At 70.1% G+C, this 229,252-nt stretch carries 187 protein-coding genes, 12 tRNA genes and 3 pseudogenes (2 of these 202 cut by a window edge); 103 read left to right on the top strand and 99 right to left on the bottom strand.

The window, feature by feature from the left end:
- The 6 genes from OV427_RS17340 to OV427_RS17365 form a co-directional block, all read right to left on the bottom strand.
- Positions 1-888, bottom strand: partial view of a sensor histidine kinase gene (locus OV427_RS17340; protein ID WP_267857234.1) — the 5' portion only. It extends 540 nt beyond the left edge of the window; 888 of the gene's 1,428 nt are visible here — the first part of the coding sequence; its start codon is at positions 886-888; the stop codon falls past the left edge of the window.
- Between the two features lie 283 nt (positions 889-1,171).
- A complete protein-coding gene (locus OV427_RS17345; protein ID WP_267857235.1) occupies positions 1,172-1,609 on the bottom strand; it encodes a response regulator in 438 nt (145 codons plus the stop codon).
- A 184-nt stretch (positions 1,610-1,793) separates the two neighbouring features.
- The gene (locus OV427_RS17350; protein ID WP_163997632.1) at positions 1,794-2,132 is read right to left on the bottom strand and encodes an HPF/RaiA family ribosome-associated protein; all 339 of its coding nucleotides are present in this window, start codon (positions 2,130-2,132) and stop codon (positions 1,794-1,796) included.
- Between the two features lie 188 nt (positions 2,133-2,320).
- On the bottom strand, positions 2,321-2,947 hold the full coding sequence (locus OV427_RS17355) for a DUF1360 domain-containing protein (protein ID WP_267857236.1): 627 nt from the start codon (positions 2,945-2,947) through the stop codon (positions 2,321-2,323).
- Positions 2,948-3,056: 109 nt separating this feature from the next.
- On the bottom strand, positions 3,057-4,064 hold the full coding sequence (locus OV427_RS17360) for a zinc-dependent alcohol dehydrogenase family protein (protein WP_267857237.1): 1,008 nt from the start codon (positions 4,062-4,064) through the stop codon (positions 3,057-3,059).
- A gap of 210 nt (positions 4,065-4,274) precedes the next feature.
- The gene (locus OV427_RS17365; protein WP_267857238.1) at positions 4,275-5,756 is read right to left on the bottom strand and encodes a hypothetical protein; all 1,482 of its coding nucleotides are present in this window, start codon (positions 5,754-5,756) and stop codon (positions 4,275-4,277) included.
- A gap of 249 nt (positions 5,757-6,005) precedes the next feature.
- Between OV427_RS17365 and OV427_RS17370 the strand changes: the two genes are divergently transcribed.
- Positions 6,006-7,001: an aldo/keto reductase gene (locus tag OV427_RS17370; protein WP_267857239.1), complete on the top strand. Its 996-nt coding sequence runs from the start codon at positions 6,006-6,008 to the stop codon at positions 6,999-7,001.
- Positions 7,002-7,024: 23 nt separating this feature from the next.
- Here the strand turns inward: OV427_RS17370 and OV427_RS17375 are convergent, their stop codons facing one another.
- Complete coding sequence (locus OV427_RS17375; RefSeq protein ID WP_267857240.1) at positions 7,025-7,519, bottom strand: hypothetical protein; 495 nt, start codon at positions 7,517-7,519, stop codon at positions 7,025-7,027.
- A gap of 157 nt (positions 7,520-7,676) precedes the next feature.
- Between OV427_RS17375 and OV427_RS17380 the strand changes: the two genes are divergently transcribed.
- The 6 genes from OV427_RS17380 (at position 7,677) to OV427_RS17405 (ending at position 13,726) form a co-directional block, all read left to right on the top strand.
- Positions 7,677-8,201, top strand: a complete 525-nt coding sequence (locus OV427_RS17380) for a pyridoxamine 5'-phosphate oxidase family protein (protein WP_267857241.1) — start codon at positions 7,677-7,679, stop codon at positions 8,199-8,201.
- A 486-nt stretch (positions 8,202-8,687) separates the two neighbouring features.
- On the top strand, positions 8,688-10,022 hold the full coding sequence (locus OV427_RS17385; protein ID WP_267857242.1) for an inositol-3-phosphate synthase: 1,335 nt from the start codon (positions 8,688-8,690) through the stop codon (positions 10,020-10,022).
- Entirely contained in the window at positions 10,000-10,929 is a 930-nt protein-coding gene (locus tag OV427_RS17390; protein WP_267857243.1) for a phosphatase PAP2 family protein, read from the top strand. The genes OV427_RS17385 and OV427_RS17390 overlap by 23 nt, the downstream gene beginning before the upstream one ends.
- Positions 10,922-12,166 (top strand): GtrA family protein, encoded by a 1,245-nt coding sequence (locus tag OV427_RS17395; RefSeq protein ID WP_267857244.1) that lies wholly within the window; start codon positions 10,922-10,924, stop codon positions 12,164-12,166. Before OV427_RS17390 ends, OV427_RS17395 begins: the two co-directional genes overlap by 8 nt.
- Positions 12,156-13,148, top strand: a complete 993-nt coding sequence (locus OV427_RS17400) for a hypothetical protein (RefSeq protein WP_267857245.1) — start codon at positions 12,156-12,158, stop codon at positions 13,146-13,148. Before OV427_RS17395 ends, OV427_RS17400 begins: the two co-directional genes overlap by 11 nt.
- On the top strand, positions 13,145-13,726 hold the full coding sequence (locus tag OV427_RS17405; protein ID WP_267857246.1) for a protein-tyrosine phosphatase family protein: 582 nt from the start codon (positions 13,145-13,147) through the stop codon (positions 13,724-13,726). Before OV427_RS17400 ends, OV427_RS17405 begins: the two co-directional genes overlap by 4 nt.
- 97 nt (positions 13,727-13,823) lie before the next feature.
- On the opposite strand, the gene OV427_RS17410 is transcribed toward OV427_RS17405, so the two are convergent.
- Together OV427_RS17410 and OV427_RS17415 are read right to left on the bottom strand one after the other, a co-directional pair.
- Positions 13,824-14,708 (bottom strand): AraC family transcriptional regulator, encoded by an 885-nt coding sequence (locus OV427_RS17410; RefSeq protein ID WP_267857247.1) that lies wholly within the window; start codon positions 14,706-14,708, stop codon positions 13,824-13,826.
- A gap of 40 nt (positions 14,709-14,748) precedes the next feature.
- On the bottom strand, positions 14,749-15,669 hold the full coding sequence (locus tag OV427_RS17415) for an NAD(P)/FAD-dependent oxidoreductase (protein ID WP_267857248.1): 921 nt from the start codon (positions 15,667-15,669) through the stop codon (positions 14,749-14,751).
- 152 nt (positions 15,670-15,821) lie between these two features.
- Between OV427_RS17415 and OV427_RS17420 the strand changes: the two genes are divergently transcribed.
- Both OV427_RS17420 and OV427_RS17425 read left to right on the top strand, forming a co-directional pair.
- Entirely contained in the window at positions 15,822-16,658 is an 837-nt protein-coding gene (locus OV427_RS17420) for a hypothetical protein (RefSeq protein ID WP_267857249.1), read from the top strand.
- A 111-nt stretch (positions 16,659-16,769) separates the two neighbouring features.
- Complete coding sequence (locus tag OV427_RS17425) at positions 16,770-17,813, top strand: LLM class flavin-dependent oxidoreductase (RefSeq protein WP_267857250.1); 1,044 nt, start codon at positions 16,770-16,772, stop codon at positions 17,811-17,813.
- 7 nt (positions 17,814-17,820) lie between these two features.
- On the opposite strand, the gene OV427_RS17430 is transcribed toward OV427_RS17425, so the two are convergent.
- Together OV427_RS17430 and OV427_RS17435 are read right to left on the bottom strand one after the other, a co-directional pair.
- Positions 17,821-18,090 (bottom strand): hypothetical protein, encoded by a 270-nt coding sequence (locus tag OV427_RS17430; protein WP_267857251.1) that lies wholly within the window; start codon positions 18,088-18,090, stop codon positions 17,821-17,823.
- A 92-nt stretch (positions 18,091-18,182) separates the two neighbouring features.
- The gene (locus OV427_RS17435) at positions 18,183-20,657 is read right to left on the bottom strand and encodes an efflux RND transporter permease subunit (protein WP_267857252.1); all 2,475 of its coding nucleotides are present in this window, start codon (positions 20,655-20,657) and stop codon (positions 18,183-18,185) included.
- A gap of 444 nt (positions 20,658-21,101) precedes the next feature.
- Here OV427_RS17435 and OV427_RS17440 point away from each other — a divergent pair, with 444 nt between their 5' ends.
- From OV427_RS17440 to OV427_RS17460, 5 genes are all read left to right on the top strand, one after another.
- Entirely contained in the window at positions 21,102-23,588 is a 2,487-nt protein-coding gene (locus OV427_RS17440; RefSeq protein ID WP_267857253.1) for an efflux RND transporter permease subunit, read from the top strand.
- 37 nt (positions 23,589-23,625) lie between these two features.
- Positions 23,626-24,045: an Erp protein gene (locus OV427_RS17445; RefSeq protein ID WP_267857254.1), complete on the top strand. Its 420-nt coding sequence runs from the start codon at positions 23,626-23,628 to the stop codon at positions 24,043-24,045.
- Between the two features lie 128 nt (positions 24,046-24,173).
- Entirely contained in the window at positions 24,174-24,872 is a 699-nt protein-coding gene (locus OV427_RS17450) for an MOSC domain-containing protein (RefSeq protein ID WP_267857255.1), read from the top strand.
- 157 nt (positions 24,873-25,029) lie between these two features.
- Positions 25,030-25,590 (top strand): hypothetical protein, encoded by a 561-nt coding sequence (locus OV427_RS17455; RefSeq protein WP_267857256.1) that lies wholly within the window; start codon positions 25,030-25,032, stop codon positions 25,588-25,590.
- A gap of 125 nt (positions 25,591-25,715) precedes the next feature.
- Positions 25,716-27,425, top strand: a complete 1,710-nt coding sequence (locus OV427_RS17460) for an NAD-dependent malic enzyme (RefSeq protein ID WP_267857257.1) — start codon at positions 25,716-25,718, stop codon at positions 27,423-27,425.
- Between the two features lie 86 nt (positions 27,426-27,511).
- Here the strand turns inward: OV427_RS17460 and OV427_RS17465 are convergent, their stop codons facing one another.
- Positions 27,512-27,724, bottom strand: coding sequence for a hypothetical protein (locus OV427_RS17465; RefSeq protein ID WP_267857258.1), 213 nt, complete (start codon positions 27,722-27,724; stop codon positions 27,512-27,514).
- Positions 27,725-27,826: 102 nt separating this feature from the next.
- Here OV427_RS17465 and OV427_RS17470 point away from each other — a divergent pair, with 102 nt between their 5' ends.
- From OV427_RS17470 to OV427_RS17490, 5 genes are all read left to right on the top strand, one after another.
- Positions 27,827-28,828 carry a hypothetical protein gene (locus OV427_RS17470; RefSeq protein ID WP_267857259.1) on the top strand — a complete coding sequence of 334 codons (1,002 nt, stop codon included), beginning with the start codon at positions 27,827-27,829 and terminating at the stop codon, positions 28,826-28,828.
- Positions 28,829-29,050: 222 nt separating this feature from the next.
- Entirely contained in the window at positions 29,051-30,322 is a 1,272-nt protein-coding gene (locus OV427_RS17475; RefSeq protein WP_267857260.1) for a hypothetical protein, read from the top strand.
- Positions 30,323-30,391: 69 nt separating this feature from the next.
- The gene (gene glgX / locus OV427_RS17480; RefSeq protein WP_267857261.1) at positions 30,392-32,515 is read left to right on the top strand and encodes a glycogen debranching protein GlgX; all 2,124 of its coding nucleotides are present in this window, start codon (positions 30,392-30,394) and stop codon (positions 32,513-32,515) included.
- Between the two features lie 88 nt (positions 32,516-32,603).
- Positions 32,604-33,242 carry a zinc ribbon domain-containing protein gene (locus tag OV427_RS17485; protein WP_267857262.1) on the top strand — a complete coding sequence of 213 codons (639 nt, stop codon included), beginning with the start codon at positions 32,604-32,606 and terminating at the stop codon, positions 33,240-33,242.
- Between the two features lie 66 nt (positions 33,243-33,308).
- Positions 33,309-33,959 (top strand): class I SAM-dependent methyltransferase, encoded by a 651-nt coding sequence (locus tag OV427_RS17490; protein WP_267863438.1) that lies wholly within the window; start codon positions 33,309-33,311, stop codon positions 33,957-33,959.
- 25 nt (positions 33,960-33,984) lie between these two features.
- Here OV427_RS17490 and OV427_RS17495 read toward each other — a convergent pair whose 3' ends face one another.
- Positions 33,985-35,172, bottom strand: coding sequence for a hypothetical protein (locus OV427_RS17495; RefSeq protein ID WP_267857263.1), 1,188 nt, complete (start codon positions 35,170-35,172; stop codon positions 33,985-33,987).
- Between the two features lie 696 nt (positions 35,173-35,868).
- On the opposite strand from OV427_RS17495, the gene OV427_RS17500 reads away from it, so the two are divergent.
- The 6 genes from OV427_RS17500 (at position 35,869) to OV427_RS17525 (ending at position 43,690) form a co-directional block, all read left to right on the top strand.
- Positions 35,869-38,058: a mucoidy inhibitor MuiA family protein gene (locus tag OV427_RS17500; protein ID WP_267857264.1), complete on the top strand. Its 2,190-nt coding sequence runs from the start codon at positions 35,869-35,871 to the stop codon at positions 38,056-38,058.
- Positions 38,059-38,068: 10 nt separating this feature from the next.
- Positions 38,069-39,634 (top strand): mucoidy inhibitor MuiA family protein, encoded by a 1,566-nt coding sequence (locus OV427_RS17505; protein ID WP_267857265.1) that lies wholly within the window; start codon positions 38,069-38,071, stop codon positions 39,632-39,634.
- 204 nt (positions 39,635-39,838) lie between these two features.
- On the top strand, positions 39,839-40,600 hold the full coding sequence (bla, locus tag OV427_RS17510) for a subclass B1 metallo-beta-lactamase (RefSeq protein WP_267857266.1): 762 nt from the start codon (positions 39,839-39,841) through the stop codon (positions 40,598-40,600).
- Positions 40,601-40,852: 252 nt separating this feature from the next.
- Positions 40,853-41,851, top strand: a complete 999-nt coding sequence (locus OV427_RS17515; RefSeq protein ID WP_267857267.1) for a hypothetical protein — start codon at positions 40,853-40,855, stop codon at positions 41,849-41,851.
- A gap of 301 nt (positions 41,852-42,152) precedes the next feature.
- Positions 42,153-42,226 (top strand) — tRNA-Ser (locus tag OV427_RS17520).
- Positions 42,227-42,565: 339 nt separating this feature from the next.
- On the top strand, positions 42,566-43,690 hold the full coding sequence (locus OV427_RS17525) for a slipin family protein (RefSeq protein ID WP_267857268.1): 1,125 nt from the start codon (positions 42,566-42,568) through the stop codon (positions 43,688-43,690).
- 89 nt (positions 43,691-43,779) lie between these two features.
- Here the strand turns inward: OV427_RS17525 and OV427_RS17530 are convergent, their stop codons facing one another.
- Entirely contained in the window at positions 43,780-44,394 is a 615-nt protein-coding gene (locus OV427_RS17530; protein ID WP_267857269.1) for a hypothetical protein, read from the bottom strand.
- A gap of 170 nt (positions 44,395-44,564) precedes the next feature.
- On the opposite strand from OV427_RS17530, the gene OV427_RS17535 reads away from it, so the two are divergent.
- The 9 genes from OV427_RS17535 (at position 44,565) to OV427_RS17575 (ending at position 57,640) form a co-directional block, all read left to right on the top strand.
- Positions 44,565-46,379: an acyl-CoA dehydrogenase gene (locus OV427_RS17535; RefSeq protein WP_267857270.1), complete on the top strand. Its 1,815-nt coding sequence runs from the start codon at positions 44,565-44,567 to the stop codon at positions 46,377-46,379.
- Positions 46,380-46,881: 502 nt separating this feature from the next.
- Positions 46,882-47,457 (top strand): hypothetical protein, encoded by a 576-nt coding sequence (locus OV427_RS17540; protein ID WP_267857271.1) that lies wholly within the window; start codon positions 46,882-46,884, stop codon positions 47,455-47,457.
- Between the two features lie 210 nt (positions 47,458-47,667).
- A complete protein-coding gene (locus OV427_RS17545) occupies positions 47,668-48,846 on the top strand; it encodes a sensor histidine kinase (protein ID WP_267857272.1) in 1,179 nt (392 codons plus the stop codon).
- Complete coding sequence (locus OV427_RS17550) at positions 48,843-49,658, top strand: LytR/AlgR family response regulator transcription factor (RefSeq protein WP_267857273.1); 816 nt, start codon at positions 48,843-48,845, stop codon at positions 49,656-49,658. Before OV427_RS17545 ends, OV427_RS17550 begins: the two co-directional genes overlap by 4 nt.
- A gap of 126 nt (positions 49,659-49,784) precedes the next feature.
- Positions 49,785-50,537 (top strand): hypothetical protein, encoded by a 753-nt coding sequence (locus tag OV427_RS17555; protein WP_267857274.1) that lies wholly within the window; start codon positions 49,785-49,787, stop codon positions 50,535-50,537.
- 104 nt (positions 50,538-50,641) lie between these two features.
- A complete protein-coding gene (locus OV427_RS17560; protein WP_267857275.1) occupies positions 50,642-52,015 on the top strand; it encodes a TolC family protein in 1,374 nt (457 codons plus the stop codon).
- An 88-nt stretch (positions 52,016-52,103) separates the two neighbouring features.
- The gene (locus tag OV427_RS17565; RefSeq protein WP_267863439.1) at positions 52,104-53,216 is read left to right on the top strand and encodes an efflux RND transporter periplasmic adaptor subunit; all 1,113 of its coding nucleotides are present in this window, start codon (positions 52,104-52,106) and stop codon (positions 53,214-53,216) included.
- Between the two features lie 18 nt (positions 53,217-53,234).
- Positions 53,235-56,375, top strand: a complete 3,141-nt coding sequence (locus OV427_RS17570; RefSeq protein WP_267857276.1) for an efflux RND transporter permease subunit — start codon at positions 53,235-53,237, stop codon at positions 56,373-56,375.
- Positions 56,376-56,455: 80 nt separating this feature from the next.
- Entirely contained in the window at positions 56,456-57,640 is a 1,185-nt protein-coding gene (locus OV427_RS17575; protein ID WP_267857277.1) for a hypothetical protein, read from the top strand.
- Between the two features lie 21 nt (positions 57,641-57,661).
- Here OV427_RS17575 and OV427_RS17580 read toward each other — a convergent pair whose 3' ends face one another.
- A complete protein-coding gene (locus OV427_RS17580) occupies positions 57,662-58,765 on the bottom strand; it encodes a hypothetical protein (protein WP_267857278.1) in 1,104 nt (367 codons plus the stop codon).
- A gap of 93 nt (positions 58,766-58,858) precedes the next feature.
- Between OV427_RS17580 and OV427_RS17585 the strand changes: the two genes are divergently transcribed.
- On the top strand, positions 58,859-60,799 hold the full coding sequence (locus OV427_RS17585) for a PAS domain-containing sensor histidine kinase (protein WP_267857279.1): 1,941 nt from the start codon (positions 58,859-58,861) through the stop codon (positions 60,797-60,799).
- A 1-nt stretch (position 60,800) separates the two neighbouring features.
- On the opposite strand, the gene OV427_RS17590 is transcribed toward OV427_RS17585, so the two are convergent.
- A complete protein-coding gene (locus tag OV427_RS17590) occupies positions 60,801-61,361 on the bottom strand; it encodes a protein-tyrosine phosphatase family protein (protein ID WP_267857280.1) in 561 nt (186 codons plus the stop codon).
- Positions 61,362-61,541: 180 nt separating this feature from the next.
- On the opposite strand from OV427_RS17590, the gene OV427_RS17595 reads away from it, so the two are divergent.
- Positions 61,542-62,249, top strand: coding sequence for a LysM peptidoglycan-binding domain-containing protein (locus tag OV427_RS17595; RefSeq protein ID WP_267857281.1), 708 nt, complete (start codon positions 61,542-61,544; stop codon positions 62,247-62,249).
- 92 nt (positions 62,250-62,341) lie between these two features.
- On the opposite strand, the gene OV427_RS17600 is transcribed toward OV427_RS17595, so the two are convergent.
- Positions 62,342-63,217, bottom strand: coding sequence for a LysR family transcriptional regulator (locus OV427_RS17600; protein ID WP_267857282.1), 876 nt, complete (start codon positions 63,215-63,217; stop codon positions 62,342-62,344).
- A gap of 108 nt (positions 63,218-63,325) precedes the next feature.
- Here OV427_RS17600 and OV427_RS17605 point away from each other — a divergent pair, with 108 nt between their 5' ends.
- Positions 63,326-63,625, top strand: a complete 300-nt coding sequence (locus tag OV427_RS17605) for a YiaA/YiaB family inner membrane protein (protein WP_164000974.1) — start codon at positions 63,326-63,328, stop codon at positions 63,623-63,625.
- A 15-nt stretch (positions 63,626-63,640) separates the two neighbouring features.
- On the opposite strand, the gene OV427_RS17610 is transcribed toward OV427_RS17605, so the two are convergent.
- Positions 63,641-63,910, bottom strand: a complete 270-nt coding sequence (locus OV427_RS17610; protein ID WP_267857283.1) for a hypothetical protein — start codon at positions 63,908-63,910, stop codon at positions 63,641-63,643.
- 76 nt (positions 63,911-63,986) lie between these two features.
- Here OV427_RS17610 and OV427_RS17615 point away from each other — a divergent pair, with 76 nt between their 5' ends.
- Entirely contained in the window at positions 63,987-64,691 is a 705-nt protein-coding gene (locus tag OV427_RS17615; RefSeq protein WP_267857284.1) for an ATP-grasp domain-containing protein, read from the top strand.
- Positions 64,692-64,694: 3 nt separating this feature from the next.
- On the opposite strand, the gene OV427_RS17620 is transcribed toward OV427_RS17615, so the two are convergent.
- The 4 genes from OV427_RS17620 to OV427_RS17635 form a co-directional block, all read right to left on the bottom strand.
- Positions 64,695-65,465, bottom strand: a complete 771-nt coding sequence (locus tag OV427_RS17620) for an eCIS core domain-containing protein (RefSeq protein ID WP_267857285.1) — start codon at positions 65,463-65,465, stop codon at positions 64,695-64,697.
- 63 nt (positions 65,466-65,528) lie between these two features.
- Complete coding sequence (locus OV427_RS17625) at positions 65,529-65,912, bottom strand: hypothetical protein (RefSeq protein WP_267857286.1); 384 nt, start codon at positions 65,910-65,912, stop codon at positions 65,529-65,531.
- 350 nt (positions 65,913-66,262) lie between these two features.
- On the bottom strand, positions 66,263-67,321 hold the full coding sequence (locus OV427_RS17630) for a type IV pilus twitching motility protein PilT (RefSeq protein ID WP_267857287.1): 1,059 nt from the start codon (positions 67,319-67,321) through the stop codon (positions 66,263-66,265).
- Between the two features lie 214 nt (positions 67,322-67,535).
- Positions 67,536-68,687, bottom strand: coding sequence for a metallophosphoesterase (locus OV427_RS17635; RefSeq protein WP_324290062.1), 1,152 nt, complete (start codon positions 68,685-68,687; stop codon positions 67,536-67,538).
- Between the two features lie 246 nt (positions 68,688-68,933).
- On the opposite strand from OV427_RS17635, the gene OV427_RS17640 reads away from it, so the two are divergent.
- A complete protein-coding gene (locus tag OV427_RS17640) occupies positions 68,934-69,377 on the top strand; it encodes a cytochrome c oxidase assembly factor Coa1 family protein (protein ID WP_267857289.1) in 444 nt (147 codons plus the stop codon).
- 91 nt (positions 69,378-69,468) lie between these two features.
- A complete protein-coding gene (locus OV427_RS17645; protein WP_267857290.1) occupies positions 69,469-70,269 on the top strand; it encodes a TIGR00266 family protein in 801 nt (266 codons plus the stop codon).
- A 68-nt stretch (positions 70,270-70,337) separates the two neighbouring features.
- On the opposite strand, the gene agmC is transcribed toward OV427_RS17645, so the two are convergent.
- The 7 genes from agmC to OV427_RS17680 form a co-directional block, all read right to left on the bottom strand.
- Positions 70,338-72,773: an adventurous gliding motility protein AgmC gene (agmC, locus tag OV427_RS17650; RefSeq protein WP_267857291.1), complete on the bottom strand. Its 2,436-nt coding sequence runs from the start codon at positions 72,771-72,773 to the stop codon at positions 70,338-70,340.
- Between the two features lie 57 nt (positions 72,774-72,830).
- Positions 72,831-73,367, bottom strand: a complete 537-nt coding sequence (locus OV427_RS17655) for a heme NO-binding domain-containing protein (protein ID WP_267857292.1) — start codon at positions 73,365-73,367, stop codon at positions 72,831-72,833.
- Positions 73,368-73,489: 122 nt separating this feature from the next.
- The gene (locus OV427_RS17660) at positions 73,490-73,984 is read right to left on the bottom strand and encodes a hypothetical protein (RefSeq protein ID WP_267857293.1); all 495 of its coding nucleotides are present in this window, start codon (positions 73,982-73,984) and stop codon (positions 73,490-73,492) included.
- 86 nt (positions 73,985-74,070) lie between these two features.
- Positions 74,071-74,322: a hypothetical protein gene (locus OV427_RS17665; RefSeq protein ID WP_267857294.1), complete on the bottom strand. Its 252-nt coding sequence runs from the start codon at positions 74,320-74,322 to the stop codon at positions 74,071-74,073.
- Positions 74,323-74,448: 126 nt separating this feature from the next.
- On the bottom strand, positions 74,449-76,095 hold the full coding sequence (locus tag OV427_RS17670) for an HD domain-containing protein (protein WP_267857295.1): 1,647 nt from the start codon (positions 76,093-76,095) through the stop codon (positions 74,449-74,451).
- Positions 76,096-76,215: 120 nt separating this feature from the next.
- Positions 76,216-76,719 (bottom strand): cupin domain-containing protein, encoded by a 504-nt coding sequence (locus OV427_RS17675; protein WP_267857296.1) that lies wholly within the window; start codon positions 76,717-76,719, stop codon positions 76,216-76,218.
- A gap of 33 nt (positions 76,720-76,752) precedes the next feature.
- The gene (locus OV427_RS17680; RefSeq protein ID WP_267857297.1) at positions 76,753-77,532 is read right to left on the bottom strand and encodes a class I SAM-dependent methyltransferase; all 780 of its coding nucleotides are present in this window, start codon (positions 77,530-77,532) and stop codon (positions 76,753-76,755) included.
- Positions 77,533-77,643: 111 nt separating this feature from the next.
- Here OV427_RS17680 and OV427_RS17685 point away from each other — a divergent pair, with 111 nt between their 5' ends.
- A complete protein-coding gene (locus OV427_RS17685) occupies positions 77,644-78,954 on the top strand; it encodes a citrate synthase (protein WP_267857298.1) in 1,311 nt (436 codons plus the stop codon).
- Positions 78,955-79,056: 102 nt separating this feature from the next.
- Here the strand turns inward: OV427_RS17685 and OV427_RS17690 are convergent, their stop codons facing one another.
- Together OV427_RS17690 and OV427_RS17695 are read right to left on the bottom strand one after the other, a co-directional pair.
- Positions 79,057-84,045 carry a beta strand repeat-containing protein gene (locus OV427_RS17690; RefSeq protein ID WP_267857299.1) on the bottom strand — a complete coding sequence of 1,663 codons (4,989 nt, stop codon included), beginning with the start codon at positions 84,043-84,045 and terminating at the stop codon, positions 79,057-79,059.
- A gap of 50 nt (positions 84,046-84,095) precedes the next feature.
- Positions 84,096-87,110, bottom strand: coding sequence for a hypothetical protein (locus OV427_RS17695; RefSeq protein ID WP_267857300.1), 3,015 nt, complete (start codon positions 87,108-87,110; stop codon positions 84,096-84,098).
- A gap of 165 nt (positions 87,111-87,275) precedes the next feature.
- Here OV427_RS17695 and OV427_RS17700 point away from each other — a divergent pair, with 165 nt between their 5' ends.
- The gene (locus OV427_RS17700; protein ID WP_267857301.1) at positions 87,276-87,569 is read left to right on the top strand and encodes a hypothetical protein; all 294 of its coding nucleotides are present in this window, start codon (positions 87,276-87,278) and stop codon (positions 87,567-87,569) included.
- 64 nt (positions 87,570-87,633) lie between these two features.
- Here the strand turns inward: OV427_RS17700 and ychF are convergent, their stop codons facing one another.
- From ychF to OV427_RS17730, 6 genes are all read right to left on the bottom strand, one after another.
- The gene (gene ychF / locus OV427_RS17705; protein WP_267857302.1) at positions 87,634-88,743 is read right to left on the bottom strand and encodes a redox-regulated ATPase YchF; all 1,110 of its coding nucleotides are present in this window, start codon (positions 88,741-88,743) and stop codon (positions 87,634-87,636) included.
- A 45-nt stretch (positions 88,744-88,788) separates the two neighbouring features.
- Entirely contained in the window at positions 88,789-89,334 is a 546-nt protein-coding gene (atpF, locus tag OV427_RS17710) for a F0F1 ATP synthase subunit B (protein ID WP_267857303.1), read from the bottom strand.
- A 131-nt stretch (positions 89,335-89,465) separates the two neighbouring features.
- Positions 89,466-89,699 (bottom strand): ATP synthase F0 subunit C, encoded by a 234-nt coding sequence (locus OV427_RS17715; RefSeq protein ID WP_164001014.1) that lies wholly within the window; start codon positions 89,697-89,699, stop codon positions 89,466-89,468.
- Positions 89,700-89,837: 138 nt separating this feature from the next.
- Positions 89,838-90,911: a F0F1 ATP synthase subunit A gene (gene atpB / locus OV427_RS17720; RefSeq protein WP_267857304.1), complete on the bottom strand. Its 1,074-nt coding sequence runs from the start codon at positions 90,909-90,911 to the stop codon at positions 89,838-89,840.
- Positions 90,911-91,315, bottom strand: a complete 405-nt coding sequence (locus OV427_RS17725; protein WP_267857305.1) for a hypothetical protein — start codon at positions 91,313-91,315, stop codon at positions 90,911-90,913. The genes atpB and OV427_RS17725 overlap by 1 nt, the downstream gene beginning before the upstream one ends.
- Entirely contained in the window at positions 91,312-91,581 is a 270-nt protein-coding gene (locus OV427_RS17730; protein ID WP_267857306.1) for an AtpZ/AtpI family protein, read from the bottom strand. The genes OV427_RS17725 and OV427_RS17730 overlap by 4 nt, the downstream gene beginning before the upstream one ends.
- A gap of 435 nt (positions 91,582-92,016) precedes the next feature.
- Here OV427_RS17730 and OV427_RS17735 point away from each other — a divergent pair, with 435 nt between their 5' ends.
- Together OV427_RS17735 and OV427_RS17740 are read left to right on the top strand one after the other, a co-directional pair.
- Positions 92,017-92,538, top strand: coding sequence for a YbhB/YbcL family Raf kinase inhibitor-like protein (locus tag OV427_RS17735; protein ID WP_267857307.1), 522 nt, complete (start codon positions 92,017-92,019; stop codon positions 92,536-92,538).
- Between the two features lie 269 nt (positions 92,539-92,807).
- The gene (locus OV427_RS17740) at positions 92,808-95,402 is read left to right on the top strand and encodes an ATP-binding protein (RefSeq protein WP_420718361.1); all 2,595 of its coding nucleotides are present in this window, start codon (positions 92,808-92,810) and stop codon (positions 95,400-95,402) included.
- 2 nt (positions 95,403-95,404) lie between these two features.
- On the opposite strand, the gene OV427_RS17745 is transcribed toward OV427_RS17740, so the two are convergent.
- Positions 95,405-97,054 (bottom strand): protein kinase domain-containing protein, encoded by a 1,650-nt coding sequence (locus OV427_RS17745; RefSeq protein WP_267857309.1) that lies wholly within the window; start codon positions 97,052-97,054, stop codon positions 95,405-95,407.
- Entirely contained in the window at positions 97,038-98,333 is a 1,296-nt protein-coding gene (gene hemL / locus OV427_RS17750; RefSeq protein ID WP_267857310.1) for a glutamate-1-semialdehyde 2,1-aminomutase, read from the bottom strand. Before hemL ends, OV427_RS17745 begins: the two co-directional genes overlap by 17 nt.
- A gap of 438 nt (positions 98,334-98,771) precedes the next feature.
- Between hemL and OV427_RS17755 the strand changes: the two genes are divergently transcribed.
- Both OV427_RS17755 and rraA read left to right on the top strand, forming a co-directional pair.
- Positions 98,772-99,746, top strand: a complete 975-nt coding sequence (locus OV427_RS17755; protein WP_267857311.1) for an aldo/keto reductase — start codon at positions 98,772-98,774, stop codon at positions 99,744-99,746.
- A gap of 15 nt (positions 99,747-99,761) precedes the next feature.
- Positions 99,762-100,259, top strand: a complete 498-nt coding sequence (gene rraA / locus OV427_RS17760) for a ribonuclease E activity regulator RraA (RefSeq protein ID WP_267857312.1) — start codon at positions 99,762-99,764, stop codon at positions 100,257-100,259.
- A 98-nt stretch (positions 100,260-100,357) separates the two neighbouring features.
- Here rraA and OV427_RS17765 read toward each other — a convergent pair whose 3' ends face one another.
- The 6 genes from OV427_RS17765 to OV427_RS17790 form a co-directional block, all read right to left on the bottom strand.
- Positions 100,358-102,253, bottom strand: coding sequence for a WD40 repeat domain-containing protein (locus tag OV427_RS17765; protein WP_267857313.1), 1,896 nt, complete (start codon positions 102,251-102,253; stop codon positions 100,358-100,360).
- A 57-nt stretch (positions 102,254-102,310) separates the two neighbouring features.
- Complete coding sequence (locus tag OV427_RS17770; protein ID WP_267857314.1) at positions 102,311-103,273, bottom strand: hypothetical protein; 963 nt, start codon at positions 103,271-103,273, stop codon at positions 102,311-102,313.
- Between the two features lie 131 nt (positions 103,274-103,404).
- Positions 103,405-103,479: transfer RNA gene (locus OV427_RS17775), tRNA-Arg, on the bottom strand.
- A gap of 15 nt (positions 103,480-103,494) precedes the next feature.
- Positions 103,495-103,568: transfer RNA gene (locus OV427_RS17780), tRNA-Arg, on the bottom strand.
- 15 nt (positions 103,569-103,583) lie between these two features.
- Positions 103,584-103,656, bottom strand: a tRNA-Glu gene (locus tag OV427_RS17785).
- Between the two features lie 109 nt (positions 103,657-103,765).
- On the bottom strand, positions 103,766-103,906 hold the full coding sequence (locus OV427_RS17790) for a hypothetical protein (RefSeq protein WP_267857315.1): 141 nt from the start codon (positions 103,904-103,906) through the stop codon (positions 103,766-103,768).
- Positions 103,907-104,002: 96 nt separating this feature from the next.
- Between OV427_RS17790 and OV427_RS17795 the strand changes: the two genes are divergently transcribed.
- Positions 104,003-105,133: a hypothetical protein gene (locus OV427_RS17795; RefSeq protein ID WP_267857316.1), complete on the top strand. Its 1,131-nt coding sequence runs from the start codon at positions 104,003-104,005 to the stop codon at positions 105,131-105,133.
- A 31-nt stretch (positions 105,134-105,164) separates the two neighbouring features.
- On the opposite strand, the gene OV427_RS17800 is transcribed toward OV427_RS17795, so the two are convergent.
- Positions 105,165-107,573, bottom strand: coding sequence for an ABC transporter permease (locus tag OV427_RS17800; RefSeq protein ID WP_267857317.1), 2,409 nt, complete (start codon positions 107,571-107,573; stop codon positions 105,165-105,167).
- 673 nt (positions 107,574-108,246) lie between these two features.
- On the opposite strand from OV427_RS17800, the gene OV427_RS17805 reads away from it, so the two are divergent.
- Together OV427_RS17805 and OV427_RS17810 are read left to right on the top strand one after the other, a co-directional pair.
- Entirely contained in the window at positions 108,247-109,452 is a 1,206-nt protein-coding gene (locus OV427_RS17805) for a hypothetical protein (RefSeq protein ID WP_267857318.1), read from the top strand.
- Positions 109,453-109,624: 172 nt separating this feature from the next.
- Entirely contained in the window at positions 109,625-110,158 is a 534-nt protein-coding gene (locus tag OV427_RS17810) for a hypothetical protein (RefSeq protein ID WP_267857319.1), read from the top strand.
- On the opposite strand, the gene OV427_RS17815 is transcribed toward OV427_RS17810, so the two are convergent.
- The 7 genes from OV427_RS17815 to OV427_RS17845 all read right to left on the bottom strand — a co-directional run bounded on the left by OV427_RS17815 (position 110,144) and on the right by OV427_RS17845 (position 111,350).
- A complete protein-coding gene (locus tag OV427_RS17815) occupies positions 110,144-110,341 on the bottom strand; it encodes a hypothetical protein (protein WP_267857320.1) in 198 nt (65 codons plus the stop codon). The two genes, OV427_RS17810 and OV427_RS17815, sit on opposite strands and share 15 nt — an antisense overlap.
- Before the next feature lie 117 nt (positions 110,342-110,458).
- A tRNA-Arg gene (locus tag OV427_RS17820) sits at positions 110,459-110,533 on the bottom strand.
- A gap of 13 nt (positions 110,534-110,546) precedes the next feature.
- Positions 110,547-110,618, bottom strand: a tRNA-Glu gene (locus OV427_RS17825).
- 54 nt (positions 110,619-110,672) lie between these two features.
- Positions 110,673-110,813, bottom strand: coding sequence for a hypothetical protein (locus OV427_RS17830; RefSeq protein ID WP_267857321.1), 141 nt, complete (start codon positions 110,811-110,813; stop codon positions 110,673-110,675).
- A gap of 123 nt (positions 110,814-110,936) precedes the next feature.
- A tRNA-Leu gene (locus tag OV427_RS17835) sits at positions 110,937-111,010 on the bottom strand.
- A 6-nt stretch (positions 111,011-111,016) separates the two neighbouring features.
- A tRNA-Ala gene (locus OV427_RS17840) sits at positions 111,017-111,088 on the bottom strand.
- Positions 111,089-111,197: 109 nt separating this feature from the next.
- On the bottom strand, positions 111,198-111,350 hold the full coding sequence (locus OV427_RS17845; protein ID WP_267857322.1) for a hypothetical protein: 153 nt from the start codon (positions 111,348-111,350) through the stop codon (positions 111,198-111,200).
- Positions 111,351-111,474: 124 nt separating this feature from the next.
- Here OV427_RS17845 and OV427_RS17850 point away from each other — a divergent pair, with 124 nt between their 5' ends.
- The 3 genes and pseudogenes from OV427_RS17850 to OV427_RS50800 all read left to right on the top strand — a co-directional run.
- Positions 111,475-112,242: an AraC family transcriptional regulator gene (locus OV427_RS17850; RefSeq protein WP_267857323.1), complete on the top strand. Its 768-nt coding sequence runs from the start codon at positions 111,475-111,477 to the stop codon at positions 112,240-112,242.
- Between the two features lie 88 nt (positions 112,243-112,330).
- Positions 112,331-112,720, top strand: a complete 390-nt coding sequence (locus OV427_RS17855) for a VOC family protein (RefSeq protein WP_267857324.1) — start codon at positions 112,331-112,333, stop codon at positions 112,718-112,720.
- Between the two features lie 123 nt (positions 112,721-112,843).
- Positions 112,844-123,412, top strand: a pseudogene (locus OV427_RS50800) (amino acid adenylation domain-containing protein); the annotation flags it as partial.
- Between the two features lie 66 nt (positions 123,413-123,478).
- Here OV427_RS50800 and OV427_RS17920 read toward each other — a convergent pair.
- The 3 genes from OV427_RS17920 to OV427_RS17930 all read right to left on the bottom strand — a co-directional run bounded on the left by OV427_RS17920 (position 123,479) and on the right by OV427_RS17930 (position 123,722).
- A tRNA-Ala gene (locus OV427_RS17920) sits at positions 123,479-123,549 on the bottom strand.
- A gap of 22 nt (positions 123,550-123,571) precedes the next feature.
- Positions 123,572-123,647 (bottom strand) — tRNA-Pro (locus tag OV427_RS17925).
- Positions 123,648-123,650: 3 nt separating this feature from the next.
- Positions 123,651-123,722: transfer RNA gene (locus tag OV427_RS17930), tRNA-Gly, on the bottom strand.
- Positions 123,723-124,117: 395 nt separating this feature from the next.
- Between OV427_RS17930 and OV427_RS17935 the strand changes: the two genes are divergently transcribed.
- The 4 genes from OV427_RS17935 to OV427_RS17950 all read left to right on the top strand — a co-directional run bounded on the left by OV427_RS17935 (position 124,118) and on the right by OV427_RS17950 (position 130,554).
- The gene (locus OV427_RS17935; RefSeq protein WP_267857337.1) at positions 124,118-125,461 is read left to right on the top strand and encodes a hypothetical protein; all 1,344 of its coding nucleotides are present in this window, start codon (positions 124,118-124,120) and stop codon (positions 125,459-125,461) included.
- A 93-nt stretch (positions 125,462-125,554) separates the two neighbouring features.
- Positions 125,555-128,146 carry an ATP-binding protein gene (locus tag OV427_RS17940; RefSeq protein ID WP_267857338.1) on the top strand — a complete coding sequence of 864 codons (2,592 nt, stop codon included), beginning with the start codon at positions 125,555-125,557 and terminating at the stop codon, positions 128,144-128,146.
- A gap of 118 nt (positions 128,147-128,264) precedes the next feature.
- A complete protein-coding gene (mgtE, locus tag OV427_RS17945; protein ID WP_267857339.1) occupies positions 128,265-129,590 on the top strand; it encodes a magnesium transporter in 1,326 nt (441 codons plus the stop codon).
- Between the two features lie 40 nt (positions 129,591-129,630).
- Positions 129,631-130,554, top strand: coding sequence for a DUF6929 family protein (locus OV427_RS17950; RefSeq protein WP_267857340.1), 924 nt, complete (start codon positions 129,631-129,633; stop codon positions 130,552-130,554).
- Between the two features lies 1 nt (position 130,555).
- Here OV427_RS17950 and OV427_RS17955 read toward each other — a convergent pair whose 3' ends face one another.
- Both OV427_RS17955 and OV427_RS17960 read right to left on the bottom strand, forming a co-directional pair.
- Entirely contained in the window at positions 130,556-131,458 is a 903-nt protein-coding gene (locus OV427_RS17955; protein ID WP_267857341.1) for a tetratricopeptide repeat protein, read from the bottom strand.
- Positions 131,458-131,745: a hypothetical protein gene (locus tag OV427_RS17960; protein ID WP_267857342.1), complete on the bottom strand. Its 288-nt coding sequence runs from the start codon at positions 131,743-131,745 to the stop codon at positions 131,458-131,460. The genes OV427_RS17955 and OV427_RS17960 overlap by 1 nt, the downstream gene beginning before the upstream one ends.
- Positions 131,746-131,905: 160 nt before the next feature.
- On the opposite strand from OV427_RS17960, the gene OV427_RS17965 reads away from it, so the two are divergent.
- From OV427_RS17965 to OV427_RS17975, 3 genes are read left to right on the top strand one after another with little or no spacing between them, the layout of a single operon-like run.
- On the top strand, positions 131,906-132,355 hold the full coding sequence (locus OV427_RS17965) for an NADAR family protein (protein WP_267857343.1): 450 nt from the start codon (positions 131,906-131,908) through the stop codon (positions 132,353-132,355).
- Positions 132,352-133,185 carry an SDR family NAD(P)-dependent oxidoreductase gene (locus OV427_RS17970; protein ID WP_267857344.1) on the top strand — a complete coding sequence of 278 codons (834 nt, stop codon included), beginning with the start codon at positions 132,352-132,354 and terminating at the stop codon, positions 133,183-133,185. The genes OV427_RS17965 and OV427_RS17970 overlap by 4 nt, the downstream gene beginning before the upstream one ends.
- A 55-nt stretch (positions 133,186-133,240) precedes the next feature.
- Entirely contained in the window at positions 133,241-133,585 is a 345-nt protein-coding gene (locus OV427_RS17975) for a hypothetical protein (RefSeq protein WP_267857345.1), read from the top strand.
- Positions 133,586-133,592: 7 nt separating this feature from the next.
- On the opposite strand, the gene OV427_RS17980 is transcribed toward OV427_RS17975, so the two are convergent.
- The gene (locus OV427_RS17980; protein ID WP_267857346.1) at positions 133,593-135,257 is read right to left on the bottom strand and encodes a rhomboid family intramembrane serine protease; all 1,665 of its coding nucleotides are present in this window, start codon (positions 135,255-135,257) and stop codon (positions 133,593-133,595) included.
- Positions 135,258-135,432: 175 nt separating this feature from the next.
- On the opposite strand from OV427_RS17980, the gene OV427_RS17985 reads away from it, so the two are divergent.
- From OV427_RS17985 to OV427_RS17995, 3 genes are read left to right on the top strand one after another with little or no spacing between them, the layout of a single operon-like run.
- Complete coding sequence (locus tag OV427_RS17985; RefSeq protein WP_267857347.1) at positions 135,433-136,356, top strand: alpha/beta fold hydrolase; 924 nt, start codon at positions 135,433-135,435, stop codon at positions 136,354-136,356.
- 34 nt (positions 136,357-136,390) lie between these two features.
- Positions 136,391-137,428, top strand: a complete 1,038-nt coding sequence (locus OV427_RS17990) for a sensor histidine kinase (RefSeq protein ID WP_267857348.1) — start codon at positions 136,391-136,393, stop codon at positions 137,426-137,428.
- Positions 137,425-138,147, top strand: coding sequence for a LytR/AlgR family response regulator transcription factor (locus OV427_RS17995; protein ID WP_267857349.1), 723 nt, complete (start codon positions 137,425-137,427; stop codon positions 138,145-138,147). The genes OV427_RS17990 and OV427_RS17995 overlap by 4 nt, the downstream gene beginning before the upstream one ends.
- Before the next feature lie 15 nt (positions 138,148-138,162).
- Here the strand turns inward: OV427_RS17995 and OV427_RS18000 are convergent, their stop codons facing one another.
- From OV427_RS18000 to lspA (OV427_RS18025), 6 genes are all read right to left on the bottom strand, one after another.
- A complete protein-coding gene (locus OV427_RS18000; protein ID WP_267857350.1) occupies positions 138,163-138,552 on the bottom strand; it encodes a hypothetical protein in 390 nt (129 codons plus the stop codon).
- Positions 138,553-138,693: 141 nt separating this feature from the next.
- A complete protein-coding gene (locus OV427_RS18005) occupies positions 138,694-139,203 on the bottom strand; it encodes a KdsC family phosphatase (RefSeq protein WP_164001088.1) in 510 nt (169 codons plus the stop codon).
- Between the two features lie 7 nt (positions 139,204-139,210).
- A complete protein-coding gene (locus OV427_RS18010; protein WP_267857351.1) occupies positions 139,211-140,356 on the bottom strand; it encodes an MXAN_5187 C-terminal domain-containing protein in 1,146 nt (381 codons plus the stop codon).
- A 41-nt stretch (positions 140,357-140,397) separates the two neighbouring features.
- Positions 140,398-141,705 (bottom strand): prolipoprotein diacylglyceryl transferase, encoded by a 1,308-nt coding sequence (locus tag OV427_RS18015; RefSeq protein WP_267857352.1) that lies wholly within the window; start codon positions 141,703-141,705, stop codon positions 140,398-140,400.
- A gap of 123 nt (positions 141,706-141,828) precedes the next feature.
- Positions 141,829-142,443 (bottom strand): signal peptidase II, encoded by a 615-nt coding sequence (gene lspA, locus OV427_RS18020; RefSeq protein ID WP_267857353.1) that lies wholly within the window; start codon positions 142,441-142,443, stop codon positions 141,829-141,831.
- Positions 142,444-142,476: 33 nt separating this feature from the next.
- Entirely contained in the window at positions 142,477-143,103 is a 627-nt protein-coding gene (gene lspA / locus OV427_RS18025; RefSeq protein WP_267857354.1) for a signal peptidase II, read from the bottom strand.
- Positions 143,104-143,265: 162 nt separating this feature from the next.
- Here lspA (OV427_RS18025) and OV427_RS18030 point away from each other — a divergent pair, with 162 nt between their 5' ends.
- Complete coding sequence (locus OV427_RS18030; protein WP_267857355.1) at positions 143,266-143,598, top strand: hypothetical protein; 333 nt, start codon at positions 143,266-143,268, stop codon at positions 143,596-143,598.
- 60 nt (positions 143,599-143,658) lie between these two features.
- On the opposite strand, the gene OV427_RS18035 is transcribed toward OV427_RS18030, so the two are convergent.
- A complete protein-coding gene (locus OV427_RS18035; RefSeq protein ID WP_267857356.1) occupies positions 143,659-145,281 on the bottom strand; it encodes an endonuclease/exonuclease/phosphatase family protein in 1,623 nt (540 codons plus the stop codon).
- Positions 145,282-145,471: 190 nt separating this feature from the next.
- Between OV427_RS18035 and OV427_RS18040 the strand changes: the two genes are divergently transcribed.
- From OV427_RS18040 to OV427_RS18055, 4 genes are all read left to right on the top strand, one after another.
- Positions 145,472-146,233, top strand: a complete 762-nt coding sequence (locus tag OV427_RS18040) for a Mut7-C RNAse domain-containing protein (RefSeq protein ID WP_267857357.1) — start codon at positions 145,472-145,474, stop codon at positions 146,231-146,233.
- A gap of 59 nt (positions 146,234-146,292) precedes the next feature.
- The gene (locus OV427_RS18045; RefSeq protein ID WP_267857358.1) at positions 146,293-146,568 is read left to right on the top strand and encodes a hypothetical protein; all 276 of its coding nucleotides are present in this window, start codon (positions 146,293-146,295) and stop codon (positions 146,566-146,568) included.
- A gap of 5 nt (positions 146,569-146,573) precedes the next feature.
- Positions 146,574-147,098 (top strand): GNAT family N-acetyltransferase, encoded by a 525-nt coding sequence (locus OV427_RS18050; RefSeq protein WP_267857359.1) that lies wholly within the window; start codon positions 146,574-146,576, stop codon positions 147,096-147,098.
- A 347-nt stretch (positions 147,099-147,445) separates the two neighbouring features.
- Complete coding sequence (locus OV427_RS18055) at positions 147,446-149,770, top strand: Kelch repeat-containing protein (protein ID WP_267857360.1); 2,325 nt, start codon at positions 147,446-147,448, stop codon at positions 149,768-149,770.
- 105 nt (positions 149,771-149,875) lie between these two features.
- Here the strand turns inward: OV427_RS18055 and ileS are convergent, their stop codons facing one another.
- The 7 genes from ileS to OV427_RS18090 form a co-directional block, all read right to left on the bottom strand.
- On the bottom strand, positions 149,876-152,776 hold the full coding sequence (ileS, locus tag OV427_RS18060; RefSeq protein ID WP_267857361.1) for an isoleucine--tRNA ligase: 2,901 nt from the start codon (positions 152,774-152,776) through the stop codon (positions 149,876-149,878).
- Positions 152,777-152,811: 35 nt separating this feature from the next.
- Positions 152,812-153,723, bottom strand: a complete 912-nt coding sequence (locus tag OV427_RS18065) for a hypothetical protein (protein WP_267857362.1) — start codon at positions 153,721-153,723, stop codon at positions 152,812-152,814.
- Positions 153,724-153,760: 37 nt separating this feature from the next.
- Positions 153,761-154,084 carry a hypothetical protein gene (locus OV427_RS18070; protein WP_267857363.1) on the bottom strand — a complete coding sequence of 108 codons (324 nt, stop codon included), beginning with the start codon at positions 154,082-154,084 and terminating at the stop codon, positions 153,761-153,763.
- Between the two features lie 26 nt (positions 154,085-154,110).
- Complete coding sequence (locus tag OV427_RS18075) at positions 154,111-155,151, bottom strand: pilus assembly protein (RefSeq protein ID WP_267857364.1); 1,041 nt, start codon at positions 155,149-155,151, stop codon at positions 154,111-154,113.
- The gene (locus OV427_RS18080) at positions 155,148-156,806 is read right to left on the bottom strand and encodes a pilus assembly protein TadG-related protein (protein WP_267857365.1); all 1,659 of its coding nucleotides are present in this window, start codon (positions 156,804-156,806) and stop codon (positions 155,148-155,150) included. Before OV427_RS18080 ends, OV427_RS18075 begins: the two co-directional genes overlap by 4 nt.
- Positions 156,806-157,570: a TadE/TadG family type IV pilus assembly protein gene (locus OV427_RS18085; protein WP_267857366.1), complete on the bottom strand. Its 765-nt coding sequence runs from the start codon at positions 157,568-157,570 to the stop codon at positions 156,806-156,808. The genes OV427_RS18080 and OV427_RS18085 overlap by 1 nt, the downstream gene beginning before the upstream one ends.
- A 187-nt stretch (positions 157,571-157,757) precedes the next feature.
- Complete coding sequence (locus OV427_RS18090; RefSeq protein ID WP_267857367.1) at positions 157,758-159,191, bottom strand: sigma 54-interacting transcriptional regulator; 1,434 nt, start codon at positions 159,189-159,191, stop codon at positions 157,758-157,760.
- An 82-nt stretch (positions 159,192-159,273) separates the two neighbouring features.
- Between OV427_RS18090 and OV427_RS18095 the strand changes: the two genes are divergently transcribed.
- A complete protein-coding gene (locus OV427_RS18095; RefSeq protein ID WP_267857368.1) occupies positions 159,274-160,281 on the top strand; it encodes an ATP-grasp domain-containing protein in 1,008 nt (335 codons plus the stop codon).
- 172 nt (positions 160,282-160,453) lie between these two features.
- Positions 160,454-161,125: a DsbA family oxidoreductase gene (locus tag OV427_RS18100; RefSeq protein WP_267857369.1), complete on the top strand. Its 672-nt coding sequence runs from the start codon at positions 160,454-160,456 to the stop codon at positions 161,123-161,125.
- Between the two features lie 78 nt (positions 161,126-161,203).
- Here OV427_RS18100 and OV427_RS18105 read toward each other — a convergent pair whose 3' ends face one another.
- Complete coding sequence (locus tag OV427_RS18105; protein WP_267857370.1) at positions 161,204-162,214, bottom strand: hypothetical protein; 1,011 nt, start codon at positions 162,212-162,214, stop codon at positions 161,204-161,206.
- Positions 162,215-162,470: 256 nt separating this feature from the next.
- On the opposite strand from OV427_RS18105, the gene OV427_RS18110 reads away from it, so the two are divergent.
- From OV427_RS18110 to OV427_RS18125, 4 genes are all read left to right on the top strand, one after another.
- Positions 162,471-163,772 carry a hypothetical protein gene (locus OV427_RS18110; protein WP_267857371.1) on the top strand — a complete coding sequence of 434 codons (1,302 nt, stop codon included), beginning with the start codon at positions 162,471-162,473 and terminating at the stop codon, positions 163,770-163,772.
- Between the two features lie 231 nt (positions 163,773-164,003).
- Positions 164,004-164,864, top strand: coding sequence for a carboxypeptidase regulatory-like domain-containing protein (locus tag OV427_RS18115; protein ID WP_267857372.1), 861 nt, complete (start codon positions 164,004-164,006; stop codon positions 164,862-164,864).
- Between the two features lie 108 nt (positions 164,865-164,972).
- Positions 164,973-165,422 (top strand): hypothetical protein, encoded by a 450-nt coding sequence (locus tag OV427_RS18120; protein WP_267857373.1) that lies wholly within the window; start codon positions 164,973-164,975, stop codon positions 165,420-165,422.
- 192 nt (positions 165,423-165,614) lie between these two features.
- Positions 165,615-167,981 (top strand): sensor histidine kinase, encoded by a 2,367-nt coding sequence (locus OV427_RS18125; protein ID WP_267857374.1) that lies wholly within the window; start codon positions 165,615-165,617, stop codon positions 167,979-167,981.
- 1 nt (position 167,982) lies between these two features.
- On the opposite strand, the gene OV427_RS18130 is transcribed toward OV427_RS18125, so the two are convergent.
- Both OV427_RS18130 and OV427_RS18135 read right to left on the bottom strand, forming a co-directional pair.
- Complete coding sequence (locus OV427_RS18130) at positions 167,983-169,086, bottom strand: TolB family protein (RefSeq protein ID WP_267857375.1); 1,104 nt, start codon at positions 169,084-169,086, stop codon at positions 167,983-167,985.
- Between the two features lie 7 nt (positions 169,087-169,093).
- Complete coding sequence (locus tag OV427_RS18135) at positions 169,094-170,719, bottom strand: N-acetylmuramoyl-L-alanine amidase (protein ID WP_267857376.1); 1,626 nt, start codon at positions 170,717-170,719, stop codon at positions 169,094-169,096.
- A gap of 441 nt (positions 170,720-171,160) precedes the next feature.
- On the opposite strand from OV427_RS18135, the gene OV427_RS18140 reads away from it, so the two are divergent.
- Positions 171,161-171,898: a metallophosphoesterase gene (locus OV427_RS18140; RefSeq protein ID WP_267857377.1), complete on the top strand. Its 738-nt coding sequence runs from the start codon at positions 171,161-171,163 to the stop codon at positions 171,896-171,898.
- 61 nt (positions 171,899-171,959) lie between these two features.
- Positions 171,960-172,541, top strand: a complete 582-nt coding sequence (locus OV427_RS18145) for a TIGR02265 family protein (RefSeq protein WP_267857378.1) — start codon at positions 171,960-171,962, stop codon at positions 172,539-172,541.
- Between the two features lie 9 nt (positions 172,542-172,550).
- Here OV427_RS18145 and OV427_RS18150 read toward each other — a convergent pair whose 3' ends face one another.
- The 3 genes from OV427_RS18150 to OV427_RS18160 all read right to left on the bottom strand — a co-directional run bounded on the left by OV427_RS18150 (position 172,551) and on the right by OV427_RS18160 (position 176,024).
- Positions 172,551-173,600, bottom strand: a complete 1,050-nt coding sequence (locus OV427_RS18150; RefSeq protein WP_267857379.1) for a hypothetical protein — start codon at positions 173,598-173,600, stop codon at positions 172,551-172,553.
- Positions 173,601-173,964: 364 nt separating this feature from the next.
- Positions 173,965-174,037: transfer RNA gene (locus tag OV427_RS18155), tRNA-Trp, on the bottom strand.
- A gap of 76 nt (positions 174,038-174,113) precedes the next feature.
- Positions 174,114-176,024, bottom strand: coding sequence for a potassium transporter Kup (locus OV427_RS18160; protein WP_267857380.1), 1,911 nt, complete (start codon positions 176,022-176,024; stop codon positions 174,114-174,116).
- Positions 176,025-176,294: 270 nt separating this feature from the next.
- Here OV427_RS18160 and OV427_RS18165 point away from each other — a divergent pair, with 270 nt between their 5' ends.
- Positions 176,295-179,015 carry a GAF domain-containing protein gene (locus tag OV427_RS18165; protein WP_267857381.1) on the top strand — a complete coding sequence of 907 codons (2,721 nt, stop codon included), beginning with the start codon at positions 176,295-176,297 and terminating at the stop codon, positions 179,013-179,015.
- 171 nt (positions 179,016-179,186) lie between these two features.
- Here OV427_RS18165 and OV427_RS18170 read toward each other — a convergent pair whose 3' ends face one another.
- Entirely contained in the window at positions 179,187-179,732 is a 546-nt protein-coding gene (locus OV427_RS18170; RefSeq protein ID WP_267857382.1) for a hypothetical protein, read from the bottom strand.
- A gap of 213 nt (positions 179,733-179,945) precedes the next feature.
- Entirely contained in the window at positions 179,946-181,946 is a 2,001-nt protein-coding gene (locus tag OV427_RS18175) for a S9 family peptidase (RefSeq protein WP_267857383.1), read from the bottom strand.
- 327 nt (positions 181,947-182,273) lie between these two features.
- On the opposite strand from OV427_RS18175, the gene OV427_RS18180 reads away from it, so the two are divergent.
- On the top strand, positions 182,274-183,227 hold the full coding sequence (locus OV427_RS18180) for an acyl-CoA desaturase (protein WP_267857384.1): 954 nt from the start codon (positions 182,274-182,276) through the stop codon (positions 183,225-183,227).
- A gap of 15 nt (positions 183,228-183,242) precedes the next feature.
- On the opposite strand, the gene OV427_RS18185 is transcribed toward OV427_RS18180, so the two are convergent.
- Entirely contained in the window at positions 183,243-183,902 is a 660-nt protein-coding gene (locus OV427_RS18185; RefSeq protein ID WP_267857385.1) for a hypothetical protein, read from the bottom strand.
- A gap of 280 nt (positions 183,903-184,182) precedes the next feature.
- Here OV427_RS18185 and OV427_RS18190 point away from each other — a divergent pair, with 280 nt between their 5' ends.
- Complete coding sequence (locus OV427_RS18190; RefSeq protein ID WP_267857386.1) at positions 184,183-184,782, top strand: hypothetical protein; 600 nt, start codon at positions 184,183-184,185, stop codon at positions 184,780-184,782.
- Positions 184,783-184,869: 87 nt separating this feature from the next.
- A complete protein-coding gene (locus OV427_RS18195) occupies positions 184,870-185,214 on the top strand; it encodes a hypothetical protein (protein ID WP_267857387.1) in 345 nt (114 codons plus the stop codon).
- Positions 185,215-185,268: 54 nt separating this feature from the next.
- Here the strand turns inward: OV427_RS18195 and OV427_RS18200 are convergent, their stop codons facing one another.
- On the bottom strand, positions 185,269-188,880 hold the full coding sequence (locus OV427_RS18200; protein ID WP_267857388.1) for an ABC transporter permease/M1 family aminopeptidase: 3,612 nt from the start codon (positions 188,878-188,880) through the stop codon (positions 185,269-185,271).
- Positions 188,877-189,791: an ABC transporter ATP-binding protein gene (locus OV427_RS18205; protein ID WP_267857389.1), complete on the bottom strand. Its 915-nt coding sequence runs from the start codon at positions 189,789-189,791 to the stop codon at positions 188,877-188,879. The genes OV427_RS18200 and OV427_RS18205 overlap by 4 nt, the downstream gene beginning before the upstream one ends.
- Positions 189,792-189,933: 142 nt before the next feature.
- Between OV427_RS18205 and OV427_RS18210 the strand changes: the two genes are divergently transcribed.
- The 3 genes and pseudogenes from OV427_RS18210 to OV427_RS18220 all read left to right on the top strand — a co-directional run bounded on the left by OV427_RS18210 (position 189,934) and on the right by OV427_RS18220 (position 191,385).
- Entirely contained in the window at positions 189,934-190,389 is a 456-nt protein-coding gene (locus OV427_RS18210) for a VOC family protein (protein WP_267857390.1), read from the top strand.
- Positions 190,390-190,643: 254 nt separating this feature from the next.
- A pseudogene (locus tag OV427_RS18215) lies at positions 190,644-190,910 on the top strand (hypothetical protein); the annotation flags it as partial.
- A gap of 226 nt (positions 190,911-191,136) precedes the next feature.
- Positions 191,137-191,385: a DUF3592 domain-containing protein gene (locus tag OV427_RS18220; RefSeq protein WP_267863600.1), complete on the top strand. Its 249-nt coding sequence runs from the start codon at positions 191,137-191,139 to the stop codon at positions 191,383-191,385.
- A gap of 229 nt (positions 191,386-191,614) precedes the next feature.
- Here the strand turns inward: OV427_RS18220 and OV427_RS18225 are convergent, their stop codons facing one another.
- Entirely contained in the window at positions 191,615-193,228 is a 1,614-nt protein-coding gene (locus OV427_RS18225) for a hypothetical protein (protein WP_267857391.1), read from the bottom strand.
- Positions 193,229-193,938: 710 nt separating this feature from the next.
- Here OV427_RS18225 and OV427_RS18230 point away from each other — a divergent pair.
- Positions 193,939-194,550, top strand: coding sequence for a transposase (locus OV427_RS18230; protein WP_267857392.1), 612 nt, complete (start codon positions 193,939-193,941; stop codon positions 194,548-194,550).
- A 647-nt stretch (positions 194,551-195,197) separates the two neighbouring features.
- Here the strand turns inward: OV427_RS18230 and OV427_RS18235 are convergent.
- Complete coding sequence (locus OV427_RS18235) at positions 195,198-195,473, bottom strand: hypothetical protein (protein ID WP_267857393.1); 276 nt, start codon at positions 195,471-195,473, stop codon at positions 195,198-195,200.
- A gap of 241 nt (positions 195,474-195,714) precedes the next feature.
- Here OV427_RS18235 and OV427_RS18240 point away from each other — a divergent pair, with 241 nt between their 5' ends.
- Positions 195,715-196,026, top strand: coding sequence for a hypothetical protein (locus tag OV427_RS18240; RefSeq protein WP_267857394.1), 312 nt, complete (start codon positions 195,715-195,717; stop codon positions 196,024-196,026).
- A gap of 28 nt (positions 196,027-196,054) precedes the next feature.
- Positions 196,055-196,471 (top strand): DUF1036 domain-containing protein, encoded by a 417-nt coding sequence (locus tag OV427_RS18245; protein WP_267857395.1) that lies wholly within the window; start codon positions 196,055-196,057, stop codon positions 196,469-196,471.
- 208 nt (positions 196,472-196,679) lie between these two features.
- Here the strand turns inward: OV427_RS18245 and OV427_RS18250 are convergent, their stop codons facing one another.
- Positions 196,680-197,402, bottom strand: a complete 723-nt coding sequence (locus OV427_RS18250; protein ID WP_267857396.1) for a hypothetical protein — start codon at positions 197,400-197,402, stop codon at positions 196,680-196,682.
- 205 nt (positions 197,403-197,607) lie between these two features.
- Between OV427_RS18250 and OV427_RS18255 the strand changes: the two genes are divergently transcribed.
- Genes OV427_RS18255 through OV427_RS18275 form a run of 5 tightly spaced genes read left to right on the top strand, consistent with a single transcriptional unit; the run spans position 197,608 to position 202,668 of the window.
- On the top strand, positions 197,608-198,927 hold the full coding sequence (locus OV427_RS18255) for a response regulator (RefSeq protein WP_267857397.1): 1,320 nt from the start codon (positions 197,608-197,610) through the stop codon (positions 198,925-198,927).
- Positions 198,928-198,939: 12 nt separating this feature from the next.
- Complete coding sequence (locus OV427_RS18260) at positions 198,940-199,248, top strand: circadian clock KaiB family protein (RefSeq protein WP_267857398.1); 309 nt, start codon at positions 198,940-198,942, stop codon at positions 199,246-199,248.
- Positions 199,245-200,774: a circadian clock protein KaiC gene (gene kaiC / locus OV427_RS18265; RefSeq protein WP_267857399.1), complete on the top strand. Its 1,530-nt coding sequence runs from the start codon at positions 199,245-199,247 to the stop codon at positions 200,772-200,774. The genes OV427_RS18260 and kaiC overlap by 4 nt, the downstream gene beginning before the upstream one ends.
- Before the next feature lie 2 nt (positions 200,775-200,776).
- Positions 200,777-202,300, top strand: coding sequence for a sensor histidine kinase (locus OV427_RS18270; RefSeq protein ID WP_267857400.1), 1,524 nt, complete (start codon positions 200,777-200,779; stop codon positions 202,298-202,300).
- A gap of 23 nt (positions 202,301-202,323) precedes the next feature.
- Positions 202,324-202,668, top strand: coding sequence for a response regulator (locus OV427_RS18275; protein ID WP_267857401.1), 345 nt, complete (start codon positions 202,324-202,326; stop codon positions 202,666-202,668).
- Between the two features lie 80 nt (positions 202,669-202,748).
- Here the strand turns inward: OV427_RS18275 and OV427_RS18280 are convergent, their stop codons facing one another.
- Positions 202,749-203,927 carry a serine hydrolase domain-containing protein gene (locus OV427_RS18280; protein ID WP_267857402.1) on the bottom strand — a complete coding sequence of 393 codons (1,179 nt, stop codon included), beginning with the start codon at positions 203,925-203,927 and terminating at the stop codon, positions 202,749-202,751.
- Between the two features lie 133 nt (positions 203,928-204,060).
- On the bottom strand, positions 204,061-206,448 hold the full coding sequence (locus OV427_RS18285; protein ID WP_267857403.1) for an excinuclease ABC subunit UvrA: 2,388 nt from the start codon (positions 206,446-206,448) through the stop codon (positions 204,061-204,063).
- Positions 206,449-206,575: 127 nt separating this feature from the next.
- On the opposite strand from OV427_RS18285, the gene OV427_RS18290 reads away from it, so the two are divergent.
- Positions 206,576-206,941 (top strand): hypothetical protein, encoded by a 366-nt coding sequence (locus OV427_RS18290; protein ID WP_267857404.1) that lies wholly within the window; start codon positions 206,576-206,578, stop codon positions 206,939-206,941.
- A 98-nt stretch (positions 206,942-207,039) separates the two neighbouring features.
- Here OV427_RS18290 and OV427_RS18295 read toward each other — a convergent pair whose 3' ends face one another.
- Positions 207,040-208,164, bottom strand: coding sequence for a hypothetical protein (locus tag OV427_RS18295; RefSeq protein ID WP_267857405.1), 1,125 nt, complete (start codon positions 208,162-208,164; stop codon positions 207,040-207,042).
- Between the two features lie 393 nt (positions 208,165-208,557).
- On the opposite strand from OV427_RS18295, the gene OV427_RS18300 reads away from it, so the two are divergent.
- From OV427_RS18300 to OV427_RS18325, 6 genes are all read left to right on the top strand, one after another.
- Positions 208,558-209,622: a hypothetical protein gene (locus tag OV427_RS18300; protein ID WP_267857406.1), complete on the top strand. Its 1,065-nt coding sequence runs from the start codon at positions 208,558-208,560 to the stop codon at positions 209,620-209,622.
- 215 nt (positions 209,623-209,837) lie between these two features.
- Entirely contained in the window at positions 209,838-211,121 is a 1,284-nt protein-coding gene (locus OV427_RS18305) for a phytoene desaturase family protein (protein WP_267857407.1), read from the top strand.
- Entirely contained in the window at positions 211,118-211,996 is an 879-nt protein-coding gene (gene sigJ / locus OV427_RS18310) for an RNA polymerase sigma factor SigJ (RefSeq protein ID WP_267857408.1), read from the top strand. Before OV427_RS18305 ends, sigJ begins: the two co-directional genes overlap by 4 nt.
- Positions 211,997-212,053: 57 nt before the next feature.
- Positions 212,054-212,998 (top strand): hypothetical protein, encoded by a 945-nt coding sequence (locus OV427_RS18315; protein ID WP_267857409.1) that lies wholly within the window; start codon positions 212,054-212,056, stop codon positions 212,996-212,998.
- 144 nt (positions 212,999-213,142) lie between these two features.
- A complete protein-coding gene (locus OV427_RS18320; RefSeq protein WP_267857410.1) occupies positions 213,143-213,739 on the top strand; it encodes a dihydrofolate reductase family protein in 597 nt (198 codons plus the stop codon).
- Positions 213,740-213,860: 121 nt separating this feature from the next.
- The gene (locus OV427_RS18325) at positions 213,861-214,586 is read left to right on the top strand and encodes a type 1 glutamine amidotransferase (protein WP_267857411.1); all 726 of its coding nucleotides are present in this window, start codon (positions 213,861-213,863) and stop codon (positions 214,584-214,586) included.
- 191 nt (positions 214,587-214,777) lie between these two features.
- Here the strand turns inward: OV427_RS18325 and OV427_RS18330 are convergent, their stop codons facing one another.
- Both OV427_RS18330 and OV427_RS18335 read right to left on the bottom strand, forming a co-directional pair.
- Complete coding sequence (locus OV427_RS18330; RefSeq protein WP_267863440.1) at positions 214,778-216,157, bottom strand: serine/threonine protein kinase; 1,380 nt, start codon at positions 216,155-216,157, stop codon at positions 214,778-214,780.
- Positions 216,158-216,327: 170 nt separating this feature from the next.
- The gene (locus tag OV427_RS18335) at positions 216,328-217,266 is read right to left on the bottom strand and encodes a helix-turn-helix domain-containing protein (protein WP_267857412.1); all 939 of its coding nucleotides are present in this window, start codon (positions 217,264-217,266) and stop codon (positions 216,328-216,330) included.
- A 156-nt stretch (positions 217,267-217,422) separates the two neighbouring features.
- On the opposite strand from OV427_RS18335, the gene OV427_RS18340 reads away from it, so the two are divergent.
- Positions 217,423-217,872, top strand: coding sequence for a nuclear transport factor 2 family protein (locus OV427_RS18340; protein ID WP_267857413.1), 450 nt, complete (start codon positions 217,423-217,425; stop codon positions 217,870-217,872).
- Positions 217,872-218,732, top strand: a complete 861-nt coding sequence (locus OV427_RS18345; protein ID WP_267857414.1) for an NAD(P)H-binding protein — start codon at positions 217,872-217,874, stop codon at positions 218,730-218,732. Before OV427_RS18340 ends, OV427_RS18345 begins: the two co-directional genes overlap by 1 nt.
- Here OV427_RS18345 and OV427_RS18350 read toward each other — a convergent pair.
- Entirely contained in the window at positions 218,720-219,637 is a 918-nt protein-coding gene (locus OV427_RS18350; protein ID WP_267857415.1) for a hypothetical protein, read from the bottom strand. The genes OV427_RS18345 and OV427_RS18350 overlap by 13 nt on opposite strands.
- A 218-nt stretch (positions 219,638-219,855) precedes the next feature.
- Here OV427_RS18350 and OV427_RS18355 point away from each other — a divergent pair.
- Positions 219,856-220,056: pseudogene (locus OV427_RS18355) on the top strand (IS66 family transposase); the annotation flags it as partial.
- Positions 220,057-220,426: 370 nt separating this feature from the next.
- Here the strand turns inward: OV427_RS18355 and OV427_RS18360 are convergent.
- The 3 genes from OV427_RS18360 to OV427_RS18370 are packed head-to-tail and all read right to left on the bottom strand — an operon-like array spanning position 220,427 to position 222,509.
- Positions 220,427-221,371: an alpha/beta hydrolase gene (locus OV427_RS18360; RefSeq protein WP_267857416.1), complete on the bottom strand. Its 945-nt coding sequence runs from the start codon at positions 221,369-221,371 to the stop codon at positions 220,427-220,429.
- Positions 221,372-221,410: 39 nt separating this feature from the next.
- Positions 221,411-222,010 (bottom strand): TetR/AcrR family transcriptional regulator, encoded by a 600-nt coding sequence (locus OV427_RS18365; RefSeq protein WP_267857417.1) that lies wholly within the window; start codon positions 222,008-222,010, stop codon positions 221,411-221,413.
- A 58-nt stretch (positions 222,011-222,068) separates the two neighbouring features.
- Positions 222,069-222,509: a group II truncated hemoglobin gene (locus OV427_RS18370; RefSeq protein ID WP_267857418.1), complete on the bottom strand. Its 441-nt coding sequence runs from the start codon at positions 222,507-222,509 to the stop codon at positions 222,069-222,071.
- Positions 222,510-222,680: 171 nt separating this feature from the next.
- Between OV427_RS18370 and OV427_RS18375 the strand changes: the two genes are divergently transcribed.
- On the top strand, positions 222,681-225,143 hold the full coding sequence (locus tag OV427_RS18375) for a PAS domain-containing protein (RefSeq protein ID WP_267857419.1): 2,463 nt from the start codon (positions 222,681-222,683) through the stop codon (positions 225,141-225,143).
- 15 nt (positions 225,144-225,158) lie between these two features.
- Here OV427_RS18375 and OV427_RS18380 read toward each other — a convergent pair whose 3' ends face one another.
- Genes OV427_RS18380 through OV427_RS18390 form a run of 3 tightly spaced genes read right to left on the bottom strand, consistent with a single transcriptional unit; the run spans position 225,159 to position 227,614 of the window.
- Positions 225,159-226,070, bottom strand: a complete 912-nt coding sequence (locus tag OV427_RS18380) for a nucleotidyl transferase AbiEii/AbiGii toxin family protein (protein WP_267857420.1) — start codon at positions 226,068-226,070, stop codon at positions 225,159-225,161.
- The gene (locus OV427_RS18385; protein WP_267857421.1) at positions 226,067-226,687 is read right to left on the bottom strand and encodes a type IV toxin-antitoxin system AbiEi family antitoxin domain-containing protein; all 621 of its coding nucleotides are present in this window, start codon (positions 226,685-226,687) and stop codon (positions 226,067-226,069) included. Before OV427_RS18385 ends, OV427_RS18380 begins: the two co-directional genes overlap by 4 nt.
- 42 nt (positions 226,688-226,729) lie before the next feature.
- Complete coding sequence (locus OV427_RS18390) at positions 226,730-227,614, bottom strand: 5'-3' exonuclease (RefSeq protein WP_267857422.1); 885 nt, start codon at positions 227,612-227,614, stop codon at positions 226,730-226,732.
- 216 nt (positions 227,615-227,830) lie between these two features.
- Between OV427_RS18390 and OV427_RS18395 the strand changes: the two genes are divergently transcribed.
- Both OV427_RS18395 and OV427_RS18400 read left to right on the top strand, forming a co-directional pair.
- Positions 227,831-228,190 carry a DUF4398 domain-containing protein gene (locus OV427_RS18395; protein ID WP_267857423.1) on the top strand — a complete coding sequence of 120 codons (360 nt, stop codon included), beginning with the start codon at positions 227,831-227,833 and terminating at the stop codon, positions 228,188-228,190.
- 26 nt (positions 228,191-228,216) lie between these two features.
- Positions 228,217-229,252, top strand: the 5' portion of a protein-coding gene (locus OV427_RS18400) for an OmpA family protein (protein WP_267857424.1). 515 nt of this gene lie beyond the right edge of the window; only the first 1,036 of its 1,551 coding nucleotides appear in the window; its start codon is at positions 228,217-228,219; its stop codon lies beyond the right edge, outside the window.

The raw sequence follows: 229,252 nt of genomic DNA on the forward strand, positions 1-229,252 counted from the left end.
CAGGAACTGGGAGACGCGCGGGTCCTCGGCGGCACCGACCGGGTCCTTCGTCAACTTGCGGGACAGGTAGGCGTGGGCGTTGCGCACGGCGGCCAGCGGGTTGCGCAGCTCGTGGCCCACGCTGGCGGCGAGCTGGCCCACGGCCGCCAGCTTCTCCACCCGGATGAGGTGCTCCTGGAAGCCGCCCAGCTCGCGCAGGGCCCGGTCCAGCTCGCGCGCCTTCGTGCCCTCGCGCTCGCGGGCCAGCTCCAGCTCCGCGCGGCGCACCGCCACCTCGCGCAACTCGCGCCACATGCCGCGGCAGGCGTGGAGGAGCACCAGGTCGAAGGCGGCAATCCAGAAGGCGTGCTCCAGGAAGCGCCACCACTCCGGGTGGAGCACGCCGTAGACGGACTCCGGCCACAGCGCGCCTCGCACCGCGAGGTCCGCGACGAGCATGGCCGTCGCCGACAGCAGCACCCGCGGGTCCCGGTAGAGGGAGAGCAGGGCCAGCGAGGCGAAGATGAGGAAGTGCGTCTCGATGCGGCCGCCCGACAGGTGGATGAGCAGCGCGGACCAGAGCGCCTGGGACACCGCGATGGCATGCCGGGTGAGCAGGGCGCCGGGGCGCCAGCGGGAGAGGAAGACGGGGACGGCGGTGAGGACGGCGCCCAGGAGGACGGCGGTCTTCAGGAAGGCCAGGTCGACCCCGTGCTCCTTCCCGAGCCAGCCCTCGGGCGACCAGAGCGCCGCCACGATGATGGCGATGGCCCACTGCACCACCGCCAGCCCCGCGAGGAGCCGGTCCGTCCGGCTGCGCACCCGGTCCACGTGCTCGTTCAGGAGCAGCGCTGCCCGCTCCTTGAGCGCCCTCCCGGAGCCGCGGTCTTCCTCCTGCGAAGGCATCATCGAATGCATCCCGCCCGGACTGCGGACGGGCCCTCCTCCATCGGCGTGCGACGTGAGACGGTGGATGCGACCTCCACGGCTGCCTGCCCGGGTGTGTCCGCGAACCGCCCTCGCGCCCGGGTGGGGCTGACAGCGACGCGGCGCGGGTCGGGCGGATGATAGAGCAACACCTGGAGGGGAGTGGCGCTCCCCGGGGAGGATGCCTGCCTGCTTCGTCCGACGGCGGGGCACGGCGCGCCTGCCTGCACGCCGGGGCGGGCATGGAGGCCACGGGGAGACGGCGTCATCGCACCCCCCGCTTGCGCTCGGCCAGGCCGGAGGTGATGAGGCTCATCTCGCGCTTGAGGCGGGTGGCCTCCGCCGCGCGGCGAATCATCGCGATGAGGTCCGGGGGCCGGTAGGGCTTGAGCACGAGGTAGAAGAGGCCCTGGGCCTGCTGCTGGTCCTTGCGGTCCAGGTACTCGCGGTAGCCGGTGACGAGCACGCCGGCGAGGTGCGGGTGCAGCCGCGTCGCCTCGCGCAGCAGGTCCATGCCGTTGCGCCCCGGCATGTGGAAGTCGGTGCAGAGGACGTCGAAGCGATGCAGCGACAGCAACCTCAACGCCGAGCCCGCGTCTCGCGCGGGATGGACGTCGAAGTCTTCGGAAAGCACGGCCGCGGTGGTGGCGAGAACGGGCTCCTCGTCGTCCACCAGCAGCACCTTGAGGCGCTGGGCATTCATGGCGTGGGGGCACGCACGATAGCGCCCGCCGCCCGTGCTCCGTCAGGGGGTGGCCGCTGATTCTTCGCCAGGCCCTGGCATCCAGCGCCGGGACGCCAGGGACTGGGCACCTTGACCTACATGAAGCGGCGCTCCCGCATCAGGCCATGGCTGAGTTTTGCCGTGGGGGGGAAGGCCGCGCCCGTCACTGCCCGTGGTGCGCGTGCAGTGTCTCCGCGTAGTGCTGGAGCTGGCGCCGGGCGGCGTCGAAGGCATCCGTCACCGCCTGGTAGGCGTCCTCGTGTCCCGTGCGCTGCTCCGGGTCTCTCGCCGCGATGATGTTCCTGCCGGGCACGCTCACGTCGACGCGCACGTGGAAGTGCTTGCCCTGCTGCTTGTGGCGATGCGGCTCCTCCACCACCACGTGGCACCCCACGATTCCGTCGAAGAACTGCTCCAGCTTGTCTGCATGGTCGCGGATGTGCTCGTTCAGGCCGTCGCTCGTCGCCATCCCGCGATACGTAATCTGCAGCGCTCGCTTCATCGTCCGCCTCGGGTTGTGCCCCTGTCGGGCCTCGGGTTGCACTGCTCTTCCATTGCATGGACGCGGCCAGCGCCAACTCCGCGGAATCCCGTGGGAGTCGCACCTCCACCCCGCAGCGTTTGCGGCGAAATGACCCACCGCCGCAGCTCCTGCGGGGCGCAATGCCCCTTCGGAGCGCGGCGTTGCGCTCAGCTCGGCGCGGGGATGGGCGCGCGACCGGCGTCCAGGGCTTCCGCGGACGTACTCACGCTGGGGAACTGCACGCCCTCTTCGCGGTCCGTGCGTTCCTTCAGCATGCGGACCTCCTCGCGCGTGCGGTGCAGGCCCGCGCCCACCCACTCGTAGGCGCGGTGCAGGAACGAGGACGCGGCGGAGAGCGCGAGCACGGAGCCCAACCACCGCGCCTGCCTCGGCGCCACGGCGCGCGCGGCCAGCAGGCCCGCGGCCACCCAGGGGCCCAGGCAGAAGGGACAGCCCAAGAGCTGCCCCAGCGCCTTCTGCATCCCCGTGCCGCGAGCCACTTCCTCCACCTCGCCCGCGGTGGAGCTCTCCTGGAAGCGCACGAAGGGCGCGCGCAGGAAGCTCGTCACCTGGTCCTTCGCCAACAGCCGCGTCACCGAGTGCGTCGCCACCGTGAACAGCGCCAGGTCCGCCAGGCCCGTCCGCTCCGGCAGCCGGCGCCGGCTCCGCGCCGTCCAGCCGAGGAAGCCCGCCACGGACACGCCATAGGCGCCGACGAGCACCGCGTACGAGCCCAGGGGGTGATGCGCATCGTCATAGCCGGCGAAGAGGCCGGTCTCCTGCGGAGCCTTCATGGGACGGGTCGCCTCCAGATGGTCCTTGAAGACTGCGCATCCCCTGGGACGGGCCCAAGGGATGGGCAGGCGGGCGGACAGGCCCTCGTCCCGAAGTTCCACCGCGAGCTCAGCTCCGCGCGTCCACGTCCAGCACGGCCGCGCCGCGCACGTGGCCCTGTCTCAGCGCGGTGAGCGCCTCGTTCGCGGCGGACAGGGGGAACACCTGCACCTCGGTGCGCACCGGCACGCCCGGCGCGAGCGCGAGGAAGTCCAGCGCATCCGCGCGCGTGAGGTTCGCCACCGAGCGCACCACGCGCTCCTGCCAGAGGAGTGCGTAGGGAAACGCGGGGATGTCGCTCATGTGGATGCCGCCACACACCACCACGCCGCCCCGGTCCACGGCGCGCAGCGCGGTGGGCACCAGGGCGCCCACGGGCGCGAAGAGGATGGCGGCGTCGAGCGGCTCTGGCGGCAATTCGTCCGAGCCTCCTGCCCACTCCGCGCCCAGCTCCCTCGCGAAGCGCTGGCCCCCGGTGTCCCCGGGGCGGGTGAAGGCGAAGACGCGCCGTTGCTGGTAGCGCGCCACCTGGAGCAGCACGTGCGCCGCAGCGCCGAAGCCGTAGAGGCCCAGCCGCTCGGCGTCTCCGGCGAGGCGCAGGCTCCGGAAGCCGATGAGCCCCGCGCACATCAGCGGCGCGGCGTGGACGTCGCTGTAGCCGGCCGGGAGCGGAAAGCAGAAGCGCTGGTGCGCCAGTACGAACTCGGCGTAACCGCCGTCGAGGTCATAGCCGGTGAAGCGCGCCCGCTCGCAGAGGTTCTCCCGGCCCGCGACGCAGAAGCGGCACTCGCCACAGCTCCAGCCGAGCCATGGCACCCCGACTCGCGTCCCTGGCGGGAAGGCCGTCACTCCCTCGCCCGAGCCCACCACCGTGGCCACGATTTCATGGCCCGGTACGAGGGGCAGCTTGGGGTGCGTCAGCTCGCCATCCACCACGTGCAGGTCCGTGCGGCACACGGCGCAGGCCCGTACCCGGAGCAGCAATTGCTCCGGGCCGGGACGTGGGATGGGGAGCCGCTCCTCTCGCAGCGGTTCGCCCGGTGCATGCAGCACCATCGCCCGCATGGTCCCTTCCATGGACCGCTCCCCTCGCGCGCCTCGCGCTCTTGGGGAAAACATGGCGACGACCCGAGACACGCTGAAGCATGCCTCGGGCGCCCGGCCGGCAGGTGAAGGAGGAGACCGCCGAGGGAGAACCTGGGACGCCCGTGTCGCGTGGAAGCACGTCCCGGGCGGCGGACGGCACTCCCGGCGAAGCCGCCACCTCGCCCCAGGGCCCTCGCTTCGTCAGAGCTGCACGCCGGCCAGCACGCCCGGCCACATGCGCACCACGGTGCGGCCGCTGTCGGAGACCTCACGCCAGTCGAGCCCGAGCCCCACCTCCTTCCACTCGTCGCTGCCATTCCAGCTGGTGAGCGTGTTGGCGCTGACGCCGGCGAACACCGAGAAGTGGGACGCCACCTGCAAGCCCCCCATCACCCGCAGCTGCCCGAGGACGTGCTGGCTGTCTTCGCTGAACAACCGCCGCGTGTGGAGGCTGCTGCCCACCAGGTCGATGTCCACGTAGAAGCGGTCCAGCGGGATGTGTCCACCGAAGCCCGCGCCGAGGGTGTAGCGGCGCCGGTCTTCTCCCAGGGACGGCGTGAAGCCCGCCGTGAGCAGCGTGTAGAGGTGCTTGCCGCCCAGCTTGACGCCCACGTTGGTGAGCGACACGTCGCTGCTCCACGCCAGCAGGTGCGCCTGGCCGTTGCCCACGAAGCTCAGCAGGCCCACGGACTCGCCCTCCGAGTTACCCGCCACGTTGACGAGCCCCACCTGCGCGCCGTCCACGCTGCCCGCCACGTTGACGAGCCCCACCTGCGCGCCGTCCACCTTGCCGCCCACGTTGATGATGGACACCTGCCCGCCCGAGATGTGACGCGCGAAGCTGACGCCCGAGGACATCTGCACGCCGGACACCTCGGAGGCGATGTTGGCGCCCGCCGCCATCTGCAGCCCGCGCACCGGGCCTCCCGCCACGTTGACGCCCACCGCCAGCTGCGCGCCGCGCACGGCCCCCGTCGCCACGTTGGCGCCGACACCGAGCTGCGCGCCATTCACCGCGCCCGCCACCGTGTTGAGTCCCACGGAGAGCTGCGCACCCTCCATCGCCCCGCGCACCACGTTGACGCCGACGCTGGACTGCACGCCGAGGAAGTCACCGCCGGACACGTTGCCGCCCACGGCGAACTGCCCGCCCGTCACCGGCCCTCGCGACACGTTGGCGCCCACCGCGAGCTGCGCGCCATTCAGCCCCTCCTCCACCCAGTTGGCGCCCAGCGACATGGCCGCCCCGTCCACCCGCTTCGCGTGCGTGGCGATGAGGCCGATGGACACCGTGTTGACCACGTTGCTCGTGTGGAAACCCGCCGTGCTGAGGCCCGGCACCAGCGAAAGGCTGAAGGGGATGTGGACCTCCTGCGCCTCCGGGCTCGCGGCTGGCTCCGCCGCCTTCGCCACCGTCGTCGTGTCCGTCGCCGGGACCGCGCTCACCGCGCCACCCACGGCCGCGTCCACCAGCGGAGGCGCCACCATGACGCGCTCCATCCCGGGGCCCTCGACGGCCGGGGCCGCCACCGCGTCGCCGGCCTCGCCGGGACGCACCGGAGCCGACTCGGCCGCCGGCCCCGAACCATGTGCCTGCACGCCCGCCTTCGGCTCCTCGGCGCTGGCCGAGAATGCCACCACCGCCGCCACGACCCCCGCACACACCGAGACCTTGCGCTTCATCGCCTGGACCTTCCTGGACTGTTCCGAGAGGGGCCCGGCCCGCACCGCGCGAGCACCGGGGCCACACAGAGAGATTCGTCGGGGGACGTCGCCGCCCCACTCGCGGAAGGGAACACCGGCACCGCGCAAAGCTGTCACCGGACCGTGTCGCCCCTCTGAAGGCGACACCTTCCACCGGGAACTTTCACCTGCCCACACACTCGCGGCCCTGGCGCACCGGCCCGCGACGCACGACGCTAGATTTCCCCCATGGCCTCCACTCCGCGTCAGTCCCGTCCGCCCACGACGACCCGCCGCGAGGTGCTCGCCGCGGGGCTCGGCAGCCTGCTGCTCCCGGCCGTCGCCGCCGCGCAGGCCGCACCCAAGCTGCCCGCGAAGCCCACCGCTCCACCCACCGCGAAGCCCACCTCCCGAGGAGACGCCATGCTCACCCGCCCCATCCCCAGCACGGGTGAAGCGCTGCCCGTCATCGGGCTCGGCACCTGGCAGACGTTCGACGTGGGCAACACCCCGGCCGAGCGCGGCCCCCTCGCGGAGGTCCTCCGCCGCTTCCTCGCCTCGGGCGCGCGCCTCATCGACTCCTCGCCCATGTACGGCCGCGCGGAGGCCGTCACCGGCGACGTGCTCGAAACGCTCGGCGAGCTGAAGACGCCCTTCCTCGCCTCCAAGGTGTGGACCACCGGCAAGGCGGAGGGGCTCTCGCAGTTGCGCGCCTCCATCCAGAAGATGGGCCACGGCCGCATGGACCTGATGCAGGTCCACAACCTCGTGGACTGGCGCACGCAGCTGCCCATGCTGCGCGAGTGGAAGGCCCAGGGCCGCATCCGCTACGTCGGCGTCACCCACTACTCGCGCAGCGCCTTCGATGATTTGGAGCGCTTCATCCGCGAGGAGAAGCTGGACTTCGTGCAACTGCCCTACTCCCTCGCGCAGCGCGACGCGGAGGCGCGCCTGTTGCCCGCCGCCGCCGAGCACGGTGTGGCCGTCCTCGTCATGCAGCCCTTCGCCACCGGCTCGCTCTTCCAGCGGGTGCGCGGGCGCGCCGTGCCGGAGTGGGCCGCCGAGTTCGACTGCACCACCTGGGCGCAGTTCTTCCTCAAGTTCATCCTCGGCCACCCCGCCGTGCACTGCCCGCTTCCCGCCACGAGCAACCCCGACCACGTGGCCGACAACCTGCGCGCCGGCTTCGGCCGCCTCCCCGACGAGAAACAGCGCGCCCGCATGGCCCGCGTCCTCGAGGGCTGAGCGACAGCGCTCGAAGGCTGAAGCTACAGCTCCGGGTCCGGCGCGTACTGCAGCTCGCCCGTCGGCTCCAGCACCAGCCCCGTGCCCGGCTCGCCCGCGTCGTCGTCGCGGCCCACCTCCAGCACGGAGTCCTTCGCGTCCCACTGGCCCAGGTAGTACTCGCCGCCCGCGGCCATGCACGCGCGGCCCTCGGACACCACCGTCTCCACCACCTCCTGCTTGTCGCTGGTGGCACGCAGGAGCGTCCACTCCTTGCCATCCTCGCGGAAGCCCGCCACCAGCTCCTTCAGCTCCTCGTCGCGCGGAGCGCCAGCCGGCAGCGTCTGCCGCTCCCACTTGCGCGCCTCCCTCGCCGGCTGCTTCGCCTTCCACGCGCGCGCCAGCTCCAGCACCTTCTCCTCCGCCGAGTCCTGGAGCGCGTGCATCTCCTCCGGCAGCTCGATTTCCTCCAGCGCCAGCAGCGCCGTCTCCAGCTGCAGCGCCTTGAGGCTCCACTCGTTCCACGCCGTCTTCAGCACTCCGTCACCCTCGCTTTCCCGCGCGCGCCCTGACGGAGCACCGCGGCCCGGCAAGCCCACTACCACACCGCCTGCCTGCCCTGGCGGCGAGCAGGGGGCCCTTCCATGCCCGGTGCCCTCCGCACGACCTACCTTGAGCGCCCAGGGAGGAGCAGCCATGGCGAGCAAGAAGAAGGACACACACGAGGTCGTCCAACACTTCGGAGACCTCATCAAGGGCATCAAGGTCGCGATGATGACCACCGTGGAGGAGGACGGCAGCCTGCGCAGCCGCCCCATGTGGACCCACGACAGGGACTTCGACGGGGAGCTGTGGTTCTTCACCCGCGAGCACTCGCCCAAGGTGGGCGAGGTGGAGCACGACCACCACGTCAGCCTCGCGTACTCGGACCCCACCAGAGACCGCTACGTCTCCGTGAGCGGCCGCTGCCGCCTGGTGCTCGACAAGCAGAAGGCCCGCGAGCTGTGGAACCCCACCCTCAAGGCCTGGTTCCCTGACGGGCTGGATGATCCGGAGCTCGCCCTGCTGTGCGTGCGCGTGGAGCGCGCCGAGTACTGGGACACCCCCAACAGCCGCATGGTGCAACTGGCCGGCATGGTGAAGGCCGCCCTCACCGGTGAGACGTACAAGCCCGGCGACAACCAGAAGCTGGATATGGGCGACGCCCCGCTGCCGCACTGAGCCACACTATATAAGGAGGGACGGCCGCACCGCTCCGGGCGCCGTCTCTTCTTCCAAGAATTCCGGTTGCGCCGGCCCCGCGCGGACGCCATGAGAGGGCCCGCCGGGCCGGCGCGTCACACACCCCTGTAGGCCACACCCACACCCCCTCCGCCTCGCGCGAGCCTGGGTCACAAAAAACCCTCGGCCAGGTTGCCGCGTATGGTCAGGTGGGTGTCATCCGCCGGACGTCGTGGTGTTTCTCTGACAGCCCCGTTCGCCGTGCCTTGTAGCTGGCGCCTGGCTGATCCATTCAGAGCGACTCCGACCGTGGTACGAGCGCGCGAATCACATCACGTTGAAGTCAACAACGCTTTAGAGTATCAACCATCCGCTTTCGAGATTTTCCGCATGCCCCATTGGTATCGTACTGAGGGTGTTGCATACGGCGGACTCGAATACGTCTAGCGGGGCGGTCCTGTTTCCGCCCTTCGAAGGAACTCCAAGATGGAAAACAAGAGGTCGGTCTCGAAGCCCGAGGGCAAGCTGGCGGTGTTGGTGCCTGGCCTGGGCGCGGTGTCCACGACGCTGATGGCGGGCGTGGAGCTGGCACGTCAGGGCAAGGGTCAGCCCATCGGCTCGCTGACGCAGATGGGCACGGCACGCCTGGGCAAGCGCACCGACGGCCGCACCGTGAAGCTCGGCGAGCTGGTGCCCCTGGCCCAGCTGCAGGACGTCGTCTTCGGCGCGTGGGACATCATCAGCGAGGACGCGTACCAGGTCGCGGTGCGCTCCGGCGTGCTGAACGACAAGCACCTGGAGCAGGTGAAGCCCTTCCTGCAGGGCATCAAGCCGAAGAAGGGCGTGCACGACGCCGAGTTCGTCCGCCGCATCGAGGCGAACCACACCAAGTCCACCAAGACGCACCGCGAGAGCATCGAGGCGCTGCGCCAGGACATCCGCGACTTCAAGAAGGAGCTCAACGCCAAGCGCGCCGTGATGGTGGTGTGCAGCAGCGTGGAGACCTTCCGTCCGCTGCCGGACTCCTTCAAGACGCTGGCCGCCTTCGAGAAGGCGCTCGACGAGAACAGCCCGGACATCAACCCCACCGCGCTCTACACCTACGCGGCCCTGAAGGAGGGCGTGCCCTTCGCCAACGCCACGCCCAACGCCAGCGTGGACACGCCCGCGCTGCAGGAGCTGGCGAAGCTGGAGGGCATCCCCGTCGCCGGGCGAGACCTCAAGAGCGGCCAGACGATGATGAAGACGGTCATCGCCCCCGCGCTCAAGGCGCGCATGCTGGGCCTCGAGGGCTGGTTCTCCACCAACATCCTCGGCAACCGCGACGGCGAGGTGCTCGACGACCCCGCGGCCTTCAAGGCCAAGGAAGTCACCAAGTCGAGCGTGCTGGACACCATCCTGCAGCCGGAGCTCTACCCCGAGCTGTACAAGAAGTACGCGCACAAGGTGTCCATCCACTACTACCCGCCCCGCGGCGACGCGAAGGAGGGTTGGGACAACATCGACATCGTCGGGTGGCTGGGCTACCCGATGCAGATCAAGGTCAACTTCCTCTGCCGCGACTCCATCCTCGCGGCGCCGCTCGTCCTGGACATCGCGCTGTTCCTGGACCTGGCGAAGCGGCTGGAGTGGCGCGGCATCCAGGAGTGGATGTCCTTCTACTTCAAGAGCCCCATGGCCATGCCGGGCCTTCCGGTGGAGCACGACCTGTTCATCCAGCTCACCAAGCTGAAGAACACGCTGCGCGTCGTTGCTGGTGAAGAGCCCATCACCCACCTCGGACTCGACTACTACGGGGATGACCTCCCGCTCTCCAAGTAGAGCCACGCCGTTCACATGGCTCGTCACCTTTCTGGGTGTGGGCCATGTGGCGCTGGTGGCGGCCACCGGTCGGCTCCGGTGGGACCACGTCGCCGCGGACGCGCTGCTGCTGGGGGTGGCCTGGGCGGGCCCCCGGACGCGGCGCTTCCTGGCAGGCGGGCTCCCGCTATGGCTGACCGGTATGCTGCTGGACAGCCAGGGACTCTGGCTGTTCCTCCGGGGCACCATCCACACGGGTGACCTGTGGGAGTTGGAGCGCCGACTGTTCCCCGCCCCCGGCGGTCTCAACTGGCCCGAGTGGTGGGCCACCCGGTTCCATCCGGTGCTGGACCTCATCTGTGGCTTCTCGTACGCGGCCTACCTGTACGAGGTCTTCGCCGTGGCCATCTTCTTCTTCGTGAAGAAGGACACGCGCTTCGAAAAGGTGTGCTGGGCCTTCCTGCTGGTGAACGCCATTGGCGTGGTCATCTACCTCGTCTACCCGGCGGCGCCCCCCTGGTACGTCCTGAAGTACGGCCCCGGCCCCGCGGACCTCGCGGCCCTGCCCAGTCCGGCGGGTACGGCGCGCTTCGACGCGCTGCTGGGCATCCACTACTTCGCCAGCTTCTACGCGCGGAACACCAACGTCTTCGGGGCGATGCCGTCACTGCACGCGTCCTACCCGTTCATGATGGTGTTCTTCCTGTGGCACAAGGGCTGGGCCTGGCGCGTGCCCGCGGCGCTGTTCTCGGCGCTGGTGTCGTTCTCCGCCGTGTACCTGACGCACCACTACATCCTGGACGTGCTCGCGGGGTTGACCGCGGCCCTCGCCGCCTTCCTGGTGGTGGAGGCGGTGTTCGCGCGCCGTACGGCGCCCGCGCCCATCGCAGTGCCCCTGACGACTTCTAGAGGAGACACCCGTGCTTGAGAACCTGGTGGCGTGGCTGAGCGGAAACCTGTCTCCGTCGGCCCGCATCTGGACGGCGCTGGCCCCCGCGATTCTGGCCTGTGCCTACTTCCTCGGAGGGCTGCTGCTCTTCTGCATCCGGTGCGCCTTCAAGGGCATCCCCCGCGACGAGGAGACGCTCAAGCGCGGCAGCACGGTGCTGGTGGGCTTCTTCCTCCGGCACTACTTCTTCTGGGTCATCCAGCCGCTGTGGGCGGTGATTCTGCGCTCGGGCCTGCCGGCCAACGCGCTGTCCATGCTGTCGGGCCTCCTGGGCATCTCCGCCGGCGTGGCGCTGGCGGCGGGCCGCTTCGCGCTGGGCGGCTGGCTGTTCCTCTTCGCGGGCATCCTCGACGTGATGGACGGCCGCATCGCCCGCACGCGCAAGGAGGCCAACCCGGCCGGCGCGGCGCTGGACTCGGTGCTGGACCGGTACGTGGACTCGGCGATGTTGATGGGCCTGGCCTGGTACTACCGGGACACGTGGGTGCTCTTGCCCGCGCTGATGGCGCTGCTCGGCTCGTCGCTGGTGCCGTATGTGCGCGCCAAGGGCGAGGGCCTGGGCGTGAGCGTGCGGGATGGCGCCATGCAGCGGCTGGAGCGGGTGCTCTTCCTGGGCGTGGGCACGGCGCTGTCGCCGATTCTCGAGGCCGTCTTCTGGCCCCAGGAGAAGCACCCCATGCACTGGCTGGCGGTGGTGGGCCTGGTGTTCGTGTCCATCATGAGCAACTACACGGCCATCACCCGCTTCCGGAACCTGGTGAGGGCGCTGGCGCCGAAGCGGCAGGAGGCGCGCTCCGAGAAGGCCATCTACGGCCTCAACGCGGTGGCGGGCGCGGTCGCCACGGCGGCGGACTTCGCGCTGGTGCTGCTGCTGGTGGAGTGGCTGGGCATCCTGCCCGCCTGGGCCACGGTGGTGGGCTCCGTGCTGGGCGCGGTGGTGAACTACTCCATCAACCGCGTGTTCACCTTCAAGAGCACCGCCGCGGTGTCGCGGCAGTTGGCGCGCTACGCGGTGGTGAGCGGGACGAGCGCGCTGCTCAACGCGGGCGGCGTGGCGCTGTTCACGTTGCATCCGCAACTGCCCTACGCGTTGGGTTGGTGGCTGGTGCGCGGCGTCGTGTACTTCGCGTGGAACCTGCCCCTGCAGCGCGATTATGTCTTCAACGACAACGCCTCGCCGGATGCGCTCCTGGAGCAGCGCCCACATGCTGCGTAAAGTCCTCTTTCAGGTCCTGATGGTGGTGGTGCTCCTCACCACGCTCGCGCTGCCCGGACGGGCGGCGGGCGCGGGGCTGGAGCCGGCGCCCTCCCCGCTCGACAACTACGGGGAGAGCTTCACCTTCATCGGGGACCTGGAGGACGGCACCTTTGTCCTGGTGCAGCTGTCGGTGACGAACCTGGGCCCCGGCTCGCGCCACGGCATCTGCCGCGCGTCGGTGCTCAAGCCCGGGCAGCGCGCGTGGACGCCGCAGAAGAAGGTGGGCGAGAAGGAGTGGAGCTACGACGTGACCAGCGGCACGCTCCAGGTGGGCACGTGCTCGGCGCGGTCGGCGGGTGGCTTCACGCGGGTGGAGGCGCCGCTGGACGGCGGGCGGGTGGTGCTGGAGTACGCCGCGCCGGTGCAGCCGCGGTCCCCCGAGGGCTCCGACGTGGAGGTGGGCAGCGCGCGCTACCGCCACGAGGTGACGCTGGCCTTCAGTCCGCTGCGGGTGACGCTGCAGCTTCCCAAGGGCGCGGAGGAGACGCGCGTGGGTGGCGGATACGCGGACCACACGCGCTCGACGATTGCTCCGGCGAAGCTGGCCAAGCGCTGGGTGCGCTTCCGCGCGCTGCGCGGTGGTGAGCGGATGGTGCTGCTGGCGCGCGAGGGCCAGGATGGTGAGTTCGGCCCCGTGTACGAGTGGGAGGAGGGCGGCAACCCCCACCCCCTGGAGCACTTCACGCTCAGCCGCGAGGGCGCGAAGGAGCGCAGCGTGTGGAAGGTGGAGGTCTTCGGGGACGGCGGCGCGGCGCTGGTGCTGCGCTCCACGCAGCTGTTGCAGCGCAACGCGCCGGTGGAGGACCTGGGTATGCTGGCCGGGCTGGTGAGGCCGGTGGTGGGCTCGCCGGTGACGTACCTGCACCGCGCGGTGCTGGAGCGCGCGGGGAAGCCGCCGGTGGCGGGGCTGATGGAAGTGACGCTCGAGGGCGACCAGTGAGCGTGTCGCTGCTCCGCGACGTGCACCATGTGCCAGGAGTTCGAGGCTGGGTGCGCAAGCAGGTGCTGCGCTCGGTGGCGCGGTGCGTGGAGTGGACCACGAAGCTGCCCGGGCAGGGCCTCAACGTGTCGCGCGTGAATGACTGGCTCCACGTGGGCGGCGGCGTGCCGCGCTCGCGGTACGCGGAGCTGAAGGCCCGTGGAGTCACGGCGGTGATTGATTTGCGCGCCGAGCGCTGCGACGACGCGAAGGCGCTGGCGGCGCTGGGAATCGAGTTCTTCCACCTGCCGGTGACGGACCGGTATCCGCCTTCCGTGGAGCAGTTGATGCGCGGCGTGGAGTGGGCGCTGCCCCGGGTGGAGCAGGGCGGGCACCTCTTCACGCACTGCGAGCACGGCGTGGGGCGTGGCCCGTTGATGGGCCTGGCCGTCATGGTGGCGCGCGGCTGGGAAGCGCCTGAGGCGTACCGTGAGCTGCGCAAGGCGCGGTGGCAGTCCACGCTGAACGACAGGCAGCTCGGTGGACTCGCGGACTTCGTCGAGGCGTGGAAGTCCCGGGCGGGCGAGCGCGCGGCGTAGTCACCGCGCCCTGGCGACAGCAGGAACGTCAGCAGCGACCGAAGCTCGTGAAGGGCGGTGATTGGAACCGTGCCGAGGCTCGGAGCCATGCTCCGTCTCAGGGTTCCGGAACCGTCACCCTGCGCCTCCACGCGGCTGGAGTGACACCGTGCACGCGGCGGAACAGACGGATGAAGTGCGTCACGTCCGCGTAGCCCACGCGCTCGGCGATGATGTCCACACGCTCATCCGTGCCTCTCAGGCGGCGGCGGGCCTCGGCCATGCGGCACTCGAGAATCCACTCGCCCACGGTGCGGCCCGTCTCCTGACGCACCACTCCCGCCACGTGCGCGGACGAGCGCCCCACCGCCCTCGCCACCTTCGCGAGCGACAGCGGCTCGATGCAGTGGGTCTCGATGTACGTGAGCGCCTTGCGGCTCAGTCCCACCGAGGGTGACTCCTGCGTCGTGGCGGGCGACGACATGCGCTCCAGCTCGATGAGCACCAGGCGCAGCAGCGCGAGCGCGGCCTCGTCGCCGCCCCGCTCCGCGTGCGCCAATTCCTCTCCCAACAGCCGCATCCACCGCAGCAGCCGGCGGCGCTGCACCACCGTGGGCCGCAGCACGGGGTGACAGCCCTGGCGCACCCGCATCAACGGCCCGAGCCGCGACGCCCCCTCTCCCATGGCGTCCGTGCCACCAAGCACCTCCGGATGGAAGGCGAGCCCCCAGCCCTCCGCGTCCGACACGCTCACGCGATGCGGGTCCCCGGGCGGAATGAGGTGCACGTCCCCGGCGCGCACCGCGAACTCGCCCGCGTGCCGCACCCGGGACTGGCCTCGCGTCACCAGCATCACCACGGCGTAGGTGTGGACGGACGCGGGGCCTCGCATCCCCGAGCCTCGGACCTGCAGCCGCTCCACCATGATGGGGAGGCGTCCCTGCTCGAAGTCCCTCCGCGTCTGCGAAACGAAGTGCTTCGGGGTGCACGACTCGGAGGACATGCGGCCTTCGTAGCGAGCCGGCGCGCGGAGCTCAACCACCTCACCCATGGCTGACGCCCGCGAACTCCATGTTCAGGGTGTGGTTCATCTTGTATCCCACCATCGCGCCCTGCGACGCCGCGATGAGCGCGCCCTGCAGCATCGTCGTGAGGTCCCCCGCCGCGAAGATGCCGGGGATGGACGTCTCCTGGAACTCGTTCACCTTGACGAAGCCCTGCTCGTCCAGCGCGAGTCCCAGCCGCTGCACCAGCTCCACCTGACGCTGCGGCGGACGGGCGAAGATGAACTCCCGCGCCACCCGCGTCCCGTCCTCCAGCTCCACCGACTCCAGCGCATTCCCATCCGCCGTGGGCACGAGCCGGCGGATTCGCCGCTCCTCCAGGCGGACGCCCGCCCGCTCCAGTTGCGCCCGCTTGTCCGCGGACACCACGAGGGCTCCCTCGGTGAACACCACCACATCGCGCGTCCAGCCCGTCACGAACATGCTGAAGTCGAGCATCAGCTCCGACGATGCGAGCACACCCCACTGCCGGTCCTGAATCTCCCAGCCGTGGCAGTAGGGACACTGGAAGATGGCCTTGCCCCACAGCGCCTTGTAGCCGGGCACGTCCGGCAACACGTCCACCATGCCCGTGACCAGCACCACGCGCAGCGTGTCCACCATGTCGCCGCCCTCCAGCAGCACACGGAAGCGCGGGCCGATGCGCTCGATGCCCTCCACCCGCACGTCGCGGACCTCCACGTCGTAGGGCCGGAGCTGCTCGCGGCCAATGCCGCGGAACTCCTTGGGCGGCGTGCCGTCCCGGGTGACGAAGCCATGGATGTGCTCGGCCGCCGCGTTGCGGGGCGAGCCCGCGTCGCAGAGGAGCACCTTCTTGCGCCCACGGCCCAGCACCAGCGCCGCGCTCAGGCCCCCGGGGCCGCCACCTACAATCACCACGTCCTTCGTCTGGGTCGTCATGGCCAATGGCTATTCGCCAGCCCGCCTGCGCGGGAGGGCGCGGCTTCGCACGGAATCGGCGCATCCTCGGGTGTGCGGCCCTCCGGCCACGGTGACGCTTCCTTCCGCGCGGGAACACCCCTTGCAACCTGTGCCGGCTTCGGGAGGACGTCATGCGCAACGCCCTGATGCTCGGACTCACGCTCGCCTCGCTCGCTGCCTCCGCTGCCGAGCGGTGGACCGCGCCCTACGCCCTGGAGGACCAGCAGGGCCGCACGTTCCGCGTCGTCCTCGGCGCCAAGGCCCCGGAGGACGTGGCGTCCCGGCTCGAGTTCATGACGCTCCTCGGGAAGAAGGACCTGGCCACGGCCCGCTTCCAGCGCGTCGAAGCCGTCTGCACCGACCTGTGCGACTCCGGGCGGCCCACGTGCCACACCGTGGGCGTGTACACACAGGAGCCCGGCACGGGCGACGTCGGAGAGGGGCTCGCCGCCCTGCCGGGGCGAGTCGAAGGGACTCTGAGCGCCCCACTCCCCGGCAAGCCCGAGAAGGCCCCCACCGTGAAGCAGTGGGCCGAGAAGGAGTTCCAGGTGCCCGTGGACGAGAGCACCCCCGCCACGCCCCTCCCCGAGGGACTGCGCCCCCTCGCCTACCGCTGGGTGCCTCACGGCGACGCCAGCGCGGTGCTCGAGGAACGGCAGGGCGGAGTGGACTTCTTCGCCCCTCCCTTCCAGCTCACGGACTGTCGCCAGGAGCAGCAGCCTCCCTTCACCCGTCTCACCTGCCCGGGCGCCTCGCTCCTGTACGCGAAGCAGCGGCTCCTCTTCGCCAGCTTCGCCGAGTACGCGGAGCCCACCACCGCGTGGGTCGCCACGCTCCGTTCCGGGGTCCAGGAGGTGTACCTGGTGCGCGTGGGCCTGAAGGCCCAGGCCGTGCCCGGGCTCCTGTTCCGCGACGGGGAACGGTGGCGGCTGCTCATCCGCCCGGCGGACTACCCGCTCCTCTGCTGAGCGATGGCCACCTTTGAGCCGCTCCCCGAAACCGGCGGGAGCCGCCGAACAACGGCCTGCGCTCGCCCCTCCCCGGTGTTAGAGAGCGGCTTCAGCCAAAAGGTAACGGCCATGATTCCCTTTTCCGTCCTCGACCTCTCCCCCATCCCCCAGGGCAGTGACGCCGGTCAGGCCCTCCGCAACACGCTGGACCTGGCCCAGCACGCGGAGCGGTGGGGCTTCAAGCGCTTCTGGCTGGCCGAGCACCACAACATGACGGGCATCGCCAGCGCGGCGACCTCGGTGGTCATCTGCCACGTCGCCAGCGGCACCTCCACCCTCCGCGTCGGCGCGGGCGGCGTCATGCTCCCCAACCACGCGCCACTCATCATCGCCGAGCAGTTCGGCACGCTGGAGGCCCTCTTCCCCGGCCGCATCGACCTGGGCCTGGGGCGCGCGCCGGGCACCGACCAACGCACCGCCCGCGCGCTGCGCCGCGACTTGATGAGCAGCGCGGAGAGCTTCCCGCAGGACGTCATGGAGCTGCAGGCCTGGTTCGAGCCCGCCACACCGCAGCAGGCCGTGCGCGCGGTGCCGGGCGCGGGCTTGAGGGTGCCGCTCTGGCTCCTCGGCTCCAGCCTCTTCAGCGCGCAGCTCGCGGCAGCGCTCGGCCTGCCCTTCGCCTTCGCTTCGCACTTCGCGCCCGACCAGATGATGCAGGCGCTGCACCTCTACCGGACGAACTTCAAGCCGTCCGCGTCACTCCAGAAGCCGTACGCCATGCTCGGCATCAACGTCTTCGCGGCGGACACGGACGCGGAGGCGCAGCGGCTGGCCACGTCCCTCCAGCAGGCCTTCATCAACCTGCATCGCGGCACGCCGGGCCCGCTCCAGCCGCCCGTGGACAGCATGGAAGGACGCTGGACGGAAGGCGAGCGCGCCTTCCTGGAGCACATGTTCTCGTGCACCGTCATCGGCTCGCCGTCCACGGTGCGCCGCGGACTGGAGTCCTTCATCGAGCGCACCGGCGCGGACGAGTTGATGGTGACGGGCCAGATTTTCGACCACGCCGCGCGCCTGCACTCGTTCGAAATCGCCTCCCAGGTCCATGACGCCATGGCCATGGACGGCGCCTTCCAGCGGCCCGCCACCGCGACGGCGGCGGAGGCCCGCTAGCCCGCCGCTACGGCCAGGTCCTCGGCTGCATCGCCTCGGGCCGCCGGTTGTCCGTGGGCGTGAGCGCGTCGGCCGGGGCGCACCGGCACACTTCGCAGCCGCGGTCGCGGTCCAGGGTGCAGTTCTCACCGGTGATGCACGTGAGGTCTCTCGACTCCGCACAGCGCACGTCGCCCTGCTTGTCCTTCTTGCTCCCGTGGCTGCAGCCCGCGGCGGCCACCAGCACCGCCGCCACCAGCCACCGCCTTGCACCGCTCCGAATCAATCCGCGTGTCATGGCCGCACCTTCCGTCTTGCTCGGGACCGCCGCATCCGGCGCGGCGGCCTCATGGCCCTTCATAGCCAGGACACCGGGACTCAGCCAACGGCTCACGCCTCGGGCGCGGGCTCCTCGGGCGTCTCCGGCGTGGTGCCGTGCCGGCGCCGCCAGCGCTCCACCATCAGCAGCAGCGACGGGAAGCCCAGCAGCACGATGACCATGTTGATGCCGAAGCCCAGGTTGGCCAGGTCACCAATCGAGTTGAGGCCCGGGTGCTTCGCGAGAATCAGCGCCACGAAGCCAATCGCGCTCGTCAGCAGGCCGCCCGTAATCGCCCGGCCCGTCTCGCCATACACGGAGATGAAGTCCGCGCCCGGCTCGCCCAGCCGCTGCACCAGGTGCACGCCCGCGTCCACCGTGGTGCCAATCAGCACCGGCAGCACCATGATGTTCAGGTAGTTGAACTGCAGGCCCAGCACCGACATCAGGCCCACCAGCCCGATGACGGACAGCAGCGTGGGCAGCATGCAGATGAGCGCCGTGCGCAGCTTGCCCAGCGTCAGCCACATCGCCGCGAGCACGCTCAGCACCGCCGCCACCAGGATGCGCGGACCCTCGCGCGACACCATGTCCAGGATGTCCGCCAGGATGAGCGCCTCGCCCGCCGCGGACACCTGGCTGCCGTCCGGCATCTGCAGGCCGCGCACCTCCTTCGCGAAGCGCCGCGTGCCCTCACCGTCCGACAGACTCACGCCGCCCGCATACACCAGCACCACGCCGCCCGTGCTCCCATCCAGGCTCTCGAACTGGTGGCGCACGCTCGTGGGCAGCTGCTCCTGCGTGAAGGGCTTCGCCGCCGCCATGTGCAGCGCCCGCGTCAGCGTGGCGCGCGTGTCCTGGGGCAGCCGCTCCGGGTCCAGCTTGCCCAGCCTGGACGCAATCGCCTGGAGCACCTGCTGCTTCTCCGGCTGCTGCCGCGGCACCAGGTCCTCCAGCGCACCCACGAAGTCGATGGTGGAGTCCTTGCCCCGCGCCGCCTTGCGCGCCTCCAACTGGCGCACCACCTCGCGCTCCATGTCCAGCGAGTCCGTCAGCACCACCACCGGCGTCTGCGAGTAGCCGAGAATGTTGTTCACCTTCTGGTCCAGCACCGCCGACGCCTGCTTGTAGTCCTCCAGCGAGCGCGAGTCGTAGTTGAAGGACACGCGGTACGCCTGTGACACGAGCACCATCACGCCCGCGCCCACCACCAGCCCCACGCCCCGGTACGAGCGCGGCAGCCACCGCGCCAGCAGCCCCAGCGGCCCCGCCGAGCTCTCGTGCACCCGCGGCGTCCACCCGAAGCGCGACGCCAGCCCCAGCAGCGCCGGCAGGATGAGCACGTACGAGAACACGCTCACCAGCATGCCCACCGCGGCAATGACACCGAACTCACGGAACGCTCGGAACTCCGACATGGCCAGCGAGAGGAACGTCAGCGCCGCCACCATCGCGGAGATGAGCGCGGAGAAGCCGGTGTGCCGGAAGGACTCCGCCACCGCCGCCTCGGACGTCATCCCCTCCGAGCGCAGCGTGCCGTAGCGCCCCAACAGGTGGATGCCGTGCTCCACGCCCAGGCCGCCCAGCACCGCCGCGAGGAAGCCCGTGAGCAGATTCACCTGCCCGTACGCCAGCCCCACGTAGCCGTACGTCCACGCCAGGCCCGCGAGCACCGGCGCCATGGTGAGTCCCACCGCCAGCGCGCTGCGGAAGTGGAAGGCCAGGTAGGCCAGCAGCAGCACCATGGCCAGCGTGGACGCGCTCGCGAGGTCACTGACGATGACGCGCTGCTGGTCGATCTTCTTCTTGAAGGTGCCCGTCACCGCCGTCTTGAAGCCCGGCCCGTACTTCGACAGGTCCTGCTTCGCCAGGAAGTCCTCCACCTGGCCCACCACCTTCTTCGAGTAGTTCAGGTCGGCGGCGCTGCCCCGGGGCTTCGCCATCAGCACCACCATGCGCTCCGTCGTGTCCAGGTAGTACAGGTCTCCCTGGCCGGAGAGGCGCTGGTTGGCGCGGCCGGTGTACTTCTGCTCGATGTCGGTGAAGTCCACGGACGGCGGAGGCGCGTCATCCAGCCGCACGAAGAGCGGGTTGGCCTGCTCCTTCTCCCAGGTGATGCGCGCGTCGATGCGCTCCTGGATGGTCTTCAGGTCCGGCAGGTCGACGTAGTACAGCGCGTGCTCGTCGAAGAAGGCGCTCGGCCGCTGGTGCGACACGTAGCGGATCTCCGACAGCTCCCCCAGCTTGGGCGCCAGGTCGTCCGCGAAGCGCTTGAGGGCCTCGGGCTCCGCGCCCATGCCCACCACCACCACGTTGCCCTGGCCACCGAAGCGCTTGCGCAGCTTGTCGATGTCCTGCACGGACGGGAAGTTCTTGGGCAGCAGGCCCACGAAGTCCGCGTTCAGCGACAGCGTCCGAGCGAAGAAGAGCCCCGCCACCGTCAGCACCAGCGTCAACAGCAGGGCCTGAAGGGGCCGCCGGTGGTTCCGTGCGGCCAGGCGACCCATCGCCCCCTCGAACCGCTCCGACCAACGCTTCTCATCCATGTTGCGACACCCGCTGTGTTGACTGGGCAAACGCTACCCACCTTGGGCACGCGCAAACCGTCGAGTCAACGCGTTTATGCCGGAAGGCGGAAAGTAAGGTAACGAATTACCTGCCCTCTGTAACAAGGGTTTCACGGGGACGCCCGCCCGTCTGTCCGGCGATTTCGGGCCTGGAAACGCCCCCTGTGAGCCGCGTGAATCCCGTCCATGAGCGGGGCCCGCGCCGCCCACCCGGAGAGCGGACAGGCAGGCGGCGTGGGACTGCATGGCCTCTCGGGAGTGGGCACGTTGCCCCCCGACATGGGGCCCACGCCAGCGGGCACCCGGGGGAGGGGAAGCCGCTCCGTCCTCCGTACCACCGGGTGGGCCGGTGGGCCGGACGGCGGACCCTGGCGAGCGATGGAACCGGACTCGACGACGTCGTCACACGGGGAGCGCAGGTGGATGGTGCGTGTGGAGCGCACCCTGGGCGCCGTGGCCGCCCACAACCACCGCAGGCCCGCGCTGGCTTTGCTGCTGGCGGTGGTGCTGGCCGCGGTGGGCGCCTTCTTCGCCAAGGACCTGCGCCTCAACGCCAACCTGGTGGACCTGCTGCCGAAGTCGTTCGAGAGCGTGCAGGACCTGCACGCGCTGGAGCAGCGCTTCGGCGCGCTCGGCTGGGTGGCGGTGGTGGGCGAAGGTGGAAACGCCGAGTCCCTCAAGCGCTTCGCGGATGACCTGGCGCCGAAGTTGGAAGCGCTGCCCGGCATCCGCTTCGTGGAGGTGAAGCGGCCTGGCGCCTTCTTCCGCGACAGGGCGCTCTACTTCCTGTCCGAAGACGACTTGAAGGAAGTCTCCCGCCGGCTGGAGGCGCGCATCACCTGGGAGAAGCAGCGCGCCAATCCCCTCTACGTGGACCTGCTGGACGAGGGGCCGCCGTCGCTGGACTTCTCCGACCTGGAACAGAAGTACGGCGGCAGCGCGGGGCAGCGGCTGACCACCAACGGGGGCGACTACTACCTGGACCCGGACGCGCGCCGCGTGGTGCTGCTGGCCAAGCCGGACACCACCTCCGCGGACCTGGGGTACTCGCGCCGCATCATCGGCGAGGTGCGCACGCTGCTCGACGCGCAGGACGTGTCGAAGTACGGCTCCGACTTCCGCGTCAACATCACCGGCACCTTCCAGAAGAAGCTGGACCAGCAGGCGCAGATTTCGCGCGACATCGCGGTGTCGTCCGCGGTGGCGCTGGCGCTGATGCTCCTCTACCTCCTCTTCCACTTCCGCAGCGCCCTGGCCGTCGGACTGGTGCTGACACCGGTGGGCGCGGGCCTGGCGTGGACGTACGGGCTGGTGGCGGCGGTGTACGGGCAGGTGAATCTGCTCACCGGCTTCCTCGGCGCGATTCTGGGCGGCCTCGGCATCGAGCACGGCATCCACCTGTTGGGACGCTACCTGCACCTGCGCGGCGAGGGCGTGTCCTCGGAAGCTGCCACGCGCGAGTCCTTCACGCACACGGGCGGCGCGGCGCTGGTGTCCGCGCTGGTGGCGGCGCTCACCTTCTTCGTGCTGGGCACCTCGCGCTTCCGCGCGTTCCGTGAGTTCGGCGTCATCGCCGGCGTGGGCATGCTGGTGCTCATCGCCGCGTACGTGCTGGTGCTGCCCGCGCTGCTGGGGCTGGCGTGCCGCTGGAGGTGGCGACCCCGGCTCGCGACCGCCGCGCCCCGCCACTCGCCCATGGGCCGCGTGCTGGTGAAGCACCGGGTGGTCATCACCGCCGTGTCGGCCGTGCTGCTCGCGGGGCTGCTGACGCAGGTGCACAGGCTGGGCTTCGACTACGACTTCCGCTCGCTGGAGGACGAGGGCCTGCCCTCCTTCGTCCTGGACCGCGAGGTCAACCGCATCATCGGCTACTCGCAGACGCCGGTGGTGGTGCTCGCCGACACGCCCCAGCAGGAGCAGGCCATGGTGCACGCGCTCCAGGAGGCGCAGCGCGCACACGGCAAGGACTCCACCATCGACTTCGTGGCCTCGCTGTCGTCGCTCGTCCCGGCGGACCAGCAGGCGAAGCAGGCCGTGCTCCAAAGCCTGTCGAAGCAGCTGGAGGACGTCCCGGAGGAGCGCCTGTCGCCACAGCAGCGCGAGCAACTGGCGTCCCTGCGCCGCGAGGTCAAGGCGCAGCCCTTCACGCAGGAGGATCTCCCGGCCAGCGTGCGGCAGCAGTTCGAGAGCCGGCAGGGCGGCGCGGGCGGCTTCGTCATGGTGTACCCGTCGGTGAGCCTGTCGGACGGGAAGGCCGTCCGCGCGCTGGCGCGAGAGGTGCGCGGCGTGGACCCCGAGGGCGTCCAGCGCAGCCCCATCGCGGGTGAGGCGATGGTGATGGCGGACATCCTGGACATGGTGACGCACGAGGGGCCGCTCATCCTCGGCGGCGCGACGCTGGCGGTGCTGCTGGCCATGTGGGCCACGCTGGGCGGGCTGCGCATGGCGCTGTTGTGCCTGGCGCCCACGGTGGTGTCGCTGCTGGCGCTGGTGGGGTTGATGCCGCTGATGGGGGTGGAGTTCAACTACCTCAACATCCTCGTCGTCCCGGTGCTCATCGGCACCACGGTGGACGCGGGCGTGCACCTGCTGACGCGCCTGTCGTCGCCGAGCAGCGACTTCGTCGCGGTGTACTCGGAGACGGGACGGGCCATCTGCGGCGGCCTGCTGACGAGCGCGATGGGCTTCGGCGCGCTCTTCCTCGCGGACCACCCGGGCCTCAACTCCATTGGCGTGGTGGCCAACCTGGGCTTCGCCAGCAACCTGCTCATCATGCTGGTGGCCTTCCCGGCCCTGCTGCTGGTGCTCTCCGAGCGCCGGCTGCGGCTCCACCGGGCGCGCCGCGCGCAGGAGAAGGAAACGACGGTGGCGGGGCCTCCGGGCCCGAAGCCCGCCACGCACACGAGCTGAAACGCTGAAGGACGCACACCCACGAAGGGAGGCAGCAATGGCGAAGCACATGAAGCGGGGTTGGTTGTGGGCAGGCGCACTGGCGGGGACCCTGGCGCTGGGCACGGCGTGCAGCGCGACGGAGACGCCGGTGACACTGGCGCAGGCGACGCCGAGCACGGGACAGACGGGCACCAGCACGGGTACCGCCACCGGCGTCCCGCCGCAGGACACGACGGCGCCGGGCGCGGCGGGCACTTCGACGGGCACCACCACGGCACCAGGGACGACGGGGACGGGGATGGGCGGCTCGGGTACCGGCGGCACCACGTCGGTGACGGGCACGGACGCGGGTGTGGGCATGGGCGGCTCCGGCTCCGGGACGACGCCGGGGCTGAACCCGAATCCCAGCGACTCGACCAGCACGTTCCAGCCGCCCACCGGTGGCTCCGTCATCGACGCCGGCACCGGGTTCTAGGCGACGGTTGCAACACGCGGCCGCCGGGCGCGCTCCATGCGCCCGGCGGCCTTTGAGTGGACGCCTGGTCGAGGCGCCCCCCTGCACCGCTGGACACCCGCCCCCGCGCCTGCTTTGTCCCTGGGGCCATGTACATCCTCTCGCTGCGCGTGGGCCTGCCCCGCGAGCTGGGCACGGCCACAGCCGCATCGCCGATGGAGCGGCCGTGGACGAGCGCCATCATCAAGGAGCCGGTGCCCGGGCCGCTGTGGCTGTCCCGCACCGGCCTGGCCGGGGACGGGCAGGCGGACCTCACGGTCCACGGCGGCTTCGAGAAGGCCGTGCTCGCCTACCCCTTCTCGCACTACCTCTTCTGGTGCGAGCGCCTGGGGCGCAGCGACGTGGGCGCGGGTGCCTTCGGCGAGAACTGGACCCTCTCCCCCGGCTCGGAGGACACCGTCTGCATCGGTGACGTGCTGCGCGTGGGCGGCGCCCGCGTGCAGGTGTCCCAGCCGCGCCAGCCGTGCTGGAAGCCCGCGCGCCGCTGGGGACGCAAGGACCTGGCGCTGCTCATCCAGGAGACGGGCCGCACCGGCTGGTACTTCCGCGTGCTGGAGGAAGGTCCCGTGAGCGAGGGCGACGCGCTGGAGCTCCTCGAGCGCCCCTTCCCCGCCTTCACCATCGCCTTCGCCAACCACGCCATGCACGGCCACGCGCCAGACGCCGCGGCCGCGCTGGCCGACTGCGAGCTGCTGGCCCCCGGCTGGCGCGAGTCCCTGCGCCGCCGCGCGCGGGGCACCCGGGGTGATGACCGCCCCAGGCTGCAGGGCCCCAACACCGCTGACTGACACACAGAACCGACCCGGGGAGTCACCCCCAGGTCTTGTTCCCAGTGCCACCCCGAAGAGCAGGCAGCCAGAGGAGCGGCCCCTGCACACCGGAATCTGGCTGCTCACGTTCCCCACCAGCAGCAGCCAAGACCCTCACACACTGGGAGAGACCCACATGAAGTTCCTCAAGACCAGCCTCGTCGTTGCTTCTCTGTCCGCCGGCATCCTCGCGCTCGGTACCGGCTGCAAGTCGGACTCGGGCGCCACGAAGGAAGAGCCGACGGCGCCGTCCACCACGGGCGGTGACACCACCGGTACGGGCACCACGGGCGGTGACACCACCGGCACGGGCACCGGTACCACCACCGACCCGGGCACGGGCGGCACGGGCATGGATGACCCGACCATGAGGCCGGAGACGGGCGGCACCGTGGACCCGGGCACCGGCGGCACAGGCACCGGTAGCGACATCAACTCCGGCAGCGTGGACCCGGGCACCGGCCCCGGCACCAGCGGCTCCGGCACCCCTGTGGAGCCGGGCACCGGCAGCACCACGGACCCGGGCACCGGCGGCTCCGGTGACGACCTGAGCACCGAGCCGCGCGACGACACCACGCTGGACCCGGCCGGCACGGGCGGCTCCGGTGACGACATGACGACGCCGGACACCCGCACCTCGCCGGACACGTCCAGCGGCAGCTCCACCGTGCCGGAGTCCGGTACGCGCATCAAGTAGCCCGGCCCGGCGCACATGACTCAATGGACGGTGCCCGCGCAGCTCCTGCGCGGGCATCGCCATTTCCGGGGGGCCGTTGAAAAGACGTGCTGGCGTGCTCACCGCGAAGAGGGAACGCTGTCGCCATGAAACAATACGAGAAGAAGTACGACGCCGAGGGGCGCCCCTATCTGGAGACGTCCCTGCCGGGACTGCTGCTCACCCGCCTCCCGCTGCTCAACAAGGGCACGTCCTTCACGCGTGAGGAGCGCGAGGCCTTCGGCCTGCTGGGCCTGCTGCCCACGCACGTCTCCTCGCTGGAAGAGCAGGTGACGCGCGCCTACGCCAACTTCAAGTCCTTCAAGACGGACCTGGAGAAGCACGTCTTCCTGCGCGCACTGCAGGACCGCAGCGAGGTGCTCTTCTACGCGCTGCTCGACACGCACATCCAGGAGATGATGCCCATCATCTACACGCCCACGGTGGCGCAGGCGGTGGAGCAGTTCAGCCGCATCTACCGCTTCCCGCGCGGGCTCGTCGTCAACCCGGAGAACATCGACCGCATCGACTCGCTGCTGGAGGAGACGCCCTTCCCGGACGTGCAGCTCATCGTCGCCACGGACAACGAGGGCATCCTCGGCATTGGCGACCAGGGCTTCGGCGGGCTGGCCATCTGCATCGGCAAGCTGTCGCTGTACACGGCGGCCGCGGGCATCGACCCCGCCGTGACGCTGCCCGTGGAGCTGGACGTGGGCACCAACCGGCAGGACCTGCTGGACGACCCGCTGTACCTCGGCGTGCGGATGAAGCGCCTGGAGGGCCAGGCCTACGACGACTTCATCCACCGCTTCGTCACCGCGCTCCAGCGCCGCTTCCCGCGCGTGCTGTTGCAGTGGGAGGACTTCAGCAAGCAGAAGGCCTTCGACGTGCTGGAGCGCTACCAGGACGTGCTGCCCTCGCTCAACGACGACATCCAGGGCACGGGCGCGGTGGTGCTCGCGGGCCTGCTCGCGGCGTCCCGGCGCAGCCAGCAGCCGCTGACGCAGCAGACCTTCGTCATCCACGGCGCGGGCGCGGGCGGCGTGGGCGTGGCGCGGCAAATCGTGCGCGGCCTCCAGCTCCAGGGACTGAGCGCGCAGGCCGCGCGCGAGCGCATCTTCCTCATCGACTCCAAGGGGCTCATCCTCAAGGACCGCAAGGGGCTGGAGCCCTACAAGCGCGAATTGGCCCAGGAGCCGTCGCGCGTGGCGGGCTGGAAGGTGCAGGGCGCCATTCCCTCGCTGCTGGAGACGGTGCGCGAGGCGAAGGTGACGGTGCTGCTCGGGCTGTCCGGCCAGCGTGGCGCGTTCGGCGAGGAAGTCGTTCGCGAGGTGGCGAAGAACACGCCGTACCCGGTGGTGTTCGCGCTGTCGAATCCCACGGCCAACAGCGAAGCGGTCCCAGCAGACGTGTACCGCTGGACGGATGGCAGGGCGCTCGTCGCCACCGGCAGTCCCTTCGACGACGTGGAGTACAACGGCGCGCTGTACCCGGTGGGCCAGGGCAACAACGCGTTCATCTTCCCGGGCCTGGGGTTGGGCGTGCTCACCTGCCGCGCGAAGCGGGTGACGGATGGAATGGTCACCGCGGCGGCGCTCGCGCTCGGCGAGTTCGTGGACGCGCAGCGGCTGGCGCAGGGTGGCCTCTACCCGCGCATGGACCGCATCCACACCGCGAGCAAACAGGTAGCCATCGCGGTCATCCGCCAGGCGGTGAAGGAAGGCGTCTGCGGCGAGCCGCTCCCGGAGGACCTGGAGGCGCACCTGGAGCAGCGCATGTGGAAGCCGGTGTTCCTGCCCATCCACAAGGCGCGCTGAAGCCCGCTGGAAACACCTCCGCTCCCCACCCGCGTCCTCATGCGAACGGGTTGGGGAGCGGCCCTCACACGGGCGCTACCGCGCGCTCACTGCACGCTGGTGCCGGGATAGGGGCGGGGCGTTCCCACGGGCTCGATGATGCGTGGGTCCCCGCCGGAGCCGGGGTTGTTGCCGGGACCGCCATCCGGTTGCAGTAACGGCGGAGCGCGGTGCGGGTGGTGCTCTTCGGTGCCGGCGCTGCGGTCGGGCGCGGTGGGCAGGGCTTCCGGTGGAATGTGCAGGACGTCCTTCTTGCTCATGGCAGCCTCCTGCCCCCCAAGCTGCGTGCCCTTTCGTCTCAGGGCACCTGTCGTACCGGGGCCTGCTTGAGTGGCCGCCCTCCCACCTGCCAGGGTCTGTCCATGGCCCTTCGCCCCAGACGCTCCCTGACGCGGCTGTTCCTTGTCGCCACCCTCACCCTCGGCCCGGCGCTCGCGCTTGCCGCGCCACCCCGGGCGTCGTCCTCGAAGCCCAGGGCGCCCGCGCTCGTCCAGGTGAAGGGCACCCGCGTCTCCCTGGCGCCCCCCGAGGGCTTCACCGAGACCACGCGCTACAACGGCTTCCGGCAGAAGGCGACGCTCGCCTCCATCCGGGTGAAGGACTACCCCCTCGGCTCCCCTGACGCCCTGGACCTGACCCTCAAGGGATTCAGCGCGGAGTCGCTCGCGGCCCAGGGTGCGAAGCTGCTGTCCCGCGAGGAGGTGAAGGTGGACGGCCATGCGGGGGTCCTCTTTCACGTCGCACTCTCCTCTGATGGCGTGGACTTCCGCCGGTGCATCCTCGTGCTCGGAGCCACCTCCGCCACGCTGGTGGTCCACGCCACCTGGCGCGAACAGGACTCGAAGGCCCTGCGCAAACCCCTCGAGGCCGCCGTGCGCTCCACGCGCTGGAATCCCGACGCCGAACCCTCGCGCGGGCCCGACCTCTTCACGTTGAAGAAGACCCCCGGCCTGAAGGAGGCCCAGCGGATTCAGAGCGGCCTCGTATACACCCGCGATGGGAAGCCACTCGGGAATCCCCTGACGCAGCCCTTCCTCGCCATCATGCCCTCGATGAGCACGACGGGCCTGGGTGATGACATGTCTGCCCTTGCCCTCTCCCATCTGGAAGGCCTGTCGGGCGCAAAGGCGACCACCGTCGAGTCCAGCACCCCGCTGACGGTAGACGGCCTGAAGGGTCACGAGTTGGTGGCCCGCGCGAAGGACCCCGCCACCCAGCAGGACGTCACGCTGTACCTCGCGGTGCTCATGGACGAGTACCGCTACTTCCTCATCCAGGGCCAGTTGGGTGAAGCAGACCGCGCGGAGTACCTGGCGCACTTCAAGACGATCGTGCGCGGCTTCCAGCGCATCCCCACGGACTGAGAAACCGAGCCCCGCCGTCCGAGCGCCTGCTTGCACGTCTGCAACACGGTTGGACTTGTTTGTTCACGAAGGACAGACAACCCACCGTGCGCTCGTCGCCCCGCCCGCAACTCCGGGCGACGTGGAGGACGGGCGAGCAGGCACTGCGCGTCGGTGGCACCTTCGAGTGAAGACACGCTATCCAACAAGAGGGAACCGAAGCTTGAACTCGGGTGGGGCGACATGAGTGTGAAGCTGCTGCTGGCCGGTCGACGCGACGCGGACGGGAACCCCTTCTCGCCTCCCGAGGCGGGCAAGCCCTGGCTGCGGCGAGCCCTCGCCTGGTTCCACGAGCACGCGGAGGACTGGCTGGAGAGCGCCCGCATGGGCACCGGCCCCCACGGCGCGCCCCTGCTCCGGTTGCGCCTGCATCCGGCCGCCGGTGAGGTGTCCATCCTCGCGGCCAGCGGCGCCCGGGTGGTGATTTCCGCCGAGACGTCCGCGGTGGGCCCCGGCTACCACGTCTTCCTCTGCGACCTGGTGAAGCGCCTCGGCCAGGAGCTCGGTCTCACCTGGGCGGACGCGGACGAGGCGGCCGGCGTGGGCGATCCGACGGGCTACTTCCACACGGGCGACGAGGGCCCGGTGGAGGTCTACATGCTGGCCTCGCTCCAGGAGTCGGTGGCCCAGGTGCTGCGCATGCGCCGTCAGGGAGAGTCCGGCTTCGGACTGTCCATGCGCTTCGGCCACACCTTCGAGCATCCCGGCGCGCTGCTCACCCCGCTGGGCCCCCGTGACGAGCGTTGGCTGCGCAACGTCTACGAGGACCCGCGCCGCGGCATGGACGTGTTCCCCTGGTGGAAGCCGGGCCTCCACGCGCGCACGCGCCTGAGCCGCGCCTTGTGCCGCCTGTGGACGGACGTGGTGTGGCGCCCGCCGCTGCTCGACGAGGAGCGCGCCCTCTTCCGCGACGTGGCCCGCCTGCTGGAGTCCGCCTGGCGCGAGGACCCGTCCCTGCCCTACCCCTGGCGCGAGTGGCAGGAGGTGCTCGGCTACCTGGGCATCGGCGGCACGCTGGCCGAGGAGGTCCGCCGCCGCGCGGCCGGTGTGACGGGAGGTCCGCCCATGGGCTACCGGCGCGGCGCGGTGCAGGTGGCGCTGCCCGAGGGCTGGGAGATTCGCATCCCCGGCTCGCTCGCGGAGGCGCACCTCCAGGACGGCACGTGGGTGGCGAGGGACCACCGCCGCAGCGTGCGCTTCATGCCGCTGGAGGACGGCGCCGAGGAGAGCCTGGCCCCCACCAGCGCCGAGCGCCGCGCGCTGGAGCTGGAGCACCACGGCGAGCGGGTGAGTGGCCGGGCCTCCCTGCACGTGGTGCCGGGCGAGTGCCGGCTGACGGCCCTGTGCAGCTCCGGCAGGCGGCGGGCCCTGTGCGTGGTGAGCTTCGACGACCCGGAGGAGCAGGACTGGGCGCTGGGGACCTGGCGCTCACTGGACCACGCTGTCGCCGCCTGACGGTTGCCGGCCCGGAGGGGCACTCCCACATTCAGCGGGCAATTTCCTTCAGAGGAATCGAGAGCCCGTATGAGTAGGGAGGTCTGGCCGGGCAAGCCCTGGCCACGTGGTGCGACGTTCGACGGCACCGGAGTCAACTTCGCCGTCTTCTCCTCGGTGGCGACCAAGGTGGAGGTCTGTCTCTACGACTCCGCCAACCCATCGAAGGAAACCGACCGCTTCGAGCTGCACGAGGTGACGGACAACGTCTTCCACGGCTACGTGCCGGGCCTGGAGCCGGGGACGCTGTATGGCCTGCGCGTGCACGGCCCGTACGAGCCGACCAGGGGACATCGTTGCAACCCCCACAAGCTGCTGGTGGACCCGTACGCCAAGGCGCTCTACGGCGACGTGGACTGGCGCCAGCCCGTCTTCGGCTATCCGCTGGGCAACGCGCAGCAGGACCTGGCGAAGGACGAGCGGGACAGCGCCGCCGGCATGCCCAAGAGCGTGGTGGTGAGCGACTTCTTCGACTGGGGCAATGACAGACGTCCGGACGTGCCCTGGCGCAAGACGGTGCTGTACGAGGCCCACGTGCGCGGCCTCACCATGCGCCACCCCGGCGTGCCCGAGCACCTGCGCGGCACCTACGCGGGCCTGGGCTCGCCGGCCGTCATCGACCACCTGAAGGCGCTGGGCGTCACGTCGGTGGAGCTCCTGCCGGTGCACGCCTTCGCGGACGACTCGTTCCTCAACGACAAGAAGCTGTCCAACTTCTGGGGCTACAACACCCTCGGCTACTTCGCGCCGGAGCAGTACTACGCCAGCCGCAAGACGCCCGGCGCCGCGGTGGCCGAGTTCAAGGCCATGGTGAGGGACCTGCACGCGGCCGGCATCGAGGTCATCCTCGACGTCGTCTACAACCACACGTGCGAGGGCAACCACCTGGGGCCCACGCTGTCGCTCAAGGGCATCGACAACGCGGCCTACTACTGGCTCATGCCAGAGAAGCGCCACTATCTGGACTTCACCGGGTGCGGCAACAGCGTCAACGCGTCCAACCCGAATACGGCGCGGCTGATTATCGACAGCCTGCGCTACTGGGTGAACGAGATGCACGTGGACGGGTTCCGCTTCGACCTGGCCCCGGTGCTCGGGCGCACGGGCGAGGGCGGCTTCGACCGGAACTCGGCGCTGTTCCAAATCATCCACCAGGACCCGGTGCTGGCGCGCACGAAGCTGATTGCGGAGCCGTGGGACGTGGGGCTCGGCGGCTACCAGGTGGGCGGCTTCCCCGCGCCGTGGCGCGAGTGGAACGGCAAGTACCGGGACGCGCTGCGCCGCTACTGGAAGGGCGACGAGAATCTCGCGGGCGAGATGGGCTACCGGCTCACGGGCAACGCGGACCTGTACGCGGAGGCGCGGCGCAAGCCGCAGGCGAGCATCAACTTCGTCACCGCGCACGACGGCTTCACGCTGCACGACCTGGTGACGTACAGCCACAAGCACAACGAGGCCAACGGCGAGCACAACCGCGACGGCGCGGACGACAACCAGTCCTGGAACTGCGGCGTGGAGGGCGAGACGGACAAGGCCGACGTCGTGGCCCTGCGCGAGCGGCAGAAGCGCAACCTCCTGGCGTCCCTCTTCCTGTCCACCGGCGTCCCGATGATTGTCGCGGGCGACGAGATGGGCCGCACGCAGAAGGGCAACAACAACGCGTACTGCCAGGACAACGACTTGTCCTACGTGGACTGGAATCTGGACGAGCGGCGCCAGAAGCTGCTCGCCTTCACGCGCAAGCTCATCCAGTTCCGGCACGGGCAGCCGGTGTTGCAGCGCCGCCGCTTCTTCAAGGGCGCGCACCTGTGGGACTCGGAGCACAAGGATTTGACGTGGTTCCGGCCGGACGGGACGGAGATGGGCGCGGACGACTGGCAGAAGCCCTTCACGCGCTCGCTGGCGTTCCTCCTGGGAGGCGACGCGATTCCGACACCGGACGAGCGCGGACAGCGCATCTACGGCGACGCGCTGCTGGTGCTGCTCAACTCGCACCACGAGCCGGTGTCCTTCAAGCTGCCTCCGGCGGCCGCCGGGCAGCGGTGGGAATTGGAGCTGTACACGGCGGATGACCAGCGTGGCGGAGAGCCGGCGCCCGGGAAGTTCGAGGCGACGGGCCGCTCGCTCGCGGTGTTCCGGCAGGTGGGAGGCTGAGCGGAGACACAGCGGCGCGTCCCTCGGTGAGGGGCGCGCCGCGTCGTGGTAGCGTTCCGCGCGGGTTGCCAGAGGGGGCACACGCGGCATGTCGATGATTCAGTTCACCCGGAACTACACGGACCGCTCGAACGACTACGGCTTCCAGTTCGAGTTCTTCTGCGACAAGTGCGGCAACGGGCACATGTCGCCGTTCATCGCGAGCAAGGTGGGCGTGGCCACGGGGATTCTCCGCGCGGCGGGCTCGTTCTTCGGCGGGACGATTGGGCGCGCGGCGCACGCGGGCACGCACCTGAAGGACGCGCTGCGCGGCCAGGGCTGGGACGAGGCCTACGCGGAGGCGGTGGAGGAAGGGCGCAAGCACTTCAAGAACTGCACGCGGTGCGGGAAGTGGGTGTGTCCGAAGTCGTGCTGGAACGAGACGCGCAGCCTGTGTGAGGCGTGTGCGCCGGACCTCGCGGAGGAGGCGGCCTCCATCCAGGCGCACGTGGCGGTGGAGCAGGCGCGGGAGAAGGCGCGCAAGGTGGACCAGGTCGCGTCGCTCGACGTGACGGCGACGCGCGTGGCGGCCTGCCCGCACTGCAGTGCGAAGGTGGAGGGCGGGAAGTTCTGCCTCGAGTGCGGCAAGCCACTGGCGGTGCAGAAGGTGGGCTGCGGCAAGTGCGGTCAGGAGATTCCCGAGCGCGCGAAGTTCTGCCCGGAGTGCGGCACGCCCCGGAGCGGGTGAGCGGCCCGGGGCTCGCGTGGGTTCTTCGCCATGCGGGCCCTCGTCCTGCGTAGGCTTGCGGCCACCATGTCCCGGGACGCGCAGGAAGAGGGAGTGCGGCAGGTGTACGGGGAGATTGCGCCGGCCTACGAGGCGCTGTTCCCCGTGCTGCACCGGTACGAGGACCGGGTGGAGCGCTTCCTCGCGGACGCGGTGAAGCCCGGGTGCCGGGTGCTCGACGTGGGCTGCGGGCCCGGGCTGCACACGCGGGGACTGGACGCCTCCGTGGACGTGGTGGGCACGGACCTGTCACCGGAGATGTTGGACCTGGCGCGGCGTGCACGGCCCGAAGGCGCGTGGCACCTGCACAGCTATCACCAGCCCTTCCCTGCCGAGTGGGGCCGCTTCCACGTCGCGCTGGCCATTGGCTGCCTGGACTTCTGCGAGGACCTGCCGCGCGTACTGGGCCACCTCGCCGCGGCGCTGGAGCCGGGAGGGCGGATGCTCTTCACGGTGCTGGAGCGGCGGCCCGGGCTCGCGGGACACGAAGCGTCCACGCGTGAGGTCCAGACGGCGGGCCCCTCCGTGGCGCTGCACCTGTACTCGTTCGAGGAGACGGCTCGAGCGATGACGGGCGCGGGGCTGCTGCCCCGGGTGTACGCGCACGCGCCCGGCTGGGTCCACCTCACCGAGCAGCGGACGATGTGGTTCGGCTGGTGGGACGTGGAGCGGCGGTAGGTAGACACCTCCGTCCCGCCTCACCTCACGGAGCCGGCCTCACCGCGGAGGGACGGGGACGCGGAGGCGCGGGGACACTGCTCGTGAAGTCCGGCAGGCACCCCCACGTCTGGAGGTCTTCCGTCACCGTCGTGCAGAGCCAGCCCTGGGGGCAGGTGCTCAGGTCCTGGGGGTCGCACTTCGCATAACACGCGCTTCCCGTGGGCCCGCCCATCCCGCACACCTGCGCTCCGGAGCAACTGTCCGTCTTCCAGGAATCACAGGCCGCCGCGCAGAACCGGCCCGCGTGTCCGACACGCCCCCGGACGATACAGTTCTCTCCCTGCGCACAGGGCTTCTCGTCGGAGCACTCGTCCACGACGAGGTTCAGGCACTGGTGGACGCCGCCGTTGAGCGCAGCGCATTGCTTGCCCGTGGGGCATCCTTGTCCCCGGCAATCCGAAACGCAGGCCGCGCCACTGGGGCTTTCCTCGCAGCTGTATCCCTCCGGGCACGCCTCCGGCTCCCCTGGAGTGCAGGGCGGTCCACAGCGGTGGTTGATGCAGAGCAGCCCCTCCCCGCACGCCTCCTCGCGAGTCGCGGGCCACCGGCTGCAGGACTCCCCCGCGAGGCGGACTCCCGCCAGCAGGCACCGGCGAATCACGGGCCCCGGAGCACCTCCCGCGGCGACACGACAGACAGAGCCGGGGAAGCAACCTGAATCATTCTCGCACTCGCTGGCGGCGCACTCGAAGGTGCCCTTGCCAAAATTGATGATGCACCCCTGCCCCGCGGGGCATTCACTGTCCGTCGTGCACTCGCCACAGCGGAAGGTGCCTCCGTCGGAGGAGCAGTTCATCAGGTTGGCGGGGCGCGGCCCCTTGTGCCCATCCAGCAGCGTGGCGAGTTCCTCGGACGCGCCTTCGCGCTCGCCAAGGAGGGTATTGGAAGAAGTCCGCACCCCCTCCGCCCGCGAGGAGGCGTAGCGCACGTCCGTGCCGACGTGGGACTGCGTGAAGCCGGAGCCGTTGACGGCGGCCTGGTAGCCCACCCTGGAGACGGTGGCGGGTGGTGTCTCCTGGGAGGGTGTCTCCGCCGTGGCGCCGGGGGGACAGACCTCGGGCTCACGCGAACCGAACCAGTGGGTGGCCAGGAACCATGACAGGGCCGTGACCGCGGCGAAGACGACGACCGGCGCGGCGAAAGCCCTGAGGAGACGGATGGCCACTTGCATGACGCGCGCTCGGTACAGCGGCGTTAGCAGGACCAGCAGCAGTAGCCGGTGCTGCCATTCGGCAGGCACGTACAGGGGCCGCAGCACGCCGCTTCACGTATCTGCGCGTATGCGGTGCCCGCGCCCAGCGCGGCGGCAGTCCCAACAATCAGCACCCAACGACGCAGTTGAGTCTTGAGCGTTGCCATCTGTTCATCCCCACTTGCGGCACAGCCTTTGAAGGAACTTCAGATCACGAACTTTCGACCATCCACGAATCCCCGTCAATACCAGCAATTCAGGAAATAGACTTGGGAGGTCGTTCGACTCAAAGCCCCTCAGCATGACCTATGAGGTAACACGTCAGGTCGGTGCGGGTAAATCCCTCCCGAGAGGTATGCCGCATCCTGTGCAAGGCCCGGAATTCCAGCAACGCACGCGAGGGAAGGGGGAAGGTGCTCGCGCCGACAAAGGGCGGGGCTCCGGAGCACAGGGTCTCCGTGCAATGACTTGTCATCCCGAGCCCCCTTCGGCGTAAGCAACGCAGTCTGGCGGAGGCTTTCGCAATCGCCCCCAGGGGCAACCGCTGGCAAGGCTTCGCGAGCGTTGGCGCCTCAAAGCCTGACGTCGAGCCTCCTCGAAGGAATGCTCCTTTCGTGCGCGCACCATGATGACTCCGTGAAGATGCGCCCGCGCCTCGCTCGCTAGCTTGGCGCCATGCTCCTCCTCGGCCTCGCGAGCCTTCTCCACGCCACCACCGAAGCGCCCATCAGCGCCGTCACCGTCTACAGCGACAGGGCCCGCGTGGTGCGGACCGCCACCCTCACCGTCTCCGGCACCCAGCGGGTGGAGCTGCCCCGGCTGCCGGACTTCGTGGACCCCGACTCCATCCGTGTCGAGGCCCAGGGCGCCGAGGTCTCCTCGGTGGACGTGCGCCCCGCCAGCGCCCCGCCCTTCCCGCAGCAGGAGGCGCGCAAGCTGCTGGACACGCTGGACACGCTGGATGACGACCTCGCCCGCGCCGAGGCCGAGCGTGCGGCCGTGGGGCTCCAGCTCGAAGCGCTTCGCCAGGTGCAGCCGAAGGTCAACCCGTACGCCATGAACCCCGCCACCGGCGAGCGGCCGCCTTCCTCGGCCGCGACGTGGAGCGCGTCCGCCGGCTTCCTCGTCGACACCGCCGCGAAGCTGGAGGCGCGCATGCTCGAACTGGAGGACCGGGCCCTCGCGCTGAAGGACCAGCGCACGAAGCGCCTCGAGGAGGCGGGCCAGCTCGGCACGTGGCCAAAGAAGCCGGGCATCGAGGTGGCCGTCACCCTTTCCGGCACGGGGCTCACCAGGGTGCAGCTCTCGTATCTCGTCCCCGAGCGCGTCCGCTGGTACCCGCGCTACGAGCTCCAGCTCCAGCCGGAGAAGCAGCGCGTGCAGGTGGCCTTCTCCGGCCGCGTCAGCCAGGACACGGGTGAGAACTGGGAGGGCGCGAAGCTCACGCTCAGCACCGCCCTGCCCTCCACCGCCACGTCGCTGCCCCGGTTCGCCACGTGGAAGCTCGGCACCCTCGAGCGCTTCATCCCCGAGCCGCGAAGACAGGAAGAGCGCGCCAGCGCGCCCCCGCCCCTGCCCCCGAGCACACCGGAGCCGGACCTGGTGCTCTCGCTGCGCCAGCAGCTCCTCACCCGCGCGGGCAAGCCCTTCCCTTCCGAGGCCGAGGAGACGGTGTCCTCCGGGCCGTCCGCCTCCACTGCGGCGCAGTCCTCCACTTCCTCCCAGGCGTCGGCGCCACAGCCCTCCCGGAGCGTGGGCCGCGTCTTCCCCGGCACACGCGGTGGCACCATCCTGGGCACCGTCATCGACGCCCAGGACCGGAGGCCCGTCCCCGACCTCGTCGTGACCGCGACCGCCGTCAGCCTGGGGGGAGAGGAGACCGTGGTGACGGACGCGCAGGGCAACTACCGCATCCCCTTCCTGCCTCCCGGCGTCTACACCCTCCGGTTCGAGAAGGAGCAGTACCGGCCCTACGCCCGCTCCGACATCCAGCTCCGGGGCGAGAACACCCTTCGGGTGAATGTGGAGCTGCTCCCGGAGAGCCTGGGCGAGGTCGTCGAAATCATGGGCGCTCCTCCCACCGTCGACGTGGGGAGCACCAACACGGGGGTGGGCTTCTCTCTCGGCGGTCCGCCCTCCCCGAGCACCTACCGGCCCGAGCCCGTCGTGGACTCCTACGTGGGCCTCGCGCCGCCGCCCGGCTGGCAGCCTCCGCAACTGTCGGAGGACCTGCCCGCCTCGCTCGCCGGCGGCTACGACCTGGCCTTCACCGCGCCGCGTCCGGAGACGGTGCGCAGCGGCCAGGGCGAGCGCGTCGTCCCCCTGCTCATCGAGTCCTGGCCCGTGCAGGTCGAGCGTCATGTCTTCCCCGCCCTCGCGGCGGACGCCTTCCTCGTCGCCCAGCTCAAGAGCCCGTCGCGCACCGTGCTGCCGGGCGGTGACGCCTCCCTCTTCGTCGGAGCCGACCCGGCCGGCACCGCGGCGCTGAAGCTCGTCGTCCCCGGTGAGTCCTTCACCCTGCCGCTCGGCGTCGACCCCGCCGTGCGCACCGCCCGCAACGTGCGCCTGGTGCAGGCCAGTGAGGGCTTCATCTCCAAGGACGACCTCAACACGTATGAAGTCACGCTGGAGGTGCCCAATCCCTATCCGTTCCCCATGCAGGTGCGCGTGGTGGACCAGTGGCCCCTCAGCAATGACGGCAAGGTGGAGGTGAAGCTGGTGCGCACCTCGCCCGCCGCCCGCCAGGACGGGAAGAAGGGCGAGCTGCAGTGGGACCTGGTGGTGCCGCCCTCCAGCAAGAGCACCGTGTCCTTCGAATACACCCTGCGCCGCCCGCAGCACTGGCGCCTGACCCAGAGCCCGTGAGGAACCTCCCATGACCCTGCTGCCCCTGACCCTCCTGGCGCTGGTGAACACGTCCCAGGTGTCCTCCGTCGTCATCTACCCGGACCGCGCGCAGGTGACTCGCACGCGGACGGTGACGTGCACCGGCGCCACCACCGCCGTCTTCGACCACCTGCCCCAGGCGGCCTCGCGCGAGAGCTTCCGCGCCCGCGCCGCTGGCGCCACCCTGGAGGGCCTCACCGCCGACACCGTGACGCTCGAAGCCTCGCTGGAGCCCGAGCGCCAGAAGTGGGAGGCCCGCGGCCTCGAACTGGACCGCGAGCAGGAGGTGCTGGAGGCCGCTGCCGCGCGAGCCAGGGACCTGGCCCGGCTGTCCCAAGGCTTCACCAACGTGGCCGTGGACCGCGTCACGCACGAGCTCACGGGGCCGAAGCCGGACCCGCGCGCCTGGGCCACGGCCTTCGACTCGGCGCTGGCGGTGCGGCTGCGCGGCGTGAAGGAGGCACGAGACGTCGCGGAGAAGCAGCGCGTGCTCAAGCAGAAGCTGGCCGAGGTGGAGTCGGAGCTGTCGCGCCTGACAACGCTCTCCGAGCGCAGCGAGCAGCGCGTGGAGGTGCGCTTGTCATGCCCCGAGGGCACACAGGTCCCCGTGGAGCTGACGTACCTGGTGGGCGGCACGTCCTGGGCGCCGCTCTACGAGGCCCGCGCGGAAGAGGCCGCGGGAGTCGTCGAGCTGACGTCGCTGGCCACGGTGCGCCAGGCCACGGGCGAGGACTGGACGGGCGCGAAGCTCTTCCTCTCCACCGCGCTGCCGCGCCAGGACGCCACGCCGCCCGAGGTGACGCCGCTGTACGTCTCCGCCTGGAAGCAGCCGAAGGAGCGCAAGGTGCTGGTGCGACGCGACGAGCAGCAGCGGCACGCCGAGGCCGGCGATGGAGAGGCGGAGGCCGGGGGAGAGGGCCTGCGCGTCGTGTCGCAGGGTCTCTCCGTGCAGTGGGAGGCACAGGAGGCGACACGGGTGCCCGGAGACGGCAGCGCGGTGCGGGTGCGTCTGGGCCGTCACCGGCTCAAGGCGGACTTCTCGTGGCGCACGGCGCCCAAGCTCCACCCGGTGGTCTTCCGCGTGGCGCGGCTGTCCAACGCCACGCCCTTCCCGCTTCTGCCCGGCCCGGTCAGCATCTTCCGCGACACGGGCTTCCTGGGCCACCAACAGCTGGAGCGCGTGGCGAAGGGCGCTCCCTTCGAGCTCACCTTCGGACTGGAAGAGGGCCTGCGCGTGAAGCGCACCGTGGTGGAGGAGGTGCAGCGACCGAAGGGCCTCTTCAGTGGGAAGCAGCGCTTCCGCTACGTCTACCGATTCCAGCTCGCCAACGTCCGCGCGCGCGCCGAGAAGGTGGAGCTGTCCGAGCACATCCCCGTGTCCGAGCTGGACGACGTGAAGGTGGAGCTGGAGCCGGAGTCCACGGCCGGCTACACGCTCGCGGCGGAGGACGGCATCGCCACGTGGAAGGTGGCGCTGGCTCCGGGCGAGCAGCGCACCGTGGACCTCGTCTTCCACGTGGACGCGCCCTCCGACTACGACACCGGACAGCTGTAGGCGCTCGCGCTTCGGGAGCGGGCCTCACGATCCGCTCCCGTCATGACACCGCGCGGCCGCAGGGGGGGCGCCACGGGAGAGGGCTGCACGGGACGGAGCCCGCCGTCGCGACATGAACCTCCGCACGCCACCGCGCATATGGCTTGCATCCGGGCGCGTCCTCCCCGAAACGCGGGCGCAGGACCACACCCGCAGAGGTTCACCATGACGCCGTCCCCCTCCCTCCACCGACTCCGCCTCTGCGCCGTGCTCCTGCTCGGCGTCGCGTGTGCCTCCACGCCGGAACGCGGCACCGACGCCACGCCGTCGATGCAGGCTGAGTACACGGTGGCTGAAGACATCCACGTGCGCCGGCTCGCGCCTGGCGTGTGGCTCCACACGACGCTGGCGGGTGCGGACTTCGACCATTACCCCGCCAACGGGCTGCTCATCGAGGATGGAAACGAGGCGCTCCTCGTGGACATGGGGTGGAACGCGCGACACGCCGAGCAGCTCATGACCTGGGCCCGCGACACGCTGCACCGCCCGGTGCGCGCGGCCGTGGTGACACACTTCCATGAGGACCGGACGGGCGGCGTGCCCGCGCTCGTGGCCGCGGGCCTTCCCGTCTATGGGCTGGAGCAGACGGCGAAGCTCGCGAAGGCGCGCGGCAAGCCCGTGCCTCCGGACACCGTGTCCCCGTCACAGTCCCTGGGCCCGGTGGAGGTGTTCTTCCCCGGCGCGGGCCACGCGCCGGACAACATCGTGGTGTGGCACCGCGACAGCGGAGTGCTCTTCGGTGGCTGCTTCGTGAAGGACGGCGCCGCGAAGGACCTGGGCAACCTGTCGGACGCGGACGTGGCCGCCTGGCCCGCGAGCCTGGAGCGCACGCGCCAGCACTTCCCCGACGTGCGGGTGGTGGTGCCCGGCCACGGACAGCCCGGCGGGCCGGAATTGCTGACGCACACCCAGGCCCTGCTGCACTGAAACACTCCACAAGTTCCCAACAGCCGTGGCCCGGGACACCGCCCCCCCGTGCCGGGTCGTCACTGTTGGAAGCGCGCCACCGTTGGCCAGCGCACGCGCGGTGGGTCACTTCACGCTCGGTCGCCTGCCCTGATTCGTTGGACCCCTGACATCCCCTGCGTGCCGCATGACCCCATTGAATGGGCGGCGGATCGCACCGTCCCTACCGTGCCCGCAGCGAACGCGGGCCGGTGTTGGGGATGGAGGGGTGACATGAAACGGGTGGCGGCGGTGGTGGTGCTCGCGATGGGGTTGGCGGGGTGCACGGCGTCGAAACTGGAGCAGCGAAACGGTTGCTGGGTCCGTCAGGTCCGCACCTTTCCCTCTTCGCTCAAGGAAGAAGTGGGCCCCTGTGCACGGCCGACGCCCATCTGGTCCGAGGACCGGCTGACGCGGCTGGTCCAGGAGTGCGTCATGCACGCGGACTACCGCTGGCAGAGCATGGCGATGGTGGCCTGGAACCGCGGTGAGCCAATGCCGGAGCGCGAGCCCGAGGAGAAGGTGCTCGGCGCGTGCATGGCCCGCGCGGAGTCGGTGATGAACACGGAGAAGCGCGCGCTGGAGCAGCGCCTGAGCGAAGTCACCCAGGAGCGGGACACGCTGAAGGCCAGCCTCGAGAAGGACCGCTCGGAGTATCAGGCGAACCTCGACAAGGAGCGCACGCAGCACGACGCCAGCCTGGAGCGCACGCGCACGCTGCATGACGTCACCCTGGGCCATGCGATGGACCAGATGCATGACAGCAACAACCGCCTGACGGAGGTGCTGGGCGAGGCGGCGAAGAAGCCCGCGCCCTCCGCGGTGGCCACCGCCACGTCCACCTCCACCAGCGAGGGCAAGGCGAACACGCAGAGCGACTCGCTCGCGCAGGGGGATTCCACGTCGCGGGGTGACTCCACGTCGCGCGGTGACGCCGCGTCCCGGCGCAACTCCGACTCCAAGTCGCGCGGGCCCACGGTGGCGAAGCCGACGTCCAGCACGCCGCTGCCCATGTGCCCGCTGCCCTCGGCGGCGAGGCAGGCCCGGGCGAACAAGAGCACCCCAGGCCGCCCGGCCACGGACGACACCACGGCCTGCAAGGCCCCTGAGCCCTCCGAGTCCTTCGTGCCCAACCCGGCCGTGCAGTCCGTGCTCGCGACGCCGACTCCACAGGCCGTCAAGGCCCCGACGCCGCTGGAGGCCGACAGCGAGCCGCCCGACACGGCAGAGTAGGCACAGCCACCTCACGGCAACGCGGGCAGCATGGGCCCTCGTCATCCGAGCACCGGTGACGAGGGCCGTCGCATTCACGAGCTTGTCAGACACCCTGCCACCGCGGCGTCCCTGCGAACTGACGGAATCCAGAGGTGCCACGGGGCTGTCCCCGGGCTCCCGGGTCCGGGCGTGGGCGCGCTGCGCTCGTGCACCGGACAGGGTGTCCCCGGGTCCATTGCTCGCGGTGGTTCCCTCACATCGGGCCGTCCGGCCGGGCCGCCGCAAGGCCCAAGAAGGGTTCCCGGCATCCGGGGGCCTTTCAGAACTAGCTCAATTGGGAAGAGCACAAGATTCGAAATCTTGGGGTTGAAGGTTCAAATCCTTCGTTCTGATCCGATCTCCAACATCGGTCATCCACCAGGGGGTCCTGCCCGGAGCTGACGCGAACGCTGGTCCACCGCATCCACCTTTCACCGCCGTGACGCCCGGCCCTCCGCCAGGGCGACAGGGCCACCCCGAGCCGTCAGCGGGAGCCCCTGCCGCCGTCCGTGGAATGGCCAGGCCCGCGCGCGCGGAGAGGCCGGACGCGGAACGGGCACGCAGTCGGCGCTTCACGTCCGTGAAGGGTGGGGCTCTCACTTTTCAGTCGTACCCGGGCCCCGCGCGCGCAGGCGCGCAATCACGGACCCGGCTTCAAGGGCTCCCCGTCAGCGGGGAGAAGGGAGGTGCGCGATGAGCATCATGCGTGTGGATGTCGGGCAGAACGAGCGGGCGTTCGTCCTCGTGGACGAGTTGCCGACGCGCTACCTCGTGCCCGGCCGGTACTGGCTGGCCTACCCCTTCCGCAAGGCGCGGCTGGTGCGCGTGAGCACCGAGCAGCCCCTCGTCAACCTCGACACGTCGCTCCTGGCCCTCGTGCCGGAGGCGGACCTCCAGGTGGTGGAGCTCGGCGCCGACGAGCGCGCCGTCCTCTTCCACAAGGGCCGCCCCGCGAAGTGGCTCGGCCGCGGTCAGCACCAGGTGTGGACGGTGGAGCGCATCCCCGGCCGCGCCCTGGTGCCCGCCTCGCCCGCCGTGCGCGTGGAGCGCGTGGACACGTCCGGTGTCGCCACGGCCCCGCTGCGTGACGACGTGCGCGCGCTCGTGCCCGCGAGCGACTACGTGGAGGCCATCGCCGCGGAGGGCAGCGTCGTGCTGCGCTACGTGGACGGCTCCCTGGACGCGGTGCTGCCCGCCGGCCGTCACGCGGCGTGGACGGTCGCGCGCAAGGTGCAGCTCGCGGCCATCGACCTGCGTGAGCGCCTGCTCCACGTCACGGGCCAGGAGGTGATGACGAAGGACCGCGTCAGCCTGCGCCTCAACCTCTCCGCGGCCTTCCGCGTGGCGGACGCGCGCCGGCTCGCCGTGGTGGCCCGCTCGCCGGATGACATCCTCTACCTCGCCATGCAGCTCGCGGCGCGCGAGGCGGTGGCGGTGCGCACGCTGGACGAGCTGCTCGCCTCCCGTGAGGCGGTGGCCGAGTCCCTCTTCGCCGACGTGAAGGACCGCGCGGACACGGTGGGCCTGGAGCTGTTGCGCTTCGGCATCAAGGACGTGGTGCTGCCGGGTGAGATGAAGGAGCTGCTCAACCGGGTCATCCAGGCGCAGAAGGAGGCGGAGGCCAACGTCATCCTCCGCCGCGAGGAGACGGCCGCGACGCGCTCCATGGCGCAGACGGCGAAGGTGCTGGCGGAGAACCCGCTGCTGGTGCGCCTCAAGGAGCTGGAGGCGTACAAGGACCTGGCCTCCAAGGTCGGCCAGGTGCACCTGGTGCTCGGCGAGGGCGCGGTGCCCACGCTGCAGCTCAAGGGCTCCTGAGCGAAGGCTGCTCGACGAGACAACAAGGGCCTCCGGGGAACATGCCCCTGAGGCCCTTCGTGCTTCAGTGCCTCAGGTCAGCGAGAGGCTCACGGGTCCATTCGGGCCTGGAAGTCAATCCAGTTGCCCCAGATGGGCTTGGACGCGCACGAGGCCGGCTTCGCGGACCACGACAGGATGGCGCGGATGCGGATGGTGCGGCCGCTGCCCCACGCGCACGTGGCCGGCGTGTTGGTGGCCACCGCGTTGACCGAGTGGTACCAGGACGGCCCCTGCGGCGAGATGTTGTTCGTCACGTGCACGGCGCCCGGGACGGCGTACTCGTAGGTGCCGTTCAGGTCGCAGTCGAAGCAGAACAGCACGTTCTCGTTGCTGCCCGCGGGGAAGGCGCCGTAGCCGAAGTTCTGGCGAATCTCCACGTCGCACGCCGGCCGCCGCTGCTGGGGGTGCAGGCCGCAGCTGTTCATCTTCTCGTAGAAGATGTTGAAGTTGGTGGTGGTCGCCACCACGCTCTGCGTCACCGTGCCGCGACACTGACCGAACTGGGCCTCCAGCTGCGACTCCGTGGCCCCTGAGTCCACCGCGTTCTGATACGCCGTGCGCGTGCTCTCGTCACAGACCTGCGCGGACGCCATCAGCGGTGCACCCACCACGAACAGCAATGCCAACGAACGGAAGACGGACACGACAGGACGACGAGTCATGAGTGGCCCCTTTTGCGGCTCGGACAACGAGCCGATGCGCCGCCGTGAATGACGGCTTTTCGAGGCTAAACAGTCTTCACTCATATTCGCAATTGGATTTCACCATGGGTGAACCATGACTCCCGCCCGAGGACTGACTCTCGAATCAACCTCGGCTAGCTTCGCGGCCCATGACCTCCGCGAGCCACTACCTCCCCAACCTGCGCGACATCGAGTTCAACCTCTTCGAGTTCCTCGACATCGGGAACAGCTCGCTCGGCCGGGCTCCGTTTGGCGACCTGGACGAGACGGCCGCGCGGCAGATGCTCCAGACATTCGCGCAGCTGTGTACGGGTGAGCTGGCGGCGTCGTTCGACGAGTCGGAGCACAACCCGCCGAAGCTGGAGGGCGGGAAGGTGACGCTGCCGCCGGGCCTGAAGAACGCCATGGGCGCGTTCTACGAGGCGGGCATGCACCTGCTGGAGCAGCCGCCGCACCTGGGTGGCCTGGGCGCGCCGCCGTCTCTGGGCTGGGCCGCCTTCGAGCTGCTGGCGGGCGCCAACGCGGCGCTGGCCTTCTACACGCTGGGCAACCTGCTGGCGCGCATCCTCGACCGGCTGGGGACGGACGCGCAGAAGCGGCGCTTCCTGCCGCTGATGCTGGAGCGCCGCTGGCAGGGCAGCATGGTGCTCACCGAGCCGGACGCCGGCAGCGACGTGGGCGCCGCGCGCACGAAGGCGCGTCACGTGGGCGGCGAGGTCTGGGAGATTGAAGGCGTGAAGCGCTTCATCACCAACGGCGACTCGGACATGTCCGAGAACATCCTGCACATGGTGCTGGCGCGGCCGGAGGGCGCGGGGCCGGGCACCAAGGGACTGTCGCTGTTCGTGGTGCCCAAGTACTGGGTGGAGGAGGACGGCCGCCTGGGCGAGCTCAACGGCGTGGTGTGCACCAAGCTGGAGAAGAAGATGGGGCTGAAGGGCTCCGTCACCTGCGAGCTGACGTTCGGCGACGGGAAGCCCGCGCGCGGCCTGCTGCTGGGCGAGGTCCACGACGGCATGCGGCAGATGTTCTACATCATCGAGCAGGCGCGCATGGCGGTGGGCGTGAAGTCCATGGCCACGCTGTCCGCGGGCTACGAGCGCGCGCTGGCCTTCGCGAAGGACCGGCTCCAGGGCGCGGACCTGATGCAGGCGCGGGACAAGAAGGCGCCGCGCGTGCCCATCTTCCGCCACCCGGACGTGCGCCGCATGCTGATGGCGCAGAAGGCGCACGCGGAGGGCATGCGCGCGCTGTGCCTCTTCACCGCCTCCATCCAGGACGGTGTGGAGTTGAAGGGCGGCCACCGCGCCACGGAGGCTGGTGAGCTGGACGCGCTCAACGACATGCTGCTGCCGCTGGTGAAGGGCTATTGCTCGGAGAAGGCGTACGAGATGCTGGCGCTGTCGCTCCAGGTGCACGGCGGCTCGGGCTTCCTGACGGACTACCCGGTGGAGCAGTACATCCGGGACCAGAAGATCGACACGCTCTACGAGGGCACCACGCACATCCAGGCGCTCGACTTGTTGATGCGCAAGGTGGCGAAGGACGGTGGGGCGACGCTGCAGGGGCTGCTGGCGCAGGTGCGGGAGACGGCCGAGGGCGGCGGAGGCGGGAAGGAGCTGGAGGCCGAGCGCGCCGCGCTGGGCCGGGCGCTGGGGGACGTGGAGACGATGCTCGGCACGCTGATGGGGAAGCTGGGCGAGTCGCTCTACCACGTGGGCCTGCAGGGCAACCGCGTGCTGATGTCCGTGGCGGAGTTGGTCATCGGCTGGCTGCTGGTGCGGCACGCACAGGTGGCGCTGGAGCGGATGAAGAGCAACCCCGGTGACAGGGCCTTCTACGCGGGCAAGCTCGCCAGCGCGCGCTGGTACTGCCACGAGGTGCTCCCGGGCCTGGCGCACGCCGCGCGCATGGTGGAGGCGGGCACGTTGGACCTGATGGACGTGCCGGAAGAGTCGTTCTGATTCGGAGCGCGGGAAGGCGCTGCCGTCCGTCCCCGTCGGGCGGCGGACTCGTGGAATGAAGCTTCCTTCCGCTGCCCTTCGGGCGGAGGTCTCGCGGGCGGAATGAAGCTTCCTTCCGCTCCACCCACTTTCGGGCGGGGTGACTCACGGAATGAAGCTTCCTTCCGCTCCACCCACCGTCGGGCGGGGGCACTCGCGGAATGAAGCTTCCTTCCGCTCCACCCACCGTCGGGCGGGGGCACTCGCGGAATGAAGCTTCCTTCCGCCCCACCTTCGGGCGGAGGTCTCGCGGAATGAAGCTTCCTTCCGCGGCTGCCGGTCGCCGGGAGCACCTCATTCCGTGCGGGCCGCACGCGCGTCCTGGATGAGCCGGTGACGCGAACCGTCACCGCTGGCGCCCGGCCGCACCTGTGGCCTGGGGCGCACACCCCGTCGCCGGTATCTCCGCGTCCTCCCTGGGGAAGGAGCGCTGGCCCGGGGTTCGCAATGAAGGACGGGGGTGATGCTCTCCGCCCTCTCCATCGCCGCCGCCATCGCCCTCTCCTCTCCCGCCACCCAGCCCGGCGCCGTGTACGCGATGCAGCCCTTCGCGGGCCACCTCGTCGCCTGCACCACCGAGGGCCTGGAGGTGCTCACCCCGGACGGAGCGCCGGTGCACGTGTTCGGCGCGGAAGAGGGGCTGCCGGGAACCACGTGCCTCGCGCTGGAGGTCGCCGGGGAGCGACTCTTCGCCGCCACGGACGCGGGCATCGTCTCGCTCGACTCCGCCTTCCACCTGGAACCCGTGCTCGGCGTGAGCTGGCAGGCCTTGCCGCCCGCCGAAGAGGCGAGCGCCGCCGAGTACGTGGAGCGCCTGGACCTGCTCGCAAAGGTGCTGCCCCCGGACGCCACGTACACGGTGCTGACCTCGCGGTACGCGGGCACCGCCGACGGACACGTGCTGGAGCTGGGCACCGAGCGCGCCTGGAGCGTCTCCGGAGCGGTGCGGCTCATCGAGGAAGAGCGTCAGGGCGTGCAGGTGGTCGCGGGTGACGGCGCGTTCTTCATCGACACCCAGGGCCGGCTGGCCTCGCGCTGACACAGGCTCCCGGCGGGGACACACCGCCTCGGCGCACGTATGGCAGTCAGCGGGCCGGCCAGCCTCGCGCTGACGCTTGAGGGCCCACCGTCCCTGCTCGCACGAATGCAGCTCGGTGGGCAGGCAGGCATTCCCATTCGCTGCACGCCAGAGCCCTTTGGCTGCACCGGCTCGGAAGAGGCCCTGGCACGGGCGTAGAATCAGGCCGCCGTGGAAACCACCTCTCCCGCCCTGCCGTCCTCCGCCGTGACGCCGCGGCCGGTGTCCTCCGCGCCCGCGCCGTCCGCGCTGCTCCAGTGGGCGCGCCGCCTGCCGCCGCTCCTGCTCATCTGGGCCGTGCCGGGCATCATCGGCGCGAGCCAGAACTACATCTACGCCCAGGCCAAGGACCCCACCTATCCGTTCAGCCGGGCCCTGATGATGATTGTCCCGGCCTGGGAGTACTGGGCCTTCGCCACCCCGCTCATCCTCTGGCTGGGACGGCGCTGGCGACTGGAGCGTGGCGCCTGGCCCCGAAGCCTCGCGGTCCACGTGTCCACGTTCTTCGCGCTCATGCTCCCCCACGTGGTCCTCGTCCACACCGTCTCCAAGGCCTGTGGGGAGCAGTGGTACATCGACAACCCCCTGCCTCAAATCCTGCCGATGATGCTGAGCAAGTACGTCGTCACCGACCTGCTCATCTACGGCGGCATCCTCTCCGTCGGCTACGCGGTGGAGTACCACCGCCGCTACCGCGAGGGAGAGCTGGCCCAGTCGCAGCTCGAGACGCGCCTGGTCCACGCCCAGCTCGACGCCCTTCGCGCCCAGCTCCACCCGCACTTCCTCTTCAACACGCTCAACGCCATCTCCGTCCTCGTGCGCAAGCAGGACACCGCCGGCTCCATCCGCATGCTCACCGGCGTGAGCGAGCTGCTGCGCATGGCCCTCAACAACACCGGCCGGCAGCACGTCCCCTTCCACGAGGACCTCGACTTCCTGGAGCGCTACCTCGACATCGAGCAGACCCGCTTCCAGGACCGGCTCCAGGTGGTCCGCGCCATCGACCCCGCCACGCTCGGCGCGCTCGTACCCAGCCTCATCCTCCAGCCGCTGGTGGAGAACGCCATCAAGCACGGCCTCTCCGCGCGCTCCGGCGCCGGACGCGTGGAATTGCGCGCCTCGCGCGAGGGAGCGCGGCTGGTGCTGGAGGTGCTCGACGACGGCCCCGGGCTCGCACCCGGCTGGGACACCCATGACGGCTGCATCGGCGTGGCCAACGTGCGCGCCCGCATGCATCAGCTCTACGGAGACCGCCACGCCTTCACGCTGGAGAACCGCCCCGGAGGCGGCGTGCGTGCCCGCCTGGAATTGCCCTTCCAGTCCGCCTCGGCGGAGGTGCCCGTGTCATGAACGTGCCCGCCAGCATCCGCACGCTCGTCGTGGATGACGAGCCCCTGGCGCGCGAGGGCCTGCGCCTGCTGCTCGCCACGGACCCGGAGGTCAGCGTGGTGGGCGAGGCCGGCAACGGCCCGGAGGCCGTGCGCCTCATCCGCGAGCAGCGGCCCGACCTCGTCCTGCTCGACGTACAGATGCCCGAGCTCAACGGCTTCGAGGTCCTCGCCCACCTCGGGCCTGGCGAAGTGCCGGCCGTCATCTTCGTCACCGCGTACGACCGCTACGCCCTGCGCGCCTTCGACATCCACGCGCTCGACTACCTCCTCAAGCCCTTCCGGGACGACCGCTTCCACGACGCCGTGGGCCGCGCCAAGGCGCAGATTCGCCAGGCGCGCATGTCCGACTTGAGCCAGCGGCTGTTGTCCGTGCTCTCCACCTACGGCGACCGGGAAGTCACTCCGCCTCCGGGCCCTGCTCCCGTGCCCGCCGCCGCGCCGGAGCCGTGGGTGCACCGGCTCGCCATCCGCGACACGGGGCGCGTGGTGTTCCTCGACGTGGACGAAATCGAATACATCGAGGCCGCCGACTACTACGTGCAGATTCACGCGGGCGGGAAGTCGTACCTCCACCGCGAGACGATGCAGAGCCTGGAGGCGCGCCTGGACCCGGAGCGCTTCATGCGCATCCACCGCTCGGCCATCGTCAACTCGCGGCGCATCCGCGAGCTGCGCAATGAAGGGCGCAGGGACCTCGTCGTGGTGCTCACCGGCGGCGCCGAATTGCGCGTGGCCCGCAGCCACCGCGAGAAGTTCCAGCACCTGCGGTGAAGCCCGTTCGCCGCATGAGGGGGCCCGTTCGCCGCACGCCCGTCCCCACCGGCTGAACACTCCAGCGCCGCGCCCCTCCCGAGGGCACTGTGCCTCCCGTCACCCGCCACAACGGAGGCACACCCCATGCTGCGCAAGTCCCTCGTTTCCTCGTTCCTCGCTCTCGGTCTGACGTTCGTCCCCGCCATCGCCGCCGCCGGCGAGGGCGCCGAGTGCCACCAGGGCCAGCTGTCGCTCCAGACGCTCGTCGACAAGCACCTGAAGGCCGTGGGCGGCAAGGAGCGGCTCAAGGCCGCGAAGTCCTTCCAGGTCACCACCGTTACCCGCGACGGAGAGACCGTCACCACCACCACCGTGCAGCGCGCGCGTCCCAACCTCGTGCGCTACGACATGGAGAAGAACGGCACGCGGACGAGCAAGGTGTTCGACGGCCAGCAGGGCTGGATGGTGGAGGGCTCTGCGGCGCCGCAGCGGCTGGACAAGGAGAAGAGCGCGACGATGGCCGAGTACGCGGCCTTCGATGACGCCCTCCTGGACCCGAAGGCTCAGGGCGTGGCGCTGAAGCTGGACGGCGTGGAACAGGTGAACGGCGCGCCCGCACACAGGCTGGTCCTCACCCGGGGTGGCAACACGGAGGTCCGCTTCATCGACCAGCAGTCGTTCCTGGAGGTGCGCCGCACCTCCACCGGAACGCACGAGGGCAAGGCGTACAACAAGACGGCCTTCTTCTCCGACTACCGCGACGTGGACGGCATCAAGCTGAGCCACCGCGTGCAGTGGGAGGCCGACGGCAAGAAGGGCGAGAAGGTCATCCAGAGCGCCCACTACGACGCGCCCATCGAGGCCTCGGTGTTCAAGCCGGCGGCCCCGCGGAGCTGAACCGCGCCTCACGTTTCTGCGCCCGGAGGGGGCTCGGTGCTCCCTCGGGATGCGTGCACGGTGACTCGGCCCGGTCACTGTCTTCCCTCCTCCACGTCCGGCACATGGCACCTCCTTCCGTCCTCCTCCTGGCGCTCGCCGTCACCTCGGTACAGTCCGAGCCGACGTCCTCCGACCTCCCCTCGGCCATCGTCCAGCCGAAGGTCGAAGACGCGATGCTCACCCCTGTCCCGCCCGCTCCCCGGTGGGTGAAGACCTGGGACGAGGCGCTCGCCCTCGTGCGCGAGCGCTCCACGGACCTGCGCGGCGCGGAGGCCGGAGTGGAGCGCGCCAGTGGCCGCTGGCGCCAGGCCCTGTCGTCACTGCTGCCCAATGCGCGCGCACAGGCCGGCGTGGCGCATGACCTGCTCAATCCGGACGTCCCCTCGGGGGTGAACCCGGGGGCCGCGGGTGACGGCCGCACCGCCACAACGCCCGTGGGCACCCTCACCGCGACGCTGACTCAGTCGGTGGTGGACCTGAGCGCGTGGCGGGGCCTGTCCTCCACCAGGGCCGCGGAGAAGAGCGCGGTGGCGAGCCTCCAGGACGTACGCCGCCGCCTCACGCTGGGGCTGGCAAGAACGCTGGTGGCGACGGTGGCCGCCGAGCGCGCGGCGGAAATCAACCGCGTGAATCTGCGCCAGGCGTTGGAGCGCGCGGCGCTCACCCAGCGCAGCTTCGAGCTGGGCGCGGGCAACCAACTGGACGTGGTGCGCGTGAATCAGGACGTGGCGGTGGCGCGCGGCGCTCTCGTCGCGGGAGACGAGCAACTGCGCCAGGCGCGTGAGGCCCTGGGCTTCGCGCTCGGCTTCGGCCAGGCGATGGGCGTGGACCCGGCCTTCAACCTCCAGGGACTGGTGGACCAGACGCGCAAGGAATGCTCCGCGCTGGACGGCCTGGACTCTCGACCGGACCTGGTGGCGGCGAAGGCGCAGGTGGAGTCAGCACGGGAGAGCAAGCGTCAGGCGGCCGCGGGCTACCTGCCCACGCTGGGCGTTTCCAGCACCCTCTACGGCCTCACCACGTCCCCGGGCCTCGGCCACTTCGCGACCTGGAATGTCGCCGCCGTGCTGTCGGTGCCCCTCTGGGAGGGCGGCGGGCGCGAGGGGCTGGTGCGCGAGCGGGCGGGCGTGGAGACGCAGGCGGCCGCGGCGCTGGAGAGCGCCCGCCGCGACGTGGAATTGGAAGTGGCCCAGGCCCGACGCGGCGTCGATGTAGCCGAGGCCCTGGTGAAGACGGCGAGCGAGTCACGCGACCTCGCGGAGCGCACCGACCGGCTGACACGACGCGCCTTTGAAGTGGGCCGCGGCAGCAGCCTGGAGCTGGTGCAGAGCGCGTCGGCCCTGCGCCAGGCGGAGCTGACGCTGGTGCTGCGTGAGTTCGAGTCCGTCCAGGCACGCCTGGACGCATTCCTGACGGAGGCCCGGTGCGACTGGTGAAGCGGGCGCGCCCCTGGAGACACGGATGAAGACGGTGTGCGGAAGCCCGGTGCGACCGACCAAGCGGGTGCGCCCTCAGGAGACGCTGATGAAGACGGTGTGGAGCATGGCGGTGATGATGGCGGTGGCGGGATGCTCCGGGCAGAAGCCAGCCCCGGCCGCGCCGCCACCTCGTGAAATCGACGTGGTGTCGCTGGCCCCTCGCGAGGTGCGGGACACCGGCGAGTACCTCGGCTCGCTGCTGTCGCGGCAGAGCGTCACGGTGCTGCCACAGGTGGGCGGCTACGTGCGCCGCATCCACGTGCGCCCAGGCCAGCAGGTGGAGACCGGCACACCCCTGGTGGAAGTGGATGCGCGCGAGGACACGGCCGCGCTCGACAGCGCACAGGCCCAGCTCAGCTCCACCAAGGTCAATCTGGAACTGTCCCGCCGCACCCTGGCCCGCACGGAGGCGCTCAACAAGGAGGGCCTCGCGAGCGCGCAGGAACTGGAGGCCGCCCGCGCCCAGGTGGAGGCCGCCGACGCCGCGTCGCGCTCCTCCGCCGCACAGGTGACGCAGCGCCAGGTGCAGTTGCAGTTCAACGTGGTGCGCGCGCCCTTCGCCGGCACCGTGGGTGACGTGCTGGTGCGGCTGGGTGACTTCGTCAACGCCACCACGCCGCTGACCAGCGTGGCGCAGGCGGATGTGCTCGAGGTGAGCGTGTCGGTGCCCTCCTCGCGCGCCCGCTCGCTCAAGCCCGACACGGCGGTGGAAATCCTCGACGCGAAGGGGAAGGTGCTGCTCACCAGCACCGTCTTCTTCGTCGCGCCGCAGGCCGACCCGCGCACCCAGTTGGTGGAGGTGAAGGCCGCCTTCCGCAACACGGGGGGCCTGCGCCCCAACGAGATGGTGCGTGCGCGCATGGTCTACTCCGTCAGGGATGCCCTGCAGATTCCGGCGCTCGCGGTGGTGCGCCAGAGCGGCCAGCCCTTCGCGCTGGTGGTGCAGGAGAAGGACGGCAAGACGGCAGTGGAGCGCCGTCCCATCACCCTCGGTGCACTGGGTGAGATGGCCTACGTCGTGGAGAAGGGGCTGGAAGCGGGAGACCTCGTCGCCATCTCCTCCATGCAGGCACTGCGTGACGGCACTCCCGTGAAGGTGAAGGCCGCTCCGCGCGCCGAGGCCTCGGCTGGCGGCACTCCCTTCGGTAGCAGCCGCTGAGCGGAGGAACAGCTCGCCATGTTCGTCGACTTCTTCATCCGCCGGCCCGTCTTCGCCATCGTCTGCTCCATCCTGCTGACGCTGGTGGGACTCGTTGCCATTCCCTCGCTGCCCATCGCCCAGTATCCGGACCTGGCACCGCCGCAGGTGACGGTCAGCAGCACCTACGTGGGTGCCAGTGCCGAGGTGGTGGAGAGCGCCGTCACCATCCCACTGGAGCAGGAGCTCAACGGCGTGGAGGGCATGCGCTACATCACCTCCACCAGTAGCAACGATGGCACCAGCACCATCATCATCACCTTCGAGGCCTCGCGTGACATCGAGGTGGCGGCGGTGGACGTGCAGAACCGCGTCAGCCGCGCCTCCGCCCGCCTGCCCTCGCAGGTGAACCAGTCGGGCATCGTCATCAACAAGGCCTCCAGCCAGATTCTGATGTCGGTGGCCCTGTTCAGCCCGGATGAGCGCTACGACGCGAAGTTCCTCAGCAACTACGCCGACGTGAATCTCAAGGACGCCATCAAGCGCGTGCGTGGCGTGGGCGAGGTGCGCATCTTCGGTGAGCGCAAGTTCTCCATGCGCCTGTGGCTGGACCCCACGGAGCTGGCACGCCGCAAGCTCACCCCGCAGGACGTCACACGCGCCCTCCAGGAACAGAACCTCCAGGTGGCCGCAGGACAGGTGGGCCAGCCGCCCTCCAACGAGGACCAGCCCTACCAGCTCGCGGTGCGGGCGCGGGGCCGGCTCGTGGAGCCCGAGGAGTTCGGCGACATCGTCCTCATGCGCCAGAACGACGGCAAGAGCGTGCGCGTGAAGGACGTGGGCCGCGTGGAGATGGGCGCGGAGAACTACAGCTCCCTGCTGCGCTTCGGCGGCAAGGCGGCCGTTGGCCTCGCCATCTTCCAGTTGCCCACCGCCAACGCGCTCGACGTGCGTGACGGCGTCTTCGCGGAGCTGGCGAAGCTCTCTCAGCAATTTCCCCCGGGCATGCAATTCCAGACGGGCACCGACACCACGCTCGCAGTGCGTGCCACCATCCACGAGGTGCTCCGGTCGCTGGTGGAGGCGATTGCGCTCGTCATCCTCGTCATCTTCCTGTTCCTTCACGGCTGGCGCAGCGTGCTCATCACCGCCTTCACCCTCCCCGTCTCGCTGGTGGGCACCTTCGCCTTCGTCCAGTTGATGGGCTTCTCCATCAACACCCTCACCCTCTTCGGCCTCACCCTGGCCACGGGCCTGGTGGTGGACGACGCCATCGTCGTCATCGAGAACATCGAGCGGTTGATGGTGGAGCGGCACCTGACGCCCATGCAGGCCGCGCGAGAAGGCATGAAGGAGGTGGCCGGCGCGGTCATCGCCATCTCCATCGTGCTGGTGGCGGTGTTCGTCCCGGTGGCCCTCTTCCCCGGCACCACCGGCGCCATCTACCGCCAGTTCGCACTGACCATCACCGCGTCGGTGGCCCTCTCCACCTTCTGCGCCCTGACGCTCACGCCCGCGCTGTCCGCGCGGATGCTCAGGCACCAGCAGGGTGAGAAGTGGGTCTTCTTCCGCTGGGTGGACAAAACACTGGACGCGACGCGAGCCGTGTACGGCCGCGGCCTGCGCCGGCTGCTGAAGCATCCGCTCATCATCCTGGGCGCATTCCTGCTGTGCATCGGCGCCACGGTGGCGCTGTTCAAGGCGACGCCCACGGGCTTCATCCCCGACGAGGACCAGGGCTACATCATCGTCTCCGTGCAGGGGCCGGAGGGCACGTCGCTCGCCCAGACGGAGAAGGTGATGGCGGAGGTGGAGGCGGTGCTGAAGGACCAGCCGGAGGTGCGCGTCATCTTCGCCAACGGCGGATTCTCTCCCCAGGGCACCGGCCCCAACATGGCCAACATCTTCGCCGCGCTGAAGCCGTGGGAGGAACGGCGGGGGAAGGACCAGTCGGTGGCCGCGCTGGTGGAGCGACTGCGCGCGCCGCTCGGCCGCATCGGCGGGGCGCGGGTGATGCCCTTCCAGCCTCCGGCCATCCGCGGCGTGGGCACCGTGGGCGGCTTCCAGTTCGTCGTCGAGGACACGGCCGGCACCAGCTCGCTGGACCAGCTTGCCTCCGCCGTGCAGACGCTCATGGCCAGGGGCAACGAGGACAGCCAGTTGCGCGGTGTCTTCACCGGCTTCAACGCCGACACGCCGCTGCTCGACGTGGAGGTGGACCGGCAGAAGGCCAAGGCCCTGGGTGTCCCCATCGAGCAGATTTTCGGCACCATGCAGGTCTACATGGGCAGCCAGTACGTCAACGACTTCAACTACGCGAACCGCGCGTACCGCGTCTATGTGCAGGCCGAGCAGCAGTTCCGCGACAGCCCGCAGGACATCGGCGCCTTCTACGTGCGCAGCGACAGCGGGGACATGATTCCGCTGGAGTCACTGGTGAAGGTGGAGCCCACGGTGTCCGCGCAGGTCATCCGCCACTACAACCTCTTCCGCGCGGTGGAAATCAACGGCCAGGCGGCGCCGGGCGTGTCCTCCGGTCAGGCGATGGAGGCGATGGAGGCCCTCGCCGCGCAGCACCTGCCCCTGGGCATGAGCACGGAGTGGACGGGCATCAGCCTGGAGCAGAAGCAGAGCGGCGGGCAGACGATGGTCATCTTCGGCCTGGGCCTGCTCTTCGTCTTCCTGGTGCTCGCGGCGCAGTACGAGAGCTTCACCCTGCCGCTGGTCATCATCCTCTCAGTGCCGCTGGCCATCATGGGCGCGCTGGGACTCCAGTTGCTGCGCGGGTACGCCAATGACGTGTTCTGTCAGGTGGGACTCGTCATGCTGGTGGGCCTCGCCAGCAAGAACGCCATCCTCATCGTGGAGTTCGCGGAGCAGCTTCGCGAGAGCGGGAGGAATGTCGTCGACGCGGTGGTGGAGGCAGCCGAGGTGCGCCTGCGTCCCATCCTGATGACGTCGATTGCGTTCCTCCTCGGCGTGGTGCCGCTGATGACGGCGTCGGGCGCGGGCGCGGCGTCTCGCAACTCGCTGGGCACGGCGGTGTTCGGCGGGATGCTCGTGTCCACGGTGGTGAACTTCGTCTTCATCCCCGGCCTCTACGTGCTGATGCAGCGGCTGCGCGGCGAGGCCCGGCGGCCCCTCGCCGACGTGGTGGCGCCACCTGCTCCTTCACACTGAGTCAGCCAGGATGGGGGACAGCGTCCGTATGCCCCCAGGGACGGCGCCGGACCGTTTCCCTGGGACCCGGGAGCAGACGCGTGACGCACGGATGGCGGGCGGTACTGGCGGTGATGTGGGCAGGACTGGCGGCGTGTGGTGGGACGGAGCGCATCGACCCGGACGTCCCGGCGGAACCCGTGGAGCGGGCGGACTTCAACGAGAAGGCCGCCGAGGCCCTCTGCGAGCGGTTCATCCGCTGCGGGCTCATGGAGGACGCGGCGCGCTGTCGCGAGCAGCAGCTCACCCATGGCTACCCCAGCCTGTCCGGGCTCGGCACCCGGTACGACGAGGCGCTCGAGTCGGGCCGCATCCACTACAGCCCCGAGGTGGCCGGACAGTGCATCCAGCTCCTCCGGGAGGGCAGCTGTGACGAAGCGCCCATGAGCCTGCCCATGCAGGACCGGGGCATGGAGTACGACACGCGGTGCCGCTTCCTCCAGGGCCAGGTCACCGACGGCGGAGCCTGCCAGTGGAGCACCGAGTGCAGGGACGGCGCATACTGCGATGCCACGGTCACCAGCTGTGGCGGCGTGTGCAGGCGAGGCACCCCCGCGGAGCCCGTCACCGCGTTCGACGGGTGCGCGCCGGGCACCGTCCTCACCAGAGGCAAGTGCCTCACGCCCGGTGGCGAGGGGACGCCCTGCGGAGGGGTGAACGGTGAGGCGGTGGGCGTCTGCGGCCAGGGCCTGTGGTGTGACTCCTACGCCGTCGGCACGTGCAGACGCGTGAGCACCGAGGGTGGGGCGTGTGAAGACTTCCGGTTCGACCAGTGCGGCTGGTCCCTGTACTGCCGCGACGGCCGCTGCCAGAAGCCCCGGGGCGAGGGCGCGCCCTGTGAAGCCCCCAGCTTCGGCCGCTTCGGCACCCAGGAGTGCCGTGACGAGCTGTTCTGCGACGCGGAGGAGGGCGGGTCCGGCAGCTGCCGCCCGAAGCTCACGGCGGGCGCGGCGTGCCGCAACGCCTTCGAGTGCGAGGACAGCATGGACTGCCCCGGCGCGAAGCCCCAGGAGGGCGTGCGGGGCACGTGCCGGCCCAATCCCCGCCTGGGTGAGCCCTGCGCGGAGCGGTTCTGCTCCGCGGGCCTCATCTGCTCCTCCACCACCCAGACGTGCATCCGCACCGTGCGCCTGGGCGAGCCGTGCGAGGACGCGGAGGCCTGCCACTTCTCCGGCACCTGCGTGGACGGCACCTGCCAGCCCGTGGGCGCGCGGTCCTGCAACTGAGGACCGCGCCGGGCGCCCTGCTCAGCCCGCCTTCGGCGCCGAGCCCCGCGCCGTCAGCTCGCGCTCCACGTACAGCCGCAGGATGTGCATGAAGTCCTGCGCGTTCGTCACCACGCCGAAGGCCTGGTGCGTGCCACGGTCCTTCAGCTTGCTCACCACGAACTCGGACGAGTCCACGCAGATGGTGGGCAGCTCGCGCAGGGAGCCGTCCTTCTCCACCACGAAGGCCGGCAACATGTTGCCGGTGGCGATGGCGTGCAGCGCGGTGGCAATCAGCACCGACATGGTGGCCTTCACCGCGTGACGGCGCATGGCGTCCTGCGCGGCCAGGTTGTCGGTGACGACATCCGGCAGCGGCCCGTCGTCGCGGATGGAGCCCGTCAACACGAACGGAACCTTGTGCACCACGCACGCGTGCATGATGCCGTTGGTAATCACCCCTGACTCCACCGCCTTCGCAATCGAGCCCGCCGCGCGCACCTTGTTGATGGCGCGCATGTGCAGGCCATGCCCGCCGGACGTGGCCTCGCCCGAGCCGCTCATGCCCAGCGTGGTGCCGAAGATGGACGCCTCGATGTCATGCACCGCCACCGCGTTGCCCGCCAGGAGCGCGCCCACGAAGCCGTTGGCGATGAACCACGTCATGTCCGCGCGCGCCCGCGAGTGCACCAGCGCCGGCCCCGTCACCCACACCGGGTAGCCACCGCGCTCGCGCTCCTCCACCAGGAGCCGCGCCATGTGCCCGTAGTCGATGGGCTTCTCGCGCGACACCTCGCTCGTCATGAACTTGAACTCTCCCTCACCACCCTCGGTGAGGTAGGCCATGTTCACGTACACGCCCTGGCTGCCGTCCTCCGCGTGGCCCACCACCACGCGCTCGCCCGCGCGCACGCGCCGGCCCTCGCGCGCCCACAACTCTCCCTGTGCGTCCAGCACGAGCGCGCAGTCCATGCGAGGCTCGCGCGGCATGCGCCAGGCGCCGCCCACGCGCACGTAGGTGGGGAGGTTGGTGGTGGAGAAGAAGCCCTCCGGCAGGACGCCGTCCGCGGGCGCCGGCTGGAAGCGCGCGTCCGGACACTGGGCGAAGCGCGCGGCCGTGAAGTCGGGATGGGGAATGGTGCTCACCCCGGCACCATGCGCGGACCCACCCATCCTGTTCAAGTCTCTTGGCGTAGACTTGTCTCCTCCCCGCAACGCAGGCGTCCTTCCGGAGCCCCGGTGCCCGTCGTCGACTTCCAGCGTCTCTTCGAGAAGAGCCCGGGCCTCTACCTCGTCCTCGCGCCGGACGCGGCCTTCACCATCCTCGCCGTCACGGACGCCTACCTCCGCGCGACGATGACGCGCCGCGAGGACGTCCTCGGCCGGGGCCTCTTCGACCTGTTCCCGGACAACCCCGAGGACGCACAGGCCACCGGCACCCGCAACCTGCGCGCCTCGCTGGAGCACGCGCTGGCCACCCGGGCCCCGGACGTCATGGCCGTGCAGAAGTACGACATCCCCCGGCCCGGCGGCGGCTTCGAGGAGCGCCACTGGAGCCCCGTCAACACTCCCGTCCTCTCCGAAGACGGACAGGTGCGCTACCTCATCCACCAGGTGGAGGACATGACCGAGGTGGTGCGCCTCACCCGGCGCGGCGAGCAGGACCGCATCGAGTTGCTGACGCTCCAGCGGACCGTGCGCGTGCGCACGGACCTGCACGCCCTCATGGAGCACGCCCCTGCCGCCATGGCCGTGCTGCGGGGCCCGGGCCACATCTACGACTACGCCAACGCGGAATACCTCCAGCTGGTCGGCCGCGCAGCCGTGGTGGGAAGGCCCGTGCACGACGTGCTGCCGGAAATCGCGGCGCAGGGCTTCATCGAGGTGCTGGACCGCGTGTACGCCACCGGGGAGCCCTTCATCGCCGACGAGCTCGTGGTCCGCCTGGACCGCGCGGGCACCGGGCGCCTGGAAGAGCGCTTCCTCAATTTCGTCTTCCAGCCCACCCGCGCCCCGGACCGGGCCGTGGACGGCATCTTCATCCAGGCGGTGGACGTGACGGCCCAGGTGCTGGCCCGGCGGGAGATGGAGGAGGAGCGGGCCCGCCTGCGCGCGGTACTGGAGAACGCCCCCATGGCGGTGGCCATCGCGGATGCGTCCGGCCGCGTCGTGCTCGCCAACAAGCGCATCGAGGCCGAGCTCCGTCACCCGGCCCACGCCACCACCCAGCCCGCGGACTACCACCAGTGGCCCATCCTCCGGCCCGACGGCACGCCCATCGCCACCGAGGACTACCCGCTCATCCGCGGACTGCGGGGCATGGAGGCCCACGGCGAGGAGCTCAACTACATCTTCGGGGACGGCAGCCAGGGCGTGGTGGAGGCGCACTACGGGCCCGCCCGTGACGCGCGGGGAAACATCATCGCCTCCGTCGTCTTCTTCCGGGACATCACCCAGCGCCGGAAGCTGGAGCAGGAGGCGCGTCAGCGCGCCGGCTTCGAGCAGCAGCTCATCGGCATCGTCTCGCATGATTTGCGCAACCCCATCAGCGCCATCCTCCTGTCCACCACGACGCAGCTGCGGCGCACGGACCTGGACGAGCGGCTGCGCCAGCCGCTGGGCCGCATCCTCTCCTCCGCCGAGCGCGCCAACCGGCTCATCCGAGACCTGCTCGACTTCACCCAGGCCCGGCTGGGCGGCGGGATTCCCATGCGGCCGGGGCCCCTGGACTTCCATGCCTTCACCCGGCAGGTGCTGGACGAAATCCAGGTGTCCCATCCCGAGCGCGAGCTGCGGGTGGAGCAGCACGGAGACGGCCAGGGCGCGTGGGACGGGGACCGGCTCGCGCAGCTCGTGGGCAACCTGCTGGGCAACGCGCTCGCCTACAGCCCCGCGGGCAGCCCGGTGGGCGTGACGACGCGGGGCGAGCCGCACGACGTGGTGCTCGAGGTGCACAACACCGGCACCCCCATTCCCGCCGAGCTGCAAGCCCGCCTCTTCCAGCCGATGCAGCGCGGCGGCAACCGCGACTCGCGTAGCCGCAGCGTGGGGCTGGGGCTGTACATCGTCGACCAGATTGTCCGCGCGCATGGCGGCGCCATCACCGTGACGTCCCTGCCGGATGAGGGCACCACCTTCACCGTGCGGTTGCCGCGAGCGCCCCACCCGACGCCCGGGTGAGTCAGTCGTCGTTGTCGTCGGCGGGCGGCGGGTTGCTCAGGTGGCTGTAGGCGACGGCGGTGAGGGCCTGGAGCTCGGGCACCTGCCATGACACCTCGTGCCGCGAGCGCCAGTCCTCCGACCACGCCATGAAGGTGCGCAGTTGCGCGGAGCTGGGGGCCACCTGCCAGCGCTGCCGCTTCGCCAGCGTCAGCGCCTCCAGCGGTGGGTGCCCCAGCGCCACCATGCAGCACAGCGCCAGCAGCGCGCTGCGCCCCACGCCGTGCTCACAGTGGATGTAGACCTTGTGGCCCTGCGCCAGGCGCTGCGTCACCCACTCGACGCCGTCGTCAATCATGTCGCGGCGGATGGCGCGCATGTCCTCCGTGGGCAGGTGCAGCAGGGTGATGCCGTGCTCGCGCAGCACACGCTCGTCGTCGCGCGCCTCCACCCGCACGTCCACCACGTAGCGGATGCCGAGCTTGCGCGCGAGGTGCTCCGCCGCCTCGATGGGGAAGCGCCCCCCCACCGCCAGCGAGGGCAGCACCCAGTCCAGGTTCAGCCTCCGGAAGGACTCGCTCATGGGCCCACGGTAGGGATGATTGGCTCCTCCCGGGAGAGCCCCACACTGGGAGGCACGGCCCGCCAGGGCTGTAGGTGAAAAACGCAGGGAGTACGCAACTTCGAATCTCAGGCCCCGAGAATCATGGCAAGTCCCACCCGTGATGCCCCCCGGCGTCACCTCAGTTCTTCGGAGCCCCCCATGAGCTACCGCATCCAGTCGGGCGACACCCTCTCCGGCATCGCCAAGCGCTACAACACCAGCGTCAGCGCGCTGATGAAGGCGAACCCGCAGATCAAGAACGCGGACCTCATCTATACCGGCAAGAGCCTGAACATCCCCGGCTCCAAGGACAGCTTCGAGCCTTCGAAGGGCGGCAAGCCGGGCTCGAAGCCGGGCTCCTCCTCGGGCAGCTCCGGCACCAACGGCACGCAGGGCTCGCAGGCCACGGGCACCAACGGTGGCAACGCCCCCACCGGCAGCGCCTTCGACATCGCGAAGTCGCACCTGAACAAGAACGCGGGCTCGCTGAAGCTGGAGAAGAACGGCGTCGGCAGCGACATGGAGGACTGGGTCCCCAACAACGTCAACTGCGCCAACTTCGTCTCCGCGTGCCTGGAGCAGGCCGGCCTCATCACCAACGCGCAGCACGACAACTCCGTGATGGGCCTGCAGGCCAAGCTGGACAAGGACCCGGACTTCAAGCGCGTGGACCTGAAGGACGCGAAGCCCGGTGACGTGGTGTCCATGAAGACGCCGGGCGGCCAGCACGTGGTGATGTTCGCGGGCTGGAAGGACGGCAAGCCCCAGTTCATCGGCTCCAACAACGTGAACTCAGACGGCTCGCAGCGCATCACCATCAGCTCGATGAACTACCCCATCATGTCCATCCACCAGCACCGCGGCTGAGCTTCCGCGCGGCACTGAGGAAAGCCCACGGGGCTCCGGGTTCCGTCCTTTCGGACGGACGCGGGGCCCCGTTGGCGTTGAGGGGATGGACGCTACGGCTTGGGTGCCAGCGCCAGCGCGGCCTGGAGGAGCGGGCTGCGGGTGGCTGACTTGCGCCACGCAGCGTGGATGACGCCCGAGCCCGCGCCGGGCAGCGGCCGCGCCACCACGCCCGCCTCGCGCGGGCCGCCAGGCAAGAGCGACGCCAGCAGCGAGTAGCCCAGCCCCGCCGCGACGAAGCCGAGAATCGTCTCCGACGAGTCCGCCTGGTGCAGCCGCTTCGGCTTCACGCCGGCCCGCGCCAGTTCCGCGAGCTGCAATTCACGCAGGTGCCTGTCCGTGCTGTAGGCAATAAAGGCGTCGTCCTTGAGCTGCGCCAGCTTCACCTGCGCGCTCTTCGCTTGTGGGTGGTGCATGGGCAGCACGAGGAACGGATGCGTGCGCCCCACCTCGCGCGACTCCACGTCGTCGGGCACCTCCGGCAGGTGGTCCACCACCAGATCCGTGTCCCCCGAGCGCAGCACGTCCAGCGCGGGCACCTTGGACTCGAAGAGGGCCACCTCGATGTCCGGCCGCTTCGCCTGGAGCCGCCGCAGCCACGCCGGCAGCAGGTAGCGCAGCACGTGGCCGGAGGCGTGGACGCGCAGCGTGCCGCCCACCTCGCCCTTGCGCAGTGACTGCACCACGGTGTCGAGCGCTTCCAGGAAGGGGGCCACGTGCGCGTAGAGCGCGCGGCCCTCTGGTGTGAGCACCACGCGGTCCTTGCCCACGCGCTCGAAGAGGGGCACGCCGACTTCATCCTCCAGGCGTTTCACCTGCTGGTGCACCCCGGGTTGCGTTATCGGATACGGGAATGAGCGCGCCGCGCGTGCGTACCCTTCCGCGCGCGCCACGCGGTAGAAGCCCTCGAGCCGCTGGAGCTGAATCATTCACCAGAGGTTATCAATGGCGTATGGACTAGTTCCATGCGCTTTACGAAGCGACGATGCATTGTTCCTCCTGTCAGCGAGCACGGCTCGCCCCGAGGAGGAAGCACCATGTCCCGCGCCACGCCGAAGGTCGTCGTTCCCCACAGCACCGCCTGGGTCGCCCAGACCTGGCTGTCCTTCGTCCTGTCCGTCGGCGTTACGGCGGTGGGCATCTGGAACCTGCCCGTGGACATCTGGGTGAAGTCCTTCCTGGCCATGGGGCTCCTCTTCACCGTGGGCTCCACCTTCAGCCTGTCGAAGACGGTGAGGGACCAGCACGAGATGGAGCAGCTCGGCACGCGCATCGACGAGGCCCGCGTGGCCCGGCTCCTCTCCGAGCACGACCCGGTGGCCCCGCCGAAGCTGTGACCCACGAGCGTGCGCTCAGCGCAGGGGGCGCTTGAGGCAGTAGGCCCTCGCGTCGACCGTGACGAGCTCCCACCCCTGCTGGCCCAGGAGCTTGAGCTGCGCGGTGGTGGCTGCAATCGCTGACTCGCCGGGCCCCCATTGAGGCTGCATGCAGTGGTAGTCCCAGCGCGGGGTGCCTGCTCCCGCCTGGGCGTCCGCGGGGGGAATCCACTGCACCCGGGAAGCGGCGCAGCCGGCCAGGAACACGAGCGCGAGCAGGAGGTTGCGGCGCGTCTGGTCTTGCATGTGCTTGTCACCTCGAATGGGGGCCGGGGTTGGAGGGCCCTCCGGAATCGCGAGGGGTTGTATATAGGCTCCCGGCATGTTCCACGGGCTCACCCTGCTCATTCCCGACAAGGCAGACGCGGAGCGCGACGCCGTCGCGCGCGCGTGGGAGGCGGGAAGCGGCACGGTGCTGAGGCTCGGGCGCTTCTGGAGCCCACCCGACGTGGACCGCGCGCGAGTGCGCCTCTACGGCAACGACACCTTCTGCCTGGTGCTGGCGCAGAAGCTGGGCCTGTCGCTCGTGTCTCCGCCGGATGACCTGCTACTGAAGGTGAACGCGTCGTTCGTGAAGCGCGAGATGCACGGCGCCACGCTGGAAGTGGCGGCCTCGGAAGCCTTCCCCCGCTTCATCAAGCCGCTGGTACCCAAGGTGTTCCGCGCCGCGGTGTGGCCAGGGCCAGAGGCGCTCGCGGAGGAGTGCCGGGGGCTGGCGCCGGAGACACCGGTGCTGTCGTCGGAAGTCGTCTCCCTGCGTGCGGAGGCCCGGGGCTGGGTGCTGGACGGGCGCGTGCGCACGTGCGCGGTGTACGAGGGCAAGGGCTCCATAACGGACGCCGAGGCGTTCCTCTCGGCCGTCGCACGTGAGGCGCCGCTGCCGCGCACCTGTGTACTGGACGCGGCGCTCGTGGAGGGCCGGGGCTGGGCACTACTGGAGGCCAACGCCGCGTGGGGCGCGGGCCTCAATGGCTGCGATGCCACCGAGGCTGCCCACTGCATCGCCGAGGCCACGGCGGCCCCTTGACGCTCAGGGCGCGCCGCGGCCCGCCTGGAGACACACGAGCGCCTCGTCCAGCAGCGGCAGCGCGGCCTCCGTCCACCCCTTCAGCTTCGCGCGCGGAGGCAGGGGAATGCTCGGAGGAATGAGGCCCGCCAGCGCGGCGTCTTCGATGAACTGCGCCTGCTGCTCGGGGTTCAGTTGGGCCCAGCGCAGCGCCTGTCCCACGGCCTTGCGCCAGTTGTAGCCGTCCCCCCACCACTGACCGGCGAGCGCGGCGCTGAGATACGCGGTGCCGCCGTGCTGGTGCTGCCACACGTGCGTCAACTCATGCACCAGCAACCCGAGCTCCGGAGGTCCGCGCCCGGGGACGAAGACGGTGTCGCCGTGCGCGAAGGCCCGGCGGGACACGCCCAACAACCCCAGCCGTCCCTCCTTCAGCCTCACCCGCGCGTAAGCCAGGCTCTCGCCGAAGATGGGGCGCAGCCGCGCCACCTCCTCCTCCGTGAGACGCCGCCCCGGCGGCTCGAGCCCGGTCAGCACCTGCACCGCGCTCACCACGCGCCCGCCGAGCATCAACACCAGGTCCGCCGGCAGTTGCGCCACACGCGTCAGCCCGCGCCGCAGCAGGGGCAGGCCCTCGCGAGGACGCCCGCGCACGCAGTACACCGTGCCCTCCGCCAGCGAGCCCAGCACCACGCCCACGCCGCGCACCACGCCAAGTGCCGCGCTCGCCACGCCCGTCAGCAGGCCATGACCCGCGTCCATGCAGCGGTCCAGGAACGAAGGCACTCGGCTCACCGCGCCTCTCCCGCGTCCACCCACCGGTCCGGGAACGAAGGCGCGCGGCTCACCGCGGAACCCTCAGCGGATGCCCGCCGCCGCGCGCAGGCTGGCCACGCCCAGCACGGACTCCATCAACTCGCGGAGCGAGCCGGGACGCCACGGGCGCGCCAGGGCGAAGTGGGTGAGGCACGAGGCGCTGTACGCCGCCGCCGGCTCGGGCTGGAAGTGCGTCGACACCAGGACGCGCGGGCCCACGAAGCCCCGCTCCACCAGCCGCACCAGGAAGGCCGGCACCCCGGTGCGCTCCGCGGTGTCCAGGTCCACGACGAGCGCGTCTGGCGCGGCGCCCGCGTCCAGCCGCCGGTCCGCCGACGCGGTGCCCAACGCGTGGATCAACTCGAACCCCGGCGCCAGCTCCCGGCCGATGGCCAACCGCATCAGCGGGGCTTCGGACACCAGCATCACCCGGAGCCTCGAGCCGGACCTGCCTGCCCTGGGCGTCAGACGCAGCGCGCCAACCTCCCTCAGGCTGGGAGCGGGAACGGACTGCAAACGGCTGGAGCGGGGGGCGGGGGCGTGGGACACACCCGCAGAGTAACCAGCAATAGCGGAAATATCAACCTTTACTTCAATCCTAGCGCAAACCGGCGGAGAAGACCCCGGTGAACCCACATCGGCCACGCCCCGGGCCCACCGGATTATGAATGCCTGTTCAGTGTGTCAAGAATGACCACTGACCGCCTGCACTGGAGTGCAGTTGACCCACAAAATTCTCGCTGTCTCGGGAAGCAGCGGGCCCCAGGGCCCGTGGCTCAATCGAACTCGAGCGCGCGCTGGAAGTCGGCGGGGTTCGAGGCCGCGCCCTGCGCAATCTCCAGGGTGATGATGCCGTCGCGGTAGAGCCGCGTCAGGTGCTGGTCGAAGGACTGCATGCCGAACATGTCGCGGCCCTTCTCGATGACGTCCTTCAGCTCGTTGGCGCGGTCCTCGCGGATGTACTGCTCCACGGTCATCGTCTGCGTCATGATTTCCAGCGCCACCGTGCGCCCCTTGCCCGTGGCCCGGGGCAAGAGCCGCTGGGAGATGGTGGCCTTGAGGCAGTCCGCCAGGCGCATGCGCACCATGGCCTGCTCCTCCGAGGGGAACACGGACACCAGGCGGTTGATGGTGCGCGACGCGTCCGTGGTGTGCACCGTGGACAACACCAGGTGGCCCGTCTCCGACGCCTTGAGCGCGATGTCGATGGTCTCCATGTCGCGCATCTCGCCCACCAGAATCACATCCGGGTCCTGCCGCAGCGCCGAGCGCAGCGCGCGGGCGAAGCTCTCCGTGTCCGGTCCAATCTCCCGCTGGGAGATGGAGGACTTGATGTTCTTGTAGATGAACTCGATGGGGTCCTCGATGGTGAGGATGTGCAGGCTCTCGTTGCGATTGATGTGGTCAATCATCGCCGCGAGCGTGGAGCTCTTCCCCGAGCCCGTCGCCCCCGTCACCAGCACCAGCCCGCGGTCATTGCTCGCAATCTTCTTCAAGACCTGCGGCAGCCCCAGCGTGTCGATGTTGGGAATCTCGTCCGGGATGATGCGCAGGATGCACGCCAGCGAGCCGCGCTGCCGGTAGATATTCACGCGGAAGCGCGCCACGCCCTGCACGCTGTACGACGTGTCCAGCTCCTGCAGCGAATCAATCTGCGCCTTCACGAGCTGGTCGGGGATGATGTGCATCGCCACCTGCTTCGTCTGGTCCGGAACCAGCTTCTCCATCTTCAGCGGCCGCAGCACGCCGTTGACGCGGTAGATGGGAGGGTCTCCCGGGCGGAAGTGGATGTCCGAGGCGCCGTTCTGCACGCCCACCGAGAGAAGCTTGTTCAACGTTGTCTGATCCACCGAGAAGACCCCTCACCGCTGCGCAGGCCGCGGATTCTAGGGGAATGCGCCCTCAGGTACAGGGGCACGGAGTGGCCCCACGCAGATGCAACCCGGCTACGGGTAAACCCATACCCGAATGGGTAGGCCCACACTCACCGGACAGCGACCATCCATGCGGGCGCCCGGCAGGCACCGCGCCGGAAGGACTCTCAAAGTCTCACACCGCGGTGACGAGGGTGAGCTCCGCGATTTCGGGCGAGGGGCCCAGGCGCAGCGGCGGGCCCCAGTAGCCGGTGCCCCGGTGGGTGTAGACGCGCACGCCGGCGATGGTGGCCAGTCCGCTGATGACGGGTTGCTGGAGCTTCACGAAGAACATGAAGGGGAACATCTGCCCGCCGTGCGTGTGCCCGGAGAGCTGGAGGTCCACCGCCACGCCCGCCTGGGCCACGTGGAGCGCCGTGCGGGGTTGGTGCGCCAACAACAGGCGCGGCACACCCTCCGGAGCCCCCGCGAACGCCACGTCCGGGCGGCTGGCGTGGGCGGGAACGATGTGGCCCGCATCGTGGTCCGTCACGCCGGCCACGGTGAGCCTCGCACCGTCGCGCTCCACCACGCGGTGCTCGTTCTGGAGGACGGTGAGCCGCAGCCGGGCCACCTCCGCCGCCCACGCGGGGCCTCCGTGGTAGTACTCGTGATTGCCCGTCACGTAGAAGACGCCGAGGGCAGCGCGCAGCTCGGCCAGCGGCTGCACCTCGTCGCGCAGCGCCTCCACGTGGCCGTCCACCAGGTCGCCCGTCACCGCGACGATGTCTGGCTTCAGCGCGTTCACCTGCTCCACCACGCGCCGCAGCCAGCGCCCGTCCAGCGTGGGGCCGATGTGGATGTCCGAAATCTGCACCACCTTCAGCCCGTGCAGCCCCGCCCCCAACCCGGCCACCGGCACCGTCACCCGCTCCACCCGCGCCAGGCCGCGCGCGGTGACGAACGCGTACACCACCGCGGGCAGCGACACGCCCACCACCGCCAGCGCGCGGCCCCGGGCGAGCGCCAGCGAGTCCTCCACCACGCCCGTCCATTGCAGCACCAGGCCGATGAGGTCCGCGGCCACCACCGCGCTCAGGATGATGCCGAAGGCGCCCAGCCACACGTACGCCGTCCACTGGAGCGCCCGGGTCCACGGCGTGGGCTCGCGCCGCGACAGGAACATCCCCACGGGCAGCGACACGAAGAGCAGCGCCACCAGCACCGGCCCCAACACGCTCCACGGCGCGGGCCACTGGGGGCTCACGAACAGCCGCGTGGCGATGTACGCGTGCAGGCCGCCGAAGAGGGTGAGGATGCCGCCCAGGGACACCAACCACCGCAGCATCATCCCGGGGCGCGGCCGCCGCCTCGTCCTCCGCTCCGCGCCTGGAGAGCGCTCCGTTGTTACGGACTCCGCGCCTGGAGAGCGCTCCGTTACGGACTCCGCGCCTTTGGACAGCTCCGCCACGGACAGGCACCTCCACCAGGGGTTGACACGCACCACTCGGGAAGGCGGAACATAACGGCTGCCTCCGTCCCTCGCCCGGCAACCTGCCTGCCTGCCCATCTCACGCGATATGGAGAGTCGCGCATGCCCCGCCTCCGCCGTGACAGCGCCTGGACGAGCTGGCTCTTCGCCGGTGCCCTGGTGCTCGGCGGACTCGGGTGCTTCTCCGGGGGTGTGGCCTGGGCGCTGCGCTCCATCTACCGGGGCATGGAGCAGGAGTTGCGGCGGGACGACGTCCACCGGCTCGCCCTGCGCACGGCGGAGGCATCACCGCGCGCCACGGAGCTGCTGGGCGCGCCGCTGACCATCAGCACGCTCACGCTGCGCGCGCACGGCACCACGCCGGAGGCGGGGCTGGTGGACTTCGACCTGGACGTGCAGGGCCCGCGAGGCCACGGCGTGCTCCAGGCCCAGGTGGCCTACACGCCACGGGTGTGGACGCTGCGCCGGCTGGTCCTCCGTCCGGAGGGCGGCACCGACGTGGAGCTTCCCGCGGGCGACAGCACGCCCGCACGCCCTCCGGACTGAGCACCGCCCGGCTCACGAACTTCAAGGCTGGAGAACCCGGTGACGCGGTCGGCGGCTATGGTGCGCCGTCCCTTGACGAAGGAGCGTGTCCATGGCGCAGATGCACGAGGTGGACTTCCACATCTACGGCGAAGACCTGCAGTTCGTCGAGATTGAGCTGGACCCGCAGGAAGCAGCGGTGGCCGAGGCTGGCACCCTCATGTACATGGAAGACGGCATCGAGATGGAGACCATCTTCGGTGACGGCTCGGAGAAGAAGAGCGGCTTCCTCGGCTCGCTGCTCGGCGCGGGCAAGCGGCTGCTGACGGGCGAGTCCCTCTTCACCACCGTGTTCCTCAATCGCGCCGGCAGGGGCAAGCGCAAGGTGGCCTTCGCCGCGCCCTACCCCGGCAAAATCATCCCGGTGGAGCTGGGCAAACTGGGCGGCGAGCTGATTGCGCAGAAGGACAGCTTCCTCGCGGCGGCCAAGGGCGTGTCACTGGGCATCGCCTTCCAGAAGAAGCTGGGCACCGGCCTGTTCGGCGGCGAGGGCTTCATCATGCAGCGGCTCCAGGGTGACGGGCTCGCCTTCATCCACGCGGGCGGCACGCTGCACGAGCGGACGCTGGGCCCCGGAGAATTGCTGCGCGTGGACACCGGCTGCATCGTCGCCTTCACGCCGACGGTGGACTACGACATCCAGATGGTGAGTGGCATCAAGACGGCCTTCTTCGGCGGTGAGGGCCTCTTCTTCGCCACCCTGCGCGGGCCGGGCAAGGTGTGGCTCCAGTCGCTGCCCTTCAGCCGGCTCGCGGGCCGCATCCTCTCCGCCGCGCGTCCCGGTGGCGCGCGCGACGAGGGCAGCGTGCTGGGCGGCGTCGGCCTGGGCTCCCTGCTGGGCGGCGACGAATAACAGCACCCGTGTCACCGGGCCGGCGGCCTTCCCTGGAGAAGGCGCCGGCCCACGTCGTGTCCCTGTTGCTACCGCCTGCGCCGTCTCGCCGCGGCGGCCAGTGCCACCAGCGCCCAGACTCCCGCCACACCCGCCGGAGCCGCGCCGCACCCGCAGCCCACGTCGAGCGCCGCGGGGCCGCGCACCACGAAGCCGGTGGCCGGAGACACGGGCCCCGCCGCCGCGCCTGTGACGCTTCCACGCTCCTGCGCCGTGACGCTGTGCGCGCCCAGGGACAGGGCCTGGTCGGCCGGCACCGGGTGACGGAAGGCGCCCGTCGCATCGGCAACCGCGATGGCCACCTCGGCACCGTCCACCGCGAGCGACACAGACGCACCGGGCGCGGCGACGCCGGCGAACAGCGGCGTGGAGTCCACCACCTCGCCCTCGGCGGGCACCACCATCACCGGCACCTCGCGGACACCCGCGTCGGACGTGCCCGTGCCGGCATCGGACGTCCCCGTGCCTGCGTCGGGCGTCTCCGTGCCCGCGTCGGACGTCTCCGTGCCCGCGTCGTCTCCCGCATCCGGGACCTCCGTGCCCGCATCCACCTCGCCGGAGCCCGCGTCCACGTCCAGCACCTCGAAGCGCGTGTACTGGGAGAAGGGCCCGCTCTCGCCCGTCTCGGTGTGGGCGTGGACGTTGACGCGGTGCGGGCCCGGCGTCAGCGGGCTGTCTGCGGGCACCTGGTAGCGGAAGCGGCCGAAGGTATCCACGGGGACGGGGATATCCGGCCCGTCGTCCACCTCCACGCCCACCGTGACGCCGTTGGGAGCCACACCCGCGAACAGCGGCGTGGGGCCGATGGCCTCACCGTCCGCTGGAATCACGAGGATGGGCGGCACCAGCACCCCGCCGTCCTCCAGCGTGGCGGCGACGCTGAACGTCGTCTCGGTCGAGCGCACGCTGTACGCGCCCAGTGACTCCGCCACCGTCGTCACCCGGTGCTCGCCCGTGGTCAGGGGGTCTCGCAGCCCGGGGTAGCTCCCGGAGAACGTGCCGTCCGACCCCGCGGTGAGCTGGACGACCTCCACGTCGTCGACGGAGATGATGATGCGCACGCCCGGGTCCGCCGCCCCCGCGAAGCTCGGCCGGGCGGACACACCCACCGCCCCACTCGCGGGAGTGACGACCGAGGGCGCCGCCGGCGACCGGTAGGGCACTTCATACTCCCGAGTCACACCCGCGCCCCCAGCCCCCGCGCCGTGCACGGTGCCGTCGAACGCCGTCGTCCCGGCGGCCCCACCCGTCACGTCAATCGGGCAGTCCAGGTCCGCCCCATGCACCAGCACGGAGCCGCCACTGCCGCCTCCGCCCGGGCCGAGCTGGCGGAGGGCGTCCGTCACGCTGCCGCCCGCGCCGCCTCGCGCCGTCACGCTGCCGCAGTCCATGTCCCCGGCGGTGCGCACGATGACGGCACCGCCCGCCCCTCCGCCGCCCGCGCCATCGCCCCCCGGAGTGGGGGCGACCGAGACGCCATCCGCGGAGATGCGGCCGACGCCCGACACCCGGTCGGCCCGCACGAGCACGAGCCCTCCGCCCGCGCCACCGCCGGTCCCGCTGTTGTTGTTGCCCTCCCCCGCGCCGCCGCCGCCACCGAAGAGGGCCTGGTCCACGAGCGCATACTTCATGTGCGCGCCCCCGAGCCCGCCCTCGGCCCGGCTGCTGTCCACGTCCGAGGCGGTGCGCCCGCCGACACCGCCCGCGTTGCCGTGCCCACCCCCACCGCCGCCGCCGTTGTGGCAGTTGGCCCCACCACCGCCGTTGACCAGGTGGCCACGTCCCGAGGCCGTGCCGAAGCGGCTCACCACCACGCCCTCCCCCTTGAGGGAGCCCCCCTGCGCGGGCTGCGGGTCCAGCCCGGTACACCCGGTGGGGCCGGCGACGTGGTCTTCGAAGGCGCCCCCTCGGAAGCCCGCGCCGTCCGCGCTGACGACGCCGTCGTTCCTCACCCGGCCCGTGGCCAGGAACGCGACGATGCCGCCGCTCTTGCCGTCCCACGGGGGCGCGACGAGGGACGTCCCGGTGGGCAGGTCGACGTCGGTGTACTCGGGCACGGCCACCACCTGCGCGCCCGGCACGGAGTAGCTGTTCACCAGGGGCGCGGTGAGCCGCAACAGGGTGGGCGTGGTGCTCACGGACGACACGCGCGCCAGCTCCCAGCGTCCCACCGCGTCCGGAATCACCGCGGTGGAGCCGCCCGAGGCCGTCGTCGCGGGGAAGCCGCTGCTCTGGTGGATGAGCACCAGCGCCTGGGCCTTCAGCCCGCCGAGCTGCGCCACACGCACCACCCTGCTCCCGGCCGGCGTGTCCGTCGACACCGGCACGGCGACGTTGACGACGAGCTGGGCCTGCGTGACGGAGAGGGGGCCGTCCCGGCCCGTCCCCTGTCCGAAGGAGTCCAGCTCCGCCAGCGCGGGGACCGCCGTGAGGAGTACGAGCACGAAGAGGGGAGCGAAGCGCATGGGGCCTCCATGGTGCCCCAGAACCCCGGTGCACCGCGAGTCGGGGGCCCGTCCTCCTCAAGAAAGCTGGCTGACCTCCAGCTCGCAGGTGGGGGCGCCCTGGTGCATGCACCGGCGCTCGCTCACCACCACCGGCTGGCCCAGGTGCCGGGCCAGCCCGCGGATGGTGCCGATGCCCAGGCCACACAGCTTCCGGGGCGAGGAGTAGGTCACCTGCACCAGGTCGCGCCGCACGCGCTGGCAGACGATGCTCGGCGCGCGGAGCCGCGAGTCCCGGCGCACCTGCTGGTGCAGCCGCTCCATGTGCTCCACCATGTCGAGCACCGTCCACTGCGGCTCGACGAGGACGCCATACGTGCGCAGGAGGCTCGGCCCGAGCCGCTCGCCCAGCTCCTCCAGGACGCGCTGCCTCGGCCTGCCCGTCATCCGCGACGCCGCGTCCACCAGCGAGAGCACCTCCGCGTCCGGGTAGTCGCGGAACGCCAGGTAGATGCGTCGAGGCAGGCCCGCCTGCTCCAGCAGGGAGTCCCAGCCGTGAGGCCCCAGCCGAGTCTCGGCGTAGCCTCGCAGCTCGTGAAAGACAACGCCTTGCATGCCCGGCCCCCTCGGTGCAACGCATTGCGTTCCACCGCACCTGCAAAGTTGCGCGCGAGGGGGTACCACGTCCTCCTGCCCTCCAGGGCGATTGCCCTTTGGCCGGGGTCGTCCGCTGAACATCACTCCTTCGCGGCGGTCAGGGCCCTGACATTCCGGGGGGCGAAGAAGGGCTGGCGCAGCAGGCGCGGCAGGACGCGCTTGTCCACGCACCAGAGCTGGAGGGCGTCCTCCCACTCCCCCAGCTCGGCGACCGCGCGCACGTCGGGAGCGTCGCGGTAGAGGCCGTTGAGGTTGTGGACGAGGGCGGAGAGGTCCTCCACCTCCCAGCGCTCGGAGACGTCCCCGGCGAGGACATGCAGCTCGAGCATGGGGCGCTCGCGCACATCCACCACCTTGAAGCGACGGGCGGCGCCGCCCATGGCGGTGGTGAGCGGGCCTACCAGCTCATCGGGGCGGACGCCGTAGGCCACACTGAGGCCGCCCTCGAGCAGGCCCGCGTCACACAGGCGCAGCAGCGAGACGTGGGGAGGCTCCTCGCGCCCCACCACCTCGGCGGCGGCGTCGCGGTCCTTGAGGAGTCGCTCCCGGGCGAGCAGGTCGAGGGGGAAGGCCATTCGGCCCGGCAGCATACGCGCGGACGAGCAGACGCGGTCGTGCAGGCGTCATCCTCTGTCAGCACGAAGCCGCTGAGGTTCGAGGCCTACGAAGAGAACGCGGGTTCCATCTTCCGGGACTTCGTGGGGGCCGCGACCTGGAAGTGCAGCCGGCCTTCGGCATCCTCGGTGAGCCACCGGTTCCGGCGCGCCAGTTCCAGCAACTCCGTCACATCGAAATCAGAGGGCAGGTCTGCGAGGAACCGCACTCGAACCTCCGCGACAGCCCGCAGCAGATCACGCACCTCGGTGAAGGACCGGCCGTTCAGTGGCTCGAAGAAGCGATATGCGTCGAACACGAGCAGTCTCCTGAGGTCGCGAACGAAATAACGGTAGTGCCTCGATTCCATCGCGTCTAGCGGCACCGGAGGCATTCCGTGCACTGACGGGCGCTGCAACTTCTCGCTGCTGGAAGGCCCTGCACTTCACGTACGAAGGAACTCATCCAGCACGCCGTCCGCATCCAGCGTGTGGTTGCTCGCGAGCACGAACGCGTGCAGGTGTGGCTCCTCCTTCCAGGCTTCCCGAAGGCCACGGATGATGGATGAAAGACTCGCGGCAGGTTGCAGGCCCCGCTCCGTCCGGATGAGAACGAGGCTGTCGTCATCGGGGGAAACACCCTCGGGCCGGGTTTCACGCTTGAAGGTCTTGAACGGGGTGAACTTGTGGCGCAGGAGCAGCACGCCGCGTCCGGCAAGCCTGTTCATGGTGGCACCGACCCGCTCCTTGGCATCCGGGTCCTCCAGGAGCTGATTGAGCCGCAGGACCTTCTCACGAGCGACGTTGCCCTTCCGCTTCCACAGACTTCGAAGGGTGGCCGAGCGGTTGAGCACCAGGTCGAGGCTGGCGACCAGCAGGGGCTCGCTCGCGGAGCGGCGCAGCTCGCGGAGTGCCTGCCACCAGAAGGCATCGTCGAATGTAGCGAACTGATTGAGTGCCGCGCGAACGCCTTCATCGTCCTTCACTCTTGCGGCGAAGATGGCTCCAATGGCGTTGACCAGCTCCAGGCCTGCTGGCCGCTTCAAGACTTCGAGAGATGCGTAGCGAAAGGCGGCTCCGGCCTGTGCGTTCTTGTGGTGGCGCACCATTGCCAGATTGCTCCGTGACAGGAAGAACGTTTCGAGCGCGCTCAGGCCCGCCTCGCGTATCGCCGTCGTGAAGCCGAGGTTGGAGTCCCTGACAAGGACGAGATTTCCGACCAGCCGCTCCAGGTCATAGGCCGCGAACTCGAAGCCCAGCGCCCTCCCATCGCGCAGCAGGTAGTCCCCTCTGTCCGCGTCCACCTCGCCATCGACGAGAGAATGCAGCCAGTGCAACACGTTGGCCTTTGGCAGGACCTTCTGTTCGTACGGCGGCTGCATGTCGAGAATGTCGCGAGCGAGTTGGTAGACCGCGCGGACGCCCGGGCCGGTCTGCGGATCGACGAGGTTGTCCAGCACCAGCTTCGCCAACTGGTGGCCGATGGCTTCGTGCGCAGGGAGGCCACTCTCCAGCAGCGCCTTGACTCCCATGTGTAGCGACTCCCCCGGAGACGCCTGCCGTTTCGCGTTCTGCGCGAAGGCGTCCAGCGCGAACTCCAGGTCGTGACTGAAGGGGAGGTGGCCAAGATCGTGAAAAAGAGCCGCGAGGCGCAGCCCTGCCTCCGCGAACGCGAGCACGCGGCGCCGCTTGCGCTCTTCTTCGGCGAAGCGTTGGCCCGGAAATGCCGCGCGTGACGCCAGGAGCCCGCCCTCCCCTGAGAGGGGAGCCAGGAGCGAATCCATGTCCGCGGGCTTGATATGCCGGAAGGCATCGAGCCCCTCGACTTCCTCGAAGAGTGCATCCGCGACTGCTGCTTCTGCGTTTTCGAGGCTCGCAACGAGGAAGCGTGACGCCAAGTGCATTGCGCCCAGGCTGTGGACGAACCGCGAAGTCCTGGCCTCGGGGAAGACCAGGTGCGCGAGCCCTGTCTGGAGGACGTGGCGCAACCGCTGCGTGATGGGATGGTCCACGATGACGCGCTCGTGTGACGCGATGCGGACATAACCGTGGATGGGGTCGCGAATGACGAACGACTTGGGTGCGCCAGACATCTGGGTGTCCCCCCTCTCTGCCAAGGACAGAGGCTAGGACATCTTGGGTAGGGTGCACCAGACCCTACCTTGTGTTTCTGCATCCAGGGCAGGAACGAGGAAATCCCGCGGCCCGGCAGCCTATCGCTCCTCGCCACTCCAGTAGTCCACTTCGGCCGACAGGGGCAGGATGGCGGACAGCGTGCGCGCCGCCTTGTCGCCTCCCGGGGCCGCGCCCGCGAAGAGAACCACCTTCTTCGAGTCCGGATACACGGTGATGTCCGGCTCCACCATGGTGGAGAACGCGAGGTAGCGCAGTACCTCCGTGCCGTCATTCACGAGCTGGTGCGCGCCCTCGGGGCCGATGGGCAGCGCCACGTAGTCACCCGCCTTCACCGCGACGGTGTCCTCGCCGATGCGCAACCGGCCGGTGCCGGAGAGGATGAAGTACGCCTCCTCGTTGGCCGTGTGGAAGTGGCGCGGCCACGCGTGCTTGCCGGGAGGCAGCTCCATCATGCTGCACCCCAGCTTGCGGCCCTTCGCGGCGGCGCCGAGCTGCTTGCGGCGGTAGGACACCGTCGGGCCGTGCGTGACTTCGTTCCAGGGGACTTCCAGCTCATGGACGACGTGCGGGTGGGAGGACATGGCGTGGGCTCCTTGCTGTGGACGGCGCGTATCTCAGGGACGCGTCGCCATCAGGGCGAAGATGCGGTGGGGAATGGACAGGGGCTCCTGCGGGAAGCGCTCGGCGAGCAGGGCCGCGAAGGTGGTGTCGAAGCGCGCCACCGCGGAGGCCGGGAGGGACGCGCCCACCCGGGCGTTGGCGCGGATGCGGCCCCGCCAGGACTCGTGGGTGTAGGGCACCGTCACATCGAAGGTGAAGGACTCCAGCTGGGTGAAGCCCGCGTCGGCGACGTCGCGGAACCACTGCGGGTAGAGGCCGATGCCCTGGCCGTAGGACAGGTACGTCGGCGGCGGGCCGGGGTTGAAGGCGTCGATGAGGGACTCGGTGGCCTCGACGACGCTGCCAGCGGGGGCCAGCCAGTCGTTGTGGGCGATGACGAGCCGCCCGCCCGGAACGAGCAGCCGTGCGGCCTCGCGCGCGGCGGAGGGACGGTCGAACCAGTGCCAGCACTGCCCGGCGACGACGAGGTCGTACGCCTCCGACGGCAGGCCGGTGCGCTCGGCGGGAGCCTGGTGGAAGTCGATGCGCAGGCCCGCCTCGGTGGCGAGCCCTCGCGCGGACTCCAGCATGGGCGCGGACACGTCGAGCGCGGTGACGGTGCAGCCCTTGCGCGCCAGTCCCCGGGCGATGGTGCCGGTGCCCGTGCCCACGTCCACCGCGCGCACGCCGGGCCGGAGGAGTCCCTCGCGGGCGAGCCGCTCGAAGAAGGCGTCCGGGAAGCCGGCGCGGTGTCTGGCGTAGTCGGAAGACGTGCGTCCGAAGTCCACCTGCATGACAGGGCTCCTCTCCACGCGCCGGGCCGGGGTGGCCCGGGCCACGGGCGCGCACGTGTCGACAACGTATCCAGTCGAGTCGACAATGGGCGCCGTGGAGGCGTGTGAGACATGAGTAGGCGCAAGGGCGGTCGCTCTCAATCTCGATTCGACCATCAACGTGAGGAGGAGCTGCTGCCGGCGGCGGCGGCAGCGGCGCTGCTGGGGGTGAAGCGGGCGACGCTCTACACGTACGTGAGCCGGGGGCTCGTGCGCTGCGTGCCCGAGCGGGGGACGAAGGAGAACCGCTATGTGCGCGCGGACCTGGAGCGGCTGAAGGCACGGCACGACGCGCGGGCGGGGCACGCGGCGGTGGCCTCGGGGGCGCTGCGGTGGGGCGAGCCGGTCATCGACTCGTCGGTGTCACAGATAGGCGGCGAAGACCTGGTGTACCGGGGGCACTCGGCGGTGGCGCTGGCGGTGGAGGGGCGCGGCTTCGAGGACGTGGCGGAGCTGCTGTGGTCGGGGACGTTGCCGGCCCATGCGGCACGGTGGCCGGCGCCGGAGCTGGCCTTCCCGCCGTCGGAGCTGACGCGGCTGCTGCCGAAGGGCACGCCTCCGGTGGCGGCGCTGGCGGCGCTGGTGCCGCTGCTGGGAGCGAGAGACCCGGTGCGCTTCGCGGCGCCGCCCGAGGGGGAGAAGGCGCGAGCGCGGCGGCTGTTGCGCCAACTGGCGGCATGGGTGTGCGTGGCTTCGGCGCCGGGCCGGGTGGCGAGGGCGCTGAAGGAGGAGACGGTGGCGGCGTCCCTCGCGACGGCGTGGAGCACGGGCGTGAAGCGCGCGCCGGAGTCGATCAACCGGGCGCTGGTGCTGCTGGCGGACCATGAGCTGAACGCATCCACCTTCACCGCGCGGGTGACGGCGTCTTCGGGCGCGGACCTGTACGCGTGCGTGAGCGCGGCGCTGGCGGCACTGTCCGGGCCGAAGCACGGCGGGGCGTGTGACAGGGTGGAGGCACTGCTGGCGGAGGTGGGCAGGCCTGAGCGTGCGGCGGAGGTGGTGTACGAGCGGCTGCGGCGCGGCGAGTCGGTGCCGGGCTTCGGACACACGCTGTACCCCGATGGAGACCCGAGGACGCCGCCGATACTGGAGGCGGCACTGTCGGTGCGGCCGGAGTCTCCCCGCGTCCGGGTGGCGAGCGCGGTGCAGGCGGTGATGCGCGAGGCGGGGCATCCGCCTCCGTCGGTGGACCTGGGGCTCGTCATGCTGGCGGAAGCACTGGGCCTGCCACCGGGGAGCGCGGCCACACTCTTCGCGGTGGGACGTGCGGCGGGCTGGGTGGCTCACGTGCTGGAGCAGCGCGAGCAGGGCCACCTCTTGCGCCCTCGGGCCCGCTACGTGGAGCCCGCGCCAGCGGCATCCGCTGGGAGGGGCACACCCTAGAAACACCCGGGCCCCACCCAGATGGCTCATGCCACCCGAGCGGGGCCCGAGAAGCGCCTCACCGGCAACTCCCGGTGAGGCGCTGACCTTCCGTGCGTCGTGCTACCGCGACGCCGTCTTCTGGAAGCCGGGGTCGGCGGCAATCTCCAGCCGGCCGATGCCGAAGCCGCTGCTGCCGACCACGTCATCCCCCAGCTTGTTGCGCAGCAGGCCCTTGAAGCGCCCGCCCAGGTTGGCACCGTCGAACACCACGCCCGACTCGGCGCCCGGCGCTAGCTCCAGCTTGAGCTGGTACAGGACGCTGCCCGTGGGAATGGCCGTGTCCGTCGTCACCGCACCCGAGCCGGCGGCCTTCTGGCTGAGGCCGCTGGTCAGCACTCCCGCCATCGGACCACTCGACGGCAGCACCGCCGCCACCGCCGGCACCGACGCGCCCGCCGACAGGATGGCACCCGCGGTGATGGCACCCTGCGCCGCCAGCCGCACCTTCGTCGCGTCCACCGGCAGGTTGAAGCCCACGCCGTAGCCGCTCAGGTCCTCGGCGGCCACCACGTCCAGCACCAGCTGCGTGTTCGTGGAGGCCGGATTGCGCATCAGCCGGATGCGCCCGCCCGCCGGGTCCGTGTACGCCAGCGTCGCGCCGTACACGTCGAACGCGCTGGAATCGGCACCCACCAGCGAGGCCGCCGACGCCGCCAGCACGTAGCCCTGGCCGGAGCGGTCCACCGTGAGGTCCGTGAAGCGCGCCACACCGGACTGCGCCGCCACCGTCACCGTGCCACCGAGCACCGCGCCATTCGCGTTGCCCAGCGCCAGCGAGACGGCCGCCTGCGACGTCGCCGTGTTGCCGAACGCGTCCACCAGGCGCACCGCCACCGCGTTCAGCGGCAGCCCATTGGGCGTCGAGCGCGGCTGCGCGGAGAACTCCACGCGCGTGGGCGCGCCGCCGACGATGGCGAACGGAGCGCTCGTCGCGGGCGTCAGCGCGCCCAGCCGGGCCTTCAGCGTGTAGCCCTGCCCGGCCTTCTGCAGCACCAGGTCCGGGAAGGTCGCCACGCCACCCGACACCGCCGCCGTCAGCGTGCCGCGCAGCGTGTCACCGCCGGGGTTCGCGCCCAGCGCCAGCGTCACGTCACCGCTGCCGCTCGTCGCGTTGCCGAACCGGTCCGTCACCCGCACCTGTACCGCCGGGCCCATCGCCGAGCCCGCCGGCGTCGTCGCCGCCACCGGGGCGAAGGCAATCGCGGACGCCGCCGCCGGAGTGACGGTGACGGGCCGCGAGTAGACGACGTACAGCGCGGTGAACGCGGCGTTGTACGCCACGAACACCATCTCCGTGTCGCCCACCTTGTCCAGCGACAGCCCCGGGAAGGTGGCCACGCCGTTGACGGAGTCCACCTCGCGGGTGCCGCCCACCGACGCGCCGTGCGGGTTGTTGTCGGGGTCCACCGCGGCGGACACCGTCTCACCCGCCGAGCCGAAGCTCGACACCCGGTTGCCGTACGCGTCCTGCGCCTCCACGATGATGGTGCTCATGGGCGCACCGGCCACCACCGTCGCCGGAGGCTGCGTCGTCACCCCCAGCTGGGCCATGGCCCCGGCCGTCACGTTGAACGCGGTGCTGGCCGCCGTCAGGCTGCCCACGGCCGCCTCCAGCGTATAGCCCGTGCCCGCCTTGCGCACGCCCAGGCCGGTGAACTGCACCAGGCCGTTGACCGCGTTGCGCGACACCGTGCCCGACAGCGAGGCCCCCGTCGGGTTGTTGGCCAGCCGCAGCGTCACCGTGGCGCTCGAGGACGCCCGGTTGCCCAGCGAGTCGCGGAGCTCCACCTGCACGACGGGGCTGAAGTCGTTGCCCGCCGTGACGCTCCCCGGGTTCGTCAGGAACGCGAGGCTCGTCACCGCCGACGCCACGTTGAACGTGTTGCTCGTCGCCGCGGGCACGGCGCCCAGGGTCGCCGACAGCGTGTAGCCGGTGCCCGCCTGGGTGACTGACAGGCCCGCGAAGGTCGCCACGCCATTGGAGAGCGCCACCGAGGTGGTGCCCGTCAGCGAGCCTCCACCCGGGTTGGCACCCAGCGCGAGGCTCACATTGCCGGAGGTGTTGGTGGTCCGGTTGCCGAACGCATCCGAGGCCGCCACCTGCACTGCCGGGGTGATGGGGTCACCCGCCGCGATGTTGCTCGGCTGCTGGAGGAAGGCCAGCGAGGCCGGAGCCGCGTGGACGATGTCGAACGCACCGCTCTCCGCCGCCGGCAGGGCGCCCGACGTGGCGCGCAGCGTGTAGCCCGCCGCGGCCTTCTGGATGTTCACCGCGGTGAAGCGAGCCACGCCCGCCACCGCGGCCACCGTCACGGTGCCGCCCAGCGTACCGCCGCCGGGGTTGGCGCCCAGCGCCAGCGTCACCGAGGCGCTGGAGTTCGCCACGTTGCCGTACGCGTCGGACAGCGTCACCTCGAAGGCCGCCAGGGACTGCCCCGCGACGCCATTCGTGGGCTGGCTGCTGAAGGCCAGCGAGGCCGCCGCCGCCGGAGCGATGTCGAACGAGGCGCTCGTCGCGTCGGACAGCCCGTCCGCCGTGGCGCGCAGCGAGTAGCCCGTGCCCGCCTTCTCCAGGCGCACCGCGCCGAAGGTGGCCACGCCCGCCACGGCCGACTCCGTCACCGTCCCCAGCAGCACACCGCCCGCGGGGTTGGTGGCCAGCGCCACCGTGACGCTCGCCGTGGAGGCCGTGAGGTTGTCGAACCCGTCCAGGATGGACACGCGCATGCCCGGGTTCAGGGCCGCACCCGCGGTGCCGTTGGACGGCTCGCGGGTGACGACCAGCTTCGCCGCTGCCGCCGCGGAGATGGCGAACGTGCTGCTCGTCGCCTCCGGGAGCGAACCAGAAGTGGCCTTCAGCGTGTAACCCGTGCCGGCCTTCTGCACGTGGACCGCGGAGAAGCGGGCCACGCCATTGACGGCCGCGACGGTCACGGTGCCACCGAGCACCGCACCCGCGCCGCCCTCCAGCGCCAGCGTCACGTTGTCCGTGGACGGCACCGTGTTGCCGAACGCATCACGGATGGTGACTTCGACGGCCGGGGCCAGCGCTTCGCCCGCCACCGCGTTGGACGGCTGAGCGGTGAAGGCCAGTGCCGCCGCCGCCGCGGACGCCACGTCGAACGTGACACTCGCCACGGACTCCAGCTGCCCGGACGTCACCACCAGGGTGTAGTCCAGAGCCGCCACGTTGATGGACAGGTTGGAGAACGTCGCAAGGCCCGCCACCGCGGCCACCGAGAGCGTGCCATGCAGCATCGTGCTGCCCGGGTTGGCCCCCAGCGCCACGGCCACCGTCGCGGTGGAGGCAGCCCGGTTGCCATACGCGTCCAGCAGCTCCACCTGCACCGCCGGGGAGATGGCCTCACCCGCCGTGCTCGCACCCGGCCCCGTCACGTAGGCCAGCCGCGCCGCCGCCGCCGGGGTGATGGCGAACGTGCTGCTCGTCGCCTCCGGGAGCGAGCCGGAAGTGGCCTTCAGCGTGTAGCCCGTGCCGGCCTTCTGCACGTGGACCGCGGAGAAGCGGGCCACGCCATTGACGGCCGCGACGGTCACGGTGCCACCGAGCACCGCACCCGCGCCGCCCGCCAACGCCAGCGTCACGTTGTCCGTGGACGGCACCGTGTTGCCGAACGCGTCGCGAATGGTGACTTCGATGGCCGGAGCCAGCACCTCGCCCGCCACCGCGTTGGACGGCTGACCGGTGAAGACCAGCGCCGCCGCCGCCGCGGGCGCCACGTCGAACGTGCCGCTCGTCACGGCCGCCAGCTGTCCGGAGGTGACTTCCAGGGTGTAGCCCCGGGCCGCCACGTCGATGGACAGGTCGGCGAACGTCGCCAGGCCCGCCACCGCGGCCACCGAGGGCGTGCCATGCAGCGTCGTGCTGCCCGGGTTGGCCTTCAGCGCCACGGCCACCGTCGCGGTGGAGGCAGCGCGGTTGCCGTAGGCGTCCTGCAGCTCCACCTGAACCGAGGGGGAGATGGCCGCACCCGCCGTGGCCGCGCCGGGCCCCGTCACGTAGGCCAGTCGCGCCGCCGCCGCCGGGGTGATGGCGAAGGCGGAGGAGTCCACCGCCGCCAGCGCGCCGAAGGTGGCCTTCAGCGTGTAGCCCGTGCCGGCCTTCTGGATGCTCAGCGCATCGAAGGTCGCCACGCCGTTGGCCACCGCCACGGAGGCCGTGCCGCCCAGGGTGGCGCCATTGCCGGCCACCAGCTCCAGGGAGACATTGCCCTCGGCCTTCTTCGCCACCTTGCCGCGCGAGTCGAGCACCGTCACCCGCACCGACGCCAGGGCGGAGCCCGCCACCGTGGAGTCCGCCGGCTGCGTGGTGAAGCTCACGCTGGCCGGCACGCCGGGCCGCACGTTGAAGGTCGCGGACTTCACCCCGAACGAGCCCGAGGAGAAGGCCAGCACGTAGCCCTGACCGTCCTCGTCGATGGTCAGCTCGTTGAAGGTGGCCACGCCGGCCACCGTCTGCGCGCGGGTGTTGCCGGACAGCGTGGCACCCGTGGTGCCGCCCTCCAGCGCCACCGTCACCGTGGACACTTCCTCGGGGATGTTGCCGTAGGCGTCGTGCAAGGTGACGGCCACCGGCGAGAGCACCCCGCCGACATCCACGTCCGTGGGGACGCTGGTGAGCGCCATCACGGAGGCGGGAGCCGGGCGCACCGTGAAGGCCGCGCTGGCCGCCGTCTGCGAGCCCATCTGCGCCGACAGCTTCATGCCGGCGGCGGCCTTCGCCACGGAGAGGCTGGTGAAGTGCGTCACGCCTTGGTTGAGCGTCGCGCGGGTGGCGCCTTCGAGACTGGCCCCTTCGGGAGCACCCGTCAGCGTCAACTGCACCGTCCCACCGCGGTCGGTGAGGACGTTGCCGCTGGCGTCGACGAGGGCCACTTCGACATCCCCGAGCTTCTCACCCGCCCGGACCGAACCGGGCTGGGTGCGGAAGACCAGGGTGGCCTCCGCGGGCTGGGGCTTCGGGTCGTCACCGCAGGCGGTCGCGAACAGCGCCGCGAGCAACGTGAGACCGACAGCAATGCGCTGGGTCACGAGATTGCGCTCCAAGAGGAACGAATGAGGAGAAGAGGACGCGCGCATGCTCATGGCCGCCCTCCGTAGCGGGTGAGGAGCTTGCTCAGGTCCTGCTCGTCCACCGCGTTGGCGGTGCCGACGAGGTCCTGGTTCCAGTCGTAGTAGGGCTTCGCCACGGTGGCCGGGGTGGTGCCCAGGCGGTTGGCCGTGGCCAGCAGGTCCACGAAGTCGAGCTGACCGTTGCGGTCGTAGTCACCGTTGCCGGCCACACCGCGCTCGGCGGTGGCGGACGGGTAGATTTCCCACATGCCGCGGCCGAAGGTGGAGACGCGCAGCAGGCCGCCCGTGCGGCCGACGAACATGTCCGTCACCTTCACCAGCGGCAGGCCCGCGCCGTAGCGCTCCCACGTGGCCCCCTGGTTGAGGGACCGGTACACGCCCAGGTCCGTGCCCGCGAAGAGCGTCTGGTTGGTGGTGTCCGACAGGTCGAAGCGCACCACGTTGACCGGCACGTCCGGCAGGTCGCCGGTGATGTTCTGCCACGTCGTGCCGCGGTTGCGCGTGAGGAACACGCGGCCCACGCCCGGCGCCAGGGTGCCGCTCGGCGCCACGCTGGACCCCACGAACATGTCGCCCGGGGTGATGCCGGTGTGGTTCGGCGGGAAGTCCACGCTGCTGGTGAAGGTGGGGAACTCGGTGCCTTCGACGGTGCCGTTGCCGTTGAGGTCCACGCCCATCAGGTTCGTCTGCGTCCACGTGCAGGACGCGGCCGGCGTGTCCAGCGTGCAGCCGGACATGATGCGGAAGCGCCCGCCCGAGGCCGCGACGCCGTAGAGGCCGTCCACCGTGGCGGAGACGCCCAGGGCGCGCACCTGGTTGCTGGTGATGCACGCGCCCAGGTGCTGCCACTGGCGGCGGTCCGTGCCGACCGGCGTACCCACCAGACGGAAGACGCCGAAGGTGGTGCCGGTGATGGCCGCCGGCCGGTTGCCGGAGCGGACGGCCATGACCTTGGTGAGGAACGTCGTGGCATCACCGGCGCAGCCGCCGGTGGCCGCGGTGGTGGGCGGTATCAACGTCCGCCACGTGCCGGAGATGCCCTGGTTGCAGCCGTTGGTGGAGGCGTCGTCCGGGTCGCACCAGCGGGTGGAGCTGTACTGCACCGAGCCCCAGTAGATGCTGTCCTCGCCCACGCGGGACGCGGCCACGCCGATGCCGTCGCCGCCGATGACCTGGTTGAAGGTGGTGGGCGAGCTCGCCGTGTCGCGGAAGCGCGTGCCGTTGTCCTGCAGGCCCGCGAAGGCGACGAACTGGTTGCCCGCGGCCGGGTCACCCGACGCGACGTTGTACATCAGGTGCGTCGCCAGGCCCCGGTTGGGGAAGCGCCACGTCACCGTCTCCTGGTTGATCTTGCCGGGGTTGAAGACGTTGGTGGACGTGAAGAGGCCACCGTCGCTGCCCGCCAGCACCATGTAGCCGGTGGGCGTGCGCAGCACCTGCGTCACGTGCCAGTCCGCGTGGACGTACGGCAGCAGGCCGTCGTCCGTCGTCGAGCCGTCCGTGTACGTGGGCAGCCAGTGCGACACCGCCTCCCAGATGGGCTGGTTGGACAGGCCGTTGATGGTGCGCAGGCCGCAGTAGGTGCCGCCGAGGATGACGCGGTTGTCGTCACCCGGGTCCACCGCGACGGTGGAGTTGTACCAGGCCTGCCCGTTGTGCACGTTGACGCTCACGCACTGGGAGGTGTCCAGGAACGTCATGTTGCGAATCTGGCCGTTACCCTGGCCATTGCCGGACACGTCCTGCCACGTGTTGCCCGCGTCCAGGGAGCGCCAGATGCCCGCGCCATCGGCGACGCTGGAGCGCTTGCCCGTCAGCGCGAACAGCACCGTGCGCGTCGCGTCCTCCGGCGCCGTGCCCGAGGCCAGGGCGATGTGGCTGACGTCCGTCAGCGTGGCCGGGTTGTTGTCGAAGTCCGGCAGCCCGTTGGCCACCAGGCGCGAGGACCAGGTCAGGCCCGCGTCCGTGCTCACCCAGATGTCGCCCTGCACCGCCGTGGAGGCCGTCGGCGCCGCCCCGGTGGGAGTCGCATAGGCCGTCCCGCTGATGGCCCAGCGGCTCACGCCGTTCACCTGGCCGGTGTACGCGATGGTCCACACGGTGTCCGGCGTCTGCGTGCCGGCGTTGGGCAGGTCCAGCAACTGGAAGGACGCGCCCGAGTCGGTGGAGCGGTACAGGCCCGCCTCCGTGCCCACCAGGAGGATGTTGGGCGCGCTCGGGTCCACCTTCATGGCGCGCACGCGCAGCGCCCGCACCGTCAGCCCGCCCGAGCCGGCCGGGTACGTGCCGGACAGCGCCACCGGCGTGCCCCAGCTCGAACCGCCATTGGTGGTCTTCACCACCTGGCCACCGGGCAGGTCCGTGAAGTCACCCAGGCCCAGGTACAGCGTGTCCGGGTCCTGCGGGTCCATGGCCATGTCACCCACGGCGAGGTTGCCCAGCGTCTCCGTCACCGGGTGCCACGTCGGGTCCGGCGCGAAGAAGTCGTGCGTCTTCCACACGCCGCCGCCGGAGGTGGAGATGTACGCGACGTTCTGGTCTCTCGGGTCCACCGCGATGTTGGTGAGACGGCCGGAGTCCACCTGCGTGTAGAGCGTGCCGTTGTATTGGAACTTCGCGTCCGTGGGCCCCAGGTTCACCCAGGAGTTGGCGCTCTGCCCCAGCCCCTTCAGGCCCGGTGCGCGCGGCATCAGGTGCGCCCAGCGCTCCGACTCGGCGCGGGCCTCGGCCAGCAGCGTGTCCGTGCCCTGCGCGGTGGGGATGCCCCAGTAGGCCTTGTGGGCCATCCAGCGGGCGAAGGCATCGTCGATGTCCTCTTCGCGGTAGGAGTCCTCGAAGAGCTCTTCCTCGACTTCGGCCTTCAGCTGCGGGGGTGCATCTTCACCGGGCTGCTGCATGAAGTCCTCGAAGCGCAGACGGCGCTGCTCCTCGGCCCACGTGCGATACGCACGTACGGACGCGGGAGCCGCCAACGCCAGGACACCAGCACCAACAGCCATGGAGACGACAACTCGTCTTCGCATGTGCAAGCGGATCTCTCCAGAGAGACAGGTTTACGGGGTGTGCAGGGGGGGATGGGTACGCAGGGTAGCGGGACACACACCCTTACAGTCAAATCGTGAAAACTCGGTGCGACTGTCGGACAAGCGGTTCGACAGGCCGCGGCGTCACGGGGAGACTCCCGCGCCGTGGACCCTCGACGCTCGCAACCCCGGCTCGCCCTGCTGTCCCTGCTGGGCAACATCTCCCTGGTCGCCTCGTGGGCCGTGCTGCTGACGCGACCCGCGGGCTGGCAGGTGGTGGGCCCGGTGCTGCTCGTCGGCTTCCTCGTCCTGCGCGTGGGTGGGGCGTGGTTCTACGCGTTGCGCCAGTCCGGAGGCTCCACCGTCGCGCGCCGCACGGCCCTCTTCACCACCGCGCTCGCGCTGGTGGCGGTGGGCCTGTGGGTCTTCACGCTGCTGCGCGGGCCGGGCCGGCTCTGAAACGCAGCGCGGGCGCCCCCTGGTGGGAAGCGCCCGCGTGGATGAAGCAGTCTCGCGTGAGGGGCTACACGTTGAAGCGGAAGTGCATGCAGTCGCCGTCCTGGACGACGTACTCCTTGCCTTCCACGCGCAGCATGCCCTTCTCCTTCACGGCAGACTCACTGCCCAGCTTCACCAGGTCCTCCCAGCGCATGACCTCGGCCTTGATGAAGCCGCGCTCGAAGTCCGAGTGGATGACGCCGGCCGCCTGCGGGGCCTTGTAGCCCTTCTGGATGGTCCACGCGCGGCACTCCTGCTCGCCCACCGTGAAGTACGTCCACAGACCCAGCAGCTTGTAGCCCTCGCGCGCTATCTTGTGCAGGCCCGGCTCCTTGAGGCCCGCGCTCTCCAGGAAGCCCGCGCGCTCCTCCTCGGGGAGCTGCTGGATTTCGGACTCCATGGCGGCGGCGAGCACCACCACCTCGGCGCCCTCCTGCTTCGCCATCTCCCGCACGGCCTGCACGTGCTTGTTGGAGTCCTCCTTGCCAATCTCCGACTCGCCGATGTTGGCCACGTACAGCACCGGCTTGTCGGTGAGCAGGAAGAGGTCGCGGATGACGGCGCGCTCGTCTTCCGTCAGCTTCTGCGCGCGCACCGTGGTGCCCGCGTCCAGGCCCGCCTTCACGCGGTCCAGCAGCGCGAGCTCGGCCTTCGCCTCGTCGCCCGCCTTGCCGCCGACCTTGGTGTTCTTCTGGGTGCGCTCGCGGCGCTTCTCCACCGTCTCCAGGTCCTTGAGGCACAGCTCCGTGTCGACGACGTCCCGGTCCCTCACCGGATTCACCCCACCCTCGACGTGGGTGACGTTGTCGTCCTCGAAGCAGCGCAGCACGTGGAGCACCGCGTTCACCTGGCGGATGTTGCCCAGGAACTGATTGCCCAGTCCCTCGCCCTTGGAGGCGCCGCGCACCAGGCCGGCGATGTCCACGAACTCGAGCGAGGTGGGAATCTTCTTGAGCGGCTTGATGAGCGCCGTGAGCTTGTCCAGCCGGTCATCCGGCACGGGCACCACGCCCACGTTGGGCTCGATGGTGCAGAAGGGGTAGTTGGCCGCCTGCGCTCCCGCGGCCGACAGCGCGTTGAACAGGGTGGACTTGCCCACGTTGGGGAGCCCGACGATGCCGATGGATAGAGCCATGGTGATTCCCTGGAACGCGCGCGCCGGGGGGCGCGCTTCCCCGAACTAGGCGGTGCGACTGACAGGGCCGTTGCCGCCCAGCGGCAGGCCCTGCACGAACTGGTCGGCCAGCGCGCGGTGCTTGCTGTCGTCCAGGCGCTCGTTGATGAGCTTGCCGGCCACCTCAATCGACAGGTCCACCGCCATGGCGCGGACCTCGGCGATGGCCTTCGTCTTCTGCTCCTCAATCTCGCGGCGGGCGCTGAGCTTCAGCTCCTCGGCCTCCTTGCGGCTCTTGGCCATCAGCTCCTCGCGGAACTTCTCCATCTCCGCCTGGATGCGGCGGGTGTCCTCGGCGGCCTGGCGACGGGCCTCGGCGATGGCCGTCTTCTGGTCGGCGAGCAGCTTCTCCGCCTCGGCGCGCTCACGCTTGGCGCTCTCGACGGCGTTGGCAATCTGCTTCTCGCGCTCCTGCACCAGCTGCAGGATGGGCCCCCACGCCTTCCAGCGCAGGACGAAGAAGACGATGACGAAGGTGACCAGGGTCCAGAAGATGAGGCCCGGTTGGACCGACACGAAGCTGCTGGCGGCGAGGACAGGGGGCAGGAGCATGGCAGGTGTCCGGCGTGAGGGAGGGAGGGTGCGAAATCGACGGGGACTGCGACCGGCGAAAGCCGGCACCCGCGATGGACACCCGCGGGTACCGGCCTCGAGTCCGGTGAAGCTTCGGACTGCGCTCGCCCTTAGGAGGCCTTGGTGGCGAGCAGGATGCAGACGACCAGCGCGAACAGCGTGGCGCCTTCGATGAGGGCCGCGGCGATGATCATGGTGGTGCGGATGTCACCACCGGCGGCCGGCTGACGGCCCGTGGCGTCCATGGCGGCGGCGGCGAGCTTACCGATGCCGAGGCCGGCGCCGATGATGGAGAGGCCAGCGCCGATACCGGCGGAGAGGAAGGCGAGAGCGAGGTTCGTCATGGGAGCACTTCTGCTTTCGTAGGTGATGACCCGCTTGTGGGGGGGTCGGTTTCATCCCTTTGGGACTACCTCCAGCGGCCTTTCGAACCGCCGGGTCTTCAACGCGGGGCGCCTGAGAGCGCGCGCCTCGCCAACTCGTCAGTGGTGGGCGCCGCCGTGGTCGTGGCTGGCGCCACCCTCGTGGCCGTGGTCATCGTGCCCGTGGTGGCCCATGGCGACACCCATGCCGATGAACAGCGCGGACAGCATCGTGAAGACGTACGCCTGCACGAAGGCCACGAACAGCTCCAGCAGGTAGATGGCGAAGGCGAAGGGCACGCTCACCGCGGCAACCCCGGGGTGGCCGAGGATGAAGATGAGGCCCAGGAGGAAGAAGAGGACGACGTGGCCCGCCAGCATGTTGGCGAACAGACGCATCGTGAGGGCGAAGGGCTTGGTGAACAGGCCCAGGATTTCCACCGGAATCATGATGGGCCACAGCCACGGGGCCACACCGCCGGTCAGGTGCTTGAGGTAGCCGCCGATGCCCGCCGCGCGGATGCTGGCCACCTGGGTGACGATGAAGGTGCACACCGCCAGGGCCAGCGTGACGGCGATGTTGCCGGTGGCCGTGGACATCCAGGGCACCAGGCCCAGCAGGTTCATGAAGAGGATGAAGAAGAACGCCGTCAGGAGGTACGGCACGTAGCGCGGGCCCTCCTCCTTGCCGATGTTCTTGATGGCCAGCTCGTCGCGCACGAAGAGCACCAGCATCTCGATGAGGTTGGCGCCCGTGCCGCGCGGCACCAGCTTCGTCTTGTCGCGGTTGCTCCAGACGAGCATGGTGATGAGCAGCAGGGCCGCCGACGCGAACATGAACACCGTGTGCTTGGTGAGGGACAGGTCCAGACAGCCCGACATGAGGCCCGGCATCACCTCGCCGTGGTCCGTCATCGTCGGCGTGCACGCGCCGTCATGGAAGGGGATGAGGAGGGTGGGCAGCGTCCCCAGGTGGATGGGCTGGCCCAGGGGGACCTCAATCTCCATCTCCCGCGAGTCGGTGACGTGGTGGAGGATGTACCCCGGCACGTCTTCACCGTGCTCACCGGCAGCGGCGGCATCGTGCCCACCGGCGGCGGCGCCGTGCTCTCCAACGCCGGCCTCACCGTGCTCCGGAGAGGCCCACGCCACGGCCGCGAACAGACTGGCGACCAGCACCATTGCCTTGCGCATCACTCGTCTCCGCCCGCCGCGCCCTTGGACGCGGCTATCACGTGGCTCACTTCAATCAACTGCAGCGCGAAGTAGACGCCGAAGAAACCGGCGACGAATGGCAACGCCGCCATTCCCCGCGACATCACGCCCACCAACCCCGCCAGCACACTCACGGCCCTGAGGCCGAACACCACACCCACCACCTTCAGCGCGGCGTTGAGGTCCTTCCGCACCGCCCGCCGGTTCAGCAGCAGCGCCACCACTCCGCTGACCGCCGCCAACCCCACACCCCACAGCGCGGAGACCTTGTCCTCCACCAGCTTCGGCAGCAGCGCGGCGACTGCCACGCCTACCACCACCACGCCCGCCTCCAACCCCGCGTGGAACCCGAAGGAGTCCTTCCCAGCGCCCTTCGCCGTCACTTCCGCTTCCCCAGTCGGGCCATCTCCCGGAGGAATCCGTAGAAGCCCACGCAAATCCCCAACAGGCTCAGTCCCACCAGCAGCCACGGCCCCGTCCCCAGCCACTTGTCCAGCCAGTAGCCGCCCAACACACCCACCACCGCGCCACCCGTCAGCTTCCACACCGCCGCGATGTAGGGCTCCGCGGCCCTCATCTGGCGCGCCGTCTCGCCCAGCTCGCTGCCGTCCGAAGCCGGCTTGTCTTCCCGGGGCTCCTTCTCCGCCATTCGGACGCCTCCCCAAACCCCGGGAAAACCTCGGGTTTCCAGCCGCCACCCGACCCCGTCCCCAGCACGCGCGGGCGCCGCTTAGCACCGAATGCGCGGCACACGCAACCGGTACCGTCCAGGCCTGGACACCGGCCCACAGCGGCGATTGCGGCATCCGGAAGCTGCGCTATCGCGATCTGCCCGAGCAGGGGAGAAAACCCCCGCCCCACCGCCTGGTGTGCCGATGGGAGGGCAGGCCTGAAGCGCCCCGCCCCCTGTCCGCCATCCAGGCCCGGGGAGTCGTATGGGCCCCCATCAAGGAGGGCGCAGGGGCAGGCCGCTCCGTCTCCCTGGCAGCCGGGGCTCCAGCGCTTGCACCGTCGCTCCTCGTCGCCCGGGGACGCGCGTCGCCAGCTTGCTCATGCACATCCCATCCGTATCTCGGAGGACTCCATGCCGAAGCCCCTCGCGCTCACGTCCCCCCGCTTCAAGGACGGAGACCTCATCCCCATCGCCTACACGGGCGAGGGCGATGACCTCTCCCCACCCCTGCAGTGGTCGAACCCGCCGGCCGGGACGAAGAGCCTGGCGCTCATCGTGGAGGACCCGGACGCGCCGGACCCGCAGAACCCACAGATGACCTGGTCCCACTGGGTCCTCTACAACATCCCTCCCGGGGCGCAGGCGCTGCCCGAGGGCGCCACCCCGGACGTGCTCCCCGCGGGCGCGCGCCAGGGGATGAACGACTGGAAGCGCCAGGGCTACGGCGGCCCCATGCCGCCGGTGGGCCGCCACCGCTACTACTTCCGGCTGTACGCGCTGGACACCGTGCTGCCGGACCTGGGCCGCACCTCGCGCCTGGACCTGCTGGACGCCATGGATGGCCACATCCTCGGCGAGGCGGAGCTCATCGGCCTGTACCAGAAGGTCCACCACCGCGGCGCGGAGTACCACGCGGGCGGCGCGCCTCGCTGAAGCCCGCGACGTGCGCAACGGCCCTCGCGCCCCGTCTTGCCGACGGGGCGCGCCGGCCGCTGCCCGGAGCCCGCCTCGCCGGAGGTGGCCCGCTGACACGTGCCGGCCCCGCCGTTCTAGTGGGAAGCCCTGAGGAGAGGGCCCTTGCTGTGGGCTGGTGGGCGAAGTGATGGGGTCACCCCTACCCCCCGACTTGAAAGCAGTGGAAGAGTTGGGGGGCCGTGACTGCCGCCACCCAACTCCGGGCTACCTACAGCCCCTTCGATGAGATGCCCCTGGGCGTCGCCGTCATCAGGGACCGTCGCTTCGTGTACATGAACGAGGCCCTGGTGACGTTCCTGGGACGCCCCTACGAGTCGCTCCTGGGGCAGCCCTTCACGTCGGCGCTGGACGAGGCCAGCGCGGCGGAGCTGGCCGGCCGTCACGCGCGGCGGGTGCGGGGCGAGCACGTCCCCTCCACCTACGAGGCGACGGTGCGCACCGCCCTGGGCGACCGGCGCACGGAGATGACCGTCATCCCCAACGGGAAGGACTTCGTGGTGATGGTGCGGGACGCCACCTCGCGCAACTGGCGCCGCACGGTGCTGCAGCGGCTGGCGGAGCTGGGCGCGGGGCTGCCCGCGCTGCGCACCGAGGGCGAGGTGCTGCGCCGGATGTTCTCCGGGCTGGAGGAGCTGGGGCTGGCCTTCGCCTGGCTGTCCCCCGAGGGCCCGGGTGTGCGCCTGGGGCAGACCTTCGTGCCCCCGGGGCTGGTGCCCGCGGAGGCCCGGACGCTGAGCGGCCGCTGGGTGCGGGACGTGGTGGGCCAGTGGCCCCAGGTGCTGGAGCGGGCCTGGAGCGAGGGCGCGGCCTACTCGCCGGAGCTGCCGCAGGAGGCAGGGCGGTTCCTGGAGGCGGGTGCCCCGGCCCTGGCGGACGAGGTGCGCGTGGGCCTGCAGCGGGCGGGGCAGCCCCACGTCATCGCGGTGCGCATCGACGTGGAGGGACAGGGGCGGGCGATGCTGGCGCTGGCGGGGGACTGGCTTCGCGAGGAGGAGCTGCCGTCGGCGCGGCTCTTCGGCGCCCAGGTGTCCGCGGCGCTGGACGCGGCGCTCACCATCTCCCGGCTGTCCGCGCAGAACACGGCGCTGGCCGCGCTCAACCGGCTGGCGTCGGAGGCGGCCTCGGCGCCGCATCCACATGCCTTCTTCGGCCCGGGCACCGCGGAAATCGTCGACCTGCTGGGCTGCGACGCGGTGGCCCTGCTGCTGCCGATGGACGGCGCGCCGGAGATGGAGCTGGCGTACGCGAGCGGGCTGGAGGACGACACGTCGGAGCGCTTCGCCCACGTGTGGCAGGCGGGTGGCCTGTCCGTCCAGGCGCAGCGGGACGGAGCCCCGCTGGAGCGGGACGTGAAGTCCTGCCCCGGCCTGCTGCGCGAGGAGCTGTCGCGGCAGGGCTTCGACACCGTGGTGGTGGTGCCGCTGCGGGTGCGCTCGCGAGGCGTGGGCACCCTCACCGTGCTCTTCCGCGAGCGGCGGCCGCTCACCCCGCTGGAGCGCGAGACGCTGCAGGCCATGGGCAGCCACTTCGCGGCGGCCATCGAGTCCCACCGGCTGCTGCACGAACTGCGCGGGCGCGCGGAGGACATGGCCCTGCTGCACGAGGTGGCCAAGGCGCTGGCGGCCACGCTGGAGCTGGACAAGCTGATGGCCACCGGCGTCACCAGCCTGGCGCGCATCGTCGACACGCCGGATGCCTACGTGCTCCTGCCGGACATCACCGGTGAGCGGCTGGAGTTCCGCTCCGCGACGGGATGCCACCAGGAGCTGCTCGGGCGGAGCCTCCCCCTGCTGCCCGCCTACTCCTCGCTGGCGGCACTGGCCTTCCACACGCGCGAGGCGGTGCTCGTGGAGGACGCCGAGGCGGACCTGCGCGTCAACCAGGAGCTGCGGCGCGCGTCGGGTGGGCGCGCCTTCCTGGTGCTGCCGCTGGTGGTCCACGAGCGCACGGTGGGCGTCATCATGGCGGTGGAGACGCGGTGGCCGCGCCGCTTCACGCCCGCGGAGGTGGAGCGGGCGAGCGCCATCGCCAACCAGTTCGCGCTGGCCCGCGAGGGCGCGCGACTGGTGGAGGACCTGAAGGCGAGCTACGTGGAGCTGGCGCGGACGCAGGCGCAGCTCGTGCGCCGCGAGCGGCTGGCGGCGCTGGGCGAGCTGTCCGCGGTGGTGGCGCACGAGGTGCGCAACCCGCTGGGCGCCATCTTCAACTCGGTGGCGTCCATCCGCCGCATCATCGGTCCGGACAGCCCGGCGGTGCCACTGGTGGACATCGTGGGCGAGGAGGCGGACCGGCTCAACCGCATCGTCGCGGACCTGCTCACCTTCGCGCGGCCGCCCGCGCCGCACCCGTACGCGGTGCCGCTGTCGCCGCTGGTGGAGGACGCGGTGCGAGGCGCGCTGGCGGAGGCGGCCGGCAAGGTGCGCGTGGAATTGGAGCTGTCCAACGACGTGCCGTCGGTGACGGTGGACGAGCGGATGATGCGGCAGGCCTTCCTCAACCTGGCCATCAACGCGGTGCAGGCCATGCCCCAGGGCGGCATGCTGCGCGCCAGCGTGCGGCGCGCACCGGGCACGCCGGAGGTGGAGGTGCAGTTCGCCGACAGCGGCCCGGGCATCTCCCCCGAGGTGCGCGCGCGCATCTTCGAGCCCTTCTTCACCACCAAGGCCAAGGGCACCGGCCTGGGTCTCGCGGTGGTGAAGCGCATCATCGAGTCGCACCAGGGACGGGTGGCGCTGGAGTCCCAGCCGGGACAGGGCACCACCTTCCGGCTCTACCTGCCCCTGGATGGGTCGGGCCAGGGGCCGCTGGTCGAGGGCTTCTGAGGCTACGGGTGCCCCAGCGCCCAGGCCACGCCGAGCCCCACCGCGCACGCCCCGGCGAAGATGCCCGCGGCGAGCAGGGCACGACGGCCCCGTGACGGGGTGGGCGTCGCCGCCTCGCCCTCACCGGTGATGGCGCGGACCAGTTCCTGCCGCCGCGCCTCCACCGACGCCGAGTCCAGCGACTGGGAGATGTCCACGCCGAAGCCCACCTGCGTCTCGCGCGGCGCGCGGGGTGGCACGGACTTCACGGAGGTGATGGCCCGTGGTGCCATCACCGGCGTCACGGTGGCCTCCCTGCCAGTGGGCACGGGAGAAGGCCGGGCCCCGCTGGCCCGCGAGGCCTCGGCCTGTTCGATGGCCACGAGGACCTTCGACACCTCCAGGGCCTCGGTGGCGGCGGCGTCCGGCACGCGCCCGCCGGGCGCGGGCACCTTCGAGGCCTCCAGTGCTTCGGTGACGGCGGCGTCCGCGCCGGGCGTCCCTACCCCGTACATCGCGGTCCTGCCGGCCGTACCTCCCCCCCGCGCACCCTGGGCCTCGGCGTCCGCGCGCTCCCGCGGAACGAAGTCCTCGGGCGTGTCGATGCCGCTGTGCTCGAAGGCGAGCGCGTTGGGCGGGGTGAGCACGGCGACGCTCACCTCGCGCTCGGTGCGCTTGCGGGAGGCGTCCTCGCGCAGCAAATCTCGAAGCGCGTTCTCCTCCGCCACCTTCTCGCGCGGGAAGGCGCTCTCCATGAGGCGCGCGACGTCCGCGTCCCCCACGTTCGGAGTCAGCTTCACCTTGATGCGCGCCAGCTCCTCGCCCAGCGCCACCGCGTCCGGGAAGCGGTGCTCCGGCTCGGACGCGAGCGCCCGCATCAGCAGCGCATCCAGGCTCGCCGGCACGCCCTGCCGGATGCGCCCCGCGGGCTCCCACGTCGGGTACGCCGCGCGCCGCCAGCGCTCCACCGGGTCGCCACGCTGCGCCAGCGGCCTCCAGGCGACGAGCTCCCACAAGAGCGCGCCCGCCGCGTACACGTCCGCGCGCCGGTCCACGAAGCGCTTGCGCGCCTGCTCCGGCGACATGTACGTCAGGTTGCCAATCACCACCCGCGGCGCCGTCTGCTGCTCCTTCAGCGTGGACTGGGCCGCGCCGAAGTCGATGATCTTCACCTCGCCCGCGTAGCTGAGGCACACGTTGGCGGGGGACAAATCCCGGTGCACCAGGTGCAGCGGGTGGCCCTCCTCGTCCTTCGCGTCGTGCGCGTACGCGAGCCCCTCACACAGCCGCTGGCCCAGGTGCAGCAGGATGCCGAGCGGAATGGTTCTTCCGAGCTGCCGCAGCCGGTACGCGAGCCGGCTCAGCGTCTTGCCCTGCACGTACTCCATGGACAGGTAGAGCTGCCCGTCCACCTCGCCCATGGCGTACACGCGGGCGATGTTCGGGTGCGCGAGCCGCACCATCACCCGGGCCTCGTCGCGGAAGCGGCCGACGAAGCGCGGGTCCGCCATGAGCTGCGGGAGGACCTTCTTCACCACGCACGCGTGACGCTGCGACTCCTCACGCGCGAGGAACACCTCACCCATGCCCCCGGCGCCAATGCGGCGCACGAGGGTATAGGGACCGAAGCGAACGGGGCCCGCCAGGGGCTCCGGCTCAACCGGTCTTGCCAAGCGAACGGAAGGCCTTTCTCGCCGCCGCGAGCACGTGCGCCACTTCCGGCTCGCCAATGGCCAGCGAAACGAACGCCGCCTCGAACTGGCTCGGCGGCAGGTAGACGCCCTCGTTCAGCATGGCGTGGAAGAAGCGCCCGAAGCGCGCCGTGTCCGCCTTCTTGGCGGTGGGGTAGTCGTAGACGGCCTCGCTCGTGAAGAACACGGTGAGCATGCTGCCCACGCGGTTGATGGTAACGGGCACCTCCGCGGCCTTCGCCTCGGCGGCGAGCCCTTCCGCCAGCATGCGGCTCACCTCCTCCAGTCGCTTGTAGGTGCCGGGCGCCGCGAGCGCCTTGAGGCACGCCATGCCCGCGGCCACCGCCACCGGGTTCCCCGACAGCGTGCCGGACTGGTACACCGGCCCCGCCGGCGCCACCTTCGACATGATGTCCGCCCGGCCGCCGTACGCGCCCAGCGGCATGCCACCGCCAATCACCTTGGCCATGGTGGTCAGGTCCGGCTTCAGCCCGTACAGCTCCTGCGCGCCGCCGCGCGCCAGCCGGAAGCCCGTCATCACCTCGTCCATGACGAACAGCACGCCGTGCTTCTGGCAGAGCGCCTGCAAGCCCTCGAGGTAGCCCGGCTTCGGCACCAGCACGCCCATGTTGCCCACCACCGGCTCGATGATGGCGCAGGCGATGTCCTTGCCCTTCTCCGCGAAGAGGCGCTCCACGGCGCCCAGGTCGTTGAAGGGCGCGGTGAGGGTCAGCTTCGCGAGCGCCTGCGGCACGCCCGGCGAGTCCGGCAGGCCCAGCGTCTCCACGCCGCTGCCCGCCTTCACGAGGAAGGGGTCGCCCGCGCCGTGGAAGCAGCCCTCGAACTTGAGGATGAAGTCGCGGCCGGTGAAGCCGCGCGCGACGCGGATGGCGGCCACGGTGGCCTCGGTGCCGCTGGAGACCAGGCGCACCATCTCCACCGCCGGCAGGGTGGCGCAGATGAGCTCGGCGAACTCCACCTCGGCCGCGGTGGGCGCGCCGAAGGTGGTGCCGCGCTTCGCCGCGTCGATGATGGCGTCGATGATGGGCGGGTACGCGTGGCCGAGGATGAGCGGACCCCAGCTGCCGACGAGGTCGACGTAGCGGTTGCCGTCCACGTCCGTGAGCCACGCGCCAGCGCCCTCACGGAAGAAGACGGGGTCACCTCCCACGCCTCGGAAGGCGCGCACCGGAGAGTTCACCCCACCCGGGATGCGCGCCTGCGCACGGGAGAAGAGGGCCTGACTGTGAGCGTGGTTCATGGCGCGTTCCATAACACGCGGCCCGGGCCCGCCTGCCGTCTACCCTCGCCCGCTCCCATGCCCACCGCTTCTCCGTTCCGTCAGGACCCGATTATGGACACCGCCCACGGGAACGGAAGAAACCGACTTCACCGTAAATCGTTCTGGATTGGATTCTTCGCAGTCGGGCTCCGTGAACAGTGTGCAACGGCCCTCTTCAGGAACGCCTGAAGGCGTGGACGCGCGGGACGACGCGAGCGGTGCGCGTGGCGGCCTGACTGGTGGGCAGCGCGGCGGGCTTGCAGCCGGTGGCGGCCCGGAGTCCGTCATCGCACCTTCCGCTGGAGACGGGCCCGGAATCCCGAGCACGCCCCCACCCTTCCCTTTACCTTCGTGCCCGCAAACCCCGGCGGGGCTCGGACCTCCGGCACTGGCCCCACGGCGCTTGGAGAGACGCGCATGACGCAGAAGACGATGGAAGCACGGAAGGCGCTCGGCACGAGCGACCTGAAGGTCTCGCCGCTGTGCCTGGGCGGCAACGTGTTCGGCTGGACGTGCGACGAGGCCACCTCGTTCGCGGTGCTCGACGCCTACCTCGAGGGCGGCGGCAACTTCATCGACACGGCGGACGTGTACTCGCGCTGGGTGCCGGGCAACCAGGGCGGCGAGTCGGAGACGATTCTCGGGAAGTGGCTGACGGAGCGAGGCGCGCGCAACCGCGTGGTCATCGCGACGAAGGTGGGCGCGCAGGTGGAGAGCGGCTCCGGCCTGGGCCGGGAGCACATCCTGCGCGCCGTTGAGGACTCGCTGCGCCGGCTCCGGGTGGACACCATCGACCTGTACTACGCCCACTACGAGGACACGAAGACACCCGTCGAGGACACGATGGAGGCCTTCGACTCACTCGTGCGCGCCGGCAAGGTGCGCGCGCTGGGTGCGAGCAACCACTCTCCGCAGCAGCTCACCGATTCGCTGGAGGCCTCGAAGCGCGAGAAGCTCGCCCGCTATACGGTGCTGCAACCGGAGTACAACCTCGTCGCGCGCTCCCACTTCGAGGGGACGCTGCGCGAGCTGTGCGAGCCCGAGGGAATCTCGGTGGTCCCCTACTACGGGCTCGCCTCCGGCTTCCTCACCGGCAAGTACCGCAAGGGCCAGCCGACGCCGCATTCTCCTCGCGCCGCGGGCGTCCTGAAGAAATACGACAACGCGCGCGGCTGGGGCGTGCTGGAGGCGATGGACGGCGTGTCCAAGCGCCATGGCGCGTCGCTCGCACAGGTGGCGCTCGCGTGGCTCGGTGCCCAGCGCACCGTCGTCTCTCCCATCGCGAGCGCGACGTCCGTCGAGCAGGTGCGGGATTTGCTCGGGGCGTTCAAGTTGAGACTGGACGCGGAAGACCTGCGCGCGTTGGACGTTGCGTCCTCGCGCGAGCCCTGAGCAGGCTCGGATGCCATGAGCGAGTCCACGACCCTGAAGACGGCCGACCTCTGCGACGAGCACGCGGGTACGGCGCACTTTCAAATCGCCGAGCCCGGCTTCCTCGACTACGGAGGCCGGCGCGCCTTCTCCGGCCCCATCAGCACGGTGCGCGCGCCCGAGGACAACTCCCTGGTGCGCAAGGCGCTGGAGGAGCCGGGCCAGGGCCGCGTGCTCGTGGTGGACGGCGGAGGCAGCCGCCGCTGCGCGCTGGTGGGAGACATCCTGGCCATGCTCGCGGAGAAGAACGGCTGGGCCGGCGTGGTGGTGAATGGCTGCATCCGCGACGCGGAGGAGGTGGGCCGCACCGCCGTCGGCGTGAAGGCGCTCGGCACGCATCCGCTCAAGAGCAGCAAGCGCAACGAGGGCCAGCGCGACGTGGAGGTGCGCTTCGCCGGCGTCACCTTCAAGCCGGGCCACCACCTCTACGCGGATGCGGACGGCATCGTCACGTCGGAGAAGGCACTGCGCTGAGACCCTCTGGCGCACAGCGGTGAGGAGTCCCTGTGCGCACTCGGGATGTGGAGTGCGGTCAGGCGAACCCGTCCGGCACCAAGCCCACGGAGGCGCGCTCAGCGTGCTTCCCGCGCCCACGCCTCACGAGGCCAGATGACCGCCGTCGTGTCCGTGCTCCCCGAGGCCAGCCACCGGCCATCCGCGGAGAAGGCCACGGCGCGCACGTCATCGCGATGTCCTTCGAGCACTCCGAGCAGCCGACCATCCAGCCCGCACACGCGCACCTGCCCGTTCTGGTTCCCGAGTGCCACGTGCTGACTGTCCTCGGTGAAGGCGAAGGCCGAGATGGGCACCGGCGACTCCAGCTTGCGCTGGCGCTCCGGGTGCTCGAGGTCGACGAGGACGAGCGTGCACGGCTGCTCGATGAAGGCGAACCACCGGTCGTCCGGGGTGAACCGCAGTTGCCACGGCGTCGTGTCGCGAGGGAACTGCTCGCTGCACAGCACCCGACGGTCCAGGTCCCAGATGCGGATGACGGTAGGGGCCGCCGGCGGCGACCTGTAGCTCTCCCACGTCGCCAGGAAGCGCCCGTTCCGGGAGAGCGCGCGAGCCTCGCCCTTCACGATGGGCAGGGGCACCCTCCGGAGCTGCCGACCCGTGCGCGCGTCGTGCACGATGGCGGGCCGCTCCTCTTCATCCTCGCGGACGTGCGCGAGCAGCGCGGCGTCACCCGACCAACTGACGTGGTACGGCCTGAAGCCTCCCTCGGCTTCCACCTCGGCGCCCGTGAGGGCGTCGACGATGACGTCCGGCCTCGTGGAGACCCACATGGTCCCGTCCGCCAGGCATGAGTGCTCGATGAAGCAGTGCCGCGCCCAGAACTGGCGGTACACGTCGTCACAGGTCACCTGGGTGCCCGTCGCGCAATCCCAGACGCGCAGGGTGCCATCCCACGCGTAGGTCAGCAGCCGGCGCCCATCGCGGGAGAAGGTGACATCCCTGACACCGTTCCGGTGGGCGCGAGCCGGCCCCATCCTTCCCGTCGACACCTCCAGCGGCAGGAGTGTGGGGCCCCTCCCATAGAAGGCCACGTAGCGCCCATCGGGAGAAGGCACCGGCCGTCCCAATTCGCCACCGCAGTCCGTGGGCAGGGGGAACTCCCGCACCATTGCCCCGTGACGGTGCAGCTCGACCGTGCCGTCCCCCATCTTCACCAGCGTGCCGTCGGGGAGGAAGCACCGCGCGAACGGTTCACGTTCAGGTTCGGTGGGCACCTGCGTGCCCGTACGCGTGTGGAAGGTCATGGGAGACGGCTGCCCCTGCACCTCGAATGCGCAGGTCACCTGCTGGCCGTCTCGGGAGAAATGCAGCCAGGGCAGGTAACCCGCGACGCCGTGCACCGCCCATTGCAGGGCTCCCGTCTTGAAGTCGAACGCGCACAGGCGGGCGGCCCGGTAGGCCCTCCACGGCTGCTCGAGGGTGAAGACCTGCGTGCCGTCAGGCGAGAAGGTGACGAACTCGGTGCCGGCGACCGCGTCCTCCGGGCACACCCGGCGAAGGGGCTCGTCATGCTCCAGGTCGAGCACGGCGAAGCCATCCGGTGCTTCGGTCGCGGCCAGCAGCGTCCGACCATCGCGCGCGAGGGAGAGACTGCGCACGGCTCGCGCGGGCGTCCAGCGCCGCAGCTCTGTGCCGTCCTCCGCGTTCCACAGCCGAACCGTGCCGTCGTGCGCCGCCGTCACGATGCGCTCCGCGGACACGTAGAGCGCCGCGCGCAGGATGTCGGTGTGGCCCGACAGGGCGACACGCTCGCGGCCGTCCTCCAGGTCCCATACACGAGCCGTCAGCCCCTTGGCCGACACGAGCCGCCGGGAGTCGGGCGAGAAGCCGACCGCGAACATTCCGCCGAGCGTCGTATCCGGGGGATGCCAGAAGCGGTGGGTGCCACAACGGGAGAGGGCTCCTGGGGGGAGCGCATCACCGAAGACGTCCAGCCGGGCGGGTTCGCGCATATCGGGGCACGCGCGCAGACGGCCAGCATCAGGATTCCTGACGGGAAGCGGCGCCCTCTACCCGCGCCGCCACCACTTCTTCCGCGCCGCCCGCACGTCGGACCAGTCCACCAGACAGTCCTGCACGTCCTCCTGACCGCGCTGCGCGTCGGGCATGTCGCCGGACTCCACGCGGGCAATCAGCTCCGGCAGCCGCTCATAGAACGTGGGCGAGCGGTACTGCGGGTGCAGCGTCCACAGGCCCGGCGCCGTGCCCTGGAAGTCCAGCCGCCACAGTCCGCGCCGGACCAGGGTCCTCGTGATGAGGTTCTCCGGCTCGCGGTACGGCGGATTGCCCGCACGCAGCGCGCGCAGCACATGGATGGGAGGCGCCAGCCGTGCGCGCAGCGGGCCCACGCGACGCACGAAGGCGTCCCGGTCCATGAAGAAGACGCGGCTGCTGAAGCGACGGTAGCGAAAGGCGCCAGGCACTCGCCCGTCCGGCTCGAACCAGCGCGGGGCTCCCGCCACCGTGCCATCCGCCCGGGGCGGCCCCGACAGCGGACTGCAGCTCACCAATTCCTCGCGCGTGGCGAGCTGCGCCTCGGCCTCCGCCATCCAGGTGCGCGAGCCGCCGCCGATGAGCATGTCCGCGTCCAGGTGCAGCACGTGCCGATGCGCCGCCGCCGCCAGCCCGAAGAAGTACGAGTGGTACGGCCCTCCGCGCGAGTCCTTCATCGGCAGCCGCGTGCCCCCGAAGAACTGCTCGGACAAAGCCCGGGTCGTCTCCGGCGAGTAGTCCACCGGCACCACGCGGATGCGCGAGTCACCGGCGGATAGCTCAGCCAGCAGCCGCTCCATCTTCGGCTTCCGCTCCTCCCACGCTCCCGCGAAGCGCGCACCCTGGCTGCGGTGCAGGTCGATGACCAGCAGCACCTCCTGCACGGAGGGACCGAGCTGGCGGAGCTGATGCGGGAGGATGAGCCGCGCGTGCAGATAATCCGTGGGCGCGAGGTTGATTTGCAGGGTGACGGGACTCACTGCGTGTCCCCTTGCCACACCCGAGCCTCACGACACAACCCACGGAAATGCACGCCCCGGGGATCGAACCCGGCGAAGTCGGTACGTCAGACCGATGCCGTCTCCAGCTGGCTCGGCGTGCAGACAACATGTGGTCCTGGCAGGAGTCGAACCCGCGGCCTCTCGGTTCGCACCCGAGCGCTCTCAATCCACTGAGCTACAGGACCTCAAAACAAGACATGTGGCCCTGGCAGGGATCGAACCTGCGACCTCTCGGTTCGCAACCGAGTGCTCTCATCCGCTGAGCTACAGGACCCAAGGGAACTGTGAGTGCCCCGTACGGGAGTCGAACCCGTCTTTCCGCATTGAGAGTGCGGTGTCCTCCGCCAATAGACGAACGGGGCAGGAGGGATGCTGCGAACGAAGGAACCCGGAAATGCGAGAGGCCGGGTTCCCTCTGGGAGCCCGGCCTCTGGCCTCATCACGCCCTGTCAGACAACGGGGCGCGGAGACTCAGAGTCGGGGTCGGCTGTCACGGAAGGAAGCGATTCCGTCCAGCCACTCGAGCTCGTCAGGGACGGGCTCGGGCTCGGTGTTCGCGGCCAGAACGGCGAGGCCACGGACAAGGTCGTTACGACGGTCGATGTTCTTCATGGGTCACCGCTCCTTTCAGAGGGAAATGACGTGCGGGAAACGCGTCTCCTGACACGGGGTTTTCGCTCGCGCGCTCGCCTGCCCTACGCTCGCGCCATGACGGAAAAGGACCGGCTCACGCAGATATGGGACGAGCACGCCGCGTCGGATGCCTGCTACGAGCGCGAGGTGGCGCTGCTCGAGGAACTGGGCCTTCCGGGCGAGGAGACGGAGGCGTCGGACTACGCGACGCTCACCCCCGAGGACCGCGTGCGCCTGGCCAGGGGCGTGATGGAGCTGCGGCGAAGCTCCCGACTCTTCGAGGAGGGCTTCACCGCCCTCACCGAGCTGGACCCTTCCCTCCTGCACCCGTATCTCGGCGAGCTGTCACACCAACATGAATTGGAGTCACTGGCCTGGACGGATGCGCCTGTGTCGGCCCTCGCTCCGCTGATGGCCGAGCTGAAGACGGACTGGCGTCCACAGAAGTACGTGTCGGTGGAGGACCCGGTGGCCGCGGCGGCCCTGGCGCTCGCGCGCTCCGGACGCGAGGGGGCGCTGCGCGCGCTCGAGGCGTGGGTGGGGGCGCTCGACGAGGGCGCGCGGCAGGAAGCGGTGACGTGGTTGCGCCGCGCCAACGTGGTGCGGCGCACCTCCGGGAAGCTGGCGCGCAACTTCACGGCGACGTGTCTGGAGGTGCTCCCGGAGGAGGCCGCCGAAGACGCACTGCCGGAAGCACCCGTGGCGCGCGGGGCGTTGTGGCGCTCCATTCCCGACACGCTCTGCGTGAAGTGCGGCTCCGAATTGCTGGATGCGCTCCTGCTCGACGGCGAGGCCGCGGATTACGGACTGCCCTGGCCCGCGCGCCTGCCCACGTGCCTCACCTGTCTCGCGGCGGGCGGGACGGTCCACGTGGAGCTGTCACCGGACAACACGCTGTCGAGCCTGGGCGCGGACGGGACTTCCGCGCACTCCCGAAGCGTGGAGCCTCCGGAGTATCACGAGGTGGAGTTCGTACGCGGACGCACCTGGCGCAGCATCATGATGAGCGACGGGGAGCGGCTCCATCGGCTGGGCGGAGCACCTTCCTGGGTCGAATATCCGAAGGCGCCACCGTGCCCGCGCTGCAAGGAGGCCATGCACTTCGTCGGTCAGGTGAGGGATGAAGAGGCCCTCTTCTCCGACGTGGGCATGCTGTACGGCGTGGCCTGCGAGGCGTGCGGCATCATCAGCACGTTCTCGCAGTAGAAGAGCGCTCCGACAGGGAATCGAACCTCACTCACTCCGAGCGCAAGGAGACGATGGGGTCCACGCGCGAGGCCCGGAGCGCTGGCAGCCAGGTCGCCGCCAGCGCCACCGCGCCCAGGAGTGCCGCCACCCCCAGGAAGGTCCACGGGTCATACGCTGTCACTCCGTAGAGCAGTGCGCCCATGAAGCGCGCCAGCCCCAGCGACATCACCAGCCCTACCGTCACGCCCAGCCCCGCCAGCTTCAGCCCCTGGCGCAGCACCAGCCACTGCACGTCGGAGCGCTCGGCCCCCAGCGCCATGCGGATGCCCATCTCCCGCGTGCGCCGAGCCACCGAGTAGCCCACCACGCCGGAGATGCCCAGCGCCGCCAGCAGGAGCGCCGTGCCCGCGAAGAGCCCCATCAACAAGGCCGACAGGCTGCGCGAGCCGATGGACTCGTCCACCAGCCGCGCCAGCGGCGCCACGCTGAACAGCGGCACGTCCGCGTCCACCGCGCGCAGCTCCGCCTCCACCGCCGAGCGCACCGCCTCCGGTGCCCCGGACTTCACGCGCACCACCAGCCCCAGGTAGGACGCCGGCGCCGCCGGCAGGGACCAGTACGCCGCGAGCCGGGCCTGCTCGTCGAGGCCCCCCTCCCGCAGGTCGTCCACGATGCCCACCACCGTCGCCCACTGCCGCTTCGGTTCGAGCGACAGCCGCTGTCCCAGCGCGTTGCCCCGGGGCCAGTACACGTCCGCGAAGCGCTTGTTGATGACCACCTCCGGCGTGCTCCCCACCTCGCCGAAGTCCTGGTGCAGGCGGCCCTGGAGCAGCTTGACCCGCAACGTGCGCAGGTAGTCCGGGCTCGCCAGCCGGAACTCCACCGCCGGCAGCAACTCTCCCGGCACGGTGGGCCGGCTCTCGAACTCCAGGCCGTTCGTGGACATGCCGCCCAGCGGCAGCAGGCTGGTGAGCCCCACGGTCTCCACCCCCGGCAGCGCCTTCAAGCGCTCCAGCAGCTCGCGCTGGAAGGCCAGCTTGCGGGCGGGCTCGGCGTAGCGCGCCTCCGGCAGGGCGAGCTGCCCGGTGAGCACGCCGTCCGGCGTGAAACCCGCGTCCACCCCGCGCACCGCCAGCAGGCTCTTCATGAACAGGCCCGCGCCCACCAGCAGCACCAGCGCGAACGCCATCTGGCTCACCACCAGCCCGGAGCGAAGCCGCCCCCCGCGCCCGCTCTCCGTGCCCCTCGCGCCCTCGCGCATCGTCGCATTCAGGTCCGCTCGGCTCGCCTGGAGTGCCGGCACCAGCCCGAACACCACGCCGGTGAGCACCGTCACCCCCACGGTGAAGAGCACCGACGTCACGTCCAGCCGCACCTGCGCCGCGCGCGGCAGCGCGTCTCCCACGAAGGCCAGCAGCGCGTCCGTGCCCCACAGCGCGAAGAGCAGCCCCAGCGCGCCACCCGAGAGAGAGAGGAGCAGGCTCTCCGTGAGAAACTGAGCCACCAGTCGCCCCCGGCTCGCGCCCAGTGCCGCGCGGATGGACACCTCGCGCTCGCGCGTCGCCGCCCGCGCCAGCAGCAGGTTCGCCACGCTGCCGCACGCCACCAGCAGCACGAAACCCACTGCCCCCAACAGCAGCCACAGCGTGCCGCGCACGTCGCCCACCACCTTGTCCTCCAGCGAGGTGACGCGGATGGACCAGCCGATGCCCTGATAGCGCGGCTCCACCTGCTGCATCTCGTGGGCGACCCGGGCCATGTCCGCGCGGGCTTGCTCCACCGTCACGTCCGGCTTCATCCGCGCCAGCGCGAAGAGGTTGCGCGTGGTGCGCGAGGTGAGGTTCGCCACGGGGGGAGCGAGGGGCACGTAGAGGTCGACGTGCTCCGGAAACGCCACGCCCCGGGGCAGCACGCCCACCACCGTGTAGGGCTGACCGTCGAGCTGCATCGTCCTGCCCAGCACACCGGGGTCCTCGGCGAAGTGCGCGCGCCACACCTTGTGCGTCAGCACCACCACCTTGTCGCCCCCCTGTGCGGCCTCCGTCTCGGTGAAGCCGCGGCCCAGCATGGGCGTGGCGCCGAGCGTGGAGAACAGCGTGGCGGTGCCGTGCACCACGCCGAAGCGCTGCGCCGAGCCGCCTCCCGTCAGCGTCATGTCCCGCCAGGAGTACGCCGCCACCGCGGAGAAGACGCGCGACAGGGTGGTGAAGTCGCGGTACTCGGGCACGGAGACGGAGATGCCCTCCAGGTCCGCCACCTGGATGTCGTTGGACAGGTGGACCAGCCGCTCCGGTGACTCCAGCGACGGGGGCACCAGGAGCACGCCGTTCACCACGCTGAAGACGGCGCTGTTGGCGCCGATGCCCAGCGACAGCGCCAGCACCGCCACCAGCGCGAAGCCGGGGCTCTTGCGCAGAGAGCGCAGCGCGTACCTCACGTCTCCCAGCAGTCTCTCCACGTCACCACCTCTTCATTCCGCCCGCAGGACGATGAAGCAGGAAGAAGAGCGAGCCGCGTGCCAATGCCGCCGCGCACCCAACCCCAGGGAATCGCTGAGGACGGGAGGCTTCCCGCCCCGGGGGTGCCCACTTCCGCGAAACGTTGTCCCAGAAGCGGACATGCCCCGGCAGGCAGCGGCCTGCCCTCGCCGGCCGCTCAGAGCGACTCGTGGAGTCGGGCCACTCTCGTTCTGCCTCCCCGCGGTGCGGCCCAGGAGCCCGCGTCGGACACCTCCGCCACGCAGCGCCCCTGCCGGGGCAAACATGCTGCCACCCGGCGGCAACAACGACGCGCCATCCGGACGAGGTGACGACCGTGCCCGGTGGAGGGCCGCATCGCTCGAGTCAACAGACGCCAAGGAAAGAGGGGGGCCCTGTTGAGGGGGAGGGAGGGTGCAGTGGGGCCGAGAAGGGCCGCCGACGGGACTGCCGGGAGGACTTCCGCCAGCGGCTGCTCGCGTTCCTGGACGGGCGCTGAACCGCCATGGGTTGAAACACGAATGAGCCCTGACGCTGCGCTGCGCCAGTGGGGTAACGCAGCGAGCCACTTAATATCACTTTCCTTGCTTTTATTGTTTTGGCGGTTTTGTGCTGTGGTTCGTGTCCGTCTCTTTCCTGCTCCAGGAGGACACGATGCGAAGAACAGACTCGAAGCAGCTCCCCGTTGTCTGGTTCATGGCGGTGTTGACGGTCTGTGCGTTGCTTTCCGCGTGCGAAAGCCCCCGAGGACTCCAGGAGGCCGGTGAAGACCTGACCCATGAGGAAGCGCTGAGCGCGGATGGTGGAGGTGGCGGCGGAGACGGTGGCTACGTCGCGCCTCCTGAACTCACCAACCCCCTGTACCTGCCGCCCGAGCAGATCTCCGCGGCGCAGAACATCTGTGGCGCCAGTGCGCATTACGCCTCTCTTGGCGCGTGCACGAGCGCGGTGGGGAGCTCGTTCTCGATCAGCGGCAAGCAGTGCAAGGTGAAGCAGGCTTCGAACGTCCGCTTCAACGGCCTCACCCACTGCTGCATCAGTTGCGAGCTCAACGCCAACACCGCGTTCAACAACTTCATGGGACTGGGGGGAGCGACGAACATCCAGCTCGCGCCCATGACACAGCCCGGCTGCGGTACGCCCGGCACGTTCACCGGCGTCACCAATCCGCTGGGCGTCTACGGTGCCATCGTAAGCGCCGCGGGCATCAACGCGTGCACCACCAACCCGGTCGACCTCAAGGGCCGACCGGGCTTTCTCGCCTTCACGGACAACTCCGGTGTGCTGAACGAGGGCAGCTCGCGCTCGACCTTCGGGTACTTCGTACAGTCCGTCCAGAACGGGCAGACCGTCACCTACTTCGTCCTCTTCAGCTACGACAAGGCGGCCGACGGGAACTGCGCCACCGAATTGTTCCTCTTCGGGCCCGTCGTCCAGGGACAGTCGCCACCGCTGGTGATGGGCCTGGCCATCGACAAGGACGGCAACCTCCTCTCGGAGGTGCCGCTCAACATCGCGAACGTCAGCAACTATATCGGGGGCGATTCGGAGGCCGTGAAGCCCGGTGTGAGCCCCAACCAGGGCTGCCGCGCCTGTCACAGCAATGCGAACTCGGGACCCAACGAGACCCAGCCCTTTCCCTGGGGAGGACGTCCGCCCCGTGGAGCTGACGGTGGGGTGATGGATCCCTGCGCGCCGGCAGATGCGGGCACTTCCGATGCCGGCACTTCTGACGCGGGAAGCTCCGATGCGGGTGCCAGTGACGCCGGGACCGGCGATGCGGGCATCCCCGATGCGGGCCCGCGTGACGCGGGCACTTCTGACGCGGGAACCGTGAAGGTGGATGCCGGCGTGAAGTAATCATCCCGGAGTCAGGGACGCCCTTCCGTTCGCTCAGGCGAACGGGAGGGTGAGCAAGAGGCCCAGCGCGAAGAAGGCAGGGGCGGAGGCGCGCCCCTGAGCCGAGCGCCGCCTCCCGAGCGGCCACGCGGGCGAAGTGGGACGTGCTCGAAGGGGGGCCTACTCTTGGGGCATGAAGACCACCAGCATCCTCGCCGCCACGCTGCTCTCAGGGAGCGCGGCACTCGCGAAGCCTTCGCAGGACCTGCAGGTGCGCTCTCCCCAAGGCACCTTCAGTGCACGCGTCACCCAGCAGGCCATCAACGGCCCAGGGCTCCAGCTCGAGGTGACTCCGGAGTCCATCCACGGGCAGTCATCCGGGCGCCCGGTGGACCTCACCCTCGCGGATGGGCGGATCCATGGCACCGTGGGGCAAGCTCCCGTGGACCTCCAGCTCCGCGAGCGGACCGAAACCCTGGAACTCAAAGGCACCTTCGCCGGGCAGGCCTCGGAGCTCCGGCTGAGCCACGAGGAGTTGGCCGGCAACGTGGGCGACTGCGGGTACGAGCTCACCATCGAGCGCAACCGCCGCTGGTACGAGGGCCGGCGGACGTGCGGCTCTGGCCTCCAGTCCCCGGTGACGGTGGTGATCCCCCCCGAGCTCAAGAAAGAGACGAGCGAGCAACTCATGTCCGCGCTCGCCATCTTCCTGTCACAGCCGCGCTAGCGCCAGACGCATACGCGCGTGGGGCCCGCGGGACAGCGGCTCGAGCACAGCCTCCAGCGACGTGCCGACCCGGCTCGGCTCCCCCTCCTCGCCACCGTCCGACGCGGAGGCTCGGGCCTTCGCGACCAGGGCGTCCACGTCCAGGCGCTCGGCGTGCGCCAGCACCGTCGCGGGGTCATCCATCGGGTCCTCGTCCCTGGGCAGCCCGACGACGGGAGTGCACGCCCGGGGATCGAACCCGGCGAAGTCGGTACGTCAGACCGATGCCGTCTCCAACTGGCTCGGCGTGCAGACAACATGTGGCCCTGGCAGGAATCGAACCTGCGGCCTCTCGGTTCGCACCCGAGCGCTCTCCATCCGCTGAGCTACAGGACCAAGGTATTGCGAGTGCCCCGCATGGAGTCGAACCCGTCTTTCCGCATTGAGAGTGCGGTGTCCTCCGCCCATAGACGAACGGGGCGGGAGCCCGGCCCCTGGCCTCATCGCGCCCTGTCAGAAGACGGGGCGCGGAGACTCAGGGTCGGGAACGGCTGTCACGGAAGGAAGCGATTCCGTCCAGCCACTCGAGCTCGTCGGGAACGGGCTCGGGCTCGGTGTTCGCGGCCGGAACGGCGAGGCCATGGACGAGGTCGTTGCGACGGTCGATGTTCTTCATGGGTCACCGCTCCTTTCAGTAGGGAAGAGCGCTCCGACAGGGAATCGAACCCTGTTCACACGGTAGACGGCCGTGCTGCGATCCAATCGCATCCCGGAGCAGAAACAGGACTACGGACAGCCATGCCGCGGGCGGGATTCGAACCCGCAACCTCTGCGATCTGAAGGCAGCGCCTCTACCAATTGGGCTACCGCGGCGTTGAGTGGAACCACCGGGATTCGAACCCGGACCTCTCGGATGCGAACCGAGCGTTCTCCCCTTGGAACTATGATCCCGTGTCTGTGATGGGTGCTGCGGTGACCCGGAAAAGCGAGAGGCCGGGTCCCCTCTGGGAGCCCGGCCTCTGGTCTCGTCGTGCCTCGTCTTTCGACGGGACGCGGAAGGTCAGAGTCCGGGTGGACTATCGCCAGCGATATCTCCCAGCATCGCGGCATCAAGAGCGGTGAACAGACGGGCGAGCGCGAGCGCGTCGATGCCGATGACAGTGTCGTTCAGGTGTTCGGGATTCATCGGGCTCGTCAGGTTCGCCGTGTTCATGGTCACCGCTCCTTTCAGCGAAAAGAGACGCGCCGATAAATCCTTCCCTGACACGTGACAGGGCTTTTGCCCCCGGCCATGCTCCGGGGCCACGGACGGGTGCACGATGGAAGCCGGTGGTGGGGTGACGGGTTATGAAGAGTGGGCACCGCCCGCCTCCCTGGCGGAGGCGGTGGACGCCTTCTGGCGCTTCACCGCGCCGCCCCCCGGTGCCGCCCCCTTCAGCCACCGGGTGCTGCCCGACGGCTGCACGGACCTCATCTTCCAGTTCCGTGGCGCACGAGGCTCCACGTGGCTGGCCGACCCGCAACTGGTCGTCGTAGGGCCCATGGAGCGCTTCGCGCTCGTGGACATCGAGCCCGGCGCGGTGAGCTTCGGCGTGCGGCTCCGGCCCGGGTGGGCGCTTCCCCTGCTCGGCGTGAGTCCTTGCGAGGTGTGCGGGCTCAACGTCCCCGTGGCGGACTGCGCGCCGGACCTCGCCGTGCTCCAGCGGCGACTGGAGGACTGCGCATCACCCGCGCGGGCCCTGCGCCTCTTCCAGGAGACCTTCTCTCGGCAGCGAGCCTCCGTCGGTGCCTCGCCATCACCCCGCGCCGCGCAGGCGCTGCGCTGGCTCCAGGCATCTGGAGGTCAGGTGCGAATGTCCACGCTGGCGCACACGCTGGGCATCAGTGAGCGCACCCTGCACCGCGACGTGCTGGACGAGGCGGGCGTCGCGCCGAAGCTGCTTGCCCGGGTGCTCCGCTTCCAGCGGGCCGTGGCGCTGCTGCGCTCTCGGGCGGGCGAAGATGTGTCCTCCGTGGCGCTCGCGTGTGGCTACTCCGACCAGGCCCACCTGTCGCGCGAGGTTCGGGAATTCGCGGGCGTGACGCCTGGCATGCTCGCCGGCTGACGCCCTGTCCGATTCCTTCAAGACAGGTCGGGCGCACCGTGCGAACACCGCCGTACACAGCTTCCACCTTCCACCGGAGTGCTCCGCCATGAAGCTCGGCTACGTCATCCTCTACGTGCAGGACGTGCCCGCCACCGTCGACTTCTACGAGAAGGCCTTCGGCCTGCAACGCCGCTTCCTCCACGAGAGCAACAGCTACGCGGAGATGGAGACCGGCGCCACGGCGCTCGCCTTCGCGGTGGAGAGCATGGCGAAGGACAACGGCCTCACCGTGCGCCCCAACCGCGTGAAGGAGGACGCGGCCGGCGTGGAGGTGGCGCTCGTCACCACGGACGTGCAGGCCGCCTACGAGCGCGCCGTGAAGGCCGGCGCGCGGGCCGCCCAGCCCCCCAAGCAGAAGCCCTGGGGGCAGACGGTGGCCTACGTGCGGGATATCGACGGCGTGCTCGTGGAGCTCTGCACGCCCATCACCACCTGAGTGAACCAGACACACTCCTGGCGTGAATATCGCCATCCAATCCTCCTCTCAGGGCTGAAGAGCGGAAACCTGAGAAGGTGAAAACCCGAAAACCCTCCTCACATGGGTTCAACGGGGTCGAGGATGGATGGCGGAGCCGCAACGCTCACGCCGGAGCAGAAGCGCGCGCGCCTGGCGGAGCTGTTGCGGAGCAAGGCCCGTGAAGTCCAACGGGGCGCCGTGTCCTTCGGGCAGGAGCGGCTGTGGTTCCAGGACCGGCTCAGCCCGGGCAGCGCGGCCTTCAACATCCCGGTGGCCGTGCGCCTCTCCGGGACGCTGGATGACGCGGCCCTGCGCGCCAGCCTCCAGGAGTTGGTGCAACGCCACGCGTCACTGCGCACCACCTTCGTCGAGGAGGACGGGCGCCCCGTCCAGCTCGTCGCCGCGTCGGGGAGCATCTCCCTGCCCGTGGTGGACCTCCAGGGGCTGCCCGAAGCCGGGCGCGAGGCCGAGGCGTGGCGACGGCTCACCACCGACGCATGTCAGCCCTTCGACCTGGAGAAGGGGCCGCTGCTGCGCACCGTGCTGTACCGGCTGGGTGCGCTCGAGCACGTGCTGCTGCTCAACCTGCACCACATCGTCTCCGACGGCTGGTCCCTGGGTGTCCTCGTTCGCGAGCTGAGCGCGCTGTATCCGGCGCTCGCCACGGCACAGCCCTCGCCGCTGCCCGCGCCCCGCATGCAGTACGCGGACTATGCCGCCTGGCAGCGCGAGTACCTCCGAGGCGAGGTGCTGGAGTCCCAGGTCCGCTGGTGGCGGGAGCGGCTGGACGCGGATGCGGTGCTGGAATTGCCTACGGACCGGCCTCGCCCGGCAGTGCCTTCCGGACGCGGCGCCCGCCTCACGGTGGTGCTGCCCCCGGCGCTGCTCGAGTCGTTGAAGGCCCTGGCGCGCGCGGAGGGTGGCACCCTCTTCACCGTGCTGCTGGCCGGCTTCCAGGCGCTGCTGCACCGCTACACGGGACAGCCGGACATCGTCGTGGGCACGTCCGTCGCGGGCCGAGGCCGCGCCGAGTTGGAGGGCCTCATCGGCCTGTTCACCAACACCCTGGCGCTGCGCACGGACGTGTCCGGCCAGCCCGGCTTCCGCGCGCTGCTGGGCCGCGTGCGCGAGACGACGCTGGGCGCATATGCGCACCAGGATGTGCCCTTCGAGAAGCTGGTGGACGCGCTCAAGCCCGGGCGCCAGCTCAGCGTCGCGCCCCTCTTCCAGGTCGCGCTGACCTTGCAGAACACCCCCATGCCTTCGCTGCGGCTGCCGGGGCTGGTGATGGATGCGCAGCCGGTGGACAACCGGACCAGCAAGGCGGACGTGTCCCTGCTGGCGGTGGAGCTGCCGGAAGGCCAGGGCCTGCGCCTCGCCGCCGAGTACAACACGGACCTGTTCGAGCCCGGCACCGTGCAGCGGATGCTCGCGCACCTGAGCACGCTGCTCGAAGCCGCTGCGGCGAATCCGGACCTCCGAATCTCGGAGCTGCCACTGATGGAGCCGGCCGAGCAACGTCAGGTCAGCGGTGCATGGACCGGCACGTCCGCGCCCTTCCCCGAGGCGTGCGTCCACACGCTCTTCGAGGCACAGGCCCGGCGCACTCCCGACGCCGTGGCGCTCCGGTTCCGGGGACACGCGCTGACGTACTCGCAGCTCGACGTCCGCTCCAACCAGCTCGCACATGCACTGCGCCGCCAGGGCGTGGGGCCCGAAACATGCGTCGCGCTCAGTGTGGAGCGTTCGCTGGAGGTCGTCGTGGGCCTGCTCGGCATCCTCAAGGCGGGGGGTGCCTGGGTGCCGGTGGATCCGCTGCTGCCGCGTGAGCGACTGGCCTTCATGCTGGAGGACAGCGGGGCCTCGGTGCTGGTGACACAGTCCGCATTGCTGGAGCGCTTCTCCGAGGCCCACCACGCACGCGCGCTGTGCCTCGACACCGAGCAGGACGCGCTGTCTCGCGAGAGCACCGAAGCGCCGGTGACGGGCGTGGGCCCGCGCCACCTTGCCTACCTGCTCTACACCTCCGGCAGCACCGGCACGCCCAAGGGCACCGCCGTCGAGCACCGTGGCGTCGCCAACCTCGTCACCCACGAAGCGGTGGCGTACGGCATCGGCCCGGGCAGTCGCGTGTTGCAGTTCGCCAGCCTCTCCTTCGACCTGTCGGTGGAGGAGGTCTTCACCACGCTGTGCTCCGGCGCCACGCTGGTGCAGGCACCGTTGGAGGAATTGATGCCCGGCGCGCCGCTGCAGAAGCTGCTGCGCGACGAGGCCGTCACCGTCATCAGCCTCACTCCGGCGGCCCTCGCGGCCACACCCGCCGAGGAGCTTCCGGAGCTGCGCACCATCATCTCCGGAGGTGAGGCCCTTCCCTCCGAGGTAGTGGCACGCTGGGCCACTGCCGGCCGGCGCTTCCTCAACAGCTACGGCCCGACGGAGGCCACGGTGGTGGCCACGCTCACCGAGTGCTTCGCGGATGGGCGTGTGCCCTCCATCGGCCGCCCGCTGGCCAACGTACTCGCGTACGTGCTGGATGCACGCGGAGAGCCCGTGCCCATGGGTGTGAAGGGAGAGCTGTTCATCGGTGGCGTGGGCGTGGCGCGCGGCTACGCGGGAAGGCAGGGACTCACCGCCGAGCGCTTCGTTCCGGACGCGTTCTCCGGTGAGGCAGGAGCGCGCCTGTACCGCACGGGTGACGTGGTGCGCTGGCGCGAGGACGGCACGCTGGAGTTCGTCGGCCGCGCGGATGCGCAGGTGAAGGTGCGCGGCTTTCGCATCGAGCCAGGCGAAGTGGAGGCCGCGCTGTCGAAGCTGCCCCCGGTGCGCGAGGCCGTGGTCATGGCGCGCGAGGACGGCCCCGGAGGAAAGCGCCTCGTGGGCTACGTCGTGGCGCACGAGGGTGTGCAGACAGACAGCGTCGCGCTGCGGGCCGCACTGAAGGAGACGCTGCCCGAGTACATGGTGCCCTCGGCCATCGTGGTGCTGCCGGCCATGCCGCTCACGCCGAATGGCAAGGTAGACCGCAAGGCACTGCCGGCCGCCGACCTCTCGGGAATGGCCGCGCGGGAGTACGTAGCACCGCGCACGGCCACCGAGGAGCGCCTGGCCGGACTCTGGCAGGAGCTGCTCGGCGTGAAGCGCGTGGGAGCCGAGGACAGCTTCTTCGACCTGGGCGGCCACTCGCTCCTGGCCACGCAGGCCATCAGTCGCATCCGTCACGCGTTCGGTGTGGAGTTACCCCTTCGCCGGCTCTTCGAGTCCCCCACCGTCGAAGCCGTGGCTCGCCTCATCGACGAAGCCCTCGCGGGACGGGCGGCACCGGCAGTGGCCAGACGCCAGGAGTCACGGCCGCGGCCCACGCGCCCCCTGGAGGACGTCGCGCGCGAGCTGGAGGCACGGACCTCCTCCAGGACACACGGGGCTGTCGCCACCGACGAAGCCCGGCGACTGCTGGCGGAGTGGAATGCCACTGCCTCCGAATACCCGCGTGACTCCACCCTGCCCGAGGTCTTCGCTCAGGTGGTGGCGCGTTCCCCCGACAAGGTCGCCGTCGCGTTCGGTGACGCGACGCTCACCTACCGGCAACTGGACGAGCGTGCGAACCAGCTCGCCTGGCACTTGCGCGAACTCGGTGTGTCCACGGACTCGCGCGTAGCCGTGGCGCTGGAGCGCTCGCTGGAGCTGATTGTCTCCCTGGTCGGCATCCTCAAGGTCGGTGGCGCCTACGTGCCACTGGACCCGACGTATCCGCGTGAGCGGCTCGCCGCCATGGTGGAGGACTCGCGTCCCACTGTGCTCATCACCACTCGCGCCTTCGTGGGGATGCTCCCGGCGGTGACGCACACGGTGCTCGTGGAGGAGGCTCGACTCTCCGAACAGCCCGCGCATGCGCCGCCGCCCGCCGCGCATCCCGGCAGCCTCGCGTATATCGACTTCACCTCTGGCAGCACCGGACGGCCCAAGGGCGTCGGCACTCCGCAGGCCGCCGTGCTTCGCACCGTCTTCGGTGTCGACTATGCGCACCTGGGGCCGGATGAGACGTTCCTCCTCATCGCACCCGTCTCCTTCGATGCGTCCACCCTGGAGCTGTGGGGACCGCTGCTGCATGGGGCTCGACTCGTCGTCTTCCCGCCCCGTCCTCCCAGTGACTTGAAGGAGCTGGAGGCCGTGCTGATGAAGCACGGCGTGACGACGCTCCACCTCACCGCCGGGCTCTTCACCCAGGTGGTGGAGCACGGCCTCTCCGCGCTGCGCGGCGTGAAGCAACTGCTCACCGGTGGTGACGTGGTGAGCGCGCCACACGTGCGCCGGGTGCTGGAGGAGCTGCGCATCCCGGTGACGGCCTGCTACGGCCCCACCGAGGGCACCCTCTTCACCTCCTGCCACCGCATGACGGACGTCTCCCACGTGGGCACCTCCGTCCCCATCGGCCGCCCCATCGGAAATACCCAGGTGTATCTGCTGGACGCCTCTGGCCAGCCCGTGCCCGTGGGCGTCACCGGTGAGCTGTTCGTCGGTGGCGACGGCGTGGCGCGTGGCTACGTGGGCCAGCCCTCACTCACCGCCGAGCGCTTCGTCCCGGACTCCTTCTCCAGTGTGCCCGGGGCCCGCCTCTATCGCACCGGAGACCTCGCGCGCTGGCGTCACGACGGCGTGCTGGAGTTCCTAGGTCGCGCCGACGCCCAGGTGAAGGTGCGCGGCTACCGCATCGAGCTGTCTGAAGTCGAAGCCGCCCTGCTGGCGTGCGACGGGGTGAAGGAAGCGGTGGTGCTCGTTCGCGAGGACGCGCCGGGTGACAAGCGCCTCGTGGGCTATGTGGTGGCCCCCGAGTCGCTCGACCCCGGGGTGCTCCGCGCGCTGCTCAAGGAGCGGCTCCCCGAGTACATGGTGCCCTCGGCCGTGGTGGTGCTGGACGCCTTCCCCCTCACGTCCAACGGCAAGGTGGACCGCAAGGCACTGCCCACCCCGGATGCCGCCCTGCTGCGCCGCGCGCCTTCCCGGGCTCCGCGCACGGACACCGAGCAACTGCTCGCGACGCTCTACGAAGAGGTGCTCCACACCGGAGCGGTAGGCGCCGAGGACGACTTCTTCGAGCTGGGTGGCCACTCACTGAGCGCCACGCAGGTCCTCTCGCGCATCCGCCGCGCGTTCCAGGTGGAGCTGCCCCTGGCCGACTTCTTCACCGCGCCCACCGTGGAGGCCGTGGCCCACCGCCTGGAGGCCCTGGGTGCCGTGCGCAATGCGCTCGCGGTGCCTCCGCTCAAGCCCGCGCCACGCGGCGGAAGCCTGCCCCTGTCCTTCGCGCAGCAGCGCCTGTGGTTCTTCGCGAAGCTGGAGCCCGAGAGCGCCGCCTACAACCTGCCCGCGGCCGTGCGCCTGGAAGGCGTGCTCGACGTGCCCGCCTTCGCACGGGCCCTGCGGGCCCTGCAGCAACGCCACGAGTCCCTGCGCACGACCTTCCGCGACGCAGAGGCAGGTCCAAGTCAGGTCATCACTCCCGAGCCCGCACTCCCCGCCGGGTGGACGGATTTGGAGACGGTGCCGGAGCAGGAAGCCGTGCTACGGGCCCTCGTCGAGGACGAGGCACGGCAGGTCTTCGACTTCGAAGCCGGCCCGCTCTGGCGCGTGCTCCTGGTGCGCCTGGGTGAGCAGCGCCACGTGCTGCTGCTGACCATGCACCATGTCATCTCCGATGCGTGGTCCATGGGCGTGCTCATCCAGGAATTGACCACCCTGTACGCGGCCCACCTGGAGGGCCGGACGCCGCAACTGAAGCCGCTGCCGGTGCAGTACCCGGACTTCGCCCTCTGGCAGCGCGGCTGGCTGCGCGACGAAGCGCTGGAGACACAGCTCGGCTGGTGGCGGCGGCAGCTCCACGGGGCACCGCGTGCCCTGGAGCTTCCCACCGACCGACCGCGGCCCCGGACACAGTCCTTCCGTGGCGCGGCCTGGCCCTTCCAGTTCCCCCGCTCGCTGTCGGACGCGATGCACGCGCTCTGCCGCCGCGAGGGAGTCACGCCGTCCATGGTGGTGCTCGCCGCGTTCCAGACACTGCTGGCCCGCTACAGCGGACAGGAGGACGTCTGCGTGGGCTCGCCCATCGCCGGCCGTCACCACGCCGAGCTGGAGGGGCTCATCGGCTTCTTCGTCAACACGCTGGTGCTGCGCACGCGGCTGGACGGAGACCCCTCCTTCCGCGAGCTGCTAGCCCGCGTGCGCGATGTGGCGCTCGGGGCGTACGAGCACCAGGACGTCCCCTTCGAGAAGCTGGTGGAGGCCCTGCGGCCCGAGAGGGATTCGAGCCGCTCGCCCCTCTTCCAGGTGATGCTCGCGTACCAGAACGCGCCCATGCCCGAGATGATGGGCCCGGGCTTGAGCCTCCACCGCATCGAGGTGGAGGGCAGCACCGCGAAGTTCGACCTGACGCTGGCCCTGAGCGACACGGACCAGGGGCTGAAGGGCGTGCTGGAGTACAACACCGACCTCTTCGACGCGGCGACCGCGGGCCGCATGGTCGGCCACCTGCGCACGCTGCTGGAGGAGGCTCTCTCCGCACCTGAGCGCCGCCTCTCCGCGCTGCCCATGCTCACGCCCGGTGAGCGGCACCTGTTGTTCGAGGCGTGGAACCATCCCGCCGCCGCCACGGCGGAAGACGCGTGTCTGGAACGGCTGCTCCAGGCGCAGGCCCGCCTGTCGCCGGAGACCGTCGCGGGGGAACATGAGGGCCACGCCCTCACCTGGACACAATTGCACTCGCACGCCCGCCAGGTGCTCCGTGGATTGCGCGCGCGGGGCGTGGTGGCACCGGCTGCACCACCACCGCTCGTCCCCGTGCCGCGCACGGGCCCCGTGCCGCTGTCCTTCGCCCAGCAGCGGTTGTGGTTCATCGACCAGCTCGAGCCCGGCGGCGCCACGTACAACATGCCCGCCTTCGTGCGGCTGGAGGGTGCGCTGGACGTGGAGTCACTCCGGCGCGCGCTGTCGGAGTTGATGCGCCGGCATGAAGCGCTGCGGACCACCTTCATCCTGGTGGACGGCGAGCCACGCCAGCGAATCATGCCCCACGAGGAGCCGCGGCTGGACGTCGTGGACCTGGGTGGACTCACGCCTGAAGCCGCCGAGGACACGCTGCGGCGGCAGCTTCGCGAGGAACTGCGGCACAGCTTCGACCTCGCCACCGGCCCGCTCGTCCACGCACGGCTGTGGAAGCGGGGACCGCTGGAGCACGTGCTCGCGCTGAACATGCACCACATCGTCTCGGACGCGTGGTCCATGGGCGTGCTGCTGCGTGAAGTCGCCGCGCTCTACGAGTCCTTCAGCCACGGCCGGCCCTCACCGCTGCCGCCTCCCGCGCTCCAGTACGCGGACTATGCCGTCTGGCAGCGACAGTGGCTCCAGGGCGAGGTGCTGGACGAGCAGCTCTCCTGGTGGCGCCAGCACCTCTCGGGGCTCGCCACGCTGGAGCTGCCCACGGACAGGCCACGCCCGCCCGTGCGGACGTTCCACGGTGCCCAGGTCCCCGTTGCCCTCTCGTCCGTGGCCTCGCGTGCGCTCCGGGCGGTGTGCCAGCAAGCGGGAGCCACGCCCTTCATGGCGCTGCTGGCCGTCTTCCAGGTGTTGCTGGCGCGCTACACGGGACAGGAGGACATCGCCGTCGGCTCGCCCATCGCCGGCCGGCACCAGGGTGAGCTGGAAGGGCTCGTCGGGTTCTTCGTCAACACGCTGGTGCTGCGCGGCCACGTGGACGTTCGTGCTTCGTTCCTGCACCTGCTGCGGCAGGTCCGCGAGACAGCCCTGGGGGCCTATGCCCATCAGGACGTGCCCTTCGAACAACTGGTGGAAGCGCTCCAGCCCGCACGCGACTTGAGCCGCGCTCCGTTGTTCCAGGTGCTCTTCGCCTTGCAGAACACGCCCATGCCCTCGCTCCGACATGGAGCGCTGGCGCTGCACCCGCTGGAGGTGGAGGGCGCCGCGGCCAAGTTCGAGCTGCAGCTGAACCTGATGGAAGCGCCCGAGGGCTACCAGGGCACTCTCGACTACAACACCGACCTTTTCGAGGCGGAGACCGCCGCGCGCATGGCGGCGCACTTCGTCACGCTGGTGGAAGCCCTCGCCACCCGGCCCGACGCGCCCCTCGCTTCGGTCTCCATGCTGATGGCGGCCGAGCGACGGCAACTGCTGGTGGAGTGGAACGCCACTGCCTCCGAGTACCCGCGTGACTCCACCCTGCCCGAGGTCTTCGCTCAGGTGGTGGCGCGTTCCCCCGACAAGGTCGCCGTCGCGTTCGGTGACGCGACGCTCACCTACCGGCAACTGGACGAGCGTGCGAACCAGCTCGCCTGGCACTTGCGCGAACTCGGTGTGTCCACGGACTCGCGCGTGGCCGTGGCGATGGAGCGCTCGCTGGAGCTGATTGTCTCCCTGGTCGGCATCCTCAAGGCCGGTGGCGCCTACGTGCCACTGGACCCGACGTACCCGCGTGAGCGGCTCGCCGCCATGGTGGAGGACTCGGCACCTCACGTGCTCGTCACCACGCGCGAGCTGCTGTCGAGGCTGCCCGCCGAAGGACTGTCCACCGTCGTGCTGGGAGAGGTGTCCCTGGATGGCCTGCCCATGCAGGCGCCGTCCATGACCGCGCTGCCCGACAGCCTCGCGTATGTCGACTTCACGTCTGGCTCGACGGGTCGGCCCAAGGGCGTCGGCACTCCACAGGCTGCCGTGCTTCGCACCCTCTTCGGCGTCGACTACGCACACCTGGGGCCGGATGAGACGTTCCTCCTCATCGCTCCTGTCTCCTTCGATGCGTCCACCCTGGAGCTGTGGGGACCGCTGCTGCATGGGGCTCGGCTCGTCGTCTTCCCGCCGCACTCGCCCTCGGATGTGTACGAGCTGGAGTCGGTGCTGGTGAAGCACGGCGTGACGACGCTGCACCTCACCGCGGGACTCTTCTCTCAGATGGTGGACAGCCACCTGCCCGGGCTGAAGACGGTGAAGCAGCTCCTCACCGGCGGTGACGTGGTGAGCGCGCCGCACGTGCGCCGGGTGCTGGAAGGAATGTTCATTCCGGTGACGGCCTGCTACGGCCCCACCGAGGGCACCCTCTTCACCTCCTGCCACCGCATGACGGACGTCTCCCACGTGGGCACCTCCGTCCCCATCGGCCGCCCCATCGGAAATACCCAGGTGTATCTGCTGGACGCCTCTGGCCAGCCCGTACCCGTGGGCGTCACCGGTGAGCTGTTCGTCGGTGGCGACGGCGTGGCGCGTGGCTACGTGGGCCAGCCCTCACTCACCGCCGAGCGCTTCGTCCCGGACTCCTTCTCCGGTGTGCCCGGGGCACGCCTCTACCGCACCGGAGACCTCGCGCGCTGGCGTCACGACGGCGTGCTGGAGTTCCTCGGCCGCGCCGATGCCCAGGTCAAGGTGCGCGGCTACCGCATCGAGCTGTCTGAAGTCGAAGCCGCCCTGCGCTCGCTGCCCGTCGTGCGCGAGGTGGCCGCCATGGTTCGCGAGGACGTTCCCGGCGACAAGCGACTGGTGGCCTACGTCGTCGCGGACCCGGAGGTGGCCTGGGAACCGGACGCGCTGCACCACTCGCTCGCATCCCGGCTGCCGGCATTCATGGTGCCTTCCCACCTGGTGAAGCTGGAGGCACTGCCACTGACGCCGACCGGAAAGGTCGACCGACGACGTCTGCCCGCGCCGGACACCCAGCTCCGGAGCGACAGCGCGCCCTTCATCGCGCCGCGAACTGCGCTGGAAGCACAGCTCGCCACGGCCTTCGCGGACGTGCTGCGTGTGCCTCGCGTGAGCGTCAGCGACGACTTCTTCGCGCTCGGCGGCCACTCACTGCTGGCCCTTCGCCTCGTCTCCCGCATTCGCGAGCACACCGGCCAGGCACTCCCGGTGGCGGCCCTCTTCCAGGACTCCACGGTGGAGCGGCTCGCGCGGCGGATGCAGCAGGCCCCCGCATCCACGCGCAACCTGATTCGGCTCGAAGAGGGAAACGTCTCCGAGCGCCCCCTCTTCCTCATGCATGGTGGCGGCGGCAGCGTGCGGGGATACTCCGAGCTGGTACGCGAGCTGCGCGGCCACGGCCCGGTGTACGGCCTGCACGCTTCCGAACTGGAGGACGCCGTTTCCGTCGAGGCCCTGGCGCGCGACTACCTCGAGCAGGTGCGCGCCGTGCAGCCTCGCGGGCCCTATCTGCTGGGAGGCTGGTCCTTCGGCGGGCTGGTGGCCTACGAGATGGCGCTCCAGCTTCAAGCAACGGGCGAGTCAGTGGCGTTGCTGGCCCTGCTGGACACCGAGGCGCCCGAGACACAGCCGCGTCCGGCGCCGGATGCGCTCGGCCTGCTGGCGGCCTTCGGCCGGATGCTCGGCGTGTCGTGGCAGGACCTGCGTCTGGACCTGGAGCAACTGCGAGGCCTGAAGCCAGAGGAGCAGTTGGCCCGCGTGCTGGAGCAGGTGCCCTCCATCGACGGGGACGGCGCCAGGCGGCTCTTCGCCCTCGTCCAGCGGCTCGCCGCCGCACAGCAGGCCTACGTACCGGGCAGCACGTACGCGGGCCCGGCGCTCCTCTTCCGGAGCGCTGACGCCCGCATGCGACCAGACGACCTGGGCTGGCGCGCGTGGCTCACGGGCGCGCTCACGGTATGCGAGGCGCCTGGAGACCACTTCTCGTTGCTGAGCGCGCCCCATGCCACGCAGGTGGCGGAGCGGCTCGGCCATCATTTGTGGAACCACCGGGAATCGAACCCGGATCTCCCGGACGCCAGCCGGGTGCTCTCCCGTTGAGCCATGATCCCATGTGAAGCAGGGTGTTTCGAGTCGGGATGACTGGATTCGAACCAGCGACCTCGCGCACCCCAAGCGCGCGCTCTTGTCCAAGCTGAGCTACATCCCGATAAGCAGTCGGCGGGACTCGAACCCGCATCGTCCTGAGTGGCGCTCAGGTGCCTCACCTCTCGGCCACGGCTGCATGTGTTGCGAACGGACCCGGAAACAGCAGAGGCCGGGTTCCCCTCTGGGAGCCCGGCCTCTGGTCACCTCGCGGCTTCGGGTGACGAAGCGTGCGGGCGTCAGAGTCCGGGCGGTCGACCGCCAGCGGCGGGACCGGGCACGGGGGCGGGAGCGGTGGCAGGGTTGTTGAGGGACTCGGGGTTCATCAGGTTCAGGTTCGTCGTGTTCATGGTCACCGCTCCTTTCAGCGAAAAGAGACGCGGTGGAAAATCAATGCCTGACACGCGGCTGTCGCATCCTCCGGCTGACACCTCCGGACGCCCCGGGGCTGACCCGAGGGGGTGAATGGAGGTAAGAGGAGGGAAGAGTCCGTCTCCCCCAGGCCGAAGGGGTCCTGGACGGCCTCTCCCCTCGATGAAGACCGCCCCCCTGCTCGCCCTCACAGCGCTGGTCGCCCTCTGTGGCTGTGCGGCGTCCGACGACTCCGCCTGCATCGTCAACCCGCTCAACGCGGGCTCCACCGGCCTGACCTCGTTACGTGTGGGTGTCCCGGCGTCGTTCGAGGTCTCCGCCGTCCAGACGCTCTCCTGCAACGACACCGCCGCCTCCCAGCGGCCGGACAGCGTCTCCGCGGAGGTGTTCGACCCGGACAACCACCTGCTCCCCTCCGAGGTGAGTCTCACGGTGAACGGAATGTCCGCCTTCGTCCGTTTCACTCCCAGGACGAGCGGGCGACACCACGTCCTCGTCGCCTTCGCGCCCGTGGGCAGCGTCCAGCAGTTGGGCGTCTACGTGGCGCGGGACTGGAGCGGGAGCCCCACCGCCACCACGCTGCCGCTGCCCCGCTGCACCCAGCTGGACCGCACCACGCGGGGCACCTGGCTGTGTGACGGCGTGGCGCTGCACGAGGGTGGGCGCACGCAGCGGCTCGGAACCTCCACGCTGGCGCCGGACGTGGCGGTGGCCGGGAATGTCGTCTGGGTGGTGGGCAGCGAGGGCCGCGTGCGCCGCTTCGTGGACAACGGCACCGAGCTGGAGCTGACCGGCTCGCTGCTGCTCAGCATCGGCGCGTCGGTGTCGACCATCCAGAGCCGGCTCGCCTCGGAGCGCGAGCTGTGGGTGCTCGACAGCCAGCGCCTGCACCGCTTCACCTTCTCGGACACCGGCGTCCTCGCCACCGCGGGCACTCCCCCTGTGTGGCCCTCGGGCGGCGAGCGGTCCCTCGGCACCGACAGCGCGTCGGGGCTGCTGGTGCGCACAGCCCCGAACCGGGTGCGGGTGGTGCGGGTCATCAACTGGCCGAACAGCGAGGCGTGCCCGTTCCAGCTCGGGCCGGACGGCGCCTTCGCCGCCACGGATGAGCCCTGCCTGCCGCTGCCGGGCCAGCCGGTGGGCTTCGAGGAGGGCGTGGTGTGGACGCGCGTCGGCGAGCCCTTCCAGGCGGCCGGGCAGACGCTGCGCCGGTGGGTCGTCTCCGGTGACACGCTGGTGGAGCAGGGCTCGCTGGTGCTGGACGGACAAATCGAGGGCGTCTTCTCGCCACTGCGCGCCGGGTTCATCGTCCCCGACATCCGCCTGGGCAGCTTCTCCGTGCTGCCGGTGGTGTCCCCGGAGCAGGGCCCGCTGGGGCTGGAGCTGCTCCCCGGCAACCCGCAGCTGGGCACCGAGCTGCGCCTCGCGTCCCCCCGCTTCTACTGGGAGGGCGACAACCGGCTGAACAACGCCAGCACCGTGGTGTACGAGCGCTCCGCGGGCTGACGTGCGGACGCTCCTCGCGGAAGTCCTCTCCGCCGCCAATGGCACGGGCGGGGAGGATGGCAACGCGTCGCTCCGCCATCACCTTTGGGCGGGATGACGGAAGCCAGTCCAGCTCTGAGGGAGGACCGTGCTCCCCTGCTCGTCGTGGTGGCCCCACCGGCGGAGGGGCTGGACCTGGAAGCCATGCTGGCCCCGCTGGGGCACCCCATCCACCGCATGAGCCCCACGAAGGCGGTAGCCGTGGGAGGCTCCGCCGAGCCCCCCGTCTGCGTCCTCATCGACGCACGGCCGGGCTGGGCGGCCGGCTTCGAGCGCGCCAGCCGGCTGCGCGCGGTACCGGCGCTGAAGCACACGCCCCTCCTGTTGGTGGGGCAGGCCTCCTGCGAGGAGGCGGACCTGCTGCGCGGCGATGCGCTGGGGCGGGTGGACTTCCTGATGGAGCCGCTCCACCCGGCCATCGTCCGCGCCAAGGTGCGCACGTTCCTCGAGCTGCGGCACCAGGATGCCTCCATGCGGGACGCCCTGGAGCGCGCCGCGCACGCGGAGGGCGCGGCGCGCGAGAGCGAGCGCATGCTGAGCACCCTGCTGGGAAACGTCCCGGGCATGGTGTACCGCAGCCGCTACGAGCACCCCTGCCCCCTCGTCTACGCCAGCGAAGGCACCCGGGCCCTCTGTGGCTACGGCCCCGAGGACTTCCTCCTGGGCAACCTGCGGTGGGGGGACCTCATCCGCCCCGACGACTACGCGCGCATCTGGAAGGAGATGGAGGAGGCGCTCGCCGTCCACGCGCCCTTCACCCTCACCTACCGCATCCGCACCCGCGCCGGAGAAGAACGGTGGATGTGGGAGCGCGGCGTGGGCCTCTTCGGCCCCGACGGAACGGTGCAGCTGCTGGAGGGCTTCGTCACCGACATCACCGTCTTCCGGCGCGCGCAGGACGAGCGTGAGCGGCTCATGGCCGCGCAGCAGTCGGAGAGAGCCAAGCTGGAGGCCATCATCCAGCAGCTCCCCGTCGCGGTGCACATCGCCGAGGCGCCCTCCGGCCGCACGCTGCACGCCAATGGCGAGGCCGAGCGGCTGCTCGGCCACGCGATGCTGGAGACCCACTGCATCGACGACTTCGCCCGCTACCACGCCGTGCACCCGGACGGGCGCCGCTACAAGGGCGAGGAGTACCCCATTGCCCGGGTGCTGCTCACCGGGGAGCCCTGGGGCGAGGAGGACCTGTTCTACAGCCGCCCCGACGGCGCCCTGCGCATCTTCCGCATCAAGGCCGGCCCCATCCACGACAGGCAGGGGAAGCTCCAGGCGGTGGTGGCGGGCTTCGTCGACATCACCGAGCTGAAGCGGTCCAAGGAGGACCAGACCTTCCTCGCGGCGGTGAGCGAGACGCTGGCCAGCTCGCTGGAGGCGGAGGCCACGCTCTCCCGGGTGGTGCGGCAGTGCGTCCCCCACCTGGGCGACGGCTGCTTCCTGGACCTGGTGGAGCCCGAGGGCGGCCTCCACCGGCTCGCGGTGGCGCACCTGGACCCGGCCCGGGAGCTGCTGGTGCGGGAGCTGTCGCGGCGCTACCCCCCCCAGCTCGAGGCCCCCCACGGCCCCGCCGCGGCCATCCGCACCGGGGAGACCTGGTGCGAGCCCTTCGTCGACGACGAGGTGCTCTCCCGCTTCGCGCTGGACGCCCCGCAGCTGGAGCTGCTGCGCGCGCTGGGCATCACCTCGATGCTGTCGGTGCCGCTGCGCTCCAGGGACCAGGTGCTGGGGGCGCTGACGTTCATCCACGGGCGCCCGGACCGCCACCATGACGCCCAGGACCAGCGCGTGGCGGAGGACCTGGCGCGCCGGGCCGCGCTCGCGCTGGACAACGCGCGCCTCTACACCGAGGCCCAGGCCGCGGTGCGCGTGCGCGACGAGTTCCTCTCCGTGGCTTCGCATGAGCTGCGGACACCGCTGACGCCCCTGCAGCTCACGCTGGCCACGCTGGCGCGCGAGCTGTGGCGGGACGGCATCGCCTCGCACGACGCGCGGGCGCGGCACCACCTGGACATGGCGCGCGCGCAGGTGCGCAAGCTGACGTCGCTGGTGGGCGCGCTGCTGGACGTGGGGCGCCTCAACCACGGGCAGTTGACGCTGGAGCTGGCGGAGACGGACCTGGGCGAGGTGCTGCGCGAGGTGACGGACTGGTTCACGCCCGAGGCCGCGAAGGCGGGCTCGCGGCTGAGGCTCGAGTACGCGGAGGACACGCACGGCAGATGGGACCGGCTCCGGCTGGAGCAGATTGTCACCAACCTGCTCTCCAACGCCATCCGCTATGGCGGCGGCGGCGACATCCATGCCCGCGTGGAGGACCTGGGAGACCAGGTGCGGCTGACGGTGCGGGACGAGGGCATCGGCATCTCCCCGAAGGACCAGGAGCGCATCTTCGGCCGCTTCGAGCGCGCCGTGTCCGGCCGGCACTACGGAGGGCTGGGGCTGGGCCTCTTCATCACCCGCAACCTCGTGGAGGCGATGGGCGGCCGCATCCAGGTGGAGAGCCGGCCGAAGCAGGGCTCCACCTTCATCGTCACCCTGCCCCGCGCCGGCCCCCGGGCCGGGAGCGAGGTCCCCGAGCCCACCGGCCGCCCGGCGAAGGTCCTCGGGGCCGTTGGAGCCCACACGGACGGTGCGGGCTCCGGCCCCGGGTAACAGTCGCGAGAAAAAGCGCGGAAAGTCGCCTGCCTGCCTCTCGCGGTGCCCACGGCCCGGGTGTAGAGAGGCCCGCGCGCCGCGCGTACCGAGCGCTCCACCCGCCGGAGGTGAGCCGATGATGGAAAGCCCCCAGAGCGCCTCGCTCGAAGTGGAGGACCTGCACGAGGTCTGGCCGGTGCTCTCCATCGACGAGCGGCTGGAGGGCTTCCGGCTGCTGCCGCCCGACGTGGCGGACGACTTCTTCATCGGCCTGTCCGCGAGGGACCAGGCGGAGCTCATCCTCCACCTGCCTCCGGGCGAGCGCCGCACGTGGGTGCGGGTGCTGCCGCCAGACGACCTGGCGGACCTGGTTCAGGCGGTGGAGCCCGAGCAGGTGGACGCCATCCTCTCGCAGCTCGACGACGCCAGCCGCCGCGAGGTCAACGTGCTGCTGGCCTACGCGGAGGACGACGCCGGCGGTCTGATGAATCCGCGCTTCGCCCGCGTGCGGCCGGAGATGAGCATCGACGAGGCCATCGGCTACCTGCGCAAGCAGGCGCGCGAGAAGGTCGAGACTGTCTATTACGCCTACGCGCTGGACGCGGGGCAGCACCTGCTGGGCGTGCTCTCGCTGCGGCAGTTGTTCCAGGCCGCGCCGGACAAGAAGGTCGCGGACGTCATGCAGCGCGACATCATCACCGTGGCGGAGAACACGGACCAGGAGGCGGTGGGCCGGCTCTTCAGCGAGCACGGCTTCATGGCCCTGCCGGTGCTCGACGAGGCGGGGCGGATGAAGGGCATCGTCACGGTGGACGACATCGTCGACGTGGTGCAGGAGGAGGCCACCGAGGACATCCAGAAGGTCGGCGGCATGGAGGCCCTGGAGGCGCCCTACTTCGAGGTGGGCTTCTTCGGCATGCTGAAGAAGCGCATCGGCTGGCTGCTGGTGCTCTTCCTCGGGCAGATGCTCACCGCCACGGCGATGAGCAGCTTCGAGGACGAAATCGCCAGTGCCGTGGTGCTGAGCCTCTTCGTGCCGCTCATCATCTCCTCGGGCGGCAACTCCGGCAGCCAGACGTCCACGCTCATCATCCGCGCGCTCGCGCTGGGGGAGATGCGGCTGAAGGACTGGTGGCGCGTGGCCAAGCGCGAGGCGCTGTCCGGCATGGTGCTGGGCGTGGTGCTCGGCGTGGTGGGCCTGTTGCGCATCGTCCTCTGGCACTCCATCGCGGATGCCTATGGCGAGCACTTCTTCCGGCTGGGGTGCGCGGTGGCGCTGTCGGTGCTGGGCGTGGTGACGTTCGGCACGCTGGCGGGCTCCATGCTGCCGCTGGTGCTGCGGCGCTTCGGGTTCGACCCCGCGAGCGCGTCCGCACCCTTCGTGGCCACGCTGGTGGACGTCAGCGGCGTGGTCATCTACTTCACCGTCGCCAGCCTGATTCTGCGCGGTACGCTGCTCTGACGCTGGCGGGCCGTTGGCCTTCCGCGCGGGAGGCACGGCCATGATTCGCACCACGCCCAAGCGCACGCTCACCCTCGAAGCCCCGGAGGAGCCCGGCCGCGCCGCGCACGTTTCCGCGGCCAGTGGCCTGGTGCGCGCGGGGCCGTGGCTCTACATCGTCGCGGATGATGCCCTGCACCTGGCCGTCTTCCCGCTGACGGGCGACGCACCGGGGAAGAGCGTGCGCCTCTTTCCGGGCGTGCTTCCCGACGAGCCGAGGGCGCGCAAGGCGGCCAAGCCCGACCTGGAGGCGCTGTGCCTGCTGGGGCCGCTCGCGGACGCGCCGCATGGGGCGCTGCTGGCGCTGCCCTCGGGCTCGGCCCAGACGCGGCTGCGCGGGGCGGTGGTGCCGCTGGGCGCGGACGGGACGCTGGCGGGCACGGTGCGGACGGTGGACTGCACGGCGCTGTACGCGCAGCTCACGCGGGAGTTGGGGCCGCTGAACATCGAAGGCGCGGCGGTGGTGGGCGGGCGGCTGCGGCTGCTCAACCGGGGCAACGGGGACGTGGGCGTGGACGCGCTGGTGGACCTGGACCTGGAGCGCGCACGGCGCGGGCTGGAGGTGGGCACGCTGGGGCCGGACGTGGTGCGCACCACGCGGCGGTGGGAATTGGGCCGGGCGGGTGGCGTACGGCTGTCCTTCACGGATGCGTCGCCGCTGCCGGACGGGCGGCTGGTCTTCACCGCGGCGGCGGAGGACACGCGCGACGCCTACGCGGATGGAAGGGTGACGGGCTCCGCGGTGGGCGTGCTGGCGCCGGATGGCACGCCGGTGTTCCTGGACGCGGTGGACGCGAAGGTGAAGCTGGAGGGCGTGGACGCGCGCGTGGAGGGTGGGCGCGTGCACGTGTTGCTGGTGGCTGACGCGGACGACCCGGCGGTGGCGGCACCGCTCTTGGAGGCGGTGCTCGACGTGCCGGCGTGAGTCAGTTGTGCTCGGTGGAGGCTTCTTCGGGCTTGCCGCCCACGGCCTCCAGCGAGCTGCGCGCCGGACGGTTGCGGTCGAAGGCGGCCTCGCGGCCCACGGCCTCCGAATGCGTGTTGGCGATGCGCTTGCGGGCGCGGGAGATGTAGTCCTGCACGAGCGAGGGGTCCGGGTGCGTCTTCAGCGCCTCCACCCAGGTCTCGATGGCCTTCTCGTTCTCCCCGGAGTCGGCCTTCAGCTTGCCCATCTCGAAGAGGGCGTGCGGGGCGAGCTCGGAGTCGGGGAAGCGCGTGCGCAGGTCCGCGAAGGCGCGCGAGGCCTCCTGGCGGCGGCCCTCCATCATCGCGATGGCCTGGGCCTGGAGGAAGAGGGAGTCGTCCACGAAGGCGCTGGTGGGGAAGCGCTCGGTGAGGCGGCGCGTCTCCAGCTCGCACTGCTGGTAGTCCTGCAGCTCGAAGTAGAGCTTGGCGACCTGGTAGTGCAGCTCGGCGCCCTGGGGCGGGTTGAGCTTGAGGGCGGCGGTGAGCTGGTCGATGGAGCCGCGCAGGTCGCGGTAGTGCACGCGGAGCAGCTCCGCGAGGATGATGCGGGCGTCGAGCGCCTCGGGCGAGTCGGGGCACTGCTGGATGAGCTCGCGGTAGACGCCGACGGCTTCCTTCACCTTGCGCTGCTCCAGCCAGTAGACGTCGGCGGCGCCCTTGAGGGCGCGGGCGCGGAGGACGAGGGCCTCGGCGGACTCATCGTGGCGGAGAGCGTCGAAGGCCTTGCGGTACTCGACGAGGGCCTCGTCGGGACGCTTCTCGAAAGTGGCGTCGCGAGCGCGTTGGAGGTGGTCCACGGGCTTGTCGCGGCAGCCCGTGCTGGCCAGGGCCAGGAGGGCGAGCGCGAAGCGCAGACGGCGCACTAGCAGGCCTCCGGAATCACGGCGACGCAGCGGGAGTCCTCGCAGCGCACGCACTCGGCGATGGGGGAGACATCGGTGACGCAGACGTTCACACGGGACGTGCGGGGACAGTCCTCGGAGGTGACGCAGCGGTAGACCTCCCCGTTGTCACGGGTGATGTCCTCGGCCGTCGAGCCACAGACCTCCAGGTCATTGCATCCGAGGAGGCCCACCGCGATGGCGGCAAACGCTCCATAAGCGTCGCGTCTCACGGCGGCGGTTCTAGCCGGATTCGCCCGCGCCGTCACGGAACGCGCCGTTTGCCTGCCCGCCCTCAGGCCGGGCGGGCCAGGGGGAGGGAAACGGGAAAGACGGGTGTGTCAGGAAGAACCCGGGCGGCCAGTTCCAGGTGCCTCGAGGCCTCCGGGTACCTGCTGCGCGTTAGGCTGCACCGCGAGGAGCGTGTTCATGTCCGAGGTCATCCAGTTCTACAGCGTTACCGACGACCACGGCTGGTGCTCGAACTTCGCGCTCTACCCCATCAAGCTCCGAGGCAGGACGTGGCCCACGAGCGAGCACTACTTCCAGGCCCTGAAGTTCGAGGACGCCGAGGACCAGGAAGAGGTCCGCAAGGCCCGCACGCCGATGCTCGCCGCGAGCATGGGTAGAGATCGCAAGCGCAAGCTGCGCCGCGACTGGGAGTCCACCAAGGTCTCCGTCATGCGCGAGGCCGTCCGAGCGAAGTTCACCCAGCACGCGGACCTCACCCGCCTCCTGCTCGACACCGGTGACGCGAAGCTCGTCGAGCACACGGACAATGACGACTACTGGGGCGATGGCGGCGACGGCAGCGGGAAGAACATGCTCGGCCGCATCCTGATGGAGGTCCGCGAGGAATTGCGGAAACAACACGCATGAGCCTGCCCCCACGTCCCCGAGCCGTCGTCACCGGTGCAGGCAGCGGCCTCGGCCGTGCGCTCTGCGAGGAGCTCGCACGGCGACAGGCCCGCGTGCTCGTCTCCGACATCAACGCGGCCGCCGCCGAGGAGACCGCCCAGCGCGTTCGTGCCGCCGGTGGCGAGGCCCACGTCCACGTGTGTGACGTCTCCAACCCGGAGCAGGTGGAAGCCCTCGCCCTGGCCGCCGAGCGCGCCTTCGGCGGCGTGGACCTGCTCGTCAACAACGCGGGCGTGCTGAGCGCGGGCCGCGTGGGGGAGCTACCGCTCGCGGACTGGAAGCACGTGTTGGACGTCAACCTGTGGGGCGTCATCCACGGCTGCCATGCCTTCGTCCCCCGGCTTCGCAAGCAGGGCTCGGGGCACATCCTCAACATCGCCTCGGCGGCGGGGCTCATGTACGCGCCCGACCTCGCGCCCTACAACGCGTCCAAGGCCGCGGTGGTGGCACTCTCCGAGACGCTCTCCGCCGAAGTGCGCGCGGCAGGCATCGGCGTCACCGTCGCCTGCCCCACCTTCTTCCGCACCAACATCGCCAACGCGGGCCGCTACTCCGACGGCACGCTCCGCACCCTGGGGACGCGGATGGTGGAAACGGCCCGCGTGGGACCGGACGTCGTCGCACGGAAGCTCCTGAAGGCCGTGGACCGTGGTGCGCTCTACGTGCTCCCCATGGCCGATGCGCGCTGGGGCTGGCGCTTCCGACGCCTGGCTCCCGGCCTGTTCCACCGCGCCGTCATCGCCTTCGATGGCTACATGCGCAAGCGCCTGCTGCGGCAGGGCAAGCCATGAACTGGAACCCCGCCGCGATGCCCGGCAACACCGTCACCTCGTTGTGGGGCAGGCCATGACCACACTCTCCACACGCGGCAACACTTCCACCGCGAGCGCCATCGCCACGGGCCTGTTCCTCCTCGCGGCGCTCACCGTGGGCGGCGGCGCAGTCGGGCTGACGGTGGGCGTGCTTTCGGACAAGGCCGTGAACCATGACGCGCATGGCTTCCCGGGCCTGTTCGGCCTGCTCGTGGGGACTCCGGTGGGCGCGCTGCTCGGGCTCGTCCTGGGCCTGTTGCTGCTCAAGCGTCAGTCTTTCAGTCAGCGCTTCCGCACGGGTGCACTCGCGCTCGCGGTGGCGGCGGCCTGTGCGCTCGGCCTGTTCGGCGCGGTGCAACTCGAGCTCATGCGCTGGTAGGCACGCCTCACGGCGCCGCGGTGCACAGCTCCAGCTCGACGAGCGTCGCCGGCAACTGGCCATCCTTGCCCGGCACGCAGAAGGGCTTCACCAACTCCCGCGCCTCGTCCTTGCGCCCCTGCTCCACGAGCACGTGCCCCAGCTCCTCGTGAAGCATGCGCGGCAGCCCGGTGCCCGTGAAGAAGTGCTCCAGGATGTGCTGCTCGGAGAGCGCGGTGCGCAGCTCCCGCTCGGCTCCGGGCAGGTCATTCGCGTCCATCAGCACCATCGCCTGGAACAGGTGCGAGCGCGGGTCCTTCGGGTAGCGCTCCAGCAGTTCCTTCGCCTGCGCCATCCCCTGCCCATTCGTCTTGGGCAGTGACTCCTCGGGAATCAACTCCAGCTCCAGCACGGAGTCCTTCCAGTACTGGAACGCGAACCCCACGCTCACCACCAGCGCCACCGCCGCCAGCATTCCCACCGCACCCACCGGCAGCGTCGCGGGCGGCACCGGCTCCTTCCGCGCCCACACCCGCGCCAGCACCATTCCCACCGCGCCCCCTGCCAGCGCGCCGCCCACGTGCGCCGCGAAGTCGACCTCCCCACCCGTGCGCGACACGCCGAGCGGAATCAGCGACGGAATCAGCAACTGCAACGACAAGACCTGGAGTTGCGCCCGCTCCGGCCCCACTGGGATTCGCCGGCTCAGCGCCAGCAGCGCCGCCAGCAATCCCATCAACACGCCTGACGCACCCACCGACACCACCGTGTCGGCGTTGATGACCATCGACAGCGCCCCACCGCCCAGCGCCCCCACGAGCAACAGCAACCCCGTCCACGCGCGGCCCACCAGCCCCTCCACCGTCGCCGTCACGAACCACAGACAGAAGCCGTTGAGCGCCAGGTGGAAGATGTCCCCGTGCAGCAGCGGCGCCATCAAGAGGCGCCACCACTGTCCCGCCTCCACCAGCCCCGAGTTCACACCCCCCATCGCCACCAGCGTCCGCACGCCCGGCGCGAGCAGCCCGTCCCCCTTCGCCCCCACGCCGAAGAACTGCTCCGCCGCGAAGCCCAGCACCAGCACCGCCAGCAGCGCGGGCGTGAGCACCGACGTCCGCTCCGGCGGCTCCGCCAGCGCCTCTTCCACCACCACCTGGCGCGGCTCCACCAGCAGCCGGCGCAGGTACCGCGCCGACACCTTCGAGCGGCGCCACGTGCTGGTCCACACGGAGCCCGGAGCCGCGGTGTCCACGTGCATCGCGTGCAGGTGCACCTTGTGGAACAGCCCCAGGCGGTACTGCTCCAGCCGCTTCCGGTCCTCGTCCGTCAGCGGCCCGCCACCCACCTCGATGACCTGGAGCCCCACCGGCAGCTTCGTGCCGCTCACCGTGCCCGTGTACTTCAGGCACGCCTTCCCGATGCGCTCCAGCGCCGCGACGTCCAGGCCGAAGCGCCGCGAGGGCTCCCGCTCGCGGTCCACGATGCAGACCATCACCGCGGACATTCCATCCGAGTACGTCAGCACCACGTCCGAGGCCGCGGCCAGCTCTTCCGCCTCCGGCACCGGCCCCTCCTGGAAGCCCTGCTCCGCCACCAACCGGCGGGCGAGGTACCGGGCGAAGGACGCCTCCTCCACGGGGACTACCGGCGCGGGCTCGGAGGGGAGGGACTCGGACGGCTGCGGGGTGAGCACGGGAACGTCCCTTCGCGACAGGTGACGTCCGCAAGCGTGCCCGAAACCCGAAGGCCCCCGCCAGCCACCCCTCCCCCGCGCCACTCATCCCGCCCGTGGACCGCTCATGGAGTATTCGCGGTGGCCACGCCCCGGGTGCGTACCGTTCGTCGCGTACCCATTCCGGGAGTCGCCCATGTGCCGTTGCCGTGCACCCCTCCTCGTTTCGATGATTGCCGTGGTCCTGCTCGCCGGCTGCGCCACCACCTCCGGCGCGAGCGCGGCCTCCGCTCCCCAGCCCTTCCACGTGGAGCGCTCCGGGAAGGGCCGTCCGCTCGTCTTCATCCCCGGCCTCGCCTCGTCCGGTGAGGTGTGGAACGAGACGGTGGCGCACCTCCAGGGGAAGTACGACTGCCACGTCCTCACCCTCGCCGGCTTCGCGGGCCAGCCCGCCATCCCCGCGCCCTTCTTCGCCACCGAGCGCCGCGCGCTCGCGGACTACCTGCGCTCGCAGGGGCTGGAGAAGCCCATCCTCGTCGGCCACAGCCTCGGCGGCGTGCTCGCGCTCGCGGTGGCCGCGGACGTGCCGGAACTGGTGGGCGGCGTCTTCATCGTCGACAGCCTCCCCTTCCTCCCCGCCTCCATGGACCCGAGCGCCACGGCCGACAGCGTCCGCCCGCGCGCCGAGGAGATGCGCACCCTGATGCGCATGCAGACGGTGGAGCAGCGCAGCATGCAGTCACGCATGGCCCTGCGGAACTTCATCTCCGACGAGAAGAAGGTGGACGTCGCCGCGCGCTGGGGCGCCGATTCGGACGCCGAGACTGTCACGCAGGCGTTCTACGAATTGAGCACCACCGACCTGCGTCCCGAGCTGCCGCGCATCACCGCCCCCACCGTGGTGCTCGGCTCGTGGGTGGCGCTGAAGGGCCGCGTTCCGCGCGAGGCGGTGGAGGCCGTCTACCAGAGCCAGTACGCGAAGCTTCCCACCCACCGCGTCGTCCTGAGCGACACGGCCCGGCACTTCATCATGTGGGACGACCCGGAGGGCTTCTTCCGTGAGCTCGACGGCTTCCTCGGCGCCCACGCGTCCGTGGCCCAGGTGGAGCCTCACCACTGACTGTGGTGGACTCACTCCATCCCGGAGCCTCTCGATGACGTCCTCGCGCACCAGGGTCTACGTCGCCTGCCAGCTCGGTGGCTGGGGGCTCTACGCCCTCGTCAACGCCCTGCTGACCTGGCGCGCGTCCGCCTCTCCGGCGGGGTGGTTCCTCCTCTGCCTCTTCGCCGCGCTGCTCACCCACGTGGCGCGCTCGGTGCTTCACCTGCGCGAGTGGGCCTCGCTGCCCCTGCCGGCCCTGAGCGTGCGCGTGCTCGCCACCGCGCTGGGACTCGGGCTGGTGCAGGACCTGGTGGCCTTCGTGGCCGGCGTCTTCGTGCTGCACCTGTTCACGCTGGAGCAGGCGTCGCTGAGTGGCTTCATTGGCAGCACCGTCATCTGGACGCTGATGATGCTGATGTGGCTGGTGCTCTACTTCGCCATCCACGCCGTGCAGCGCGCGCGGCGGGCGGAGCTGGAGCGCTGGAAGCTGGAGGCCGCCGCCCAGGCCGCGGAGTTGCGCTTCCTCAAGGCACAGCTCCAGCCGCACTTCCTCTTCAACTGCCTCAACAGCGTGCGCGCCCTCATCTCCGAGGACCCCGCCCGCGCGCAGGAGGTCGTCACCCGCCTGTCCGCGCTGCTGCGCTACGCGCTCGCCGCCCGGGGGCCGGAGACGGTGCCGCTGGATCGCGAGCTTCAGGTCGTGCGCGACTACCTGGGCCTCGAAGGCGTGCGTCTGGAGTCGCGCCTGCGCGTGCGCGAGGACGTGGAGCCCGCCGCGCTCGGGGTCCCCGTGCCCGCGATGCTCGTGCAGACGCTGGTGGAGAACGCCATCAAGCACGGCGTGGGCCTGACGCCCGAGGGCGGTGAAGTGGCCGTCTCCGCCCACGTGCGCGACGGCGCGCTGCTGCTCGAAGTCGCCAACACCGCCACGCCCCCATCCACCACCTCGCCACCGGAGAGCAGCGGCGTGGGCCTGCGCAACGCCAGCGAGCGGCTGCGCCTCCTGTGCGGCGCGGGCGCCTCGCTCCACCTCGACCAGACGCAGGCGGCCCTCACCACCGCGCGCGTCCGCATCCCCCTTTCCGCATGAGAGTCCTCATCGCCGACGACGAGCGGCTTGCCCGCACCGAGCTGCGCCGCCTGCTGGCCGCATTCCCCGACGTGGAGGTGGTGGGCGAGGCCGCGCACGTGGAGGAGACCTGCCGCCAGGTGGAGGCCCTGTCCCCGGACCTGTTGCTGCTCGACATCCAGATGCCCGGCGGGACGGGCTTCGACGTGCTCGCCCGCCTGGAGGAGCCGCCGGACGTCGTGTTCACCACCGCATTCGACGAGCACGCCGTGCGCGCCTTCCAGGTGAACGCGCTCGACTACCTCCTCAAGCCGATTGAGGCCGCGCGGCTCGCCGAGGCCCTGGAGCGCGTGCGCCAGCGCGGCCATGGGGCCCACGTGCCTCCGCCTTCGCAGCCGGCACCGGGCACTCCGCTGGAGCGCGTGTTCGTGAGAGATGGAGAACGCTGCTGGCTGGTGCAGCTCTCGCAGGTGCCGCTCATCGCCTCCGAGGGCAACTACGCGCGGCTCGTGCTCGACGGGGCGCAGCCGCTGCTGCTGCGCTCGCTGAGCTACCTGGAGGAGCGGCTGGACCCGGCGCGCTTCTTCCGCGCGAGCCGCCAGCACCTCATCAACCTGGACTTCGTCGAGGCGCTGGAACCCGGCCCGGGCGGCACGCTGGTGGTGCGCCTGCGCGGCGGCCGCGAGGTGGAGATGTCGCGGCGCCAGTCGCAGCGCTTCCGCGAGCGGATGACGCTCTGAAGTCCGACGCCCGCGTCAGTTGTTGCCCAGCTTGGGCGCCTTGCCGGAGGTGAGCACCGCGTCCACCGCGGCCACCGAGCCACGGCGGCGCTTCAGCTGGCGCCCCTTCTCCTCCATCTTCTCGTAGTGCTTCATCAGCCCCGCCAGGTGCGCGTTCGCCGCCTGGCAGTGCACTTCCGTCACCTGCTGGTGACGGCGGCCCAGCTCCTCCCACGTCTGGAGCATGGCCTGGTTGCCCAGGAGCCGCTCCTCGACGGAGTCGAGCACGGTGTCCATTTCCTGCTCTTCCGCTTCCAGCGACGCGAGGCGCGCCTCGGCCTCGGGAGGAGGCGACATGCAGCCCGTCGCCAGCGAGAGTCCCACCGACACCACGGCCAGCCCGAGCCACTTCCGCCGAATCCCCACGTCGCCTCCCTAAGTGTCTCGCGCGGTCCACCGGCCTCATGCGCGAAACCCAAACTAGGGAGGCACCCCCGGAGCGACAACCCGGACAGGCACCCCGGGCAGTCGTTTTTTCAGCAGACGACGCTTCTCAACAGCCGATTCTCAGGGTGCCTGACGGTGGCGGAGGATGAACTCGCACACCTCGCGGGCCGCGCCGAAGCCGGCCGGCTTCTGGGCCACATAGTGCACCTGAGAACGCACCTCGTCGGGGGCCTCTGGCGGCACGGCGGAGAAGCCCACCGCCTTGAGCAGCGGCAGGTCCACCACCTCGTCGCCCATGTAGCCACACCGGTCCGCCGAGACTTTCAGCAGCTCCAGCAGCTTCTCGAAGTGGGCCACCTTGTCCTGACTCCCGAAGTGCACGTGTTTCAGACCCAACGACTGCATGCGCATCTGCGCGGAGAGGCTGTCGCCGCCGGAGATGACGGCGACCTCGAGGCCGGCCTCCTGCAGCCGCTTGATGCCCATGCCGTCGCGCACGCTGTACATCTGCGTCCACCCGGAGTTGGGCACCCAGAAGATGCGGCCGTCGGTGAGCGTGCCGTCGATGTCGAAAATCATCACCGACAGGCGGCTCACCCGCGACTTGAGCGAATCCAGGTCCTGGTTCATTCCGGGCCTACTTCGGAACGGCCTTGAGCGAAGCCTTGCCGTCCTTGATGACGACCTTGAACTCCACGGCCTTGGCGTTGTGCTGCTTGAGCAGCTCCGGCACCTGCTTGCGCAGCGTGGCCGCCACCGACTCGTAGGACAGCTTGGAGGTGTCCTCCTGGCAGCGGCGCTTCGCGGTGACGTACGCGTCGTACACGGCCCGCAGCTTGTCGTCGGACATGCCGCCGGAGCCACCCGCCGCGGGAGGCCGGGGCGCTGGAGTGGCCGCCGAGGGGGCCGTCGGAGTCCGCGCGGCCGCCGCACCCGGCGCCGAGGGCGCGCGCACGGGCGGCACCGCCGGGGTGCCAGGATTCGAGGGCGCCTTCGCCGCCATGCCCGGAGGCGTCGACGGGGTGCCTCGCGCCGGAGTGCCCGCCAGGGGCGACGTCACCGTGGGCAGGCCGCGCGGAGGCGTGCCCGCCACAGGCGCCACCACCGGAGCCACCGCGGGCGTGCCCTTGAAAGGCGTGCCACCGGCGGCCGGAGTGATGGGCGGCACGGCGGACAGCGGCGCCACCGCAGGGGTGCCGCGCACGGGCGGCGTGAGGGGCGCCACAGCGGGAGTACCCTTGACGGGCGTGCCACCCGGAGCCGGAGTCGCGGCGCCAGCCAGCGGCGGCTCGTTGGCGGGACGAGGGTGGAGGATTTCCTCCACCTCCTCGAAGTCCATGTCGGAGAGGTCCTCCGGCAGCTCCACCACGCCCTTCTGGGCCTCTTTGCCGGTGGAGGACTGGCGCTTCTCCGCGCGGCGGCGGGCCTTGAAGAGGTCCCGCTTGTACGTGCCGGCCTCAATCTCCTGGAGCGTGCGCGTCCACAGCCGCTCGTAGGTGAGGTACTTGCCGTGGATGCTCGCCACGCGGAACTTCGCGGCGGTGCTGCGGATGAACGTCCCCTTGAGGCGCAGGAAGCGCTTCTTCAGGTCCGCGTGCGCGTTGGTGGGCGGGTGGCGCTCGTTGCCCAGGAAGTACTGCTCGTAGAGGTTGCGCAGGGAGGCCACTTCCGCCTCCAGCGCCTCGCACTCCTGGAGGACGTTCTCGCTGGAGCTGGAGTCCGCCGGGGACTGCTTGCTGGCGGTGTTCCTGGCGGCGGACTGTCGGTTATCGGGAGGCGGCATGACTCTCTAGAGTGTCCCCAAGTGGCGCTCGCGGATCAACCTCACGCGGCCGAAGGTGTCGGCCCCAGGCCGCCCGCCGCCTCGCCCGCCTTGCCGCGCCCGTTTCGCGCCAGCAGCACCGCGCCGAAGGCGAACATGCACAGCGAGATGAACTGGCTGGTGGAGATGTTGTACCAGGCCTCCAACGGCACCCCGTTGGCCAGCCCGTGCGCGCCCGTGGACTCCAGCAGGCCGTGCAGCGTGCCGCGCTCCACATCGCCACGGAACAATTCCACCGTGCTGCGCAGCACCGCGTACGCCATCAGCCACAGTGCCAGGATGTGCCCGTGGAAGCGGCGGAAGCGCCGCGCATACATGAGCCCCACGAAGAGGATGAGCTGCCCCACGGACTCGAAGAGCTGGGTGGGATAGACGCCCAGGGTGTGGCCGTGCTGCGCCACCCAGTCGGCCATGCGCACCGCGCCGGGCGCCGCCTGGTGGAGGATTTCCCCCGTCGCCTCCACCACGTAGCGCACGTCGTCCGCCTGCGACGAGTACGCCAGGCTGGATGTCCCGCTGAGCTGGCCGAACAGGTCCTGCGCCACGCCGCTCCCCGGGAAGTGCACCGCGGTGGACGCCGTGGCGGGCGCCACGTCGCCCCAGCAGCAGCCGGCGCTGAAGCAGCCCAGCCGGCCCAGGCACTGGCCCAGCGACACGGTGGGGATGCACACGTCCGCCAGCCGCAGGAAGTCCATGCCGTTGGCGCGCGCGAAGAACCAGCATGCCACCGCCGCGCCAATGAGGCCGCCGTAGAAGACGAGGCCGCCGCCCAGCGAGAGCACCTGCGTCCAGTCCTTCGCGTAGTCCTGCCAGTTCACGAGCACGAAGAGCAGCCGGCTGCCGCCGATGCCGCCCACCAGCGCCCAGAAGGCCATGTCCATCACCTGCTCGCGCCGCTTCGGCCCCTCCACGTCCACCCACGAGCCGTCGACGAGCTGCACGCTGCGCCACTCGTCCTGTGCCAGGCGCCCCGCCACCGACACGGCGGCGATGAAGCCGCCCGCCAGCAGCACGCCGTAGGTGTGCAGGGGAATGCCCTCGCCCTTCGCGCCCGGGAAGGCACCCGCCGGCAGCGCGTACTTCAGGCCGTACCACGCCAGCGCCGCGCCGATGCCACCGAAGGCCGCCGCGCGCAGGAACCGGTCCATGGAGGTGGCCGGCGCGCGCGTGTTCGTCTTCGGGTCCAGCGGGCCCACCGCGCCGCGCCAGCCGTTGAAGGCGATGTACGCCACCGTCCCGGCGGCGACCGCGTACAGCAGCAGTTGCGTCCAGAGGGCGGTGAAGGTGAAGCGGAAGAGGACGGGAAGCATGGAGACCTGCCGGGGGAGGCGGGAGGGGCGTGAGCCGCGCGAAGGCTACCCTCCTCCGCCGGCGGGGCAAGGCGTGGGAGCACGCCGGCGCCTGGCCGGCTGCCCGGTATACAGGCGGGGGGGCTAGGCCTTGGCCTTCGTTGCAGCGGGCGCCGGCTTCTCCTTCCGGACGAAGGCATCCACCAGCAGCATGCCCACGCCGATGCAGATGGCCGAGTCCGCCACGTTGAAGGACGGCCACGTCGCCTTGTCGAACCAGTGCGCCTCGAGGAAGTCGATGACGAAGGCCCGGGCGAGCCGGTCGATGTAGTTGCCCAGCGCGCCGCCGAGCACCAGCGGCAGGCCCCACAGCGCCCAGCGCTCCTCGGGCGCCGTGCCGGACAGCTTCCGGAAGTAGTAGGTGATGAGCAGCACCGCGCCCAGGCTCACCACGTGGAAGAGGGGGCCGCGCGTCGAGGGCGGCAGGCTGCGGAACAGGCCCCACGCCGCGCCCGGGTTCTCCGCGTAGCGGACGCGGAAGAAGGACTCGGACACCTCGATGTGGCGCTTGGGCCGGTAGTGCAGCCCGTCGAAGCCCTGCGGCGGCGGGGACGAGTACATCGCCCCCAGGCGCTCACCGAGGCTCTCCTTCCCATCCATCTGGGTGGTCAGGTCGCGGACGACGAGGTACTTCGTCCACTGGTCCAGGACGATGACGCCGAGGGTGACGGCGAAGAGGATGACGTATTTGCGCGGCACGGACAGGGGCTTACACCACGAGCCCCCCGCCCGTCACGGATTGGGGCTCTGCGTCAGCGGCGCGGCGACGGGCTGCGGACGGCGCACCCGCAGCGAGTCCAGCAGCATGAAGGCCACGCCCACGCAGATGGCGGCGTCCGCCACGTTGAAGGTGGGCCACCGCATGCCGGGCTGGTTGCGCCAGTGCCAGTCGATGAAGTCGATGACGTAGCCGCGAATCAGCCGGTCCACGAAGTTGCCCAGCGCGCCGCCGGTAATCAGCGCCAGCGCCACGCGCACCAGGCGCTGCTCCACCTCGGTGCGCCGGTACATCAGGAAGATGAACGCCAGCGCCGCCAGGCTCACCACGTGGAAGAAGGCCTTGCGCACCCCCTCCGGCAGGTTGCCGAAGAGACCCCAGGCCGCGCCCGGGTTCTCCACGTAGCGGAAGTGCCAGTAGTCCTCGATGAAGCGGTGCGGCCGGGACACCCGGCGCGGCCCGTCCACGGGCGGCGGGTCGTTGTCCAGGTTGCGCTCGGCGAGGAAGCCCGTCACGCGTGCCAGTCCTTCCTGACCATCCAGCGCGTTGGTCAGCCGGGACACGGCCAGGTACTTGGTCACCTGATCTGCTGCGAGCACGGTGACCGCCACGAGGATGAGAAGGCGGAGTGGGGCTTTCATGATGCGTCCCATTCCTCTAACCCGCTCCACGGATTCCTGACAACCCGGAGAGCCCCCCGGCGGCAGCCGGCTCGCCCGCTCTGTCTCCCGGCCAGCACCGGTTTCGGGCATGGTGCCCCCATGCCGCCTGTTGAGCCCGACGTGAATCCTCCTGCATCCGACATGTCCCCACCCACCGAGGCCGCCGCGAAGCCGGCGAAGCCCACATTGGTGGCTCGCTTCAAGACCCTGATGCTGGACTACGGGCCGGTGGCGGTGGTGATGAACTTCGTCATCTTCGGCCTGGTCCTCGTGGGCTTCCACACGGCCATCCGGCTGGGCTTCCAGGTGGAGAGCACCGGCGCGCAGGCGGGCAGCTGGGCGGCGGCCTATGCCGCGACCCAGTTCGTGAAGCTGGCGCGGTGGGCCGCGGTGTTGGTGCTCACGCCGCTCGTCGCCCGGATTCCGCCGGTGGCGCGGTTCATCGAGCGCAACAAGCACAAGTGGGCCTTCTGAAGAGGGCCCGCGGGCGGCACCGGTAGGATTCCCGGGCCGCCCACGCGCAGCCGTGCTGCTTCAGAAGTTGGGGACGTGGAAGTCCTTCACCACGGCCATGTGCTGCATGCTGGCGGCACCGCTGTCGCCGGAGACCGCCGGGGCAATCTCCGAGATGGGCGTGTAGACGCGGCTGTCGAGCACCAGGCCGTTGGTGAAGGTGCTGAAGCTCGTGGTCCCCCGGATGACGGTGGCCTGCTGGTACTGACGCAGGTCCGAGTCCACCAGCACGTGGTCATACGGCTTGGAGCGGGCGGCGTTGGTGCCGTCCTTGCCGTTCTTGTCCACCGGGTGCGGGCCGGCGGTGTCCACCACCTGCTTGAAGGTGGTGAGGCAGGACTCGCTGCGGCTGTCCGTGTTGAAGTCGCCGCCGATGGCCAGGTAGTCGCCCGCGGGGATGTTGGCCTTGATGCGGGCGACGAGGCTGTTGGCCTCCGCGTTGCGGTCACCGGAGCTGGACGTGAGCAGGTGCACGCTGATGGCCCAGAGGTCCTTCGGGCCGGGGATGTCGATGCGTGCCCAGGCGAAGTCGCGGTTGGAGACTTCCGGGTCGGTCCACTCGCCGGACTCGATGATGGGCCAGCGGCTGATGATGCCGTTGGGAATCTGCGCGCCGGTCTCGCGGAAGTAGGAGAAGCCCGTGCCGCCGACCTGGTCCACCATCGAGCGCATGTCCGCAGCCGAGTTCGACAGGTAGTTGAACTCCTGGACGAGGATGACGTCCGGCTTCACGCCCTGCATCAGCCGGATGCCGTGGCCCAGGTCGTAGTCCTGGCCGTTCCCGCTGGTGATGTTGGCCGCCATGATGCGGATGTCCGTATAGCCCAGGGGCTCCGTACCCGCGTCGGTGCCGGCGTCCACGCTCGTGCCCGCGTCGGTGCCAGCGTCCGTGCCGCCAGTGCCCGCGTCCGTCACCGTGCCCGCATCCGTGCCGCCGGTGCCCGCGTCCGTCACCGTGCCCGCATCCGTGCCGCCGGTGCCCGCGTCCGTCACCGTGCCCGCATCCGTGCCGCCGGTGCCCGCGTCCGTCACCGTGCCCGCGTCCGTGCCGCCGGTGCCCGCGTCCGTCACCGTGCCCGCGTCCGTGCCGCCGGTGCCAGCGTCCGTCACCGTGCCAGCGTCCGTGCCGCCAGTGCCCGCGTCCGTGCCGCCAGTGCCCGCGTCCGTGCCGCCGGTGCCCGCGTCACCCTTGGGGCCACCGTCCGTCCCGGCCTCGGTGCCGGCATCCTTCGAGTCGCCCGCGTCCGTCTCCACGGGGATGACGCCAGCGTCGGTCCCCGCGTCGTCGCTCCCGGCATCCTCCGTGCCCGCGTCGAGCGTCGCGCACACCTCGTTCGGCACGCAGTAGCCCGCGCCGCCGTCCTCGTTGCCCACGCAGCACGCCGCCTGGGACGGCTGGCACGCAGCCTGCGGATCACACGCCGGCACGCAGATGGAGCGGTCGTAGTACTCGACGAAGCGGCAGGACGCGCCCTCGGGGCAGGCTCGTGCGCCGCGCGCGGCATCGCAGTCCGCCCACAGCACGCCACCGTCCTCCAGCGGCAGTGGGACCTGGGGAGGGACGGGGTCCTCTCCACCGCAAGCCAGGACGAGGACCGTGAGCGACATCGCCGCACACAGGAGGGAAGTAAGCGTCTTCTTCATGCGGACGAGCCCAATGTTGTGTTGTCGAGGGGGGGTGCTGGGCCGTTGCGCCAGGGCGCGGACGACCCGGTGAGTATAGAGGGTCGCCGTGTGACAGTCTTGTGACTTACCGCTCGACTATACGTTTACACCCCCGTTTTCCGGGCTGGGAGCCATGGAAGCCCGGACAGAGCCGTGCAATGGAGTGCGCATGCAGCCGAAGCCCGGGGTGACGGTGCGCTTCTACGGGGCGCTGAACGACTTCCTGCCGCCGGAGCGCCGGGGTCAGGAATTCACCCACGCGTTGCAGGGCACGCCCGCGGTGAAGGACCTCATCGAGTCTCTGGGGCCGCCGCATCCGGAGGTGGACGTGGTGCTGGTGGATGGGGAGCCGGTGGACTTCGCGCACCGGGTGGCTCCGGGCGCGCGCGTGGTGGCGTATCCCCCGTTCCACTCGCTGGACATGGTGCCGGAGGCGCGCGTGGGGCCGCCGCCGCAGGAGGTGCCCCGCTTCGTGCTGGACGTGGGGCTGGGGCGGCTCGTGGGCTTCCTGCGGATGCTCGGCTTCGACTCGCTGTGGCGCAACGACTACGCGGACGACACGCTCGCGCGCCTGTCGCATGACGAGGACCGCATCCTGCTCACGCGGGACATTGGCGTGCTCAAGCGCGGCGAGGTGGTGCGCGGCTACTTCCCCCGCTCCACGGACCCCGCGCACCAGTTGGTGGAGGTGGTGCGCCGCTTCGGCCTCACCTCGCGCATGCGGCCCTTCTCCCGGTGCCTGGCCTGCAACGGCCCGCTCACCTCCGCCGAGCCGGACGCCGTGAGAGACCGGGTCCCCGAGCGCGTGGCGGAGCGGCACTCGCGATTCCAGCAGTGCGCGGACTGCCGCCGCGTGTACTGGGCCGGCACCCACCAGCAGCGCATGCAGGCGTTGGTGGACAAGCTGCGCGAGTTGGAGAACGTGGGCTGAGCTCGCCCGGCTTGTGTGAGTGATGGGCGCGCTCTACATTCTTGTAGAGAGGCCCCATCATGTCCGAGACGCAAATCTCCGCTCACATCTCCGACGCCACGAAAGAGCAGGTCGAGCGCTACGCGGAGGCGCACGGAGTCAAGAAGGGGCATCTCATCGAGGAGGCGCTGCTTCATCACCTGCAGGCCCTGCGCGAGCTACCCGCCGACCTCATCATCCCTCCGCGTCTCGTGGTGGAACCGAAGACACTGGAGCGCGTCGCTGGGCTCGTGGAGCGCCCGAGGAAGCCCACGAAGGCCATGCGAGAGCTGATGTCCGGCAAGAAGGCGCGCTGAAGCCCATGGCCGTCGAAATCCGGCGCCTTCTTCTGGACGACGACCGCTCGGGCTTCCGCTCCGGCAATATCGACCTCGACCGGTTCTTCCAGCGCTATGCGGGACAGAACCAGTTCCGCCACCACATCGGTACGACCTATGTCGCGGTCGACAATGGCACCATCGTCGGCTTCGCCACGGTTTCCGCGTCCGAGCTATCTGTAGCGGACCTGCCGGCCTCGCGTCGCAAGAAGCTGCCCCAATACCCGCTTCCGGTGTTGCGCCTGGCTCGACTCGCCGTGGACGAGCGGGCGCAGGGACGTGGCATTGGCAGCATGTTGCTCCGAGCCATCTTCCTGCTTGCCCATCGAATGGCCGACGACTTCGGCTGCGTGGGCGTCGTGGTCGATGCGAAGCCGGACGCCGTCCCGTTCTACGAAAAGCTCGGGTTCATCGACCTCGCGCCCCTGGCCGGTCAGCTTGGAGATCGCCCACAACCCAGACCCATGTTCCTGGAGCTGGGGGCCATTCCGAAGCCCTCGGGTACCTGACCCGGGCCTGGCAGCGGGGATGGCGATTCCCGGCTTTGAATCGGGTCGCTTCCGGAACTGGCCGAGCCCGAGCCGCGCCACCGTGCGGCTAGGGGGTTCCACGTAGAGTCTGAACCCTCCCAGGTCAAGACAGACATCGCCATGTCTGACACGGCTGACGACAGACATGCGGCAACCCGGTAGCAATTGTCAGACGCATGCATCAGGGATTTACTCCGCGAGTCGGCCTTCCGTTTCCTGACGGCGGGCCGGCGCAAGGAATTGCCCTCTCCCATCCACCACTGCTCGTCGCCCCCCGCCAGGGGGAGCGTGGCCATTCCCTGCCACCCTTCAGGCTAGGACTCCCGATGCACAAGCGAAGCAAGGCGCAGTGGTCACTGCTCTGCCTCATGGCCCTGGTGGTGTCTTCCACGCTGGGCTGTGGCGCGCCCGCCCCCACCGAGGAAACTCCCACCTCGGGCTCCGTCCAGTTCGCGGGCTCCATTCCCCAGGCGCTCGCGGGGGATGACGTCACCCGGGTCACCGTCACCCTCACGGCCTCGGGCGTCCCCACCACCACGACCACGCTGACCCTGGCGAACGGCTCCTGGGGCGGAACGCTCTACCAGGTGCCCACGGGCACCAACCGCACCTTCACCGCGGAGGCCTTCAACGCCGCGGGCGTCCTGCGCTACCGGGGGCAGGCCACGGGCGTCACCATCACCGCGGGCGAGACGGCGGTGGTCGCCATCACCCTCCAGTCCATCGACACGACGCCCGCCTTCGACAACACCGTCCCCTGCATCGACTCGCTCGTGGCGTCGTCCAGCACGGTGCTCCCGGGCGGGAGCATCACCCTGAAGGCCACGGCGCATGACCCGGACGTGAATGACACGCTCACCTACGCCTGGACGGCCACGGGCGGCGGCTTTGGCTCCACCGGCACGACGACGACGACGTGGACGGCGCCGCAGACCTCCGGGGCCTTCATCCTCACGCTGACCGTGACGGACTCGCGCGGCGCGTCGGCCAGCATCAACGTCTCCGTCAACGTCATCTCCACCGACGGCGGGACGGCGGGCAACGCCAGCGTCGGCGTGTCCTTCAACACGTCGCCCACCGTGCGCGGCATCACCGTCTCCCGCTCGCCGGTACCGGTGGGTCAGAGCACCACCGTCACGGTGGACGCCGTCGACGGTGACGGCGACACGCTGTCCTACCAGTGGACCGCGGCCTGCACGGGAACCTTCACCGGGGCGAACACGTCCAGCGCGTCCTTCACCCCCACCGCGCTGCCCACCGGGGACCCGTGTGGCAACTGCCCGCTCACCGTCGCCGTGACGGACCCGAAGGGCGGCCGAAGCCAGGGCACGCTGCGCATCTGCGTGGGCCCGGGCACGGGCGCGAGCATCCCGCCCCGCATCATCCTGACGAACCAGTCCGCGACGTCGGTGGCCGGCGGCGGCAACGCCACCCTGCGAATCATCGCCGAGGACGGCGACGGCAGCGCGCTCACCTTCGGCTGGACGGCGAGCACGGGCACCGTGGGGACCCCCACCAACAGCTTCACCTCCAGCGAGGTCCGCTGGACGGCCCCGGTCTGCGTGTCCTCGGGTGCCTCGCCGACCATCACCGCCACCGTCACCAACGCTCGGGGCTTCTCCGCCTCGCACACCTTCAGCGTCGGAGTCCTCAATGGCCCGGACTGCGGCAGCGGCGGCGCGGCGAAGTGGGAGAACACCGGCAGCATGCTCACGCTCCGCTTGGCGGGCACCCCGGTCCTGCTCTCCTCGGGCAAGGTGCTGGTATCGGGAGGCTACAACCCGACCATCCTGGCCTCGGCCGAGCTCTATGACCCGGCCACGGGCAGTTGGAGTGCCGCGGGCAGCATGGCCCGCGCGCGCTGGGGCCATACGCTGACGCTCCTGCCGTCCGGCAAGGTCCTGGCCGTGGGAGGTGTCTCCAACACGCAGGGCACCGGCGAGACCAAGAACGTCGACATCTACGACCCCACGACCAACACCTGGACGGAGGCCGCGCCCCTGACCTTCTCGCGCGGGAACCACACGGCCACCCTGATGCCCTCGGGAAAGGTGCTGGTCATCGGAGGGACCTCCGCCGAGACAGGCGGCAGCCGCATCCCCGAGCTGTATGACCCCGCGACCAATGCCTGGGTCCCCGTGACGAGTCCTACGGCCACGTCGCGCTCCGGCCACGTGACGGTGCCCCTGCCCTCCGGGAAGCTCCTGGTCGCCGGCGGTGGCGCCGCCGCCGAGCTCTATGACCCGGCCACGGACACCTGGGCACCCGCCACCGGCCTGACCGGCACGGGCTGGAACCGGGCCTACCTGCAGCCCTCCGGCAAGGTCCTGCTGAACCTCGGGGTCAACTTCGCGCTGTATGACCCGCTGCTCAACACCCAGACGAACGTGGGCGCGCTGGTCCACAGCCGCACGGCCCCCTCCCAGATGATGTTGCCGTCGGGCAAGGTGTTCGTCACCGGTGGCAGCCAGGACATCGGCTCCATCACGGAGCTCTTCGACCCGGCCACGGGAACCACGTCCTTCTCCGTGAGCATGCCGGCGCCCCGCTACGGCTTCGCCTTCATCCTGCTGCCGTCGGGCAAGGTGCTCGTCGCCGGAGGTTACTTCACGGGCACCTACTTCAACACGGCCCTGCTCTACACGCCCTGAGGACCCACGCACCCCACCCACGCGCCCGTGAGCGGCGTGGGTGACAACGCAGGAGGCCCCGCGCGCGCAGAGGGCGCGGGGCCTCACACACGACAGACGCGGGGCTCAGGCCGCCAGCGCGTCGCGGCACTTGAGGCACACGTCACCGCCGTGCCCCACGGCCTCCGAGTACGTCCAGCAGCGCGGGCACTTCTCGCCCTTCGCCGGCAGCACCTCGGCCATGACCCGCAGGCCCTCGCCGAACGCCTGCGCCACGTCCAGAATCTGCGCCTTCTCACCCGCCGAGTCCGACAGCTCCACCTGGCTGGTGATGAACAGGCCCGGCAATTCGTCCAGGTGCGCCTTCAGGAAGTCGCGCGCCTTCGCATCCGCCGTCAGCACCACCCGCGCCTCCAGCGACGCGCCGATGAGCTTGTCCCGCCGCGCCGCCTCCAGCACGCCCTGCACGGCGCTGCGCACCGCGAAGAGCTTGCCGTACCGCTCCGCCAGCGCCGGGTCCATCTTCGCCGCCGGCTCCGGGAAGCCCGCCAGGAACACGCTCTCCGCCGAGTTGCCCGGCAGGTACTGCCACGCCTCCTCCGCCGTGAAGCTCATCACCGGCGCCAGCAGCCGCAGCAGCACCGACGCCACCTCGTGCAGCACCGTCTGCGCGCTGCGCCGCGCCTGGCCGTCCGTGCGCGACGTGTAGAGCCGGTCCTTCAGGATGTCGAAGTACACCGCGGACAAATCACCCGCGACGAAGTCCAGCACCGTCGCGTAGACGAGGTGGAACTCGTAGTCCTCGTACGCCTTGCGCACCCGCTCCACCACCTGCGCCAGCCGGCCTCGCGCCCACTGGTCCAGCGGCAGCAACTCCTCCGCCGGCACCGTGTGCTTCGCCGGGTCGAAGTCATACAGGTTGCTCAGCGCGTAGCGCACGGTGTTGCGGACCTTCCGGTAGCTCTCCGACAGGCCCTTGAGAATCTGGTCCGACAGGCGCACGTCGTTGCGGTAGTCGCTCGCCGCCACCCACAGGCGCAGCACCTCGGCGCCATACTGGGTGATGATCTTCTCCGGCGCGACGACGTTGCCCACGCTCTTCGACATCTTCTCGCCCTTGCCGTCCACCACGAAGCCGTGGGTGAGGCAGGCCTTGTACGGAGACATGTCGCGCGTGCCCACCGCCACCAGCATGGACGAGTGGAACCAGCCGCGGTGCTGGTCGCTGCCCTCCAGGAAGAGGTCCGCCGGAATCCGCTGCCGCTTCTCCAGCACCGCGGAGAACATGCACGCCGAGTCGAACCACACGTCGAGGATGTCCGTCTCGCGGCGGAACTCCGTCTTGCCGCAGCGCGGGCACTTGAAGTCCGCGGGCAAAAACTCCTTCACCGGCGTGCGGTACCAGACGCCCACGCCCTCGGTCTCCACCCGGTCCGCCACCTTGTCCATCAGCTCGGGAGACACCACCGCCTCCTCGCAGCCCTCGCAGTAGGCGATGCAGATGGGCACGCCCCACGTGCGCTGGCGGCTGATGGTCCAGTCCGGCCGCGTCTCCAACATGCCCCGGATGCGGCTGTGCCCCCACGAGGGCACCCACTGCACCTTGTCCACCTCGTCCAGCACCGCCTGGCGGAACGTCTTCTCGCCCCGGAACGGCTTGTCCAGCGGGATGAACCACTGGTACGTCGCGCTCAGGATGATGGGGTTGTGGCAGCGCCAGCAGTGCGGGTAGCTGTGCGCCACCGTGTCCTTGGCGTCGTTCAGCAGCGCGCCCTTCTCCACCAGCGTCGCGATGACGAGCGGGTTCGCCTCGAACACCTTCTTGCCCGTGAGCGCCTCGCCCACCGTGTCGTCGTAGCGGCCGTCCGGGCGCACCGGGTTGTAGATGTCCAGCCCGTACTTCAGGCCGACCTCGTAGTCCTCCTGGCCGTGCCCCGGCGCCGTGTGCACCAGGCCCGTACCGGCCTCCAGCGTCACGTGCTCCCCGAGCAGGACGCGCCCGCGCCGCTCGTAGAACGGGTGCTGGTACGTCAGGTGCTCCAGCTCCTCGCCGCGCACGTAGCCGAGGATGCGGGACGGGTCCACCAGCGCCGCCGCGGAGACCTCACCGCCGGGCAACTCCACGTGCTTCACCGCCAGCTCGTCCGACTTCACCTCCGCCAGCACCTTGGGCAGCAGGTCCTTGGCCACGCAGATGACGCGCGCGCCGAGCTGGTAGAAGACGTACTCGAACTCCGGATGGACGGCGATGGCCAGGTTGGCCGGCAGCGTCCACGGCGTGGTGGTCCAGATGACGAACGCGACGTCCCTGCCCTTCAGCACGGGCAGCTTGTCGGCGACCTCCGGGCCGGCCTTGAAGGCCACGTACACGGACGGGGACTCGTGGTCCTCGTACTCCACTTCCGCCTCGGCCAGCGCCGTCTGGTCGGTGAGGCACCAGTACACCGGCTTCTTGCGGCGGTAGAGCATGTCCCGGCGCGCGAAGTTGGCGAGCTCGCGGATTTCCTGCGCCTCGTAGGGGAAGTCGAGCGTCTTGTACGGCGTGTCCCACGACGCGAAGGTGCCCATGCGCTGGGCCTCGCCCTTCTGGATTTCGATGAACTCCAGCGCGTAGGCGCGGCACGCCTCCAGGAAGGCGTCGCGCGACAGGGTGCGCTTGTCCACCTTCTTGTCCTTGAGGCGCTTCTCCACGGCCTGCTCAATGGGCAGGCCGTGCGTGTCCCAGCCGGGGATGAAGTCGCACAGGCGCCCGGCCATGTTGCGGTACTTCACCACGATGTCCTTGAGCACGCGGTTGAGCGCGTGGCCGGCGTGCAGGTGGCCGTTGGCGTACGGCGGGCCATCCGGCAGCACGAAGCGCTCGGCCTTCGCGTTGCGCTCCAGAATCTTGCCCCAGATGCCCCGCTCTCCCCACCACCCGAGCATCCGCGGCTCGAGCTGCGCCAGGTTTCCCTTCATGGGGAACTCCGTGCGCGGCAGGTTGACGCTGTCCTTGTAGTCCTTCTCTTTCGGGGGCGTGTCGCTCATGGCGAGAGCGGCCGTAACACGCTCCCCGAGTGCCTTCAATCGCCGCCGGGAGTCGCCGCCTCCGGGCCGACCGTGCGGCGCATCACCGACACGGACTGCTGCCCGGGCTGCAGGGGCTTGAGGATGAGCTCCACCTCTTCCTGCCCGGCACGGAAGCGACGCGGCTTCACCTCCTTGAAGCCCGCCTTCGCCAGCTCGGTCTTGTAGAAGGCGTCGACCTCCGTCTCCTTCGCGCGCACCGAGTAGGTGACGGAGCGCACCGTCTCCAGGTCGCTCGTCAGGACGCCTTCCGCCCCGGGGAACACCGGCGCCACCGTGGACATGGCGCCCGGCGGCTTCGACATGTCGGCCTCGCCCAGATAGAGCGTGGTGGTGCCGTCCGGGTTGGGCTGGAAGATGACGGTGTAGGTAATGAACCGCTCGGGGTCCAGGGCGGTGAGCATCGGCTCGCGCAGCTTCTGCGGCTGCTGCTCCGGGGGGGCGACGTAGAGGCCCCACTCCACCCACCGGTCCACGATGTGCCCCATCAGGGGCTCTATCTTCTCCGCGCTGCGCACCGCCTTCATCCGCACGGGGATGCCGTCCGCCAGCATCACCCCCGGCACGTCGATGATGTCCTTCACCCGGGGCACGTCCCAGACGAAGGGCTGCCGGTAGACGGGCGGCACCTTCACGTCCGGCGGTATCTCCTTGAGGGGCTCCGGCTCCAGGTCTTCGACCTGGGGCAGGTAGTTCGTCTTCGGAGGCGGCAGCATCAGAGGCGGCGCCGCCGCGGGCGGCTTCGCGGCCGCTGCGCCGGAAGGCTTCGCCGTCTTCGGGGGCTTCGCCTTCTCCGCGGGCCTGCTCGCGGCGGGGCGTGCACTGGCGTCCGCCGGGGCGGGAGCCCGCTCTTCGGCCGCACCGGTGCCGCTCATGCCCAGCACCAGCGCCAGCAGGCTCCACTTCATGCGTTACCTCGGCTCCACGGCGTGCGGCTCCCGTCCGTCATTGCTCGTCCGGCACGGTCGCCGCCTTCTCCTTGCCGCTGGGCCCGTCCTTCGGGCAGCTGCTGCTGCACGTGCGGAAGGTCCGCTCGTACTTCTTGGTGCACTGCGTGGCGCAGGCCTGGAAGCGGGCACCATCTCCGCCCTTGCTGGGCATGGCGGGAGGAGGGCAGCGGTCCATACAGGCCTGGAGGCTCTCGCCACCCTTGGTGGCACAGTTGCCCTCGCACGTGGCCCGGTCGGCCAGGGCCGGAGCGGCGGTCAGCATCGCGCCCAGGAATGCCATGGTGGCCAGGGCGAAGAAGGAGGGTCGCGTCGTCTTCATGGGAAGTGCTCGTCCTTGTCTGTGTTTCAGTCGCAGTCTTTACCGAGGAAGCAGCGGCCCTTGCCGAGCCGTCTCGCCCACGCATAGCCATACGTGGGCGTGGAGAGCGCCATGGGGGAGCCGGGCGTGGTGGGGAACATGCCGGAGCCCCCCAACTGGTCCAGGAGGGGATACTGGGTCATGAGCATCTCCTCACCCGGAGCGCTCATGAAGAAGTAGCGCGAGTTGATGGGCGCGGGGAAGCCGAGGACGGCCAGGGGCATCATGTCCGCCATCCACGGGATGACGATGGCCGTGGGCAGGTAGGTGCCGTACACCGCGCTGAAGAAGGGCAGGTTGAGGCAGGGAATGGGGAGGTAGATGGGCGGATTCATCTCGTACGGCATCTGCCCGAGCAGCATCTGGCAGGTGCGCGTCTCGCTGCTGAGGATGTTGCCGCCCGCCAGGCCCCAGTCATCCACCAGCATGCTGAACTCGCCCTGGCACTGGCCCGCCACCGGCCGGCCCGTGGAGCACACGCGGAGGTTGGAGAAGTTGGTGTCCACGTGCTGCTCTTTGTACAGCCCCTTCTCCCCGTCCCGGTCGTTCTGCAGGAAGGAGGTGGGGATGCGAATCGCGCTCAGCTCCGCCTGCGCGGTGCAGTGCGCGGGGCCCTGGTCGCGGTAGATGAGCCGCGTGACAACGGTGCCCTCCCAGTCCGGTCCGGCGCCTCCGGTGTCGCAGTTCACCGTGAGGTTCTGGCCCCGGGTGAAGGCCTGGGTGATACCCGCGGCCCGGTTGATGTTCGACAGGCCGTTGAAGTCCGCGTAGCGGCGGGCGGCGTCACGGCCCGCGTCCTCCACGGCGTCGTCCGCCTCGGTGTAGTCGAGGGCGGTGGTGTGCATCTTCCGGTGGGTGCTGTTCCACAGGGCGGAGATGGCGGACTCCTGCACCTTCAGGGACAGGTAGCCCACCTCCGCGAAGTGGATGCCGAAGGCGATGACGGTCACCATCAGCGTGGTGCCAATCGCGGTCTCCACGAGGGCCGCGCCACGGGCGCGGCGGCGGGACGGGATGCGGTGGCTCATTGAATCCCCTTGAAGCCCACGCCGCGGAGGGCGTCGAAGGTATCCGCCGCGACGCCGGACGCGCTGCGCAGCGTATTGGAGGCGTCGTTCATCCCGGAGTCGTCGATGTCCGGCGCGACGAGGGTGGCGCGCCAGTACGGGTTGAGGAGGTTGGGCGGCTCGGCCCAGTGCTCGATGCCGAGGCTCTCACCGCGGTGGTAGTAGGTGATGCCCGTGGCCAGCGCCGTCTGCACCGAGTTGGGCGTGCCGTCCGCCAGCGTCAGGCCCCGCGAGTCGAACTCCGTGCCGGGGCCACTCGACTTGAAGCGGAAGCGGGTCATGAAGTTCCAGGGGTCCGCCACCGTGCGCGTGGCCATGTCCCGCTGCACCAGCGCGAAGTTCTTGGGCTGGGCGTAGTTGTCGTCCTCGTCGACGACGCCCAGGGTGTTGTAGTCGACGAAGGCCGGCCAGATGCCGGGGCAGCTGGAGATGCCGCCCGTGCACGGCACGAGGAAGTGGACGAAGGGCATGGGGTCGCTGCCTCCCGTCCACCGGTGCCGGAAGGCGATGCCCGAGCCCACCACCTCCGCCTGCACGTCCTCCGCGGGCCCCGGCATGATGGGCGGGCACGGCAGGCCGCCGCCGTTGAGGATGTGCGGGTAGATGCCGAGGATGGTGCCCTCGTCCTGCGCGGTGACGGCGGAGCCGTAGGGCGGGAGCATGTTCATCACCGCGTCCATGGTGCCCAGGCCGGCGGGCTGCTTGAAGTACGCCGTCCCCTGCCCCGTGAGGATGAGGAAGCCGGTCAGGCGCGAGCGGAGGAGCGCCACGAGGAGGCGAATCATGTGCGGCAGGTAGTGCTCGTAGTTGCGGTGGGTGACGAAGCGGTAGCCCCGGCTGCCCATGGCCGCGTTGACGGCGTGGGCCACCGTCAGGGGCAAATCGCACAGGGCGCCGCTGTCCGTGCAAGCCATTCCGCCCCGCAGCTCGCTGCGGTTCAGCGTCAGGCCCCCGGGGGTGCGCCACTCGCCGCGGCGGCCTCCTGGTGCGGCCTGGTCCGTGATTTCCTTGGCGAACTGCTGGTCTCCCAGCGAGTCCACCAGGTCGTCGTAGGTTTCATGTTGCGAGGCGTAGATGGCGAGCTGCGCCGTCTGGTGGAGCAGCAGCTGCAGTCCGGCCCGAACGTCCGCGCCCCGGAAGATGGGGTCGATGATGCGATCCTCGGTGCGGAAGGCGTTCATCATGGAGTTCAAGTCCCGCACGCCCTTGTTGCCACACCGGCACGCGCGGGCGCAGCCGCCGTTGAAGGGCGCGCAGGCGCACAGAATCTGCATCAACTGGTAGGGCCACTTGGCGCCGCTGAAGGACGAGCGCGCGCCGTTCAGGTAGGCCCGGTACATCGTGGTCCAGGAGATGATGCTCTGCGCGCCGGCCTGGGCCACCGCGTGGCCAATCTGCACGCGGTTGAGCACGGCGATGTTGTTGAAGGTGCGCGCGGTCGCCACCGCGTTGGTGTAGGCGGCCGCGTCCGCCACCGTCTGCACCTCGATGCGCTCGCGCACCTTCATCGAGTAGGACAGCGTGAGCACCACCATCAGCACCACGAGCAGCATGCTGAGCACGAACAGCACCATCGTCTGTCCGCGCCGGAGGGAGGAGAAGCGGGGCGCGTTCATCAGGGCACCGGTGGGCAGTTGGGGGAGGGGAAGAAGCGGGACTTGAGCGGCGTCATCATCCGCATCGTGAAGGTCGTCTCGATGGGGAAGACGTACTGCTTCCGGTTGTAGCGGTTGAGCATCTCCGTGCTCAGGTCACCGGCGAGGCTGAACGAGCTCGTGGTCTCCCCGCGGTTCCAGTTGGCGTTGCGCTCGGCGAGGATGAGCGGGTTGGCCGCCGTGTAGTCCTCGATGCCCAGGTGGGCCATGAACATGCGGGACATCACCCAGTTGGCGAAGGGGATGCGCAGCGGGAACCAGTAGATCATCCGCACCTCGAGCTGCCGCAGGTGCCCGGGCTCGTCGAAGCCGCGGTCCTGGGGCGACGGCACGCCGCCGCCCTCGATGTGCCGGTAGATCCACACGATGCTGCCGTCATGCCCGTTGTCCATGCCGGCCGCGTAGCGGTTGGCCCGGCGGGCCGCGAAGGCCGACGCCAGCTTCTGCGCCGGGTTCGTGCCGGGCGTGGACGTGCCCAGGTAGGAATGGAACGAGGGCAGCAGCGAGAGGATGGCCGAGTGGGTCATCCGCTCGCAGTCGCCGTAGCCGACCGCCCCGGCCCGCGTGGCCCGGAAGACGGCGTAGTGGGCCAGCACACGCGCCTGCAGCATCATGAAGAGCTGCAACGTGCCCAGCACGAGGAACACGACGAGGGGAAGCGTCAGCGCCGCCTCCACCATCGCCTGCCCGGATTGCCTCCCTCCCGTCGGACGCAGTGAATTCATGGCGCCCATATGTTCCGGGGATTCCACTCCGATCGCACATCCGTCAACTTGACGGGAGAGAACAGACTTCCGCCCTACAGGAGCGCACACCCCTGTAACAGGAGTGTGTCGGGGTCCGGACAATCATGCCTGAAGGGACGGGTCCTCCGGGAAGAGGGGGGTGCCGGCCGGCCGGACAGCGGGGAGCCTAGCGCGGCTTCATGCCCTTGGTGTCGAGCTGGTACTTCTTCACCAGCCGCTCGATGGACTTGCGGTGCAGGCCGCTCTCGCGGGCGGCGCGGGAGAGGTTTCCCTCGCAGCGCGTCAGGACGCTGGTGACGTACTCGCGCTCGAAGTTCTCCAGGAGCTGCTCCTTGGCGTCCTTGAAGGAGAGGTGCTCGTTGAAGGGCAGCGGCCCCTCGCGGGCCTGGCCGCGCACGCGGGGCGGCAGGTGGGAGGGGAGGACCTCCTCGCCCTCGCTGAAGGTCAGCACGTGCGACAGCACGTTCATCAATTCGCGCACGTTGCCCGGCCACGCGTAGGCCATCAGCATGCCCAGGGCCTCCGCGGAGAAGCGCTTCTTGCCGTGCTTGCCCACGACTTCCGGGTCCGCCAGCGCGCGCTTGAGGATGAGCGGGATGTCGTCCCGGCGCTGGCGCAGCGGCGGCAACTGCACGGTGATGACGGACAGGCGGAAGTAGAGGTCCTCGCGGAAGTTGCCCGCCTGGATTTCCTTCACCAAATCCCTGTTGGTGGCGGCGATGACGCGGCAGTCCACCTCGATGACGTCGTTGCCGCCCACGCGCCGCACCTCGCGGTTCTCCAGCACGCGCAACAGCTTGGGCTGGAGGTCCAGGCGCAGCTCGCCCAGCTCGTCCAGGAAGATGGTGCCGCCGTGGGCGCGCTCGAAGGCACCGGGGCGGCCGGCCACCGCGCCGGTGAAGGCGCCCTTCTCGTGGCCGAACAGCTCGCTCTCGATGAGGTTGGGCGGAATGGCGCCGCAGTCCAGCACCTCCATGGGCCCCTGCGTGCGGCCGGACAGCTCGTGGATGGCGCGCGCCACCAACTCCTTCCCGGTGCCCGTCTCGCCCTGGATGATGACGGACACGTCCAGCGGGGCGATCTTCTTGATGAGGCCGAAGATCTGCCGCATCTTCATGCTCTGCCCCACCATGCCGCACAGCTCGCCGTCGCGGTCGGGCTCGATGGTGACCTCTTCATCCAGCGGAGCGAACGTCAGGAGCGAGGAGCCGGCGCGAATCTGCGAGCCGGGGGACAGATAGGCGCGCTCAATCCGCCGCCCGTCGAGGAACGTGCCGTTGGTGGAGCCCAGGTCCACCAGGAGGTAGCCGCGCTCGGTGAACTGGATTTCGAAGTGGTGGCGGCTGGCGGTGCGGTCCTCCACGAGGACCAGGTCGTTGCCGGGATGGGCGCCGCAGCGAAGACGCTCCTTGTCGCTCACCACGGAGCGGCCGGTATCCGGGCCGGAGGAGACGGACAGCCGACACTTGTGGAGCTTCACCGTGGTGCGGGGGTCCACCACGAGCGTCTCCCCCAGGAGCGGGGAGTGGGCCAGATCCTGCCCGATGTCGCCGGGGCTGGTGTGGATGTCATCAGGGTGCTGCGGAGGGGGGGCACTCATCTGTCGTCGAGGATGATAGCAAACGGCACCCACTCGGCCCGCCCTGTCGGGTGCGACGGTGCTAGGCTCCCGCGCCCCGCCCATGTCTTCCCGCAAAGTGAAGTCGAAGAAAGCCCCGGCCCTGCCTGGGCTCCAGGCGCCCGAGCGTCCCGCGCGAGCGCCCCGCCGTCCGAGCGCGAAGAAGACGGTGGCCATCCTGTCCCGCAAGCGGTCTCTCTATTCCACCCGCCGGCTGGTGGAGGCCGTGAAGGAGCGGGGACACCGGCCGCTGGTGTTCGACACACTGCGCTGCTGTCTGCTGCTGGCCCAGGGCGCGCCGCGCATGACGTACCGCGGTGTCGAGGTGCGCGGCGTGGACGTGGTGGTGCCGCGCATCGGCGCGTCGATTACGGCCTACGGGCTGGCGGTGGTGAACCACTTCGAGATGATGGGCGTGCCCGTCCTCAACCCGCCCACCTCCATTGCCCGCAGCCGCGACAAGCTGCGCGCGCTGCAGTTCCTGGCGCGCGCGGGGCTGGACATCCCCCGCACCGTGATGGCGCATGACCGCAGCAACGTGCGCCGGCTGGTGGAGGAGGTGGGGGGGCTGCCCATCATCATCAAGCTCATCAAGGGCACCCAGGGCGTGGGCGTGATGATCGCCCACACGCTGCCGGAGGTGCAGACCATCCTGGATACGTTCTGGGACCTGGGTCAGGAAATCGTCCTCCAGGAGTTCGTGGCGGAGAGCGAGGGCCGCGACGTGCGGGCGCTCGTGGTGGGCAGCCAGGTGGTGGGCGCCATGCGCCGCAAGGCGAAGAAGGGCGAGTTCCGCTCCAACATCCACCGCGGCGGGGAGGGGCAGGCAATCGAGCTCCCGGCGTCCTACATGGAGGCGGCGGTGCAGGCCGCGCGGGTGCTGGGCCTGGAGGTGGCGGGCGTGGACATGCTGGAGGGCCGCGCCGGGCCCCGGCTGATGGAGATCAACTCCAGCCCGGGCTTCGAGGGACTGGAGGGGGCCACGGGGCAGGACATCGCCGGGGCCATCATCGACCACGCGCTGGTCTACGCCGAGCAGAAGGCGGGCGGGCTGCGGGCTCGCGAAGGGTGAGCGAGGAGGCTTTGTCCCTGGCCGTGTGAGGCTGCCCGCACGCTTGGAAGCAGGCGGGCCTCCAGGGCAAGGCGCCTTGCATGCTCCTCAGGAACACAGGAATGCAATTCGTGCCGGAGTGTCCTGGGGAGTTGGCAGCGGAGTGGAGAGCCCTCTAATCTGGCGGCCCTCCATGAAAACGCTGCACAAGCCGCTGCAGATCACCGTCTACCAGGATGTGCTCTGTGCCTGGTGCTACCTCGCCGACCAGCGCCTGGACGTGCTGCGCCAGGAGTTTGGCGAAGCCCTCCGTTGGAGCGTCAGGCCGTATCCGCTGCGCCTCCAGGACGCGCTTCCCACGGAGCGCGAGAAGCGCGGGCTGGTGGAAGAAGTCCAGCGTGCGCAGCGCGAGCCGGACCCCACCGCGAGCCTGCTGTCCACGGACCTGTGGCTCGGGGGTGATCCTCCGCGCACCAGCGTGCCGGCGCTCGCGGCGCTCGAAGCCGCGCGGCTCCAGGGCCCGCAGGCGCGCGCGTTCCTCGCGAGGTCCATGCAGCGCGCCGCGCTGGAGCAGGGCATCAACGTGTCCCGCACGGACGTGGTGTTCGAACTGGCGTCGCGCGTGGGCCTGGCGATGAACGAGTTCTCCGCGGCCTTCCGCTCGGAGGAGACGCGCCGGCTCATCCTCGACGAGCACCGCGACGCGGCCAACCGCGGCGTGCGCGGCGTGCCCACGCTGGTCATCGGCGGCCGGTGGATGCTGTGCGGCCTGCGCGAGCTGACCGAGTACCGCGAGCACATCCTCGCGTGCCTGGGGAAGTCCTCCGTGCCGCGCGCGGGCTCCGCCGAGCGGCTGGTGCACTGAAGCACCCGGGCCCGCGCCCCTTCGCGCGGCCCCATGCGGCGACCCGGGCCCGCGCCACTCGCGCGGGCCCGTCGCGTTTCAGGCCTCCTCCACTCCGTTGCTGAGCGTCAGGTAGAGGCCCGCGAGCATGAGCTGGAAGAAGGCCGACGCGGGCAGCACGCCCACGCAGCAGGCCAGGACGCCCGCCAGGGTGATGACGCCGCCGAGCAGGGAGGTCCCCAGCATGGCCAGACGCTGGCCGCTCGCATAGGCGAAGCAGCGGCGCAGCGTCTCGACGGGGTTGGGGTTCTCGCTGCGCGCCAGCTCCGGCTGGACCAGCATCAGGGGAAGAATCACCCACATGCCCGGGAAGACGGAGAGCCCCCCGAACACGAGCAGCATCACCGCCAGGCTGGGCCCCAGTGAGCCGAAGACCCGGATCAGCTCCGCGGACGGGTCATTCCCCCCGTTCGCGCCCATCCAGTCCGCGCTACGCAGGGCATCGAGTCCTCCCGTGAGGGCCGCCGCGCCCAGCGCGACGCCGAAGATGAGCAGCACGACGGGAATCATCAGCGCGAAGGTGAGCAGCGTGGTGAGCAGGTACGGGACGGCCTTGTGGAACTGGGTGAACATCTGCCCCACGTCCGCGCGCCGGCCGTCGAGCACGTCGAACAGCATCCGCATGAAGCCGATGGACACCAGGCCCTGCACCACCGTGGACAGGATGAACCCGATGACGAGGAACAGGCCCGTCACCGCCCAGTGGTCCGCCATCCCGCCGATGAAGGAGAGGACCTGGGAGACGACATTCCCCACCAGGGAGCCGGCGATGACGATGAGCACGCCGACGCAGATCATCACCCACTCGCCCTTGAAGGCGTCCCAGCACGTCTCCAGCAGCGCGCCCACGCTCCAGCGCTCACGGGTCAGCGCGAAGGCGTGGCCCATCCCGGCGCGCTCGCGGCACGTGGGGCAGGTGAGCTGGATGCCGCCCTCGCTGCACGTGTCGCACATGAAGTTGCCGCAGCGCGTACAGGTGCGCGACGCCCGCTGCTCGGGGTGAAGCGGGCAGAGCGCGCCCGCCCCCCGTCCGAAGTCCATCTCCGCCATGGTTCCCCGCTCCTCGCTCGGCGGCCCACCAGTCCACCCGGCTCGGGCCGCACACACATTCCCACCTACACCAGCCGGGGCAGTGTCCACCAGAGGACGGCAGAGGGTATCCTGCGAGGGGGAAGGCGTCCTGGGCGGGGCGATCAGCCAGGGAAACGTTCCCCGGTGTGAATTTCCGTCGCCCTGCCGCGTCTCCTCCCGTGTGGTCGCGAAAGTGGAGAGCCTGCCGCTCCACTCCGCCCAGGAGATTGCTCACATGCGCCGCCTGCTCGCACTCGCCATCCCGCTCGCCCTGATGATGGGGACCGGCTGTGTTGCCCACGTCCATGACGGCCCGTACCGGAGCACCTACCGGACGGTCGAGGTGGACTACAGCTACTCGGGTGACCACCCCGTGCCGGACGAGTACGGCGGGGGCTGGTGCTCGGACGTGCACACGCACGTGCATGACTACCGGCCGACGACGACGTACTACACCTACACGGACAACGTGTACTACTACCGGGGCCCGTCGGTGGTCTGGTACTGGGACTACCACCCGCTCGTCGTCGGGGGTTACTGCAACCTGCACGGGCGCCACTCCCACGACTACTACCCGAGCTCCAGCCCGGGCTACCGCTACGAGCGCAACCGCGGCTACGTGTGGGACCGCACGCACCGGGCTTCCCCCGTGTACAGCTACGTGGGCGCCTCGCGCGGCTCGGCCCGCTCGTCCAGCTACAACAACCGTGACTCGCGTGACTCGTCCTACAGCCGTCCCCCGCCGCCGTCCGGCACCGGCTACGGCACCACGCCTCCGCGTGGCAGCGGCAACGGCAACAACGGCGGCTGGGGCAACGGCGGGAGCCACTCCGGTGGCGGCTACGGCAACTCCGGCAACGGCAACAACAACGGCGGCAACAACGGCGGCTGGGGCAACTCCGGCAACGGCAACTCCGGCAACGGTGGTGGCTACGGCAACCCGCCTCCGGGTCGCGGCGGTGGCCGGGGCCACGATGACGACGACAACGACCACGGCAACAACGGTGGCGGCTACGGCGGCAACTCCGGCAACGGCAACTCGGGCGGCAACTCCGGCAATGGCAACGGTGGCGGCTGGGGCAACTCCGGCAACGGCAACTCCGGTGGCGGATACGGTGGCAACTCGGGTGGCAACTCCGGCAACGGCAACTCCGGTGGCAACTCCGGCAATGGCAACTCGGGTGGCAGCTCCGGCAATGGCAGCGGCTGGGGCAACTCCGGCGGTGGTAGCTCCGGTGGCAGCTCTGGCGGTAGCGCCACGCCGCCTTCTGGCCGTGGCAACTCCGGCAGCCGGGGCAACAGCAGCGGCAGCAGCAGCGGCGGGAGCAGCAGCGGTGGCAGCAGCAGCGGCAGCGGGTGGGACCGTGGCGGCAGCAGCCGGGGCAACAGCAGCGGCAGCAGCGGTGGCAGCAGCAGCGGCAGCGGCTGGAGCAACGGTGGCTCGCGCTCCGGCTCCAGCAGCAGCGGCTCCTCCTCCGGCGGCTCGACTCCGAGTGGCCGCGGGCGCTCCGGCAAGAGCAACAACGGCTGGCGCTGACCCGCGGACCGCCGCGCACCGGAGCCGAAGCGGGCATTCCGGAGCGCGGCGGGCGCCGCACCCAGGCTGATGGATTCCCGACACCGGGCCGTGTCCCCTGTCCGAGACGGACAGGCGGGCCGCCCGGTGTCTCGCTTCGTGCGCTGCACACTTCACCTGGCGTCGGGCAGGGGACGGACGGCGGACGGGGTGGATTGCCGCAGCGAGGGGCCGTGAAGATGTTGCCGGCCGATGAAGCGCCCTTACCTGATTGCCACCTGTGTCTTGCTGGGGCTCGCGCCGGGCTGCGGCTCCGGCGGTTTCACACCCGACCCCGGCGTCCGCACCGAGGATGCCGAAGCGGTGGACCTGGACAACCTCCGCATCCGCGTCAGCGGCCGTGCGGAGGTGCTGCCCGAGGCCGTGCGCCTGCTCGAGTCCCGGGGCCAGCCCGTCCCCTCGCTGGATGGCGTGCCCATCTCCATCGAGGAGCCTTTGCGCCTGTCCGTCAATGACGTGAACGCCAGCCTCGGCACCGGCGCGCTGTCCGCGGACGGAGCCTTCCGCGTGGACGAGGTCCCCGTGCGCGAGGTGCACCAGAGCGTGGCGGTGGGCATCACCGCGCCGGGCTTCGTGCACACGGCCACCGTCGTCTACGACACCGCCTTCACCGGCGCACGGCCACGCACGGACCTCGTCGACGTGCGCGCCTGGGCACTGCCGGACGCCTTCCACGACGTGCTCTCCGCCGCCATGGGCGAGGCCCGCCTGCGCGGCCACACGGGTGACAAGGCCACCACGCTGCGCGACGCGGGCTTCGTGCTCGGCCGCGTGGTGGACCTGGACGGCCGCCCCGTGGTGGGCGCGCGCGTGACGCTCGACCGGGACGACCTGGCCGACCGCGTCTACTACCCCACCGAGGACTTCGCCGCGGTGACCCAGGACGGCACCCACGTGCACGGCCTGTTCCTCTACGTCCACACCGGCGCGGACGCGGACACGTTCCGGCTGAGCGTGGAAGGCGCGGACGCGTATGTCCCGCGCAACGTGGGCGCCGCGCCCGGCTGGGGCCTCTTCCTCACCGTCCATCCGGGCAACTTCCCGCCGCCTTAGTGGCGTGGGGCGGGCACGCCCCTGCTCCCCTGCTCTCCAGTCAGACGCGCCGGGCCCGCGGGCTCCGGACGTGCCTCGCGCCCACCTTGCGGTCGGAGGTGTGGCGCCATGGAGCGACACGTCATGCGGGGCTACGCGAGCCTCCCCGTGCGCAGGCACGAGCGCTCGCCCGCGACCCGCCGCCGGCCCCGACGGTGGCTGCCGGAGGACCGCTTCGAGCGTGAGAATGCCCTCGCCTCCCTCTGGGGCATGGTGGGCGCCACCGTGGCGCTGTTCCTGGCGCCCGGAGTGAATGGCTTCATCGCCGGCTGGGCGGGCAGCGGGGCCCTGGGCGGCTCGCGGCGGGCGCTGCGCGTGGCACTGCTGGCCGTGGGGCTCGCGGCGCCAGCGCTCTGGCTCCTGCTGGGTCCGCTGCACCTGCCCGTCCTCGGCCTGTTCCCGGGCGTCGGCACGGGGAAGGCCATCCTCCTGTCGGTGGCCGGGCTGCTGCTGGGCGCGGGGGCGAGGGGCCTGCCGTCCCGGGTGGCACGCGGCCTCCGCGCGCGCTCACGGGCCTGAAGCCCCGTCCCTCCCTCGCGCGCCCCCCGACCGCCCACCTGTCGACGCCCTGCCCCTCTGGCCGATGCCGGACACGCGCGCGAGACGCATGACTTTCCGGGGCGCCCATGCCGAAAGGCGGGCCCTTCCTGGACCGGGCCCGCTGCCCAGGCCCGGGGCTGGAGGAGCACCGCGTTTCGGGGGACGCCAGGGATGAGCAGGACCGGAAGGCCCCAGAGTGGTACCGCGGCCACGGTCCGCGCGCTGGCGTGGCTCGCGGCGCTGGGCGTTCCCGCCATCGGGGTGCTGACCCTGCTGGGCCACATGCGCAACGTGACGGTGCTGAAGTCGGTGATGGCCGGCTACCCCACGACACAGCCCACGAGCAGCCTGGCGCTGATACTCGGAGGACTCTCGCTGGGCCTGCGGCTGCCGCGCCGTGCCTCCGCGCTCCGCTCCGCGATGGCGGTGGCCTGCGCGATGGCGGTGCTGGCCATTGGCGCGGTGAGCCTCATCCATGACGTCACGGGGGTGGAGGTGGGCGTGGCCTCGCTGCTCGCGAGGCGCTCCTCGCCGCTCACCTCGATGTGCCTGGTGCTGCTGGGCCTCGCGCTGGCCATGCTGGGAGGTCCCCGGCGGCGGGCGAGGACACGGGACGCGCTCACGGTGCTGGCGATGCTGCTGGCACTGCTGGGCTTCAACGGCCTGCTGCTCGGCCCCCTGGTGGGTGGAGCCCCCCTGCCCTTCCTCGAGCATCGAAGCATGGGTCTGCCCACGTCGATCGCACTGGGGCTGCTGGGGCTGGGCACGCTGTGCGCGCGGCCGGAGCTGGGGCTGGTGGCCCGCGTCACGCGCGACACGCTGGGCGGGTTCCTCGCGCGTCGGCTCGTCCCCGTGGCGCTGCTGGGGCCCCCGCTGCTGGGCGTGAGCCTGGTCCTGCTGTACGGCGCGGGTGTCATCAACCACGAGGCGAAGCTGCCCCTCTTCGCCACCGCGGTGTGCGCGGGCGGCACGGGGCTGGTGCTGCTGGCGGCGCGCGCGCTGGACGTGCTCGAGGTCCGCCGCCGGGAGACCACCGCCGCGCTGGAGGCCTCCGAGGCGCGCTACCGCGGGCTGCTGGAGACGGCGCCGGCTCCGGTGCTCACGGTGGACGCGCGAGGCCTCCTGCGCTTCGTCAACGCGGAGGCGGAGCGGGTGTTCGGCTACCGGCGCGAGGAATTGCTCGGGCGCGAGGTGGAGGTGCTCGTTCCAGAGGGACTCTTCGGCGGCCGCCGCCTGGATGCCGCGCCCGATGAGCGCTCCCTGCACGGGCTGCGCAAGGACGGCTCACAGGTGCGGCTGGAGGTGCGGCTGAGCCTCGTGTCGGACCAGGAGGGGACGAGCCTGCTCGCCCTGCTCCGCGACGTCACCGAGCGCGAGCGGTTCCTCGCCGGCGTGCAGCGCGCCCACGAGGAGGCGGAGATGCAGCGCGGCCTCCTCCAGGTGGTGTTGGACCATGCGCCCGTGGGCGTCGTGTTCGTGGACCCGGAGGCCGGCACGGTGGTGACCAACCGCGTCGCCGACGCGATGTATGCCCTGCCCCAGACGCCGATGCGGCAGGCCGATTACGTGAAGCTCCTGCGCTACCCGGACGGGCGGCCCGTGGGGATGGAGGAATTGCCCTCCGCGCGCGCCGCCGCGACGGGCAGGGCGGTGGGCCCGGAGGAGTACCTCATCGTCCAGCCGAGCGGACACACCGTGCCCGTGCTGGCCACGGCGGCGCCCATCCCCGGGCCCTCGGGCAGGCCGCGCGGCGTGGTGGTCAGCCTGCAGGACCTCACCACGCGCCACGAGCTGGACCAGTTGCGCGAGGAATACGTGGGCCTCATCTCGCATGATTTGCGCGGCCCCCTCCAGGTCATCAACCTGCGGGCGAGCCTGCTCCAGCGCGGCCTGCACGCGCGGCACCTGTCGCGCGAGGAGGGACTCACCGAGGCCATCCTCCACAGCGTGGGGTGGATGAGCTCCATGATTGAAGACCTGCTCGAGGGCTCGCGCCTGGAGGCGAAGCGGGCCGCGCTGCGGCGCGAGCCGAAGGACCTGGTGCGCTTCCTGGAGGAGGTGCTGGAGCGCGACGTGCCCCCGAACCTGCGCGAGCGCTTCCGGCTGGAGGTGGCAGGCCCGGTGCCGCAGGTGTGGCTGGACCCGACGCGGCTGGAGCGGGTGCTGTCCAACCTGCTCGGCAACGCCGCGAAGTACAGCCCGCCGCCGCTGCCGGTGGTGGTGCGCGCCCGGGCGCAGGAAGGGCGGGTGGTGGTGTCGGTGAGCGACCAGGGGCCGGGGCTGGCCCCCATGGACGCGGCGCGCATCTTCGACAAGTACTACCGCACGCAGCAGAGCAGTGCGTCCGACACGAAGGGGCTGGGCCTGGGGCTCTACATCAGCCGCCTCATCGTCGAAGCACACGGCGGCCACATCTGGGTGGAGAGCGAGCCCGGCAGGGGTGCCACCTTCCTGTTCAGTCTGCCGGTGGAGCCCCCGCGCCAGGAGCCCGGCCCCGGCCCGCTGCCGGGCGCGACGGGGCCGGGGAACAACGCCTGAGTCACGGGCGCCGGGCCACCCAGCGCGGCAGCCAGTCGGCGCCCTTCGCGGTGGTGAGCCGCGTCTGCCCGGTGCCATCCGCGCGCATCAAGTACACGTCCGTGTCCCCCTGGCGCTCGGACACGAAGGCCAGGTACTTCCCGTCCGGGCTCCACGCCGGCATGTCGTCCCGCTGCTTTCCGTCCGTCAGCGCCACCGGTGCGCCGCCGGCCACGGGCGTCATCCAGATGCGGCTCCTACCTCCCGGAAGGCGGCTCACGTACGCCAGCTTCTGTCCGTCCGGGCTCCACGCCGCCTCGCGCTCCTCGCCCTCGACGGCCGCGCCGGACACCGGTCGCAGGTTCGCTCCGTCCGAGCGCACCAGGTAGAGCTTGTCCTGGCCCTGGCGGTCGCTGATGAACGCGAGCCACTTCCCGTCCGGGCTCCACTGCGGCGAGCGGTCCTCCTTGTGGAAGGCGGTGATGCGCCGCTCCTGCGTACCGTCCGCGCGCGCCACGTAGATTTCCGGGTCGCCCTCGCGGCTGCACACGTAGGCCACCTCCGTCCCGTCCGGCGACACCGACGGCTCGAAGCAGCCCTGCTTCACCTGCGTGAGCGGCACCTCCGGCACGCCCTCGCGGGGCTGGAGCTTCACCACGTCGCTGAAGCCCTGCGCGTCGGACTCGGCCACCAGCCACGTGCCGTCCGGCGCCCAGCTCGCGTTGCGCGCGCGCGCCCGGGGCGCGTTGAGCGGCACCACCGCCCCGCCGCCTTCGAGAGGCACCACGCGCAGTTGCTGGAACTGGAGCCCGCCCTGCTCGCGCACGGCCACCACCAGAAGGGACTTCCCGTCTGGCGACGGTGGGCCGGGGTACTCGTCCTCCTCGCCCTTCGTAAGCTGTGTCTCCTTCCCGTCCGGAGTCACCCACCACACGTCCTTCTGCCCCGCCCGCTCCGACAGGAAGGCCACCACGCCCGGAATGGCGCGTGCCTCTTCCTTCGACAGCGGCCCGACGCCAGACGCCCCGCCACACCGGCCGGAGCACCCGACGCCGAGCACGGCGAGCGCGGCGACTGCCCGCGCCCGCCACGGCCAGGAACGCTGCTTCCGTTCGAGGCCCCGCATCGTCATCTCAGCGGACCTGGATGGCGTCCGCCATGACGACGTAGCCCGCGGTGGTCCAGCGGCTCAGCTGGACCTTGTTCCAGCCGGCCGGGAACGCGTAGGTGCCCAGCGTGTTCCACTTGCTGCCGTTGGCCTGCTGGTTCACGTTCACCGTCACGTTGCCCGACGAGGTGGTGATGATGAAGGGCGCGGACGGAGCGCGGTTGGTGCCCGCCACCCACCAGGCGTCGATGGTCTTCGTGGCGGCCGCCGCCAGGTAGAACTCGAAGACGGCCGGCGCGGAGACGGCCTCGGTGGCGGCGTAGTAGTAGCCGCTGCCGTAGTAGCCGGTGCTGTAGCCGTCCGTCCAGGTGCCCACGGTGGAGAAGCGGGCGTTGGCGGCGTTGTTGTTGGCGTTGTTGCTGTCGACGACGATGGCGCCCGTGGGCGTGCCGCCGTCACCGCAGTAGCTCTTGATCTTGCTGATGTACGTGGACCACGGCCAGTTCGGACCCGGGTCCGTGCGGGTGGCCGGCTGCAGACGGCCGTGCGCCACGATGTGGTAGCTGTCGCGGACGATGCCCTGGCCCTGGGTGATGTCGCAGGACAGCTTCGCCGAGGCGTCAATCTGGCCGGCGGGGAACGAGGCCTGGCTGGCGAAGCCGCCGTGCTCGATGCCGACGGAGAAGTGGTTCACCGACACGCCGTTGCTGCCGCACATGACGCTGCCGTTGAGGCCGCAGTCATAGGAGGCGCCCACGTGCCAGGCGCGGCTGGACTCGCGCACGAGCTGCGAAATCTCCGTGCCGCCCTCGTTCACCACGTAGTGGGCGCTGACGCCCGCGTCGGGGTTGACCAGCCAGCCCCAGCAGCCCGCGTAGTTGCCCTCACAGGTGTGGATGATGACCATCGACACGTCCGTGCCCGCCGGACGCGCGTTGAAGTTGGGCGACGCGTGCCAGACGGAGGCGGCGTAGTCCGGGCCGGCCGCGAGGGCCTGCATGCGCGGCAGGGCGAACTTCGCCTCCACCGAGGCGGGCTCCAGCGAGACGGCGACCTTGCCGTCGGGGGTGAAGGCACCCTCGCCCGAGCGCAGCACGGAGTACACGTCGTTGTGGATGTAGTGCGCCTGCACGTCCGGGTCGGCGATGTCCGTCAGGCGGACGGCCACCGGGGCCCACGCGCCCAGGTCCGCGCGGTCGATGCCCGCCTCGGCGGCGTACTTCGACAGCAGCGCGGCGCCCGCGCGGAGGTTGGCGAGCGCGTCGCTCCGCACGGCCGCCTCGGACACGCCGGCCAGGGCCGCGCCCTCGGTGATGTGCTTCCCGCGCAGGGCCAGGAGGCCGAACGCGGCGGGACGGCCCTCGAACTCCTCGGCGCCCTGGACGAACTCCCAGCGCGTCTCCGCGTAGGAGATGGCCTTGAGCAGATTCACCGGGACGTTGAACTCACCGGCGGCCCTGGCGAACAGCGCGTCCAGCTGCACGGGGGTGCGGCGGGCGGCGTCCGCCACCGCGCGGGCGGCGTCCTGGGCGGCGTTGGACGGCGTCTCGGAGGCGGGGGGCGTCTCCGGGGCCGGGGCCTCCGGCTGGGGACCGCAGGCGGACATGGCCATGGCCGCGGCGGCGGCCGCGAGAGTCTTGCGCAGATGCATGGAAACTCCAGTGAGGGGGGTCAGCAGCTCCACGGTCCGCCCCCACTTCCGGGAGCGGCGCAGGGGCGGGCCATGAGCAGCATGCGTGCCAATCACGTTCTCCCCGTGAAATCCTGCTTTCCCGGCTCCAGATGGAGCATGGATGCTCCACTCGCGAGTCAAGAAATCGGCCCTTGCCGCGCTGCGGAAACCACATAAGCCCTTGAAATGATTGAATCGCCAGCTCCCGAGTCCCCGACCTGGAGCGTCGGAGTGGCCCCTGCGTGTCTCACTGACGCATTCCAAGACAGGCACAAGGTAAATAAATGTTACATCAATTCCCATGCTCCTCGCTTTTTGGCGTGGCGCCGGAAGCAGAAGGAAGCGGCCGCCCCTCCGGGGTGCATGCCGGGAGGCAGGGCGATGCCGACAGCGGCGGGGGCTTCCGCTATGAGGAGGGGCATGCGGCTCTTCGGCATTGGCGACACGCACCTGCCCTCCACGCGGCAGAAGGACATGCACCGCTTCGGGTGGACGGAGCATCCGCTTCCGCTCCAGCGGGCGTGGGACGAGCGGGTGCGCCCGGAGGACGTGGTCATCGTGGCGGGCGACATCTCCTGGGGCACGCGGCCGCACGAGGTGCTGGAGGACCTGGCGTGGCTGGACGCGCGGCCGGGCCGCAAGGTGCTGGTGCGCGGCAACCACGACTACTGGTGGGGCGACTCGGCGTCGAAGCTGCGCAAGCTGCTGGAGCCGTACCGCACAATAGAGGGCTTCCTCCAGAACAGCGCCGTCGTCATGGGCCCGTGGGTGATTGCCGGCAGCCGACTGTGGACGGCGCCCGAGGCCCCTCCCATGCCCGGCGGGGAGATGGGCGACGAGCCGGCGGACCTGGGCTACGTGGAGCGCGAGACGCGCCGGCTGGCGGCGTCGTTCGAGGACGCGAAGAAGAAGGAGGCGGCCAGCCCCACGCCGCTGGTGCGCGTGGTGGCGGTGCACTTCCCGCCGGTGTACGCGAACCAGAAGGCCACCGCCTTCAGCGAGCCGATTGAGGCCTTCGCGCCGAAGGTGTGTGTGTATGGACACCTGCACGCGGAGGGAATCGCCGCGGGCTTCACGGGGGAGCGCGCCGGAGTCAAATACGTGCTGGCGTCGTGTGACGCGGCGCGCTTCGCACCGGTGCTCCTCGACGAGGCGTAAGTCAGGCTAGGTTCCCGCAACTTCCCGCCGGGGGCCATGGGCGGGGAGCAGGAGTGGTGTCATGCCGTCCAACAAGGCGGAGCTCGCCTCCCGCATCGCCGCCGCGAGGCAGGGCGACTCGGTGCGTGGGCTGTTCTTCAAGACGGTGTTCAGCGTCCTCGAGCAACACGGCGGCCGGCCCGCGGTGGAAGCGGTGCGCGTGGGCGAGCTGGCGACGGACTACTGGGAGCTGCGCTCGTACCCGGTGCAGGACTTCCTCACGCTGCTCTACCGCGCGGCGGACACGCTGGAGGACTCGCTGGGGCCGGAGAACGCCGTGTACCACGCGTGCGGCGAGACGGGCGTGACGCGCTACTCCACCGGGCCGGGCATGCTCATCTTCGGCATCATCTCCCGGGGCGACCCGCAGAAGCTCTTCGCGGGCGCGCAGATGGGCTACAGCGCGGCCGTCTCCTACGGCAGCCGGGAGTACCTCACCACGGGACCGAAGTCCGGCACGCTGCGCGTGCGCCGGGACATGCTGCCGCCCGCGTACCACGAGGGCATCCTCACCGGCGCGCTGAAGGTCCTCGGGCTGAAGGGTACCGCGAAGGCCCAGGCACACGGCATCGACCGCGTGGACTACGACATCCAGTGGGAATAGCGCCGCGCTTCAGTCCACGCGGGTGAAGGTGACGTCCAGCTCCGCCACCACGCGCTCGCCGACGGAGGCCTGGCAGGTGAAGGTGTGGTCCGCGCCCTCGTGCGAGCGGCGGACGGCGCCGAACGTCACCGTCTGCCCGGCGAACGCGAGGCTGTCCGCGGACAGGCGCACGTCCTTGGCGAGGCAGCGCGCCCAGGGCGCACCCTCCAGGCGGCGCAGCAGCGTGGTGGCCACGCGAGTCATGCCGCTGGCGACAATGGCCACCGGCATCACCGGGTGCAGGGCGAAGTGGCCCTTGCACATGTCCGTCGTCACCGGGCCGAGCGTGGCGCGCAGGGACTCGCCATCCGGGCGCCAGTCGCGCAGGGCCAGCTGCTTGCTGTACGGGTTCTGCCGCAGCTTCGCCCACTCCTCGGGGGTGCGCTGCACGCCCTCGTCCCGGCGCGGCTCGCGGCGCATGTCCACGCGCGCCTCACCGAACAGGCGCGTGAAGGCGGCGGCGGAGAGGACGTTGTAGTCCACCTCCAGGCGGAACAGCGGCGTGCCGTCCTCGAGCGACAGCAGCGTCTGCGCGGTGGCGGTGCGCTTGCCCGTGAACTGCGCGCGGGCCAGGCCCCAGAGCAATTCCGTGGAGCGGGCCATGGCCTCCGGGCGCAGCCACTGACCGCGCGCGCCGCACGCCAGGTAGAAGTGCTGGCCGTCCTTGGGCGACATCAGCGCGGAAGCGCAGGAGCCGAGGATGGCCAGGTGACGCCCCGACTCCGCGATGCTGATGGGGCCGGCCTCCGCGTCCGGGTCCTGCTGCACCGGGATGCGCGCCACGACCTCCCCCTCGCCCATCACCGTCACGTCCTTCAGCGCGTAGTACGGGTCCCGGACGCAGATGCGCGGGTACAGGTCCGCGTGCGACAGCACCGTGTGCGGCGCCAGCCCTTCCAGGCTCCGCAGGGGCTCCTGCGCCTGGGTCCGCTGGGGCTCCTTCGCCGGGTTCCAGGAACCCTGGGTGGCGCCGGTGGAGAGGAGCGAGGTGGCGGGGACGAAGGTGGCGGCGTCGAGCATGGGAGACTGACCTTTATTCGTACACAGGGTGTCGGGGGACACCTGCTCGCCTTGTAACCGAGGGAGCTTCCGGTGGTACAGAACTTTTTCTGTTACCCGGAAATATTCTCGCCAAATGGCCCGAATAGTTGCGTCCAGACAGGAACTTTATGTCTTGGACATAAATTTAGGCATGGCTCGGCCGGTCGGCAGCCGCTCGGGGCGGAGAAATTCAGCATCCGACGCAGAGAGTCAAGCACGGACTGGGGTGAGACCCACCCTGCCGCCCGCAAGTGTCAGCCAATGAATCCGGGTATTTAGAAAGACCCGGATTCAGGGACACACGAAGGCCCCGGCGACGAGGCGCGGGCGCAAGTGCCCGGGTGGAAACCGGCCGGATTCGAACTGGCGTCCTTCGGCATTGGAAACCGACGCGACCACCGCTGCGCTACGGCTCCCACCCGAGCGGGGAGGGCCTCACGCTCGCGGCAAGGCCACGCAAGCCGGGACATCCCCCGGCTCGTCAGCGGACGCTCACAGCTCCACCTGGCTGCCCAGCTCCACCACGCGGTTGGGCGGAATGCGGAAGTACGCCGTGGCGCTGCGCGCGTTGCGGCTCATCCAGGAGAAGAGCGCCTCGCGCCACACCGCCATGCCCGGCTTCTTCGTCGGAATCAGCGTCTCCCGGCCCAGGAAGAAGCTCGTGCCCATGAGCTGGAACTGGAGCCCCTTCTCCCGGCAGCGCTTCAGCACGTCGGGGATGCTCGGGTTCTCCATGAAGCCGTAGCGCGCCACCACCCGCACGAAGCCCTGCTCCAGCGGCTCCACCTCCACCCGCTCCTCACCCGGCACGTGCGGCACGTCCTCCGGGATGATGGTCAGCAGGACCACCTGCTCGTGCAGCACCTTGTTGTGCTTCAGGTTGTGCAGCAGCGCCGGCGGCGTGCCCTCCGCGTTGCCCGTCATGAAGATGGCCGTGCCCGGCACCCGCACCGGCGGATGGCCCCCGAAGCTGTCCAGCAACTCCTTCAGCGGAATGCTCGCCGCGCGCAGCTTGCCCGCCAGGATGTCGCGCCCCCGCTTCCACGTCGTCATCAGCGTGAAGATGATGAGCGCCAGGAGCAGCGGCAGCCACCCGCCGGCGACAATCTTCACCGTGTTGGCCGCGAAGAACGACAGGTCCACCACCAGGAACAGGCCCGCAATCGGCAGGGTCAGCGCCCGGCCCACGCCCCACCGCTCGCGCGCCACCACGTAGGCGAGGACGGTGGTGATGGCCATCGTCGTCACCGCGGCGATGCCGTACGCCGACGCCAGCGCGCTCGAGGAGCGGAAGGTCAGCACCAGCGTCACCACGCCCAGCAGCAGCACCCAGTTGAGGCCGGGCAGATAGATCTGCCCCATCTCCTCCGCCGACGTGTGCACCACCTCCATGCGCGGGCTGTAGCCCAACTGCATGGCCTGCCGGGTAATGGAGAACGCTCCGGAGATGAGCGTCTGCGAGGCGATGATGCCCGCCGCCGTGGCAAGGGCCACCAGCGGGTAGAGCGCCCAGTCCGGCGCCAGCAGGTAGAACGGGTTGCGCGCCGCGCTCGCGTCACGCAGCAGCAGCGCCCCCTGCCCCAGGTAGTTGAGCGTCAGCCCCGGCAGCACCAGGAAGAACCAGGCCCGCTTGATGGGCTTCCACCCGAAGTGCCCCATGTCGGCGTAGAGCGCCTCGCCGCCCGTCACCACCAGGAACACCGCGCCCAGCACCAGGAAGCCGTGCTTGCCGTTGTGGAGGAAGAAGAGCGCGCCCTCGTGCGGCGACAGCGCCCAGAGCACCTCCGGGTTGTGCAGCACCTCCTTCGCCCCCAGCACCGCCAGGGTAGCGAACCACAGGCACATGACGGGGCCGAACACCGCGGCGATGCCCGCCGTCCCGTGCCGCTGCACCAGGAAGATGATGACGATGATGACGAGCGTAATCGGGATGACGTAGGGCTCGAAGACGGGCGTGGCCACGTTGAGGCCCTCCACCGCGCTGAGCACGGTGATGGCCGGGGTGATGACACCGTCGCCGTACAGCAGCGCCGCGCCGAAGATGCCCAGCGTCACCAGCACCGGCCGCGGGGTGTGCGCCTGCCCCCGGGGGCGCTGCATGGCCAGCGCCATCAGCGCGAGGATGCCTCCCTCCCCCCGGTTGTCCGCCCGCATCACGAAGATGAGGTACTTCACCGACACCACGATGATGAGCGACCAGAAGATGAGCGACAGAACCCCCAGCACGTTGTCCGGCGTGGGGCTGACGCTATGCGGGCCGTGGAAACACTCGCGCAGCGCGTACAGCGGACTCGTCCCGATGTCGCCGTAGACGATGCCCAGGGCCCCCAGGGCCAGGAGCGCTGTTCGCTTGAAGGTGTCCGGGGCCTCGCGGGCGGATGCTCCGCCCGAGACTCCCACCATGGTGGCTTTCACGCCCCCCGCTTTAGCCGAACCCCGGCCGTGAGCAACGGACGTGACACACCGCTCCCCGCTTTCCAACGCCCGGGTACACTTTTGTGTGCCTGGGTGGGCACGCACCGGGAGCCACAGCACCGCGGACCGGGGTTGCGCGTACGAGGCCAACAGTCAGGGCCGCGGGGTGTTGGCCACCCGAGAAGCCAGGCCGGCCCGGCACACCGGGGGCATCCCCCGTTCGTGACCTCCATGTTCCCATTCCCGGACGGGGGCGCGATGACCAGGTCGGCGGTATCCAGATGGGGTGAGCCGTGGCAGTACGGGGCGCAGGCGCCAGAGGTGGAGGAGCGGCTGGCGCTGCTGGCCGAGGCCTCACGGGTGCTGGCCGACGTCAGCCTGGAACCCCCGGCCGTCATGGAGCGGCTGTGCGAGCTGGTGGTGCCCCTGCTCGGCGCCGCGTGCGCGCTGCGGCTGACGTCCGAGGACGGCCGGTGGCTGCGCACGGTGGCCTCCGCCTCCGCCTCGCCGGAGACGCGGCCCCTCTTCCAGTCCCTCATCGCCCCGGTGCTGCGCGCGGACGAGGGCCCCTCCGCCGAAGTCCTGCGCTCGGGCCAGCCCCTGTGGGTGCCGCGCCAGGAGGTGGAGGAATTGCGCCGCCTGGTGCCCCCGCAGCACCACGGCCTGCTGGACCGGCTTCCCTTCACCCGCTCACTGGTGCTGCCCCTGCGCACGCGGGGACGGGGGCTGGGGACGCTCACCGTGTGGCGGGAGCCGGCGGCGGCGCCCTTCGAAGCGGGAGAGCAGCTGCTCCTCCAGGAGCTGGCGGACCGGGCCGCTCAGGCGCTGGACGTGGCGCGTGCGTACGCGGCGGAGCGGCGGGCCCGGCAGGCGGCGGAGGTGGCCGCGGGCCGGCTGGCGCGCTTGCAGCGGGTGACGGCGGAGCTGTCCCAGGTGCTCACCGCGCCGCGCGTGGCGGAAGTGGTCGTGGACCAGGGCGTGGAGGCGGTGGGCGCGCGCGGCGGCGGCTTCTGGCTGGTGGAGCCTGGAGACGGACAGGCCCGGCTGCTGCGCTGCACGGGTGAGGACTCACGCATGCTGACCGGCGTCTTCGGCGTGGTGCCGCTGGAGCACGCCTCGCCCATCACCGAGTCCATCCGCGACGCGCGCCCGGTGTGGCTGGAGACGCCGGATGCGCTGGCCCTGCGCTTCCCGGAGCTGGCCGAGCGCTGCCGGCGGGCCCAGGGCAGTCCGGCGCCCTCGTCGGTGTGCCTGCCGCTGTTGGTGGACGGGCGCGCGCTGGGGACGCTGCTGTTCACCTTCTCCGAGCCGCACGCCTTCGACGACGACGAGCGCGCCTTCCTGGAGCTGCTCGCGCACCACGCCGCGCAGGCGCTGGCACGGGCCCGGCTGCTGGAGCAGGAGCAGCGCGCGAGGGCGGCGCTGCGCGAGGCTCACCAGACGCTGGCCGCCATCATCCAGGCGTCGCCCGCGGCCATCCTGCTGCTGGACATGGACGGCACGGTGCGGCTGTGGAACCCCGCCGCGGAGCGCATGTTCGGGTGGACGGCGGACGAGGCGCTCGGCCAGGCGCTCCCGGTGGTGTCCGCATCGCGGCACGAGGAGTTCCGCCACCACCTGGAGGGCGTGGCTCAGGGCCGGGTGCTGGCGGGCGTGGAGACAGAGGGGCAACACCGGGACGGCACGCCCATCCAGGTAGCGCTGTGGACGGCGCGGGTGTGCCCGCCGGGCGGGCCCGTGCAGTGCCTGGGCATCCTGGTGGACATCACCGGGCGCCGGCGCAGCGAGGACGCCCAGCGCTTCCTCGCGGGAGCCGGCGGGGTGCTCGCCGCGAGCCTGGAGCAGGAAGAGACGCTGGAGCGCGTGGCGCACCTGGCGGTGCCCGCGTATGCGGAGGCGTGTGGCGTCTTCCTCGCGGACGAGGCGGGCGAGGCGCGCTGCGTGGCCACGGCGTGCGCGGGAAGCAGCGCACCGGGGAGTACCCAGGCGCAAGCCCTGGAAGCAGCGGCGCAAGCCGTCCCGGCGCCAGGCCTCGAGGTGGTGTCGCGAGCCATGGCCTCCGGCGAGCCGGCGCTGCACCCGGGGCTGGAGCTGGACGCGTCCGGGGATGCGCGTGCCTGGCTGTGCGTGCCGTTGCAGGTCCGCGGGCAGACGCTGGGGGCGCTGACGTTCGTCACTTCACGGCGGCCCTATGACGCGAGGGATTTGGAGCTGGCGCAGGAGCTCTCCCGCCGGGCGGCCCTCGCCATCGACAATGCCCGGCTCTACCGCGAGGCACGTCAGGCCATCCGCCTGCGCGAGGAGTTCCTCTCCATCGCCAGCCACGAGCTGAAGACGCCCATCAGCGCGCTCCAGCTTCAGGTGCAGAACCTCGAGGCCGCGTTGAAGCGCTCGCCCTCGGGGATTCCGCCGGACCGCCTGCGCCGGGGCCTGGAGGCCGTCGGCCGCCAGCTCAAGCGACAGACGCAGCTCGTCAACGAGCTGCTGGACGTGTCCCGCATCAGCGCGGGACGGCTGGAGCTGAGCCTGGAGCCGCTGGACCTGGGCGCGCTGGTGCGCGAGGTGGCCGAGCGCTTCGAGCCCGAGCTGGCGCGCACCGGCACTCCGCTGGAGCTGGTGCTGGCACCGGACGCCGTCGGACAGTGGGACCGGCTGCGGCTGGACCAGGTGCTCACCAACCTCCTGTCCAACGCGGTGAAGTACGGCCGGAGCCAGCCCGTGCGCATGGAGCTGACGGCCACCGACGAGCGCGTGCGCCTGGACGTGCGCGACGGGGGCATCGGCATCGGCGCGGAGCACCTGTCACGCCTCTTCCACCGCTTCGAGCGAGCCGTATCCGAGCGCAACTACGGCGGCTTCGGGCTGGGACTCTGGATTGCGCGGCAGATGGTGGAGGCCATGGGTGGCCACATCGCCGTGTGCAGCCATCTGGGCGTGGGCTCCACCTTCACCGTGGAGCTGCCCCGGGCCGCGGGGTGAGGGGCGCTCTCACGCCCCCCATCCGAAGCCCCGTGCGCGTTGCGCACTCCGAAGCCCCGTGCGCATTGCGCACTCCGGAGCCCCGTGCGCATTGCGCACTCCGGAGCCCCGTGCGCGTTGCGCACTCCGGAGCCCCGTGCGCGTTGCGCACTCCGGAGCCCCGCCCCTGGCTCACAGCGCCAGGAGCAGGATGGCGGCCTTCTCCTCGGGGGAGGCGGCCATGAACTCGTCCGGCAGCCAGACTTCGGACGGCGGCGTGGAGGCAACGTCGCAGCTGCGCCTGCCCACGTAGAAGCGGCCATCATCCTGCGCCTTCAGCCGGTAGGTGCAGTCACGGACGTAGACCTTCATCTCGCTGGGGCTCAGCTTCAGGTCCACCGGGCGCCCGCCGAAGCCGCCCTTGGCGACAATCGCGTCGCCCTCCTTCGCCACCTTCAGGTTCACCGTGGCGCCGGCCAGCACGCCCTTCACCTCGCCCGGCTTCACCTCCAGGGTGACGGTGCCCAGGTACGTGCGGCCCCGCAGCTCACCGGGGGCGCGCGTGAGCTGGAAGTCCATCCCCGTCACCTCTCCCGGCGTCATCACCAGGTTGAACTGCTCACGGGCAATCCGCAGGTTGATGGCGTCCTGTCTGGGCGCCGACACCGCGACCCCCGCCCCCAGCAGCATCCCCACCACCCATACACCCCGGCGCAGCGGCATCAGAAAGCGCTTCATACGGAATCCTCCCTCTCCCAGGCTTTGCTCCGAGAGTCTTAACGCCCGTCCGCACATCACATACCGGCCCGGCCTCCACCTCGCGCCAACCCCCGGGAATCACACCTGGAACCTGCGCACGGCCCCGGCTCCACCTCGCGGCCCGCCTGCCCGCCCGTCCGCTCGCCAGCCCCGCCCCGGGGGCGGGGTCCGGTGTCGAACCCGCCCTGCCAGCTACTTCGAGCCGGTAGCGCCACCCGTCGGCGCGGGCGCGGTGCCCAGGTGCTTCTCCAGGAACATCAGCGCGGTCATCTGCGCGTAGTCACGGTTGTCCTTCTTCTGGAAGCCATGGCCCTCGTCGGTGGCCAGCATGTACCAGACGTCCGAGCCGCGCTTGCGCACCGCCTGGACGACCTGCTCCGCCTCCGACTGCGGCACGCGCGGGTCATTGGCCCCCTGCTGCACGTAGAGCGCGGCGCGAATCTTCTCCACCGCGCCCAGTGGGGAGATGCGCTCCTGCACCTTGCGCACCTCGGCGTCGCGCTCGTCGCCGTACTCCGCGCGCCGCAGGTCCCGCCGATACGCCTGCGTATTCTGGAGGAAGCTGCCCAGCGAGGAGATGCCCACCACATCCACCGCGGCCTTGATGCGCTCCGGGAAGAAGGTCACCGCCGCCAGCGTCATGTAGCCGCCGTACGAGCCGCCGTAGACACCCACCCGCGCCGCGTCCAAATCCTGACGCGAGGCGATGAAGTCCAGCGTCGCGCCGATGTCCGCGAGGCTCTGCTCGCGCTTCACGCCGTCATCCATGGCCCGGTACGCCTTGCCGTACCCGTCCGAGCCGCGCACGTTGGGCACCAGCACCGCCATGCCCAGCTCCGTCACCAGGTACTGGGTGAAGTTGCTGAAGGTGGGGAGGCTCTGCGACTCGGGGCCGCCGTGGAAGACGACGACGACGGGCACCTTCCCGGTGGCGTGCTTCGGCTTGTAGAGGAAGGCCGGCACCTTCACGCCGTCGGTGGACGGGTAGCGCACCAGCTCCGGCATGGTGAAGAGGTCCGTGTCGATGCCACCCACCTCCGAGCGCGTCCACCGCGTGGGCTTGCGCGTCTTGAGGTCCACCGTCCAGACGTCCGAGGGCGAGCGCGCGTCGCCCATCGCGAAGGCCAGCAGGTCCGGGCGCTGGAGCGGGAAGCGCAGCGTGGACACCACGCCCTTCGGAATCTCCACCGGCGCCAGCTTCTGCGTGCGCGTGTCCAGCAGGTACACGCGGACGTAGCCGTCCTCGTTGATGCCCACCGCGAGCTGGCGGCCGTCCGACGACAGCGTCGCGCTCACCACGTTCCACCGCACCGACTTCGTCAGCGACACGGGCGTCCCGGTGAAGGGCGCCTTCGCCAGCTCCAGGCGGTACAGCTCGGCGAAGTCGCCGTAGCGGTCCGTCACCAGGTACACGGCCTGCCCGTCCTGGGTGAAGACGGCGGCGCCGACGCTGCCCTTGCCCTCCTTCGGGGTGAGCTGGCGGCGCTCGCCCGTCTTCAGGTCCACCACGTGCAGATCCGAGTCGTCCACCGCGCGAGTCTGGACGACGAGCAGCTTCGAGCCGTCCGGAGAGAACTCCACCGGGAGCCACGTCCCCTCCGCCTCGGTGACGCGGCGGGCCTGCTTCGCGTCGCTGGTGGGGGCCACGTACACGTCCGTGTCCTTGCCGTTGCGTCCCGTACCGCCGTACGTCACCCAACCGCCGTCGCGGGAGACGCGCAGGCCCTCGTGGCGGCTCTTGCCGTCGGTGAGCAGCTCGGAGCGGCCCGTGCGGCGGTCCAACCGGAAGAGCTGGAAGAACTCACCGCCACCCTTGTCCTGCAGGTAGTAGATGGCCTGCGGGTTGCCGGGCTGGAAGCGCGCGTTGGTGATGGGCTCGTCCGTGAAGGTGAGCTGCGTGCGCGCGCCCATGGGCATCTCCACCACGTGGAGCTGGTTGGTGTTCGCGAAGCGCGTGGAGATGAGCACCTGCTTCCCGTCACCCGTCACGTCCACCAGCGAGGCCGAGCGCGCCTCCAGGTACTGGTCCAGCCGCTGGCGCAGTTCCGGCGGCACGGGCGGCACGTTGCTCACCCAGACGTTCGGCTGACCGGGCAGCGGGGCGATTCCGGGCACCTGCGACGGCGCCTTGGACGACGGCGCGGCCTGCGCGGCGAGCAGCGACACGATGAGGGGAAGGGCTCCGAGGTTCATGGACGCGCAAGGTAGCAGCGCGCCCTGGAGCAAACCTAGACACCGATGCTCGCGACAGTCTCCTGACGCACGGCGCCAGTCACCACGGCCAGCCCGTCCATCACGAGCTCACGTGCGCAATGCGTTGCAATCCTTCTCCCCGCGCATGAGCGTCGTCGCGAGCGAATCCACCAGGCGCTCTCGACCCTCCGCCCTGTCCACGCCGTACACGGCGCACCGTGAACGGCGTTGACAGTGCCGCCCGCGCGCCCGCGCAAGCGCGCGGAATCAGGCCCTGTCCGCGGTGGCAGGGCGCTTGCGATGGCCTCCCTCCGAAAGGAGCAGGCCATGGACACGCGGTGGGGTGAGGCGAAGCTGGACGCGGGGAAGGTGTTCCGCTGGTGCCTGGTGCACGTGGGCGCCGTCGCGGGCGGCTGGCTGTTCTTCTCGTGGAGCGCGGTGGCGGTGTTCGCCGTGCTCACAGGCGTGACGATGTGTCTCGGCGTGTCGGTGGGCATCCACCGCGGCCTCATCCACCGCGCCTTCCGCGCGCCGCTCGCGGTGGAGCGGACGCTCGGCTTCGTGGGCACGCTGGCGGGCCTGGGCGGCGTCATCGGCATGAGCCGCATGCACCACCTGCGCGACTTCCACCAGAACCAGCCGGAGGCCGAATGCCCGCCCTACTTCGGCTACCGCGACGGCTTCGCGCGCGTCATGGCGTACGCCCTCTTCCACACGTGGCACGCCCGGGACGCCGCCGTGTACCCGCCCGTGGAGCCTCGCGTGGCGGAGGACGCCTTCTTCCGCGCCCTGGAGCGCGCGGGGCTGTGGCTCCAGGTGCCACTCGCGCTGGGGCTGTATGCCATTGGCGGCGCCTCGTGGGTGGCCTGGGGTGTCTTCGTGCGACTGGCGCTCACGCCGGACGGCTTCTGGTGCGTCCACTACGTGAGCCACGTGGAGGGCGAGCAGCCCTACGAGTTGCCCGGCTGCGCGGAGCAGGGACGCAACGCGGGCTGGCTCGCGCTCGTGAGCATGGGTGAGTCGTGGCACAACAACCACCACGCGTACCCGGGCTCGGCGCAGATGGGGCTCGGCTGGCGGCAGCCGGACCCGGGCTGGTGGACGGTGCGCGCGCTCGCCGCGCTGGGGCTCGTGCACGAGGTGAAGGGCCTCGCGGACCTGCCGCTGCGCGCCGGGGCTCGCAGGAAGAAGGAGCCCGGACAGCCCTCGCGGCGTCAGGGTGGCCGCAAGCCCCGGCCTCCCCTGCGGCGCCACGGAGGGCCCCGCTTCCAGCCCGTGTGAGGCACACCCGGCGATTCAGAAGGCCCAGCCCACCGACAGGTCCACGCGCTCGCCGACGAACCAGGAGTGGGTGCGGATGGCCTGCTCAGAAACCACACCGTCAGTGCCCAGCTCCACCGCGCGCATCTTCTGGGTGTTGGTGGCATACCGGCCTTCGAGTCCCGCTCCGAACTGGATGGCGAGCCCCCGACCCACGATGGTGCTGTACCCCAGCAGGGCCGCGCCGCCGACTTCCCATCTCCGGAAGTCGGACGAGCCGAAGGCCAGCTCCCCTTCGCCGCTGCTGTTGAACCAGCGATGGGACACTCCGAGCCGTGGCGACACCCAGAGGCCCTCGGGCGCCGTCCCCGTCAGGAAGATGCGGGCCATCGGCTCGGCGCCCAGCAGGTACTCGCGCTGGTCGGACGCCCCATCGATGCCGGGATTGCCCAGGACTTCCGAGCGGTACTCCTGGCGGGTGATTCCTGCCTGCAGGGCAAGCCCCACCGACAGGCGCGGGCCCACCACGCGCTCACCGCTCACCTCCAGCAGGTCGTTCCCGAGGAGGGGTAGGACGGAGATGCCCAGGATGGTCTGGCGCGCCCGCGGCTCGGACGGAGGCGGTGCGTCCGTCGTCGCGGCGCTCGCGGACATGGACAGCAGGACGGTCATCAGCAGCGCGTGGATGTGCTTCATCGGTGAGAGCCCCCTCTTGAGAGCGGCAAGGCCCGGCGTTCCGGGCGTGTGCCCGGGCCTTGTGCAACCGCCGTGCACAACGTCGCGCCAGAGGAGACACCGGGACGCGTGGACAGCTCGCGGTGCCAGCCTGTCAATGCCTCACAGGCAAGGCCTGTCACGCTGACACCCTGGGCGCGCATCCCACCGACAAGAAAACGGAACCCGCGGCTTTCGTGCCGGGCCCGGCCTCTTTAGGAGGCGCGGGTGAAGTGAACATGAGGGGGGAGGTCAGACGAAGATGACGAAGAACCATGTGCTGGTGGCCGTGGTGCTGTTCGCGCTGACTGCTTGCGGTGGTGACGAGAACGACGACGGGAACCCTGCCCCGCCCGCCGAGACGGACAGTCGACCGAACATGACCGGGAGCTACGCCGTCTCCGGCACGATGACAGCCTCGGGCAACGGAAGGTCCGACACCGCCCAGGTGCAGGACACCGTGCGGATTGCCAACGACACGACCTCCACCTCCAAGGCGGCGCTGCGCCTCGACGTGGCCTCCCTGGGCTGCGGCCCTCGCGCGAGGATGAGCGCGGAGAAGGCCTTCACCGTGGCCAGCACGTCGTGCCCGCTGCCTCCGAAGAACGGCTGCACGTACACGCTGGAGTACTCCCAGGGTAGCGGCCACAGGGATGGCAGCGGAACGCTCTTCGTGACGCTCCAGGGGCAGCTGACGGCCCGCTGCAACGGAGGGACGGCTGCCACTGCCATCTCCATGGAGCTGACCGGCTCGCGGACGGGCCAGTCGCTGCCCGGCACGCGCGACGACGCGCTCACGGGCACGGCGCCCACCTCGCTGCGCGACACGATGGACCGGCTGGCGCTCTCCGCCCGGCACTAGACGTGAAGGCCGCTCCACGGCCACACCGTGGAGCGGTCCCTCTCGGGGCAGACATCCCGCACCGGAACATTGCAGACTGGCCCCGACATGAATCGATGGAAGCTGGCGTTCTTCGCGGTGCTGGGGCTCTGGGTGCTGACGGTGCTGACGCTGGTCGTCGGGGCGTACTCGGTGGTGGACGGCGCCGTCAGCGCGACCTACCAACGTGAGGGCTACGCCGACTGCGAGGCGCACCGCGACTGGCTCGACGCGATGCTGCGGGGCCAGGTGACGCGCGCGGAGGTGAAGGCGGCCCATCCCAAGGTGACACGCACCCTGGAGGACCACAGCGACGCGCTGAAGCCCGGCGACGTCAGCGTCCACTACGACGCGAACAGCCGGTACCTCTCCTCCCAGTTCGGCGCGAGCAGCACGCCGGGATACGAGCCGTAGCCACGACCCCATCCGCGCGGGACGGGGACCCGGACACCGGGCCCCGAGCGAGGCTCACAGCTTCAGCACCGCGCTCTCACGCCGGAGCTGCAGCACGCGCACGTCCGGGTCCACCACCCAGCGCTCGGGTGCGAAGTCGGCGCGCACCGTCACCTCCGCCTTCTCTCCCGCCCCCAGCACCACCGTCGTCCGCGCGTCCCGGTAGTCCGGAGACTGGGTCGCCGGGCCCTTCGCGGCCTCCTCCTCCGTCCGCTCCGGGAAGCGCTCGCCCTTCACCGCGGCCACCTCCACGGGCATGCGCCCGGTGCCGGTGTTCTCCACCGTCACCGTGGCCACCCACTGCGCGCCCTCCTGCTTCACGCTGGCGGCGGACAGCCGGTACTCCGGTACGTGGACCTCGTGGAACCACTGCTGGACGAAGGCGTCATAGGCCGCCGCGTCCTTCGCGAAGGGCCGCATCGCCGCGGTGAAGTCCTGCAGCACCGGGTGGTCCGCGCTCGGGATGTACTGGCGCAGGAAGGCCTGGATGCCCGCGTGCATCGCCTCGCGGCCGAGCAGGTCCTCCATCATCCAGAACACCCAGCCGCCCTTGTCGTAGAGGACGGTGTTGTCGCCCTCGCGCGTGTTGTCCAGCTTCACCAGCGACTGCTCCGCGTCCAGGCGGCGGTCCTTCCCGTAGCGCTCCTCCAGCCGCTTCGCGATTTCCATCCGCATCGCGGGCCCTTCCAGCTGCTCGGCCAGTTTCAGCGCCGAGTAGTGCGACGTGCCCTCCGACAGCACGTCGCCGCCGGGGCCCTTGCCCGGAATCAGCATGTTGCCCCACCACTGGTGCGCCGCCTCGTGCGCGGTAATCAGCAGCACCGCGTTCGCCTTCGACGTGCTCTTGGTGAGGAAGCCGATGCTCTCCGAGAAGGTGATGTTCGTCGCGAAGCCCTGCGCGTACGTGGCCAGGCCGGGGAACTCGGACAGCTTCAATTCCTTCCACGGATACGGATAGAACCACTCCGAGTAGTACTTGCGCGCCGCGTCCAGCCCGCGCTGCATCTCCTTCACGTTGTAGACGTGTGACGGGTGGTGGAAGACGGCCGTGCCCTCACCGCGCAGCACCGTCCACTTCCCCGCGACGATGTTGAACATGCTCATCGGGTGGTCGCTCTTCCACACGCTGGCGCGGCGGCCGTCCTTCACCTCGTCGCTCTCCAGCACACCCGCGGAGTTGAGCGTGTAGTCCTCCGGCCCCGTCACGCGGATGCGCGTGGTGAAGGGAGTGCCCGTGCCCCATGCGGCCTCCGTCTGTCCCTCGTAGAACCTGTCGGAGTACACGCGCGGCTCGTACTTGTTCTCCTTCGGGTCCACGCCAATGTCGTCCTTGAAGCCGATGACCGGTGCGAACGAGGGGCCGAAGCTGGTGAGCACCACACCCGACGGCAGGATGAACTCCTCCACCTTCCCGCCACTCTTCGTCGCGCCTTTGGGGAAACGGCCGTGGAAGTCGAAGCCCACGCGCAGCACCGCGCCCGGCGCCATGCCGCCCGCGGGCTTGAAGACATACAGCCGCGAGCGGTCCTCCGCCTCGAACTCCTTCCCGTCCACCGTCCAGCGCACGTCCTCCCAGTGGTCCCCGCCGGTGAGGGCGAAGGACTCCAGCGCCTTGTCGTGCCGGTTCACCAGCGTGTACGTGCCGCGCGTGTGGAACGTGCCGGCCTCGGGCTCCAGGTCCACGTCCAGGTCCACGTCCTGAATCGCGGGCTGCGGCGCGTCCTTCCACGTCGCCAGGTTCTTCTGCCAGTACTCCTTGGCGCGCTTCTTCGCCGCGTCCCCCTGCCAACCCTGCCCCACCTGTACCGCCGCGCCGATGAGCGCCACCGCCGGCACCACCATCCACGGCGTCAGCCGCCACGCACCGCTCAAGAGCCCGCGAGGCTTCAGCCGCTCCAGCAGGCTCACCGAGTCCGGCGCCCGCCGCCCGTCCAGCCGCACCGCCAGCGCCGCGAAGAAGGCGGCCAACCCCAGCGCGCCCACCCGGTTGAGGACGAGCACCGTGCGGTCCAATTCGAACGGCCCCAGGTCCGACCACAGCACCGTGCCCCACAACGGCCAGTTCGTCGCCCAGTTCAGCTCGCCGCGCACCGCCGCGAAGCCGGTGAGACACAGCACCGCGAGCGCGAGGCCATACGCCCCGAAGCGCCCGCCGGCCACCGCGCGCGCCGCCAGCACGAAGCACGTCCACAGCACGAAGGTGGGCAGCATCAGCAGCCCCCAGACGATGGCGTACGGCACCAGCGCCACCGACACCTTCCCCTGCGCCAACTGCACCAGCGACACCGCCAGCCACATCACCATCAGGATGGCCACGCCCACCAGGCTGTTGGCGAAGGCCTTGCCCAGCAGCACCGACAGCGTGCGCACCGGGGTGGCGTCATGGATGGGCGCGAAGAAGAAGGCGCGCTCCCGCTCCAGCGACTCCACCGTGTAGAACATGAGCAGCAGGCACACGAGCGTGGACGCCTGCCCCATGCTCCGCACCGCGAAGTGCCCCGGCGTGGCCAGCAGCGGCGTGTCGAACGGGCCCACCGCGTTGAGCGACTGCACCACCGTCTGCAACAGGATGATGGGCACGAAGAGGTAGAGCCCCGGCTGCGACAGCAGGCCCCGCGCCTCCACGCGCGCCACGTCCCACAGGCCGGACAGCAGCCCCGGCGCGCGCACGCCCATGTTCAGCGACGCCAGCGGCGCGTGCTCGCGGAACGTCCCCAGCGGCGTGGCGGGTGGCACGTCCGCCAGCGTCTTCCCCTTCACCGGCCGCACCGGCGCGCCGCGCAGCCCCTGCGCCACGTGCCGCGCGCTCCAGGCCACGCCGCCCAGGCCCACCGCGATGAAGCCCAACCGGCTGAGGACGAAGAGCGCGTCCAGGCCCACGCGCTCGTGGTTGTAGAACTCCACGCCCCGGTCGACCTTCACCCATGTCTCGCTCAGCCACCGCAGGCCCGCCGGCTCCACCGCCATGAGGAGTCGATTCACCCGTGGGTCCAACCACCCGGGCGCCCAGTCCCAGAGGAAGAAGGCGCAGATGAACATCAGCACCACGGGCAGGAAGTAGACGAGCACCGGCCGCCGCGTCAGCTCGCCCACCGCGAAGGCCGTGCCCGCCATGAACACGAGCAGCGGCACGCCGAAGAAGAGCGCCGGCCGCACGTAGTTGAGCAGCGACAGCGGGCCCCGGTACTCCGCGTTCTCTCCCGCGGGCACCACGTGGTGGAAGAACACCAGGAAGGCCACCATCGCCCCGAGCGCCAGCCCGTACGCGGCCAGCACCGCGAGGAACTTGCCCCACACGTACTCGCGCGGCGTCAGCGGCGTGGTGTGGAGGATGGGACCCACCCGGGCCTCTTCATCCGCGATGACGCCCATGCCCGCGCCCACCGAGATGAAGAACGTGTAGAGGAGGAAGGTGAGGAAGATGAGCGTCTGCGAGACGGCGAACTCGCTCGTCACCCACGCCTTCTGTCCGCCCACCTGGCTGGCCCCGGACTCAATCGTCACGTTGCCGGACGACAGGCCCCACACCGTCAAGAAGGTGATGAGCAGCAGGATGACGAACAACGGGCGGCGCACCTGGTGCGCGAGCTCCGTGCGCACCACGGTGCCCAGTCTTTGGGTATTCACCGCGCCACCTCATGGACGGACGTGGAGGCCTCGGCGGGCGACTGCTCGTCCTTCATCAGGAGGAGGTAAGCGTCCTCCAGCGTGGGCGTCACGCGCTCGAAGCCCGCGGGCACGGCGGCGTTCGGCGCGTGGATGCGCACGCGGTTGCGGCCCTCGAAGAGCACCGCCTGGGTGACTCGGCGGGTGCGCTGCAACTCGGACAGCTCGGCGGCAGAGGCGGTGCCCTCGAAGATGGTGCCTTGAATGGCGGCCTTCGCGTCGGTGGGGGACGTAATCGCCACCACGCGTCCCTGGCGGATGACGGCGAAGCGCGGGCACAACATGGCCACGTCCTCGACGATGTGCGTGGACAGCAGCACCGTGCGCTCGTGGGCCACCTCCGCCAGCAGGCGGTAGAAGCGCAGACGCTCCTCGGGGTCCAGGCCCGCGGTGGGCTCGTCCACGATGATGAGCTTCGGGTTGCCCGCCAGCGCCTGGGCAATGCCGAGCCGCTGCCGCATGCCACCCGAGTACTCCTTCACCTTCCGCTTCGCGGCGAAGGTGAGATTCACCCGCTCGAGCAACTCCGCGCACAGCTTCTTCAGGCCCTGCGGCGCGGTGACGCCCTTGAGCTTGAGGAGGTACAGCAGCATCGCCTCGCCGGTGAGGTACGGGTAGAAGCCGAACTCCTGCGGCAGGTAGCCCAGGTGCGGGCGCAGCGCCTCCGGATTGCGGACGATGTCCGTCCCGTCCAGCGTCACCTCCCCCGAGGTGGGCTCCAGCAGGCCCGACAGAATCTTCATCAGCGTGGACTTGCCGGCGCCGTTGGGCCCCAGCAGGCCGAACATGCCGCGCGGCACGTCCAGGTCCACGCCGCGCAGGGCGGCGACGGGGCCGGGGTACACCTTCACCAGATTGCGGAGGGAGAGCATGCCCCCATGTACGCCTGGACCCCTGGGGTCATTTCCATCCACTGCTTCACAGACTACTGAACAGGCTTGCAGACCAGGGCTCGCGTCGCGCAGTCTCCCGCTCCCCGCGTGGAGCGGGGACCCACACCCGGAGGAGCACCCCATGCCCAAGGCGATTCCCGACGGATATCACTCCGTCACGCCGTACCTCGCGCTGAGCAATGCCTCGCAGGCCATCGAGTTCTACAAGGCCGCCCTCGGCGCCACCGAGCTGTACCGGATGCCGATGCCTGGCGGAAAGGTCGCCCACGCGGAGCTGCAGATTGGCGACTCGCGCATCATGGTGTCCGACGAGTACCCGGACATGGGCGCCAAGAGCCCGAAGCACTTCGGCGGCACGCCGGTGGGCCTGTGCATCTACACGGAGAACGTGGACGCGCTCGCCGAGCGCTTCGTGAAGGCCGGCGGCAAGGTGGTGCGGCCGCTGGAGAACCAGTTCTACGGCGACCGCTCCGGCCAGTTCGTGGACCCCGAGGGCTTCAAGTGGACGCTCGCGCAGCACGTCGAGGACGTGTCGCCCGAGGAGATGAACCGCCGCATGGCGAAGATGGGCGGGTAGTCACCTTCGCAGGCGGTTGAAGCACATGCCCGGTGCGGGAGGCCGAGTCCGCACCGGAGCTCTTCAGCAGACTGCCAACCGAAGACTCGAGGGCACCTCCGCCGAGCGGCGTCGGATGCCACCCGCAACGTCCTGGCCCCGTGTGGAGGTAGGGCGTGGGCGAGGGGGACAACGGGCACGGGGCGCCGGGTGTACGGGGGCGCGTACCGACGGGGGCAGCGGCGCGCATCTTGGAGAGCCGCGGTGCTCTGCCTGTGGAAGGGCCGGAGGACGCACGGCAGGCGTACCAGGCGCAGTCTCTGCAACAGCGCTTCCGGTGGACAGGGTTGGATGTACGACCACCGCAAGCCAATGACAGGGAGGGCCTGGAGCGCCTGTGCCGGTACGGAGGCTTGCCCCCATCTGGAGCATTGGAGGCTGCCCGGAGTGCTCTGGAACTGGAGCGCTTCGAGCAAGCGGTGGACGGCCGCATCGCCTACCGCATGAAGCAGCCCATGCCGGACGGCACCACGCACCTTCTCTTCACGGGCATGGAGTTGCTCCACCATCTGGCCAGCCTCGTTCCTCCGCCCAGGATGAACTTGAGCGCTGGCCACCGCAGCAGACACTCTGGGAGTAACCGCTCCACTGCGGCAGCCCCCGTCAGCCCTCCTTCATGGCGCGAGCCCCTGCGCCCTCCTGGCGCGCAAGGGGGGAGGTGCGTCCGGCAACCTGCTCAGAGTGCAGTGCGGAACAGGGAGCACAGCCATGGAGGACCCTCCAGCCCTCTCTGCGCCCCATGCCCACTCGCGCCTCATCACGTCGCAACAGGGTCCCTGTTCCTCCTATGCGCCGGATGCGCAGCGCGTGACGCACCACTATGCGTCCGGCAACCACGTGCCCGTGCACTACGAGCCGGCGGACCCGTCCGTGTCCTGCCTGGAGGTGGGCAACGCCGGCATCGCCAGCTACGTGCTCGCGCTCGGCGGGGTGGCGCTGACGGTCATCGCGGCCTGAGGCATGTGGGACATGCTCCACGCCGACCGCCGCTAGAAGGCCCGCAGCCAGCGCCCGCAGCCGGCGTGAGCATTGCTCCGGACGTGTAGCCCCCACAGGCGGCGTCTTCTGTGCCTCCCGTCCGGGTCGACCCCCGACCCGGACGGGACACAGTGAACACCTACGCGGAGGTGGGTCCTTCTGCTGGGGGCCCCCATCAGGACCGAGCCGAGCAGGGCGCCATCATGAGCTACTCCATCTCCTCCATGCACGCCCGCTTGCACGCGTTAAGGCTCGTCGTGCACGTGTCGGTACAAGCACAATAGTAGGGAGTCGTTCCCGAGCAGGTGGGCGAGGGCTGCTCGATGGCGATGGAGCGATACGGTGTGAAATCACCGAACCACTGAATCATCTCCTGCACCATCCGCCACTGCCAGGCCATGCTGGTAGAGGTATTCACCGAGGGCGCTCTTGCGGTGAAGGAGAAGGTCGCGGTCTGGCCCGGATAGATGACCACGCCGACGGGCAGATCCACACGTTGGAGCCCCCAGTTGGTGTTGTCCTGCGGGGATTGAGAGCCGAGCCGATGCGCCGTCAATCTGCTCCACGGAACCGTTCCCGTGTTTCGCAGGGTCACACTCGCGGAGAAGCTGCCGCCACTGGAGACCCATGCGGGAAATGATTGACTGACAAAGGTCGCGTTGTTTCCGGGCCTGGCGTTCTGCTCAATCCATGTCGCGGAGTACTTCCCATCCACCCAGAGGTCGTGCGGTGCCGGGTTGGACTCGCAGGCAATCTTGTTGCCATCCGGGTCCAACCGGTTGGGGTCGCTCGGGTTGGCCCGCAGCACAGACTGGGCCTGCGCCTGGGAGCTGAAGTGCGCGCAGTCATAGGCGTCGCCCGCGTTGACATATAGGGATGGCCTGAAGCTGTCATGCCACCACAGCTTGTACTGCATCCGTAGAAAGCCCGGGTCCAGATGATTCTGCGCGGTGAGGACGACACGCACCGCGAGTCCATTCGCGTTCAGGGTGACGGAATGCTCCGCCGGCGTGCCGATATCATACTGGCCCAGGTTCAACGTCTCGAATTTCAGTTGGCACGTGCCGTAACAGATAGGCTTGGGCGGCGCGGCGATGGTGAATTCATAGGTCCGAGTTCCATGCTTGGCCTCTTCCACCATGTGGCCGGCCACACCCCCCAGCTTGTTGGTGCCCCACGTCCAGTCGTAGACCTCCGTGTAGATAGGAGCGAAGTAGGCATGCTCCTCGACCTTGAAGCGGGGTTGCTCCGGATTCACGGGCATGCCCTCGAAGCCATGCCGGACCGGTTCCATTTCATTGACCCGGTACGGATGAAGCTCCGCATGCACGAAGCCCGTCTTGTACAGACCTCGCATGTAACTGAAACTCTCCGAGTGATCGATGCCGTAGGGGGAGTGCGAATAGTCGACCGCGTATTGACCGCGCACACGCAGCACGTCACCAATCTGGATGGGCCGCTTGACCCCGTCATCGAGAACCTGGGGGACGGGTGCATCATCTCCGCCAGGGAAATCAGGAGTGGGGTCCGGGACCGTACCCACCGCATAGGTCTCAAGCTTGAGAACTGAGGTGTGCGGCAGGCCCAGGGTATTCAGGTTCGCCTTGAGGGTGGTCCAGACGCCGATGTCGTCGGGGTTCGTCTCGACCGCCGGGTAGCGCCGGTTGCCTTCGAGTGACAGATGCTCGTAGCTCGCGATGGGACGCAGGTAGATATCGTCCCCCGCGAAGAACACCACCGTTCCGACCACCTCGGTGTCGAAGTTGATGTGCCCGGTGATGGGTCCGTAGATAACAAACTTGCGGGAGTTGTTCTCCTGCACGGGGGGTTGGATGGCCCGTGAAGCCAGGGGAGAGAGCAGACATGACATCAACAGCAGGCCCCTGATGACGCACGAAATAATTCTTCTCATTGAAAACTTTCAAAAACATGGACAGAACGTCCATTCATCCCGGCCCGGACACAATTTTAGATTTGAGTATCAGAGAGTAACGATGCTCCTCCTGGTCTGTTCCCGATCGGCGAACCCGTTGGAGCGATGGACCCGCCAATCCCTCGACGATGACCTGGGCTGTCGCCTGACTTCGCCGCGGCACAATGTCTATCGCCGAACACTCATGCCGACGCAGAGCCGGTATCGAGCAGGCGCATGAGGACGCGGACATACATAGGAGAGGTAAGGAAACCCGAGAATGTTATCGGCCGCGAACTCTCGGCACGCCCCCTTGTGGAAAGAAGTGGAACTCGACGAAGTATCGCTCCGCCATCTGACATGGTGCCCGCCTGATGGATGCCCCGAAGTCGAGTGCCTCCATCAGCGAAAGCAAACACCCCTCGCTTTGAGTCCAGACATCGGCGAGCGAGTCCTACTCGGTCACTTCAAACGGCCACCGAAGAGGATTTCTCCTCGGTGGCCCACGACGGCCCTCAGCAAGTGACCAGGTCATACTTGGGGGCTATTGAAGAAGTCCCTGAGCGGGGGAGCGACACCTCGCCCCTTCTCATGAGAGGACACGCACATCGGAGGACGTTGTGCGTGGGACACTCAAGCAGCAGACGACGATGTTCAGCCTGAGGACGCCGGGGGCGCGCATCGCGAAGGACCATCCGCTTCGGCGGGTGAAGGACATGGCCGACGCGGCCCTGGCGGCGCCCTCCCCGACGTTCGACCGAATGTATAGCCGGATGGGCCGTCCCAGCATTCCTCCGGAGCAGTTACTGAAGACGTCACAACTGCTGGCCTTCTACTCGGTGAGAAGCGAGCGGTTGTCCTGCGAGCAGTTGGACTTCAACCTGCTGTTCCGCTGGTTCCTCGACATGGGCATCGAGGAGGCCTCGCTCGACCACAGCTCCCTGCAGCGGCGAGGCCGAGGGAGGAGAAGACACCAGCGGCAACGGCAGCAGGGGTGGGCACGTGCGGGAGGCGTCAGCGCGCACCGAGGCTCGACCAGGCGGGTCTGCTGCACCGCGTTTTCAAGATGGACGTCTTCTGCTGCGCCAGGTGCGGGGGCAGACTCAAGGGTGCTGGCGTACCTGAGGCATGGAGCGGCCATCCACCGCATCCTCCAGCACCTGACGCTGCCAGACACTCCTGCGCCGCTCGCTCCTGCGCGCTGGCCACCGCGGCAGGCCCTCTGGGGGTAGCCGCTCCACTGCGGCTGCACCCGTCAGCCTTCCTCCCATGCGCCCGGCGGGACAGTCGCGGGCACGACGGTCCACGCGCCGACCCGTGGAGGACCAGGCTGGCTCGTAGGTCGCCCTCCGCGAGATGTCGGCCCCCGCAGCGGTTGAAGTTCTGGTCGACGTAGCACTGGCAGCAGCCCGCGTAGGCGCCCAGGCAGGTCTGGGTGCCGAGCGCCTGGGTCGCCCACTGGGAGACGGTGGAGTACGAGCCCGCGCAGAGATGGTGCTCAGGTACACGCGATCATTGCTCTGGTCGATTCCCGCCCACCTCAAGCGGGGCCCGGCCGTCCCTCCATCCGGGGCATGCCGGGCTACGCGGCACCAGCACCAGCTCATCCCTGTTATTCGTACGGATTAGGCTCGATGACCTCGCACTTGTAGTAGCAGGTCCGGACGTTGTTGATGCACGTCTGCGAGGTCAGCGTACAAAGCTGCCCCAGCGGCTCATTGTCACGATGATAGGAGCACGAGAGGGCGCAACCCTGGGGCCGTGGCCGGTCGTTCAGCTCCGACGTGCTTGAGCCGACGGGCGGAAGGCGAGCACGCTGGTGTTGTCATGGGTCATCGTCAGCGGGTCGAAGCGCGGGGCCTGGAGCACCGGGCCTCGCTCAGCGGCCGTCCCAGAACGCCCTGTCGCCGTACTTCCAATTCCAGGGCACGCCGGCTTCACCGAGCACGAAGCGCACGAGGTGAGGGAACGCGGGCTCGGCACGCACGTCGTTGGCCAGGAGCAGCACGCAGCGGCGTCCGCGCGGCAGGTCGTCGATGGTGGTGTCCATCGAACCGGCCGCGCGCACGGTGCTGCGCTCGTCGTGCGGTTCCACGGTGCCGTCGGCCATCCAGCCGTCGGCCAGGTTGCGAGCGAAGTCCGGCCGCCACTGCATGGAGGACGGGTCTGGCGGTGCAGGATGATGTGCTGCGACGGAAGAGATTGCTACGGAAGCCCCTGTTGAGCGCGATAGAGCCCTCGACCACGCGCTCCGGGCGCGTGTGTCGGGTTTCCGCCGTTTGAACTGTTGAACAAACCACATGAACCATGGGCCCGGGTCACATCCACCCCAGATCCATGGTGAATGCCTGAAATTGAAGCTAATCCCAGACGTGCGGTTCCAAGGAGGCATTGCCATGAAAGTGAATGCGACGTTCATGTGCTTCGGGCTGCTCGCCGTGGCCATGGGATGTGGAAACACTCCGCAAGACGACTCGCCGGCGCAGCAGCCTCCCGAGGTCCAGGCCTCCCCCGCCCGGGACATGCCGTCCGCGCAGGAGTTGGCGGCGACGGCCACGTCGGCCCCCGTGATGGCAGTGCCCGTGCAGTATGTGGTCGACCCCTCGACGACGACCCGGCTCTCCGTCTCCGCGGGCGCGGAGCGGGCGAATCCCTCCGCGTCTTCCGCGTCCCAAGCCCCCGGCGCCATGCGGCGCGTCCTCAGGTAGCGCACCCCGTCCGAGATTGAGGAGACCCATGTCGACGAGAAAGCTTGCAATGGCATTCGCGGTGGCCGCCGGGCTCGGCATCGCCGGGCCGGCCCATGCCTGGGTGCAGTTCTGCAATGGCACCAGCGTCACCATCTGGACCGCCTATTCCTGGTACAACCCCGGCTGCGTTGCCGAGGATGGCAGCAGCTGGAGCAAGGCGGGCTGGTGGGAGCTGGCGCCAGGACAGTGCAAGATTGTCTATGGCCCCGCCATCACCAACACCCTCTCCTACTACTACGCCGAGGGCGGAGGGCTGACCTGGGCGGGCCCCTTCTTCACATGCACGCCCTGGAGCGGATTCAACTGGTGTGACAACACCTGCAACACCAACTCCCGCAACCTGGGCTGGCGGGAGCTCAACACCGGCGGCGCGTCGAACTACACGCTGACCTTCAACCCTTGACCTTCTGTCGAGCCGTCGGTGGGCAGCACCTCGCCCACCGACGGCCGCTCCGGCTCATTGCGTCCGGAGCAGGTAGAAGTCGTTCCCCCGCAAGCAGAAGGCCCCGGCGCGGGAAGCACCGGGGCCCTCGGGTGGAGCCGTGTCGCCATGCGCTGGTAGAGACTGAAGGCGCGTGCGGCCTTCGTTGTCGGGTCTATCGTAGCGCGGCTCACCCGGCGAAGGGCAAGCCCTCGGTCTTCTCGGCGAGGTCGTCCATGGTGGCCCAGCCCAGCAGGCCCGTGGAGGACTTCACGAGGTACAGGTAGCTCTTGCCCGGAATCGGCGCGGCGGCGATGACCTGGATCTTCGAGCCCTTCGCCAGGTTGGCGACGGGCGTCTTCTCGGTGCGGGCGCGGGCGAGCGGGAAGGACTCCGTCACGGTGGCCTCGACGCCGACGGCGTACAGCTCCTGGGGCACCAGGGTGAGCTTCCCCGCCTTCGCGTCCAGGACGTACTTGTCGCGCCGCTGCCAGAAGGCCATCCACGCGTCGGACAGGACGATGCCGTTGCCCCGGGCCTCGCTGATGGAAGGGACGGTGCCCATCGCCTTCAGGCTCTTGCCGTCGTAGGCATAGACGTGCGCCTCCTTCGTGTTGTCCGTCAGGCCCGTGTGGACGACGACCTCTTTGCGCTTGTCGCTGGAGTCCAGGTCCACGACGGTGAAACCGTTGGGCTCCTCGTGCCCCGAGCTGCCCCGGGCCGTGGCGTTGCCGACCTTGAGGATGAACTGGCTCTTGGGCTCGTCCCACGTGACGGAGATGTCCTCCGGCTTGCCATCGCCGCTGACGTCGAGGGTGGCGGCCTTCACCGGCGCGTCGTCCCCCGCGGAGGCGAGAGGCGCGGCGAGCAGCGCGAACGTCATCACGGCCAGGAAGGGGGACTTCGTCTTCATGGAGGGACCTCTTGGTGACGCAAGGGAGTAAAAATTCCCGTCGCCCGACAACGCATTCGAAATCTACACTGAAGGCAATCCAGCTTGATTTCGGCCTCATGAACGAACCTTGGCGGGGAGGCTCACCACACGACGGGTCTCCGGTCTGAGGGGACGTTTCTTCCAGCGCAGGAACACCCCCACCCTTCGAGACCTGGAGACGCCCATGAACGAGGGAGTCCGCGTCCACAGCCCCGCAGACTCGAGACGCGGAGTCGTGCTCGTCGTCGACGACGACTTGAGTATTCGCGAGTCGCTCAGCCACCTCCTCGAAGAGCTCAAATACGAAGTCGTCCTGGCGGAGAACGGCCAGCACGCCCTCGGTCTCCTGCGAGCAAGGTCGGTTCCGCCCAGCCTCATCCTGCTCGACCTCATGATGCCGGTGATGAATGGCTGGCAGTTCCTGGAGGAGCGGCAGAAGGACTCCCTCCTCTCCTCCATTCCCCTGGTGGTGATTTCCGCCGCGCTGGACGCCTCCGCCGAGCTGCCCAACGTGGCGGGCTACCTCCACAAGCCAGTCGCTTCGGACCAGCTGGTGAGGATGCTGGAGCACCTCCATTCGGGCGCACCCTCTGGCGGCACCATGAGAAGCCCGCCGCCCGCCAGAGGGCCCACCTCCAGCGAGGACCCGTCAGAGCGCGAGAAGAGACCGCTTCGCGTCCTCTTGATTCAGGAGGACGACCGCGACGCGCAAATCACCGAGACGCTGCTCGGGAAGGTGCGGGAGTTTCAATTCGAGGTTCGACGCGCCAGAAACCTCTTCGAGGGCTTCCAGAAGGAAACCCTCGCTGAAGCGGACGTCATCCTGCTCGACATGAGCCTGTCTGGAGAAACGGGGCTAAACCCGCTTCAGAAAACGGTGCGACACGCCCCCAGTGTTCCCCTGGTCGTGTTCACCACGATGGACAGCAAGGAAGCGCGGGAGGAGACCCTCCAGAAAGGTGCTCAGGACGCCCTTGCCAAGGAGCTTCAATCCCCGGAGCTTCTCGGTCGCTCCCTGCACCATGCCTTCGAGCGCCATCGCCTCCGGGCGGAGCTGGAGCGCGCCCGCGAAGTGGCGGCCCATGAGCGGGAACGACGCGGCCTGGCGCGCTGGGCCCAGCCCCGCTTGACGGTCTCAGCCGAGATGCTGGGGCAATCACCCCTCAAGCGGGCCTCGCCCGGGGGGTTCCAGAAGTTCGTCGTGGAGTTCATTGCCATCTGCGAGAAGGCGGTCGCCAACAGAGGGTATGAAATCGACTCGTCGGCTCAGCGCCAGGCGCTCCATCGACTGTCGGATGCGCTCGCATCACTGCGGGTCGGCCCCGGCGACATCGTCGACATCTACCAGGAGGCGCTCTCCATGGCCTGGGAGGGTGAGAACTCCGAGGTCGGGGTCGCCAGGCGAGAGGAAGCGCGCCTGATGCTCATCGGGATGCTCGGCTACGTCCTGGCCGCCTACCGATTGTACGTAGGGCCTGAACACCCGGTGGGTTCGAGCACCTAGAGAGAACAGCGCATGGCACGATATCGATTCCGACTCTTCGTCGCGGGACAGCTCGGGAACTCACTGACCGCGATTACCAACATCCGGGCCCTCGGCAACCAGATGCTTGGCGGGGACTACGAGCTTCAAGTCATCGACGTGCTCGACAAACCCGAGCTCGCGGAGCAGGAGAAAATCACGGTCACCCCGACCCTCATCAAGGACGCGCCCTTCCCCGCGCGGCGGCTGATTGGCGACCTCTCTCATACGCCTCGCGTCCTGGCGGGGTTGGGCCTCTCACCTGATGGGGACCCCTCCTCCAGTCACGGGAAGAACAAATGAACGACGACCTCGACGCAATCCAGAAGCTCCCGAGCGGAATCGACGGGCTGGACCACATCACCCGGGGCGGGATTCCCGTGGGCCGCGCGACGCTCGTCTCGGGGACGGCGGGCAGCGCGAAGACTGTCTTTGGCGTGCAGTTCCTGGCCGAGGGAATCGCGAAGTACGGCGAGCCGGGCGTCTTCGTGACGTTCGAGGAGTCTCCGTCGGACATCCGCAAGAACGTCAAGAACTTCGGCTGGGACATCAAGGGATGGGAGGCCAGGGGTCAATGGGCCTTCGTGGATGCCTCTCCGGAACCCAGCCACCTCGCGGTCCCCACGGGCCCCTACGACCTGGGCGCGCTCATCGCGCGCATCGAGAACGCCGTCCGCAGCTGCGGCGCCAAACGCGTGGTGCTGGATTCGCTGGGCGCCATCTTCGGCCAGCTGGGCGAGAGCACGCAGATTCGCCATGAGCTCTTCCGCACCGCCTCGGCGCTGCGGAAGATGGGCGTCACCGCCATCATCACCGCCGAGCGCCTCCAGGACTACGGCGACATCGCCCGGTACGGCATCGAGGAGTTCGTCGCGGACAACGTCATCATCCTCCGCAACATCCTGGAGGAGGAGAAGCGGCGGCGAACCATCGAAATCCTCAAGTTCCGGGGCACCGAGCACAGCAAGGGGGAGTACCCCTTCACCATCACTCACGACAGGGGGATTGTCGTCATCCCGCTCTCGGCCATCGAGCTGAAGCAGCGCTCCTCGGACATTCGCGTCTCCTCCGGCATCCCCCAACTGGACGAGATGTGCGGAGGTGGCTTCTTCCGCGATTCCATCATCCTCATCTCCGGCGCCACCGGGACGGGGAAGACGCTCGCCGTCTCCCATTTCGTCAAGGGGGCGGCCAGGGCGAATGAGAAGTGCCTGCTCTTCGCCTACGAGGAAAGCCGCGAGCAGCTCATCCGAAACGCCACCGGCTGGGGACTCGACTACGAGTCCATGGAGAAGGCCGGCCTGCTCAAGGTCGTCTGCGACTACCCGGAGGTGAAGGGGCTCGAAGACCACCTCATCACCATCAAGCAGACCATCAGCGACTTCAAACCCAACCGCATCGCGGTGGACAGCATGTCGGCGCTGGAGCGCGTCTCGTCGATGAAGAGCTTCCGCGAGTTCGTCATCGGCCTCACCTCCTTTATCAAGCACCAGGAGATGACGGGGTTGTTCACCTCCACCACGCCGACCCTGATGGGAGGGACGTCCATCACCGAGGCCCACATCTCCACCATCACCGACTCCATCATCCTGCTGCGCTACGTGGAGATCTACGGAGAGATGCGGCGGGGGTTGACCGTCCTGAAGATGCGCGGCTCCAAGCACGTGAAGGAGATTCGCGAGTTCACCATCGACGAGCAGGGCATGCACATCGGCAAGGCCTTCCGGAACGTGAGCGGCATTCTCTCGGGCTACACCACCCAGCTGTCGCAGAACGAGGCGGAGCGCATCGGCAGACTCTTCGAGACGCCTGGAAGCGAGAGCAAGTGAGGATGAGCGGCCCCAGCCCGCATGACGCTTCCCGGCGGCTGGAAAGGCAGCGAGGCCAGGTCCTGAGGGCCTGGCGGGAGCGGCTGGCCGAGCCTCGTCCCGAAGAGGAGGCGCTGCTGATGCTGGACGGGCTCGTCGGCGCCCTGGATGCCCGGGCGCCCACGTCCGAGACACCCGGAGTCGTGGCGAAGCGGCTCGCTCGAGGCTTCTCGACAACCGAGGGGACCTGGGGCGTCGAGCTCCTCCAGGCAGCCGCGCTCGGGGTGCTGGAGGCGGAAGCGCCGCTCGCGTCCGACGAGCGCACGGTGGTGCTGGAGTTCTTCAGCGGCGTCCGGATGGCCATGGCTCGAGAGGCCCAGGCCCGCCAGGAGCAGCTCGAGCAGGCCGTCGTCCGGGGCGAGGAGCGCTACCTGGTCGCCGCCCGCGCGGCCGGCTTCGCCGTCTGGGACTGGGACCTCTCCAGTCAGAGCCTCCACTGGAGCCACAGCATCGAAGCGCTCCTGGGGCACTCCGTCGATGCGCTTTCGAGCCTGGGGCTCTGGCTGGAGCACGTTCATCCCTCTGACCGCGAGCGCGTCGGTGAGGGGCTGCGCAACGCGGTCGAAGGCGGCCGCACGCGCTGGTCGGACGCGTTTCAGTTTCTCAAGCGGGATGGGACGTACGCGGGAGTGCTCGGGCGCGCCTGGATTCTTCACGACACCGTCGGCAAGGCCGTGCGGGTGGTGGGCGGTCTCATCGACGTGACGGAGCAACGGCGCCTGGAGCAAGAGCTCAAGAAGGCGGTTCGCGTCCGCGACGACTTTCTCTCGATTGCCTCCCATGAGCTGCGCACGCCGCTCACGGCGCTCCAGATACAGGTCCAGAGCCTGACGAAGGGGCCGCTCCTCGCAGCGCTCGACGGCCGGGTGAAGGCGCGCGTCGAGGGCGCGGAGCGGAGCGTCGGACGGATGATCCAGCTCGTCGATGACCTCCTCGACGTCTCGCGCGTGAATGCAGGTCGCCTCGAGCTGCACCTCGAAGAGGTGAACCTCTCCGAGCTCGTCCAGGAGGTGGTCACCCGCATGCAGCCGGAGGTGGGTCGTTCCGGCTCCCAGCTTTCGATGTCACTGCCGGAGCGAGTCACCGGCAGGTGGGACCGCAGCCGGGTGGACCAGGTGTTCTGCAACCTCCTGTCGAATGCCCTCAAGTACGGCGAGGGCAAGCCGGTCGAGGCCACTGTCGAAATGGACGAGGCCCGCGCATGGCTTCGGGTTCACGACCACGGCATCGGCATTGCTCCCGAAGAGCAGGGGAGAATCTTCGAGCGCTTCGAGCGCTCCGTCTCCGACCGGCACTTCGGCGGCTTCGGCCTGGGCCTTTGGATTGTTCGACGCGTCCTGGACGCGATGGGGGGCTCGATTCGCGTGCAAAGCGCGCTGGGAAAGGGAGCGACGTTCGTGGTCGAGCTTCCGCGGCACCCGGTGGCACCCGAGAAGAGGGTGGGCGGGCAGCCCCATTCCGCGAATGTCCGCGGGGATGACGAGTGATGGTGGCCCATGGACCTGGGCCGGTGCTGCTCGTCGATGACGACGTGGACGTCCGTGAGTCCGTCAGTCAGGCGCTGGAAGACCTCGATTATCCCATCGTCACCGCCGCGAACGGGCGGGAGGCGCTCAACCTGCTGCGCGAGCTGCTCCCCGCGCCGCGAGTCATCCTGTTGGACCTCATGATGCCGGTGATGAATGGCTGGCAGTTCCTCGAGGAGCGGCAAAAGGACGCCGCCCTCGTTGCCATCCCCGTCGTGGTCATGACCGCCACCGCTGACGAATCCGTCTGGGCGATGCACGTCTCCCGCTTGCTCAGAAAGCCCGTCTCCTATGCGCAGCTGGTGGACGCGGTGAAGCAAGCCTCTTGAGAAGTGACGATAGCGAGCCGTGCTCCCGGTCTGCCCGCATGGCGTGCCGCCGGGAAGCGCCAGGCAGGTCAGGGCCTCGCTCAGCGGCCGTCCCAGAACGCCCTGTCGCCGTACTCCCAGCTCCAGGGCACGCCGGCTTCGCCGAGCACGAAGCGCACGAGGTGCGGGAACGCGGCCTCGGCACGCACGTCGTTGGCCAGGAGCAGCACGCAGCGGCGTCCGCGCGGCAGGCACACGAGGGTATTGCCGGTGCTGTCGTTGTGGCCGCCCTTGAAGAACCCCCTCCCCTGCGGGCCGTCGAACACGACCACGCCCAGGCCCGCCGCCAGGTCCTTGCGCCGCTGCTCCGACGGCAGCTCGTCCTGCAAGGTGGGGAACTGACTCCGGGTGGTGATGGGCAGCTGCGGCGCGGTCATCTCGGCAAGGGCCCGTGGCGACAGGAGCTCGCCGCGCACCAGCGCGGCCGCGAAGCGCGACAGGTCGTCGACGGTGGTGTCCATCGAACCGGCCGCGCGCACGGTGCTGCGCTCGTCGTGCGGTTCCACGGTGCCGTCGGCCATCCAGCCGTCGGCCAGGTTGCGAGCGAAGTCCGGCCGCCACTGCAGGCTGGTATTGCGCATGCCCAAGCGGTCGAACACGCGCCGCTGAAGCTCCGTGCCCACGTCCAGCCCGAGCCCACGCTCGAGCACGAACTGCATCAGGATGATGCCATCACCGGAGTACGCGTAGCGGCTGCCGGGTGCGAAGTGGAGGCGCAGCGTGCCGTCGGGCTCGAGGAAGCCAAAGTTGGCGAAGCCCGCGCTGTGGGTGAGCAGGACGCGCGGAGTGATGGCCTTCCAGCGGTCATCGCCGGACAGGTGCGACCACGTCGAGTACCGACGCTCGTCCGCGTAGTCGGGCAGCGGCTTGTCCAGGTACTTCGCAATCGAGGCGTCGAGGTCGATGCGGCCCTCGTCCGCGAGCTGCGTCACCAGGGACGCGAAGACCGTCTTGGTGATGGAGGCGCCATACATCACCGTGTCGGTCTGCAAGGGCTCGCCCCTGGCATTGCGCGCGCCGTAGGCCCTGACCGCCACCACCTGTCCGTCGTCAATCACCGCGAGCGCGAGCCCCTTCGCGCCCGTGGCGGCCATCGCGCGCGCCGCTTCGGCATCCAGGGCGGCCACATCGGGGACGGGCTGCGTCTCGCGGGGAGTCGGCGCCGTGGCACAGCCACTCGCGAACAGCACACACAGGGTCCAGGCACGCAGCGCGTTCATGAGCTCCACTCCCGAGCAGTGCTGGCTCATCACCAGCGAAGTTGAGAGCGTTGCTTACCGCAAGAGGCTGGCGCGCGAAGGGTCCACGCGCCCGGCCTGGGCCGAATGGGTCAGCCGCCCGCGGTGCTCACCTTCAGCGAGCCGTGCCCGCCTTTGAACGGCTGCCGACGAAGGCCGCCAGGTGCTTGCCGGTCAGCGTCGACTTCGCCGCCACGAGGTCGGCTGGGGTGCCTTCGAACACGACTCGCCCGCCGTCGTGGCCCGCCCCCGGCCCGATGTCGATGAGCCAGTCCGCGTGCGCCATCACCGATTGATGGTGCTCGATGACGATGACCGACTTCCCGGAGTCGACCAGCCTGTCCATCAGCCCGAGCAACTGCTCGAGGTCGGCCAGGTGCAACCCGGTGGTCGGCTCGTCGAGCACGTAGACGCCGCCTTCGGCCCCCATGTGCGTCGCGAGCTTGAGCCGCTGCCGCTCGCCACCCGACAGCGTCGTGAGCGGTTGACCGAGCCGCAGATACCCGAGCCCCACGTCGGCCATGCGCTGCAGGATTTCGTGCGCGGCCGGCGTACGCCCCTTGCCCGTGCCGAAGAAGGCGACCGCGTCCTCGACGGACAGGTCGAGCACCTCGGCGATGTTGAGCCCGCCGAGCCGGTAGCCCAGCACCGACGCCTGGAACCGCCGGCCCTCGCAGTCCTCACAGACCGAGGTGACGCCGGCCATCATCCCCAGGTCGGTGTAGATGACGCCGGCGCCATTGCAGGTCGGACAGGCGCCCTCGGAGTTGGCGCTGAACAGGGCGGGCTTCACGCCGTTGGCCTTCGCGAACGCCTTGCGGATGGGCTCCAGCAGGTCCGTGTACGTCGCCGGATTGCTCCGCCGCGAGCCTCGAATCGGGGTCTGGTCGACCGACACCACTCCTTCCCTGCCACTCACCGAGCCGTGGATGAGGGAGCTCTTGCCCGACCCTGCCACCCCGGTCACCACCACCAGCACGCCGAGCGGGATGTCGACGTCCACGTTCTGCAGGTTGTGGGTGCGGGCACCGCGCACCTTCATCACCCCCGACGGCTTGCGCACCGACGGCTTCAGGGAGGCCCGGTCACTCAGGTGTCGCCCGGTGAGCGTGCCGCTGGCCCGCAGCCCGTCGACGGTGCCCTCGAAGACCACCTCGCCGCCGGCCGTGCCGGCCCCGGGGCCGAGGTCGACGACGTGGTCGGCGATGGCAATCATCTCCGGCTTGTGCTCGACCACGAGGACGGTGTTGCCCTTGTCGCGCAGCCGCAGCAGCAGTTCGTTCATCCGCTGGATGTCGTGGGGGTGCAGTCCGACGGTCGGCTCGTCGAAGACGTAGGTCGCGTCGGTGAGCGAGGACCCGAGGTGGCGAATCATCTTGGTGCGCTGCGCCTCACCGCCCGACAGCGTGCCGGACGGCCGGTCGAGGCTGAGGTAGCCCAGGCCAATCTCCACGAACGAGTCGAGCGTCTGCCGCAGCGTCGTCAGCAACGGTGCGACGGACGGCTGGTCCAGACCGCTCACCCACTTCGCCAGGTCGTTGATCTGCATCGCGCAGGCGTCGGCGATGCTGATTCCCTTGATTTTCGAGGACCGGGCGGCCTCGCTGAGCCGGGTGCCGGCGCACTCGGGACAGGTGGTGAAGGTGACCGCGCGCTCCACGAACGCCCGGATGTGCGGCTGCATCGCGTCGACGTCCTTGGTCAGGAACGACTTCTGGATGCGCGGGACGAGGCCCTCGTAGGTGAGGTTCACGTTCCCCACCTTCACCTTGGTCGGCTCCTTGTAGAGGAAGTCCTGGCGCTCCTGCTTCGTGTACTTGCGGATGGGCTTGTCCGGGTCGAGGAAGCCCGACTCCCCGAAGATGCGCACGTGCCAGCCGTCGGCCGTGTAGCCGGGAATCGTGAGTGCCCCCTCGTTGAGCGACTTGCTGTCGTCATACAACTGGGACAGGTCGATGTCGGTGACCGAGCCCATGCCCTCGCAGCGCGGGCACATGCCGCCGGTGAGGTTGAAGACGCGCTTCTCCGTCTTCCCGGCGCCCTTCTCGACTGAAATCTGTCCGACCCCGCGGACCGACGGGACGTTGAAGGAGAAGGCGTTGGACGAGCCGATGTGCGGCTTGCCGAGGCGGCTGAACAGCACCCGCAGCATCGCGTTGGCATCGGTCACCGTGCCGACCGTCGAACGGGAGTTGGCGCCCATCCGCTCCTGGTCGACGATGATGGCGGTCGTCAGTCCTTCCAGGACGTCGACCTCGGGCCGGGACTGCGTCGGCATGAAGCCCTGCACGAACGCGCTGTAGGTCTCGTTGATCATCCGCTGCGATTCCGCGGCGATGGTTCCGAACACCAGCGACGACTTGCCCGAGCCCGAGACGCCCGTGAACACCGTCAGCCGCCGCTTGGGAATCTCGACGCTGACGTCCTTCAGGTTGTTCTCCCGAGCGCCTTGGACGCGAATCAGGTCGTGGCTGTCTGCGGGGTGCTGCTTGGAGGAGGCCATGTCCGAGATTCTGTCATCGAACATCGAGAAGGGGAGCGGTCGATTTCATGCAACGGCGTCGCCCGGCCTGTCTCTTCCCGTCAGGAGGGGGCGTTCATGCCCCCCCATGACTCCTCGGGAGGACGACATGAAGGCGACGACGCGGTACCTGGTGCTTCTCTCCATGCTGGTGGTGGGCTGTGGTGACTCGAAAGAAGACGACGTGGACGAGGACACCCAGTCGTTCCCAGAGACCCTCGAGTGTGGCGACATCCGCTGCAAGCGCGCCACGCAATACTGCGCGACCATTGGAACCGCTGTGACGAGCCACCTGTGTCTGGAGAAGAAGGCGAGCTGCAAGAGCTGCGACTGCGTGAATCTGGAAACAGACCTCACCGCCCAGACCGGGCGCCAGGACTGCACCGCGACCGACAGGCTCGATGTGTACTTCTCGTGCGCCTATTACGATGACGTGGACTACATCAAGACCTCCTGCACCGTACGCGCTCGCTGAGAGCATGAGACGGATGGGGACGCTGCTCGCGGGCACGACGGCCCACGCGCCGACCCGTGAAGGGCCAGGCTGGCGCGTGGGTCACCCTCCGCGAGGTGTCAGCCCCCGCAGCGGTTGAAGTTCTGGTCGACGTAGTACTGGCAGCAGCCCGCGTAGGCGCCCAGGCAGGTCTGGGTGCCGAGCGCCTGGGTCGCCCACTGGGACGCGGTGGAGTACGAGCCCGCGCAGGCGTCCGCGCACAGCGTGTTGGAGATGGAGGAGATGGAGCCGTCGATGTTGTAGCAGGTGGTCGCGTGGGCGCGGGCGTAGACGTTGCACGGCTCCTGCGCGGGCGGCGGAGTGGAGGACGCCGTGCTCCAGATGGTGCTCAGGTACACGCGGTCATTGCTCTGGTCGATGCCCGCCCACCGCGAGCGGGGCCCCGTGTTCCAGGTGAGCGTCATGTAGTGGCGAGGCTGGAGGGTGACGCTGTAGCTGACCGGCCACTCACAGCCCTCCCAGGGCCAGATGCTGCAGGACTTGTACTTCGAATAGAAGTACGCGGTGGAGTCGAAGCCGGCCGCGAGTCCCACCGCGCGGAAGTACACCGTGTTGTCCTTCGCGCCGCTGTACGAGCCATACCAGTAGTCGGTGATGCAGGAGACAGACTGGGTCGCGGTGACGCTACAGAAGTTGCTCCGGAACCAGGCCTTGTCGCCCACCCAGTCCCAGGTGTCATTGAGGCTCGCGGCGGAGGGGCCCCGCTCGGAGTCCAGGGGCGAGGCGCCCTCCGGGGGAGCTTGAGTGGCGAGGACCGATTCCCGGGGAGCCTGACGGGCCTGGACGAGGCGGGCCATGGCGATACGGCCCTGGGCCTGCACGAGCGCGGCGGGCACGTCCGCGCGCTTCGCTCCGGGCACCAGGGAGAGGTAGATGTCCGCCAGCTCCCTGCCCTCGAAGGTGTCCGTCTTCGACACCTCCTCGAGGCGAGCGGCGTCGATGTCCATGTGGCCCGACTCGGCGATGACGACCTCGCCCGGGGCAGACTCGATGAAGCGCACCGTGCGGGTGGCGCTCAGCTTCAGCTCGTGCAACAGCGTGCCCTGCTCGAGGGGTGGGGGCACCTCGTTGGGGCCGGCATCGGAGACCGGTGTGCCGCAGGCGGCGAGGAACAGGGCGGAGAGCGCGGAGGACAGCACGGCCCGCGCGCGGAGGGCGCGAGGTGGGGAGGCACGGTGCGACATGTCGGAAGACTCCTCGGTCAGGGTTGCAGCCCCTGAACGGGGAGCCTCGAAATTCTTCGCGGGTCTGGACTGAAGGCCCGGCTGCTGGAAGTGCCCTCACTCCAGACAGACTCCAGCTTCCCACCATGCCGTGACATTCCGCTGGCGGCAAATCCTCTCACCTTCTCAACCAAAGCCTGCCGTAACCTTCCCCGCCACAGCGGCCCGACGACTGTGGCGCGGAACGTCTCGATGCCAGCCTTTGAGAGACGTGCCCTCCTCGTGAGAGTCTTTGCGAAGTCGTGGGCACGGCCATTGCTGCCAGGCTGACCACGGCCCGCGCGTCCCTCATCTCGATCTGACGCGCTTCGAAGCAGTACGGCGCGGCCGAGCCCGAACAACCCCGAGGAGTCCATGCCCCATCGTCAAACACTTCACCGAGTCACCTTCAGCACCGTCTTCAGCCTGGTGGCCCTGCTCGCCGTCGCCTGGAGCGGCACGGCCCACGCGCAGACCTACACCCACGGCACCGCGGACGGCTTCGCGGCGCCGACCGAGCCCGTGTCGCCCAGCTCCGGCATGCTGGCCTACATCGCGGCGGGCTATCTCTATCCAGGCTCGCGCGATTTCGATGACCTGGGCATCGACCGGTGGTTCGCCACCACCTTCACCAACCTGCGCAACAATGGCCCCATCTGCGGGGCCACGCTTCGCATGACGGTCCAGAATCAGAGCCTCAACGACTCCATGGGCATGATGTTCATGGGCCCCTCCGGCACTCCGCTCGCCACGGGCTGGGGCGCCTCCCTGTCGAGCCTGGGCGTGCCCTCCGGAACCACCGGCACCATCAACCTCAACCTGGCCTCGCTGCCCGGCGGCGTCAACCTCATCCCCACGCTCAACGCGCAGGGCTTCGTGGACATCTTCGTCCAGGACGACTCCGGAGTGGACTTCGTCACCCTCGTCGTCACCGTGTGCGGCGTGACCGCGGACGTCTACACGAAGGACAACACCAGCGACCTCGGCTACGCGCCGACGGTGGACCCCATCTGGGGGAGCCCCGACATCCGCGTGTGCTACAGCCCCGGCTGCACGCTGGCCCAGCGGTACCTCGCGTACGGCATCACGAACTACCTCTACGTGACGCTGCGGAACAACGGACCGCTGACGCCGGTAGGCAACGCAGCCAGTGGCACGCTGAATATCTACTACACGGGCGCGGGGGTGGCGGCCATCTGGCCCAACGACTGGACGCTCATCGGAAGCATCTCCGTCCCCAACCTCGCTCCGGGCGCCACGCAGGAGTTCATGTTTCCGTGGTCGTCCGTGCCGGCGCCAGGCAACTACAGCCTGCTGACACGCTGGGTGTCCTCGGGTGACCCGATGTCGCTGCCGGAGTTGCCGGGCTCCAACACGCTCACCAACACCCGCTGGAACAACAACATCGCCTGGAAGGACCTGTCCGTCGTCGGCCTGTAGTCCCTCGCGCCCTCGGGCGATTTCGGCTTCCGGGTCCACCACCTGCCGTGAGTGAGGGACCCGGGCGCACCATGCCCATCGCAATGACTGACCGTCCAGGCGCCGCTCCACTCCCCCAGAGGACGCTCCATGAGCCGGCTGTCCCCTGGACAGGTCCGATGTCCGGGCAAGCACCAGGGGTGTCACAAACGCTCGGGTGACCCGGTCTTCAGGGCATGAGCTCGACACGGGAACAGCGAGACGTGGTGGTGATTGGCGGAGGGATTGGCGGCCTGGCCGCTGCCGTCCTCCTTGCGCGCGGGGGACGGACCGTCACCCTGGTGGAGAAAGCGCCTCGGTTCGGCGGTCGCGCCATCACCACGGAGCGGGAGGGCTTCAAGTTCAACCTCGGCATTCACGCGTTCTACTCGGGAGGGCCCGGCGAGGCCGTGCTGCGCGAACTCGGCATCACCCTCTCGGGCGGGCAGACGGACCGCTCGCTCTACGAGTGCCAGGACGGAGCTCGCATCGGCCGGCTGCCGGTGGATGCGGACTCACTTGCGACCAGCGAGGTGCTGGACCCTGCGTCGCGCGCGGAGCTCGCCTGGCTTCTCCGCCTGCTCAGGACCGAGCCCCTTCACGTCTGGAGGGGTCGGCCCGTGAGCGCCTGGCTGGAGCAGCATGCGCGGCAGCCTGTGGTGCGGCGCCTCCTCGAAGCGGTGGTCCGGCTCGCGACGTACACGCACGCGCCCGATGAGGTCGATGCGGAGTATGCGCTGTCGCTCGTGGGCTCGCAGCGCGGAGCACTCCTCCTCGACGGGGGTTGGCAGACCCTGGTCAATGGGCTCGAGAGCGCGGCACGTGCGGCGGGCGTGGAGATGATTCATGGTGCCGCCGTCACGGGCATCGAGCTCGGACCGCCGCACACCGTGCGACTCCCGACCCGCACCCTTCACACGACGGCCGTGGTGGTCGCCACCGATGTGATGGCCGCGGCGCGACTGCTCGAGCTCCCCTCGGTCGACGCGTGGGCGGCTCGCACGCGGCCCGTGCGCGCGGCGTGCCTGGACCTCGCGCTGCACGCGTTGCCGGATCCCCGGCGCCTGGTGGTCCTGCGCCTGGACCAACCTCTCTACTACTCCGTACACTCCCGCTCGTGCCGGCTCGCTCCGGGCGACGGCGCGTTGCTCCACCTGGTCAAATACCTGCCCTTGAGACCGTCTGACCTCGACGAGGACCCGCGCGAAGACCGTCGCCAGCTCGAAGCCTGGCTGGATGAGCTCCAGCCCGGATGGCGCGAGGTGGTGGTGGCTTCTCAATTCCTTCCCCGCATCCAGGTCTCAGGGGACGCCGTGACGGCCGGACAGCAGGGGCTTCAGGGGCGCCCCTCGCCCATCGTTCCAGACGCGCCCGGCGTGTACCTGGTGGGGGACTTCGTCGGAGCGCAGGACCATCTGGCGCACGCCAGTCTGGCCAGCGCGGAAGCGGTTGCGCGAGACGTCCTGGAGCGCGCGGCATGACGGCGAGCGGCGACGAGGTCTTCCTGGCCCACCGGGCGGCACTCCTCTCCATTGCCTACAACATGCTGGGCCGCGTTGCGGAGGCGGAGGATTGCGTTCAGGAAGCCTATCTCCGCTGGCAACGCGCCAGCCGGGCCGAGGATGGCGAAGCCATTGCGTCGCCGCAGGCGTACCTGCGCCGCGTGGTCGCGAACCTCTGTATCAACCGCCTCCAGTCGGCAGCCGCTCGGAGGGAGTCCTACGTGGGCGTCTGGCTCCCGGAGCCCCTGGTCGAGAGGGAGGCCACGCCGCCGGGCGAGACCGCCGCCGAGCAATCCGAGACCCTCTCGATTGCGCTCCTCCGGGTGATGGAGTCGCTGACACCCGTCGAGCGCGCGGTGTTCCTGCTCCGGGAAGTCTTCGAACGGCCGTACCCCGAGATTTCACGCGCCGTCGGCAAGAGCGAAGCCCATTGCCGACAGCTCGTGCACCGGGCGAAGGAGAGACTCGCCCTGGGGCAATCCCGATTCAGCGTGTCATCGGACGAGCATGAGCGGCTCGCCCTGCGTTTCGCGGAGGCGTGCGCGAGCGACGACGTCCATGCTCTCGTCGAGGTGCTCGCCAGCGATGTGACGCTCTACAGCGATGGGGGCGAGGCGCGCGAACCCATCCACCACGCAGACGCCGTCGCTCGGTTCATCCTGGCAGGCAGGGAACGCTTGAGCCAGGGCTCCTCGTGGTCGTGGCGCATCACCAGGGTCAACGGGAAGCCCGGTGTCGTGATTCTCGTCGACAGCTCCGTGTATGCCGTCTTCGCGCTCGAGGTCCGCGCGGGGCGAATCGACGAGGTCGACATCATCGTCTCGCCCTCGAAGCTGCGCCATCTCCAGGCGTGAGCATGTCGGGCGCTGTGGTGCGTGCTGCACTATGTTCGCCCGGAGGGGGAATCATCCATGAGCTTGTTGTCGACCGCGGCGGTGCTTCTCGTGCTGAAGGCCGGTGGAGCGCCACAGTCCGCCCGACCCATCGATTTCATCTACTCCGTGGGGCCCTACCCGGACACGGGTCTGGCCTACGTCGGTTGCGATGCGCTGCCGTCCGCCAGGGTCGACTACTGCGTGCCGGACGGCACCTGGCTGGGGCTGTGCTCGCGGAAGAAACCGCCTGACGTCCTGACGCGTGTCGAGGGCCCGCTCGTCTTCAAGGACGCGATTCCGCGCATCCAGGGCTGTGAGGAGAACGTCCGGTTGATGTGGAGACCTCCGGGGAGCGCCGCGCCGGCCTACCAGGACCCGGAGGCCGGGCCGATGGAGACGAAGAAGGGCGTGACGGCCGTGGACCTCACCCAGGATGGCAACACGTACCGCATCGCGCTGTACGAGAAGGCGCTCCGGCTCGAAGTGAAGGACGCGGCGGGGAAGAAGCGCGTCGTGAACCTCCAGAAGGAGTTTGGCGACGCCGTGAAGCAGTCGAAGTCCGTGTCGTTCGACTTCCTGGGGGACGTCAGTGGCGACGGCGCTCCCGAGGCCATCGTCGCGCTCACCCTGGATGGGTACACGCAAGAACTCGAGAGCAGGAGGAACGTCCCGGTCGCGGTGATGGTCTCCCTGTCGGACCCATTGCGGGTCGTGGGCTTTACCTCCGGCTCACCCTTCAAGCTGTACGGTGCCGGGAACTGCGCTGACGTGGGCTGCGACGTCGTCGCCTTCCTCGACAAGAAGGAGTCCTGCGACCACTTCTCGGGCGAGGAGCCCTACGACAAGGCACGGCGGAAGTTCCTCGCGAACGCCATGAAGGGCTGCGACAAGCTGGAGCCTCGGCGCAAGGCCCTGCTCGAGAAGTACAGCTCCGATGCGAACGTGACGCAGGCACTCACGAAAGCGGCATCGGGAGAATGAGGGACATCCTCACCTTTGTTCCCTCCCTGCCCGGCCGCTACACCTTCCGCTGGCATGGCCCCCACATCGATGGACGCTGGGCGCCCGGGTGCTCGAAGCGCTAAAGGTGGAGAAGGCGCTGGCCAACCCGAAAGGAACGTCGCCATGTCGAAGGTCGTCGCAATCATGTCCATGTCGCTCGACGGCTTCGTCGCCGACCGCAACGATGGCGTGGCAGAAGTGTTCGACTGGTACTTCACCTCGGGGGACGTCGAGTTCCACACCGGAGGGGCGGACCCCATGACGTTCAAGGTGTCCGGACCGAGCGCCGAGCACCTTCGCGCTCTCACGTCCGGACTGGGTGCCATGCTCACCGGTCGACGCACTTTCGACGTCGCCCAGGGCTGGGGCGGAAATCACGCCTGGGGACCCGCATTCGTCCTGACCCACCACATCCCCGCCGGATGGCCGCGCCCCGACTCGACGGTCCACTTCGTGACCGACGGCATTGAAAGCGCCGTGAGACAGGCCAAGGCCGCCGCCGCCGGCAAGTCCGTGGGGGTCCACGGCGCTGACACCATCCAGCAGTGCCTGAATGCGGGCCTCCTCGACGAAATCCACGTCGACATCGCGGCGGTGCTTCTTGGGTCTGGAGTTCGACTCTTTGACCATCTCACCGGCACGCCCGCCGTCCTTGGCAACCCGACGGTGATTCAGGGCGTCGGCGTGACACACCTGCGCTACCCGGTCCGCAAGGCGTAGTCCCACAACCCACCTCTTGCTCGTCCGGCGAAGTGACGGCCCTGGAAGCGGGTGTCTCCCAGTGCGGTGTCGCGGACATCCATCGCTTGACCCGGCGTGCTTCCCTCCCGATGGTTGACGCATGTCTGCTGCAACGCCGCGCGCGGTCCTCTTCCAGCACGATGCCCCCGTGAGCGCGGGCGCCCTCGCGGGTGCGCTCGTCCGGGCGGGGTTCACCCTGGAGACACGCTTCCGCGAAGTGCGGCCTGGTGACGCCGAGGCGGACCTGGTGGTCGTCCTCGGTGGCTTCATGGGCGTCTACGAGGCCGACTCGCATCCCTACCTCCGAGAGGAGCTCGCCCTGCTGGAGCGGCGGCTCCACCAGCGTCGCCCGAGCCTCGGCGTGTGCCTCGGGGCGCAGATGCTCGCGGCCGTCTCGGGCGCCCGCGTGTATCAGGACCCGAAGGGCATGGTCCTGGGAGCCCAGGCCATCCACGTGACGCCCTCGGGCCGAGAGCACTCCATCTTCGCCGGAGGCCCCGAGTCACTCCTCGTCACCCAGTGGCACGGCGACACCTTCGACACCGTGCGCGGCGCGGAGACGCTCGCGTTCTCGGAGCGCCAGCCGCAGGAGGTGTTCCAGCTGGCGAATTCGGTGGGCTTCCTCTTCCACCCCGAAGTGGAACCTCCAACGCTGGAGTCCTGGGCGCGCACCTTCCCCCAGTCCCTGTCCCGCGCGGGGCGTCAGCTCGACGACATGCTCGCGAGGGATGTGCCGTCGCTCCAGGCCGCACGGGCCGACAGTGAAGGTCTGCTGAAGCGGGTCGCCGAACACTTCGTTCGCGACGCGGTCCTTGATTCGCGGTGATGGTTTTCATCAGGGCGCCGGGGGCGGCCACGACTCCGGCGCCCCAGAGGCCCGGTTCACCGTCCACGCTCGCGGGGCCACGACGGGACTTTGGCACGCGAGGCCGCTCCCATGCGCCCGGCGGGACAGTCGCGAGCGGAACAGGCCCTGTAAGTCAGGCTCTGCTGGCTTCGGCGTTCCGCACCCTCGAGCTATGGGCCGTCGTGTCCGACGTGCTCCGAGGGAGCCGAGGTGGGCGGACGCGGTTTCGCAAATGCGGGGCCGTAACATGCGCCCTTGAACACGTAATAGTTGTAGTTCTCGTCGCAGTCCTTCACGTCAATTTCCAGCTTCAGCCAGCACCCGCCATTGATAGGAACCTGCCCCCTGATGGGACAGCGCCCCGTGGCGTCTGGCCGCAACTGTCCTGAAAGCGGCCTGGGAGGCACGTCCACCGAGATGGTCGGCCACACGGCAGGCGCCCGAGCCAGCGACACCGGGGCCGTCAACGCGGTGTCTCCGACCGCCACGGTGCCGGCATCCCTTGCCTCCTCGGGCGCTGACGCGTGTCGCGGCTCGGGCTCTTCTCCGGGCTGCACGCTCAGCGTCATCCCCCCGGCTGCCAACGCCACGGCTCCTCCCAGGCTGGCCGCCGCGAGCCAGGAGCGATTGAGACGCCCAGGCGCCCGTGGCACGACGTGCCGGGGGACGGCCCATACATCCTTGGGCCAGGCCTCCTCCCTGGCGAAGAGAGGCACCTCCGCTTCCGGCCCCGCCTTCCTCGCGGCCCGCTCCAGCGCCTCGGCCAGCTCGCGCGCACTGCCACGCGCCTCGGGCCGCACCAAGAGCATCCGCGACACGAGCTCGCTCAGCTCCGCGCAGCAGCGGACGTTGACGATGCGTGCAGGCCGTGGACCCGCCCCCTCCGGGCTCCAGACGTGGGAGTCCTTGTCCAGCGGCGACACCGAGGGAGGGTATTCGCCAGTCACCAGCCGGTATGCAGTCACTCCCAATGCGAAGACATCATCCGCCGGCCCGGGCGCGTAGGCGGGGGTCGACTCGAGGATGGGGAGCCGCACGGAGCGCAAGGCCTCCGGCGAGCGGTAGGGCGGAGTCCCGGGAGGAAATGGCGGCGACGTCAGTGGGACGGCACCCACGTAGTGTCCGCAGCCGAAGTCGGTGAGGAAGACCTGGCCGTCCGTGGCGCTCACGAGGACGTTGTCGCCCTTCACATCTCTGTGGACGCCCTCGACGGCATGAGTGGCAGCCAGGGCCCGCGCGAGGCGGGCGAAGGCGTGAAGCACCTGGCGGGAGCTGGGGCTCACCACCTGTGCCCATTCGTACAGGGACAGGCCCTCTATCCACTCCATCGCGAGCCAGGGATGGGAGAGGCCCCACGGCGATTGCCAGCTCCCATGGTCCACGAGGCGCGGGACGCTCGGGTGGCAGATGCGGGAGAGCAGCTCCACCTCTCGTGCGAAGCGCTCATCTCCGGGACGCAGGGCCAGCTTGAGGGCGACGGGTCCGGGCCTCCCCTCAACGCCGAAGGCGCGGTAGACGGCGCCGTAGGCTCCATAGCCCCTCCGCTCCATCACGCGCCACGGCCCCACCCTCGTCCCCGACGGGAGGCATGACGGATTCAGGTGGCCAGGCTGCATGGGTGCCCCACGGGAGGATTCGCTGCGCTCGCGGCAAGCCTACCGTCCGCATCGGCCCGTGTCAGCGCAATCCCCTGGGTGGGGTGTCGCCAGCGGAGCCTGACTCACAGGACCTGTTCCGCCCGCGACTGTCCCACTCCAGCACGGCGGCCCCGGCGCCAGGCCGTGGGGGTGGTGCCGCGCTCACGCGAGAAGGCACGAGCGAACGCCGACTCACTGTCGTACCCTACGCGCGCGGCGATGGTCTTCACCGGCGCGTCGCTGGACTCCAGCAGCGCCGCGGCGCGGTCGATGCGCAGCCGCCGGAGGTAGTGGCCCAGGGGCTCCCCCAGGAGCGCCGTCGTCCGCTCCGCCAGCACCGAGCGCGATACGCCCACGCGCGCCGCGAGCGCTCCCAATTCCCAGTCCTCCTCGGGCCGTGCGCGGGCCTGCACCAGCGCCGCCACCACGCGCTCGTCGCGCACCGCATCGGCGCCCGGCAGGGACGCGCTCGCATCGCGGAGCGCATGCGCGAAGAGGGCACGGGCCCACGTCGTCGCGATTTCCTGCCGCAGCGAGGGCGACAGCTCATGCGCCCCGGCCAGCAGGGACAGCGTCTCACGCAGCCAGCGGCCCAGGCCCGGGTCCTCGGCGGGCACCCGGACGATGGGCGACAGCAGGCCGAGCCACGGGGCGTCACGCGTGTCGAGGTCGAAGTCGACGATGACGAGCCGGGAGGAGGGCTCGCGCGTGTTCGACCAGGCGCTCGCGGCCACCTGGCGCATGCCCTCGCAGGCGCTGCCGCCTGGAGGGATGGAGGTGGCCAGCCCATCCCGGACGACGTGCGCGTCGGTGCGCGGCAGGAAGGCCAGCTCGCCGGCACGCAGGTGCACCCGCTGCCGGGGCAGGTCCAGGACTCCCCCTCCACCGAGCGTCGCATACAGGCGTGCCCTTCCCGGCTCCGCGGCACGGTGCTTGCCCCAGCGCCCATCCAGCTCCAGGTGGGTGATGTCACTGCCACGAACGCCGAGGGAGCGGGACAGCTCATCAAAGGACGACGTCATGCGCGGAAAGGTAACACCGGGTCCGGCTCCGGGCCGGCTGTGTCGCAGGACGCGCGGCACGGCAATGCGGACGCCCTGCACAGGAGCCCTTCCCATCCTTCTCTCCAGACGGAGCGGCGCCCGGATGGCGCCAACGCCCCCACGGGAGAGACCCCCATGTCCAACGACTCAAGGCCCCGCAACGCCCTGGAAGCCCTCGACGCGCACCTCCACCTCATCACCCGAGACATCGAACGCTGGCTCACGCTCTTCGCCGAAGACGCCGTCGTCGAGTTCCCCTACGCCACCGGCGCCAAGGTCCCTGCCCGCCTGGTGGGCAAGGCGGCAATCCGGGACTACTTCTCCCGCACGCCGGACGTGTTCAAGGACCTGCGGTTCCGCGACGTGCGCCGGTACGCCACCACGGACCCGGACCTCGCCATCGGTGAGGCCCACGGCTCGGCGACGATTGCGACGACGTCCCTGCCCTACGAGCAGGACTACGTCTTCTTCGTCCACCTCCGCGACGGGGCCATCATCCGCTACCGCGAATACTGGAACGTCGCCGCCGCGAACGAGTCCTTCGGCGGCCTGTCGCAGGTGGCCAGCGCCATGGGGGCAAAGTGATGCGAGCGCTCGTCCTCGGAGGTACCGGACAGACCGGAACGCTCGTGGCCCGGGGGTTGGGTGAGCGCGGCGTCGCGGTGCGCACCGCGAGCCGGAGTGCCCAGGCCGGAGACCATGCCGTGTTCGACTGGGAGCGCGGCGAGACGCACGAGGCAGCGCTGCGCGACGTCGAGGCCGTATTCCTCGTGGCTCCCGCGACGGCCGGGGACCCGGCCCAGGTCATGGTGCCGTTCATCGAGCGGGCCGTATCAATGGGCGTCCGGAGCTTCGTCCTCCTGAGCTCGTCGGCCATTGAGGAAGGGACACCGGGGATGGGCGCCGTGCACGCGGCGCTGCGGGCCCGGGCCCCGGGCTGGACGGTGCTCCGCCCTTCGTGGTTCATGCAGAACTTCTTCCAGCCGCGACACCACCTGGCCCAGGGCCTTGCCCGGAATGGGCAGATGCTCACCGCCACGGGACAGGGCCGCGTCGGGCTCATCGATGTCGCCGACATCGCGGCGGTCGCAGTGGAGACGCTGCTGGCTCCGGTGAACCAGGCGCCCGTGCTGACGGGCCCGGAGGCGCTGTCGTACGACGAGGTGGCGGCCATCCTGTCCGAGGTCACGGGCCGGCGACTGGAGCACCGGGCAGTCTCCGTGGACGAGGCCCGCGCCTCCATGATGTCCGCCGGCATTCCCGAGGCCTACGCGTCACTGCTGGCTGGCATGGAGGCGTCCATCGCGCGTGGCAGCGAGGACCGCACCACGGACTCGGTGCTTCGAATCACCGGCCGGCGTCCGCGCTCGTTCCGCGAGGTCGCCTCGCGCATCACGAAGACGCGCGACGCGGGCCTCGCGCAGAGTGGCCATCAAGGAGAGTAGGAGTCTGGAGCTGTCAGCCATCTCTCCATGGCTCGACTCAAGGCGTTGGCGAACCGCAGGGAGCGGTTCTCCCAGTTGGCATTGTCGCGGAAGCTGGGATCAAACTCGACGTGCAGGAAGCGTCCGGTGTCTTCCTCTCCGACCGCGCATTGATTGCCGCGGTTGAGTTGATGCGCGTTCACATTGGTGTTGTGGCAGCCCGTGGGGCGTAGGTAGTTGTACGACGCAGGGAAGTCACTACACAGCGAGAACTCACCGCGTTGCGCGGCATCGAAGAACTCTGGCAGGGCTTCACCCACCAACTGCGGCCCGGACTTGTATCGCGTGGTGAATCGGGAGTTGAAGCTGTTGACCAGCAACAGGTGGAAGTTCGGGGCCCCTACCATGCCGTGCAGTTGAACGAAGAACGCGTAGGGATACATGCTTGCGAGGTTGGTATGGGCTCGATGAAACAACGTCGAGACGGAATGCGCGCCATCCGAAATGGGACTGCCCTGGCACGCGACCTTCTCGCTGCTGGAGCCTTTGTGGATCGCATTCATGAGCAGGATCCGCGCGCGGGTGTTGGCCATCACGGTCGTGGCGGTGCGAAAGACCCCGTCGGTTCCCTCATGAGGGGATGAAAGAATCAGGGGAGCCACCGGGTTGGCGTGCGTCTCGGGCTGGCTGGGAATCTGTATCTGGCCTACACGCCAGATGAAGGCGACCCGCCTGGCGCTGAGAGGCGCCCAGAAGAAGACCATGGTGTCATCCGCGCTGCCGAGCCGGCATCCCTTCATGCTCACGGCCTCGAGGGCGGCTTGAAGTCGAGGCAGGTCCTCTGCTTCCAGCGAGTCGAAGACCTCCCGCACCTTCACGACGGCGCCATCGCCAGGGGGCTCATAGTTCGGCACCTTCTGTCCCACGTGGGGGAGAATCGGTGACCAGAGCTCATTCTGGGGCTCACAAGGTGCAAAGGCGTTCAGAACCTCCTCGCCTTGAGGGGACAGGCCAGAGGGCGCTGTTCCTCCACCAGACAAGGACAGAGCGGAGACGCTGGGGGGTGCCGCCTCTGCGCCAGACACCGACAAACACGCTGCCGCCAAGCACACCAGAACATCATTCAGCCTCATGGAGCCTCCTGGAGAGGGACCTGCGCCATGCCGTCATCTGGCGCAAGACGAGCCTCGGCTCCCAGAGCGAGGACGGCAGCCGCTTCGTCGAACGCATCCTCACCGAGGTGATGAGCCCCAGGGAAGAGGAGCGCAACGTGCTCGACCCTCTCACGGCCGCCCTCGAAGCTCATCTCCACGGAGCTCCCGCGCCCTCGCCGCGGCCCGGCACGTCACCTCCAGCACCTGAAGCCGCCAGACACTTCTGCGCCGCTCGAGGCCGGGCGCTTCCGCGAGGCCGAGGCCGTCTGCCACGAGGACCTCCGCCTCAACCCCAAGAATGGCTGGGGCCTCTTCGGCCTCACCCTCGCGCTCGAGGGCCAGGGTCGAAAGGACGAGGCGGCACGCAGCCGCGCGGACTTCGAGAAGGCGTGGGCGCGCACGGACTGCTCCTCACCATCCCCCGGGAAGCCCCCACCTGTGCGCGGTGTCGAAGCTCCCGTTGAAGCGAGCCCCTTCCGCCTTGTCCTCGTGCAGCCAGAAGAACCGGCCCATCAATCCTCACGCTCCCGGTCGCGAATCGTAGACCTGGCGTCAGGCCACTCAGCCCCCGTGCACCATGCGCAGGAATCCGCGCGAGGGCACCGCCGAGGCTGAAGCCAGCAACTCCGGCGCCGGCCACGCGTTGCTCGGGCGGCCCTCCGCGAGGAAGGACACCGCGGGCGTCACCACCTCCGGCGCATACAGGATGCGGTGGTGCCCCAGCCCCTCCGTGCGCGTCAGCTTCGCGCCCGGCCACGCGCGAGCCACCGCCTCACCCGCCTCCAACGGCACCTCCCTGTCCCCCACGTCGTGGAAGATGCGCAGTGGCACCTGCAACAGGGGTGCGAAATTGGGAAGCGCCAGGTCCCTCAGTCGCATGTCGAACCGCGCCTCGATTCGCGCCGCCATCCGCTTCTGCACGCCCTCCGACAGGCCCACCGTCTTCCCGAAGGCCTTGATGCCCCAGCGAGGGTCCGACGGCGGGGAGAGGAACACCGCGCGCTCCACCCGCAGCCCGTCCCGCAGCGCCACCGCCGTGGCCGCCGCGCCGAACGAGTGCGCCACCACCGCATACGGCCCGCCCGTGGCCCGCCCCACCCACGCCACCATGTCCGCCATCTCCGGCAGCGAGCTGGTGCGCCCGGACGACACCCCGTGCCCCGGCGCGTCGTACGTCACCACCGAGAAGCCCGCCTCCACCAGCGGCGCCACGAAGGCCGTGAGCTGCCCGCCATAGCCGCTCCACCCGTGCACCAGCAGCACCCGCGGGCCCTCGCCCCAGCTCCACACCGACACCTTCTCGCCGCCCAGCTTCAGCACCCGCTGCTGCCCCCGGGCCAGCACCGCCTCGGCCGTGCGCGAGCGCCGCGTCCGCTGGGGCGTCAGGAACAGCCGCTCCGCCCACGCCGCCGCCAGCCCCGGAGCCACCGCTCCCAGCCCCTTCGCCGTGGCCCGTACTCCCAGCAGCGCCATTTGAGTCCGAACGTTCGTGCTATTTTCTGCCATGATGAGGTCCTCCTCGGAAGGACACGGGAACAACGGAAGTCAGTGGGTGGGGTTGCGGGCGGCGGCCACGAGCGCGTCGAAGGCGCGCCGGGCACGGTCCTCGGCCCTGGGGTCTCTCATCAGCCGCCGCGAGTGGTGGAAGCCCAGCATCGCCGCGTACTCGTCGTGGGCGAACTGCTCCACGTCCAGGTCCTTGCGGAAGTGCCCCTCCGCCACGGCGATGCGCGCGGCCTGGGCCAGGCAGTCCAGCCAGTCCCGCTGGCTCTGCACCAGCGTGTCCCGCGCGGGGCCCTCCGCGTCGTCCAATTCCGCCGCCGCCGCCACGAAGATGCAGCCGCCCTCGAGAATCTTGTCCTTGTCCCAGGTGAGCCAGCCCTCGAAGAGGGCGCGCACCCGGGGCTCGCCGCGGGGCCGGGCGAGGGCCGGGCGGACGACGCGCTCGGTGAAGACCCCGGTGGCCGTCTGGAGCACCTGCACCTGGAGTTCCGTCTTGGACTTGAAGTGCGCGAAGAGGCCGCTCTTGGAGAGGTTCAACTCCTCCGCCAGCCCGCCAATGCTCAGCCCTTGCAGCCCCACCCGGCTCGCCAGCCGGATGGCCGTCTCCAGGATGGTCTGGTGCGTGAGCTCGCCCTTGCGCATGGGCCTTGTTTAAAACGACCGTGCTTTTTCTGCAAGCCCTTCTCAGCCCTCGCCGGCGTCAGCCCTCGGTATTCCGGAGGAAGTCGGCCACCTGGGCGAAGCGCTCGTCGAGGAAGCGGCGCAGGCCGCCGGTGACGCCCCGCGCGTCCAGGGCGCGGCGCATGGAGCGCAGCCACGCGTCGCGCATGCCGGTGTCCACGGGCAGGTGGCCGTGGCGCATGCGCAGGCGCGGGTGGCCGTGGCGCTCGGAGTAGTGCTGGGGCCCGCCCAGCCACCCCATGAGGAAGAGGCCGAAGCGCTCGCGCGTGCCCGCATTCACGCGGCCCTCCGCGTCCAATTCGTGCAGCTTCGCCAGCGCCGGCTCCCCGGCATCCATGGCGTCGTAGAAGGCGTGGGCCAGCGCGCGCGTCGCCTCCTCGCCACCGAGCCGCTGGTACGGCGTGTCGTCCAGGGTAGGCACCCAGTCATCCGAGGGAGGCATCTTCAGTTCAACGGGCATGGCTTCCTTCAACTCCGGGGACACGGCGCGTCCATCCTGGCGCGGCGGGCCGCCGCGCGCACGCGCAAGGATTGCGTGCCTGGAGGGCAGGCAAGGTGGCGTACGGTGTACACCCCTCCCGGCGGAGAATTGACCGGGGAAAGTCATGGTTGCTAAGGCCCTGGGCTCCCCGTGAATCCCCCCTCCGACGTCACATCGGCCCAAGCCTCTCCCCTGCCCCTGGTCTGGGTGCTGGACGACAGCCCGGCGGAGACGGAGGTCATCCGCCGCGCCCTGGCCCCCACCTGCCAGGTCGCCACCTTCGCGGACGGGCCGGCGCTGCTGGAGGCCCTGGGGCCGCAGAGCGCGCCCGAGGTGCTGGTGGTGGACTGGTTCCTCCCCGGCATGACGGGCCTGGAGGTGTGCCGCTTCCTGCGCGGCAACCCCGCCACCACGCACCTGCCCGTGCTGTTGCTCACCTCCAACACGCAGCCGCCCGACGTGGTGGAGGGGCTGACGGCGGGCGCCAACGACTACGTCTTCAAGCCCTTCCGCCCGGCGGAGCTGGCCGCGCGGGTGGGCGCGCTCGCGCGCTGGGAGCGCACGCGGCGCCAGGCCCTGGAAGACGAGCGCGCGCGGCGACTGCTCGCCGAGGGCACGCTGACCGAGGTGCAGCTCGCCGAGGAGCGCGCCTGGCGCAGCGAGCTGCGCTTCCGGCTGGCGGCGCGCGCGACGCGGGACGCGGTGTGGGAGTGGGACCCGCGCACCGACTCCGTGGACTGGACGAGCGGCGTGCACGAGGTGTTCGGCTACGCGCCCTCGGACGTGCGCGACACGTTCGACTGGAAGGTGGAGCGCCTGCACCCGGAGGACCGCGAGCGCGTGGTGAAGGGCATCCAGGCGACGATGGCGGGCACCGAGCACGAGTGGCAGGACGCGTACCGCTTCCGGCGCGCCAACGGCACCTGGGCGCACGTGGTGGACCGCTGCCACATCGTCCGCGACGCGAAGGACCGGGCGGTGCAGGTGGTGGGGGCGATGCAGGACGTCACCGAGCGCCAGGAGGCGGAAGCCGCGCGCGCCCGGCTGCTGGAGCTGGAGCGCCGCGCGCGCGAGGAGGCGGACCGGCAGCGCGCCCTGCTGGCCACCCTCTTCGAGCAGGTGCCCGCGCTGCTCGGCGTGCTGCGCGCCCCGGAGCAGCGCTTCGTGGTGGCCAACGCGCGGCTGCGGCAGCTCTTCGGAAACCGTCCGCTGGTGGGGCGCCCCATCCGCGAGGCGCTGCCGGAGCTGGAGGGCCAGGGCTTCCTGGAGCTGCTGGACACGGTGTTCGCCACCGGCGAGTCCTTCAGCGCCCGGGAGATGCCCGCGCGCGTCGACCGGCGCAACGACGGCGAGCTGTCCGAGAGCTACTTCGACTTCATGTACCAGCCCATGCTGAGCGCGGAGGGCCAGGTGGAGGCCGTCATCCTCTTCGCGGTGGAGGTGACGGACACGATGCTGGCGCGGCGCAAGGAGACCGCGCTGGCCGGGGCCCTGCGCGAGAGCGAGCAGCGGCTGCGCTCGGCGCTGGCGGCGGCCAACGTGGGCACGTGGCGGCTGGACCTGGCGTCGCGGATGATTCTGCGCGACGCCAACTACAACCGCATCCTGGGGCTGGAGGCGCGCGAGGCCGCCTTCCCACTGGACGACGTGTACGCCCGCATCCACCCGGAGGACCTGCCCGCCGTCCAGGAGCACACCGAGCGCGCCATCCGCGAGCGCGGCACGCTCGAGGCCGAGTACCGCATCCTCCGCTCAGACGGCACGGTGCGGTGGCTCCGGGACCAGGGGCGGGTGCTGACGAACGAGCGGGGCGAGCCCACGCACCTCACCGGCGCGCTGGCGGACATCACCGAGCCGAAGCGACTGTCGGCGGAGATGCGCGCGCGCGCGGACTTCGAGCGGCAGCTCATCGGGATTGTCAGTCACGATTTGCGCAACCCGCTGAGCGCGATAACGCTGGCGGTGTCGGTGCTGCTGCAGCGCAGCGGGCTGGACGAGCGCATGGAGCGGCACGTGCAGCGCATCCACCGCTCGGCGGAGCGGGCCACGCGGATGATTCGCGACCTGCTGGACTTCACCCGGGCGCGGCAGGGCGGGAGCCTTCCGTTGTTTCCCCGGCCGGTGGACCTGCACGAGGTGGTGCACGCGGTGGTGGACGAGGTGCAGGCGGCGTCCCCGGGCCGGCGCATCCATTCGGAGCATGCGGGGAGCGGCGCGGGGACGTGGGACCCGGACCGGCTGGCGCAGGTGCTCAGCAACCTGGTGGGCAATGCGCTGCAGTACAGCCCGCCGGACACGTCGGTGCGCGTGGTGGCGCGGGGCGGGGAGCACGGAGTGGAATTGGAAGTCCACAACCAGGGGACGCCGATTCCGCCGGAGCAGCTTCCGCGCATCTTCGAGCCCCTGGAGCGCGGCGTGGAGCGGGCGGAGGACCGCGGCGGGCGCAGCATCGGCCTGGGGCTCTACATCGTCCGCAGCATCGTCCAGGCGCACGGCGGCACCGTGGAGGTGACGTCCACGGCCGAGGCGGGCACCACCTTCACGGTGCGACTGCCGCGCCAGGCCCCCGCGTCCAACCCGGGTCGGGACGGCATGGGCGAGGCGGTGGGGTAGAGGCGAGGAAGGGCATCAGGGTCCGGACCACGGACCGCCCGCTGGCCACCGCCGGTCGAAGGACCTCCCCTCCTGGCAGGCCGATGCGACAGGCCCCAGGAAGGCGGCAAGCGCCTCCACGACGGCGCCCATGTCTTCCGGAGCATTCAGCAGACCGGACTTCTTGCGGAACGCGCTCCATCCAACCCGTGCGTGCGCGCCGCCGACGAAGTCCTTCGTGAAGGCGAGGGGCGCGGGCTCGAGGCGCGTCTCTCGCCGGGCGAAGGTCGCGGCCACCGCCCTTGTCAGGACGGCGCCGTCGAAGTCGAAGCGGCGAGACAGCAGCCAGATGTCATAGAAGTCCTTCATCCGGCTGTTGAGGGCGCCGAGGAACACCATCGCCTGGAACTTCTCCGCGATGACCGTCTCACGTGGGTAGCCCTCCAGTGATGGGGCGGGCAGGTCCAGCAGCGTCGGATAGACGAGGGGCACCGGGCCCGGGACGACCACGTCACCGAAGCCGATGTCGAGCTGCATCCCCAGTCGCACCTTCCCGAGCAGCCCCGTGAAGCGAACCCGCACGCCTGGAGACTCGGCCGCTTCATGGATGTGCTCGACGGTGAGGGAGTCCGGGGCGAAGAGCAGGCCGTCCGGCTCCACCTCGGTCACGCAGACCTCCCTGATGGTCCTCCCCACCACGGCCAGCGAGTTCTCCAGCCGCCCGAGCAGGTCCACGTCCCGCGTCACGCGCGCCAGGGGCGCCTTCCAGACGTGCAGCATCAATCCCCCCTTGAGCACGAAGCGCGCGCGGTGGGGTGAGGATGACAGGCGATAGAGGAATCGCTCCATGGCGTAGTATTGGAGCAATTCCTGGAAGGGCCGCTGGGTTTCACGGGCCTGGTTCATCAAGCGGGCCTGCACGGATGCGGGCAGGTTCTTCTTCGTCAAATGAGCGCCTCCAGATAGGGCCGCATCACCTTTTCGACGCGGCACTGGCGCCCATGCAGGAGTAGGGCCGGCAGGTGCTTGCGGCGTCGCGAGCGCCACAGCCGCAGCGCTTCGAGCGTCACGTCCATGCCCACCTTGTTCCGATACTTGAAGCAGTCCGCGAGCGTCTTCTCCGGTCCGTAGACGTGGACCTCCCGTCCGTCCAGCACGTGGGACTCGATGCCCTCGTGGAAGGCGGCACCGGAGAACCAGAAGAAGCGAGTTGGCGGATGGTCGACGCGGGGATGTCTGGCGCCCCGCTCCAGCGCCACGTCCACGACGTGCGGCACCTCGGTGGTGAGCTCGTGAAAGGAGAGCGCGGAGACGAGGCAGATGACGCCTCGGGGGACGCGCGTTGCAATCGTGACGAGGTCCGGATGGCCGAGCGGCGCCAGCCGACTCAGGCGATAGAGCCCGCGACCGAGCGTGTCCAACACTCCGGCATCGCGCATGCCGTACAACGCCCTGCGGGAGATTCCGAGCCGCAGCACCTCCGACATGCGGAGCACACCGCCCCGTGCCTGGATGAGGCGCACCTCTCGCTCGAAGGCCTTCTGGGGGGGACGGCTGGGAGACATGGTGCCTTCAAATGTAGATATCTGAAGGCGTTTTGTCTCTCGCTACGCCGTCCAGCGCTTCGGGCGGCGCTTGAGCGTGTTGAGCCCCAGCCTGTCGCACAGCGCCTCGAAGCGCTCCCGCGGCACGCCCTTCCACTCCAGGTCCGCCAGCGACGCGGTGCCCGGCAGCGGCGCATCCGTCACCAGCGTGGCCAGCTTGCGGTACAAGAGCACGTCCTCGCGGTGCTCGCGCAGCGTCGCCGCCAGCTTCTCCGCGCCGCGCGGGCGCACCGTCCACGCGGAGGCCTCGGCCGGAATCGCCTCCAGGTGGCCGTAGGCGCTCAGCAACGCCGAGGCCCCCTTCTCACCGAAGCCCGTGAGGCCGGGGATGCCGTCCGCGTCGTCCCCCATCAGCCCCAGCAGGTCCGGCACGCTCGCGGGCGGCACGCCCAGCTTCGCGCGCACCCCTTCCTCGTCGAACTCCTTCTCCTGCCGCCGGTCCACCTGCACCACCTTCTTCCCCCGCACGCACTGGCCCAGGTCCTTGTCCGGCGTCATCAGCCGCACCTGCTCCACCTGGCCCGCGAAGCGCGCCGCCGCCGTGGACAGCGCGTCGTCCGCCTCGTACTCCTTCATGGACCACGCGGTGACGCCCAGCGCGCGCACCGCCTCTTCGGCCAGGTCGAACTGTGCGTGCAACTCCGGCGGCACGCCCTCGTCGCTCTTGTAGCCGGCGAACAGCGCGTTGCGGAACGAGCGGATGGGGTTGTCGAACGCCACCGCCACGTGCGTCACCGCCTCCGTGGCGTCGTGCAGCAGCATGAGCAGCGACGACATCAACCCCACCGTCGCCTTCACGTCCTGTCCGCCCGGCGCCTCATGGCCGGGCCGGGGCGAGAAGTGGGCTCGGTACAGCTCATACGTCCCATCCACGAGGTGCAGGCGCATACGCTCCGTCTACCTCCGCCGGGTGCGTCCCGGCCAGTCCCCTCATGTGCCGTGACAAGGGACTTCACACTCCGGGACAGGTGCCTGCGTGCCTGCCCGGCCCCTCCTCAGGCGTCTCTGTCGCGGGCGGATTGTCGGCCCGGAGGGGCGGCCCCACCTCTGGCATTGGGCGCGACGTCCCGCGCCCGGTGGTGCCCTGACGGCTGGAGGTGAACCGTGCGCCCGAAGCTGATTGCCGCCGTGATGTGCCTGACCCTCGTCGGGTGCGCCGGCCAGCGTGTCATTCCCGCTCCCACTGAGCGCCGTGTCCAGGCAGAGGCCTCGCTGAGGGCCGCGGAAGGGGCCGGCGCCAGCCGCGTCCCCGAGGCCGCCCAGCACCTGGAGTTCGCCCGGCAGCAGATTGCCGACGGCGAGCGACTGCTCGCCGCGGACGAGCAGGAGGCCGCGGAGCTGCGCTTCCAGCAGGCTGAAGCGGACGCGGACCTGGCGCTCGCGCTGGCCCGCTCGGTGCCCCTCGAACGCGAGGCGCGGACGGCCACCCAGCAGGCCGAGTCCGCGCGCCGCAGCCTCCAGTGAGCCGCCCACCCCGAGAGGAGAGCGTCATGGTGCTTTGGAAGCGTGGATGGAAGGCCCTCGTCGGGGCCACGGCAATGGTCGCGGTGGGCTGCGCCTCGGGGCCTCCGCCCCGGGAGTTGATGGACGCGCGCACCGCGTACCAGCAGCTGGCCACCAGCCCCCAGGGCCATGAGCGGCCACAGGACGTCGCCGAGGCCCACGACGCGCTGCTCGAAGCCGAGCGCGAGTATGACAACAGCAAGGACTCGCCCCGGACGCGCTCGCTCGCCTATGTGGCACTGCGCAAGGCGGAGACCGCGGAGGCCCGTGGCTCCGGGGACCTCGCGGCGAAGCAGCGGGCGAAGGCGCAGGCCTCGCTCGCGCAGTCGCAGGCGATGCAGCAACAACGCGTCCAGTCGGAGCTGGACGCCGCGCGGCAGCAACTGGCCCAGGCCGAGCGTGAGCGGCAGGAAGCGCTCGCGCAGCAGCAGCGCGCTTCGCAGATGGCGCAGTCGCAGCAGGCGGAAGCGGAGCGCCTGAGGGCGGATGCGCAGCAGCGCCAGCAGGAGGCGGAGCAGCTGAGGGCCCAGGCCCAGCAGCGGCAGTCGGAGGCGCAGCAGCTGTCCCAGGAGACGGCGCGGCGGCAGACGGAGGAGCAGCGCCGCGCGCAAGCCGAGGCCGAGGCACAACGGCTGACGCAGCAGAACCAGGAGCTGCAGCAGCGCACCGCGCAGCTCGAGTCGGAGCGCCAGGCGCGGGTACAGGCCGAGCAGCAGGCCGAGCAGCGGGCCGAGCAGGAACGGCAGGCGCGGGTGGAGGCGGAGCGCAGTGCCACCGCGGCGCTGACGAAGCTGCAGGAGACGGAGAAGGGCCTGAAGGTGCGCGAGGAGGAGCGCGGCATCGTGGTGACGCTCTCCGGCAGCGTGCTCTTCGCGTCGGGCGCGGTGGACCTGCTGCCCGCGGCGCGCGACAGGCTGTCCGAGGTGGCGGACGTGCTGAAGGAGACGCAGAGCCCGCTGCTCATCGAGGGCCACACGGACTCGCAGGGCAAGGACGAGTACAACGAGGACCTGTCCTACCGCC

This window comes from Pyxidicoccus sp. MSG2 (assembly GCF_026626705.1).
In the GTDB taxonomy this organism is placed as follows: Bacteria; Myxococcota; Myxococcia; order Myxococcales; family Myxococcaceae; genus Myxococcus.

Coding starts and splice junctions, on each gene's coding strand:
- OV427_RS17360 (WP_267857237.1), bottom strand. CDS start 4,064: ATGGAAGGGACCATGCGGGCGATGGTGCTGCATGCACCGGGCGAACCG.
- OV427_RS18140 (WP_267857377.1), top strand. CDS start 171,161: ATGCGGCTCTTCGGCATTGGCGACACGCACCTGCCCTCCACGCGGCAG.
- OV427_RS17445 (WP_267857254.1), top strand. CDS start 23,626: ATGGCGAAGCACATGAAGCGGGGTTGGTTGTGGGCAGGCGCACTGGCG.
- OV427_RS17590 (WP_267857280.1), bottom strand. CDS start 61,361: ATGAGCGAGTCCTTCCGGAGGCTGAACCTGGACTGGGTGCTGCCCTCG.
- OV427_RS17795 (WP_267857316.1), top strand. CDS start 104,003: ATGACGGAAAAGGACCGGCTCACGCAGATATGGGACGAGCACGCCGCG.
- OV427_RS18195 (WP_267857387.1), top strand. CDS start 184,870: ATGAATCGATGGAAGCTGGCGTTCTTCGCGGTGCTGGGGCTCTGGGTG.
- OV427_RS18360 (WP_267857416.1), bottom strand. CDS start 221,371: ATGGCAGAAAATAGCACGAACGTTCGGACTCAAATGGCGCTGCTGGGA.
- OV427_RS17410 (WP_267857247.1), bottom strand. CDS start 14,708: ATGTCCTCCGAGTCGTGCACCCCGAAGCACTTCGTTTCGCAGACGCGG.
- mgtE (WP_267857339.1), top strand. CDS start 128,265: ATGATGGAAAGCCCCCAGAGCGCCTCGCTCGAAGTGGAGGACCTGCAC.
- OV427_RS18005 (WP_164001088.1), bottom strand. CDS start 139,203: ATGAACCAGGACCTGGATTCGCTCAAGTCGCGGGTGAGCCGCCTGTCG.
- OV427_RS17355 (WP_267857236.1), bottom strand. CDS start 2,947: ATGAAGGCTCCGCAGGAGACCGGCCTCTTCGCCGGCTATGACGATGCG.
- OV427_RS18190 (WP_267857386.1), top strand. CDS start 184,183: ATGACGAAGAACCATGTGCTGGTGGCCGTGGTGCTGTTCGCGCTGACT.
- OV427_RS17730 (WP_267857306.1), bottom strand. CDS start 91,581: ATGGCGGAGAAGGAGCCCCGGGAAGACAAGCCGGCTTCGGACGGCAGC.
- OV427_RS18245 (WP_267857395.1), top strand. CDS start 196,055: ATGTCGACGAGAAAGCTTGCAATGGCATTCGCGGTGGCCGCCGGGCTC.
- atpF (WP_267857303.1), bottom strand. CDS start 89,334: ATGCTCCTGCCCCCTGTCCTCGCCGCCAGCAGCTTCGTGTCGGTCCAA.
- OV427_RS17455 (WP_267857256.1), top strand. CDS start 25,030: ATGAAGTTCCTCAAGACCAGCCTCGTCGTTGCTTCTCTGTCCGCCGGC.
- OV427_RS18125 (WP_267857374.1), top strand. CDS start 165,615: ATGAGCAGGACCGGAAGGCCCCAGAGTGGTACCGCGGCCACGGTCCGC.
- OV427_RS18235 (WP_267857393.1), bottom strand. CDS start 195,473: ATGCAGTGGCGGCCGGACTTCGCTCGCAACCTGGCCGACGGCTGGATG.
- OV427_RS18045 (WP_267857358.1), top strand. CDS start 146,293: ATGTCCGAGACGCAAATCTCCGCTCACATCTCCGACGCCACGAAAGAG.
- OV427_RS17605 (WP_164000974.1), top strand. CDS start 63,326: ATGTCCCGCGCCACGCCGAAGGTCGTCGTTCCCCACAGCACCGCCTGG.
- OV427_RS17950 (WP_267857340.1), top strand. CDS start 129,631: ATGATTCGCACCACGCCCAAGCGCACGCTCACCCTCGAAGCCCCGGAG.
- OV427_RS17505 (WP_267857265.1), top strand. CDS start 38,069: ATGACCCTGCTGCCCCTGACCCTCCTGGCGCTGGTGAACACGTCCCAG.
- OV427_RS17415 (WP_267857248.1), bottom strand. CDS start 15,669: ATGACGACCCAGACGAAGGACGTGGTGATTGTAGGTGGCGGCCCCGGG.
- OV427_RS17685 (WP_267857298.1), top strand. CDS start 77,644: ATGAGTAGGCGCAAGGGCGGTCGCTCTCAATCTCGATTCGACCATCAA.
- OV427_RS17965 (WP_267857343.1), top strand. CDS start 131,906: ATGTCCGAGGTCATCCAGTTCTACAGCGTTACCGACGACCACGGCTGG.
- OV427_RS18210 (WP_267857390.1), top strand. CDS start 189,934: ATGCCCAAGGCGATTCCCGACGGATATCACTCCGTCACGCCGTACCTC.
- OV427_RS17695 (WP_267857300.1), bottom strand. CDS start 87,110: ATGCGAAGACGAGTTGTCGTCTCCATGGCTGTTGGTGCTGGTGTCCTG.
- OV427_RS17450 (WP_267857255.1), top strand. CDS start 24,174: ATGTACATCCTCTCGCTGCGCGTGGGCCTGCCCCGCGAGCTGGGCACG.
- OV427_RS18040 (WP_267857357.1), top strand. CDS start 145,472: ATGCAGCCGAAGCCCGGGGTGACGGTGCGCTTCTACGGGGCGCTGAAC.
- OV427_RS17765 (WP_267857313.1), bottom strand. CDS start 102,253: ATGCGCGAACCCGCCCGGCTGGACGTCTTCGGTGATGCGCTCCCCCCA.
- OV427_RS18160 (WP_267857380.1), bottom strand. CDS start 176,024: ATGGTGGGAGTCTCGGGCGGAGCATCCGCCCGCGAGGCCCCGGACACC.
- OV427_RS17995 (WP_267857349.1), top strand. CDS start 137,425: ATGAGAGTCCTCATCGCCGACGACGAGCGGCTTGCCCGCACCGAGCTG.
- OV427_RS17345 (WP_267857235.1), bottom strand. CDS start 1,609: ATGAATGCCCAGCGCCTCAAGGTGCTGCTGGTGGACGACGAGGAGCCC.
- OV427_RS18340 (WP_267857413.1), top strand. CDS start 217,423: ATGTCCAACGACTCAAGGCCCCGCAACGCCCTGGAAGCCCTCGACGCG.
- rraA (WP_267857312.1), top strand. CDS start 99,762: ATGAGCGAGTCCACGACCCTGAAGACGGCCGACCTCTGCGACGAGCAC.
- OV427_RS18260 (WP_267857398.1), top strand. CDS start 198,940: ATGGCACGATATCGATTCCGACTCTTCGTCGCGGGACAGCTCGGGAAC.
- OV427_RS18240 (WP_267857394.1), top strand. CDS start 195,715: ATGAAAGTGAATGCGACGTTCATGTGCTTCGGGCTGCTCGCCGTGGCC.
- OV427_RS17495 (WP_267857263.1), bottom strand. CDS start 35,172: ATGCAAGTGGCCATCCGTCTCCTCAGGGCTTTCGCCGCGCCGGTCGTC.
- OV427_RS18110 (WP_267857371.1), top strand. CDS start 162,471: ATGCGCCGCCTGCTCGCACTCGCCATCCCGCTCGCCCTGATGATGGGG.
- OV427_RS17400 (WP_267857245.1), top strand. CDS start 12,156: ATGCTGCGTAAAGTCCTCTTTCAGGTCCTGATGGTGGTGGTGCTCCTC.
- OV427_RS18390 (WP_267857422.1), bottom strand. CDS start 227,614: ATGCGCCTGCACCTCGTGGATGGGACGTATGAGCTGTACCGAGCCCAC.
- OV427_RS17465 (WP_267857258.1), bottom strand. CDS start 27,724: ATGAGCAAGAAGGACGTCCTGCACATTCCACCGGAAGCCCTGCCCACC.
- OV427_RS18065 (WP_267857362.1), bottom strand. CDS start 153,723: ATGAAGTGGAGCCTGCTGGCGCTGGTGCTGGGCATGAGCGGCACCGGT.
- OV427_RS17440 (WP_267857253.1), top strand. CDS start 21,102: ATGGTGCGTGTGGAGCGCACCCTGGGCGCCGTGGCCGCCCACAACCAC.
- OV427_RS17380 (WP_267857241.1), top strand. CDS start 7,677: ATGGCGAGCAAGAAGAAGGACACACACGAGGTCGTCCAACACTTCGGA.
- OV427_RS17515 (WP_267857267.1), top strand. CDS start 40,853: ATGAAACGGGTGGCGGCGGTGGTGGTGCTCGCGATGGGGTTGGCGGGG.
- OV427_RS18285 (WP_267857403.1), bottom strand. CDS start 206,448: ATGGCCTCCTCCAAGCAGCACCCCGCAGACAGCCACGACCTGATTCGC.
- OV427_RS17365 (WP_267857238.1), bottom strand. CDS start 5,756: ATGAAGCGCAAGGTCTCGGTGTGTGCGGGGGTCGTGGCGGCGGTGGTG.
- OV427_RS17680 (WP_267857297.1), bottom strand. CDS start 77,532: ATGCAGGTGGACTTCGGACGCACGTCTTCCGACTACGCCAGACACCGC.
- OV427_RS18205 (WP_267857389.1), bottom strand. CDS start 189,791: ATGCTCTCCCTCCGCAATCTGGTGAAGGTGTACCCCGGCCCCGTCGCC.
- OV427_RS17570 (WP_267857276.1), top strand. CDS start 53,235: ATGTTCGTCGACTTCTTCATCCGCCGGCCCGTCTTCGCCATCGTCTGC.
- OV427_RS17755 (WP_267857311.1), top strand. CDS start 98,772: ATGACGCAGAAGACGATGGAAGCACGGAAGGCGCTCGGCACGAGCGAC.
- OV427_RS18120 (WP_267857373.1), top strand. CDS start 164,973: ATGGAGCGACACGTCATGCGGGGCTACGCGAGCCTCCCCGTGCGCAGG.
- OV427_RS17385 (WP_267857242.1), top strand. CDS start 8,688: ATGGAAAACAAGAGGTCGGTCTCGAAGCCCGAGGGCAAGCTGGCGGTG.
- OV427_RS18300 (WP_267857406.1), top strand. CDS start 208,558: ATGCCCCATCGTCAAACACTTCACCGAGTCACCTTCAGCACCGTCTTC.
- OV427_RS17615 (WP_267857284.1), top strand. CDS start 63,987: ATGTTCCACGGGCTCACCCTGCTCATTCCCGACAAGGCAGACGCGGAG.
- OV427_RS17530 (WP_267857269.1), bottom strand. CDS start 44,394: ATGACTCGTCGTCCTGTCGTGTCCGTCTTCCGTTCGTTGGCATTGCTG.
- OV427_RS17940 (WP_267857338.1), top strand. CDS start 125,555: ATGACGGAAGCCAGTCCAGCTCTGAGGGAGGACCGTGCTCCCCTGCTC.
- OV427_RS17625 (WP_267857286.1), bottom strand. CDS start 65,912: ATGCTGGTGTCCGAAGCCCCGCTGATGCGGTTGGCCATCGGCCGGGAG.
- OV427_RS18170 (WP_267857382.1), bottom strand. CDS start 179,732: ATGAAGCGCTTTCTGATGCCGCTGCGCCGGGGTGTATGGGTGGTGGGG.
- OV427_RS17390 (WP_267857243.1), top strand. CDS start 10,000: ATGACCTCCCGCTCTCCAAGTAGAGCCACGCCGTTCACATGGCTCGTC.
- OV427_RS18385 (WP_267857421.1), bottom strand. CDS start 226,687: ATGTCTCCCAGCCGTCCCCCCCAGAAGGCCTTCGAGCGAGAGGTGCGC.
- OV427_RS18295 (WP_267857405.1), bottom strand. CDS start 208,164: ATGTCGCACCGTGCCTCCCCACCTCGCGCCCTCCGCGCGCGGGCCGTG.
- OV427_RS17550 (WP_267857273.1), top strand. CDS start 48,843: ATGAACGTGCCCGCCAGCATCCGCACGCTCGTCGTGGATGACGAGCCC.
- OV427_RS17810 (WP_267857319.1), top strand. CDS start 109,625: ATGAAGACCACCAGCATCCTCGCCGCCACGCTGCTCTCAGGGAGCGCG.
- OV427_RS18150 (WP_267857379.1), bottom strand. CDS start 173,600: ATGCTCGACGCCGCCACCTTCGTCCCCGCCACCTCGCTCCTCTCCACC.
- sigJ (WP_267857408.1), top strand. CDS start 211,118: ATGACGGCGAGCGGCGACGAGGTCTTCCTGGCCCACCGGGCGGCACTC.
- OV427_RS17470 (WP_267857259.1), top strand. CDS start 27,827: ATGGCCCTTCGCCCCAGACGCTCCCTGACGCGGCTGTTCCTTGTCGCC.
- OV427_RS17670 (WP_267857295.1), bottom strand. CDS start 76,095: ATGTCTGGCGCACCCAAGTCGTTCGTCATTCGCGACCCCATCCACGGT.
- OV427_RS18085 (WP_267857366.1), bottom strand. CDS start 157,570: ATGAATTCACTGCGTCCGACGGGAGGGAGGCAATCCGGGCAGGCGATG.
- OV427_RS18105 (WP_267857370.1), bottom strand. CDS start 162,214: ATGGCGGAGATGGACTTCGGACGGGGGGCGGGCGCGCTCTGCCCGCTT.
- OV427_RS18175 (WP_267857383.1), bottom strand. CDS start 181,946: ATGAACCTCGGAGCCCTTCCCCTCATCGTGTCGCTGCTCGCCGCGCAG.
- OV427_RS18035 (WP_267857356.1), bottom strand. CDS start 145,281: ATGAAGAAGACGCTTACTTCCCTCCTGTGTGCGGCGATGTCGCTCACG.
- OV427_RS18305 (WP_267857407.1), top strand. CDS start 209,838: ATGAGCTCGACACGGGAACAGCGAGACGTGGTGGTGATTGGCGGAGGG.
- OV427_RS17740 (WP_420718361.1), top strand. CDS start 92,808: ATGCCCCTGGGCGTCGCCGTCATCAGGGACCGTCGCTTCGTGTACATG.
- atpB (WP_267857304.1), bottom strand. CDS start 90,911: ATGCGCAAGGCAATGGTGCTGGTCGCCAGTCTGTTCGCGGCCGTGGCG.
- OV427_RS17990 (WP_267857348.1), top strand. CDS start 136,391: ATGACGTCCTCGCGCACCAGGGTCTACGTCGCCTGCCAGCTCGGTGGC.
- OV427_RS18270 (WP_267857400.1), top strand. CDS start 200,777: ATGAGCGGCCCCAGCCCGCATGACGCTTCCCGGCGGCTGGAAAGGCAG.
- OV427_RS18330 (WP_267863440.1), bottom strand. CDS start 216,157: ATGGAGCGGAGGGGCTATGGAGCCTACGGCGCCGTCTACCGCGCCTTC.
- agmC (WP_267857291.1), bottom strand. CDS start 72,773: ATGCGCTTCGCTCCCCTCTTCGTGCTCGTACTCCTCACGGCGGTCCCC.
- OV427_RS17645 (WP_267857290.1), top strand. CDS start 69,469: ATGGCGCAGATGCACGAGGTGGACTTCCACATCTACGGCGAAGACCTG.
- OV427_RS18145 (WP_267857378.1), top strand. CDS start 171,960: ATGCCGTCCAACAAGGCGGAGCTCGCCTCCCGCATCGCCGCCGCGAGG.
- OV427_RS17935 (WP_267857337.1), top strand. CDS start 124,118: ATGAAGACCGCCCCCCTGCTCGCCCTCACAGCGCTGGTCGCCCTCTGT.
- OV427_RS17500 (WP_267857264.1), top strand. CDS start 35,869: ATGCTCCTCCTCGGCCTCGCGAGCCTTCTCCACGCCACCACCGAAGCG.
- OV427_RS17460 (WP_267857257.1), top strand. CDS start 25,716: ATGAAACAATACGAGAAGAAGTACGACGCCGAGGGGCGCCCCTATCTG.
- OV427_RS17975 (WP_267857345.1), top strand. CDS start 133,241: ATGACCACACTCTCCACACGCGGCAACACTTCCACCGCGAGCGCCATC.
- OV427_RS17715 (WP_164001014.1), bottom strand. CDS start 89,699: ATGACGAACCTCGCTCTCGCCTTCCTCTCCGCCGGTATCGGCGCTGGC.
- OV427_RS18165 (WP_267857381.1), top strand. CDS start 176,295: ATGACCAGGTCGGCGGTATCCAGATGGGGTGAGCCGTGGCAGTACGGG.
- OV427_RS17610 (WP_267857283.1), bottom strand. CDS start 63,910: ATGCAAGACCAGACGCGCCGCAACCTCCTGCTCGCGCTCGTGTTCCTG.
- OV427_RS17475 (WP_267857260.1), top strand. CDS start 29,051: ATGAGTGTGAAGCTGCTGCTGGCCGGTCGACGCGACGCGGACGGGAAC.
- OV427_RS17540 (WP_267857271.1), top strand. CDS start 46,882: ATGCTCTCCGCCCTCTCCATCGCCGCCGCCATCGCCCTCTCCTCTCCC.
- lspA (WP_267857354.1), bottom strand. CDS start 143,103: ATGAAAGCCCCACTCCGCCTTCTCATCCTCGTGGCGGTCACCGTGCTC.
- OV427_RS18315 (WP_267857409.1), top strand. CDS start 212,054: ATGAGCTTGTTGTCGACCGCGGCGGTGCTTCTCGTGCTGAAGGCCGGT.
- OV427_RS18055 (WP_267857360.1), top strand. CDS start 147,446: ATGCACAAGCGAAGCAAGGCGCAGTGGTCACTGCTCTGCCTCATGGCC.
- OV427_RS18080 (WP_267857365.1), bottom strand. CDS start 156,806: ATGAACGCGCCCCGCTTCTCCTCCCTCCGGCGCGGACAGACGATGGTG.
- OV427_RS18335 (WP_267857412.1), bottom strand. CDS start 217,266: ATGACGTCGTCCTTTGATGAGCTGTCCCGCTCCCTCGGCGTTCGTGGC.
- OV427_RS17435 (WP_267857252.1), bottom strand. CDS start 20,657: ATGGATGAGAAGCGTTGGTCGGAGCGGTTCGAGGGGGCGATGGGTCGC.
- OV427_RS17640 (WP_267857289.1), top strand. CDS start 68,934: ATGCCCCGCCTCCGCCGTGACAGCGCCTGGACGAGCTGGCTCTTCGCC.
- OV427_RS17535 (WP_267857270.1), top strand. CDS start 44,565: ATGACCTCCGCGAGCCACTACCTCCCCAACCTGCGCGACATCGAGTTC.
- OV427_RS18180 (WP_267857384.1), top strand. CDS start 182,274: ATGGACACGCGGTGGGGTGAGGCGAAGCTGGACGCGGGGAAGGTGTTC.
- OV427_RS17485 (WP_267857262.1), top strand. CDS start 32,604: ATGTCGATGATTCAGTTCACCCGGAACTACACGGACCGCTCGAACGAC.
- OV427_RS18130 (WP_267857375.1), bottom strand. CDS start 169,086: ATGCGGGGCCTCGAACGGAAGCAGCGTTCCTGGCCGTGGCGGGCGCGG.
- OV427_RS17555 (WP_267857274.1), top strand. CDS start 49,785: ATGCTGCGCAAGTCCCTCGTTTCCTCGTTCCTCGCTCTCGGTCTGACG.
- OV427_RS18030 (WP_267857355.1), top strand. CDS start 143,266: ATGTCCCCACCCACCGAGGCCGCCGCGAAGCCGGCGAAGCCCACATTG.
- OV427_RS18075 (WP_267857364.1), bottom strand. CDS start 155,151: ATGAGCCACCGCATCCCGTCCCGCCGCCGCGCCCGTGGCGCGGCCCTC.
- OV427_RS18100 (WP_267857369.1), top strand. CDS start 160,454: ATGAAAACGCTGCACAAGCCGCTGCAGATCACCGTCTACCAGGATGTG.
- OV427_RS17525 (WP_267857268.1), top strand. CDS start 42,566: ATGAGCATCATGCGTGTGGATGTCGGGCAGAACGAGCGGGCGTTCGTC.
- OV427_RS18280 (WP_267857402.1), bottom strand. CDS start 203,927: ATGAACGCGCTGCGTGCCTGGACCCTGTGTGTGCTGTTCGCGAGTGGC.
- OV427_RS18370 (WP_267857418.1), bottom strand. CDS start 222,509: ATGCCCGTTGAACTGAAGATGCCTCCCTCGGATGACTGGGTGCCTACC.
- OV427_RS17420 (WP_267857249.1), top strand. CDS start 15,822: ATGCGCAACGCCCTGATGCTCGGACTCACGCTCGCCTCGCTCGCTGCC.
- OV427_RS17985 (WP_267857347.1), top strand. CDS start 135,433: ATGTGCCGTTGCCGTGCACCCCTCCTCGTTTCGATGATTGCCGTGGTC.
- OV427_RS18010 (WP_267857351.1), bottom strand. CDS start 140,356: ATGCCGCCTCCCGATAACCGACAGTCCGCCGCCAGGAACACCGCCAGC.
- OV427_RS17560 (WP_267857275.1), top strand. CDS start 50,642: ATGGCACCTCCTTCCGTCCTCCTCCTGGCGCTCGCCGTCACCTCGGTA.
- OV427_RS17855 (WP_267857324.1), top strand. CDS start 112,331: ATGAAGCTCGGCTACGTCATCCTCTACGTGCAGGACGTGCCCGCCACC.
- OV427_RS17595 (WP_267857281.1), top strand. CDS start 61,542: ATGAGCTACCGCATCCAGTCGGGCGACACCCTCTCCGGCATCGCCAAG.
- OV427_RS18070 (WP_267857363.1), bottom strand. CDS start 154,084: ATGAAGACGACGCGACCCTCCTTCTTCGCCCTGGCCACCATGGCATTC.
- OV427_RS18365 (WP_267857417.1), bottom strand. CDS start 222,010: ATGCGCAAGGGCGAGCTCACGCACCAGACCATCCTGGAGACGGCCATC.
- OV427_RS18345 (WP_267857414.1), top strand. CDS start 217,872: ATGCGAGCGCTCGTCCTCGGAGGTACCGGACAGACCGGAACGCTCGTG.
- OV427_RS18050 (WP_267857359.1), top strand. CDS start 146,574: ATGGCCGTCGAAATCCGGCGCCTTCTTCTGGACGACGACCGCTCGGGC.
- OV427_RS17565 (WP_267863439.1), top strand. CDS start 52,104: ATGAAGACGGTGTGGAGCATGGCGGTGATGATGGCGGTGGCGGGATGC.
- bla (WP_267857266.1), top strand. CDS start 39,839: ATGACGCCGTCCCCCTCCCTCCACCGACTCCGCCTCTGCGCCGTGCTC.
- OV427_RS17970 (WP_267857344.1), top strand. CDS start 132,352: ATGAGCCTGCCCCCACGTCCCCGAGCCGTCGTCACCGGTGCAGGCAGC.
- OV427_RS18290 (WP_267857404.1), top strand. CDS start 206,576: ATGAAGGCGACGACGCGGTACCTGGTGCTTCTCTCCATGCTGGTGGTG.
- OV427_RS17815 (WP_267857320.1), bottom strand. CDS start 110,341: ATGGATGACCCCGCGACGGTGCTGGCGCACGCCGAGCGCCTGGACGTG.
- OV427_RS18250 (WP_267857396.1), bottom strand. CDS start 197,402: ATGAAGACGAAGTCCCCCTTCCTGGCCGTGATGACGTTCGCGCTGCTC.
- OV427_RS17655 (WP_267857292.1), bottom strand. CDS start 73,367: ATGCAAGGCGTTGTCTTTCACGAGCTGCGAGGCTACGCCGAGACTCGG.
- OV427_RS17675 (WP_267857296.1), bottom strand. CDS start 76,719: ATGTCCTCCCACCCGCACGTCGTCCATGAGCTGGAAGTCCCCTGGAAC.
- OV427_RS17790 (WP_267857315.1), bottom strand. CDS start 103,906: ATGAAGAACATCGACCGTCGTAACGACCTTGTCCGTGGCCTCGCCGTT.
- OV427_RS18220 (WP_267863600.1), top strand. CDS start 191,137: ATGGAGGACCCTCCAGCCCTCTCTGCGCCCCATGCCCACTCGCGCCTC.
- OV427_RS18135 (WP_267857376.1), bottom strand. CDS start 170,719: ATGCATCTGCGCAAGACTCTCGCGGCCGCCGCCGCGGCCATGGCCATG.
- OV427_RS17600 (WP_267857282.1), bottom strand. CDS start 63,217: ATGATTCAGCTCCAGCGGCTCGAGGGCTTCTACCGCGTGGCGCGCGCG.
- OV427_RS17735 (WP_267857307.1), top strand. CDS start 92,017: ATGCCGAAGCCCCTCGCGCTCACGTCCCCCCGCTTCAAGGACGGAGAC.
- ileS (WP_267857361.1), bottom strand. CDS start 152,776: ATGAGCGACACGCCCCCGAAAGAGAAGGACTACAAGGACAGCGTCAAC.
- OV427_RS17370 (WP_267857239.1), top strand. CDS start 6,006: ATGGCCTCCACTCCGCGTCAGTCCCGTCCGCCCACGACGACCCGCCGC.
- OV427_RS17425 (WP_267857250.1), top strand. CDS start 16,770: ATGATTCCCTTTTCCGTCCTCGACCTCTCCCCCATCCCCCAGGGCAGT.
- OV427_RS18015 (WP_267857352.1), bottom strand. CDS start 141,705: ATGCTTCCCGTCCTCTTCCGCTTCACCTTCACCGCCCTCTGGACGCAA.
- OV427_RS18325 (WP_267857411.1), top strand. CDS start 213,861: ATGTCTGCTGCAACGCCGCGCGCGGTCCTCTTCCAGCACGATGCCCCC.
- OV427_RS17660 (WP_267857293.1), bottom strand. CDS start 73,984: ATGGCCTTCCCCCTCGACCTGCTCGCCCGGGAGCGACTCCTCAAGGAC.
- kaiC (WP_267857399.1), top strand. CDS start 199,245: ATGAACGACGACCTCGACGCAATCCAGAAGCTCCCGAGCGGAATCGAC.
- hemL (WP_267857310.1), bottom strand. CDS start 98,333: ATGAACCACGCTCACAGTCAGGCCCTCTTCTCCCGTGCGCAGGCGCGC.
- glgX (WP_267857261.1), top strand. CDS start 30,392: ATGAGTAGGGAGGTCTGGCCGGGCAAGCCCTGGCCACGTGGTGCGACG.
- OV427_RS18095 (WP_267857368.1), top strand. CDS start 159,274: ATGTCTTCCCGCAAAGTGAAGTCGAAGAAAGCCCCGGCCCTGCCTGGG.
- OV427_RS18255 (WP_267857397.1), top strand. CDS start 197,608: ATGAACGAGGGAGTCCGCGTCCACAGCCCCGCAGACTCGAGACGCGGA.
- OV427_RS17635 (WP_324290062.1), bottom strand. CDS start 68,687: ATGCTGCGGTGGTTGGTGTCCCTGGGCGGCATCCTCACCCTCTTCGGC.
- OV427_RS18115 (WP_267857372.1), top strand. CDS start 164,004: ATGAAGCGCCCTTACCTGATTGCCACCTGTGTCTTGCTGGGGCTCGCG.
- OV427_RS18320 (WP_267857410.1), top strand. CDS start 213,143: ATGTCGAAGGTCGTCGCAATCATGTCCATGTCGCTCGACGGCTTCGTC.
- ychF (WP_267857302.1), bottom strand. CDS start 88,743: ATGGCTCTATCCATCGGCATCGTCGGGCTCCCCAACGTGGGCAAGTCC.
- OV427_RS17845 (WP_267857322.1), bottom strand. CDS start 111,350: ATGAACACGGCGAACCTGACGAGCCCGATGAATCCCGAACACCTGAAC.
- OV427_RS17350 (WP_163997632.1), bottom strand. CDS start 2,132: ATGAAGCGAGCGCTGCAGATTACGTATCGCGGGATGGCGACGAGCGAC.
- OV427_RS17430 (WP_267857251.1), bottom strand. CDS start 18,090: ATGACACGCGGATTGATTCGGAGCGGTGCAAGGCGGTGGCTGGTGGCG.
- OV427_RS18090 (WP_267857367.1), bottom strand. CDS start 159,191: ATGAGTGCCCCCCCTCCGCAGCACCCTGATGACATCCACACCAGCCCC.
- OV427_RS18185 (WP_267857385.1), bottom strand. CDS start 183,902: ATGAAGCACATCCACGCGCTGCTGATGACCGTCCTGCTGTCCATGTCC.
- OV427_RS17490 (WP_267863438.1), top strand. CDS start 33,309: ATGTCCCGGGACGCGCAGGAAGAGGGAGTGCGGCAGGTGTACGGGGAG.
- OV427_RS17805 (WP_267857318.1), top strand. CDS start 108,247: ATGCGAAGAACAGACTCGAAGCAGCTCCCCGTTGTCTGGTTCATGGCG.
- OV427_RS17830 (WP_267857321.1), bottom strand. CDS start 110,813: ATGAAGAACATCGACCGTCGCAACGACCTCGTCCATGGCCTCGCCGTT.